Genomic DNA, 230,686 nt, shown 5'->3' on the forward strand with positions numbered 1-230,686 from the left:
GTCTGACCCGGTGGACCGGTTCGACCGGTTCGACCGGTTCGACCGGTCCACCGGGTCAGACCGTCGTGACGACCTCGTCGTAGGACAGGCGCGGCAGCCGCTCGGGGGACCAGGCGTTCTCGGCGGGCCGGCCGATGTTGACCACGGTCAGCACCTCGTGGTCGCCCTCGGGGAAGAACTCCTTGTTGATCCCGGCGGCGTCGTAGCCCGTCATCGGGCCGGCGGCCAGGCCGGCGGCGCGGACGCCGAGGATGAAGTAGCCCGCCTGGAGTGTGGCGTTGAAGGAGCCGACCCGCTCGCGCACCGGGCGCTCCGCGAAGAAGGTGTCCTTGAGGTCCGGCGCGAACGGCATCAGCCGCGGCAGCTCCTCGTGGAACTCGTGGTCCACGGCGAGGATCGCGGTCAGCGGGGCGGCGGCGGTCTTCGCCCGGTTGCCCTCCATCAGGTGCCCCACCAGGCGCTGCCGCGCCTCGGGGGAGCGGACCAGCACGACGCGCAGGGGCTGCTGGTTGAAGGCGGTGGGCGCGTACTTGACCAGGTCGTGGATGGCCCGGGTCTGCTCCTCGGTCACCGGCTCGTCGGTGAAGGCGTTGGCGGTACGGGCCTCGCGGAACAGCAGGTCCTGGGCGGCGGCATCGAGGGCGAGAGTCATGAGTGAACACCTTGTCTCGGGGGGTGTGCGGGGGGTCCCGCACCGGACAGAGTGTTTAACGTTCAACTAAAACCCTCTATGCCGTCCTGGGATGTGACTCCGGCCACAGTGTCCGCCAGGGGGTGGGCGGGCGGTGGGCGGGTCGGTGGCCGGTCGGCGCCCCGGCCCGTAAGCGGAGGGCGGAGGGCGGAGGGCGGGGAGGAACGTGCCGGAAGGGCCCGCGGGACGGCCGGGACTCCGGGGCTCGCGGGACAGCCCTCGCGGATACCGCGGGGAGGCCGGCACGCCCGAGGAGCCCCGCACGCGGCGGGCCGGGGACTGCCGGCCCCGGGAGGGCGGCCGGTGTGCGCCACCGGACCGCCCGGCTCAGTCCCCGGAGCCGCGTCCTCCGCCGCCCGGGGCCCCGGCGCCGTCCTCCGAGGACTCGGCCAGCGCCGCGTCCAGGCGCGCCCGGGCGCCGTCCAGCCAGCGGCGGCAGATCTTCGAGAGCTCCTCGCCGCGCTCCCACAGGGCGAGGGACTCCTCCAGCGTCGTGCCGCCCGCCTCCAGCCGGCGTACGACATCGATCAGTTCGTCCCGCGCCTGCTCATAGCCCAGCGCGTCATCGGGCGCGGCCGCCCCGGTCCCGGTCTCCGTCATGCGGTCAGCCTACGGTCCGCCGCCGACAGCGAGGGCCGGCGCCATGACGGGGCCCGCTCCGCGCGCCCTCACGCCGGGCCGTCCCCGCCGCCGTCCCCCGCGGCCGGCCCGGTGGCCGCTGCCGCAGTCCCGTCGGGACCGGCGCCGTTTCCGCCGGCCGCCACGACCGTCAGCTCCCCCTCGGCCACCCTGGCCCGCAGCCGCTCGCCTTCCGGAACCTCGCGCGCCGCCCGCACCACCGAGCCGTCCGGCCGCTGCAGCACCGCGTAACCCCGCTCCAGCGTGGCCGCGGGCGAGAGCGCGACAACCCGTGCCCGGGTGTGCGCCAGCTCGGAGTCGGCCCGGTCCAGCAGATGACCCAGAGTGCGGCGGCCGCGGTCGCACAGCGCCGTGATCTGCTCCTCGCGCTCCTCCACCATCCGGTGGGGCCGCTCCATGCAGGGCCGGGCGCGGGCCGCCGCCAGGCCGCGCTCCTCACGGTCGAGCAGACCGCTCACCGCGCGCAGCGCCCGCTCCCGCACCTGCTGGATGCGGTGGAGCTCCTCGCCGACGTCCGGCACCACCTGCTTCGCCGCGTCGGTCGGGGTGGACGCGCGCAGATCGGCGACCAGGTCCAGCAGCGGGGTGTCCGGCTCGTGCCCGATCGCCGAGACGACGGGGGTGCGGCACGCGGCCACCGCCCGCACCAGCTGTTCGTCCGAGAAGGGCAGCAGGTCCTCGACGCTGCCGCCGCCCCGGGCCACGACGATCACGTCCACCTCCGGATGGGCGTCCAGCTCCCGCACCGCCTCGACGACCTGCGACACGGCATGCACCCCCTGCACCGCGACATTCCGCACCTCGAAGCGGACGGCGGGCCAGCGCAGCCGGGCGTTCTCCAGGACGTCCCGCTCGGCCGCCGAGGCGCGTCCGCACACCAGCCCTATGAGCTGCGGAAGGAACGGCAGGGGGCGCTTGCGCTCCGCCGCGAACAGCCCTTCCGCGGCCAGGGACTTCTTGAGCCGCTCCAGCCGGGCCAGCAGCTCACCGACCCCGACGGGCCTGATCTCCGCCGCGCGCAGGGAGAGCTGGCCGCGCGGGGCGTACCACTCCGGCTTGGCCTGCACCACGATCCGGGCGCCCTCGGAGACCACGTCCGCGACCCGGTCGAAGACCGAGCGGAAACACGTGACGCTCAGGGAGATGTCGTACGACGGGTCGCGCAGGGTCAGGAAGACCACGCCCGCCCCGGGGCGCCGCGACAACTGCGTGATCTGCCCCTCCACCCAGACGGCGCCGAGCCGGTCGATCCAGCCGCCGATGAGCCGCGACACCTCTCCGACGGGGATCGGCGTCTCGGCCGAGGTGTTGAGTGCCATGGGAGGAGGCTAGCCGGGCCTGCCGACAACGCGGCCCGCCGGCCGGGCCGGCGGACACGGCGGGGCCCGCCGCCGCCCCGCCAGCCCGGCTCCCGCACCGGCCTTACGATGGCCCCATGACTGCTACGCCCAGCCCGTCGCCCGACGCCGCCCCGAGCGGAGACGCCCGCCACGGCGGACGCAAACGCGTCCTGCTCGCCGCACCCCGCGGATACTGCGCGGGCGTGGACCGTGCCGTGATCGCCGTCGAGAAGGCGCTGGAGCAGTACGGCGCACCGGTCTACGTGCGCAAGGAGATCGTCCACAACAAGTTCGTCGTCCGGACGCTGGAGCAGAAGGGCGCCGTCTTCGTCGAGGAGACGGAGGACGTCCCCGAGGGCTCCATCGTGATCTTCTCGGCGCACGGCGTCGCCCCCGTCGTCCACGAGGAGGCCTCGGCCCGCAAGCTGGCGACCATCGACGCCACCTGCCCGCTGGTCACCAAGGTCCACAAGGAGGCCGTCCGGTTCGCCAAGGACGACTACGACATCCTCCTCATCGGCCACGAGGGCCACGAGGAAGTCATCGGCACCAGCGGCGAGGCCCCCGACCACATCACCCTGGTGGACGGGCCGGACGATGTGAAGAACGTCGAGGTCCGCGACCCGTCGAAGGTCGTCTGGCTCTCCCAGACCACCCTGTCCGTGGACGAGACCATGGAGACGGTCGACGCCCTCAAGGAGCGCTTCCCGCAGCTCATCAGCCCGCCCAGCGACGACATCTGCTACGCCACGCAGAACCGCCAGACCGCGGTCAAGCAGGTGGCGGCCGACGCCGACCTGGTGCTGGTGGTCGGCTCCAAGAACTCCTCCAACTCGGTGCGTCTCGTCGAGGTCGCCCTGGGCGCGGGCGCGCGGGACGGACATCTGGTGGACAACGCCGGGGAGATCGACGAGGCCTGGCTGGAGGGTGTGGACACGGTCGGCATCAGCTCCGGCGCCTCGGTGCCGGACGTGCTCGTCGAGGAGGTCCTCGACTGGCTGGCCGAGCGCGGCTACGCCGATGTCGAGGTCGTCCAGCCGATGCAGGAGAGCATCACCTTCTCCCTGCCGAAGGAGCTCCGGCGGGACTTGCGCGCGGAGGCCGCGGCCCTGTCGGGCGGAGCCGCCGGCGGGGCACCGGACGCCCGGGCCTGAGGCCCCGCGCACCGGCACCGCCCCGCCCCGTCCCGGGCCGCCGCCCGGCGTGGCGGGCCGGGGCGGTTCCGCGTTCCCGTCCGTCCGCCCACCCCCTCTGCCCTCCCGTCCGCCCGCCCTTCCGTACCGAGTGGTCGGCGGAAGGGCCGTGCCAGGGCCTAAGTTGGTGACCATGGTGGCTACTTCGGGGGCGCAGGCCCCCCAGACATCCGCAGCACCGGCCGGCCGGGTCCTCGGGGTGGACATCGGCGGTTCCGGCATCAAGGGCGCCCCGGTCGACCTCGAGCGTGGTGACCTCGCGGAGGAGCGGCACAAGGTGCTGACCCCGCGGCCGGCGACACCCGAGGCCGTCGCCGAGTGCGTGGCGGAGGTCGTCGGGCACTTCGGCTGGACCGGTGCGGTCGGCGTGACCTTCCCCGGCGTCGTCACCGGCGGTGTCACGCGCACGGCCGCGAACGTCGACCCCGGCTGGATCGGCCGTGACACCCGCGGACTGCTCGCGGACCGGCTGGGCCTGCCGGTGACCGTGCTCAACGACGCGGACGCGGCCGGAGTCGCCGAGATGGCCTTCGGGGCGGGCCGCGACCGGCACGGCACAGTGATCATGCTGACCCTCGGCACCGGTATCGGCAGCGCCGTCTTCACCGGCGGCCGGCTCGTCCCCAACACCGAGCTGGGGCACCTGGAGCTGGACGGCCATGACGCGGAGACCCGCGCCGCCAGCCGCGTCAAGGAGGACGAGGACCTGAGCTGGGCGGACTGGGCCCGGCGGCTGGAGCGCTATCTCGCCCATGTCGAGATGTTGTTCTCGCCGGACTTGTTCATCATCGGTGGCGGGGTGAGCCGCAAGGCCGAGAAGTACCTGCCGCTGATCGAGGGCGTGCGGGCCGAGACGGTCCCGGCCGGGCTGCGGAACAACGCGGGCATCGTCGGGGCGGCCATGACCGCGGCCCGGAGCCGGGTGCAACAGGACTGAGCGGAGGTCCGGCCACTCGGTACGGCCGGCCACCCGGTACGGCCGGCCACCCGGCCCGGGGCGGGGCCGGGGGTCGGCCGGCTGCTGTTACGGAGCGGGCGCGGGGCCGGGGCGGGCGGCGCCGGGGGCCGCGGCCGCGGGAGCGGCGGGAGCCGGGGCGGCGGACCGGCGCGGGTCCGCCGGGCCGGGGTCGGCGGCCGCTCGCCGGACGGCCCGTGAGGCGAGCAGCACCACCTTCCGCACCGAGACGGTGAGGACGGCCAGCAGCGTTCCCGCGTACAGCCAGAGGGCGTCGAGGGCCAGGGAGGTCACCAGGTCCACCAGGCGGTCGGCCGGTGACGCGCCCTCGCTGACCGGCACCAGGCCGACGAAGAAGGCGATCGGCATGGCGACCGGCGCGGCGGTCAGCTCGGTGGGACGCACCCACAGGGCGCAAGCTGCGGCCGCCGCGAGGAACGCGGCCCCGTATCCGGACGGGGAGTGGCCGCCGGGCAGCAGCCGGTCCGCGGTGCCGACGGCGAGCATCAGCACGATCGCCAGCAGACCGCAGCCGAGACCGGTGAGCCTGGGCCCGGGCATCCGGCGCAGCCACCGGAGTCTGCGGAGGGCGGCGAGCACCGGGGAGACGGAGCGCGGCCGGCCGGTCCGGTACACGGCCGCGGACTCGCCGTCCGTCCCGGCGTGGGCGGGCCCGGCCCGCCCGGGGCCGCGGCCGCCGGGCGCGGCGGAACCGCCGGTCCCGCCCTGGGGGTTGGCGAGGGCCTCCCGGGGATCCGCGGGAGGGGTGCCGCGCGTCGGGCGGGGCAGCGGTGCGGACCGGTGCGGTGTGCGCTCGTTACTGCGCGTACGGGGTTGCTCCACGCGACCAACGTAGGTCCCGGACGGGGCGGAATGTGGCGTGGGACACGCGGCCGCCACCGTCTCGGTCGTATTTTCAGCCGATCATCCGCCCGGACGGAGCCGGATGGGCCGCCCCGTAGACTTGGAGGCCCGGTCCCGCTCCGGGACCCCAGTCCGCACCCTCGCTCCGGGAAGTCGCCACGTGTCGCTCACGATCGGAATCGTCGGCCTGCCGAATGTCGGCAAGTCGACCCTGTTCAACGCCTTGACCAAGAACGACGTCCTGGCGGCCAACTACCCGTTCGCCACCATCGAGCCGAACGTCGGCGTCGTGGGCGTCCCCGACCCGCGGCTGGACAAGCTGGCCGAGATCTTCGGCTCCCAGCGGAAGCTTCCGGCGACCGTCGACTTCGTCGACATCGCGGGCATCGTGCGCGGCGCCTCCGAGGGCGAGGGCCTGGGCAACAAGTTCCTGGCGAACATCCGCGAGTCCGACGCGATCTGCCAGGTCATCCGGGCCTTCCAGGACGAGAACGTGGTCCATGTCGACGGCAAGGTCTCCCCGAAGAGCGACATCGAGACGATCAACACCGAGCTGATCCTCGCGGACCTGCAGTCCATCGAGAAGGCCCTGCCGCGGCTGGTCAAGGAGTCCCGCCTCCAGAAGGAGAAGGCCCAGGTGGCCGCCGCGGCGGAGGCCGCGCAGAAGATCCTGGAGGAGGGGAAGACCCTCTTCGCCGCCGGGATCACCAAGGACTCCGAGCAGGGCCGGCTCCTCCACGAACTGCACCTGCTCACGGTCAAGCCGTTCCTCTACGTCTTCAACGTCGACGAGGACGAACTGGTCGACGACGCCTTCAAGGCGGAGCAGCAGGCGCTGGTCGCCCCGGCCGAGGCGATCTTCCTCAACGCGAAGATCGAGTCCGAGCTGATCGAACTGGAGGACGACGAGGCGCTGGAACTCCTCCAGTCCATGGGCCAGGACGAGCCCGGCCTCGCCACCCTCGCCCGCGTCGGCTTCGACACCCTGGGCCTGCAGACCTACCTCACGGCCGGCCCGAAGGAGGCCCGCGCCTGGACCATCAGGAAGGGGGCCACGGCCCCGGAGGCGGCCGGTGTCATCCACACCGACTTCCAGAAGGGCTTCATCAAGGCCGAGGTCATCTCCTACGAGGACCTGGTGGAGTGCGGCTCGGTCCAGGAGGCCCGCGCCAAGGGCAAGGCCCGCATGGAGGGCAAGGACTACGTGATGCAGGACGGCGACGTGGTGGAGTTCCGCTTCAACGTGTAGTTGACTCCCGTAACTGCCCCCTGGTCTGCATATGCGCAGGTCAGGGGGCGGTTCGCTGCTCGGATTCATTCGTTGCGGCGGAACGTTCAGGGTCTGTGATCGGGAGATGGGGCGCAGCGTTTTTGCAGGTCAGGGAAACTGCTGGATGGTAGTTGAAGCCGGGCGGGGTTTCCGGCTGCTGGATCCTGGCTGGATCGCGATCATGCTTCCGGAGTTTTCGCAGGTCGTCGCGGTGTGGTTGTTGTTTCGCCAGGTGTACGACGGGTAACTCATCCAGGTTACTAACGCGAATGAAACTAACCTCGGTGTTAGTATCTGTGCTCCTGTGGCGTTACGGACCGGAGGCGTTGATGGTCGATTTCGTGGGGCGTGGTCAGGAACTCGCGACGCTTGAGCGTGAGTTGGGCAAGGTCGCCGCCGCCGTGGGAAGCCAGCGGCCCGGCCGGTGCCTGATGCTGCGGGGGCGTCGGCGTGTGGGGAAGTCGCGGCTGGTGGAGACGTTCGTGGAGCGGTGCGGGGCGCCGTATCTGTACTACGCGGCTACGGGGGCCTCGCCGCGGGAAGACCTTGCGCGGCTGGCACGGGATGCGCAGGCGTCGACGCTGCCGCTGGCGTCCGTGGTGGCCTCGGCCCGCCCGGACACGTGGGATGCCGCTTTCGACGTGCTCGCCGCGGTGCTGCCGCACGACCGGCCCAGTGTGCTGGTCATGGACGAGGTGCCGTATCTGATGGACGAGGCGGCGGCATTCGAGGGGATGCTGCAGCGCGCTTGGGACCGGGTGCTGGAGGCCAAGCCGGTTTTGTTGGTCCTCATCGGCTCGGATCTCTCGATGATGGAGGCGCTCGACAGCTATGGCCGACCCTTCCATCAGCGCGGGCGCGAGATGGTGCTCGGCCCGCTGAACCCGGCCGAGGTCGGGGCCATGCTCGGGCTGGACGCCGCGGAGGCCTTCGACGCCGCACTGGTCACCGGCGGGCTGCCGCTGGTGTGCGCGGAGTGGCCGCACGGCGCCGGGGTGTGGGACTTCCTCGCCGCCGCTCTGGCCGACCCGGTCTCAGCGTTGCTCGTCTCCGCCGAGAGATCACTCGCCGCTGAGTTCCCGCCGCAGGCGCAGGCCCGCATGGTGCTTTCCGCCGTCGGCAGCGGCGAGCGGACGTTCTCCAACATCGGCCGGGCAGCGGGCGGGATCGGAGCCGCCCCGCTCAATCGCTCGCTCGCCCTGCTCACCCATAAGCGGGTGGTCGCGGGCGAACTGCCCGTCTCGCTGCGTCCGTCCAAGGACCGCCGTTACCGCGTGGCCGACTCCTACCTGCGCTTCTGGCTTCGGTATCTGGGGCCGGCGCTGGACGAGATCGAGCGTGGCCGCGGTGACCTCACCCTGGAGCGGATCCAGCGCGATTGGACCAGTTGGCGCGGGCGTGCCGTGGAGCCGCTGGTCCGTGAGGCGCTGTCGCGGGTCCTGCCCGACGACGCACTGCCGTCCGCTCCTGTGATCGGCGGCTACTGGACGCGCACCAATGACGTTGAAATCGATCTCGTGGGGGCGGACCGGGGGCCGGTGGCCAAAGAGCTGCGATTCGTCGGCTCGGTCAAATGGCTGGAGAGTTCCCCCTTCGACCGCCATGACCTCGCCGCACTGCACGTCCACCGCGCGGTGCTCACCGACCAGCCGCTCCCGGTCGTCGCCGTCTCGCGTTCCGGGACCGACTGCGCCGGGCTGGACGCCGCCTACGGACCGGCGGACCTGCTGGCAGCCTGGCGGGTGTGACGCACTGCGTTCTGCCATGGGGCGGCGGTGGCTGGATCCTCGCTGGATCGTGTTCGCGCACGTGATGTCCCAGCAGGTCACAGCCGAGCCGTGGATGTTCCGCTTCACCGTGCAGTTGTGTCCGGGACCGCCCCCTGATCTGCATATGCCCGGGTCAGGGGGCGGTTCTCTGCTCGGATCCGTTCGTTGCGGCGGAACGTTCAGGGCTGAGACCGGAAGCTGCGATGCGATGTTTTTGCAGGTCAGGGCTCTGCTGGGTGGTAGTTGAATCCGGGCGGGGTTTCCGGCTGCTGGATCCTGGCTGGCTCACGATCGCGACTCGTGGACCGTGGAGCGGGGACGTCAGCTTGGCCAGGATGCGCAGCGCCATGGCGCGGGGGGCTTTCCGAAGCTCGGCCTGTGCCTCGGGAGCTGAGTTCATCACGTGACAGCCCGCCGGCCCTGCGACGACCTTTTGGCAGCGGTTGGCAGCGGTTGAGACCGGCTCGGTGAACCGCCGGATGCGGACCTCATGCGCGGTGGTGAGAGAGGAGGGCGGCCAGGCCGCCCGGCCCTCCCACTCGATCCGGTGCTGACTGGTACCGACTCCTAGTGCTTCCGCGGTGGGGTGAGCCCGTCGAGGTCGAGGCTGATCTCGAAGGGCACAGGGCGCTTGAGAATGCCCCGGAAGATGCCGGCGGGCGCATAGGCGCCAGTCGGTTCGTCGAGTTCGTAGACGTGGACGACAGGGGTGCCGTTTTCTTCCTCGACGCACCAGTAGTGCGGGATCTTGGCCTCGGCGTACTTGTGCAGCTTCACTGTGCGGTCACGGTGCGCGGACTCCGGTGAGACGACCTCGACGACGAGCCGGACCTCTTCCGGCGCGTACCACGTGCGGTCCGGGTCGTAGGGGGCGGTCGTCACGAGCAGATCCGGCTCCGGCCGGTTGCGCTCGTCAAGGCGGATCGTCATCTCCCGCTCGATCTCGAAACCAGCGGGCGCGGCCGCCATGAGCGTGGTGGTGAGGGACGTGACGAGACGGCTGTGCCAGGACCGCTGGGGCGACATCATGAAGACGAGGGCTCCGTCGATCAGCTCGGTGTGGCGAGGCGCCTCGGGGAGGCGGTCCAGGTCCTCCGCGAACCAGCCTTCCGCGCGCGGCGGGCGCATCCAGTCGGGTAGTGCGGTCATGGCTCAACCGTATCGACTCGCCGAGGCTTGGGTCACGAGATCGTCAGGGCCTGTCGACGAGATGAGGCGTTTGCCCGGCGTGCGGGTCGGCGGACCGTGAAGCTCGCCGATCGCGGCCGGTCTCGGCAGTGCCCTTGGGGTGCGGCATTGGGCTGGGCTGCCCGAACCTGCCGCCATGGGTCTTCCGGCTGCTGGATCCTGGCTGGATTGTGATCACGATCTAGGGGTTTCCGCAGGTCGTCGCGGTGTGGTCGATGTTCCGCTTCAACGTGTAGGCCCCGCCATACCGTGGATCGGGTGATCTAGCAAACTCGCAGGTCAAACGGGGTCGGCCCAAATGGAGGCCGACCCCGTTCGCGTACCCGTGGCTGGATCCCGGCTGGATGGGCTGACGGCTCGTCACCTGTCGTCATCCGTTGTTCTCGGTACGCCGGCTGGATTACGGCTGGATCGCGCTGAGCGGCGAGTCGGTACGAGGGGGAGCGACGCGTGGGCCGACCCGGGGTCCGTGGCCGACGCCGTGCTTCACAGGATGTTCCACCGAAGACTGGTGTTCTCTTCGATCAGGCCCTCGATGCGGCGTATGACCTCGGCGCGGCTTTCCGGTGCGTGTGAGATCTTCCGGGCGTTGGTGGTGATCATGCGGAGCTCGCGCAGGTCGCGGAGCGTCGGGTATCCCTCCCACGTCGTGACGTCGTACCCGTACGCCTTGGCGAAGTCGTGGTAGTGCTCGGTCCCGTAGCCGAAGCGCCTGCAATGGATCTCGATGGTGACGAGGTCCCACTCCCGGTGTCCCCAGGCGACCGTGTCCCAGTCGCACAGGACGGCGCCGTCGCCGTGGTGCAGGGCATTGCGGTGCTGTGGGTCCCCTTGGATGGCGGTCTTGGGGTACAGGAACCGGACCCCGGACAGCTCTGCCGCCAGCTTGTCCACTCGTGTGGACAGCGCGTCGATGAGCGGAGTGGGCAGGCCGGTGATACGGGCGATTGAAGACCTGATGGCGGTGACGTTGTCCCGCTCGGGGAGCTCGACCGGCGGGGTGCCGAGGTTGTGCAGGGCGTACAGCGGAGCTGCGAGCTGTTCCGCCAGGACCGGGTGCGGCGGCTGGGGCAGGTGGGTCCAGAAGGTGACGGCGTGGCCGTCCACGACCACGGGTTGCTCGGCCGCGATCGGGTGGAGGGGGGCCGTGGGGAAGTCCTGTTCCATCAGCCATTGCACGAAGCGCACTGTCCGGAGGACTGCGGTCTGGGTGGTGCCGCGGCGGGCGATCTTCACCACAACCGGCTCTCTGTCGAGGAGAACCACCGCGTTGGTGTGTCCACGCAGCACACGGGCGTTGGTGGCGTCGAGGCCGGCGACGGCGCAGGCGCGCCGCAGGACTTCATCCATGTGCGCTGGTTGGAAGCCGCCGATGGTATTGACCGATGTCATGAGATCAGGCTGAGGGACGACAGGTTGTTCTGTCACATGTGACTGCTGGGAAGTTGGAGGAGTTCGCCCAGTTCTCTCGCCGCTGTGACCCGCCGATTGGCACCCGGAAGCTGGTCGATCACATGTCGTGCGCGTGCGCTGAGAATGGGGGTGCGGTGTTCCTCGGGTACCTGGAGATATGCCGCAGTCGCGAGTTGGCACGCTTCGGTGGCGCTGTGGTCGCGCGCCAGGCAGATCGCGGCCTCCAGGCGCAGCAGGGCCGGGTCGATGCCGGCGCGAGTGGGGTAGAGGGACAGGGCTTCTTCCGGGACCCGACGGGCTTCGGAGACGTGTCCTAACGCGGTGAACGTGCCGCTGAGGTAGAGCAGGAACCGTCGCAGCGGAAAGGCGAAGGCGTCATCGTCGCTCTGTGGGGCGAGCTGGTCGAAGATGCCACGGGCGTCCCTGACTCTGGCGGCGGCCTCGCTCCGGTTGCCCTGTAGCGCGAGCGCGCGTGCCTCTGCGGCGACCGCGAAGGCGGCGGTGGGGGAGGGCTTGCCGCGGGTCATGATGCGGGCCTCCCGTGCCAGGGTGACGGCCGATTGCACAGGTCCGTAGTAGTAGCCGAGCATCGCCGCCTGAGCGCGCACACGGGCCCGCAGTTCGGCGTTGCCGCTCTCGTCGGAGGCGTGCCGGGCAGTGGCGTACCAGATGCGTGCGTCGTCGATTTCGCCGAGCTTCATCAGGGCGTCCGCGATCAGCGTGGACACCACGGCGGTGATCTCCGTGAGCCGCACCGTCACCGAGGCCGGCTGCCGGTCTTCCAGCAGCTCCTTGACCTCCCGGAGGATGCGGAGCAGCTTGTTCATCATCGGGGCGGGCGGCGTGAAGACGTACTCGTACCGGACCAGCAGAAGCTGCTCCTCCAGCAGGTCCATCTGGCCAGGGGCGACGGTGCCCGCGGCCAAGGCACGGTCGACCGAGCGCCGAGCGGCGTCGATGTCATGGAAGAGGGGATCGCGTTTCATAGCGATCCCGGAGTCGGACGAACGCGTCCGAGTCGCGTGCCGCGCGGGGGACTCGGCTTCACCCGCCGAGTCGTCGGCATGCCCGAGCCCGAGCTCGTAGGGCGTGGCGCCGTAGTAGCGGCACAGCAGCGCGACGGCTTCCGCCCGGGGAGCGCGGGCGCCGGTTTCCCACAGCCGCAGTTGGTCCTCGTCCGCCTTCGGGCCCTCCGGGCTCATCTGGAGAGCCAGGTCTCGGAGTTCTCCGCCGACCTGGTTCAACGTGAGCCCCCGGGCGAGGCGGTTCGCACGGAGCTTGGACAGACCGCAGTGGTCACGGATGGCTTGCGCGGTCTCAACGACCGTCCACCCTTCCTCAGCCGCCCGCTCCCGTATGGCCCGTGCGCACGCGACACCATGTCGGCCCGTCATCCGACCCACTGTCCGCCTCCCTCCGCCGTGGCGTTCAGGTCAGTAAGCACCATCGTTCCCGGAGTATCCGACGCTTTCCGTCGGTTTTTCGGCCGGATGAGGGAACTCCCGTCTCCTTGGCGTTGGTTCCGACGCCCGCGTCGGTTGAGCCACGCGCTGCCCTTGCCGAAGCTACGTGCCACGTTGAGCCGCACATCCCAGTACGCGGCCACCGACGATCGGACACTTCGATGGCACCGCTGATCGATCGCACCGCAGTACTTACTGTGCCGCCACAGGCGGGCACGGTCGCCGGCCAGTGCTTTCGGGTTCCTGAAGTGTGCCGATCCCAGGCACGGGAGTACTGAAGATGACCTCCTTTCCGTGTACCCGCCGCTTCGCCATCACGATCCCGGCCGAGCTGCACCAAGTCTCAGCAGCCCGGCGCCTGATGGAGACCCACCTGAGCCGATGGGTCTGCCCGCTCCTCGACGACGCGGCCTTGGTGGCGCAGGAGCTGATCGCCAACGCGGTGCGGCACGGCTGCTCCGGCCCGGATGAGACCGTGGTGCTGAGCGTCGAGCAGACGAACAGCCGACTGCTGATCGCAGTGGACGACCCGTCGCCGAAGCTCCCGCATGTGCGCCGCGCTGCCGATGACGACAGCAGCGGGCGGGGACTGCTCATGGTCCGGGCACTTGCCAGCCGCTGGGGCTACCGGGCAGCTGAGGACGGCCGGGGCAAACGGGTGTGGTGCATCCTGGCGCCGCCCGGTAGTCCGTCGTCTCTCACCTCTTCCCAGAGGGGGACCTTCCTGCGCGGGACCTCCGGCAGGCCAGGGGCTGACTTACCGATACAGCTACCGGGCACGGTGCCCGTCCGAGGCGACTCGGCCACTTCCCCGGCTACGGCGACAACGCCATTGCCACGCTTGTCACCGCCACGGCTCGTACACGGCACTACTCGTCCAAAGCTCCTGCGAGTTTCAGCGATTCCCTTGCCCGCGGGCCTCTGGGCCTCCAGGGAGAGCATCCGGCCAACGGGCGAGCGGAGAAGACCCAACCCCGACATCGTCACCGTCCCCCGATCGGCACCACACAGCACAAGGAGTACGAGTCCATGAGCGAACTACGCGACGAAAACCGGGCGGAAGAACTGCGGAACAAGACCGTGGACCAGCTCGTCGCGGATGGCACGATCACCTCCGCGAGGGTGGAGGCCGCTCTGCGGAAGGTCCCCCGGCACATCGCCGTCCCCGAGGTCCCGGTCGAGAAGGCGTACAGCGTCTATGAGCCCGTGGTCACCAAGCAGGACGAGCACGGCGTCCACACGAGTTCGGTATCCGCTCCGCAGATCCAGGCCATGCAGCTGGAACAGGCTGACATCCAGCCCGGTGACCGCGTGCTGGAGATCGGAACGAACGGTCCGAACGCCGCCTACATCGCGGAACTGGCCGGGCCCACGGGGCAGGTCACCACCGTCGACATCGACCCCGCCCCCGCCGACCGGGCCCAGCGGTTCCTGGATGCCACCGGCTACACCGGCGTGCGGGTCCTCGTCGGTGACGCCGAGTACGGAGTCCCCGACCGCGCCCCCTTCGACGCCATCCTGGTCACGGCCGGGGCATGGGACATTCCCCCTGCCTGGATCGCCCAGCTGAACGAAGGCGGCCGGCTTGTCGTCCCGCTGCGCGTCAACAGCCTGACCCGCACGTACCGCTTCGTCCGCGAGGGCGATCACCTGGTCAGCACCAGCGCGCACGTGTGCGGGTTCGTCCCGATGCAGGGCGACGGTGCCCACCGGCAGGAGACGCTTCTGCTGCGCGGCAACGAGGAGATCGCGCTGCGCTTCGACGAGGCCCTGCCGGTTGAGCCGTCGCTGTTGAACGGTGTGCTGATCACCCCGCGCGCCGAGGTGTGGACGGGGGTAACCGTCGGGCGGACCGAGCTGATCGGCGGCCTTCAGCTGTACCTGGCGACGATGCTGCCGGGGTTCTGCACCATGGCCGTCGACCCGGACCTGGACACCGGCGTGGTGAAGCCCAATAACCCCGCGTTCTCGATGGCCGCGGTCGACGGCCCGAACTTCGCCTACCTGCTGGTGCGCCGTACTCCCGACGACAAGAACGTCGAGTACGGCATCCACGCCTTCGGACCGGACCGCGACAAGCTCGCCGAGCAGATCCGCGACTTGTTGCGCACGTGGGCCAAGCAGCACCGGGGCGGCCCCGGTCCGCGACTGACCGTCCACCCGGCCGACACCCCCGATGACCGGATTCCCGGCGACCGGATCTTCAACAAGAAGCACAGCCGGATCTCGATCTCCTGGCCTACCGCGTAAGAGACGGCCCAGGCCAGGCGTCACGCACCACCACGACCGACACCAAACGACACGACACCAAACGACAGGGAGAGCGATCCCATGACCACCACCGCACTGCTCGACCCGGCCACCGCGCTGGACGAGCCGCCGACCAACGACCTGCTCGACGACGAGTTCGCGCTGGACGTGCACATCGTCATCGCCGAGCACCCCACCGGCAAGTTCAGCTGCGCCACCAGCGACGGCTGCGGAAACACGTGCGCCAACGGCGCCAGCGCCTGCAATTCCTTCACGGACGACCCGGCCTGACGGCTGCCTGGCCGCCGGGGGCGACGGCCACCGACAAGCCGTCGCCCCCGGCGACACCGCCCGCGCTTCCCGGCGCGAAGAAGGAGGAATGCCTCATGGCCCCAGGCTCACCCATCCGATACCAGTGGCAGCCCGGCACGCTGCTGCGTGCTTCCACCGCCGCGCATCCGATACCCCTGGCCGACCTGGATCTCTACGACGCGGACAGCGCGGCCGCCGGAGCGAAGTGGCTGGCCACCGTATGGCGGGACGAGCGGGTTCCCGCCGCACTGGCCGCCGCCAGCCCCGTCCTGTGCCGCCAGGTCGACGCGATCCTGGCCGACGCGGAACCCGAGGAGCGCCGGGTACGCCGGGCCGTGCTGTCCGTGGCCTCGTATCTGCTGCGCTGGAACAACCGGCCCACGCCCTTCGGGGCATTCGCCGGAGTCGCCCCGGCCCGGACCGGTCCCGGCCTGCACCTGGAGTGGGGCCCCGGGCAGCGCACCGTGCTGCGCCCCGACGCCGACTGGATGACCGACATCATCCTCCGCCTCGAACGAAGCCTTCCTTTGGTCGAGCGGCTCACGGTCGTCGCCAACAACACCGGCCACCCACGCGGTGACCGGCACGTGGTGCCCGGCCTGCCGTCCACCGGGCGTGACGTACTCCTTGCCCCGGTGGAGATGTCGGTTCGCCGCACCCGGCCCGTGGCCGTCGTGCTCGACGCCGCCAGACCCCCGGTTCCGTATGAGGTGCTGCTGCGCCGCCTGGCCGAACAGTTCTCCGCAGCGCGCCCCGGACAACTCAACGCATTGCTCGCCGACTTACTGTCCCGGCACGTCCTGATCAGCAGTCTGTGGCCCCCGATGACCTGCGTCGACACGCTCACCCACGTATGCGCCCAACTGGAGAAGGCCGAGGCAAGCCGGATTCCCGGCATCGGAAATCTCGCCAGGCAGCTTCACGCGCTCCGTGAGGCCATGGACAACCCGGACACCGCCACACCGTGGACGCCCGGAACCACCCTCACCCGGGACATGCACCGCCTCAGCGATATCGCGCCGGTGCCGCTGCTGGTGGACACCGTCCTGGACTGCGACCTCGAGGTGCCCGAGGACGTGCTGTGCGAGGCGGCCGAAGCCGTCGGCGTCATGTACCGGCTGACACCGCACCCCTACGGCTATCCGCAGTGGCAGGACTACCACCGGCGGTTCCGCGCCCGGTACGGCGTGGGGGCGCTGGTGCCCGTACTGGACCTGGTGGCCGACAGCGGACTCGGGCTGCCCGCCGACTACACCGGCGCCGACCGCCGACGCCCACCGCGCCTGCTGACCGAGCGGGACGAGAAGCTCCTCGCACTCCTCCACCAGGCGATGCTCGATGGTCGCCGGGAGATCGTCCTCACCCGCAGAACAGTCGAGGAACTCGCAGCCGGCGACTCCGAACACATCCTGCCCATCCCCCGGGCGGAGGTCGCGGTCGAGATCCACGCCGCCTCTCCGGAGGCCGTCCAGCGGGGCGACTACCGGCTCCAGATCACCGGCACGCCCAGGCCGGGCAGCAGCATGTTCGGACGGTTCGCCCACCTGTTGCCCCCGGACGCCCAGGACCGGCTCACCGCCGGCTACGCGATCACCGCGACCGAGGCGATCCCGGCGCAGCTCTCGTTCGCCCCGCGCCGTCGCCGCAATGAGAACGTCGCCCGAACGATGCGGCTCCTGCCGCACGTCATCCCCCTCGCCGAGCACCATGAGACCGGCCCCGGCGTGCTCCCGCTGGACGACCTGGCGGTCACCGCCGACGCCCGGCAGTTCTACCTCGTGCAGATGTCGACCGGCCGCCGCGTCGAGCCCCGCGTCCCTCACGCCCTGGAAGCCGGAGTCCACACGCCACCGCTCGCCCGATTCCTGGCGGAGATCACCACAGCCCGCTGCGCCGTGTACAAGGCGTTCGCCTTCGGGGCCGCCGCACGCCTGCCGTACCTGCCTCGCGTCCGCTACAAGAGGACGATTCTGGCCCCCGCCCGGTGGCTGATCACCGCCGCGGAGCTACCTGCTCACACCGCCCCGATGGCCGACTGGGAGAAGGCCCTGGACCAGTGGCGGGACCGGCTCCGGGTGCCCGACTGCGTCGCGGTCGTGGAGTACGACCAGCAACTCCCCGTCGACCTGGGGCAGCAGATGCACCGGGCACTGCTGCGGACCCGGCTGGACAGCACCCGCCGCATCGAGCTGCGTGAGACGGTCCGCCAGGACGAGCGTGCCTGGATCGGGCGCCCGCACGAGCTGCTGATCCCCCTCGCCCTGGACGGCTCCGCCGCCCAGCGAACCGAGCCGCCCGGCCTCACCCACGACCCTGTCACCACCGAGCCCCTGCTGCCGGGCCGGTCAACCGTCCTGCACGCCCGGCTCCACGTCCACCCCCTGCGGGTCGACGAAATCCTGACCGGCCATCTGGACGGCCTGCTCGGGCGGTTCGACCCTGCGCCGGCATGGTGGTTCCGCCGCCACCGCGACACGAGCCGACCGGACTCCGCCCCGTACCTGGAGCTCTACCTGACCCTGCCCGACGCTGACTCCTACGGGCAGGCCGCCGCCCACGTCCACGACTGGGCCGTCCAGCTGCACCAGCAGCACCTGGCCGCCCACCTGGAGCTGTGCACCTACCAGCCGCAGACCGGCCGCTACGGGCACGGGCCCGCGATGGACGCCGCTCACACGGTCTTCGCCGCGGACTCCGCTGCCTGCCTGGCGCAGAACCGCGCGGCATCCGACGACAGGAGCACCGCCCAAGCCCTGGCCGCGGCAAGCATGTTCGAGCTCGCGGTGTCCTTCACCGGTGATGCCGACCGAGCCGCGGACTGGCTGACCTGCAACCTGCCCCGCGAGCACGGGCCTCTGGACCGGGCCCTGCTGAACAACGCACTCGCCCTGGCGAACCCCGCGCGTGCCGCACTGCGGTCCCGGCCCGGCGGCGCCGCCATCGCCACCACATGGCAGACCCGCGCCGCCGCCCTGGCCGCCTATCGCGAGCAACTCGCCCAGCAGCGCGACCCGCACACCGCGCTGCGATCCCTCCTGCACGAGCACCACATCCGGGCTCTGCCCGTCGACCCTGACCGCGAACGCATCACGGGCCGGCTGGTACGAGCCTGCGCTCACCGCCACATGGCCCGCAGCCAGGGAGCCCACCGTGCCCACACCAACTGAGCTGGTCACTCTCGCGGACGACCTGGCCGGCCGTCTGACCATCCCCGCCCCCGTACCCGATGACGAACCCTGGACGCCGCAATGCCTGGCCACCGGTGCCGCCGGAATCGCACTGCTCCACATCGAACGCGCCCACATTGGGCGAGCGACCTGGCACCAGGCCCACACCTGGACCAAGGCCGCTGTCACCGCCGACATCAGCGCCTCCGACGCCACAGGCCTGTACCTCGGTGCGCCCGCCGCGGCGTTCATGCTGCACACCGCACTCAGCCCCGACTCGCCCCGGTACTGGGACGCGCTGAGCGTCATTGACCGGCACGTGACGGCCGGAGCCCACCGACGCACCACCGCCGCCGAGGAACGCCGCCGCACCGGGCGGCGTCCCGCCTTCCGCGAGTACGACATCTTCTACGGCCTGACCGGCATCGGCGCCTACCTTCTACGCCGCGACCCCAGCTGCAACGCCCTGGGCCGCATCCTCAACTACCTCGTCACCCTGACCAGGCCCCTACGCGGGGATGACGGAACGACGCTGCCCGGATGGTGGGTCGATCACGACCCCAACCTGAAATACTCCACGGAATTCGCCGGTGGCCACGCCAACTTCGGCACGGCGCATGGGATCGCCGGCCCCCTGATGCTGCTCGCGCAGGCGATGCGGCAAGGGATCACGGTGGAGGGACACACCGAGGCCATCGCCACCATCCTCACGTGGCTGGACTCCTGGCAGCAGCAGGGTCCCGCCGGCCCCTGGTGGCCGGAGCACATCACCCTCCCGGAACTGCGCACGGGAAGAACTCTCCAGCCCGCCCCCGCCCGACCGAGTTGGTGCTACGGCACCCCCGGCATCGCCCGCGCCTGCCAACTGGCCGCCATCGCCACCGGCGACCCGAACACCCAGCACGCCGCCGAACACGCCCTCGTCGCCTGCCTGACCGACCACGCTCAGACCGCCCGGCTGACCGATCCCGGTCTGTGCCACGGCTGGGCGGGCGTCTACCAGACCGCGTGGCGTGCCGCCCGCGACGCGGCCAGCCCCGGTCCACGCGCTGCCTTGCCGCCCCTGGCGGATGCCCTGGCTCACCACGCCCAGTCCACCCCCGGACGCGGCGCCGGGCTGCTCCAAGGCGAGGCGGGCACCGCCCTCGCGCTGACCACCGCCGCGACCGAAGCGGCACCGACCTCGGGATGGGACGCATGTCTGCTGATCAACTGAATCGCCCCACCGCCCTCGACACCACAACCCGCGCAGTCCTGGACATCCTCTCCGGCACCGATATCCACACCGTCGCCGCCCGCACGGGGATGGAGCCGACCGACCTGACCGCCGCCGTCGCGGTCTACCGGAACGCGGGACGCGAAGCCCTGGCCGCCCAGAGCCAACCTGCATGGCGACACCTGTACCTCCAGTTCGCCGACTGGGGAGCAGCCGAGCAGACCGCCGCCCGCCACCTGCTGCCGGCCCTCGACGCCGTCCAGAACTCTGGTCAGATCAGCCACTGGTGGTTCATTCGCAAGAAGCCCTGCTGGCGGCTTCGGCTACTCACCTCCGTGGCCGACCCCGTGCCCGACCGCGTGTCCCACGTACTCGACCGCCTTGTCGTCGGCGGTGAGCTCCACCGCTGGTGGCCCGGCATCTACGAACCCGAGGCCGCGGCCTTCGGTGGTGACACCGGAATGGCAATCGCCCACGACCTGTTCCACGCCGACAGCCGCGCCGTCCTGCACCAGGCGCTGACCAGCGGTGCGCAGCTCGGGCGCCGCGAGGTGTCGATTCTGCTGTGCGCCACGCTGATGCGTGCTGCAGGCCTGGAGTGGTACGAGCAAGCAGACGTCTGGCACCGCGTCACCCAGCAGCGACCCCTACCCGGCAACGCCACCCCGGACAAGATCAGGGCCATGTCCGGTGACCTGCTGAAGCTCCTGGTCGCCGACACCAGCTCCACCAGCCCGATGCTGCACCCCGGTGAGGACCTGGCCTCCGCCAAGGACTGGATCGCGTCATTCCGTCAGGCGGGCCGCGAGCTCGGCACGGCGGCCCGGGACGGCACCCTCGACCGCGGGCTCCGGGAGGTCATCGCCTACCACATCATTTTCCACTGGAACCGGCTCGCCCTGCCTGTCGGCACCCAAAGCATCCTGGCTCATGCGGCGTACGCAGCGATCCTCACTCCGCAGACCTGCGCTGCCGAAGGGCCGGTCCGGTGACCACATCGCACCTCCCGAACCACTTGGCCGCACGGTTCCCGCTCATCCACCGCCCCCACCTCGCCTATCCGAGCCTCGCCGCCCGTATCGAAGAAGTCCGCATCTGCGCCCACAAAGCGACGCAGAACCTGCCACTCCCCGACCGTGTCAACTCCGCCTGCGCGGTATGGAACCTCTCCGCGCTGATCCTCTCCGACTGCGGCATGCCGGACCTGGCCGCCTGCCTGTGCCTCCGCCAGCACCGCCTGTTCCAGCCGGCATGGCCCGTCACCGGAGACCTCGCCATCGCCGCCCTGCAGCCGGTCGTCAACCTGATCCGGCTCACCGCCCGCGCCGGAGAGCGCCGCACCGCCTACCAGCAGCTGATGGGCCTGCACCAGGCCTTGCACCACGGCGGTACCGTCACGCTCCACGGCCGGCCCATCGACTTCACCGGCTACACCACCCCGGCAACTCTGCGGCACATCAAGGCGTGGATCAGAATCCTGCTGCTGGAGGACGGCACCAGGCTCCTCGCGTCAACCGGCCAGTGGGAAGAAGCGGCCCGCCACGCCACCGCGTACGACGATGCACCCGACCGGCTCCATGACAGCAGACAGGCGAAGATCGTTGCCAGCCTTCGCAGAGGCGACGTGAACACCGCGACCACGCTGATCGGCACCGCCATCGTGGAGGAATCCTGGGAGGCCGCCGTCGCAGAAGTCCTGCGCCTGCACGCCGCCAGAGCCGAGTGCCGCTCGGAGTCCGGGGATCTCACCGCCGTGGTGCGAGCCGTAGAGCGCGTTATGGAACCGGCACGACTCCACACCCGCATGTTCCGCGTGCGCCTCGTTCTGGCAACGATGGATCTGGCCCCTGACGGCCACCACGAGCAAGTAGACGCTCTGTACAGGCAGATCATCGACGATACAGAGCAGTCGGGGGACGCCTTCGCGGCACGGGAGATCCTCCGACATGCCACCAAGTCGCGCACTCTGCCCACGGATGACACCCACCGCCTGACGGAACTCCTTCGTGCCGCCGGCCTCGGCCACGAACCCCTCTCGCAACCAGTGCTCGCCGATCTACACGAGGCCCTGAAGACGGCGGAGGCGGCTCTCATGAAGAGCCTGGCCGACCTGGCTAATGGGAGCTGCTGACTCGGGCCCGTACGGGAGGACGGAGACCGGACTGCGCTGCGGGGGAGGGGAACGAAACGGGGGAGGCCAGACGCCACAGAAAATGCTCGAAAGAGCTGGTGAGAGAGCTGTTCCGCTCTTCCCGGAGCAGCGGTGTCGTGGTCGCGTTCTCCACCGCGACCACCGGGAGGTCTTTTCTCGTGGCACCGATCTTGTTCACCACCGTGATGCTGTTGCCCCTCTTGGCGACATTCGGTCCGTACGCCCTGTGCGAGGCGCGAACGGTCGTCGGCCCCGGCAAGGGCCGTCACCGGCGTCTCGCGCGTGGCCGTCACACGGCTCGGGGAGGCTGCCGATGAACGCCCGCCCTGCCACGTCCGAGACGCCGTACGTGTTGTGGCGGTGGACGAGCCGTTCGACCAACGCTGCTGCGACGGCCCGTGCCGCGCTCCGCTGTGCCCTTGAGCAGCTCGGCTATGAGGGCGAAGCCATCGGTGAGGCCGTGCTGGTGGCCTCCGAGCTCGTCACCAACGCCACCGAGCATGCGGTCGGGCCGTACGAGATCCGGCTCCGCAGTGCGGTGGCGGAGTGGATCTGTGAGATCGAAGACCACGACCCCCGTATCCCCGAGATCCCGCCCTTCCCTGCTGTTGCGCCGTACGTCCCGGCTGAGCCGGACCGCGGAGGCGGCCTCGATGCCTTGTGCGCGCTGCTGACCGAGCGGGGCCGGGGATTGCACATGGTTCAGCACCTCACCCAGGGCTCCTGGGGTTTCACCGCCGACCGCACGACGAAGGTCGCCTGGTTTGCCCTACCACCCTGCCCCCGTGAAAGGTCCAGTCTGCGGTAGCCCCTGCCGTCGGTCTCTGATGGCGTTCGCCCTGTCGTACCGGGGGTCGTATCGGCTGTCGTTACAGTGTGCGCGCTTGGAGACGACAGCCCTACCGAGCTCAGAAACGCAGGTCAGGGGGTGTGCGAGCCGCACGAGTGCGAGGGCGACTGTATATCAGTGCAGCATCGCATCCCGATCTACGCCAGTTTGCGCCCCGGCTGCGTCATCCCTGCACATACCTACAGCCCCTGACCCTTGTATCGCGGGTTGTGTCCCGTTTGCCGCCCCTCGAATCACGCGGTTGCCCGGAGAGCACGGTTACGTGGCGGAGCTCCGGGGGCGCCGGGCATGTGTCCGCCGCCGACTGGAACCTACGGGGGCCCTACGTGGCCGCCGGGGATGTTGCGAACGGCCAAGCTGCGCGCGTCCAGGGCGGCAGCGGGCATCGCGGGATCCAGGGCAGGCGTGGCCGTGTGGAGACCGAGCGTCATACGGGCGTACCCGCGATCTTCGCTTCGACAAGCGGCCTGGCCAGATCGAATATGACCGGAGTGGTGGGCTGATCAGAGATCACGCGATCTCTTGCAGATCGGGCGACGGATCGGGGGCGGCGGTGCTCACCCGATGGCGGACTTCCGATCGGCCGGTGCGATCGGTGCGAGCGGGACATGGCGCGGGATCGGTCGGACGGGCTGCCGCCCAAGAGACGGGACTTCTCACACGATCACGGCAGCGGGGGTACCCGCCGGAACGGGCACAGCGGCGGCAGGGCGGAGATCGGCTTTCGGAATGCTTGACCGATCGGCCCGGTGTGCCGGGTCCGTTCGCGTCCGCCGATCGGCGGGGGCAAGGGCGTCCACGACGGTTCTGCGGCAGGCAGCGATCGTCAACGTCGACGTGATCAGCAACAGATCGGGAGTCAGTCGCCGGAGCACTGCTTGGTCCTGCAGCCCTCCCGGTGTGCCTGGAGTGACGTCTGCAACAAGGCAATGCGCCCTCGCTGTCGGGCCGGCCCCCTGGTTCGGGGATGGCTCGCAGGTGGAACGTGACTGGCTCACCCATGAGATGACCTGCGCAGACCAGCGCACGGTGCCTCCGCGTCCGCCGCCAGATCAGTTCCAAGGCCCACCGCGAGGACTGCACCACCCGGTTCGTCCCGCTCAAGCACCGCGCCGAAGGCGAGTACCGCGACGTCCCCACGCCGGCGTTCCTCGCCGACGAGATCGACACCCATCTACGGGAGTGGGGGACCGTGACGGTCGGAGGCCTCGATGTCCTTTTCGCCCCGCGCGAGCGCGGCAAAGGCACCATGCCCACGGCCACCACCTATGGCTACCACTTCAGAAAGGCTCTGAAGGAGGCGGGCATCACCAAACCCGACGGCAGCCCGAAGTACAGCCCGCACGGGCTCCGGCACTTCTTCGCCTCAACTGCCCTCGCTCACGGCATCCCCCTCCACGAAGTCTCCCGCTGGCTCGGCCACCGCTCCATCAAGACCACCGTCGACGTCTACGGCCACCTCGTCCCCGCCTCCTGGGACCGCTGCCGAGCGATCATGCACAACGCCCTGCGGCCTGGTGCGCCAGCCCCACCTGCCGGAGCATTCCGGGTCCTCGGCGACCCTGTGGATCCAGCCTGAGGCGCCTGTCCTGCCCCGCCGCCCGGCCGTCCTTGGCTGCTGGATCGCGGGGGAGGCGATCCTGGCGGCCGTCGCCCCGGACACGGACACCAGGGAGGACCCGATAGAGTGCTTCACCCGGAAAGCGCCTCTGGTTTCAGCAGGAACGAGGACCCCGGCAATCCTCGCTCTTGCTGGTCAGAGGCGCTTTTCTTCGCTTGATTTGCTGTCTGCCGGGCAGCCCGCTTCGTGAAAGCGCGAGGACGAGAATGCGGAGTCCGGGGGGAGGCGATCCCCAGGTGACCAAGCGCGTCGCCCGGACTGGCAACGTGTGCGGTTGGTGCAGGTATGGCCAGGCAATCACGGTCAACGAGGGGGACTGGAGCAACCGATGGGTTTTCCGACGAGCGACATGGTCAGCGTGATGTCGTGGCACTTGAAGTTCCAGAGCCTCCACGGCCTGTTGGTGGAGCGCCACCCGGTGTGGGAGCCACGGGCGAGCATCGTGGCTGACAAGAACAACATCTTGAAGATCACTCTTGCTGATGAGCCGGACAGAGGAGTAGGTCTCGCTGTTGTACGTGTACGCCACACACAGGTGTGGGCGGTCATCGACGGTATGGACCCGTTCCACGGGAACCTCCTTGTGTGGCCGCTCCAGGGCACGTCTGACGAGACGCTGGTGGACGCTCTCCACGCCTGTGCTGTGGCTGCTGAACGGAGGGAACCGCTTCCCTCTCCATGGCGCTGGAACGAATCCGGGGCATCGGAGCTCACCGAACTGGCGGACCTCCTCGCTGCGCGTCGTGTGACCGTCGACCGCGTGCTGGCAGGCAACCGATACCGTGCCTTGAGGACCGATATCGCGAGCTTCGATGTGGAGATCACCCAGCGCGGGGAGGGCCAGTTTCTCGAGGCGCGGACGGATGACATGGACGTGCGCGTCTCCTTGAAGCCCGCCCTCGGGTGGCTTGTTGACGTCCGATACGACCAGGAGGGCGTCTGGCGGCGCGTCGATCTGGGCGCCTGGGTCGACGGGCAGATGAGCAGCCCGGAACCGGGGGTCCCGCGCGACGGCATCACCCTCTCTCAGCTCGCCGATTTCGTTGCTCACGAGCTCCACCGCATCGACGCGGCTGAGTACTGGCGGCCCGAGAGCGAGTACGGCGAACAGGGTGATGAGAACGCCGTGCCCGCTTCCTCCCAGCTCCCGCCGACCTCGTTGGTGGAGGCCGTTGTCGCGCAGTTGACGGAGCGGGGGTTCGGCGACGTCTCCGAGGGCAGGGGCGACTCAGTGCTCCGATCCGACCGTTTCTGGATCGAGTGGAGGAAGGGCAGCTCCCGCCTGTCGACGTCCATGCTGCAGAGACTGAACGGAATCGCGGCAGCCGAGGGCCGACGGTTCATCCTGCTCACCACGTCGGACATCAGCCGGCCGGCCGCCGCTTTCGCGGACCAGGCGCGGGGCTACGTCTTCCACGTCAGCCAGGACACCGGTGAACTGATGCCACTGAACAGCCGTGCCTCTGAGACCGATCTCCCCGGTTCCGCAGTTCGTTGATCTCCGACTGCCCGGCTCGTCACCGCCTGCGTACTGCCAATCCTGCTGGTCGGTTGGACCGGCAAGCAGCAGGAGCGGTCCGCTGCCGCATGGATGTCACGTACGGCTCTCCGGGGTGCCGTTCGTCGACCACTCGTTGGCGAAGTGCTCCATCTGCTTCAGGACCAGGTTGATGGCCTCGGCCTCCTGGTCCGGCGGGTAGTTGCGACGGGCCAGGAGGCGCTTGATGGCGCTGCGCAGGCGGGCGCGCACCGGCTCGCGGGCGATCCAGTCCGGCTTGAGCTTGCTGCGGACCTCCGCGACCAGCTCGCGCGCGATGCCGGCCAGCACCTCGTCGCCCATCACCGAGCGCGCCGTGCCGTGGTCGGCCACCGCGTCGTAGAAGGCCAGCTCGCGCCAGTCCAGCGGAGGGCTGAACTTCTCGCCGCGGCGGGCGTCGTCCATGACCTCCTTCGCCATCTCGACCAGCTTGGCGATCAGCTCCGCGCTCGTGTACTGCTGCCGCATGTACCGGGCCATCAGGTCCTGCAGCCGCTCGGAGAACGTCGTGCGGCGGACGATGTTGTGCCGCGTCACCTCGCGCATCTTCCGCTCGATGAGCCGCCGCAACGCCTCCGCCGCCAGGTGCGGGGTCTCGCTGTTCTGGAGCTGCGCCACGAGGGCGTCGTTCAGGTGCGTGAGGTCGGCGGTCTCCAGCCCGGCCTCGGCGAACAGGTCCGTCACACCGCCCGTCTCGACGACCGATGAGGTCAGCTGCGCGAGGTAGAGCTCGACGTCCCGGGCGACGGGCAGGCCGCGCGCCTCGCGGTCCATCGCGTCGTACTTCGCCATGTAGGCGCGCACCTCGACGAAGAACTGGATGTCCCGCCGCCACGCCGGGTGATCCGGGAAGCGCTCGCCGATGTTCTTCGCGCTGGCCGACAGCGCGTAGAAGCGCTCCAGCCGGTGTGCGTGCTCCCGGAAGCGCCGGCCGAGGGTCTGGCGGGGATCGTCGAGCTTCTCCGGGTCGTTGCCCGCCGTGCGCGGGTCCCGCAGGTAGTTGGCCGCTCGCATCGCCGCGTCGATGAACGCCGTCTTGGACGGCGTGGCCAGCCTGGTCCGCCAGTCGAAGCCGCGCAGGATGTCGGTGAGCACGTCGTACTCGTTGCGCAGCTCGTCCAGCGCCCGGTCGAGGTCCTGCCCGAGCGTGCGGTCCTGCCGGTCGGCCTCGGTGTACTCGGCGATCGCCCGCTGGAGGTTCTCGGTCAGCGGGGCGTAGCCGACGAGGAGGCCGTCCTCCTTGGCGCGGAAGCGGCGGTTGACGCGGGCCAGGGCCTGCATCAGGTTGGCGCCCTTGAGCGGCCGGTCCAGGTACATGGTGTGGACCGGAGGGGCGTCGAAGCCGGTCAGCAGCATGTTGTTGACGATGAGCAGCTCCAGCTCGTCGTCGGGGTCCTTCGCCCGGTTGATGACCGTCTTGCGCTGGCCGTCACGCAGGGCGTGGGCGAGCAGGTGCTCCGCGTCCTTGCGCGAGTTCGAGGAGAAGACGATCTTCATGGCGCCCTTGTCGACCTCGTCGCTGTGCCACTCGGGCCGCAGCTCGCGCAGCGCGTCGTAGACGCGGACGCAGATCTCGCGGGTCGCGCACACGACCATCGCCTTGCCGGAAGCGCCGCCCGCCTCGGAGACGCCGACGAACGGCTGCATCCGCTCGCGCCGCTCCTCCCAGTGGGTCACGAGGTCCTCGGCGAGATCCCGTATGCGGGCGGGCGCGCCGTACATCGCGTTCATCGTGGCCACGGCCTGCTCGACGCGGCGGCGCTCGGTGTCGTCGAGACCGTCGGTGATGCGGTCGGCCTCCTCGTCGATCGTCGTCGGATCGACGTCCTCGTCCAGGACGAGCTGGATGACGCGGCTCTCGTGGAAGACCTTGACCGTCGCGCCGTCGTCGGCGGCGCGCTTGAGGTCGTAGACATCGATGTAGCCGTTGTTGTCGCCCTTGTCGCCGAACACCTCGCGGGTGTTGCGGTCGGCCTGGGAGAGCGGGGTGCCGGTGAAGGCGAGGAGCGTGGCGTGCGGGAGCGCGTCGCGCAGGTGGCGGGCGTAGCCGTCGAGGGAGTCGTAGTGGCTGCGGTGAGCCTCGTCGACGACGACCACGATGTTGCGGCGGTCCGACAGCAGCGGGTGGTCCGCGCCCGACTCCTTCTCCTCCTTGGTGCGCCCGAACTTCTGGAGCGTGGTGAAGAGGATGCCGCCGACACGCTTGGCGGCCAGTTCCTCGCGCAGCTGGGCCCGGGTGAGGACCTGCTTCGGCGCCTCCGGGAGGATCTCGCTCTCCAGGAAGGTCGAGTACAGCTGGTCGTCGAGGTCCGTGCGGTCGGTGATGACGACGACGGTCGGGTTCAGCAGCGCCGGGTCCTTCATCACCATGGTCGTGGTGAGGACCATCTCCTCGGACTTGCCCGAGCCCTGCGTGTGCCAGACGACGCCGGCCTTCCCGTCGCTCGCCGAGGCCGTGCGGACGGCCTCGGCCGCCCGGGTCACCGCGTGGAACTGGTGTGGCTTGGCGATGCGCTTCATCCGCTTCGACGGCACGAAGTTGATGAAGGACCGGAGAAGGGTGAGGAAGCGCGGCTGGGTGAACAGGCCGTGCAGGGCGAGGTTCTGGCCCGACTCCCATATCCCCTCGGACTCGAGCGGGTCGACGCGGTTACCGAACTCGTCGGTGTTCCACGGCGCGAAGTGCTCGTACGGGGTGAAGGGCGTGCCGTACTTCGCGGTGACCCCGTCGGAGAGCAGGACCACCGCGTTGTAGCGGAAGGCGGTGGGGAACTCGTTGGCGTAGCGCGTGATCTGCGAGTGGGCCGTCTGGAGCGTGGCGTCCTCATCGCCGGCGCGCTTCAGCTCCAGCACGGCGAGCGGCAGGCCGTTGACGTAGAGGACGACGTCGAAGCGGCGGTTGCGCTCGCCATCGATGACGGTGACCTGGTTGAGGGCGCGGTAGACGTTCGCGTCCGGGTCGTCCAGGTCGACGAGGCGGATGGTCGGGTTGTGCTCGGCGCCGAAGCCGTCGGTGTACGTGACGGAGCGGATGCCGGTCGTCAGGTGGCCGTGGGCGGCGCGGTTCTCCTCGTACGTGTCCTGCGAGCCCGGCGTCGCGGCGACGGCGACGGCGTCGCGGACGGCGTCCGGGGGCAGACCGGGGTTGAGCCGCTCGACCGCCTCGCGGAGGTCGGGGTAGAGGATCAGGTCGTCCCACGACTTCCGGTGGTCGGAGCCGGGGGCGAACTCGTTCCCGGGCGCGGGCAGCCAGTCCAGCTCGGCCAGCTCGTCGAGCGCGAGCAGCTCCCAGTCTGACTCGAAGGGGCGGTGGCGCTCTCCGTTGCCGTCGGGGCGCTGCGTCATACGTGATCCTCGACAATCTTCTCGGCGTCTCTGACGCGGAGCCGGCCGGACATGAGCTGGGGGAGGAGGGTGTCGCGGAGGGCGGCGAGGGCGCGGGATTCTTCTGTGGCCTGACGGAGACAATCATCAAGCGCTTTGAGTTGCGACTCGAGCTCATCGATTCGCTGTTCACTTGGCCAGCTCAACTTTAGCTGTGAGAATTGCTTCTTGTTGATCGATCCAAATACTGTTCCATTGGTCTCGTATGGCCGCCACACGGAATTGTCGGATGACAGTGCATGTAGGAGCACATGCGGGTACTTTTCGGATCGCACCGCTGCGAGACCGCGGCCGATTCCGCAATCTTCCGTAGCCACATTGATCTCACCGACAGGGGCTCGAACGCTGACAAGTACATCATTCGCATGTGCGTATCGCGTGACTGCGGTACACCACACTCGATGTCTCGGATGGCGCATTCCAAAGTCTCTGGTGCCTTGGTAGAACGGTAGCCCATACTCGCTTTCGTTGTACGTTTCCCCAGGAGGTGATTGCCCCATCGTAATGCTGGCGACATCGGTGATCAGGTAAGGAGAGCGCTCGCTGCACCCTTGGAAAAGGGCGGCGGCTAGCTTATCTGCCGTGAATGCGATGCGCTCATTGATGGCGATCTTGTCGTCCATCGCTCCGATTGTTGCCGCCACGGCTGCCTGGTACGCCATGGGGGGCAAAGGAGGTAGGGGCAGTTCTCGGATTTCCTTGACGTTCAGGTGGGGAACCGTTGACCCGGCGGCTTTGGAAGCCATGTCTTCCTGGACAGCAGGAGAGAGCAAAAGGTAATGGAGGTACCGAGGGTCGACTCGAGTGATCTCGGGCCGCAGGAGCACCGTTCGCTGCCCGAGGCAGATTTTCTGACCGTTCGCCACTCGGCCCACCTGACCGACAGGTGCCTCGCGGGCAAGGATCAGATCGTCGTCACGCGGGACTGCCCGAGCCGTCCAGCGTAGGTATGTTTCCTTGTCGATTCTCTTTGCCGCGTCCAAAAGGATTCGCCCGTTCCGGATGTGCGGCGTTCCGACGGAATAGCCGTACTCGGCGCCCGGAATGGCTTCGGGTGCCGTTTTGTGCTCGCAGTCGACGATCGCAGTGCACACGTCATCCAGCCTCGTAGCCTCAGACATCAAGTCCCCCCAGCCGCCGCCGCACCGTCTTTTCCAGTTCCGCCGATTTCCCGAAGAGGCCAAAGAGCTCTTTTGTCAGCGCCCCGATGCGCTCGGCGACGGCATCCATGCTCTCCTCCTCGACGGCAATGCCGCCGACATACCGCCCAGGCGTCAGCACGTACCCGTGCTCGCGGATGGTCTCCAGGTCCGCCGAGAAGCAGAACCCGGGCTCATCCGCATACGTCAGACCCTCCTCACGCGCCGACGCAGTCCCCCGCCACGCGTGATAGGTCCCGGCGATCTTCGAGAGGTCGGCGTCCGTCAGGATGCGCTCGGTCCGGTCGGCCATCTCGCCCATGTTTCGGGCGTCGATGAAAAGGATCTCGCCGCGCCGGTCCTCCAGTTGCTTCGCGCCCTGCGGGGTCTTGTCCTTGGCCAGGAACCACAGGCAGGCCGGAATCTGGGTCGTGCGGAAGAGTTGGGAAGGCAGGGCCACCATGCAGGCCACCAGGTCCGCTTCCACCATCGCCTGGCGGATCTCGCCCTCGCCGCTCGACTGGGAACTCATCGAGCCGTTGGCCAGGACGATGCCGGCCGTTCCCCGCTCGCCCAGCTTGGAGATCATGTGCTGGAGCCAGGCGTAGTTGGCGTTGTTCTTCGGCGGGACTCCGAACTTCCACCGAGCGTCGCCCTCGTCCCGCGCCCAGTCCTTGATGTTGAAGGGCGGGTTGGCCATCACGAAGTCGGCCTTGAGGTCCGCGTGCTTGTCCTCGGCGAAGGTGTCGCCCCAGCGGGGAGCGAGGTTGCCGTCGATGCCGTGGATGGCGAGGTTCATCTTGGCCAGACGCCAGGTGCGCTCGTTGAGCTCCTGGCCGTACACGGCGATGTCGGCCTTGTGGCCGCGGCCCCGGTGCGCCTCGATGAACTTGCTCGCCTGGACGAACATGCCGCCCGACCCGCACGCCGGGTCGTACACCCGGCCCCCGTACGGCTCCAGGATCTCGACGATCAGCTGGACGACGGACCGTGGCGTGTAGAACTCGCCGCCCCGCTTGCCCTCCGCTCGAGCGAAGTTGCCGAGGAAGTACTCGTACACCTCGCCCAGCACATCCTGCGCGGGCTTGTCCTCGGTGCCGCCGAAGCGAGCGTCGCTGATGAGGTCCACGAGCTCGGCCAGGCGCTTCTGGTCGACGTTGTCGCGGTTGAAGATCTTCGGCAGGACGCCCTTCAGCGAGGCGTTCTCCGCCATGACCGCGTCCATTGCCTCGTCGAGGAGCTTGCCGACGCCCTGGCTCTTGGCATTGGCGGCGATCCACGACCAGCGGGCGGTCTCCGGGACCCAGAAGACGTGGGCGCCGGTGTACTCGTCGCGGTCCTCCAGGAACTCGTCGAGGCGGTCCTCCGAGATGCCGTCCTCGGCGAGCTCCTTCGCCAGCTCGCTCCGACGCTCGTCGAAGGCGTCGGAAACGTACTTCAGGAAGATCAGGCCGAGGACGAACTCCTTGTACTGCGCGGCGTCGATGGAGCCGCGCAGCTTGTCCGCGGCCTTCCACAGGATCGCCTGGATCTCCTTGGCGGTGGAGGCGCTGAACAACTCCGCCTGTTCGGTGGCTTTCTTCACGGCGGTAGCCATTTGGCAGACCGTCTCCTTCATTCGTCGGTCGCGGAAAGGTTCCGCATGGTCAGCGTGCCGTCGGCGATGCCGGCGGCGGTGATGCGGGCCAGGTCGTCCAGGGCGGCGGACTGCTCCCGCAGCAGCGCCGCCCGGGTCTCGATCTCGGCGAGCACGGCGTCGTACCGCTCCGCCTCCTGCCGCCCCAGGTCCGGGATGCCCAGGTCCTCGATGCTGCGGGAGGCCCGTACGGCGCCGCTGGTCCGTGCGTGCTCGGCGGCCGCCGCCCGCAGCAGCGCCGCCAGCACCCGGGGCAGGACCGGCGGGTCGGCATTGGGGTGGACGCGCAGGATGCGGGCCGGGGCGGTGACGACCGACAGCCCTTCGGTGTCGATGAGGACGCCGAAGCGCGGGCTGGCGGTGACGACGATGTCGCCGGGCTCGGTGAACTGGGCGTGCTCGTACGCCGTGAGGAGTAAACCGCGGTCGATGCGGCGGCTGCCCAGCCGTACGGTGCCGAGGATCTCGTCCGGGCCCAGCACCGGGTAGTGGCCCTCCGGCGTGAGGTGCTCGGGCGCTATGCGGTGGCCTGGCCGCCTGCGCACGCGGCGCTGTTCGAGGAGTCGGCGGACCGTGGTGCGCGGCACGGGCTGGTCCTCGGGGCGCAGCACCGCCTGGATGCGCAGTGCCGCACGCAGGTTGGCCCGCTGTGCACGGCCCTGTTCCTGAAGCTCGGCCAGGCGCCGCTCCAAATCGCTGATGCGGGCAGGGCGTTCGACGACCCCGCGGGTGTAACGGGCTTCGGTGGGCCGCTGATTCGGGGCGAAGGCGGTGCCCGGCCGGTCGTCGAGGTCCTTCGCGGGGACGATCACGGCATTGCGCGGTTCGTGCCGGCGGTCGCCGCGCCAGCCGGAGGAGCGCCAGATCGCCATGTCCTCCGCGAGCGCGTCGAGGACCGGCCGGGTCAGCGGCCGCGCGGAGATGTCGCCGAGGAGGACGAGGCCCTTTCGCTCCTCCTCCGCCGTACGGGCCAGGACCCATATCGCGGTGCGGTAGCCGGGACGGTAGGGAAGGACGCCGTCGGGGAGGCTGATCGACGCCTTGAGTAGCCCTGGCCGCAGGAAGGAGCGACGCAGCCGGTCGGCCTCGCCGTGCCGGGGGAGGGGCCCCGCGAGTACGTCGGCGGGGCCGAGGACGACGGCCGTGGACCCAGGGGCGAGATAGTCGGTGAGGGCCTGCACGCTCTCCAGGACGGCCTGCGCGCTGCGGGTCTCGGCGGCCTCGTAGGGGAGGACGCAGACCAGCAGGTCCGGGTATCCCCACTCGTCGACGGAGGCGGACAGGTCCTCGCCCCGCAGGACGTCGAGCTGGAACTCGTACACCCCGCGCACCAGCATCCGGCGGCGTACGAGCCGGACCCGCGCCGGGTCGGGGTCGGCGGCGAGGTAGGTGTGGCCGGAGCCCTCGGGGGCGCGGTCGTACAGGGCCGCGAGCAAGTCGCCGGAGCGGGCCCACGGGGTGGCGACGACGGATTCCCCGGCGAGGGCGTCGATGCCGGACAGGGCGGCGAGAGCCCGGATCACCGCCGGGGCGGGCTCGTCGGCGGCCAGGTCGTGGGAGCCGAGGCGGCGGCGGGCGTCCAGCACCCAGTCGAAGGCCTCGGCGGGGGTGTAGGCGGCCTCGGTCAGCTCGTCCGCGAGCGCCGCGAGCGCCGGGCCGGTGCGCGCCGGGTCGGGTATGGCGCGCAACTCGGCCAGGAGGAACTGGTCCTCGGAGTCCAGGCCGGCGGCCTTTGCCATCAGTACGGGCCAGTCCCGGCCGGAGACCGGGGCGTCGTACTGCTGGCGCAGGCAGAGCAGCGCGGTCAGAGCGGCCAGCAGGACGGAGGCGGACAGAGCGGGGGTGCGCCAGGCGGCGAGGGTGTGCAGGGCCAGTTCGGCACGGAGGTGGCGGGGGTCGGCGTTGCCGCGGCCCGTGGACGTCAGCCAGTCGACGACGGCGCGGGCGTCGAACAGGGGGCGGCCGTCCTCGTGGGCTACGGGCGCGGGAAAGTCCGCGTGCCGGCGGCTCCACGTGGTGGGGACGGGGCGCTGGACCTGGGCGAGGGCGGCGATTTCGGCGTATGTGATCCGCCAGGCCGGCGTCTCGGGCACGATGGGCGAAGTCGCTTCGCGCGCAGTGCTCACGGGCCCCGTCCCCCCTTTGAACCGGACGTCTTGTCCTGCGGATCCCGGCCGGATCGCCGACTGCATCGCAGGTTCCAAAACCTTACAGCGGAGAGGGGAACGACTGTGGCGTACGCCTGATAACCGGGGTTATCAATCCCTCCAACGCTTTTCCGGGCGCTCGGGAGCATCTTGAGGGGCCAGTTGCCACACCAGGAGCGCACCAAGCGCCGGCCCGGAGGTCCCAGATGCCCAGCACGCCCTCGACACCGCCCACCCCGCAGCAGCCCCAGCCCCAGCCCTACGGGGCCGCCGGCCAGACCGCTTCCTGGGGCGCGGTGCCGCCGCAGGGACCGCACGCGTTCGTCCCGCAGCCGCCGCCGGGTGGCCAGAAGCCGTCGAGACGCAAGGCGTGGCTCACCCACGGCGCGACGGCCTTCGTCGCGCTGATCATCGGTGCCGCGGCCGGGGGCGGCGAGGAGTCCGGCGGCACGGAGGACTCCGCGCGGCCCGCCCCGGCCGTCACCGTCACCGAGACCGCCGGCGCGGCGGCACCGGAGCCGGCCGCGACCGTCACCGAGAAGGTCAAGGAGACGGTCACCGCCAAGCCGAAGCCGGCCAAGAAGTCCGGCCCGCCGACGAGTTTCGACGGAGACGGCCAGTACCTGGTGGGTGAGGACATCCAGGCGGGCACGTACAAGACCGCCGGCCCCGACGAGGACAGCGTCATCCCCAACTGCTACTGGGCCCGGCTCAAGAACGCCTCGGGGGAGTTCGGCGCGATCATCGCCAACGACAACCTCAAGGGGCAGGGCCGCGTGACCCTCAACAAGGGCGAGTACTTCGAGACCAACGGCTGCCAGAAATGGGAGAAAGCGGGCTGACGCCCCGGCCCGTATCCGTGTCCTGCCAGCCGGCGGGCGGTCCGCGGTGCTGCCGGCCGACCGCCCGCCGTGCCTCCCGTACGGCTCTCCGCCGCTGCGAAGGGGTGGGGAGACGCGGAGCGTGCACTGCCCGCCTGCCGGCGGCGCATCCTCGCCCTTCGTACAGCCCTTGGGGCCGGCAACTCCGCCTCAGCCACACAGAGGAGCCATCACCATGTCCGAGAACGAGTCGACGCCCGGCGTCCCTGCCGCAGCGCCGGGGCCCGAACCCCTTGAGCCGCCCCCAGCGCAGGCCGATGCCGATGTCTCCGCCCCGGGGCCGGTCCCGCCCATGCCCGCGTCCGAGCCCGCAGGCGGCCGGGCAGCGGCCGGACCGGCGCCTTCCCTGTGGTCACGGTTGTCGCGGGGCACGGTCCTGGCCCTCGGCGTCGGTATCGGTGCCGCGGCCATGGGGGCCTGCTGGCTGGCCGTGGCCACTGTCGGGGGCGGCGAATCCGAGGCGCACAGCGATGGTGGCGGCAGCCCGATCAGTAAGCCTCTGGACGACGCCACGGAGGAGGAGACGCAACCGTTCACGACGGACGGCGCCCTCACGCTCATCGATGCCGGTGCCGGACTCGACGACGGTGAGCTGTGCTCCGGCACGGGCGGCTACTCCGACATCGACCTCGGCACCCAGGTCAACGTCACCGACGCCGACGGAACCCTCGTCGCCTCCGGCGCCCTCGGCCTCGGAGAGAAGACCGAAACGGGCTGCACCTTCCCCTTCACGGTCGACGACATCACCCCGGGCTCGAAGTTCTACACCGTCGAGGTGTCCCACCGCGGCGGTCTCACCCAGACCGAGGACGATCTGCGCGCCGGCGGCCTGGAGTTCACGCTCGGTGACTGACACACGGGCGGCCCGTTCGTCGAGCCGGGCACGGTTGCGGGGGATCCGCAGCCCTGAGGGATGCCGCGGCGGAGGTGGAGGGGGACCGGCCCGGACGAGGCGGCAGCCTGCGGCGTCTGCGCGTCGGTCCGTGCCCTGTCCGGCGGCGTGCCAGGCGCGGTCGTCATCAGCCCGGAGATGCCCGCGGCACCCGACTGATCCCGGAGCGGCGCGGTACTGCCTGCTGCGGCCTCGACTGGGCCGACGGCCGCACCTTGGGCTGCGACACATGCGGGCTGCCCGTGGCGAGCAGGGTCGACGGCTGCTTGCTCCAGTAGCGGGGTAGCTCGTCCACAAGCGTGCGCCGCTTCCTCGTTGACGATGCCGAACGCCGTCGACGCGGGCCTGCATGACGTCGAGCAACTCGTTCTCACTCTGTGGTGACTTGATAACCAGGGTTATCAATTTCCTTAGCTAATCAGGGACTTCTCACTCCCTAGCGTTTCTTCCTGTCGGCACGCGGCCCAGGAGGCACACCCCCATCGATCGCCTGCCGGTGTCCCACTTTTCCAAGTCAGCATCGACCCCTGGAGACACCCATGACCGTGACGGAACAGCCCGAGCAGAACGAACACCACCCCGCCGACCCGGCACCGCCGACCCCGGCCGGCCAGTCCCTGCCGGTGGCCGAGCTCGTGCAGGCCCGCCTCGCGGAGGCGAGGCTCACGGAGCCCGTGAAGGTGCTTCTGAAGGAGGCGCTGGGCGACGGCGAAACCGGGCGCACCGCCCCGATGGGCCGGACGTACCTCGAGTCCGTCGCCGTAACGCGGTTTCGCGGCATCGGCGCCCCGGCCCGGCTCAAGCTCAGCCCCCGGCCCGGCGTGAACCTGGTGGTGGGCCGCAACGGCTCCGGGAAGTCCAGCATCGCCGAGGGCATCGAGACGGCCTTCACCGGCACGAACGCGCGCTGGCACGGACAGCACCCGACGCGCAGCGCCAACTGGCGCAACCTCCACTACACCGACGGCAGGCCGGAGATCGAGGTCAAGCTCGCCATCGAGGGCGACACCGGACGCAGCACCCTCGTGCGCACCTGGGACGGCGACGACTTCGACGACTCCCGCGGTGAGTTCAGGCGGCCGGGACACGGCCGCGTTCCCCTGGACCGGGTGGACTGGAAGCAGGCCCTGACGGACTTCCGCCCCTTCCTGTCGTACGTCGATCTGGACCGCATGATCAGCGGGAAGCCGTCCCAGATGTACGACGCCATCGCCACCATCCTCGGGCTGGGCGGGCTCAGTGCCGCCGAGAGCCGGATCCGCGAGGAGATCAAGGGGCTCGACGCGGCGGCCAAGGCGGTGAAGGAGGAGCTGCCCGGGCTCAAGGACGCGCTCTACGAGCTGGAGGACGACGACCGCGCTGTCCAGGCCCTCGTGGCCGTCGACACCGCCGGAACCCCCGACTTCGCCGTCCTCGACGCACTGGTGGCCGGCCTCCCCACCGACACGGACACGACGGCACGATCGCCGAGCTGCGCGCCGAGGCTGCCGTGGAAGGGCCCGACACCGGCCGGGTCGGCGCGGCCGTGGACCGGCTGCGCGAGGCCCTCGCCCGCGTCGAGGACCTGCGCGGGACCAGCAGCGAGGACGCCCTCCAGCGCGCGAACCTGCTGGAGCGGGCGGTGGCCCACCACGACCGTCACCCCGACGCGGCAACCTGCCCGGTGTGCGGAACGGGCGGGGTGCTGGACGCGGCCTGGGCGAACGACGCCACCGCCCAGATCGCCGCGCTGCGGCAGGAAGCGGCGGCGGCCACGGCCGCACGCGGCGAACTCCGGTCGGCCGCGCACGCCGTACGGGATCTCGTGCACACGCCGGCGCGGATCCCCGTCTCCCTGACCGATCCCTGGGGCCACTGGACCGAGTGCCGCACGATCGCCGACCCGGCGGAACTGGCACGGCGCGCCTCAGAGGCCGCCGCGACCCTGGCCGGCGCCTGCGCCTCCGTGAGGAGCAGGGCCGCCGGGGAGCTGGAGAAGCGCGACGAACGCTGGCGCGCACTCGTCGTCCGCCTCGCCGCCTGGGCCGAGCGCTCCTGCGCCGTGGAGGCGGGCAAGGACCGGCTGCGTGACCTGAGGAAGGCCGGCAACTGGCTCAAGGCCCTGGCCGCCGAGCTGCGCGAACGGCGCATGGAGGGCTTCACCGGCCAGTCGCAGCGGATCTGGGAGCAGCTGCGGCAGGAGAGCAACATCGACCTGAAGGGAGTGGCGCTGAAGGGGAGCGAGAGGGCCAACGTCCGCAAGCTCGTCATGGACGTCACCGTCGACGGCCGGGAAGCCTCGGCGCTCGGTGTCATGAGCCAGGGCGAGCAGCACTCCCTCGCCCTGTCGCTGTTCCTGCCCAGGGCCGCCACCGCCGACAGCCCGTTCGGCTTCATCGTCATCGATGATCCCGTGCAGTCCATGGACCCCGCCAAGGTCCACGGCCTCGCCCAGGTCCTGCACGAACTCGGCAAGCACCGGCAGGTCGTCGTGTTCACCCACGACACCCGGCTCCAGAGGGCGTTCGCCGACCAGGAGCTGCCGGTGGCGGTGTTCGAGGTCGAGCGGGGCACCTCGTCCCGGGTGAAGGTCCAGCCGGTCAGCGACCCGATCCGGCAGGCGCTCGACGACGCCAGGGCCCTCGCCAGCACTGACAACCTTCCGGAGGCGGCGCGTACCCATGTGCTGCCCAGCCTGTGCCGTATCGCCCTGGAGAACGCCTTCCTGGAGGCCGCCTGGATCCGGCACCACCGGGCGGGCGCTCCCGAGCACACGCTGCAGGCCGCCGTCGCCGGAGCCGACAAGCTGATGAAGGTCGCTGCGCTGGCCCTGTTCGGTGACATTGGGCGGACCGGCGACGTCTACCGGGAACTGCGTAGGCGCTGCGGGCAGCACGCGGTGGACATCCTCCGGGAGTGCCAGGACGGCGCTCATGCCGAGGGCGCGCGGATCGGCGACCCGCACCGTTTCGTCGACCTCGTGGGCGCCATGGCGCAGAAGATCCGCAAGCCGGAGGAGGCCGCCCGATGAATGCCCCCGCCGCCTCCGCTGCCGCCTCGTCCGCTTCCGGCACAGCCGTCGGAGCACTCCTGCTGACGGCCGACCTGCTGCTGACCGACGGACTCTCCGCCGCCACGGCCGCCGGCCGCCACCGCGGGGCCTCGCTCGCCCTGCGGACCGCCCTGGAGATCTGCGTCGACCGAGTGCTCGACGGCGCGGTGCCGGGACTCGCCGACACCACCATGCGGGCCAAGCTGCTCTGCCTGCACCGCTACACGACGCCGGAGACCGCCCGCCGGATCAGGTCCGTCTGGTCGCACCTGTGCCTGGGCTGCCACTACCACCAGTACGAGATCGGCCCCACGCACGACCAGGTTCGCCTCTGGCGGGCGGAGGTCGGAGCGCTGGTCCGGGAACTGAGGTCCTGACTTCGGCCATGGACGGTCCGTCATCTTCCGGTTTCTGATAGTCATATCGACGGGGTACGGGCGCATGCCCGTGGCGGCGTCCCGCGGAACGCCGCGAGGGAGGGGATGTACATGGGCACCACCACGCGCGACGAGATCATCGCCCTGGAGCAGAAGGCGGTGGACCACGCGTACGACTGCTACGAGACGCGGCTGGCCGAGATGACCGACGGATCGGTCGCGACGGCTTCCGCCAGCGGGAAGGACGGCATCGCCAACCGGCGCGAGGCCGACCAGCGGGCCGCTGCCTATGGAGGGCTGGGCGGCGAGTCACTGGTCATCAGCCGGGTCGACGTGCGGGACGAGCCCAGGCCCTGGTACGTCGGCAGGCGTGGTGTGCGCGACGATGAGAACGAGCCCGTGGTCGTGCTGTGGACCACTCCGATCGCGAAGAAGTGGTTCGAGGCGCAGCAGGATGCGCCGGGCGAGGTGGTCCTGCGCCGGCGGCTGCGCTGCGCACAGCGCGTCGTCGAGGACTACTCCGACGAGATCTCCGTGCCCGGAGCCCTGTCGGGCATGCCGTCCGGAACCACCACCGAGGGCGCGCCCGGTACGGGCCGCGTCCCCGAGCCGAGGCCGGCCGCCGACGATGCCCTGCCGAACGCCCGGCCCGCGGGCCACCGGCCCGCCCGCCCCGCGCGGAAGCCGGACGGGTCTCGCCCGCCGGCCCACACCCCCGCCGACATCGCCCGTATCCAGCGCCGCAGGCCCCCGCAGCCGGACGACTTCCTCCTGCGCGAGCTGCGACGTGCGCGCAGCGGCCGGATGCGGGACATCGTCGAGACGATCCAGCGCGACCAGATGGACCTGGTCACCGGCTCGCCCTCCGACATCCTGGTGGTCCAGGGCGGCCCCGGCACCGGCAAGTCCGCGGTCGGCCTGCACCGTGTGACCTGGCTCGTCAACAACGAGCACTTCAAGGCCTCGGACATCCTCGTCATCGGCCCGCACCAGCGGTTCCTCGACTACGTCGGCCAGGTCCTGCCCACCCTCGGCACCCGCGACGTCAACGCCGTTCAGATGGCCCGCCTGTGGGACGGCGAGGTCCTCGGCACCGACGCCCCGCGCGCCCGGCTGGTCAAGTCCGACGAGCGCATGGCGACGGTGTTGCGCCGGCGGGTCGAGCGCGAGTGCCGCCCCGAGGCCCTCGACGCTCTCCTGGCCGCGCCGTCCTTCGAGGGCGACGAGCCGGCGTTCGCCGTCACCGCGGGCAGCACGACGCTGCGCGTCACGCGCTCCGAGGTCCTGGCACTCTTCGAGGCGGCGCGCGGCGGTGACGGCGCCCACCGGGAGCGCCGCGACCGCTTCCGCAGCCTGCTTGTCGACCGCCTTCTGCGGGAGCTGACCGCTGTCGCTCCGCGCCGTGGCGCCGACGGCAAGATCCGCCGCAGCCTGGAACGCAACCGCGCCGTCGGGCGCCTCCTGGACCGCGTCTGGCCCTCGCCCGGCGCCCGGGAGGCCCTCCGCAGCCTCTACGACTCACCCGGCCTGCTGCGCGAGTGCGCCGACGGTGTCCTCGACGACGAGGAGCAGGCCGCGCTGCGCCGTCCCCGCGCCGCCACCGCCGACGACGACCCCTGGACCCTGGAGGACCGCGTCCTGCTCGAGGAGCTCCGCCACCTCATCACCGGCGAGACCCCGCGCCGGTACGGGCACATCGTCGTCGACGAGGCCCAGGACCTCACCCCCATGCAGGCCCGCACCCTGCGCCGACGCGTCGCACGGGGCGGCTCCATGACCGTTCTCGGCGACCTCGCCCAGGCCACCGGCCCGCACACCCACACCGACTGGGACGCCCTCGGTGCCCTGCTGTCCGACCACGGCGACTGGCGCGTGGCGGAACTGGCCACCAGCTACCGCGTGCCCGCCGAGATCATGGAGTTCGTCGCGCCGCTGGCTCGCACGGTCGCGCCGTCACTGCCCTACCCGCGGGCCGTGCGCGAGGCCGGCGCGGAGGCCGTACGGACCATCGCGACCGAGCCGTGGCGGTTGCTGGACGACACCGTCGCGCAAGCCGTCCGCCTCCTGGGCAGCAGCGATGGGCAGGCCCTGCGCTCCGTCGCGGTCATCGTCCCCGACGACTCCGGCTGGCTGGACGAGATCGCCGGGCACCTCGACGCGGCCGAGGGCATCACGGAGGAGGAACGTGCGGCGGTGTCCGTGCTGGCCGCCGCACAGGCCAAGGGTATGGAGTACGACCACGTCCTCGTCGTCGAACCCACCACCATCGCCGACCGGGGGCCGGCCGGCCTGCGCCAGCTCTACATCGCGCTGACCCGCAGCACGCAGACCCTGACCGTCCTGCACACCTCGCCCCTCCCGGAGGCCCTCACGAACACCGGCGAAAACCCGCGGCAGCCCACAGCCGAGGCCGGGCCGCCTGAGACCGGACCGGCCACCGACGATGTTCCGGAGATCGGCACCGACATCAGGGTCCGCGTGGTCGGTCACACCACCGGCGGCAACTACAAGGTCGAGGCCCTCTCGCCCGCCACCGCCCGCCCGTTGCTGCTGGCCGTGCGCCACGGTTCCACGCCTCCCCGGGCGGGGGCGGAGCTGGACGCCTGGGTCCTGCGGCACGCCTCCAACGTCACTTTCGTCACCGTCGACGAGCGCGGGCGCAGGCCCATCTCGCCCGTCATGGCGCAGCGCTACGTGGACGCCCTCGCCGTCGTCGGGGAACTGGCCGACGGGAACGTCCCGGACGACGCCCGGGCCCGGTTTTCGGAGCTCAAGGGCATGGCCAACCGCTGCCTGCGTCTGGACCAGCACGACTGGCTGGACGTCTGGCGCGTCCTCGGTTCCCCGGACCGGGCCCGCCTCGGCCTGCTGCGCGACCTGGCCGCGAACACCAACCGCGCGCTCGCCTCGGACAACCCCGACCTGGAGCGGTTCCGGGCGGAACTGGAGCTCGGTGGCTGGTCCGAGGCCCTGACCGAGGCACGCCGCACGCTGGAGCGGCGCCTCACAGCCGGAACCGCCACCCCGGCGGCGGAGAGCCGGGACGAGACACCCACCGCCGCGCAGCCCCCCGGGTCCGTTCCGTCCGAGCCGTCCGTGCCGTCCGAGCGGCCCGGGACGTCCGTACCGCCACAGCAGACCGAGCAGCCCGAGCCCGAGGAAGCCGACACCATGCCCAGCACACCCACCGGCACCGCCGACCCGAAGGCCGCCCCGACGGCCGGACCCAGCACGGAACTGCTCCGCCTCCTGGAGAACTCGACCGCGGCCGACCGCACCTGCAAGACCCACGAGGCGGTGCGCTTCGAGCTGATGGCGGCGCTGCTACGAGCCGACCGGCAGCCCGACCACACCCCGATCATCGACGCCGCCTGCACCACCGACCACGGCCGCTTCCTGTACGAGGTCCTGGGCGCCGGCCTCTCCGCCTACGCCGACCTCCGCTCGGGTGCGGCCCGCCTCCGCGAGATCAACCACACCCTGCCGCAGGCCGCCGACCGCCTCTACCTGGTCCTGTCCGAGCCGCCCGCCGAGGACTGGGCGGGCGCCACCGTCCACGACGTCTTCGGCGTGCACGTCCTGTGGCGCACCCCGCACGGCTGGGGCGGCGAAGACGCCGAGACGGCGCTCGGCCCGAACCCCGGCCGGGCCTGATACACGGACGGGTAGCACGCGCCCTCCCGCAGGTGCCCGCAGTGGTGGGCCGTGCGTCGCTCGGAAGGCGAGGGCGCGTGATATGTATCCGCGGTAGATTTTGGATATATGAGAGGGGTGGCGTATGGGGAAGACGCTGATCGAGCTTGATGAGCAGGCCCTCGCCGCGGCGCAGCGGGCTTTCGGGACGAAGACGAAGAAGGACACGGTCAACCGCGCCCTCCGTGAGGTCGGTGACCGGGTCAAGCGTCACGAGGCGCGCTTGGCGGCCGAGGGGATGGCGACTGAGGCGCTGGATCTGGATGGCCTGTTGGACAAGTCGCGGTACCGTCCCGGCTCCGAGGCGGCCGACGGGGATCGGGCTGCGTGAACTACCTGGCCGACACGTCTGCGGTGGCGCGTTTCCTGCAGCATGGTGCGGACGCGTGGGGGTGCGGGGAGGCGCTGGACTCCGGGCTGGTCGGCATGTGCGAGATCACCGAACTGGAGGTGCTCCGGTCTGCACGGTCGTCCGGCCACCACCAGCAGATGCAGCGGCATCTGAACGGGTTCTACGCGTGGGCGCCGATCCCGGATGGCGTTTACCGGCGCGCGCGAAGTTCAGCAGATTCTTGTCGGGCACGGTGAACACCGCAGCGTCGGGCCGGTGGACCTGCTCGTTGCCGCCGTCGCCGAGTTGTCCGGTCTTGTGTTGCTGCACTGCGACCGGGACTTCGAGGCGCTCGCCCGGCACACGGGTCAGCGCACCGTGATGCTCACGGATCGCGGCCGGTCCTGACCGTGCCCTTGGGTGCCGCGGTGGGCGGTTTCCGATATCCATGGCTCTTGGGCCGCCCGGTACGGCGGCGAACCGGGGCCGCCCCCCGCCGATGTCGATGTCCTCGTTGTGGGTGATCCCGATGCCGACGCGCTCTTCGATCTCGCCGAGGAGGTGTCCCGCCGGCTTCGCCGTGAGGTCAACGTCCATCGGGTCTCCGCCGAGGCGTGGGAAGCCCGTACGGATGATCCGTTCCTCACCAGCGTTCGCGAACGTCCGCTGGTCCCCTTGCACCCGTGACCGGGAGGCGTACATCGGGTGTGGTGGCCTCGGGAGGGGTGGCCGAGCCGCTCCCGTTCACCGCCGAGAGAGTGCCGGCTGCATTCCCCGTCATGTATGCAAATGAAAAGGGAAGGGGGCTGGTTGAATGCCTTGCCCAAAGTCCCGACGGAAATGTGGAATCGGGTGGGATACCTGGATGCGTTTACCGTTCCGTCGCGCGGCCGTATCGGATCAAGGCGGAACAGAGCGCGCCGAGACTCAGTACGCACAGCACCGTCCGGACCACGTTCAGCGGCACCCAGACCGACTTGAAGTCCTCGATCACCGCGTGGAGTCCCTGAGCGGTGGCCGGGTCGCCGAGCGCCTTCAGGTCCGCGTTGAGCGGGAGGTTGACCGCGACGGTGATCACGAAGACCGTCAGGTAGCAGGCGGCCGCGACGACCAGCGGCACGGCGACCGCGCGTCGCCTGCCGCGGAAGGCGACGATCGCGCCGGCGGCCGTGAAGCCGAGCGTGGCGGTGAAGAGGAGACCGAAGAGCGCGCTGCCGTCGATCATCGCGTTGAAGCGCTGCATGGCCGTCGCGTAGGTACGGTCGTCCAGTTCGGCGAGGCCCGGCATGACGGAGATGTCGTAGGCGAAGAACAGCCCGGCCATCAGGCCGGTGCACAGGACGGAGGCCGTCAGGAGTGGTCCAAGGGCCCGGCCGCGCCCCGGGGGCCGCGGCACGGGCGGGCGGGCGCCGGGAAGTGCCCACGGTGCGGGACTGGGGGGAGGGGAGTGGCTCACGGTGCCGTCCTCTTCGATGCAGGCAACTGTCCCGGCGGTCAGCGGACCGTACGTAGTGAAACGTCCCGTCCGTACTGTGCATCCCAACGTGTCAAGGGCCGTCCGGTCCATGTCTCACACGCTCGACCGCATACGCGCTCGTCACCCGGCGGCGGTCGGGGCCGTCGCCAGGCATTCCTCCAGGAACATCAGAGCGCGCAAGTGGTAGACGGGGGCGGCCAGTCCGAGGCTGAGGTTGTGGCCCGCTCCGGGCAGCCGGTCGACGGCGGGCGGACGGGTCCGGGTGAAGCAGGCGGTGACGGCGGCCAGTTCATCGGGGTCGAGCCGCCACCAGCCCTCGTACTCCCCGAAGGTGAGCCGTACGGGACAGCGCACCTCGGCCGCGGCGTCCGGGAAGCGGGCGGGCCAGTGGGCCGTCTCGGCCTCCTCGGCTGCCGGGACGGCACGGAGCAGGGCGCGGCTGGCGCGGAAGGTGCCGCCGGGGTAGAGGCGCAGCGGACCCCAGTTGAGGGCGCCGGCGCCGCCGCCGAGGGTGTCGGGGAAGCGGGCCGCGGCCGGCGAGTAGTGCCGGCCGCAGCCGTTGAGGTCGAGTCCGAGCAGCCGCTCGGCCGGGGCCTGTCCCCACGGTTCCCCCGCCAGATGCAGGACGGTCTTGCCGCCGTCGGAGTGGCCGAGGAGGAAGAACCCGGCCCCGACCGGGTGGGCCGCGGCGTACTCGGCGAGGGCCCGGCGCAGCAGGCCTGCCTGGTCGGCCAGCGGCAGCCCGAGCGGGAACGAGGCGCTGGAGCGGCCGTAGCCGGGCCGTTCGACCGCGAGGACGGTGTGGCCGAGGGAGGTGGCGAGTGCGAGCAGGGAGGTGTGCGGGGCGACCGGTCCGGCGAAGTAGCCGGGGGACATCGCCCGGCCGTGGACGGCGACGAGCACGGACCGGGGATCACCGGTGGCGGGGACCGCCCGCCAGGCGCCGAGCGGCCCGCTCCCGAGCGCGATCCGCTCCACCGCGCCGGCCGGTGCGCCGGTGCGGGTGACGCCGCTCGCACGGGGCACGGTGCCGGTGCCGGGCACGGAGTCCGTGCCGGTGCCGGTCACGGCCCCGAGGGGCTCCGCGGGGGCGGTGTTCACGCGGGGGTTCCCCTCGGTGCGGTGACCGGGCCGCCCGGAGGCCGGGGTCCGTCCGGAGGCCGGGGTCCGCCCGGCGCCGCGGTGCCGACGCGGCGGCTGCGGCCGCTGCGGCCGGTGCGGCGGGTGTCGAACTCGCGCAGCCATCCCGTCAGGCTGGGCGCGCGCAGCAGGGCCGTTCCGATGAGCAGGCCGGCATAGCCCGACGCCAGCAGTCCGGCGGCGGCCCCCGGGCCGCTCACCGCGCTGGCGCTGACCGGGCAGCGGGTGCCCGCGGCCCGTAGGGCGGGCAGCAGGGCCCGGCTGCGGTCCAGGTCCCCGGCGTCCCGCTCCCCGGTGACGATGTCCTTGTTGTTGACGGCGATGACGCACGCGTGCGGGTCGGGCAGCCCCGCCGCCTGCTCGGCGCGCGTGATCTCCACGAACGGGGTGAGGCCGTGCGCGTGGCACTGCCGGGCGAGGGCGTGCAGCGACTCGCGCGGCAGCAGCGCCGCCGTCAGCAGGACCGCGGCGGCGCCCGCCGAGGCCGCCGCGGCGATCTGGTCGCGGCGGGTGACGAAGTCCTTGAGCAGCACCGGGACACGGACCCGGGAGGTGACGTCCGTCAGCATGGCGGGTGAGCCGCCGAACCAGCGGCCGGTCACGACGGAGACGCACGGGGCGCCGGCCCGTTCGTAGGCCGCGGCCACCTCGCCCGGGGCGCGGCCCCGCAGCAGGTCGCCGCCGTGGCCGTCGCGCGCCTTGACCTCCATGATCAGGGGGCGTTCGGCGCCGAGGAGCGCGGAGAGGAAGGGCGGGTCCTGCGTCATGTCGGGTTCCTCCGCCGGGTGGTGGGTGCGGGAGCGGCGGTGGTGCCGACCCGCCAGGCGCGGTCCAGGGCGGCGGTCCGGCGGACGTCCAGCAGTCCGTCGTCGCCGCGGGCGGCGCTGTCCACGTCCACGCCCCGGAAGCCGGGATGCGCCCGGAGGGCGGGACCGCGCGCCGCGTCCGCCTCGGTGAGGCCGCCGGCGAGCAGGAAGGGCAGGCCGAGGGCGGGCAGCAGCGGGTCCAGGGCCTCGGGCGGCAGACGCCGGCCGGTGCTGCCGACCGCGCCGTCCGGGGTGGCGGCGTCCACCAGGAACAGGTCGGTGCCGGCCCGCGCGTAGGCCCCGAGGAAGGGGCGTTCGGCACAGGTCCCGTCCATGACGTGCACGGCCTTGACGAGGACTGCGTCCGGCAGGGCGGCGCGCAGGGCGGCGACCGCCCCCGGCGGCTGGTAGGCGTGGAGCTGGATCCAGCGGACGCGGGCGGCCCTGGCCACCCGCGCGAGCAGGTCGGGGTCGTGCAGGAAGGTGACGAGGACGGGTTCGGCCCGGTGTCCGGCGCGGACCGCGTCGGCCAGGGCGGGCACGGCGGCCTCCGGCAGGTCGTGCGCGCCGCCCTCGACGCCGTACCAGAGGCCGACCAGGTCCGAGCGTGCGGCGACGGCGGCGGCCTCCTCGGGGCGGGTGGCCCCGCACACCTTCAGCAGCGGCCGGTGCGGAGCACTCATCCGCCGAGTCCCAGGGTCGAGGCGATCCGGTTGTACTGGATGTCGTTCGTGCCGGAGTAGAGGGTGCCGGCGACGGCGGCGCGCAGGTCCTTCTCCAGGCCGGTTTCGGAGAGATACCCCCCGCCGCCGAAGATCCGGACCGCCGAGAGGCTGGTGGCCAGCGCGGCCTCGCTGGCCAGGATCTTGGTGATGGCCAGGTCGGCGGTGACGTCCTCTCCCGCCATGAGCCGCCCGGCGGTGTCGTAGAGCCACTTCGCGGCGGTCTCGGTGCGGATCTTCATGTCGACGACGCGGTGCGAGACCGCCTGGTAGTCGCCGATGGGCCGGCCGAAGGCGCGGCGTTCGCGCGCGTGGGCGACGGCGCGCTCCAGCCGGTGGCGCATCTCGCCGAGGCCGACGGTGAAGCCGAAGAGGATCTCCCGTTTCATCACGTGGTCCAGGACGAGGAGGCCGCCGCCGGTCCGGCCGAGGACCCGGTCGGCCGGTACCCGGCAGCCGTCGAGGTGCAGGGTGGACAACGGCGCGGAGCGCAGCCCCATCTTGTCGGCCGGTCCGCCCACGTGGAGGCCGGGCGTGCCGCGTTCGACGAGGAAGGCGGTGGTGCCGAGCGGGCCGCCGTCGGGGTGGGTGCGGGCGTAGACGACGAAGACGTCGGCGACCGGGCCGTTGCTGACGAACGCTTTCCCGCCGGTGAGCACGTAGTCCGCGCCGGCCCGCTCGGCCCGGGTGCGCATCGCCATCGCGTCCGAGCCGCTGTCGGGTTCCGTGATGGCGTGGGCGCCGATCAGGTCCCCCGAACAGATGCCCGGCAGGAACCGTTCCCGCTGGGCGTCCGTCCCGAAGGCGTCGAGCGGCACCCCGGTGCTGGCCATCGAGGTGGTGACGGAGAAGCTGAGACCGGTCTCCCGGCAGGTCTCGCCGAGGGTCTCCAGGACGTGCAGCGTGGTCAGCAGGTCCTGGCCGGCGCCGCCCCACCGCTCGGGGAAGGGCAGCCCCAGTACTCCGCTTCCGCTCACCAGCCGCCAGCGGTCCGGGTCGAAGGCGGACCGCGCGTCCGCCTCGATGTGTCCTTCGCTCAGGGCCTTGCCCCACCGGGCCATGCCTGCGCACAGCGCCTGCTGATCTGCGTTGCGGTACGTCAACTGCGAAAGCCTTCCGTACGGGCCGTGCGGGTGGCCTCGGTCGGTTGCGGACGGACGGGAGTGGGGCGGTGGTCAGTACGCGGACGAGGTGTCCTCGTCGAGGTTGTGGACCTCGTCGCCCTGGAGCGCGGGGGTGAAGATGCAGACCAGGCGGAGGTCCTCGTGGGGCGAGGCGACCAGGTAGTGCGGGTCGTTGTTGTTCAACGAGTACAGGACGCCCGGCGTCAGCGGATGGCTGGTGCCGTCCAGCTCGACCACCTCGCCCGAGCCCTCGATGCAGTAGCAGGTCTCCAGGTGGTTGCGGTATTGCAGCCGGGATTTGGTACCGGCCCGGACGGTGGTGTCGGTGATGCTGTAGCCCAGGCCGTCGGCGTCCAGGATGAAGCGGCGGCTGAGTCCGTTGCCCCAGTCGACGGTCTTGACACTCTCGAGCTTGCGAATGATCACGGACGTCCTCCTTCGGACGAGGAGTTACCTCGGGGTGGTGGCGGGTCGGCCGAGAGCGGCGGTGAAGGCGTGGTAGGCGTCGACCGGGTCCGTCCCGGTCGTGCCGGCCCGCTCCACCACCTCCACTCCGGCGGTGCCGACGATCGCCGCGTCCGCGCCGCTCAGTGCGACGGAAGCGAGATCACCGGCGGTCGATACCCCGAAGCCGACGGCTATCGGGGACGCTGTGCGGTCGCGCAGGGAGCCGACGAACGGGGCCAGGGCGGCATGGCCGGCGGCGGGGGTGCGACCGCTGCGTCCGTAGTGGGCGACCAGGTAGAGGTATCCGGTGGCGTGCGCCGCGGCCTCGTCCACCGTGGCCGGGGGGCTCGTCGGGTAGCAGGTGGTGACCTCGGGCAGTCCGGCCGCGCGCAGCGCCTCGTGGTGGGCGGGGCGCAGCCGGGGCGGTAGTCCGTGGGCGAGCAGGGCGTCGGTGCCGCTGTCCGCCACGGCCCGCGCGGAGTCGGCGGGCGGTGTGGTGCGCAGGCTGTGGCTCCAGTCGGCGAGCACGGCGATGCGCAGCCGCTTCAAGGCGGGCCGTACGTCCGCGACGAGGCCGAGGGTCTCGGCGAGGCCCACGCCCCGGGCGAGCGCCCGGTCGGCGGAGCGCCGTACGACCGGTCCGTCGGTGGGCGAGCCGGGGAAGGGGACCGCCAGTTCGAGGCAGTCCACGCCCGACTCGTCCAGCATGACGACGAGGTCCCGGAGGACGGGCAGCGGTGGGTCGCCGGCGTGCAGGAAAACGGCCAGGCCCAGTTCGGAGCGGGCACGGGCCTCCTCGAAGAAGCCGCCGCGGGGAGTCTCAGGCAACGCGGGCCCCTCCTCGCGTGCCGGCCGCGACGATCCGTTCCAGCAGCCCGAGCGCGGCTCCGTCGTCGAGCGCGGCGCCCGCCCGGCCGACGGCCGTGGCCCAGTCGGCCCGGTGGCCGGAGGCGACGGCGAGCGCGGCCGCGTTGAGCTGGAGGGTGGCGCGCAGCGGGGCGCTCACCCGGCCGGTCAGGACGGCGCGGAAGTGGCCGGCGGCCTCGTCGCGGGAGACGGGGGAGAGGTCGTCGAGGGTGCCCCCGGCGGGGACCAGGGCGCCCGCCGGAAGCGGGTGGGTGGTGCCGTCCGGGAGGTGGACCGTGTTGTCGCAGACGCTGAGGAGTTCGTCGGCGCCCGCGGGGTTGGTGGTGAGCCAGGTCGGGGGCGCTCCGGGCCGGGTGGCCAGGGCGCGGAGCTGCGGCGGGGGCTCGGTCGCGGAGACCCCGGTGACCTGGGCGGCCACGGGGACGGCGGCCAGGAAGGGGCCAAGGTCGTTGAGGAAGCGGCCGAACACCCTCATCGGGGTGGGGACCGCGACGCGCGCGAGCCGGGCGAGCTGGGCCGGGTAGACGAACGGGCCGGTGAAGGCGATGCCGTGCGCGGCCAGGTGGTCGGCGGTGTGGTCGAGCGAGGAGGTGAGCGGGACGCCGAGGCGGTCCAGGAGGTCGATCGAGCCGGTCCGCGCGGTGTGGGCGCGCGAACCGGACTTGACGACCCGGACGCCGGTGGCGGCGGCCAGCAGGGCGGCGGCCGTGGAGAGGTTGACGGTCGGGGGGCCGCCCCCGGTCCCCACCACGTTGACGGTGCCCGGCCAGGGCGCGGACGGCGGGGTCGGGCGGCGCCGGTCCAGGGAGTCCAGGAGCGCGCGCAGGCTCGGGCCGTCGGGGAGCGCCGCGGTGAGCGAGGCGAGCAGGGCGAGGACGTCGGCGCGGTCCAGCGCTCCGTCGGCCAGCGCCTGCCACAGCGCGTCCCAGTGGCCGGGGTCGGCCGGGGCGCGCCGGTCGACGAGCGGGACGAGGGCGGGGTGCACGGCTCAGCTGCCCGTGACGGAGGTGCCCCGGGAACGGGCGACGTAGGTGTCGATGGCCCGGACGCTGCGGAAGTTGTCCGGGTCGAGGTCGGTGTCGCCCACGGCGAGCCCGAAGTGGTGCTCCACCCAGGCGATCAGCTTCAGGACACCGAGGCTGTCGATGACACCGTCCGCCAGCAGGTCCTGGTCGGACGGCAGCTGCGCCGGGGTGAGATCGGGCAGGAACTCCGTGACGATGTACTCGCTGATCCGGTCGGCGTTGCTCACGAGGTGCTCCTTAGCGGGACGGTCGTACGGACGGGACGGCTGGACGGGCGTGGCGGTCGTCGGGACGGGCCGGGCCGGGCGTTCGTCAGGAGCCGGTGGCGGCCGGTGCCGGGGGTGTCGCGGGGCGGAGCCCCGCCAGGGCCCGGCGGTCCACCTTTCCGGTGCCGGTACGGGGCAGGGCCTCGCGTACGGGGACGAGGGCGGCCGGCACCGAACCGCGCGGCAGCCGGGCGGCGCAGTGGCGTTTGAGGTCGAGGCTGGTCGCGGTGGAGCCGTCCGTCAGCCGGGCCACGGCGAGCAGGCGGCGGCCCTCGACGGGGTCGGGCAGGGTGGTCACGCCCGCCTCGGTGACCTCGGGGTGGTCCAGGAGCACCTGCTCGACCTCGGCGGTGTTGACGGCGACGCCCCGGATCTTGACCTGGTGGTCGAGGCGTCCGACGAGCCGCAGGACACCGTCGGCGCCCGCCTCGGCCAGGTCACCGGTGCGGAACCAGCGGGTGCCGCCGCCAGTGCCGTCCGCCGGGTCGGTGACGAACTTCTCCGCCGTGCGCAGCGGATCGGGGTAGCCGGTGCTCTGGAAGGGCGTGGAGACCTCCAGTTCACCGCGGCCGGCGCCGGTGACGAGGCGGCCCCGGGCGTCCCGCAGCCGGGCGCGCACGCCGGGGAGCGGGCGGCCCAGCGGCGCCGTGGCGGGCAGCGGCCGGTCCCGGTCGACCTCGTGGCGGAAGCTGTCGTTGGTCTCGGTGCAGCCGTAGACGTTGTGCAGCCGCGCGCGGGGGGCGAGGGCCGCCAGGCCGGCCAGGGTCTGCTCGGGCATCACGTCACCGGTGAAGATCGCATGGCGTACGGAGTCCAGCGGGCCGCCGCCCCCGGTCCGCGCGGCGGCGGACACCAGCGTGTAGAAGAGCGGCACCGCCTGCACCACTTCCACGCGGTGGGTGCGCAGCAGGGCGAGCAGCCGGTGGCCGGCCGCGGCGACGGCCGGGTCGACGAGGACGACCTGGCCGCCGTGGGCGAGGGTGGTCCAGATGTCGAGCAGGCACAGGTCGAAGTTGAGCGGGGCGTAGTTGAGGACGGGGGTGCCCTCCGTGATGCCGAAGGCGTCGGCGGCCCAGCGGGTGAACGCGTCCGCCCCCCGGTGGGGCAGGGGCACGGCCTTGGGCGTACCGGTGGAGCCGGAGGTGGTCAGGACGAAGCCGGTGCCCGGCGGGACGGCTCCCGGGCGCGCGTCGCTTCCCGCCCCCGGGACCAGCGGCCCGATGTCGTCCCCCGCCACCGCGTACCGGCACCCCGCCTCGGTGGTCACGGCGGCGAGGTGGCCGGGCGGCAGCGTCGGGGAGGGGAGCAGGACGGGACGGCCGGTGGCGAGGCAGGCGAGGACGGTGGCGACCGTCCGGGGTGCTTTGGCGTCGAGGACCGCGAGCGCGGCGCCGGCGGGGACGCGCCCGGCGAGGCGGGCGCGGACGGCAGCGGTCTCGTCGGCCAGTTCGCGATAGGTGGTGGCGGTGCCGCTCCACCACAGCGCGGGGGCGTCGGGGGTCTTCCCGGCCCAGCGCAGGACGGCTTCGGCCAGCTCTCCGTACGGCTCGGTCATCGGTGGCCTCCCGCCGCGGGGGCCAGCCGTGCCCAGCCGCCCTTGACGGCGGTGGAGTCCCGGGACCGGACGGTGAACAGGACGGTGTCGCCGTGGCCCGGCGGAGCGGCCGGCGGGGTGAGTTCGAGGAGCGTGCCCGGGCCGGGGAGCGCCGGGTGCGCGAAACGGGCACCGAGCGCCCGGATGCGGTCGGCGTGCCCGCCGGCGTACCGCTCGGCGATCTCCTCGACGGCCACTGCGACCAGTGCCATGCCGTGGGCGATGACATCGGGGAAGCCCGCCTCCCGGGCGGCGGCCGGGAGGAGGTGCACGGGGTTGAGGTCCCCGGCGGCCTCGCCGTAGCGGGCGATCCACTCCCGGTCGACGGCGACCGGCCGGGTCACCTTGGACCCGGGAGCTTCCTGGCGGGGTGCGGGGGCCGTGCGGAGGGCGCCCCGCGGCTCCACGGCGCTGACGCCGGCCAGCAGGACGTGGGTGGTGAGGTCGGCGAGGGCGGTCCCGGTCCCCCGGCCGGTGAGGCGGGTGCGCAGGGCGAGACGGGTGCCCTTGGCCTCGACGCGTGCCCCGAGCAGTTCGGCGCGGGCCTCCAGGGCGGCGCCGGGCCGCAGCGGTGCGTGCAGCTCGATCTCCTGGGCGAGGTGGAGCAGGGAGTACGGGCCGTGTCCGGCAGCGAGGCCGGCGACGGTGCGTTCGGCGAGCGGGTGGGTGAGGACGAACGCGGCGAGGGGGCCCGCGTCGGCGCGGTCGGGCTCGGGCCGGCCGAGCGCCTGCCGCGTCACCGTGCGGTAGCGGCGAGCCGCCGCCGCGTCGAGGGCCGGGGCGGCCGGGTCGGAGGCCGGGGCGGGAACCGGACCGGGAGGCGGGCCGGGAGGCGGGGCGGAGAGGGTCATGCGGGGATCACCACCAGGCTGCTGTTGTGGCCGCCGAAGCCGAAGGAGTTGGTCAGCGCGGGGCCGGCGGCGACGGGCCGCGGAGCGCCGTGGACCACGTCGATCTCCATGTCGGGATCCGTCCGGGTGTGGTTGGCGGTGGGCGGGACCGAGCCCGCGTTCATCGCCTGGACGGCGATGACCAGTTCGACCGCGCCGGCCGCTCCGATGAGGTGGCCGATGACGCCCTTGGAGGCGGTCACCGGAGGCCCGCACGGACCGAACACCTTGGTCAGGGCGGTGGCTTCGGCGCGGTCGTTGTGGACGGTGGCGGTGCCGTGGGCGTTGACGTGGGCGATGTCCGAGGGGGCGAGCCCGGCGTCGCCGAGGGCGCCGGACATGGCGTCGGCGGCGAAGGCACCGTCGGGGTGCGGGGCGGAGAGGTGGTAGGCGTCGGAGGTGGCCGCGTACCCGGCGACGAGACCGTGGGGGCGGGAGCCGCGGGCCCGGGCGTCCGCCGACCGCTCCAGCACCACGAAGGCGGCTCCCTCACCCATGACGAAGCCGTCGCGGCTCTCGTCGAAGGGGCGGCACGCGGTCGCCGCGTCGGTGCGGGTGGAGGCGGCGTTGAGGTTGCCGAACCCGGCGAGCGTGACCGGCGTGAGGGTCGCCTCGCAGCCACCGGCGATCACGATGTCCGCGCGGTCGTCCCGGAGCATCGCGGCCCCCAGGCCGATGGCGTCGGCGCCGCTGGCGCAGGTGGTGCTGACCGTGAGGGCCGGCCCGTGCCAGCCGAGCTGGAGGGCGAGCTGAGCGGCCGCGGCGTTGGGCATCGTCATCAGGGGCATCAGCGGGCGGACGCCCTGGGGGCCGCGGTCCGCGTAGTTCAGGGACTCCAGGTCACTGGTGGTGCGCCCGCCGACGGCGGTGCCGACCACGATCGCGCAGCGGGCGGCGGGCGCCTCGGGGAGCCCGGCGTCGGCGTGTGCGGCCAGGGCGGCGGCGAGGCCGTACCGGGCGAAGGGGTCGAGCCGCTGGGCGGCCTTGCCCGCCAGTACCGTCCGCCAGGGCTCGGCCCGGTGGTCGCCGTCGGCGAGGCCGCGGACCCGGCAGCCGATGCGGATGCGGTGGCGCCCGGTGTCGAAGTGGGTGAGGCCGGCGGCGAGAGAGCGGCCCGCCCGGACGGCGGTCCACAGCTCCGCGGTGGTGCAGCCGGCGGGGGTGACGACCCCCATGCCGCTGATGGCCACGTCGGGCCGGGCGGGACGCCCCGCCTGAGTACGCATGGTCTCATCTCTCCTTCCCGTTCCGCCGGCCGCGAGCGGCCGGAGCCGGCGAGCACGCCTGGTTTCCACCTCTGCCGGGCCCGCACGGCCCCGGGCGGCGGCCGTTCAGGCCGCTGCCACCCCGCACTCACCGGCGGCCTTCAGGAACGCCTCCGCCGCGTGGCCGATGTCCGCGTCCGTGTGCCGGGCGGTGACGGCGATGCGGAGTCGCGCCAGGTCACGGGGGACGGCGGGGGTCACCACCGGGAGGCCGACGACGCCCAGCCGGCGGGCGGCGGTCGCCAGGTCGTACGCGGCCTCGTCGGAGCCGGCGATGAGCGGGACGACGGCCGTCTCGCTGTGGCCGGTCCGCAGTCCGCCCGCCCTGACCAGGTCGCGGAAGCGCGCACCGTGGCCCTGGACTCGGGCGACGCGCTCGGGCTCGGCCCGCAGCACCCGCAGGGCCTCCAGGGCGGCGCCGGCCGACGCGGGGGCGAGGGCGGCGGAAAAGAGGAACGGGCGTGCGGCGTACCGGAGGTGGCCGATCAGCTCGTCGGTGCCGGCGACCCAGCCGCCCATGGAAGGGATGGCCTTGGAGAGGGTGCCGAGCTTGACGTCCACCCGCACCGCCCGGTCGAAGTGCTCCTCGATGCCCAGGCCGGTGCGGCCGATGACGCCGAGGGCGTGCGCCTCGTCGGCCATCAGCAGCGCCTCGTGGGCGTCGCAGACCTCCCGCAGCCGGGGCAGCGGCGCGATGTCGCCGTCCATCGAGTACACACTGTCGACGATCACCAGGCGGGCCCCGCCGGGCGCGGCGGCCTCCAGGCGCCGGGCCAGGTGCTCGGTGTCGTTGTGCCGGAAGCGGACCACGGTGGCGCCACTGAGCTTGCAGCCGTCCACGATGCTGGCGTGGGCGTACTTGTCGACGAAGACGGTGTCGCCCGGTCCGACGAGCGCGCCGATCGTCCCGACGTTGGCGGCGTAGCCGGAGCCGAAGACCAGGGCCCGGTCCCGCTCGGCGATCCCGGCGACCTCGGCCTCCAGCTCCTCGTGGAGCGGGATGGAGCCGGCCAGCGCGCGCACCCCGTGGTTGCCGGTGCCGTACCGGGCCGCGGCCTCCTGGGCCGCCGCCACCACGCGCTCGTCACCGGCGAGGCCCAGGTAGCTGTAGCCGGACATCATCAGCAGCCGCCGGCCGTCGAGGTCGACGTAGGCCGAGTCGCGTTCGGCGGTGTAGGGGACGAAGCTGTTGCGGCGCTCGGCGTCCCACTCCAGCGAGGCCACACGACGCCGGGTCGCATCGAGCTTGTGTGCGATTCTCCCCCACCCTGCGGAAGCCATCGGCCGTCCTCTCCTTCGGCGTCCATCGCGCAGCGCGCAATGGTTTCTTCGTGGCAGGAATTCAACGTCGGCCACGCAATCGGGGCGCAACAGGGAAGCAAGATCAAGTCGCCCCGTATAAATCAACAAGGAGAGTCATCGCATTGCATCAGAAGTTAACTACCGCAAACTCACTATTGGTTGACACGCTCCTGTTTTCCGAGAGAATGCTCCTTGCTCGGTCATGAAGAAGATTTGGCCGACCTCTCTCCGCATCCGCACCGCTCATTCACACGATGCCCACAGGTCCGCTGCCGGGATGGGTGGCCGGCCCCGGACCGCACGTCGCACCACCAGCACGCCGCACGTCAGCTAGTCGGCTCTCGTCGGCCGCATACACCGGCGCGGGAGCCGCCTCAACTCACGGGGGGACCGCCGTGCTCATCAGGCTTGTCGGCCTAGTGTCCGTCGAACACGATCTGGAGGCCCCCAGGGTCCTCTCCAGTCACCAGGCCCAGATCGCCCTCGCCCGCCTCTGCCTGGAGCGGCCCACCGGCACCTGCCGGGACCAACTCGCCGACACCATCTGGCCGGACGGCCCGCCGAGCACCTGGGCCTCGGCGCTGCGCAGCGTCGTCAGCCGGCTGCGGGCCACGCTGTCGGAAGGCGTACCCACCGGTGGCGAACCGCCGCTGATCGCCCGCGGGGGGCGCTATCTGCTGCGGCTTCCCGAAGACGTCCACGTGGACGTGGACCGCGCCGAGAGCACCGCCGTCAGCGCGGCGGCGGCGTACCGCGACGGTGACCACGCCACCGCGCAGCGGCTCGCCACCACGACCGCGACCCTGTTGCGGGGCCCCTTCCTCGCCTCCCACGAGGGCGAGTGGGTCGACTCGGTCCGGGCCCGGCTCAGGGAGGTGCGCGTCTCCGCGCTGGAGACCGCCAGCAGCTCCTCGTCCGCGCTGGGCGACACGCACCACGCCCTGCAGTACGCGGAGGAGGCCGTGCGCCAGGCGCCGTTCCGGGAGAGCGCCTACCGGTGCCAGATGACCGCGCACCGGCTGGCCGGCAACAGGGCCGAGGCCCTGCGGATCTACCAGCGGTTGCGCACGGTCCTCGCCGAGGAGCTGGGGGTGGACCCCAGTCCGGAGAGCGAGGCCGCCTACCTGGGGCTGCTGGACAGACGCAGACCCGTCGCCATGGCCGCGACCACGCCCGCATCTGCGCCCGCGCCCGCATCCGCGCCCGCATCTGCGCCCGCGCCCGCATCCGCGCCTGCATCTGCGCCCGCGCCCGCATCCGCGCCCGCATCCGCGCCCGCGCCCGCATCCGCGCCTGCATCTGCGCCCGCGCCCGCATCCGCGCCCGCATCCGCGCCCGCGCCCGCGTCCGGGGCCGCGACCACGTCCGCGGCCCCGTCCATGCGGCTGCGGCGCCCCGCGCCGGCCGCCGGCTCCCGGCTGCACGGCGTCTCCGACGCCCACCGCCGTACGGCCTGAGGCCCCCGGCCGAAGCTCCCGGCCCGGGCCCCGGGCCGGTCCGCACACGGCACGGGGCCGGGGCGAGCGCCTCGACGCGCTCGCCCCGGCCCCGTCACCGCGGGTCCCGCGAACCTCACATGACGGACACCCCGCTGTCGATGCTGACCACCTGACCGGTCATGCAGTCCTGGTCGAGGAAGAGCGAGACGCTCCTGGCGACCTCCTCCACCGTGACGAACCTCGGCACCGGTGCCTTGCGGGCCATGTCCTCCATGACCCGTTCGGGCAAATCCTGAGTCATCCCCGTGATCATGAAGCCCGGGGAGAGGGCGTTCACCGTGACACCGCGCCGTCCGCACTCCGCGGCCAGCGTCCGCGTCATGCCGATGACGCCGGCCTTGGAGGCGGAGTACGCCGTCTGGCCCGCCGTGGCGATCAGGCCCGAGGGCGAGACGACGTTGACGATCCGGCCCCAGCGCCGGCGCAGCATGGACGGCAGCGCGACACGGCTGGTGTGGAAGGTGCCCAGCAGATTGGTGCGGATCACCTCGTGCCAGTCGTCCGGGGACTGCATCGCCATCAGCGCGTCCTTGCGGACCGCCCCGTTGTTGACCACGATGTCGACCGGCCCGAGCGACTCCTCCACGTGCCGGTACAGCTCCCGGGTCTCCTCCCACGACCCCACGTCCGCGCCGACGACCACGGCGTCGTGCGTCAGCTTCCCGCGCACCGCCTCGGCCCGGGCGGCCGAGCTGCGGTAGTGCACGGCCACCCGGCAGCCCAGCGCGTCCAGTTCGACCGCGAGAGCCTGCCCGAGGCCGCCCGAGGCGCCGGTCACCAGCGCGACCGGCGCCTCGGGGCGCTTTCCCGCTCCCTGTCCGCTCACGTGGCACCTCCCCAGCGCATCAGCACCGAACCCCAGGTCATCCCCGCGCCGAAACCCGCCAGCAGGACCAGCTGGCCGGGCCGGACGCGCCCCGCCTCCAGCGCCTCGGTGAGCGCCAGCGGGATGGAGGCCGAGGCGGTGTTGCCGTACCGCTCCAGGTTGGTCACCAGCGACTCCGGCCGAAGACCGGTGTGCTGCAGCACGGAGTTGATGATCCGGATGTTCGCCTGGTGCGGGACGACGTGGTCCACCTCGGCGGCGGCGACCTTGGCGCTCTCCAGGGTCTTCCGCACCGTGCGGACCGTGTAGCGGACCGCGTTGAGGTAGATCTCGTTGCCCTTGATCTGCGCGTAGTGCAGGCCCCGCGCGACCGTGTCGGCCGTGGCGGGCATCCGGCTGCCGCCCGCGGGCACCTTCAGCGCGTCGGCGCAGGAGCCGTCCGCACCCAGGTTCCAGGCCAGCACCGGGTCCTCGGGACCCGGCACCAGCACCACCGCGGCCGCGCCGTCGCCCACCAGGATCGAGAGGTCACGGTCGGCCGGATTCGCGGTCAGGGTGTGCGTGTCCGAGCCGATCAGCAGGACCGGCCGCCGATCCATGCCCAGGATGCCCATGGCCGCGACCAGGCCGTACACGAAGCCGGCGCACTCGGAGTTGACGTCCATCGCCCCGCCGGCGATGCCCAGTTCGTGGTGGACGAAGGCCGAGGTGGCGGGCGAGGGCTGCTCGGGGGTGGCCGTGGCGACGATCAGCTGGGCGATGTCGGCACCGGTCAGACCGGCCTTGTCCAGTGCCGCCCGGCCCGCCTCGACGGCCAGCGAGGCAGTGGTCTGACCGGGGCCGACCGCCCGCCGCTCCCGGATGCCGCAGCGGCTGGTGATCCAGTGCTCGTCGACCCCGAAGCGATCCGCCAGCTCGGCGCTGGTGACGACCTGTTCGGGCAGGGCCTTGCCCCACCCCGCGATGTCGAACCCGCTCATACGGCGTGCCGTCACCGCTCGGCCGGCTGCGGCACGAGCCCGGTGAGCTTCGCGTGCACGTCCCGCATGGTCGTGGTGTCGTCCAGGTCCGCGAAGAGGGACTCGTCCGCAGGGATGTCGGGGTGCTCGTTCTGGAAGTTGTAGAGCCACTCCATCAGGTCCAGCGAGTCCACATCCGCGATGTGCTGGATCGGCGCGTCGGGGGTCACCTCGGTGGCCCCGGAGACGGCGGCGAGCTGCTGCGCGAGTTCCTCGACGGTCGGCAGTGCCATGGTTGTTCCTCTCTGACGCGACGGACGAATCGTCTCCGCCGAGCCAAGCCGCTCCTCGCAATCCGACCGCAACACGGCAGTCACACAGAGCTGTTGCGTACCGCTTGCGCCGATCGGCTTGGCTCTGCCCAGCACAGTTCCCACGGCCGTACGGCTGCGCGGCGCGAGGGCGCCCGGCGGCCGACATCGCGAGGAGAGGGCGAGGATGGCGACGATTGCCTCCCACACCGCGGAACCGGAGGTGGACGCCGTCCGCCACCACTACGAGGTGAGCAACGAGTTCTACCGTCTGCTCCTGGGGCCCAGCATGATGTACAGCGGGGGCTACTGGCAGCAGGGCGAGGGCCTGGTCGAGGCCCTCGACGTCGCACAGGAACGCAAGCTCGACGCGTTCGCCGGCCTGGCGCACGCCGCGGGCAAGGACCGGGTGCTCGACATCGGCTGCGGCTGGGGCACCCTCGCCCACCGCCTGACCACCGAGCACGGCGTCCGTGAGGCCGTCGGCCTCACCCTGAGCCGTACCCAGGCCGCGTACATCGGGGGCCTGAACAACCCGGCCGTCACCACCCGGGTCGAGAGCTGGTCGGAACACCACGCGCCCGGCGCGTACGACGCGGCCTTCTGCGTCAACGCCCTGGAGCACTTCGTCCCCTCCGGCCTCCCGCCGAAGGAGCGGACCAAGCGGTACCGCTTCTTCTTCCAGCGGGTGCACGAGGCGCTGGTGCCGGACGGCCGGTTCGTCCTGCACACGATGACCGCCGAGGCCCAGCCCATCGGCCGCAGAATCCTGGACGACCTGAAGTTCCTCCAGCGCTCCGAGTTCGCCGGCATGCACATCCCGCACCTGCACGAGCTGGCCGCCGCCGCCGAGGGCCTGTTCGAGGTGGTCGAGCTGGTCAACGAGCGCGAGGCCTTCGCACGGGCGTGCCGCGCCTGGCTGGCCCGGCTCGCGGAACGGCGCGCGGAGGCGGTCGCGCTGGAGAGCGAGGAGGTGGTGGCCCGCTTCGAGCGCTACCTGGACATCTTCGCGTACACGCTGGAGGACCGCTTCTTCAACAACTTCCGGCTCACGCTGGCCCGGAGGGGGTGACCGGCATGAGGGAGACACCCCTGGACCCCGCGCGCGACCTCCGGGTGGCGGTGATCGGCAGCGGATTCTCCGGACTGGGTACGGCGATCCGGCTGCTGCAGCAGGGCATCGACGACTTCCTGGTCTTCGAACGGGCCGACGAGGTGGGCGGCACCTGGCGGGACAACACCTACCCGGGCTGCGCCTGTGACGTGATGTCGCACCTGTACTCCTTCTCCTTCGCGCCCAACCCCCACTGGAAGAGCACGTTCGGCAAGCAGCGGGAGCTCTTCGACTACCTGCGCGACTGCGCCGACCAGTTCGGGGTGCGCTCCCACCTCCGCTTCCGGCACGAGCTGACCGAGGCGCGCTGGGACGAGCTGGCCAAGCGCTGGCGGATCTCCACCACGGGTGGGGACTACACCGCCCGGGTGCTCGTCACCGGCACCGGTTACCTCAGCGAGCCCGCCATCCCCGACATCCCGGGCCTGGCCGGCTTCCAGGGCGAGGTCTTCCACTCCGCCCGCTGGCGCCACGACGTGGACCTCAGCGGCCGCCGGGTCGCCGTGATCGGCACCGGTGCCTCCGCCATCCAGTTCGTACCGGCCATCCAGCCGGAGGTCGCCCGGCTCGACCTCTACCAGCGCACTCCGCCGTGGATCGGGCCGAAGAACGACAAGGCCAACAGCGCCCTGCAGACGAAGCTGCTGACCTCCGTCCCCGGCTACCAGCGCTTCCGCCGGAACTTCAATATGTGGGGCCGGGAGATCCTCGCCTTCGTCATGGCGCGTCCCGGCGTCGCCGCGAAGATGCAGAAGATGGCCTCCGACCACCTCAGGAAGAGCGTGCCGGACGAGGCGCTGCGGGCCCGGCTCACCCCCGACTACGTACTGGCCTGCAAGCGCCTGCTCTTCTCGAACACGTACTATCCGGCGATTCAGCAGCCCAACGTCGACCTGGTCACCGACGGCATCGCCCAGGTCACGGCGGACGCGGTGGTCACGTCCGACGGCCGGGAGCGGCCGGTGGACACGATCATCCTGGGTACGGGGTTCGAGGCCGTACGTCGGCCCATCGCGGAGCGGCTCTTCGGGCGGGACGGCGTCAGCCTCAAGGAGGCGTGGAGCGGGGGCATGAGCGCCCTGCGCGGCACCGGCGTCGCCGGGTTCCCCAACCTCTTCATGATGCTCGGCCCCAACACCACCCTGGGCCACTCCTCTCAGGTGATCATGATCGAGGCGCAGATCGGCTACGTCCTCGACGCGCTGAACACGATGGACAAGCGGGGGCTCGCCGCCGTCGAAGTGCTCCCCGAGGCCCAGCGGGCGTACAACGAGCGGCTCGACCGGCGGCTGGAGGGCACGGTCTGGAACGCGGGCAACTGCCGGAGCTGGTACCTCGACGAGCACGGGCGCAACCCCTCCATCTGGCCCACCTACACCTGGCGTTTCCGCCGGACCACCGGCCGGTTCGACCCGGCCGAGCACCTGCTGAGCACCAGCGAGGACCTGCGCACCCCCGCGCACGCCGCCTCGTGACCCGACCGCGGCACGACGGCCGCACCACGCACCCGCACGTACCCGCGCCCGAGAAGACACGGAGTCCCTCGATGAACCTGCACACCCCCTCCCGAAGAACGGTCCTCGGCGCGGTGGGCGCCACCGCCACCGTGGTCGGCTGGAACGTCACCGCCGGGAGCTGGGCCTGGGCCGGCGACACCACGCGCCGCCCCGGCGACCGCGTGGTGTCCGTGCCCGAGCTCGACGGCACGCTGACCACCGATACGAGTCAGTTCGACTCGTACGCCCACGACTTCGGCCGGCTGGTGACCGGCACGATCCCGTGGGCGGTGCTCACCCCCGGCTCCGTCCGGGACATCGCCAAGATGATCCGCTACGCCCGGAGCAACAACCTCAAGCTGGCCGTCAACGGCCGCAGCGGCACCGGCGGCGACCTGGAGTCCCACTCCTGCTACGGCCAGGCCGCCGTCCCCGGTGGCATCGCGGTGAACGCCCGGGGCATGGCGCGCGTCCTGTCCACCGGCGCCGGCACGGTCACCGTCGAGGCCGGAGCGACCTTCGCCGAGATCACCGACCACCTGCTCTCCCGGGGCCGGACGCTCCCCGCCCTCCCCGACTACCTGCCGCTCTCCGTGGGCGGCACGCTCAGCGTCGGCGGCATCGGTCTGACCATGGGCACCGAGGGCCTGATCGCCGACACCGTGGAGTCGCTGGTGGTGGTGACCGGCACCGGTGAGGTCGTCACCACCTCGCCGACCCGCCGGCCCGAGCTGTTCCGCACCGCGCTGGCGGGCGGCGGACAGGTCGGTGTCATCGTCCAGGTCACCCTGCGGACCGTACCCGCGGCCGAACGCGCCACCGTCTTCAGCCTGTACTACGACGACGTGGCGTCGTTCATGACGGACTCCGAGGTCCTGCTCGCCGACCACCGCTTCCAGATGCAGGGCGGTGAGATGCTCCGGCGCCCGGACGGCTCGGGCTGGCGCTACAAGATCGAGGCGGTCGCCACCTACTCCGGCGGCCGGACCCCGGACCGGGCGCGGCTGCTGCGGGGCCTGACGGACCTGCGCGACGAGGCGCACGCCGAGGACTACGCGCTGCGCGACTACCTGTTCCGGCTCGACGGCTTCGAGGCGTTCCTGAAGGAGGGCGGCTACTGGGAGCAGCCCAAGCCGTGGCTGAGCCTGTTCCTCCCGCGCTCGGCGGCCGCGAAGTTCCTGCGGCTGGCGGAGAGCGAGCTGACGCCGGACGACCTGGGCGCGGGCGTGCTGCTGAGCTACCCGTACCTGACGTCCAACGTAGGCGTCCCCCTGGCCGTCCAGCCGGGGGACCGGGTCGGCTACCTCTTCGATCTGCTGCGCTTCCCGCACCCGGGCACCGGCGCCGCCGACATCGACCGCATGGTGCAGCAGAACCGCTGGCTGTACGACCGGGCGGTGGCGCTGGGCGCGAAGCGGTACCTCGTCGGCGCGGTGCCGGACCTCACCCCGGCCGACTGGCGCCGCCACTTCGGCTCCTCGTACAAGACGCTGTGCGAGGCGAAGAAGCGCTTCGACCCGGACCGTGTCCTCACCCCGGGCCAGGGCTTCTTCGGCTGACCGGGCAGGCCCCGGATCCCCGTTGACCCCGTCGAACCATCGAGGAGGAACAGCAGGTGAAGACGTACGATCTCGTCGACGAGGCGCTGCTCGCCGCCGGTGCGGACGTGGTCTGGGAGGCACTGGTGAGTGAACTCTCGGGCGCCGCCCGGTGGTGGGTGCCGGACAACACCTTCGAGCCGGCGGACGGAGCACCGGACCGGGTGGGCGCGCTCACCAGGATCACGGTCCACACCAAGGGGGTGGACAAGGGCGGCATGAAGCTCCGGTTCACGGCGCGGACGACCGCCGTGGAACCGGGCAGGAGGCTGGGCCTGGAGTACGTCGAGGGGGCGTTCCGGGGGACGGCGGAGTTCACCCTCGACCCGCTCGACGGCGGCGGCACCCGGCTGGCGATGCGCTTCCGGGCCCGGCCGCACGGTGGGCTCGCCGTCCTGGCCGGGATCGTGGACATCGGCGTGCAGCACACCCGCGCGACCCGCGCGGCGTTCGCCCGGCTCGCCCGGCTGCTGCCCGCCGGGCCCTCGCCGGCGGCCCCCGCCGCCCCGGCTCCGGAAGTCTCCCGGTGACCGCTGCCGCCACGGCCCCCGTGGCCGGTGAGACCTGGCTGCGCACGGAGGACGGAACCCGTCTGGCGGTCTCCGTCCTGGCGCCGCTGGCCCGGGGCTCCGCCCGGCGTCCCGTGGTCGTGCTCGCCCACGGCTGGGGCGGCAGCCGCCGGATCTGGGGCCCGGTGACCGACCGGCTGCTGCGCCGCGGCTTCCCGGTGGTCTCCTACGACCTGCGCGGCCACGGCAGCTCCACGGTGGGAGCCGCGGGCGTGACCGCCGCGGCGATGGCCGCGGACCTGGCGGCGGTCGTCCGCCACGCCGGCGGCGCGCCGCTCGTCGTCGGGCACTCCGGTGGCGGGTTCGCCGCGCTGGCGATGGCCGCGGTGCCCGGGCCCGGGGTCCGTCCGGTGGGCCTGGTCCTGGTCGCTTCGGCGGCGTACGACCAGGACACCACGGAGAAGGAGGCGCGGATGATGGGGGCACCGCTCTTCTCGTGGGCGCTGCGCCGGCCCGGCCTCGGCCGCACCCTGCTCAACCAGATGACGGGCACCTCCCTGGCCCCGCGGCTCCGCGAGGTGAACCGCCAGGTCTTCGCCGGGACCGCCCCGGAGGTACGGGCGGCCTGCTTCCGCTCCTCCCGGGGCATGGACCTGCGGGCGGCACTCGCCGGGGCCCGGCTGCCGGCCGCGGTCCTGACGGGCGGGGCCGATCGGGTCGTACGGCCCGAGCTGGGCCGGGACCTGGCGGCCACGCTCCCGGACGCGGAGTTCACCCCGCTCGACGGCGCCGGCCACGTCCTGCCCCTGGAACACCCGGACGCCGTGGCGGAGTCCGTCACCCGCACCGCCGCCCGCGTCACCGCCGGCACGCCCGGGGCCGGCACCCCGTGAACCGGTCCCTCGCCGGGGCCGCCGCCCCCCGGCCCGCCACCCGTCCCGGTCCGCCCCCGTACCCGCGACGGCCGCCGCCCGGAGGACCACGGCACACCCGGACCCCGGGGAGGGGCCGCACCCGCACCCACGGCACCCGCCCGTGTCGGGGCGCGGGGTGATCGGGCGGCTCGTGCCGGCGGGGGCGGTCGGAGCGGAGACGTTCGACGACGCGCTTCCGGCTCTGCCGGATCCCCGGGAACTCGCCCTGGTACGGGGCCGGCCGGACCGGGTCGTCCGGCAGTTCACCGCTGCGCGGGCCTGCGCCCACCGCTGTCTGGACGCTCTCGGCGCACCGGCCGGGCCGCTGCTGCGCACGACGGACGGCGCCCCGGTGTGGCCGTCCGGCTTCGTCGGCAGCATCACTCACTGCGCCGGCTACCGGGCGGCGGTGGCGGCGCGGTCCGACCGGTGGGCGGCGCTCGGCGTGGACGCCGAGCCCGCGCTCCGGCTGCCGCACGGCGTCCTCGGCCTGGTTGCCTCGGAGTCCGAGCGGCGGATGGTGGCCCGGCTCACCGCCGAGCACCCCCGGCTGCCGTGGGACCGGCTGCTGTTCGGCGCCAAGGAAGCCGTCTACAAGGCCTGGTACCCGGCCACCCGCCGGTGGATCGGCACGGCCGCCGTCGAGGTCGCGTTCACGGCCCGGGGCCTGCTGACGGCCGAGATCCGTCCCGGCCGTACGGCGCGACCGGACCGTGCGGCGCGACCGGACCGTACGGCGCGACCGGATGACCGTGCGGCAGCGGCAGCGGCAGCGGCAGCGACACCGGTACCGCTCCCGGCCGGGTGGCCTGCGGGGGACGGCGAGCCGGCGGCGGCCCGCTGCACGGGGCGCTGGCATGTCACCGAGGATTTCGTGCTCACCGCCGTGGCCGTGCCGGCCGCGGCGGGATGACCGGCCGGCCCGGCGGGACCGGCCGGCCCGGCGTCCTCGGCGCCCAGCGGTCTCAACGGCCGAGGACCACGGTCCGCCCGTCCGATCCGCCGGCCGGGGATTCCTTCGGCCGCTTGCCCCGGCGGAACTCCTGCGGGCTGACGCCCCGTTCACGCTTGAAGGCGGCGCTCAGCGCGAACGGCCCCGAGTACCCCACCTTTCCGGCGATGCTGGCGACCGAGAGAGCCGGGTCCCGCAGCATTTCGGAGGCGAGCGTCAGCCGCCATCCGGTCAGGTAGGAGATCGGCGGCTCACCGACCAGTTCGGTGAAGTGCCGGGCGAGCGCCGCCCGGGAGACGCCGACGGCGGACGCGAGCGAGGCGACCGTCCAGGGTTCGCTGGGCCGCTCGTGCAGCAGCCGCAGCGCCCGTCCCACCGCCGGGTCGCTCTGCGCCCGGAACCAGAGCGGCGCACCCGTCCCCGGTTCCATCAGCCAGGTGCGGAGGACGTTGATGAGCAGCAGGTCGAGCAGCCGGTCGAGGACGACCGCCTGGCCGAGGTCCTCCTTCTCGACCTCGACGGCGAGCATTCCGATCAGCGGGGTCCGCGCCGCCGACGCGGGCTGGACGAGCATCGCGGGCAGACTGGCGAGCAGCCTGCGCCCGACCTCGTTGGGCGCCTGGTACGTCCCGCTGAGCATCACGGTCGACCCGGTGCGGTGCGGCTCGCCCCACGTGCGCACGCCCAGGGACATCGACTGGGCGACGTCCTGCCCCGTGGTGGTGCTGCAACGCTGCTCCGGGTCGATGGTGATGGTGGGAGGCGTCGCCGGGTCGTCGACGAGCGTGTACGGCTCGGGCCCCCGCAGCACGGCCACGTCCCCGGCCGAGATGCGTACCGGCTCGCTGCCCTCGCGGAGCACCCACGCCGAGCCGTGCAACATGGTGACCAGCGACAAGGCCGCGCGGTCCTCGATGCGCAGCCCCCACGGGGGATTGAACACCGATTTCAGCAGGAAGGCGCCGCGCGCCTTGGGACTCTCCAGCAGCCCGCTGAGTGTGTCCACCACCATCACCCCCGTACCGTCGTGGATTGTGCGTGTGCCCAGTGTGTCAACGCCCCGTGTCAACGCGCCACGGCACCGCGCCTGTTCGCCATCGCACCGGTCAGCAGGGCGAGCGCGCCCAGACAGGCGGCCGTTCGGACGGCGTTGGCGCGGCGCCAGGGGAGTTCGTACGCCGCCCGCGCCCCGGCGAGGGCAGTGGCCGAGTGGCCGGGGGCCGCACGCAGCCGGCGGTTGAGGGGGAGGTTGACGCAGACCGTCGTCACGACGCTGAGGCCGTACAGAACGGCGGCGGCCCGGGCCCGCCGGGCGGCGTCGCCGTGGTCCGCGCGGGCGAGTCTGCGGGCGGCGAGGCCGGTCGCCACGAACACCCCGAGGAAGAGCGTGCCGAAGGCGCCGTCGTCGTCCAGGGCGTCGTTGGCCCGGCGCATCGCGGCGACGAAGCGCTCGTCCTCGCGGCGGCCGAGGACGGGCATCACCCCGATGTCGAAGGCGAGATAGAGGCCGGCCATCAGACCGGTGCCGAGGGTCGCCGCGACCAGCACGGGATCCTTGGGAGCAGCAGACCTCATGACGTGTTCCTCCGATCGGTGCCGGCCGGCCGGCGCTGGGCACGGCTCACCGCGGTTCCAGGATTCCGGTGAGGGTGCGGCGGTAGGCACCGCGCAGCACGGTCCGCCCCATCAGGCGCACGGGCGCGGGCATCACCCCGCCCGGCTGCGGGAGCGCGTCCAGCAGCCAGGGCGGCAGGACGCGTTTGACGCGGAAGGGCGCCGCCACGAGGACACGGCGCTCCAGGGCCGCGAACACATGCGCCGGTACCCGGACGAAGACGGGGAAGGCCAGCTCCTCCTCCTCGTGCAGATGCCGGTGGAGGGCGGTGTCGAAGATGCCGGCGGGACCGCCGATCAGCTCGGGGCGCCCGCTCTCCAGCGCCTCGGTCACCCGGAGCATCGAGTCCTCCAGCTCCACGTGGTCCTGCACCATCCGGTGGGATCCGGCGGCGATCTCCGGCACGTGCTCGATCAGCCCCGGCCAGAGGATCTCGTCCTCCGTACGGTGGTGCCAGTCCAGGATGGCCCGCAGTTGCCGCCACCACTCCGCAGCCCCGGGAAGCCCGGCGGGAGTCAGCAGCGGCGCGGCGGCCACCAGCCGCCTGGAGTCGCGCCGCAGCGCGAGGTGTGTCTGCGCGAATCCCCGCAGGTGGCGGGGGAGCGTGGCCACGCCCTTGCCTCCCCACAGCAGCCCGTCCATCGCGTCCCTCTCTTCTCTGGGTCCCCGGCACTCGGCCGCCGGAGCGCTTGGCTCGGACGGTCCGTCGCCGAGCACGGCCGGTACGGTGGTCCGCCGGCTGCCGGGCTCACCGGGGCCGGCGGACCACCGCTTGCGACACCGTTCCGTCGGGCGTCTCGGTCAGGCGTCCCAGACGCCGGTGGCCGCGGCCTTCTTGGCGTAGTCCGCGAAGTCCAGGGGCTCCCGCCCGAGTGCCTCGCGGACGCCGTGCACCAGGCTGGCGTTGCGCCCGTCGACGATGAGGGTGAAGAGGTCGGCGAACTCCTCCGGCTCGCCCAGCTCGCGCAGGGCCGCGCGGTAGTCGTCGGTGCTGACCGGGATGTAGGTGATGGTCCGGCCGGTGGCCGCCGACAGTTCACGGGCGACGTCGGCGAAGCTCAGCAGGCGCGGGCCGGACAGCTCGTAGGTCTTGCCGATGTGCCGGTCGTCGGTGAGCGCGGCGACCGCCACGTCGGCGATGTCGTCGGCGTCGACGAACGGTTCGACGGCGTCCCCGGTGGGCAGGGCCAGCTCGCCGGAGCGGACCGGGTCGAGGAAGAAGCTCTCGCTGAAGTTCTGGTTGAACCAGTTGGCGCGGACGACGGTCCAGTCGCAGCCGGACGCCTTGAGGGCGTCCTCGCCGGCGACGGCACCCTCCTCGCCACGGCCGGAGAGCAGCACCAGACGGCGGACGCCCCGCTCGACGGCGACGGCGGCGAAGCGCCCGACCGCTTCCTTGGCCCCGGGGAAGGCCAGGTCCGGGTAGTAGGTCACATACGCGGCGCCGGCTCCGTCGAGCGCGGCGCCCCACGTGCTCTCGTCCTCCCAGACGAAGGGGGTCTCACTGCTGCGCGAGCCGACCCGGACCGCGCGGCCGAGTCCCCGCAGGCGCTCGACGACGCGCCGTCCGGTCTTCCCGGTGCCGCCGATGACGAGGATGGGTGCGGTGTTCTGTGTCTGAGTGCTCATGGAGTCCATTGAAGTCTTCGATCGGCAGACGGAACATAGCTCCTGGGCTTGCTTTCATACGCGATCGTCTCGTCGTGTGAGCGCGACACGTAGGTTCACCGCGCGCCGCGCGCGGCTCACCGGCCGACGGCGACGGCCATCAGGGCGAAGGCGGCGACGGCGAACAGGGTCCGCACCCGGTGCAGGGCGTTCCACCGCCCTTCGAACGCCGTGCGGGCGGCCCGCTCGTCGCCCCGGCCCCGCGAGGACTCCAGGGCGTTGTTCAGCGGGACGTTGCCGCCCGAGGTGATCAGGTGCCCCACGAGCGCGCAGACCGCGGCGATGCCCACGAGGGTTCCGGCGCTTTCCGCACGCCCGTCCGGGGCGACGAACCACGAGACGGCCGGGAAGACCAGCGACCCGAGGAAGAGCAGGATGAAGAGCGGCCCGGGTACCTTCCGGTTGATGCCCCGCATGACGAGGGTGAACGGGGCGTCGTCCACCTCTTTCAGGGCGGGCATGACGCCCGAGAGGAAGGCGAACAGGTAACCGGCGTAGAGCCCGGTACAGACGAGGGCCAGGATTTCGAGGGTCTCCGACATGGTGTCATCATCGCGGCCCCCTTCCCGTCCCCGCAGGGCTTGCCGCGGATCGGCGCCGGAGGCCGGCCGCCGGCCCGTCGCCGTCTCCGCCGCGTCCGGCCCGCCCCCCCGCGTACGACCGCCTCGCGCACCCGCACCGGCAACAGCCGCGTCGCGACTCACCCCTTGGCCGACCGCACCGCCCGCAGGATTTCCTGCATCTTCGCCCGTCGCTCCTCGTTCTTGAGGCTGCCCCCGTCCAGGGCCGGCTCCAGGGACCCGGCATCGGGCCTGGCGAACGCCCCGGGTCCGCCCGTGCCCAGGAGACCCACAGCATGGCGTTCGCACTCCGCGCGCACGGCGTCGAGCTGTTCGCGTAGGGTGCGGCGCCGTGCACCCGCGGTCGAGCGGATCTGTTTGCGAAGCTGCCAGGCCTTACCGTACAGGGCGTGCACCAGGTGGTAGCGGGCCTCTGCATTGCCCTGATCTGCCGCGTACACCTCCAGCAGGTCGTCCGCGAGCGCGTCGGCGCTGGGCCCGTCCGGTCGGTCCCGGTGCCGGGCCATGGTCGCCGCGACGACCAGCACCCGGCGGTGGTGGATTGTCTCCCCGTCCGTCCAGCGGGCGAGGTCCTCGGCGATGCGCCGCGCCTCGGGGACCGGCGTCCCGGAGCTGATCCAGTGGTTGTAGGACTCGATGAGCAGATGGCGCAACCGCTCGTCGCCGGAGCCGCTGTCCAGCAGTGCCCGTACCCGCGCGACGGCCTCCGCGTACTCCTCGCGCGCAATGAAGTCACGCACGGACGAGACGGCGACCTTCTCCCGTCCGCGCTCGCTGAACGCTTCGTCCCGAGCTTTGCCGAGCACAGCCCGTGCCTCGTCGTGCCGGCCGAGGCTGCCCAGCAGCCGGGCCAGGGCGCGGGCGGGCCCGGTGGCGCCCGGCAGCCGTTCCACCCAGCGCTCAAGTCCCGCCACCGCGGCCGTGACGAGGTCGCGCTCTCGGTCGTCGGTGGGCACGGCCGACGCTTCCAGGACACCGAACGCGGAACGCGCTGAGGGGTAGTAGAGGTCGATGGGGTCGTCGAGGCGGTCCGTGTACCGGTCGAGGATGGTGTCCGCGTTACGGCCCCAGGAGCGGGCGGTACGGCGGAACCGGTCGGGAAAGTCCTTCGTGACGGGCCCGGATCTGGTCTCCTCGGCTGCGTCGAAGATCCGCCGCAGCGCGAACGCGCTTGCCAGCTCGGAGAGCTGGTTCCGATGGGCGACGAATTCCGCTGGATCGCCCTGTACACCCAGCAGTTGGACGCTGCGCAGCACTGCCTCGTCGGCCGGGTCCAACGGCAGTTTGTCGAGCAGACGAAGATTGCCGATCACGTCGCCGGAGTACTCGGTGAGCGGCCACTCGGCTTGCGCGTCCGTGATGGCTCTGGTGATCCGCAGCTTCCACAGGATCCGACCGCGCACCCACTCCATGTGCGCCTGATCCTCGCCCTCGTCGACGGGCCTGCGGGCGCGCGGACCGGTTCCCGAGGCATCCTGGAACGCCTCGTTGACCAACTGGCGGCAAAGCTTCGCGTACGGCTCCCGGACCCTGACCGGGAGAGCCCGTACGGCCGTGTCGACGGCGGCGGTACGGCGGTCCCGGGCGGCGGCCAGCTCTGTCTCTCCGACCGAGCGGCCGACGCCGAGGAGCAGCGTGGGGCTGCGGTGGGCGAGGGTGTGGTTGAGCTCTTCGAGGCGCAGATGGGCGGTGGCGAGCGTGACCTTGCTGCGGCTGGCCAGAACGGGCGGTACCTGCCGCGGGTCGTCGTTCAGTTCACGGTCGGGAGCCGGCGTCGCGCACAGCGGTGCCGTACCGAAGGAGCCCGCAAGGACGCGGTGCACCTCGGCGCGTTCGGCGGCGCCACGGCGGATGTCGCCGTGCAGCAGGTCGCGGAGGTACAGCGCCTCCAGGTAGCGGCGCCAGGTCTGGGCGGCCGCGCTCAAATCGCCCGATCCGGTGTGCGCCACCGCCAGGTTGCGCAGCACGGCCGGGTGCAGCGGGTCGTCCGCGAGCATGATGTTCCAGCGGCGCCGGGCCGCTGTCGTTCGCCCCAGCCGCAGCTCGGACTCGGCCTGGTGACCGCCGACGTATGCCCGCAGCAGGGCGACCGCGTCCCGGTGCCTCAGCGGAGGCGGATAGGCGTCCAACGTGCTCCAGGCCTCGGCGAAGTTGGCGTCCAGCCGACGCTCGGCGGCGGCGAGGGCGTGGCCGACACGCTCGCACGGACCGGCGTCGGCGGGCGGTTCGGCCGGGGCGGGCGGCGGGGGCGCGGGGGAGCGGGACCGGCCGGCCGCCGGCGTCCGCGGCACCGGGGCGGGAGCGCCCGCCGGCCGCTGCTCCCACAGGGCGAGCACCTGTCTTTCGAGGAGAAGGGCCTGTTCGGACAGGGTCTGCCCGCATTCTCCTGCCTGCGCGGTCCTTGTGCTGTTGGCCCGCTTGAGGATGTTCCGCAGCTTCGTCGCCGGCTCCTGCAGCTTGAACTCGCACGCCCCGGCACGCTTCTGGAATTCCTCGAACGGCATGACCAGCCCTGCGGGATCGGTGCCGGTGAGCTCTCTCAGGGCGCCAAACCAGGCCATCCGTACGTCTTCCAGGGTGTCCACCAGCCGCATCAGCAGTTCTTTGTCCGCCGGGACCCGCCCGAAGCCGGCCTTGCTCGCTGCCTTCCCCTTGACCAGGGCCTGAGCCTGTGTCTTGACATTGCGGATCAACTCCTGCAGCCGTGCAGCGGCCTGCTCGCACTCGGCGAGCCGCTCGTCGGGGGTCGCCGCCTGCCCCTCCTCGTCCCGGGCCTTCTGCGGTACGTCCGGCATCGGATCCGGCGGGCCCGCGCCGAGCTCCTTCTCCGCCGCTTGCAGAGCCCTCACGTGGCGTGCGGGGTCACCGTGGGTGAACTCCCTCGCCGCCGCATGCGCGCCCAGGTCCGGGAACCGCAGCGGGCGCCAGAGCAGCCGCCGCCGATGGATCAGGGCAGTGAGCACGTCGGGCAGCAGACCCTCGGCCAGACAGGCGGCGAGCCGCTCCGGGAGTTCGGCGCGGTCGGTCTCGAAGAGCTCGCAGACCAGGTTGAGCAGCCGCGCCGCGGGGCTGTCGTCCTGCGGCAGCTGCTTCGCCAGGCGTCGTACCGTCGCGGACGGATAGCCGTTCACCATCCACTGCACGGCGAGGACGGTGAAGGCGGCCGTCCCGCCACCGCGGCGCTCCGACAGCGAGGCGATGTTCTCCAGTTCGTCGGCGAGGGCGTCCCTGGTGCGGGTGGTGGTCCGGTCGCGCAGCCGGCTGTCGGCTTTCATGTCGAAGATGCCCGACCACCGGCACTCCCCGGGCCGCAGCAGTGGCAGAACGGGTCCGGTGCCCCCGCTTTCCTCGGGGCCGTAGTCGTCGCGGCCCTCGCGGATCGTGTCAGCGATCGATTCGGCCCGGGCCCGGTGCTCCCCGGACCGGACCGGGGGGTCTTCGGCCAACTCCCGGTGCGCGAGGCTCAGATGGGCCCAGATCCGATGGCTGGCGGGAGACAGCGCGGCCGCGGCGGTCAGCCAGCGAACGGCCGCCTCCGGCCGCCCGTGACGGAGGTACAACAGACCGACGTGGTAAGGGTGTTTGGGATTGGTGCTGTCCAGTCGGTGGGCACGGACCAGCAGGGTGAGCGCGGTCGCCGGGTCGGTTCCCGGATGCACGCCGATCCGGAAGAAGCCCTCGACGGCGGCGTCCAACTGCTCTCGGCGGAGCGGCCGCCCGTCTTCCAGGGCGGACCACAGTCCGCCGACTGCCCGCCACAGCACATCGGGCCGGTTCTCCAGCGCTCTGAGTTTCCTCATGCCCGCCCGCCCCTCGCCGGCGCCGTCCCGCCGAGTTCTCCGGGCGGCACGATCAGCAGCCGCTCCCCGTCCGACACTGCCGCCCGGCTCCCGTCCGCGGAGACGGTCATCGGGTGCTCCGACACATAGGTGGTACGGCCGTCACGCACCAGTGCGTGGGAGCCGTCCGGGTTCTCCAGCACCAGCAGCCGCCCGCCGAGCCCGGCCGCCACGGGCCGGACACCGGGCACCCCGCGGAAGCCGTACCGGACCGCCAACTCGACGTCGAAGCACACGCCTTGGCCATCCGCGTCGATGACCGCGGTCAGCTCGCCGCCCGGCAGGGTCCCGGTGATCGCCCTGATCGGCTGGTCGACCTGAAGGAGCCGTTCGCCGAGCAGGTCCAGCCGATGGATGCGCTGCTCGCCGGCCACCAGGGCGAAGTCCTCCACTCGCGCCATGGCCAGCAGCACCGGCTCCAGCGGGTGCTCCGCCGCGACCCGGCCGCCCCGGTAGACGGTGAGGCCTCCATCCAGGCCGCCCACCAGCAGCCCCCCGCCGTTGTCCGCCAACACCTGTACCCCGCGCCGGTGTTCCAGCACCCGCTCCGGCCTCTCCGCGCCGAGAGACAGCCGCCACACGGTGCCGCTCCACGTGCCGATGTACAGTACGTCGTCCGCGCCGAAGGCCAGCGCACCCGGAACGCTGAAGCGGGCGCCGGGCCAGGCCGGGAGATCCACCGCACGGATCCGCCCGTCCGGGGCCGCCAGCACTGTCCGCCCGGACCAGTCCGCGACGGCCAGACAGCGCTCGCCGTACGCCCACAGCCGTGGCCGGTCCCGCAACTCCGCACTGCCGACGGCCTCGTATGCCTCCGAGTGGACGGTGAGGGTCCGCCCGTCGCGTACGAGCAGTCCCAGGCCGCCGGGGAAGAACACCGGGTGACCGCGCGAGGGCAGGGCGGGGCGGTCGTCAGTGTGCTGCCAGGCCGACTGTTTCTCGCGCGCCCGCACCTCGAAGGGCTCGCTGGTGACCGGGTCGCAGCCGGGAGCGGTCGCGACGAGCCGTACCCCGGATGCGGACCGCCCGAACGCCAGATCCGTGAAGACGGCCCGGTCCCGGGCGACTTCCACGGTCAGCGTCCCGGTCAGGTCGGCGTCTTCCGGTTCCGTGCCGATCGTGATCACGCCGCCGGCCGGCCACGGGGAGGCGCCTCCCGGCGCCGAGCCCGTGACCGTCACCGGCGGTAGTGTGTGGCCCGCCACGGTGTCGGCGGGGGGCGCGCCGAACCGCAAGACGGTCCGCGTCTCAGCGGTCCGCAGTCCAAGGGCCTTGGCCACCTCGTCGATCCAGCGCGGCCGCGACGCGGAGATCCAGTTGATCCGGTGCACGACGTACGGCACCTTCTCCCTGGCCGCCGGATCGATGAGCAGCGGGATGAGCCGGCCGCCCTCCGGTGGGTTCAGCTTGTGCGCCTCGTGCAGTTCCCACTGGCAGACGTCTTTGTCGAAGTACGTCCTCGAATAGAGCGCCACCACATGGCGGCTGCGCGGCAGGGCCTCCTCCAGGAAGCTCTGCCAGTCCGCGCCGAGGGGGGTGCCGCTGGTACGGGAGACGTCCAAGTAGATCTTGGGCGCCGCGCCGCGCGCGGTGACGTAATCGCCGAGCGCGTCCTGCAGGTCCTTGGCCTGGATGTAGTCCTCGCGGGCGTAGCTGATGAACACGTCCCACTGCTCCGTGGGGTTCGCTCTCGTCATCGCAGGATCCTGGAGATGGTGCCGATCAGCTCGTCGAGACGCGTCCGGCTGGGGGAGTCCAGTCGGCGCCTGGCGCGGCGCCGTATGCGTTGCGCTTCCTTCAGGATCGCGCCCAGCTGTGAGCGCACGGTGTACGGGCTGGTGCGACTCCCCTGCTGGGCCAAATCGTTGAAGCGTTTCACGAGCTCGGAGACCTGGAGGGTGGCCATCACCCCTTCGAGCTCGTCGAGGCGCTCGGTCACCAGGAAGGTGAGTTCGTCGAGCTGGTCGCGGGTGCCTTCCCCGGCGCTCTTGCGGGCCGTTTTGATCTCGGCCGCCAGGGTGGTGAGGGAGCCGTTGAAGCGGTCGGCCTGAGCGGTGCCGGTGATGCCGTTCCGCACCGAAGACATGATGCGGTCGTACTTCCCGTACAGGCCAACCACGACCGTGGCCTCGTCGATCTCCTTCATCCGTTCGGTGATGGCCTGCGCGAGCTCCAGTACGACCCGCGTGCCCGCTTCGGTGCGTGCCGCCCCCTTCACCGCGGGCAGCCTGCGCTCCAGCGTGACCAGGCGCTGGCGCAGGGCCGTCAGCCCGTCGACGGAGACGCCGCCGCGCACCGACTCCATGGCGGCGATGTACTCCTCCACGGCTGGGTTGATGACCGTGGCCTCCTGCCAGCTTCTGATCGCCTTCAGCAGCTCGTCGGCCTGGGGGAGGGTCCGGTCCGTGCGGGCAACCTCCGCGCAGGCCGCCGCCCGGTCCGGGTGGCGGCGCAGACGGTAGAGGCAGGCGGCGTAGAGGAAGTTGAGCCAGGCGAAGCGGGGAAGCAGGGACAGGATGTGGGCCAGCAGCCGCTCGGCCTGGTCGGTGTGGCCCGTCTGCATCAGCACGGAGGCGTGCTGCCCGTCGTTCTCGGCGATCAGCGAGTAGAGGTCCTCCGTGCGCTCGGCGGTCAGGCGCGGTGCCGGGGGCGCGGCCCGCCAGCCGGGGCGGCTGAGCAGGAGGGTGAGATAGGCGTCGAAGTCGTCGAGCACGACACTGCTGCGCCAGCGCGGGTCCACGCGCAGCAGTTCGCGCCGGGCGCGGGTGAGATCACCGGTCTTGAAGGCGGACACGGCCGGTGCGGCATGGGGGCCGAGGAGCGCGAGCCGTAGCCTGCGCGCCAGGGCTGCCACCTCCCTCCGGTCCACGTCCGCCTCGGCGGCGCCCCGTTCGGCGGTGTCCAGGGCCGGCTCCAGACTGCCCTCCCGCGCCTGGGCGAGGGCGAGGAGATAGGAAACGGTGCCTTCCTCGGGAGCCAGCTCAAGATAGGTCCGCAGGTCCGCCTGTGCGCCCCGCGGGTCGGAGCGAACCTTGTGCTTGTACGCGGCGATCTCCGGTGGGGTGAGCTGGCGGCGCAGTTCGCGGCGCAGTTCGCGGACCCTCTCGCGCAGGTCGTCCGGGATGTTCTCGTCGCGCAGCGGGCGCAGGATCCGCAGCGCCTCCGATTGCTGCGGCCCGCCCAGGCGGTAGAGGCAGTACGCGCGCAGGTATCGCCCCTCCTGGTGCTCGGGATGCGCCCGGAGGTACTCGCTCAGGAGCTCGAGTGCGAGTTCGCAGGCCCCGTCGGCCACGTTGGCCCGCGCGTCTTCCAGCAGGTCCTCGTGGCCGTCGTTGAGGACGAGCGACATCTCGTCGAGCGCGGCGACCGGAGGCGCGAGGAGCAGCGCCGTCTCCGAGGCCGCCCGGGCGGCCGTCTCGCGGGCGATCTCCTCAAGCCGGCGATCGTGTTCGGTGAAGCCCCTGGACCTCCTGGTCTCCATCAGCTCCTTGAACTCGAAGGCCGGGGCGTGCAGCGGGCGCACGCGGATCTCCTGAAAGGTGTGGTCACGGCCGGTGCTGCTCACGTGCCCCCTCTCATCGCTCCGGTAACTCGCCCGGTTCGGGCACCGTGCCGAGTGCGTGCTCGGCCAGTTCGCGGCAGAGCAGGTACTCGGCCTCCTGGTCGACCTTCACCATCAGCAGCAGCACCCGGGCCAGCGAGGCCTGTTCGAAGAGTTGATCCTCGTCAGCGGCGGGTCGGTACTCCACCGGCGGCAGCCGGTCCAGCAGCTCCCGGTGGTCGGCCGTACGGCGCCGTCCGGGCAGAAGTCCCGCCAGCTGTCCGGGCGCAGACCCGGCCCGTCGGCTAGGCATCTTCCTGTACATCTGTCTCCTCGGGCAGCAGGATTGCTCCGGTGCTGGTGATGAGCCTTTGTTCGGCGCCGTACAGCACCTCGGCGCCCCGCGTGTACACCTCCGAGGCGCGGTCGAGTTCGGCGAGTAGTTCGCGCAGGGCGAGTTTGGCCGGAGCGTCGTCGGGCAGACCGCGGACCCTCGGGTACACGATCAGCTCGATCCGGTGGCGCAGTGCCTGCGAGCGGCGGCGCTGGTCATCCGGCGTGGCCCGCTGGGTCGGCATGGCCTCGTCCTCGATGCCGTACGCGTCCTGGAAGCGGGTGAACTTCGCCTTCAGTCTGCGGTAATGGGCCCTGTCCTCCGGTGCGCGGTCGGGGTCGTCCAGGAACTCTGTGATCAGGGCAAGGTAGCGGGAGATGGCGTCCCCTTCGCCCCCGAGGGCGCGTTCCCGTTCGATCAGGTCCAGCACCTCGGGCAGCATGATGCCCTTCGCGAGTCCGGTCCCGCCGTCCAGCACGGCGAGGGCCTGTTCCCGCTCGGACTGGCTCAGCGCGAAGCAGTAGTGGACCAGCCCGCCGATGAGCGCGGCGTCGCCGAGTTCGGGATCCGCCGTACGCACCGCCTTCACCCGCTCGTCGAACTCCGCGAAGTCGGCCGTCGAGGGCGCCCCGCTCAGGGCGGGGCGCCGCAGCCATTCCCTGACCAGCGCGACCAGCCGCAGGAGGGCGATGCCGGTACGGAGCAGCTCCGTCGTGCGTTGGCGCTCCTTCACCTCGGCGTCCTCCCGGGGCTCCCGCGCAAGGGCGGCCGCCTCGCGCCGGACCTCTTGCGCGAGGCGGTCCAGCCACTCGGCCAGTTGCCGGGGATCGCCTTCCGCCCAGTCGCAGACCAGCAGCCCCAACTCGGCTTGGACGGTGGGCACTCCGCGCTCAGCGTTACGACGGCGCGCGTTGGCGAAGGCGTCCCGCGCCTCGTCGGTCCGCCCGTCGAAGACCGCCTGCACGCCTTTGACCAGCTGCAGGTCGTTCACCTCGGGCGGGATGCGCTCAGTGAGCTCGCCCAGCTCCCGGACCCGGTCGAAGTGGTGCAGCGCTCCGTCGGTCTCCCGCCGCCGCCAGTGCCCGAGAGCCAGCTGGAGATGCGATGCGGCGGCGATACGGCGGCTGTGCGGACGGGTGTTCAGCAGCTCATACTGCTCGGCGTACAGGTCGGCGACACGGTCGTGGTTCTCCAGCCTCGACTGAACCCACAGTTCCAGGTAGGCGGTATGCGCCGAGTGCCCGTCGACGTCCACCAGTTCGTCGAGGACGGTCGCGGCAGCGGCGTACCGGGCCGGCTCGTAGGTCCCGAGCATCGCCCGCACATAAGCCTGCGCGAACCGGATCTGAGACAGCCCCTTGCCGCGGGGGCCGGCGTTGACCGCCTGGCCGAGCAACCGGTCGGCCTGCTCCAGCTCGTCGCGGTCGTCGCTGTCGAGCAGGGCCAGGGACTCCTCGTACGGCCGCCTCCAGCGATTGGGCAGCACGACGAAGATGTACAGACTGTTGGCCACCATTGACAGGAAGAGCAGTAGCGTCGTCCCCAGCAGCAGGATCGTGGTCATGTGTGCGTCTCCCCGCGCCGGGCCGCCAGCAGGGTGAGGTCGAAGTCGGCAAGTCGGATGCCGTGTCGATGGATCTCGCCCCGGCCCATGTGCCCCTGTTCCCTGACCTTCTTCAGGCCCGATCTGACCTGTTCCGAGATGTGGCCGGCCGCGTCGAGATGGCCGAGGCCCAGGAAGGTCTCGGCGTAGTCGATCATGAGGTCGAACCGCCACCACATCAGGGTGCTGCCGTCATGCAGCCACTGGTGCACAAAGGCGTTGGCCGTGACCAGGTCGCCCAGACCGATGAGGCACGTTGCCACGTCGTGCGCGTATTCACGCCGTTGACCGGGTGGCAGGCGGTTGAAGGCCGCGATTGCCGTCGCCTTGAGCCGTTCGGCGAAGGAGTCGCCGGCGGCCCCGGCGTGCCGGACCCGGCCCGCCGGCGACAGGGCGCCGATGATCGACAGCTGCTCCTGGTGCGCTTCCGCGCGCTCCGGATCGACGAGCACCGCCCGTTCCAGCAGGGAGAGTGCCTCCAGCGGTTCCCGCAAGTCCTGGCGGGCGATCTCGGCGGCGAGCAGCAGCAGGTCGTAGCCCGGGCGATCGACCAGGGCGGCGTGGGCGAGCCCGAGAGCCCGGCGCGGCTCCCCCGCGTCCCGCAGCGAACGCACCGTCGTCACCGGGTCCATCGCATGCCGTGCCGTGTCGAGTATGTCGGGGAGCCGCCCCGGCTCCGCCTCGCCGGGCCCGGCGCCGCGCAGACCGGTGAGGACGCCCAGCGCCTCCCGGGCCGCTCGCACCTGCTCTACGCGCCGCATCCACACGGGTAGTCGGCCGGCGCCCCGCTGCCCGCCGAACATCCAGGCGCAGGCGGCCCGTTGCATGAGCCGCTCAGGACCGCCGTGCGGCAGCGACTCGAAGCAACGCAGTGCCGCGACAGCCAGCGCGTGCAGCCCGGGGTCCCGGCCGCCGGGCGGCAGGCCGCGGGCGGCCTCCGGCGTCAGATGCGCCAGGCGCTCCGGCACGGCGAACAGCTCGCTCAGCGACGCCGGGCCCCACGCGGGCAGGGGCAGCAGCAGCGGGCGGTGGCCGGCCAGTACGATGTCGGCGGGCAGCGGGACCAGGCCGGGGCCGATCCCGTCCCGCCAGCCCGGGAATGCCCGCAGCGCGGCGCTCACGCAGGCCAGCCGGTGGGCCGGATCCGGGTCCGCGAGGACGTCGTCGAGGCTGCGGCTCGCGTCGGTCTCGTAACTGATGATCTGGAACCAGCGGCCGTCGAACTGCCGTTGCTCACCGTGCTCTTCGCGTGTCACCGGCACCAGGCCGGGACGGCGCGGGCGGGTCTGCCAGGCCAGGAGTTCGGCCCGCTGCTCGCCGCTGACCTCCTCGGCCGGGATCAGCCGGTACCACCGGCGTCGACGCGGGGCGCGGTAGAGCGAGCCCCACCAGCCCATGCCGGCGTACTCGGCGTCGAGCTCGTTCTCGATGACTTGCGTCGGGTCATCGACGGCTGTCGTCATAGGCCTCCTCTAACCGGTCGGCCAGCTCGTCCAGAGCGTCCTCGGCCGCGCCGCCGCGCACCGCGTCCAGGAAGGCGCCGAGCGCCTCAGTGAGCGCGGCGGGCGCGGCGCCGTCCTGCGCCGCGCGCAGCGCCTTCCTGGTCATGCGGCGGTATTCGGCCGGTACGCCGGAGGGGTCGACGCCGGTGAACGGCGAGGAGGCGGGAGCCGGGACGGACGGTGGGGCCGGGCTGGGCCTCAGGACGGGTCCCGGGTGTGATTCCGGCGCCGACGCGTTCGGCGTCGCGGCGGTCACCGGCGGCGGAACCGCGAAGTCCGGCGTCCCGCCCGCCGGCGTCACGCCGGGCCTCGAAGACGCCGCGGGGGCGGACACCGCGGCGCCCACCGGCCGTACCGTTGTGTACAGTTCGAGCAACGCCGCGCGCCGTTCCGCCAGTTCGTCGATCTTGCCGATCGTCGTGCTCTGGTCGAAGGTCGCCTGGTACTCGCGCCCGGTGTTGGCGTGGGTGACCTGCACTCCGAGCAGCCCGTTCACGTCCAGCGAGAACTCGACCTCGAACTGGTGGTGGCCCTCGGCCCTGGGCTCGATATCGTCGAGGTGGATGGTGCCGATCAGGGAGTTGTCGTAGACGTACTCGCCCTCACCTTGGTAGATCGCAGCTTCGATGTGGTCGGCCATGTCCGGGTTCGTATACGTCTTCGTCTGGCGGGTCGGAATCTTGGTGCCGCGCGAGATCAGCGGGTTGAAACGGCGCTGCTGGACTCCTACGCCCAGGGTGTGTTCGGTGATCAGAGTGACGGTGTAGTCCTGCTCGTCCGCGGAGCGCTCCGCGTTCGGGCGGCTGGCGAGGTCGAACGCGTCCGTCGGCTCGAACCGGTTGGCCACGATTGCCGCACCCCGGGCGACCAGTGTGTCGGGGTTGGCGTCGGCCCGTACGAAGTTCTCGTCCTGGTCGAAGTAGTCGAGCAGGATCTGCTTGACCCGTGGGATGCGCGTCGAACCGCCCACCAGCAGCACGGCGTTGATGTCCTCGCGCCGCACGCCCTTGGCGGTGCGGGCGAACTCCAGGGCTTCGTCGACCTCGTGCAGGGAACGGTCGAGGATGGGCTGGATCAGCCGTTCGAAGCCGGCCCGGTCGAGTTCCAGGGGCGTGGCCCTGCCGCCGAGGTCGATGGTCGTGGCGGAGCGCAGGGACAGCTCACGCTTCGCGGTCTCCGCCGTCGCTTTGATCCGCAGCCGGTCGATATCCTTCGCCACCTCCTCGCCGAGCTGCTCGACGATCCACCGGGCGACTGCGTCGTCGAAGTCGCCGCCGCCCAGCCGCTGGTCGCCGGCGGTCGCGATGACCTCGATCTCGGTGTTCCGGGTCTCGATGATTGACACGTCGAAGGTACCGCCGCCAAGGTCGAAGACCAGATAAACCTGCTTTTCGGGCTCGGCCCGGTCGACGCCGTAGGCGATGGCCGCGGCGGTCGGCTCGGGGATCAGCTGGCGCGGATAGAGGCCGGCGAGCAGGGCCGCCTCCTCGGTGGCCTTCTTCTGCCGCTCCACGAAGTAGGCCGGTACGGTGACCACCGCATCGTGGATGTCGCTGCCCAGCGTCTGCTCGGCGATCTGCTTCATCCGCATGAGTACCAGCGCGCTGATTTCCTGCGGGCGCAGCCACTCGTCGCCGAGCCTGGCCCGGACCGGATCGTCCACCGAGTAGACGCCCGCGGCGCCGAAGCGCTGGAGAAGTTCCGGGACGAACACCGCGCCCATCTCGCGCTTGATCTCCACCAGCGCGTCAGCGGCGCCCGCCGGGCCGCTGATCGCGTTCTTGGCCTCGTGCCCGACGACCAGCGCCCCGGTTGCCGGGTCCATGCGGATGACCGAGGGGGTGGCGACCGCGGCGGTGCCCTCCAGTTCCGGGTCGGCGAGGATGACGGGGGCGAATTCGGCGGGGTCGTAGGCCGCGACGGCGGAGTAGGTGGTGCCGAGGTCGATGCCGACGACCCGGTGCAGCTCAGCGTCCAAGGGATCCTCCGGGTTCACTCGTCGGCGAAGCCGTCAAGCAGATGAAGGCGGGTGAAGTCGCGGGTGAAGTCGGTGCGGGTGGTGTCGATGGGGTGGTGCACAGGTTCGCCGGCCGCGGTCAGGAAGTCCTCGATCTCCCTGCGCAGCACGGTCAGCCCCGTGGCCCTTTCATCGAGGACGGGCTGCCAGGTCGGTTCGAGCCGAAGCAGCGGCAGCGGAGGAAAAAGCGCGTCGTGTGCAGCGCGGACCTCGGCGTTCTCCAGGTTCACGGTGTGCGCGGCGACGATCTCGTCCTCGCTTGCGCCACGTGCCTGCAACAGGGCGTCATACTGGCCGGCCGCAACGCGGATCTCCTGGGCCGTCGCCTCCGGGGGCACGCCGAGGCGGGTGTATTCGGTCGACCGTGGGACGACCAGCGGCAGTGTGAACAGTCCCTCGTCCGCGGCGTGGGAAACAGGCAATTGCACATCCCCCGTTACACGTACGTTCACCAACGCTGCGCATCGGAGGCGGCCCGAGGCCTGTACTTCCCCGGTGCGGCCTTGAAAGACGCGCCACGGCCCCGTATAGCCGTGATGTAACGTCGATTATAGGGGCGCTTGGGTCAACTCGTCTTTGGTTCGGACTAGTTGGGGCGCCCGATTCGACGCGGTCCGGAAGGGCTTCGCATGGCTCCCACTCCCACTTTCGGCCGGATCGCCCTCCGTGCGGATGATTCTGAGGCCCCCGCCCCGGCCCCCGCGGACGGCGGCGGGACATCGGTCTCCGAGGTCCCGCCGGACCCGTCCGGCGTCCAGGAGTACTGGACGCCGGAACGGATGGAGAACGCCGAGCCGGCGCCGATGGAGGAAGACGGCTGAGCCGCCGCTGCCGCTTCCGCTCACCGCCGCCCGGCCGCGGGTCAGAGCTTCGTCCACGCCTCCGTCAGGACGGTGCGGAGGATCTGCTCGATCTCGTCGAAGGTGCGCTGGTCGGAGATGAGCGGCGGGGCGAGCTGGACGACCGGGTCGCCGCGGTCGTCGGCGCGGCAGTACAGGCCGTTCTCGAACAGCGCGGGGGAGAGGAAGCCGTACAGGACGCGCTCGGTCTCCTCGGCGGTGAACGTCTCCTTGGTGGCCTTGTCCTTGACGAGTTCGATGCCGTAGAAGAAGCCGTTGCCGCGCACGTCGCCGACGATGGGCAGGTCGTGCAGGCGCTGCAGGGTGGTGAGGAAGGCGTTCTCCTGGTCGAGCACGTGCTGGTTGAGGCCCTCGCGCTCGAAGATGTCGAGGTTGGCCAGGGCCACGGCGGCGGAGACGGGGTGGCCGCCGAAGGTGTAGCCGTGCAGGAAGGTGCTGTCGCCCCGGTAGAAGGGCTCGGCGAGGCGGTCGGAGATGATCGCCGCGCCGATCGGGGAGTAGCCGGAGGTCATGCCCTTGGCGCAGGTGATGATGTCCGGCACGTAGTCGAACTTGTCGCAGGCGAACATCGTGCCGAGGCGGCCGAAGGCGCAGATGACCTCGTCCGAGACGAGGAGCACGTTGTGGCGGTCGCAGATCTCGCGCACGCGCTGGAAGTAGCCGGGGGGCGGCGGGAAGCAGCCGCCGGCGTTCTGCACCGGCTCCAGGAACACCGCGGCGACGGTCTCCGGCCCCTCGAAGAGGATCTCCTGCTCGATCTGGTCGGCGGCCCAGCGGCCGAAGGCCTCCGGGTCGTCGGCGTGGACCGGGGCGCGGTAGAAGTTGGTGTTGGGCACCTTGTGCGCGCCGGGCACCAGCGGCTCGAACGGGGCCTTCAGCGCGGGGAGTCCGGTGATGGACAGGGCGCCCTGCGGCGTGCCGTGGTAGGCCACGGCGCGGGATATCACCTTGTACTTGGTGTGGTTGCCGGTGAGCTTGTGGTACTGCTTCGCCAGCTTCCAGGCGGTCTCCACGGCCTCGCCGCCGCCGGTGGTGAAGAAGACCTTGTTGAGGTCTCCCGGCGCGTAGTCGGCCAGCCGCTCGGCGAGTTCGACGGCCCTGGGGTGGGCGTAGGACCAGACGGGGAAGAAGGCGAGTTCCCGGGCCTGCTTCTGCGCGGCTTCGGCGAGTTCGGCGCGGCCGTGCCCGGCCTGGACGACGAAGAGCCCGGAGAGGCCGTCGAGGTAGCGCTTGCCCTGGTCGTCGTAGACGTGGGTGCCCTCACCGCGCACGATGGTGGGGACGGGGGCGTTCTCGTACGACGACATCCGGGTGAAGTGCATCCACAGGTGGTCGTACGCGGTTCGGGACAGGTCCTTGCTCACGGTTATCGGGTTCCCCAGGTGTAGGTCTGCTTCCGCAGCTTGAGGTAGACGAAGCTCTCGGTGGAGCGCACGCCGGGCAGCGTCCGGATCCGCTTGTTGATGACTTCGTGCAGGTGGGCGTCGTCCTCGCAGACGACCTCCACGATGAGGTCGAAGGAGCCCGCCGTGATGACGGCGTAGGCGACCTCCTCCATCTCGGCGAGCGCGTCGGCCACCGGTTCGAGATCGCCCTCGACGTTTATGCCGAGCATCGCCTGCCGCAGCAGGCCGACGGTCAGCGGATCGGTGACGGCGACGATCTGCATGGCGCCCTGTTCGAGCAGCTTCTGGACCCGCTGGCGTACCGCCGCCTCGGACAGGCCGACGGCCTTGCCGATGGCGGCGTACGGGCGGCGCCCGTCCTCCTGGAGCTGTTCGACGATGGCGAGCGACACGGCGTCCAACGCCGGGCCGCCGTTCGCTTTCTTGTCATCACGGGCCATGGCCTCACTCTCCCTCGGAGGGCCTCCGTCGCGCAACCCTCTGGCGACGTAATCAGTGCCAGATTGCTTGTTTGGCAACTAATTCCGGAGGTGTTTGGTGGTTGGTCGGTCGTATTCGTGGTTCCGAGGGCTCTGTGGCGGAGGGCGCTGCCGCCTGCCGCCTGCCGCCGGCTGTCAGCTGTCAGCTGTCGAAGCCCAGCCCCATCCGGTCCAGCGCCCGCAGCCACAGGTTGCGGTGTCCTCCGCGGGCGTCGGAGCGGGCCAGCGACCACTGCGTGATGCCGATCCCCGCCCAGCGCACCGGCTCCGGCGGGAAGGGCAGCGGCTTCGTGCGGACCATCTCCAGCGCGGTGCGCTCGGTCTCCTCGCCGGCCAGCAGGTCCAGCATCACCTCCGCCCCGAAGCGGGTGGCGCCGACGCCCAGCCCCGTGTAGCCGGCCGCGTAGGCGACGCGGCCGCCGTGCGCCGTGCCGAAGAACGGCGAGAAGCGGGAGCAGGTGTCGATGACGCCGCCCCAGCGGTGGGTGAAGCGCAGGCCCTCCAGCTGGGGGAAGAAGGCGAAGAAGTGCCGGGCGAGGGTGGCGAAGGTCTCCGGGCGCTGGTCGTAGTCGGGATGGATGCGGCTGCCGTAGTGGTACAGCACGTCGTAACCGCCCCACAGGATGCGGTCGTCGGCGGTGCGGCGGAAGTAGTGGAAGTGGTTCGCGCTGTCGCTGAGCCCCTGCCGCCCCCGCCAGCCGATCGCGGCGAGCTGTGCGGCGCTGAGCGGTTCGGTCATCAGCGCGTAGTCGTAGACGGGGACGATGTACGGGCGCACCCGCCGCAGCAGGGACGGGAAGGCGTTGGTGCCGAGCGCGACCCGCCGCGCCCGCACCCGCCCGTAGGGGGTGCGCACGGCCATGCGCTCGCCCTCGGCCGCGAGCGCCTCGGCGGGGGTGTGCTCGTAGAGGCGGACGCCCGCCTCCAGGCAGGCCCGCCGCAGCCCCCAGGCCAGGCGGGCCGGGTTGAGGAGGGCCACGCCGTCGCGGTCCCACAGGCCGGCCAGGACCGCGGGGGAGTCCACCTCGGCGCGGACGGCGTCGCGGTCGAGGAAGGTGAGGCCGCCCAGGCCCAGCCGCTCGGCCTCCTCGGCCGTCTCGCGCAGTTCGGCGATCTGGTGGGGTTCGGTGGCGACGTCGATCTCGCCGGTGCGTTCGAAGTCGCAGTCGAGCGCGTACCGTTGCACGGCCTGCTCGATGGCGTCGAGGTTGGCCCGGCCCAGCTTCTCCAGTTCGGCGATCTCCCCCGGCCAGCGGGCGGCGCCGTTGGCCAGGCCGTGGGTGAGGGACGCCGCGCAGAAGCCGCCGTTGCGCCCGGAGGCGGCCCAGCCGGTCTCCCGGGCCTCGATGAGGACGACGTCCCGGTCCGGGTCCCGCTCCTTGGCGAGCAGCGCGGTCCACAGCCCGCTGTAACCGGCACCGACGACCAGCAGATCGCAGGTCTCGTCGCCGACCAGGGCCGGGGCGGCCGCGGGCCGCCGCGCGGGGTCGTCCAGCCAGAAGGGGACGGGCCGGGTGCCCGCCAGAGCGTGCAGTGCGGCGTCCGCCGCCGGGGCGGGGGTGCTGCGGGGAGTCATGCGCCGGTCCTTCCGCGGGTGGTCATGGGGCGGTCCTTTCGCGGCGGCGCGCGGTGAGCTGCCCGGCCAGCACGATGCCGACGGCGATCAGGAACATGGCCGTCCCGATCACGTTGACCTGCACGGGCACTCCGCGCTGGGCGGCGCCCCACACGAACATGGGGAAGGTGACGGTCGAGGGGCCGGCGTTGAACTGGGTGACGACGAAGTCGTCGAAGGACAGCGCGAAGCTGAGCAGGGCTCCCGCCGCGATGCCGGGAGCGGCCAGCGGCAGCGTGACCCGCAGGAACGTCTGGAGCGGCCCGGCGTACAGATCCCGGGCGGCCTCCTCCAGCCGCGGGTCCATGCTCGCCACCCGTGCCTTCACGGCGACGACGACGAAACTCAGGCAGAACATGATGTGCGCGATGAGAATGGTGATGAAGCCGAAGCCGACGCGCATGTTGAGGAACAGGGTGCCGAGCGAGGCGGCCATCACCACCTCGGGCATGGCCATGGGCAGGAAGATGAGTCCGTTCGCGGCGCCCCGGCCGCGGAAGCGGTGCCGGGCCAGGGCGAACGCGGCGAGCGTGCCGAAGGCCGTCGCGCCGAGCGTGGCCAGGACGGCGATCTGCAGGCTCAGCGTGAGCGAGTCGCACATGTCGGCGACCCCGCACGGGTTCGTCCACGCTTCCGTGGAGAAGGTGCGCCACTGGTAGTTGAAGCGCCCCGCCGGGTTGTTGAACGAGAAGAGCATCACCACGGCGTTCGGCAGCAGCAGGTAGAGCAGGGTGCCGAGCCCGGCGAGGACGACGGCGTTGCGGCGCAGCCAGCGCAGCGGCGCCCATGAGGTCACGGCGGTCATCAGACCAGCTCCTCCGTTCCGGCCTTGCGCATGTAGACGGTGACCATGATGAGAATGAGGGCCATGAGCAGGAACGACATGGCGGCGGCGGTCGGGTAGTCCAGCACCTTGAGGAACTGCTGCTGGATGGCGTTGCCCACCATCTGCTCCGAGGGGGAGCCCAGGAGCTGGGCGTTGATGTAGTCCCCGGAGGCCGGGATGAAGGTGAGCAGGGTGCCGGCGACGACCCCGGGCAGCGAGAGCGGGAAGGTCACCCGGCGGAACGTGGTGGCGGGCCCCGCGTAGAGATCGCGGGCCGCCTCGTGCAGCGACGGGCTGATCCGCTCCAGCGAGGCGTAGAGCGGCAGGATCATGAACGGCAGGAAGTTGTACGTCAGTCCGCAGACGACCGCCAGCGGGGTGGCGAGCAGCCGGTCACCGCTCGTCAGGCCCAGCCAGGCGGTGACGTCCAGGACGTGCAGCGCGTCCAGGGCGCCGACCACCGGGCCGCCGTCGGACAGGATCGTCTTCCAGGCGAGGGTGCGGATGAGGAAGCTGGTGAAGAACGGCGCGATCACCATCACCAGCAGCACGTTCCGCCAGCGCCCGGCGCGGAAGGCCAGGGTGTAGGCGAGCGGGTAGCCGATGACGAGGCAGAGCGCGGTGGCCGTGGCGGCGTAGCCGAAGGAGCGCAGGAAGTGGACGCCGTACTCCCGCAGCGCCTCCGCGTAGGTGGCGAAGTGCCAGGTGACGCGGTAACCCTCCTCCAGGGAGCCGGTCTGCACCGACGTGGACGCCTGGTAGACGAGCGGCGCGACGAAGAAGACGGCGAGCCACAGGCCGGCCGGGAGCAGCAGCCAGTACGGGGTGAGGCGGCGGCGCGGCGCGCGGGCCGGCGGGGTGGAGCCGCCGGTTCCGCCGGCCGCGCCGGTTCCGCCGGTTCCCGGCGGCGGGGCGGTGGCCAGGGCCGTCATATCGCCTCCTCCCCGGTGCCGGCGGTGATCTCCCGGCCGGGGTCTCCGCCCGGTTCGAGGCCGAAGGTGTGGGCGGGGTTCCAGTGCAGGACGACCTCCGCGCCCGCGACGAGCCGCGGATCGCGCTCCACGTTCTGCTGGTAGACGGCGAACCGGGAGCAGGCGGGCGTCTCCACCAGGTACTGCACGGAGACGCCGAGGTAACTGGCCTCCGTGACGCGGCCGGTGAGCCGGTTGCGGCCGTCGGGCACGCCGCCGGCGTCGTCCGCCGGGGCGAGGGCGATCTTCTCCGGGCGCACCCCGACCAGCACCCGGTCCCCGGCGCCGGTCCCCTCCGGCATCCGCGCGGAGGGCAGCCGCAGCGGGCTGCCGGCGGCCTTGAGTTCGGCCTCGCCGCCGCCGGTGGCCGTCACCTTCGCCTCGATGAGGTTGGAGGTGCCGAGGAAGTTGGCGACGAAGGCGGTGCGCGGGTGCTCGTACAGCTCGGCCGGGGCCCCGAGCTGCTCCACGCGCCCGGCGCGCATCACGGCCACGGTGTCGGCCATCGCCATGGCCTCCTCCTGGTCGTGCGTCACATGCACGAAGGTGATGCCGACCTCCGTCTGGATGCGCTTGAGCTCCAGCTGCATCTGCCGGCGCAGCTTGAGGTCGAGAGCGCCCAGGGGCTCGTCGAGCAGCAGCACCTGCGGCTTGTTGACGAGGGCGCGGGCGAGCGCGACGCGCTGCTGCTGCCCGCCGGAGAGCTGGTGCGGTTTGCGGCGCGCCAGGTGGCCGAGCTCGACGAGCTCCAGCATCTCGGCGACCTGGCTCTTCACCGACGTCACCCCGCGGCGGCGCAGCCCGAAGGCCACGTTGTCGTGGACGTCCAGGTGGGGGAAGAGCGCGTAGTTCTGGAAGACGGTGTTGACGGGGCGGCGGTGCGGGGGCAGCCCGGTGATGTCGGTGCCGGTGAGGAGGACCTGCCCGGCGGAGGGCTCCTCCAGGCCGGCGATCATGCGGAGGGTGGTGGTCTTGCCGCAGCCGGAGGCACCGAGGAGGGCGAAGAAGGAGCCCTCGGGGATGGTGAGGTCCAGCGGGTGGACGGCGGTGAAGCCGCCGAACGTCTTGCTGACCCCGGTGAGCTGGATCGTCATGGTGTGCGTGTCTCCGGTGGGTTCAGGCGCCGATGAGCTTGGCGAACTTGCTCTCGTAGCGCTCCTCTTCCTTGGCGCTGAGCGGCCGGAAGTTGTGGCCCCTGGCGATCATTTCCTCGTCGGGGAAGATCAGCTTGTTCTCCGCCAGCTCCTTGTCGATCTTCCGCATCTCCTGCTGGGCACCGGAGACGGGGCAGATGTAGTTGACCCAGGCGGCCAGCTCGGCCGCGGGCTTCGGCCGGTAGTAGTAGTCGATCAGCGCCTCGGCGTTGGCGCGGTGCTGTGCTCCGGCCGGGACCAGCAGGTCGTCGGTGCCGAACAGATAGCCGGTCTCGGGCAGATGGAAGCGCACATCGGGGTTGTCGAAGCCGAGCTGCACGATGTCGCCGGCCCAGCCCACGCAGGCGGCGATGTCGCCCTTGTTGAGCCCGTCCATGTAGTCGTTGCCGGTGAAGCGGCGTATCTGGCCCCGGTCGACGGCCTTCTGGACGAGGTCCAGGGCGGCGTCGAAGTCGTCGTCGGTGAAGGAGGCCGAGTCCGCGCCCATGCCGAGCATGATCAGGCCCATGGTGTCCTGCATCTCGGTGAGCAGCGAGACGCGGCCCTTGAGCTTCGGGTCGGTCAGCAGCTGCTCGACGCTGGTGACCTTCCGCCCGCCGGTGGCCTTCTGGTTGTAGGCGATGACGGCCGCGGTCCCGGCCCACGGGTAGCTGTACTGCCGGCCGGGGTCGTGCGGAGCGGCGCGGAAGCGGCCCTCCAGGTTCGTCACCGCGTTGGGCAGGTTGGACTGGTCCAGGCGCTGCGCCCAGCCGGAGCGGATCATGCGGCCGGCCATCCAGTCGGTGAGGCACACCAGGTCCCGGCCGGTCTTCTGGCCCGCGGCGAGCTGCGGCTTGATCTTGCTGTAGAACTCGTTGTTGTCGTTGATGTCCTCGATGTACTTGACCTTGATGCCGCTCTCGCGCTGGAACTCCCGCAGCGTGGGCCGCAGGTTCTCGTCGTCGTCGTCGACGTCGATGTAGAGCGGCCAGTTGGAGAAGGCCAGCACCTTCTCCTGCTGCGAGCGGTCCTCGCTGCGCTCCTCCTTGCCGGACGCGCCGCCTTTCGCGGGCGGGATGCCGCAGGCGGCCAGGGCCGCGCCGCCGGCGGCCAGTCCGCCGGCGCGGAGCAGCCGCCGCCGGCTCATGGCGGCGCGGCCGTTGGTGAGGCTGCGCTGCCATGCCTTGCGCACGGGCTCGGACATGCCGTCGTAGGGGTTCACGGGGCCTCCGGTTGTTCGTCGGAAAGGGGGGAGGGGGGTGGGAGGGGGCTTTCAGAGGGCGAGGACGGTGCGGTGCCAGTCCTTGCGGGCCGCTCCGGTGGTGTCGGACATGACGTGCTTGACCTGGGTGTACTCCTCGAAGGAGTAGGCCGACATGTCCTTGCCGTAGCCGGAGGCGCCGTAGCCGCCGTGCGGCATCTCGCTGATGATCGGAATGTGGTCGTTGACCCACACGCAGCCCGCCCGCAGCTCCCGCGTGCCGCGCCCGGTGCGGTAGACGTCCCGGCTCCAGACGGAGGCGGCCAGGCCGTAGGGGGTGTCGTTGGCCAGCGCGAGGCCCTCGTCGTCCGTGTCGAAGGGCAGCACGGTGAGGACGGGGCCGAAGACCTCGTTCTGCACGATCTCGCTGTGCTGGGCCGCGCCGGTGACGAGGGTGGGCAGGTAGTAGGCGCCGGCGGCGAGCGCGCCGCCCGGGGTCCGGCCGCCGGTGACGACGCGGGCTCCGTCGGCGCGGGCCCGGTCCACGAATCCCGCGACGCGGTCGCGGTGCGCGTGTGAGACCAGCGGGCCGAGGTCGGTGGCCGGGTCCGCCGGGTCCCCGAGGACGGCCATGCCCATCAGGTCGGCCACGCCGGCGGTGAACGCCTCGTAGAGCGGCCGCTGGACGTAGGCCCGGGTGGCGGCGGTGCAGTCCTGGCCGGAGTTGATGAGCGCCGCGGCCACCGCGCCGTGCACGGCCGCCTCCAGGTCGGCGTCGTCGAAGACCACGAACGGCGCCTTGCCGCCGAGCTCCAGGTGCAGCCGCTTGACGCCCTCTGTGGCGAGCCGCGCCACGCGCTTGCCGACGGCCGTGGAGCCCGTGAAGGAGACCATGGCCACGTCGGGGTGGCTCACGAGGCGCTCTCCGGCGCCCGGGCCGGCGCCGCTGACGACGTTGATCACCCCGTCCGGGATGCCCGCCTCGTGCGCGGCCTCCGCGAACATCACCGAGGTGAGCGGGGTGAGCTCCGAGGGCTTCAGCACCACCGTGTTGCCCGCCGCGACGGCCGGGAGGATCTTCCAGGCGGCCATCTGGAGCGGGTAGTTCCAGGGGGCGACGGACCCGACGACGCCGAGCGGCTCACGCCGGATGGACGAGGTGTGGCCGCCGCTGTACTCGGCGGCGGCCATGCCGTCGAGGCGGCGGGCGGCGCCCGCGAAGAACGCGACGTTGTCGATCGAGCCCGGCACGTCGAACTCCCGGCACAGCCGCACGGGCTTGCCGCACTGCAGTGACTCGGCCCGCACCAGCTCCTCCGCCCGGCCGTCGAGCACCGCCCGCAGCCGGTGGAGGGCCTCGGAGCGCTCGGCCGGGGTGGCGCCGGCCCACTCGGGCAGGGCCCGGCCGGCGGCGCGCACGGCCGCGTCGACGTCCTCGGGGCCGGCGAGCTCGTACTCCAGCAGCCGCTCGCCGGTGGCGGGGTCGGTGACCGCCTGCCGGTGCCCGGAGGTGCCGGAGGCGCGGCGGCCCGCGATGTACTGCGCTCCCTCCGCGAAGGGCGCGATCACGTCGGGCGACGGCTGATCGGACGGCTGCTGAGACGGCTGGTCGGCCATGGGACATCTCTCCCGCTGTTGCGCTGATGCTGCGGCTTGGGCCGGGGATGAGCGCCGATCCTGGCAGTCAGCATGGGTTTGAACAAGTGATTCCGTTCCAGAATTTTCCTGCGGCAACGAAATCGTGATTCCTGGGTAACGCGTCCCGCACCGTGCGGGCGCGCCGCGTCACACAGCGTCCGTGAGGACCTCCGCGAGGCCGTCGACGATCTCGTCCAGCACCGCGCGGTCGCAGATCAGCGGCGGCGCGATCTGCAGCACGCTGTCGCCCCGGTCGTCGGGGCGGGCGATGATCCCCGCCTCGCGCAGCCGCCGGGGCAGCACACCGCGCAGCAGCCGGTCCCGCTCCGCGGTGTCGAAACGGCTGTTCGCCTCGTCCTTCACCAGCTCCAGGGCCCAGAAGAAGCCCGCGCCGCGCACGTCCCCGACGATCGGCAGGGACCGCAGCCCGGCCAGCCGGCTCTCCAGATACGGGCTCAGCGTGCGCACGTTCTCCAGCACACCGTCCCGCTCGAAGATCTCGATGTTGCGCAGCGCGATGGCCGCCGACAGCGGATGCCCGCCGAAGGTGATGCCGTGCCGCAGGGGCCGCCCGTTGTCGACGAGCGCGGCCGCCACCCGCTCGGCGACGACGACGGCGCCCATCGGCGCGTACGCGGACGTCAGCCCCTTGGCCAGGCTGACCAGGTCCGGAGTGACGCCCTCCCGCGCGATGCCGAACCACTCGCCGAGCCGGCCGCAGCCGGTGATGACCTCGTCCGCCATCAGCAGCGCCCCGTACCGGTCGGCCAGTTCGCGCAGCCCGCGCCAGTAGCCGGGCGGCGGGGTGAAGCAGCCGCCCGCGTTCTGCACCGGCTCGGCGATGATCAGCGCCACCTCGTCGGGGCCCGCGGCGATGATCGCGTCCTCCATCTCGGCCAGCAGCCGGGTGCGGAAGGCCTCCGGGTCGCCGCCGTCGGGTGCCCGGAACGCGTTGGTGGCGGACACGTGCGTGACGTCCACGGGCGCCCGCCCGAACGGCTCCTTGAACTTCGGCAGCCCCGTGAACGACAGCGCGCCCAGCGTGACCCCGTGGTAGGCGGTCTCCCGGGCGATGGCCTTCGTGCGCTGCGGCTGCCCGTTCGCCAGGTGGTACTCGCGCGTGATCTTCCACGCCGCCTCCACGGCCTCCGAGCCACCGGAGGTGAAGAACGCCCGGGTCATGCCCTCGGGCGCGAGCGCGGTGAGGCGCTCCGCCAGCTCGATCGCGGGTGGGTGCGCGGTGCCCCAGTTGGTGTTGAACGCCAGCCGGGTGAGCTGCGCGGTCGCGGCCTCGGCCATCTCCGCGCCGTAGGAGTAGCCGAGCTGGGAGCAGAACAGGCTGGACAGGGCGTCGATGTGGCGCTTGCCGCGGGTGTCGTAGACGTACGGCCCCTCGCCCCGTTCCAGGACGAGCAGATCGTCGATGTGCTGCGCCGAGAAGTGCAGCATCAGATGGTGCGCCGCGGCGTCCTGCAGCGCGTCGTGCCTGCTGTTCACGTCGTCTCCTGGTTCTCGGTGCGGCTCAGCGGTTCTGCGGGAAACCGAGGTCGATGCCGCGGTCGCGGGGATCGGGCCAGCGGGTGGTCACGGCCTTGGTCCGGGTGAAGAAGTGCACGCCGTCGGGGCCGTAGGCGTGCGTGTCGCCGAACAGCGAGTCCTTCCAGCCGCCGAAGGAGTACGAGGACACCGGCACCGGGATGGGCACGTTGATCCCGACCATCCCGGCCTCCACCTCCTCCTCGAAGCGGCGGGCCGCGCCGCCGTCGTTCGTGAAGATCGCGGTGCCGTTGCCGTAGGGGCTGGCGTTGACCAGGTCCAGCGCCTCGTCGAAGGAGGCCGCGCGCAGCACGGAGAGGACCGGGCCGAAGATCTCGTCGGTGTAGACGGACATGTCCGGGGTGACCCGGTCGAAGAGGGTCGGGCCGAGCCAGAAGCCGCCCGCCTCCCCGTCGACGGGATGCTTCCGGCCGTCGGCCACGAGCTCCGCGCCGGCCGCCACGCCCGCGTCCACGTAGCCGGCCACCCGGTCCCGGTGCGCGGCGGTGACCAGCGGACCCATGTCGCAGCCGCGCCGGCCGTCGCCGACCCGCAGCCCGGCGACGCGCTCGGCGATCTTGGCGACCAGCGCGTCACCGACCGGCTCCACGGCCACCAGCGCGCTGATGGCCATGCACCGCTCGCCCGCCGAGCCGAAACCGGCGTTCACGGCGGCGTCCGCGGCGAGGTCCAGATCGGCGTCGGGCAGGACCACCATGTGGTTCTTCGCCCCGCCCAGCGCCTGCACGCGCTTGCCGTGGGCGCTCGCCGTCTCGTACACGTACCGGGCGACCGGGGTGGAGCCGACGAAGGACACGGCCGCCACGTCCGGGTGGGTCAGCAGTCCGTCCACGGCGGTCTTGTCGCCGTGCAGCACGGTGAAGACGCCGTCCGGCAGCCCCGCCTCGCTCCACAGCCGGGCCAGGAGCAGCGAGGCGGACGGGTCCTTCTCGCTCGGCTTCAGGATGACGCTGTTGCCGCAGGCGATCGCCACCGGGACGAACCACAGCGGGACCATCGCCGGGAAGTTGAACGGCGAGATCACCGCCGTCACCCCGAGGGGCTGCCGCAGCGCGTGCACGTCCACCCCGGTCGAGACGCCGGGGGTGTGCCCGCCCTTGAGCAGATGCGGGATGCCGCAGGCGAACTCCACGACCTCCAGACCCCGCTGCACCTCTCCCGCCGCGTCGTCGAGCACCTTGCCGTGCTCGGCGGTGATGGCCGCGGCCACTTCGCCGGCCCGCTCGGCCAGCAGCCGGCGGAACTCGAAGAGCACCGTGACCCGCTTGGACAGCGAGGTCCGGCGCCAGCCGGTGAAGGCGTCGCGGGCGGAGGCGACCGCCTCGTCCACGGTGTCGGCGGAGGCGAGGTCCACCCGCGCGGTGACGGCTCCGGTCGCGGGATCGAAGACCTCCCCGGTGCGCTCCGGGGTGCCGGTCCACGGCCTGCCGCCGATCCAGTGGGTGATGCGCTGCTGTGTGTCGGTCATGCGGCACATTGCACCGGCTCCTACGCGCCCGGGCGTAGCTGCACACCGTCGGATGTGGCACGATCTGCCGACACTCTGTAAAGGCGGCCGGCCGGCCGCGCCGGACGGCGAAGGGATGAGGCGGTGTTCCCGAGCGTTGCCGATGTCCTGGCCATGCCCGAACTGCGCCAGGGCGACCCGGAGGTGGTGGCCGCCGCGGAGGCGGTCACCCGCCCGGTGCGGTGGGTGCACTGCGTGGAGCTCCCGGAGGTCGCGCCGCTGCTGCGCGGCAGCGAACTCGTCCTGGCCACCGGCATCGCCCTGCCCGCCGACGCCGCCGGTCTCGACCGCTACGTACGGGAACTCAGCCGGGCCGGGGCGGCCGGTCTGGTCGTGGAGCTGGGCCGGCGCTGGACGGCCGAGCTGCCCGGCTCGCTCGTCTCCGCCTGCGAACGGGAGAAGCTGCCGCTGGTGGCCCTCCGCCGGGAGGTGCGCTTCGTCAGCGTCACCCAGGCCGTCGGCGAGCAGGTCGTGGACGCCCAAGTGGTGGAGCTGCGCGCCGCCGGGCAGATCCACGACGCGTTCACCGCGCTCAGCATGGCGGAGGCCGGGCCGGCCGACATCCTCGCCGAGACGGCCCGCCTCGCCGGGTGCCCGGTGGTGCTGGAGTCCTTCCGGCACCGGATCCTCGGCTACCACACCGGCGGCCGGCCCGACTCCGACCTGCTCCACGACTGGGAGGACCGCTCGCGGGCCATCCGGCTCGGCGAGCGCACCGGCTACGACCACCGCGCCGGCTGGCTGGTGACCGTGGTCGGCTCGCGCGGCGACGACTGGGGCCGGCTCGTGCTCGTCACCCCGCAGCCGCCGCCGCACCGCCACCTCGTCCTCGTCGAACGCGCTGCCGCGGCCCTCGCGCTGCACCGGCTGCACACACGCCACCGGGACGGCGTCGAGCGCCAGGCGCACCACGCCCTGCTCACCGCGCTCCGCGACCGGGTGGTGGACGAGGAACTGATCAGCCGCTGCGCCGAGGCGGGCGTGCCGCTGACCGGCGGTGCGCTGCTGGGCCTCGCCGCCCGGCCCGTCGTCCAGCGCCGCCGCCGGACGTTCGTCGCCGCCGACGCCCTGACCACGCTGGCCGGTTCCCTCGCCGTGGCGCTCCGCGAACGGGGAGTGCCGGCCCTGGTCGCCGTCGAGCCCGACGACGTCGTCGCGCTCCTCGCCCTGCCCGCGACAGCGGACCCCGACGCCCTCCTCACCGCGGTCGCCGCCGCGACCGGGGCCCCGGGGGAAACCGTCCTGGCCGCGGGGGAGACGGTCCGGCGCCCCGGGGACGCCGGGCGCTCCCTGGCCGAGGCCCAGCACGTGGCGGCCTCGCTGCGCGCCGCCGACCCAGCCCGCCCCTACCACCGCCTGGCGGACGTGCGGCTGCGCGGACTGCTCCACCTGCTGTCCGACGACGACCGGGTCGCCCGGTTCGTGCAGCGGGAACTCGGGGCGCTGACCGACCACGACGCCCGGCACGGCACCGGGCTGTACGAGGTGCTGCGGGTGCTGCTGACGACGGGCGACAAGACGGCGGCCGCGGCCGCGCTGCACATCTCGCGGCCGGTGCTCTACGACCGGATCGCGCGCATCGAGCGGATCCTCGGGCTGGACCTGTCCGACGCCGAGACGCGCACCTCGCTGCATGTGGCCGTGCTGGCCCGCGGGACGCCGCAGGGGCGGTGACCCGGCGCGGCACCGGGCCGCCGGCCGCCGCCCGGCGGGAGCACCGCGGACCCGCGCCCGGTCGGTACGATGGACCGTTGATCTCGGCCGGACGGCGCGGCCGCGGAGGGAGGGGCCATGGCGGAGCGGGACGGCGGCGGGCCGCGGCCGCGGCGGCGGGCGCAGGGCGAACTGGAAGCCCAGGTGCTGTCCGTGCTGCGCGAGGCACCCGGACCCGCGACCGCCGGGTGGGTGCTGGACCGGCTCGACGGAGGCCTGGCGTACACCACCGTGATCACCATCCTCACCCGGCTGCACGCCAAGCAGGCCGTCACCCGGGAACGGTCCGGCCGCTCCTTCACCTGGCGGGCGGCCTCCGACGAAGCAGGGCTCGCGGCGCTGCGCATGCGCCGGGTGCTGGACGGCGAGCGGGACCGGGAAGCGGTGCTGGCCAGCTTCGTCACCGCGCTGCCGCCCGACGACGAGCGGCTGCTGCGGGAGCTCCTGGACCGGGAAGCCGACGCCCCGGACGGCCGGTGATGGGCGTCTTCGTCTTCCTGCCGCTCGTGCTGCCCCTGACGGCCTGGCCCATCGCCCGGCTGGCCGAACAGCATCTCCATCCCCGCGCGGCCACCCTGCTGCTGACCGGTGCCGCCGCCGTCCTGGCGGTGTGCAGCACGCTCTGCCTGGCCCTGCTCATGGTCGTCGGCACAGCGCAACTCCCGGGCAATCCGCTGCCGGACGGCTGGTCCGATCCGGAGGTGCGGGAGGCGGTGCCCTATGACGAGGTCCTGGGAGTCGCGGCCATTCCCGTGCTCAACACCGTGGCCGGCGGCTGCGCGCTGACGCTCTGGCGCCACCGGCGGATGCGCCGCCGCCTGTGGCGGGCCCTCGACGGGCTGCCCGGCTCGCAGGTGGCCGTCCTGCCCGACGCGACCCCGTACGCCCACGCGCTGCCCGGCGCGCGGGGCCGCATCGTGGTGTCCGCGGGCATGCTGGCCGCCCTCGAACCCCGGGAGCGCCGGGCCCTGTTCGCCCACGAACGGGTGCATCTGACGGCGCGGCACCACCGCCTGCTGCTGGCCGTCCAGTTGGCGGCCCGGGCCAACCCCTTTCTGCGGCCCCTGCGGACCGCGGTGTTCTTCGGCGCCGAGCGCTGGGCGGACGAGGAGGCGGCGCGCACCGTCGGGGACCGGCGCCTGGTGGCCCGCGCCATCGCCAGGGCCGCGCTGGTCGCGAATCCGGCGCCCGCACCGGCGTTCGCCGGATTCGCCTCTCCCGGTCCCGTGCCCCGCAGGGTCCGGGCGCTGCTGGATCCCGCCCCGCCGGCCCGGGTCTGGCCACCGGCGCGCACGACCGCCGGACTGGCCGCCTGGACCGCGGCCATGGGCACCGCGGCCTCCGCCTTCTCCTCGGCGAACGCGGCCGTGGCCCTCTTTCTCATCCTCCACGCGGCCACCCCGCTCTGAGCCGGGGCCGACCGGGGCGGGGCGGGTCCGGCGGGCCCGGGCCGCCGCGGGTGTGCCGCGGTACACCGGGGCAGGGACCGGATGCCCTGCCCCGGGGCGGGGGGTCAGCCCTCCTCGCCCTCCTCGCCTTCCTCGTCCTCGCCCTCGAAGGCGTCGCCGATCTCGTCGACGACCTCGGCGGCCACCAGGCCGCCGGCGACGCCGACCGCCAGGCCGGCCGCGCCGGCCGCGATGGCCGTGCCCATGCCCGGGCCGGAACCGTGACCGCCGTGGTGGTGGGCGCCGTGGTGGTCGTCCTTGGCCGCGGCCCCGCCTCCGTAGGGGGCGCCGGGCCCGTACTGAGCCGGGGCCGGAGACCCGTACGCTGCCCGGTGCTCGACGAGCTGCCGGACCCAGGAGTCGATCTCGGCGGCCCAGTCGCGTGAAGGGGCGTCCTCATGGCCGACGGTGTGCCGGCTCAGGGCGTCGTGGCCGCCGGAGAACAGCCCGCCGCGCTTGTCGGCCTCCAGCACGACCTCCACCCCGGCGGGACCGGCGAGGAAGGTCACCTCGATCTCGTTCACCGCGTGCGCGTACCGGGGGGCCGGGGAGAGCTCGATCTCCTGGTAGAACGGCAGTCGCTGCCCGGTGCCCCGGATATGGCCCAGCTCCAGATCGGCGGAGGTGAACCCGAAGCCGAGCTGCCCGAGCGCCTCCAGGACCGCCTCCTGGACCGGCAGCGGGCGGACGGACAGCGGATCCAGGTCGCCCTTGTCCTTCGCCCCCGCCACCGCCAGTTCGGTCCGCACCCCCAGGACCACGCCCAGCGGCTGCCCGTGGAGCTCCGTGACGGGGGTCTCCCACGGCAGCGTCACGGCGAACGGGACCGACCGCTCCTCGCCCTCGGCGAGCCGGAAGCCACCGCCCACGGTGAAGCGCTCGAAGGCGACCGCGCCCTCCCGCTCACCCTCCTCGTGCTCGGCCTCGACGCGGGCCACCAGCTCCAGCGTGATCTGCTCGATCTCGAAGTCCGCGCTCCCGCCCCGCAGATGGACGTGCCCGCGCAGGACTCCGCCGGGCGGTACGGCGCCGCCCTCCAGAACCGTGTCCACGGTCGGTCCGCCGACCCCGAGAGACCCCAGCAGCCGTTTGAACACCATCGCGGCCTTCACTCCTTCTTGTTCGTTCCTCGCCGGCGCCGCCGTGCCGCCGTCCGGCCTCCCCGGTGACGGCCCGGCGCGCGGCTCACGGTCACTTGTCCGATACGTCCAGTGCCACCAGGGCCTGGGCCCAGCGGGCGTACTTCAGCGAACCCAGGTCGGCGACCGTCTTCACGCCGAACGCCTCCTGCAGCAGCTCGCCATCGCGGTCCGAGACGCCTTTGAGGGCCGATACGGGTGCGGCCAGAACCTCGGGGAGGCTCTTGTCCGCCCACGCCTTGTCCAGCACCTTGTCCAGGTCGATCGAAGCCACCGTGTCCTCCTGACGTTCATCCGCCGGTCCGGGCACAGACGCTTGCCGCACCGCCGCCCGGGGCATGCTCCGGCCGGCGGCTGACGGGCCGTCTGTTCATCTTCTACATGCGTGTAGAAGAATAAGCCGTCCGGTGTCGCGCCGGCCGCGGAGCGGGGGTCTCGGCGGGGGAACGTCCGAAAGAAGCGGTCCCCCCCGGCCCGGTCCGGTGCGGAAGGGCCGGGGCTCCGGCGGGTACGGGGGCCGGCAGGCTCCCGGCCGGGGGCGACTTTCGGACAGACGGGGACAACCATCGGTGCGCAGAAGGGAATACACGGATGTTCGGGATCAGCGAAATCGCCCTCATCCTCATCGTCGTCGTCGTGCTGCTCGGAGCCAGGAAGCTGCCCGAGCTGGCGCGTTCGCTGGGGAAGTCGGCGCGGATCCTCAAGAGCGAGGCCAGGGCGATGAAGGCGGGCGGAGACGGGGCCGGTTCCGGCGGCGGCGCCCCGGAGGCGGCGGCTCCCCGCACCATCCGGGCCGCCTCCGGTGACGTGATCTCCCGTGCGGACGCCGGTCCGGGAAGCGGGGCCGCGCGCCCGTGAACGGGGCGGCGGTGGCCCGCGGATCGAACTGGCGGCCCCGGCGGTTCCGTTCACGTCCTCAAGGAGGCCGGCCCCGGCGGGGCCGCGAAGAGCACCGCCCGCCATGCGGTGGACGCCTCCGGCGAGACGTCGGGCGGTGTCCGGAAGCTTCGCATCCGTGACCCGGCCTCCGCGCATCCCGGCTCCTCGACTCCTGGGCCCTGCGCTTCCGAACCGCCGGGGCCCGCCCGGCGAAGCGGACCGCGGCCGGCGGGCCGCGCCGTCTCCTCCGCCCCGTCCCGCCTGCCGCGGGGTGGGGCGTGACGTGCCCGCCCCGCGCACCCGGCACAGCCGGCGCTCTCGCCGGACGCAGCACACACGGCGCACACGGCGCACGTGCTCCGCTTCCCCGGCCGCCTCCGTTCATGCCTGCTCCCACCCAGCATCAGCCCTTCGGGCGAATCTCTGGCCTTCGCTTGCGGTCGCAACTCTCGGTTGCCAAGCTGTCGCAGAATGTCAACCCGTTGGGAGGGGCACGTGTCCTTCGGTGAGCAGCCCGCGTATCTCAGGGTCGCCGGCGACCTGCGGCAGAAGATCGTCGACGGCTCCCTGGCGCCGCACACCAGACTCCCCTCCCAGGCCCGTATCCGCGCCGAATACGGCGTCTCCGACACCGTGGCCCTGGAGGCCCGCAAGGTGCTGATGGCCGAAGGGCTGGTGGAGGGCCGGTCCGGCTCGGGCACCTACGTACGGGAGCGCCTGGAGCCGCGCCGTATCGCGCGGACCGGCTACCGGCTGGCCGACGACAGCACCCCCTTCCGGCAGGAGCAGGCCGACGAGCGGGTGCGCGGCACCTGGGAGTCGCGCAGCGAGCAGGAGGCCGCGTCCCCCGAGGTCGCCCGGCGGCTCGGCGCGGAGCCGGGTGACCGGGTCATGTGCACCCGCTATCTCCACCGTGCCGAGGGGGAGCCGATGATGATCGTCACCTCCTGGGAGCCGCTGGCGCTGACCGGCCGCACCCCCGTGATGCTGCCCGAGGAGGGCCCGCTGGCCGGGCGCGGGGTGGTGGACCGGATGGCGGCGATCGACGTGGTCGTGGACAACGTCCAGGAGGAGGTCGGGGCCCGGCCCGGGCTCGCGGAGGAGACGACGCTGCTGGGCGGGCTGCCCGGGCGGGTGGTCATCGTCGTCTCCCGGACATTCTTCGCCTCGGGCCGGGCGGTGGAGACGGCCGACGTGGTGATCCCGGCGGACTGCTACCGCCTCTCGTACCACCTTCCCGTGCGGTAGCCGCCGGAGCCGCCCCCGGCCGCCGCCCGCGCCTCCGCACCTCCCCGCCTCGGCATCTCCTCGGTGGCCCGGGTGTCCGCCGGGCACTCCGGGGCCCTCGTCCCCGGTCCGCCGTGCCGTGCGCCGGGCGCGTTTTCCCGCTCGAACGAGTGGCCGGATGCGTGCCTCTTCGTGCAAACTCGTATCCGCTCCGTGAGGGCCCGGCGTAGGCTCGGGCATATGCAGACTGCTGCTTCCTCAGAGAATGGATCCCTGTGCGCGGGCTCGCGCGCCGTGGCGCGGGAGGGGCGGCGATGAGCGACAGTGGTCCCGCCCTCCCCTGGCTCGTCATACGCGAGGACGAGAACGGCAACCGCTACCGCGTCGGCAGCTACGCGACCCGTGCGGAGGCGGAGAAGGCCAAGGACCGGCTCCACCGGTCCGGGGGTGAACAGCTGTACGTGGTCGAGCGGGTGGCCCGCGGCTCGTAGAGTCCCTCCCATGACGGAGGACCTCGGATGACGCGGGACGGCGGAAACCCGCACCCGCAGACCCCGCACCCGCAGACCCCGCACCCGCCGGGGGCCCGGGTCGTCGTCGGCGGCGCCGTCCTGCGCGGCGGGCGGCTGCTCGCGGCCCGCCGCAGCGCGCCGCCCGCTCTGGCCGGCCGGTGGGAACTGCCCGGCGGCAAGGTGGAGCCGGGCGAGACGGCACCGGAGGCCCTGGTCCGGGAGCTCCGCGAGGAGCTGGGGGTGGAGATCGCCCCGCTGGCCCGGATCCCGGGTTCCTGGCCCCTCAAGCCGCCCTATGTCCTTGAGGTGTGGACGGCACGGCTGGTCTCGGGGGAGCCCCGTCCGCTGCAGGATCACGACGAGCTGCGCTGGCTGACGCCCGCCCGGGCGGACGAGGTGGACTGGCTGGACCAGGACCGCCCCGCCGTGGCGGAGGCCGTGCGGCGGCTGGCGGCGGAAGCGGGCGGGGCGTGCGCCGGGGCGGAGTGACGCGGGGGCCGGGGCGTGGGGCGGGCACGCTGCGCCGTTCGTGCCACAGCAGCCCCCATAAGGCACGGTAATGAGATATTCACACCGCGATATCGGGTAGGCGATGCTTCGGATGCTTCGGCCGGATAAGTCCGGTCGGAGTCTGCCAGCAACCCTGCTCGGGCGGTGACGCCCGGCCTCCCGTACCGGTTGGGAAGTGGTCGGCGTGAGCGACACCCCAGGGTCCCCCGAACCGGTGGTCCCGCTCTCCTTCCGCCCTGCCGGACCGGTGGCTCCCGGCACGCCGCCTCTGGAGGGGTACGTGGCCGAATGGAGCTTCCCCGCCGGACCGGAGGCGCTGCGCGACGCCCGGGCGCTGACCCGGGCCACGCTGGGGCAGTGGCGGCTGAACGCTGTGAGCGATATCACCGTACTGCTGGTCAGTGAGTTGGTGACCAACTCCCTGCGGTATGCGAGCGGCCCGATCGGAGTCCGTATGGAGCGCACCCCGAACCGTACTCTGGTGGTCGAAGTGTCCGATCCCCTGCCCGACCCGCCCCTGACGCGCATCGCCGCCCCGGAGGACGAGGGGGGCCGCGGACTGCAGCTGGTGGCCGGTGTCTCCCACCGCTGGGGTGCCCGGCAGGGCGGATCGGGGAAGACGGTGTGGTTCGAGCTGGTCCTCTCCGGTTAGGAGAGAGAAAGGATCTGATCACGTCCGATTCGGCAGTTGAAACCGTGCTGTGATCGTGAAGGCCGTGTTCCGGATGGTGTTGGTGCTGGATACTCGGCCCATGCCGGTCCGGGCAAGGTGAGCTGGAGGGGACGGGCGCGTGAGCGATATACCAGCGGGGCCGGGGTCGGCCGGCGAGGGAACCGGTGTGCCCACGTGGCAGGGGCACCCGCCCGGCTCGATCTACGACTACATCGGCGTGGCCTCCTTCTCGCTGGGACCGGACGGCCGGATCACGCAATGGAGCGACCGGGCCGCGGAACAGCTCGGCATCCCCGCTCGCGACGCCCTCGGCAAGGACCCGGTCGACGCCTTCCTCCGACCCGATCTGCGGGACCGGGGACACCGCCGGATGGCCGACATCATGGACGGCCGCGAGTGGGTCGGCCTGGTGCCCTACCGGTCCGCCGGCACGTCCGGAGCGCATGGCCTCGCCGAGGTCTATGTGATGCCGGCCGACAACGAGAAGGGCGAACGCGGCGCCGTCTGCATCGTCGTGGACGTCCGCGCCCTCCGCGGGATCGAGACCGACCTGGCCGTTTCGGAGGCGGTTTTCGGCCAATCTCCGATGGGCTTCATGCTGTTCGGCACGGACCTCCGGCTCATGCGGGTGAACGAGCGCTTCGCCACCGTCTTCGGCGGCACCCCCGAGTCGCACCGCGGCTGCGTCCCGGCCGACTACCTGCCCCCCGGCGAGGCCGACCGGCTGGAGAACGCCGTCCGCAAGGTGCTGGAGACCGGCAGCCCCGTCACCGACCTCCAACTCCTCGGCTCCATACGGGGCGACGAGGAGCAGCACCGCTGGACCGTCAACCTCTACCGGCTGCACAACGCGGCCGGCCGCCCCATCGGTGTGGCCGGTCTCGGCACCGACGTCACCCGGCGCCGGAACGCCGAACGCGAAGCCGCCAGTGCCCGGCGCAACCTGGCCCTGCTGAACGCCGCCGGTGCCCGGATCGGCAACTCCCTCGACCTGGAGACCACGTCGCGGGAACTGCTCGCGGTGGCCGTGCCGCAGTTCTGCGACATCGCCTCCGTCGACCTCTTCCAGGGACTCCTCAGCCGGGACGAGGCCCCGTTCTCCGCGCGGGTGGATCGTGAGCCGGCGCCCGGGCTGGCCGACGGCAGCGCCGAGATGCGCCGGGTCGCCTTCGCCAGCGCCGTCTCCGGCGCCCCACTGCCGCTGCCCGAGCCGGGCGGTGAGGAGGGGTCCCGGAGCGCGAGCGCCCCGGTGAAGGTGGGCGCCGTGCACCGGTACCCCTTCGACTCCTCGCTCGCCGACGCCCTGCGCACCGGCCGCACGCACGTCATCCCCGGATGGGGCAGCGACGACCGGCCCGACCTGGCCGCGATCGTGCAGTCCACCCTGGCCGTGCCGATGATCGCGCACGACACGGTGGTGGGGCTCGTCCGCTTCTCCCGGGTGAAGGGCAGTGAGCCCTTCGGCGAGCGCGATCTGGGCCTGGCCGCCGAACTCGCCTCCCGCGCCGCCGTCTTCATCGACAACGCCCGCCTCTACCGCCGGGAGCACGAGCGGGCGCTGATCCTCCAGCGCAGCCTGCTGCCGCCGGGCGACCCGGAGGCAGCCGGCCTCGACATCGCCTGCCGCTATCTGCCCGGTACCACCGCCACCGAGGTCGGTGGCGACTGGTTCGACGTCATCGAACTGCCCGGCCACCGCACGGCGCTGGTCGTCGGCGACGTCATGGGCCGCGGCCTGCGCGCCGCCGTCGCCATGGGCGAACTGCGCACCGCGGTCCGCACCCTGGCCATGCTCGACCTGGAACCGGCCGAGGTCCTCTCCCATCTGGACGAGATCGCCCGCGGCCTGGCCGCGCCCGCCGGCGCGCACGGCGCCCACGCCGCCCAGAGCGGATCACGCTCGGCCGCCCGGAGCGGCCGCGAGACCGACGACCTCTCCGAGATCTACCTCGCCACCTGCGTCTACGCGGTCTACGACCCGGTCACCCGGCGCTGCATCTTCGCCAACGCCGGTCATCTGCCGCCCGTCCTGGTGGAGCCCGGCGAATCCGCGCTCATGATGGAGGTCCCCACCGGGATGCCGCTCGGCGTCGGGGGAGAGCCCTTCGAGGAGGTCGAGGTGGAACTCCCCGACGGTGCGCTGCTGGCCCTCTACACCGACGGTCTCGTCGAATCGCGCGAGCACCCGCTGGAGGAGGGACTGCAGGCGTTCCGCGCCGCCCTGAACAACCAGGGCCGGCCCCTGGAGGACGTGGCCGACCATGTGCTGAACACCCTGCACACCCAGCACGGCGAGGACGACACCGCCCTGCTGATGGCGCGGGTGCAGGGCCTGCCGGCGGAGTCCGTCGGCGACTGGACGCTGCTGCGCGAACCGCAGTCCGTCTCCCGGGCCCGGGAACTGGCCCGGGACCAGGTGGTGGCCTGGGGCCTGGAGGACCTCGTCGACACCACCGAGCTGCTGGTCAGTGAACTGGTCACCAATGCCCTGCGGTACGGCGAGGGAGAGATCCGGCTCCGGCTGCTGCTGGACCGCACCCTGGTCTGCGAGGTGTGGGACGGCGGCCTGGTCCAGCCCCGGCGCCGCCGCGCCCGTGACACCGACGAGGGCGGCCGCGGCCTGCAGCTCGTCGGGCTGCTCAGCAGCGGCTGGGGCAGCCGGCGCACCCCGCGCGGCAAGACCGTCTGGTTCGAACTGGCCCTGCCGGACGGGGAGTCCACGGGCGCGGACCCGGTCGAGGCGCTGCTCAGCCTCTACTGACTCCCCGGACCGTCCGGCCCCGCCGCGGGGATCAGGCCCCGCGGCGGCGGATCTTCGAGCCCAGCCAGACCAGCGGATCGTAACGGCGGTCGGCCACCCGCTCCTTCATCGGGATCAGCGCGTTGTCGGTGATCCCGATGCCCTCCGGGCAGACCTCCGTGCAGCACTTGGTGATGTTGCAGTAGCCGAGGCCGTGCTCCTCCTGTGCCGTGGTCTTCCGGTCGAGGCCGGTCTCCGCGGCGGCGTCCAGCGGGTGCATGTCCAGCTCGGCGACGCGCATCAGGAAACGCGGCCCGGAGAAGGCCGCCTTGTTCTCCTCGTGGTCCCGCACCACATGGCAGACGTCCTGGCAGAGGAAGCACTCGATGCACTTCCGGAACTCCTGCGAGCGGTTGACGTCCTCCTGCCGCATCCGGTACTCGCCGGGCGCCAGCCCGGGCGGCGGCACGAACGCGGGCACCTCGCGGGCCTTGGCGTAGTTGAACGACACGTCGGTCACCAGGTCGCGCAGCACGGGGAAGGCGCGCAGCGGGGTGACCGTGACGGGCGCGGTCAGGTCCAGGACCGACATGCGGGTCATGCAGAGCAGCCGCGGACGGCCGTTGATCTCGGCACTGCACGAACCGCACTTGCCCGCCTTGCAGTTCCAGCGGACCGCGAGGTCCGGCGCCCGGGTCGCCTGGAGGCGGTGGATGGCGTCGAGGACGACCTCGCCCTCGCCCACCTCGACGTCGAAGTCCGCCAGGCCGCCGCCCTCGGCGTCACCTCGCCAGACCCTGAAGTGAACGGTGTGGGTCACTGGAAAAGCTCCTCGTCGGCCAGGTACTTGCCCAGTTCGTCCTTCTCGAAGAGGGCCAGCAGGTCACTGCGGATGGGCGGGGTGGTGACACGGGTGAGCTCGATCCGGCCGCGGGAGACGGAGGCGTCCGCCGCCGGGCCGTCCGCCGCCGGGCCGTCCTCCTCCGGGGCCGGCGAGCACAGCAGGCTGATCCGCCGCCAGGCGCGGTCCATGTCCGGATGGTCCTCGCGGGTGTGGCCGCCGCGGCTCTCCTCGCGCTCCAGCGCGGCGCGGGCCACGCACTCGCTGACCAGCAGCATGTTCCGCAGGTCCAGGGCGAGATGCCAGCCGGGATTGAACTGCCGGTGGCCCTCCACCACCACGCGCCCGGCGCGGGCCCGCAGCCGGCCGAGACGCTCCAGGGCCTCGGCCATCTCGCCGCCGCGCCGGATGATGCCGACGAGGTCGTTCATCGTCTGCTGAAGCTCCTGATGGAGCGTGTACGGGTTCTCGGCGCCGGCACCGCCGCCCGCACCGTCCGCGGCGTCCGCACCGTCCTCCGCCGCCCCGAACGGGCGGAGCGCCTCGGCGACGGCCGCCTCGACGGCGGCCTCGCGCACCGCGGGGGGCTCACCGGCCGCCGCCAGGGCGTACTCCGCGGCGTGCAGCCCGGCGCGGCGGCCGAACACCAGCAGATCGGACAGGGAATTGCCGCCCAGCCGGTTGGAGCCGTGCATACCGCCCGCGACCTCGCCCGCCGCGTACAGCCCGGTCACCCCCCGGGCCTGCGCGGTGTCCGGCTCCACCCGGACACCGCCCATCACGTAGTGGCAGGTGGGGCCCACCTCCATCGGCTCGGCCGTGATGTCGACGTCCGCCAGTTCCTTGAACTGGTGGTACATCGACGGCAGCCGGCGGCGGATCGTCTCGGCCGGGATGCGGGTGGCGACGTCGAGGAAGACCCCGCCGTGCGGGGAGCCGCGCCCGGCCTTGACCTCGGCGTTGATGGCGCGGGCCACCTCGTCGCGGGGGAGCAGCTCGGGCGGGCGGCGGTTGTGGTCCGGGTCCTCGTACCAGCGGTCGGCCTCCGTCTCCGTCCGCGCGTACTTCTCCTTGAAGACGTCGGGGACGTAGTCGAACATGAACCGCTTGCCGTCGCTGTTGCGCAGCACGCCGCCGTCGCCGCGGACGGACTCGGTGACGAGGATCCCCTTCACGGACGGCGGCCAGACCATGCCCGTGGGATGGAACTGGACGAACTCCATATTGGTCAGCCGGGCGCCCGCGAGCAGGGCCAGCGCATGCCCGTCACCCGTGTACTCCCAGGAGTTGGAGGTCACCTTGAAGGACTTGCCGATGCCGCCGGTCGCCAGCACCACGGCGGGCGCCCGGAGGACGAAGAACCGGCCGGACTCGCGCTCGTAGCCGAACACCCCGCGGACTTGGCCGCCGTCCCCCTCGCCGTCCGTGATAACGCGGGTGACGGTGCACTCCTGGAAGACCTTCAGCCGGGCCTCGTAATCCCCGTGCTCCCGGAAGTCCTCCTGCTGCAGCGAGACGATCTTCTGCTGGAGGGTGCGGATCAGCTCCAGGCCCGTGCGGTCGCCGACGTGGGCGAGCCGCGGGTACTCGTGGCCGCCGAAGTTGCGCTGCGAGATGCGGCCGTCGGCGGTGCGGTCGAAGAGCGCGCCCCAGGTCTCCAGCTCCCACACCCGGTCCGGGGCCTCCCGGGCGTGCAGCTCGGCCATCCGCCAGTCGTTGAGGAACTTGCCGCCGCGCATCGTGTCGCGGAAGTGGACCTGCCAGTTGTCGCCCTCGTTGACATTGCCCATGCTGGCCGCGATACCGCCCTCGGCCATCACCGTGTGGGCCTTGCCGAACAGGGACTTGCAGATGACCGCGGTGCGCGCGCCCCGCTCGCGGGCCTCGATGGCGGCGCGCAGCCCGGCGCCGCCGGCGCCGACCACGACCACGTCCCAGGCCTGCTGTTCCGGTTGGGTCATCGTTGTCCTATCGCTCGGGGTGCTGTCGTCCTTCTCGTCACTCCGGGAACACCCCGGGGGCCCGGGGACTCCCGCCCTCCGCTCAGAACAGCCTCGGATCGTCGAAGACCCCGGTGGCCAGCAGATAGACGTAGAGATCGGCGAGGGCGACGCTGATCAGCGAGGCCCAGGCCAGCTGTGCGTGGCGGGCGTTCAGCCGGCTCACCCAGCCCCAGAGGCGGTAGCGCACCGGATGGCGGGAGAAGTGCTTGAGCCGGCCGCCGATGATGTGCCGGCAGGAGTGGCAGGAGACGGTGTAGAGCCAGATCAGCGCGATGTTGACCAGCATGATCACGGTGCCGAGACCCATGTGGCCCCAGGCGTAGTCCTCGTCCCGGAAGGCGAGCACCGTGTCGTAGGTCAGGATCAGGGCCACCGGCAGCGCCGCGTAGAAGAAGTAGCGGTGGATGTTCTGCAGGATCAGCGGGAACCGGGTCTCGCCGCGGTATGTGCCGTGCGGTTCGGCGACCGCGCAGGCCGGGGGAGCGGCCCAGAAGCCCCGGTAATAGGCCTTGCGGTAGTAGTAGCAGGTCAGCCGGAAGCCGAGCGGGAACACCAGGATGATCAGCGCCGGGGAGAGGCCCCACCACTCCCCGAACAGCGGCCAGTTGGGGCCCGCCTTCATGGGCTCGCAGTTCTCCGCCAGACAGGGCGAGTAGAACGGCGAGACGTACGGGGCGGCGTAGTAGTCGGCGTTCGCGAAGGCGCGCCAGGTCGAGTAGACGACGAAGGCGAGCAGCCCGGCCGCGGTCGTGGCGGGCGCCAGCCACCAGCGGTCGGTCCGCAGATGGCGGGCGCCGATGGCGGCGCGCGCCGGGGAATCCACGCCCCGGCGCACGCCGCCGGGGGCTGTGCCGTGGCCGGGGCCGGTGCTGCCGCCGGTCTCTCCGGCGGTCGAGGAGTCGGTGCCAGTGGCCAAGAGGGGCTCCGGTGTCGGACGGATGGGGCGGCGGGGCCTGCGTGCGTCGCGCGGCCCGCGGGGGGCTCGGGCCCCCGGCGAGGGAGGAATCCGGGGGCGAGGGGGCCGGGGGCGGAAGGCGGCCCGGGCGCCGGAGGCCCGGTGACCGTGGTGGCCGCGGCGCTGACCGCGGCCGGACGCCCGCGGCGCTGACCGGGACCGGACGCCCGCGGCCTGGACGGCTGCCGGGCCGGCCTGCCGTCAGGGCCCCTGCCCGTGACGGGCCCCGAGCCCCTCGTCCTCGGCGTCCGCCCACAGGGCCGTGTTGTACGGAGTGTCCGGGATGACGATCACGTCCTGCCCGGGCTCCCGTGGAAGTGCGGCCGGGGCCGCCTCCCTGAGCAGCGCGAGGCTCTCGCGCAGATGCTCGGTGTCCGAGCGCACCCGGCGGATGTCGGGACCTCCGCCGACCTGGCGCTCCAGACGGCCGACCGTCCGGCCCAGCTCGTCGAGACAGCGCTGCGCGGCTCGCAGATCGTCGTGCAGGGACATAACTCGCCCTCACCTCCGCGGTGTTGCGGTGTGCGACACCCGGAGAGTGTCGCGCGTCACACGCGCGCTTGTGAAGACGGCAGCGGCGAATCGCGCTCCGCGTCACCCGCCACCGGCGGCATCCCCGAACCCCCGTCCGCCCGCCCCGCGTACGTACGGCACCGATTCCCCTCCCCTCATCGGAGGCGGTCCCACGGGCCCCGGTCGCGCGGCCGGCTCATACGCCGCCGAGACGGAGAGGACCGGCGTGTGCCGCACCGGCGCCCGGAGACCGGGCACCAAGCCGGCGGAGTCATCTCGCCGCGGGGCGGCGGGTGGCCGTGGGCGGGCGGCACCGGCGCGCAGCGCGGGGGGCAGCGGTGCCGCAGCCGGGCACGGCGGCGGCGCGCGGGGAGGCGCAGAAGCGTCTCGCCGCGGGGCAGCGGGTGGCCGTGGGTGGGCTGCGCCCGCGCGCAGCGCGGGAAACGGCGCCGCAGCCGGGCACGGGCGGTCGGGACACGAGGCCGGCGGAGTCATCTCGCCGCGGGGCAACGGGTGGCCGTGGGTGGGCTGCGCCCGCGCGTAGCGCGGGGAAACGGCGCCGCACCGGAACGCGTGCAGAACCCCGCCGGAGGCGAAAGGTCACAGAACCCCGCCGGAGGCGAACGCGTGCAGAACCCCGCCGGAGGCGAACGCGTGCAGAACCCCGCCGGAGGCGACCCGGCCGGAGGCGATGCGTCACCCGCAGGGGTGGCATCCCCGGCCGCCGGCCGTATCCGTCGTGCCCCGGCCCCGGGCCTCCCCTTCAGTGGTGAGGAGAGACGCGCGCGAGCCCGGAGGTACAGCATGTCCAGCACCGGTGCAGACGATCCCCGCCCCGCCCCGGCCCACGCGGGCCCCGCCCCGGCCCACGCGGGCCCCGGCACCGGACCGGCCGCGGGCATCGGCACCGGCACCGGCACCGGCACCGGGCCTGCCTCCGGCACCGGGCCTGCCTCCGGCGCCCGTCCCGGCCCGGCCCACGCGGACACCGCGGGCATCCGCACCGGGCCTGCCTCCGGCGCCCGTCCCGGCCCGGCCCACGCGGACACCGCGGGCATCCGCACCGGGCCTGCCACCGGCGCCCGTCCCGGCCCGGCCCACGCGGACACCGCGGGCATCCGCACCGGCCCTGCCGCCGGCGCCCGTCCCGGCACGCCCCGTCCGGGCCACGGCACGTCCCGCCGGGGCCACGGCCCGTCCCGTCCGGGCCGGGGAACCGCCGGATCCGGCTCGGGCGCCCCGCGCGGCCGCGCCCACCGCAGCACCGCGCTGCTGCTGGCCGGAGCCCTGCTGGCCGGCCTGGCCGGTCTCACCGCCTGCGGGGGCGATGACGACGAGGCGTCCGCGCCCACGGCCGGGCCCGACATCGCCGCCACCCCCCGCGACCGGATCCGGGACGGGGGCACCGTCCGGTGGGCCGTCGACTCGGCGCCCGCCACGCTCAACGTCTTCCAGGCCGACTCCGACAGCACCACCGACCGCATCGCCGGGGCCGTGCTGCCGGCGCTCTTCACGCTCGACAGCGCGGGCCGTCCGCAGCGCAACCCGGACTATCTCCGCTCGGCGGAGGTCGTCCGGCACGAGCCGGCGCAGGTGGTCGTCTACCGGCTGAATCCCAAGGCGGTCTGGAGCGACGGCCGCCCCCTGGGCGTGGCGGACTTCCGGGCCCAGTGGCAGGCGCTGAACGGCCGCAACCGTGCCTACTGGACGGCGCGGAACGCCGGCTACGACCGCGTGGCCCGGGAGCTGTCGATCCGGGCCGGGACGCCCATGAGATCCGGGTGACCTTCGGCACGCCGTACGCCGACTGGCGTTCCCTCTTCACCCCGCTCTACCCCAAGTCGGCGACGGGTGGGGCCGACGCCTTCAACGACGTCACCCGCCGGACCCTCAAGGCCACCGCGGGCCCCTTCACCCTGCGCGCCCGCGACGCCCGCAAGCGCTCCGTCACCCTCGTCCGCGACCCCCGGTGGTGGGGCGACCGTGCCAAGCTCGACCGGCTGGTCCTGACGGCCGTGCCCCGCGAGCGGCGGGTGACCGCGCTGGCCGGGGGGAAGCTCGACATCGCCGGGATCGGCCGGCCGGAAGTGGAGGACATCCACACCGCCGCCCGGCGGCGCGGCGCGGCATCGGCCGCGCTCCGGCGGATCGACGTCCGCCGCTCCCTGGCCCCCGCCTATACGCAGCTCGCGCTGAACGGCGCCGGGGGGCCGCTGGCGGACGAGCGGGTACGCCGCGCCGTGGCCCGCGCCATCGACCGCTCGGCGCTCGCCGAGTCGGTGCTGAAACCGTTGGAGCTCCCGGCCGCCCCGCCCGGCAGTCATCTGCGCCTGGCCGGCCAGCCCGGGTACCAGGACAACAGCGCGGCCCTCGGCGGGAAGGATCCCGCGGCGGCCCAGGCCATGCTCGCGGACGCGGGCTGGCGGACGATCACGGCGGAGCCCGGGACCGGGGACGCCGACAGCGAGGACGCCGGAAACCGGGAGGACGGCGCCGACGGGGAGACCGGCGAGAAGGCGGCGGAGCAGGGCGGGAAGGCGCGGAAGCGGGCTCTGCCGGGCAACGCCCATGTGCTGCACAAGGACGGCGTACCGCTCACGCTGGAGTTCGTCCTTCCCAAGGGGCGGGGTGCCGAGCAGCTCCGGGCCGTCGCGGAGCGGATCGCGCAGATGCTGACCGCGGTCGGCATCCGGGCGGAGATCGAGGAGGTGGCGGGGGAGAAGTTCTTCCGGGAGCACGTGGCGTCCGGGGACTTCGACCTCGCCCTCTACTCCTGGCCGGCCACGGCCTTTCCGGCGACCGACGCCCGGCCGGTCTTCGCCAAGCCGCGGCCCGCGCCGGACGGCTCGCTCACCGTCCAGCAGAACTACACGGGTGTCGGAACCGACCGCATCGACCAGCTTTTCGAGCAGGCGGCCGAGGAACTGGACGAGTCGGTGGCCCGGGAGCTGATGAACCGGGCCGACGCCCGGATCTGGGCGGCCGCCGGGGCGATCCCGCTCTACCAGCGGCCGGAGCTGGTGGCCGTACGGCCCGGGGTGGTCAACGCCGGGGCCTTCGGGTTCGCGACGCCGCGGTACCAGGACGTGGGCTTCCGCCGCTGAGCCGCCCCCCGCGATCCGCCCGGGGCCCCCGCGATCCGCCCGGGCGGCCGATGAGCCCCGGGCGCGCCGGGGCCCGTACGATGGAGTGAGGCCGAGGCATGTTCCAGCCCGGCGGGCGCGCGTGCCGGACCGTACGCGCCGCCATCCACGATTCCGGGAGTGCCCCGCAGTATGCCCACGCGCCACGACATCCGTAACGTAGCCATCGTCGCCCACGTCGACCACGGCAAGACGACCCTCGTCGACGCCATGCTCAAGCAGGCCGGCGCCTTCGCCGCGCACGCCGCCGAGAACCTCGACGAGCGCATGATGGACTCGAACGACCTCGAGCGCGAGAAGGGCATCACCATTCTCGCCAAGAACACCGCGGTCAAGTACCACCCGTCGGCCGGCGGCGGCCCCGTCACCATCAACATCATCGACACCCCCGGTCACGCCGACTTCGGCGGCGAGGTCGAGCGCGGTCTGTCGATGGTCGACGCCGTGGTCCTGCTGGTGGACGCCTCCGAGGGCCCGCTGCCGCAGACCCGCTTCGTGCTCCGCAAGGCGCTGCAGGCCAAGCTGCCGGTGATCCTCTGCATCAACAAGACGGACCGCCCGGACGCCCGCATCGCCGAGGTCGTCGACGAGACGTACGACCTCTTCCTCGACCTGGACGCGACCGAGGAGCAGATCGAGTTCCCCATCGTCTACGCCTGCGCCCGCGACGGCATCGCTTCGCTGACCAAGCCGGAGGACGGCACCGTCCCGGCCGACAGCAAGAACCTGGAGCCGTTCTTCACCACGCTCCTGGAGACCGTCCCGGCCCCGGAGTACGACGCGAGCGCCCCGCTCCAGGCCCATGTCACCAACCTGGACGCGGACAACTTCCTCGGCCGCATCGCGCTGCTCCGCGTCGAGCAGGGCGAGCTGAAGAAGGGCCAGACCGTCGCGTGGATCAAGCGCGACGGCTCCGTCTCCAACGTCCGGATCACCGAGCTGATGATGACCGAGGCGCTGACCCGCAAGCCGGCCGAGAAGGCGGGGCCGGGTGACATCTGCGCGGTCGCCGGCATCCCGGACATCATGATCGGCGAGACGCTGGCCGACCCGGAGAACCCGGTGGCCCTGCCGCTCATCACGGTCGACGAGCCGGCCATCTCGATGACGATCGGCACCAACACCTCCCCGCTGGTCGGCAAGGGCGGCAAGGGCCACAAGGTCACCGCCCGCCTCGTCAAGGACCGGCTGGAGCGCGAGCTGATCGGTAACGTCAGCCTCCGGGTGCTGCCCACCGAGCGTCCCGACGCCTGGGAGGTGCAGGGCCGCGGGGAGCTGGCGCTGGCCATCCTCGTCGAGACGATGCGCCGGGAGGGCTTCGAACTGACCGTCGGCAAGCCCGAGGTGGTCACCAAGGAGATCGACGGCAAGGTCCACGAGCCGATCGAGCGGATGACCATCGACTCCCCCGAGGAGCACCTGGGCGCCATCACCCAGCTCATGGCCGCGCGCAAGGGCCGGATGGAGACGATGACCAACCACGGCTCCGGCTGGATCCGGATGGAGTGGATCGTGCCCAGCCGCGGCCTGATCGGTTTCCGGACGGAGTTCCTGACCCAGACCCGCGGCACGGGCATCGCGCACTCGATCTTCGAGGGCCACGAGCCGTGGTTCGGCGAGCTGCGCACCCGGAACAACGGCTCCCTGGTGGCCGACCGCTCCGGTGTGGTCACCGCCTTCGCGATGACGAACCTCCAGGAGCGCGGTGTGCTGTTCGTGTCGCCGGGCACCGAGGTCTACGAGGGCATGATCGTCGGTGAGAACTCCCGCTCGGACGACATGGACGTCAACATCACCAAGGAGAAGAAGCTCACCAACATGCGGTCGTCCACGGCCGATGTGACGGAGTCCCTGGTCCCGCCGCGGCTGCTCTCCCTGGAGCAGTCCCTGGAGTTCTGCCGGGACGACGAGTGCATCGAGGTGACCCCGGAGACGGTGCGTATCCGCAAGGTCGTCCTCGACCAGAAGGAGCGGGCCCGCGCGGCCTCCCGCGCCAAGCGCTGAGCCGGCGGCTGCGGGGCCCCGGCGCCGCGCGGCCCTTCCGGCCGGTCCGGGGGCGTCCTTCGGGGCGCCCCCGGGGGCGTTCGCGGGCGGTGTCCGCGGCGGCGTCCACCGCGGCCGCCGGCCGGATGGCTGGTTCTCGCCGGTTTCCGGTGGGCTACGCGTGGGTAATCGACGCCCGGCAGCCCTGTTGGAGAGGGCGCCGGAGAGGGTGCCGAGCGGGTCGTGCGCCGGGCCTTGTTGATCTCCGTTGTCAATCTGTTTTCCCTCGGATCACGTTCGACTATCGGTCCCCGTCATCCGGTACATGAGTCAACAGTCCGTTTCATGCCTGTCTGTATGGGCTTAGTTTGCCCGGATTTCGGCCATCCGGCCTGGTTGATGTGACCAAACCGAGATCCCTGACGTGTGGTTTCAAGGGTCCCGGGTGACCGATAGTGGGGTCCATCGAGCTCGGGTCAATGGGTCACGCGCTGTGGGGAGCGCGCCGACTCACGAGCACAGGTGCCGGCTGCGGCTGTCAGGGGTGTCAGCCCGCGACCGGCCCCTTCCATGTACTGACGATGGACTCTTGAGGAGGCACACCCATGCGCGGTGCCAGAAGTGCCAAATGGGTCGCGGGCGCCATTATCGTGGCGCTGTCCGCGACGGCTTGCGGCAGCGGTGACAGCGGTGACGACGACAAGAACAGCGCCGGCGGTTCCTTCAGCATGGACATCGCGGAGCCGAAGCGGCTGATCCCGCAGGCCGCGACGGAGTCGGCGGGCTCCCAGGTCCTCTCGGCGCTGTTCACGCCGCTCGTGGAGTTCGACGCCGAGAACCAGCCGGTCCTCGCGGCGGCCGAGAGCATCGAGTCCGAGGACAACAAGGTCTGGACGATCAAGCTCAAGGACGCGACCTGGCACGACGGCAAGCCCGTCACCGCCCAGAACTACGTGGACGCCTGGAACTGGGGCGCCTACGGGCCGAACGCCGCCGACGGCAACTACTTCTTCGGGACCATCGCGGGTTACGAGGACATGAACCCGACGGACCCGGACGGCGAGGAGGGCCCGAAGGAGGCTCCCAAGCCGAAGACCGACAAGCTGTCCGGCCTCAAGGCCGTTGACGACAAGACCATCGAGGTCACCCTCAACGCGCCGTTCTCCGGCTTCAAGTCGGTCGTCGGCTACACGGTCTTCTACCCGATGCCCGAGTCGGCGTTCGAGGACATCAAGGCCTACGAGCAGGCCCCCATCGGCCAGGGCCCGTTCCAGATGGACGGCGAGTGGGAGCACGACAAGCTCGTCAAGGTCAAGGCGTTCGAGGACTACAAGCTGGGTGACAAGCCCAAGGTCGAGGGCGTCGACTTCCGCGTCTACCAGAAGCAGGAGACCGCGTACAACGACCTCCTGGCGGGCAACCTCGACGTCATCAACCAGATCCCGACCGAGGTCATGGGGTCCGCGCCCAAGGAGCTGGGGGACCGCTTCCTGACCTCGGAGGCCTCCACCTTCCAGTTCGTCGCCTTCCCGACGTACGACAAGAAGTACGACGACCCGAAGATCCGCAAGGCCATCTCGATGGCCATCGACCGCGACGAGATCATCGACGTCGTCTTCCAGGGCTCGCAGTCCTCGGCCGACGCCTTCGTCTCCCCCGTCGTGGCCGGTTACCGCGAGGACGCCTGCGGCGAGGCCTGCAAGTTCGACCCGGCCGCCGCCAAGAAGCTCCTCAAGGAGGCCGGCGGCATCAAGGGCAACAAGATCAACATCGGGCACAACGCCGATGGCGGCCACGAGCAGTGGATCAACGCCACCTGCGACCAGCTCAAGAAGAACCTCGACCTGGACTGTGTCAGCCAGGCCGTGCCGAAGTTCGCCGAACTGCTGACCCAGGTCGAGAAGAAGCAGTTCTCCGGCATGTTCCGGCTCGGCTGGATCATGGACTACCCGTCCATGGAGAACTACCTCGGCCCGCTGTACACCACCGACGGTTCCTCGAACTACTACGGGTACAGCAACAAGGAGTTCGACAAGCTGGTCCAGGAGGGCCGCGAGGCGAAGACCGAGGAAGAGGCCATCAAGAAGTGGCAGGCCGCTGAGGACATCCTCGTCGAAGACATGCCGGTGATCCCGCTGCGCTTCGGCAAGAACGTCTTCGGTCACTCGGAGAAGGTCAAGAACGTCGAGATGAACCTGTTCAACCAGGTTGATCTCGTCAAGGTCGAGAAGTCCTGACCCCGGCCTTACACGGGTCATAGAAAAGTCAGGGGCCTGACGGCGGGGGCAGCTTCGACTGCCCCCGCCGTTCCCACGAGGAGGAACAATGGGCCGGTACGTCGTGAGACGGCTGCTCCAGATGATCCCAGTGATCATAGGAACCACCTTTCTGGTATTTGCTCTGGTCACTGCCATGGGCGGCGATCCCGTACAGAACCTGTACGGTGAGCGTCCCGTTCCGGAGAGCATCAGAACGGCACTGGTGGCGCAATACCACCTGAACGACCCGCTCCCGGTGCGGTACGGGTATTACGCCATGGATCTGCTGAAGGGCGATTTCGGCGTCAGCCTCAGCGGCAGGTCCATCAACGCCCTGATCGCCGAAGCCTGGCCGGAGACGCTCAAGGTCGCCTCCATCGCCTTCATCTTCGAGATCATCGTCGGCATCACCGCCGGTGTGCTCGCGGGTATGCGCCGGGGCAAGTTCCTGGACAACCTCGTGCTGCTCTCGACCCTGACCGTGATCGCCATTCCGATCTTCGTTCTCGGCAACGCGGCCCAGGTGTTCCTCGGCGTCAACCTCGGAATCTTCCCGGTGGCCGGCGTCAGTGAAGGGTTCCGGAGCTATCTCCTGCCCGGTCTGGTGCTCGGCTCGGTATCGCTGGCGTACATCGCCCGGCTGGCCCGGGCCTCGGTGGCGGAGAACCTGCGGATGGACTATGTCCGCACGGCCAAGGCGAAGGGGCTCCCTCCGTCGCGCATCACCGGAATTCACGTGCTGCGCAATTCGCTGATTCCGGTGATCACCTTCCTCGGCGCGGACCTCGGTACCCTGATGGGCGGCGCCATTGTCACCGAGGGAATCTTCAATATTCCCGGAGTCGGCCTGCAGATCGTGAAGGCGATTCAGATCGAGGACGGGCCGGTGCTGGTGGGCTTCGTCACGCTGCTCGTCATCATCTACGTGATGATGAGCCTCATCGTGGACTTGCTGTACGCCGTGCTCGACCCGAGGATTCGTTATGAGTGACACGATCAAGACCGCACCCGCCAAGGAAGTGGCGGCAACTCCTCCCAGCGACGGCGGGAACGGTGCGGCCAAGCCGCGAAGCCTCATGCAGGACGCGATACGCGACCTGATACGCCGGCCGCTGTTCCTGATCCCGTCCGCCATCATCCTGGTGCTCGTCACCATGGCGATGTTCCCCGGGCTGTTCGCCTCGGCGAACCCGCATCTCTGCGATCTGTCCAGGTCGCTGGACCGTCCCAGCGCCGACGCCTGGTTCGGCTACGACGCCCGCGGCTGCGACCTGTACGCACGGACGATCCACGGCACCCGGACCTCGATCACGGTCGGCGTGCTCGCCACCGCCGGCGCGGCGCTCATCGCGGCCGTCCTCGGCACCATCGCGGGCTACTACGGCAAGTGGACCGACGCGCTCATCTCCCGTGGCATCGACATCGTCCTGGGTGTGCCGTTCCTCGTGGGCGCCATCGTCATCCTCAACAGCTTCCGTGACGACCAGGGCTTCCGCATCGGCGGCATCTGGGGCGTGCTGACGGCGCTGACCGCGCTCGGCTGGATGAGCATGGCGCGTGTGATGCGTTCCGCGGCCATCCAGGCCAAGCAGCAGGACTATGTGGCGGCGGCCCGCTCCCTGGGCGCTTCGGCCCCGCGCATCATCTTCCGGCATGTGCTGCCCAACTCGCTGACGCCGCTCATCGTCATCGCCACGATCGCGCTCGGTGTGACGGTCTCCGCGGAGGCCACCCTGAGCTACCTCGGCGTCGGTATCCAGGAGCCCACCATCTCCTGGGGCGTGATGATCAATCAGTCGCTTCCGCGGCTGCGTGACGCGCTGCATCCGCTGCTGTTCCCGGCGGCCTTCGTCAGCATCACCGTGTTGGCGTTCATCGCACTGGGCGACGCCGTGCGTGACGCCCTCGACCCCAAGCTGCGCTGAGGGAGGCCCATATGACCACCATCGACAAGACGACCAGTGTTCCCGAGCCGCGGTCCGGGGAGTCCTCGGGCGCTCCGCTCCTCGAAGTGCGTGATCTGCACGTGGAGTTCCACACCGCGGAGGGCGTGGCCAAGGCCGTCAACGGCGTCAACTACAGCGTCGACGCCGGCGAGACGCTCGCCGTGCTCGGCGAGTCCGGCTCGGGCAAGTCCGTCACGGCCCAGGCCATCATGGGCATTCTCGACATGCCGCCCGGGCGGATTCCGCAGGGCGAGATCCTCTTCCACGGCCAGGACATGCTGGCCATGACGGAGGCCGAGCGCCGGAAGATCCGGGGCCGCCGCATCGCGATGATCTTCCAGGACGCGCTGTCCTCGCTCAACCCGGTGCTGACGGTGGGCTACCAGCTCGGCGAGATGTTCCGCGTCCACCTGGGCATGTCCAAGAAGGACGCCACGGCCAAGGCCGTGGAGCTGATGGACCGGGTCCGCATCCCGGCGGCCAAGGCGCGGGTGAACGATTATCCGCACCAGTTCTCGGGCGGTATGCGGCAGCGCATCATGATCGCGATGGCGCTGGCCCTGGAGCCGGACCTGATCATCGCGGACGAGCCGACGACGGCGCTGGACGTCACCGTCCAGGCCCAGGTGATGGATCTGCTCGCCGAGCTCCAGCGGGAGTACCGGATGGGCCTGATCCTGATCACCCACGACCTGGGTGTGGTCGCGGACGTGGCCGACAAGATCGCCGTGATGTACGCGGGCCGGATCGTGGAGCACGCCCCGGTGCACGAGCTGTACAAGCGGCCCGCCCACCCGTACACCCGCGGCCTGCTCGACTCCATCCCGCGCCTGGACCAGAAGGGCCACGAGCTGTACGCGATCAAGGGCCTGCCGCCCAACCTGACGCGGATCCCGCCGGGCTGTGCCTTCAACCCGCGGTGCGCCAGGGCGCGGGACCTGTGCCGCACGGACGTCCCGCCGCTGTTCCAGGTGACGGAGCGGGACGGCACCGAGCTCGACGGCCGCGTCACCGCGTGCCACTTCTGGGAGGAGACGATCCATGGCTGAGGTCGGCAAGCAGGAGTCCGGGCCCGTCTCCGAGCGGGCCGCGGCGACGGAGAAGCCCGCCGCGGGCGGGGAGGCGGCCGGACGCGAACCGATCCTCCAGGTGCGCGGCCTGACCAAGCACTTCCCGCTGACCCAGGGCATCGTCTTCAAGCGGCAGATCGGCGCGGTCCGGGCCGTCGACGGCATCTCCTTCGACCTGTACCGCGGTGAGACGCTGGGCATCGTGGGCGAGTCCGGCTGCGGCAAGTCCACGGTCGCCAAGCTCATCATGAACCTGGAGCGGCCCACCGCGGGGCAGATCTACTACAAGGGCGAGGACATCACCCGGCTCTCCGGGAACGCGCTGAAGGCGGTGCGGCGGAACATCCAGATGGTGTTCCAGGACCCGTACACCTCGCTCAACCCGCGGATGACGGTGGGCGACATCATCGGCGAGCCCTTCGAGATCCACCCCGAGGTGGCTCCCAAGGGGGACCGCCGGCGCAAGGTGCAGGACCTGCTGGACGTGGTCGGGCTCAACCCCGAGTACATCAACCGCTATCCGCACCAGTTCTCCGGCGGGCAGCGGCAGCGCATCGGCATCGCCCGCGGCCTCGCCCTCAACCCGGAGATCATCATCTGCGACGAGCCGGTCTCGGCCCTGGACGTCTCCGTCCAGGCGCAGGTGATCAACCTGATGGAGAAGCTGCAGGACGAGTTCGACCTCTCCTACGTCTTCATCGCGCACGACCTCTCCATCGTCCGCCACATCTCGGACCGGGTCGGGGTCATGTACCTCGGCAGGATGGCCGAGATCGGCACCGACGAGGAGATCTACGACCACCCGACGCACCCGTACACCCAGGCGCTGCTCTCCGCCGTCCCCCTGCCGGACCCGGAGCTGCGCGAGGGCCGCGAGCGGATCCTGCTCACCGGCGACGTGCCGTCCCCGGCGAACCCGCCGTCCGGCTGCCGCTTCCGCACCCGCTGCTGGAAGGCGCAGGACAAGTGCGCCGTGGAGGAGCCGCTGCTGGCGGTCCCGGAGCGCTTCCAGGACAGCGACACCCCGGCGAACCACGAGTCGGCGTGCCACTTCGCGGAGGAGAAGGACGTCGTCCACGCGTAACGCGCACCGCTCCCGGCCCGCGCCCGGCGCGAGGCGGGACGGACCCGGCCCCGGCCCCCGGTTCACGACCGGGGGCCGGGGCCGTTCGGGTTGTGGAGTCCGATCCCGAGCGCTGCCTTCACCCTTTCGGGTAGTTCGTCCAGGATCAGGGGAATACCGCCACCGCGGCGGTATGATGTCGAGTATGAGCCTCGAACGTGTCACCATCACCATCCCCAGCGAGACGCTCAGCGCTGTTAAGGGGGCCGCAGAGCGTGAGGGTCTGAGCCTGTCGGCCTGGCTCTCACGGGCGGCGGAGCATGCGGCAAAGATCGAGGCCGGTTTGGCGGCTGCCGAGGAAGTGCTCGCTGAAGTGGGTCCGCCGACACCCGAGGAGCAGCAATGGGTGGACGACTTCATGGAGAAGGTCACTGGGACTGTTCCCGGAACGGAAACCGAGCCCGCAGCCGATGCGGCCTGAGGGCGCGAGGGGGAGAACACGTGGGTACCTTGCGGTCAGTCGTGTACGACGCCGGCATGCTGATCGCTGCCGAGAGGTCGGACACCCGGGCATGGCGAGCGCATCGCTCCTATCTGACAGCGGGAGGCATCCCGCAGATTCCGGCGACGGTGGTCGCCCAGGTGTGGCGGGGCGGCGTTCGGCAGGCACGCCTGGCGCAGTTGCTGAGGGGATGTGACATAGCCGCCATGGACGAAGCCGCTGCCCGGGAGACTGGCGAACTGCTGGGTACCGCAGGCACGGCTGATCCGGTGGACGGTTCGGTCGCCGTGCTGGGCGTTCGGCTCGGCGCTGTGGTGGTGACCTCCGACCCCGACGACATCCAGCACCTTCTGGACCAGATGGGGAGTCGCGGAAAGCACGTGACGGTGCAGGTCACCTGACGGCTCGCAGCGGGACGCGCGCTGCCGCGGACGGGTGACTTCCCAGCCGCCGCCCGCGCGGATGGCGCAGGCCGGGATGCGGGGTCGGGCGGGCCGGGTTCGGATGGGACCGGGCGTCCGTTCCCGACCGAGGAGGCACCTCATGCGCCGATCCCCGCACGCCAGATGGGTCACCTGCGCCGCCTGCGCGATCGCCGTCGCCCTGGCCGCGACGGCCTGCGGCGGGGACGACGACGGCGGCAGCGGAGGAGGGGACGGGACCGGCGTCCTCAGCTCCTCCTGGGGCGACCCGCAGAACCCGCTGGAGCCGGCGAACACCAACGAGGTCCAGGGCGGCAAGGTCCTCGACATGATCTTCCGGGGGCTCAAGCGGTACGACCCGGAGACCGGCGAGGCCAAGGACATGCTCGCCGAGTCCATCACCACCGACGACTCGCAGACCTTCACCGTCAAGGTCAAGGACGGCTGGACGTTCAGCAACGGCGAGAAGGTCACGGCGAAGTCGTTCGTGGACGCCTGGAACTACGGCGCCAACGTCGACAACGCGCAGAAGAACGCCTACTTCTTCGAGTACATCGAGGGCTACGACGCGGTCCACCCGGAGGAGGGCGACCCGACGGCCGAGACCCTCTCCGGACTGAAGGTCGAGGACGACCGCACCTTCACCGTCAAGCTCAGCCAGAAGTTCTCCACCTGGCCGGACACCCTCGGCTACAACGCCTTCGCCCCGCTGCCGCGGGCCTTCTTCGACGACCACGACGCCTGGGTGAAGAAGCCGGTCGGCAACGGCCCCTACCAGGTCGAGTCCTACACCAAGGGCTCCGTGATGAAGCTGCGGAAGTGGGACGACTACCCCGGCGACGACAAGGCGCAGAACGGCGGCGTCGATCTCAAGGTCTACACCGACAACAACGCCGCCTACACCGACCTCCTCGCCGGCAACCTCGACCTCGCCGACGACATCCCCGCCGCCCAGCTCAAGAACGTCGAGGACGACCTCGGCGACCGCTACATCAACCAGCCGGCCGGCATCATCCAGACCCTCGCCTTCCCCTTCTACGACGACGCGTGGGGTGAGGGGAAGGCGCAGTTGCGCAAGGGCATCTCCCGGGCCATCAACCGCGAGCAGATCACCGAGCAGATCTTCAGCAACACCCGCACCCCCGCCAGCGACTGGACCTCGCCCGTCCTCGGTGAGGAGGGCGGCTACGAGAAGGGCCTGTGCGGCCAGGCCTGCGAGTACGACCCGGACGAGGCCAAGAAGATGATCGAGGACGCGGGCGGCCTCCCCGGCGGGAAGATCACCCTCACGTCCAATGTCGACACCGGCTCGCACCGCCAGTGGCTCGACGCCGTCTGCAACAGCATCAACAACGCCCTCGGCCGGGACCGCGCCTGCACCGTCAACCCGGTCGGCACCTTCGCGGACTACCGCAACCAGATCGGCGATCAGCGCATGAAGGGCCCCTTCCGGGCCGGCTGGCAGATGGACTACCCGCTGATCCAGAACTTCCTCCAGCCGCTCTACTACACCAACGCCTCGTCCAACGACGGCAAGTGGAGCAACGAGAAGTTCGACCGGCTCGTCGACGAGGCCAACGCCCAGAGCGACACCCAGAAGGCCATCAGGACCTTCCAGGACGCCGAGAGGGTGCTCGTCGAAGAGATGCCCGCCATCCCGCTCTGGTACCAGAACGGCAGCGCCGGCTACTCCGACCGGCTGTCGGACGTGAAGCTCAACCCCTTCAGCGTCCCCGTCTACGACCAGATCAAGGTCGCCTGACGAGCCCCACGAGCCCCACGAGCCCCACGAGCCCCACGAGCCCGAAGCGCCCGACGGCCCGTACCGCCAGGAACCGGAGCACCACGCGGTACGGGCGCGGGCGGCGGCGGACCACGACCCCCGGAGCACCCCCATGGGACGCTATGTGATCCGGCGGCTGCTCCAGATGATCCCCGTGTTCATCGGCAGCACCTTCCTGATCTTCGTCATGGTGTACGCGCTCGGCGACCCCGTCGCGGCGCTCTTCGGCGACCGGGCGCCCGACCCGGCCACCGCCGCCCGCATCCGCAAGGAGCTCTACCTCGACCAGCCGCTGTGGAAGCAGTACCTGCACTACATGGGCCAGATCTTCCGCGGCGACTTCGGGACGGCCTTCAACGGGCAGCCGGTGCTGGATCTGATGGCCACCGCCTTCCCGGTGACCCTGCGGCTGACCCTGGTCGCGGTGGTCATCGAGGTCATCATCGGCATCCTCCTCGGGGTCGTCAGCGGGCTGCGGCGCGGCCGGGCCGTGGACACCGGCCTGCTCTTCCTCACCCTGATCGTGATCTCCGTCCCCACCTTCGTCACCGGCTATCTGCTCCAGTTCCTCTTCGGGGTGAAGTGGGGGCTGGTCCGGCCGTCCGTCTCCACCGACGCGACCTTCGAGGAGCTGCTGCTGCCGGGCGTGGTGCTCGCCCTGGTCTCACTGGCCTACGTCACCCGGCTCACCCGCACCTCCATCGCGGAGAACGTCCGCGGCGACTACGTCCGCACCGCGATCGCCAAGGGCCTGCCGCGTCGCCGCGTCATCGTCCGGCATCTGCTGCGCAACTCGCTGATCCCGGTGGTCACCTTTATCGGCACCGACGTCGGCGCCCTCATGGGCGGGGCCATCGTCACCGAGCGGATCTTCAACATCCACGGCGTCGGCTTCCAGCTCTACCAGGGCATCCTGCGCAACAACTCGCCCACGGTCGTCGGCTTCGTGACGATCCTGGTCATCGTCTTCCTGCTGGCGAACCTCCTCGTCGACCTGCTGTACGCCGTACTCGACCCGAGGATCCGCTATGCCTGACGGCAACGACCCCGACCGGGCCATCGCCCCCACCGGAGCCGGGGGTTCCGCCGACCTGGCCATGGGCGAGGCCGAGTCGCTGGAGCGCCCGCCCCGGCGCGGGCCCGACGGCGGGGACACCGGCAAGCCGCGCAGCCTCTGGTCCGACGCCTGGCGGGAGCTGCGCCGCAACCCCGTGTTCATCATCTCCGCGCTGCTCATCCTCTTTCTCGTGGTGATCTCGATCTGGCCGCAGCTGATCGTCTCCACCAATCCGCTCTCCTGCGATCTGGGCAGGTCCCAGCAGGGCCGCGCGCCCGGCCACCCCTTCGGCTTCGACACCCAGGGCTGCGACGTCTACGCCCGCACCGTGCACGGGGCCCGCGCGTCCGTCACCGTCGGCGTCTGCGCCACCCTGGGCGTGGCGCTGCTCGGGGGGCTCATCGGCGGGCTGGCCGGCTTCTTCGGCGGCTGGGCGGACGCGCTGCTCTCCCGGGCCGCCGACATCTTCTTCGGCATCCCGGTGATCCTCGGCGGACTGGTCTTCCTCTCCGTGGTGACCAGTACCACGGTGTGGCCGGTGGTCGGCTTCATCGTGCTGCTGGGCTGGCCGCAGATCGCCCGTATTGCCCGCGGCGCGGTGATCACCGCCAAGGAGAACGACTACGTGCAGGCCGCCCGGGCGCTGGGCGCGAGCAACCGCCGGATGCTGCTGCGGCATGTGGCGCCCAACGCCGTGGCCCCGGTGATCGTGGTGGCCACCATCGCGCTGGGCACCTATATCGCGCTGGAGGCCACCCTGTCGTTCCTCGGGGTCGGACTGCGCCCGCCGACCGTCTCCTGGGGCATCGACATCTCCAACGCCGCCTCCCGGATCCGCAACGCCCCGCACATGCTGCTCTGGCCGGCCGGCGCCCTGAGCATCACGGTGCTGGCGTTCATCATGCTCGGCGACGCGGTGCGCGACGCCCTCGATCCCAAGCTGCGCTGAGGAGCCGCCACCATGCCCGCGACCGCGACGCCGACCGCAGACGGAGAGCAGCCCGCACGGGGACGCGGCGGCGCACCGGACGGCGCGGGCCCGCTGCTGGACGTCCGCGGGCTGCGGGTGGAGTTCCGCACCCGGGACGGCGTCGTCCAGGCCGTCAACGGCGTGACCTACGACGTGGACGCGGGGGAGACGCTGGCCGTGCTGGGCGAGTCCGGTTCCGGCAAGTCGGTGACCGCGCAGGCGGTCATGGGCATCCTGGACTCCCCGCCGGGGCGGATCACCGGCGGGGAGATCCTCTTCCGGGGCCGGGACCTGCTGCGGGCGGGCCGCGAGGAGCGCCGCGCGATCCGGGGCGCGCGGATGGCGATGATCTTCCAGGACGCGCTGTCCTCGCTCAACCCGGTGCTGACGGTGGGGTACCAGCTCGGCGAGATGTTCCAGGTGCACCGGGGCGACTCGCGGAAGGCGGCCCGGGCGAAGGCCGTGGAGCTGATGGACCGGGTCCGCATCCCGGCGGCGAAGCAGCGGGTGAACGACTATCCGCACCAGTTCTCGGGCGGTATGCGGCAGCGCATCATGATCGCGATGGCGCTGGCCCTGGAGCCGGACCTGATCATCGCGGACGAGCCGACGACGGCGCTGGACGTCACCGTCCAGGCCCAGGTGATGGATCTGCTCGCCGAGCTCCAGCGGGAGTACCGGATGGGCCTGATCCTGATCACCCACGACCTGGGTGTGGTCGCGGACGTGGCCGACAAGATCGCCGTGATGTACGCGGGCCGGATCGTGGAGACCGCCCCGGTGCACGAGCTGTACCAGCGGCCCGCCCACCCGTACACCCAGGGGCTGCTGGACTCCATCCCCCGGCTCGACCGCAAGGGGCAGCGGCTCTACGCCGTCAGGGGCCTGCCGCCCAACCTCACCCGGATTCCGCCGGGTTGCGAGTTCCATCCGCGCTGTCCCCGGGCACAGGCGGTCTGCGTCACCGACCGGCCGCCCCTCTACCCCGTCGCCGAGAACGACGGCACTCCGCTGCCCGGCCGTGCCAGCGCCTGCCACTTCTGGAAGGACGAACTCAACGATGCACCAGCACATTGAGGTGGAGCCGCCGCGCGAGCCGGAGCGGGAGCAGTCGCCCCGGGCCCCGCGGCCCGAGCCGATCCTCGAAGTGCGCGACCTGCAGAAGCTGTACCCGCTGACCCGCGGCATCGTGTTCCGCCGGCAGATCGGTGCGGTCCGGGCCGTGGACACCGTCTCCTTCGACCTCGCGCGCGGCGAGACCCTGGGCATCGTCGGCGAGTCCGGCTGCGGCAAGTCGACGGTGGCCAAGCTGCTGGTCCATCTGGAGCGGCCGACGTCCGGCACGATCCGGTACAAGGGCGAGGACGTCACCAAGCTGTCGGGGCGGGCGCTGAAGGCCGTGCGCCGCAACATCCAGATGGTGTTCCAGGACCCGTACACCTCGCTCAACCCGCGGATGACGGTGGGCGACATCATCGGCGAGCCCTTCGAGATCCACCCCGAGGCGGCCCCGAAGCGGGACCGGCGGCGCCGGGTGCAGGACCTGCTGGACGTGGTCGGGCTCAACCCCGAGTACATCAACCGCTATCCGCACCAGTTCTCCGGCGGGCAGCGGCAGCGCATCGGCATCGCCCGCGGCCTCGCCCTCAACCCGGAGATCATCGTCGCCGACGAGCCGGTCTCGGCCCTGGACGTCTCCGTCCAGGCGCAGGTGATCAACCTGATGGAGAAGCTGCAGGACGAGTTCGACCTCTCCTACATCTTCATCGCGCACGACCTGTCCGTGGTGCGGCACATCTCCGACCGGGTCGGGGTGATGTACCTCGGCCGGTTCGCCGAGACCGGCACCGACGAGGAGATCTACGAGCACCCCACCCACCCGTACACCCAGGCGCTGCTCTCCGCCGTCCCCGTCCCGGACCCGGCGGCCCGCGAGCGCCGCGAACGCATCCTGCTCTACGGGGACGTGCCCTCCCCGGCCGACCCGCCGTCCGGCTGCCGCTTCCGCACCCGCTGCTGGAAGGCGCGGGAGAAATGCGCCCGGGAGGTGCCGGCGCTGGCCGTGCCGGAGGAGTTCCGCGGCGGGGCCGGGCCGGCCGCCCACCCCTCGGCCTGCCACTTCGCGGAGACCCTGCCGCTGGCCCGGCCGGCACCGCAGCACGTGCGGCAGGGCGGGCCCAGCGGCCCGTACGGCTCGGGGGAGACCCCGGAACCGGGCGGCCGGCGCGACGGGTGACGCGGCGGGGCCGCTGCGGTGGGCCCCGGCCGGCCCGGCTGCCCCGGACCGGCGCGGCCCCCGCCCGCCGCTGTGGTCCGTCAGCCCGGGTTCCCGGCGCCGGTGCCCCGTTCCTCGATCGCCGCCAGCGCCGGGTCCAGGACGACATCCTCGGCACGGGCCGAGGTGGACGGCTCCTCCGGGAAGTGGCAGGCCGTCAGATGGCCCGCGCGGTTGCCGTCGATCCGGACCAGCGGGGGCACCTCCGCCGCGCACTTCTCCCGCGCCTTCCAGCAGCGGGTGCGGAACCGGCACCCCGACGGCGGATCGACGGGGGAGGGCACGTCACCCGCCAGCCGGATCCGCTCCCGGCGCTCCGCCCCGCCGCTCCCGAGCCCGTCCCTCTCCTCCCCGGTGCCGTACGTCCCGATCTCCGGCACCGCCGACAGCAGCGCGTGCGTATACGGATGCCGGGGCGCGCGGTAGATCGCGTCGCGGTCGCCGGTCTCCACGATCCTCCCCAGGTACATCACGGCCACCCGCTGCGAGAAGTGCCGCACCACGGCCAGGTCGTGGGCGATGAAGAGGAAGGCGATGCCCAGCTCCCGCCGGAGGTCCTGGAGCAGATTGACGACCTGCGCCTGGATGGAGACGTCCAGGGCCGAGACCGGCTCGTCGGCGACGATCAGCTTCGGCTCCAGGCCGAGGGCGCGGGCCACCCCGATGCGCTGCCGCTGCCCGCCGGAGAACTCGTGCGGGAACCGGTTGTAGTGCTCGGGGTTGAGTCCGACGGTCTCCAGCAGCTCGCGCACCCTCCGCTCGCGGCCGCCGGGCGGATCGATGCCGTTGATCTCCATCGGGCCGCCGATGATGGTGCCGACCGTCTGCCGGGGGTTGAGCGAGGAGTACGGGTCCTGGAAGATCATCTGGATCTCGGAGCGGACCGGGGCCAGCTCCCTGCGATGCGCGTGGGTGATGTCCCGGCCCCGGTAGCGGATCCGGCCGGCCGTCGGCTTCAGCAGCCGGGTGAGCAGCCGCCCGGTGGTGGACTTGCCGCAGCCGGACTCCCCGACGAGGCCGAAGCTCTCGCCGGCCCGGACGGTCAGGTCGATCCCGTCGACCGCCCGCACGGCGCCGACCTGCCGCCGGAACGGGAAGCCGCCCAGCACGGGGAAGTGCTTGACCAGGCCCTCGGCGGTGAGCAGCGGCTCACCGGCCGCCGGTTCGCCCGCGGCGGACGCGGAGCCGGCGCCGGAGGGCGCGGGCGGTGTGCGGTCGTCCTTCACCGGCCGGCCTCCCCCCGGTCCTGCCGGAGCACCCCGGGCCTCCCGGCCGCCGGGTCCGGGCCCGGCGGTGCGTCCTGCGCGCCCCGCGCGGCGTCCGCCTCCCGCGTACCGCCCCGCGCGGCGTCCGCCTCCCGCGGCGGCCGGTCCCCGCCGGCCCAGAGGTCCCGCCGCTGCTCCGGGGGCAAGTGGCAGGCGGCGCCCCGCCCTTCGGGCAGCTCCGGCCGCTCGCGGACACAGCGCTCCGGCCCGCCCCGCACCGCCGGCGGGAAGGCGCAGCGCGGATGGAACGGGCAGCCGGAGGGCGGCGCCAGCAGGCTCGGCGGGGTGCCCGGGATCGGGTGGAGCGCCGCGTCCGGGTCGGAGCCGAGCGTGGGCATCGAGCGGAGCAGGCCCCAGGTGTACGGGTGCTGCGGCGCGCCCAGCACCTCCGGGACCGAACCCCGCTCCACGGCGCGCCCCGCGTACATCACCAGGATGTCGTCGGCGGTGTTGGCGACGACGCCCAGGTCGTGGGTGATGAGGATGATCGCCGAGCCGAACTCCTGCTGGAGGTCCCCGAGGAGGTCCAGGATCTGGGCCTGCACGGTGACGTCCAGGGCGGTGGTCGGTTCGTCCGCGATCAGCAGGTCCGGGTCGCAGACCAGCGCCATGGCGATCATGGCGCGCTGCCGCATCCCCCCGGAGAACTGGTGCGGGTAGTCGTCGGCCCGCAGCCGGGGCCGCGGAATGCCGACCTTCTCCAGCATCTCCACCGCCCGCTCCCGGGCCTCCCGTTGGGAGGCGCCGGTGTGCTTGCGGTACGGCTCGGCGATCTGCCGGCCGATGGTGTAGTACGGCGAGAGCGCGGTGAGCGGATCCTGGAAGATCATCGCCATCTTGTTGCCGCGGAGCCTCTCCAGCGTCCGCTCGGGCGCCCCGGTCAGCTCCCGCCCGTCGAGCAGGATCTCCCCGGCGATGGTGGTGGTGCGGGGATCGTGCAGCCCCAGGACGGCCAGATTGGTGACGGACTTCCCGGAGCCGGACTCGCCGACGATGCCGAGGGTCCTGCCCCGTTCCAGGGTGAAGGAGAGCCCGTCCACGGCACGGACGGTGCCGTCCTCGGTGGCGAAGCGCACATGGAGGTCGGTCACGGAGAGGAAGGGGCCGGAGCCGGTGCCCGGACCGGCGGGCGCGGGCCCGGCCGCTTCCTTGCTGACGGTGGTCACAGGGGTCTCCTAGGACAGGCGCACGCGCGGGTCGACGAGCGCGTAGGCGGCGTCCACGACGATGTTGAACAGGATGATCGCCGTCGCGGCGAACAGCATCACGCCCATGAGCATGGGGAGATTGGTGTTGACGACGGACTCCACGGCGAGCCGGCCGAGGCCGGGCAGGGTGAAGGTGAACTCGGTGATCATCGCGCCGCCGAAGAGGGAGCCCATGTCGACGCCGAGGATGGTGATGATCGGGATCAGCGAGCCGCGCCAGGCGTAGCGGAAGAACACCGTGCGCCGGGCCATGCCCTTGGCGCGGGCGGTTCTGACGTGGTCCTCCTGCAACTGCTCGATCATCGTGGAGCGGGCCATGCGGGTGTAGTTGGCGGTGAAGATGATCGCCAGCACGCACCAGGGGAGGATCAGCCCGGCGAACCAGCCGGCCGGGTCGTCGGTGAGGTTCACGTACTCGGGCTGGGAGAGCCAGCCGAGCTGGTAGACGAAGAGCGCGATCGCCAGCGGGCCGACGAAGTAGATCTGCAGCGAACTCAGCACCAGCGAACCGGAGCTGACGACCTTGTCGACGAGGGTGCCGCGCCGGGCGGCGGCCAGCATCCCGGTGCCCAGGCCGACGGTGAGGAATACCGCGGCGGCGCCGAGGGCCAGCGAGACGGTGGTCGGGAAGCGGTCGAGGATGGTCTCCCAGACGGGCGTGTTGTCGACGAAGGAGTAGCCGAGGCACGGCGCGGGGCAGGGGCCCACCGCGTAGTCGCGGCCGGCGAAGATCCCCGCCATGTACTCCCAGTACTGCACGGGCACCGGCTTGTCGATGCCCATGTTGCGGCGGATGACCTCCAGCGCCTCCGGGGTGCAGTTCTTGCCGCAGGCGAGCAGGGCCGGGTCGCGCGGGATGCTGTAGAAGAGGAAGAAGGTCAGGGCGCTGATGATCAGCAGGATGACGGCGGCGCCGAGCGACCGGCGGACCAGGAATCTCAGCATGCGTGGACAGCTTTCGCGGATGGCCGGGAGAGACGGGGACGCGCGGGAGGGCGCGGGGCGCGGACGGCCGGGACGGGGACGGCGCTCCGGGAGCGCGGGGGCGCGGCCCGGCCGCCGGCCGGTGGTCTCCGCGCCTCCTGCGCCCCGGGTGCCGTCACTGCTTCGTCACTGCTTCAGATAGAGCTTGTTCGGGTCGAGGCCGCTGAGGTCGTTGTTGTAGACCGCGCCGCCGATCTTCGAACCGCTGATCTGCATCTGCTTGTAGTAGTACGCCGGGACCACCGGAGTGACCTCCTCGACGATGTACGTGCCGAGTTCGAACCACTCCTCGGCGGCCTTCTCCGGGTCGGCGATGGCCGAGATGCGGTCGATCTCGGAGTTGATCTTCTCGTCGTTGACGTGCGAGTAGTTGTTCGCGCCGTCGGCGATCTTCCGGCCGTCGAACAGCGGCGGGATCACCGTCGACGAACTGACCCAGTCGTGGCCCCAGTTGCTGCGGTAGAGGTCGTAGCCGTTGTCGACCTTGCCGATCCGGTCGTAGTACGTGTCGGTCGGCAGTTCCTTGCGCTGCACGTCGAAGCCGGCCTTGCGCAGGGCGTCCGCGACGGCGACGGCCTCCTGCTGGCTCTCGTTGTCGTTGCGGAAGGCGAAGACCAGCTTCCTGTTCTCCTGGCCGGCCTCCTTCAGCAGTTCCCGCGCCTTCGCCGGGTCGCCGTTCGGCTTCGCCAGCTTGCCGAAGGGGTCGTAGCCCTTCTGGTAGCCGGGCAGCAGGGGGCTGATGACACCGCCCGCGAGCTCACCGCCCGCCGAGCCGCCGTACGGGGCCAGGATCGCCCGGAGCGGCAGGGCGTGGGCGATGGCCTGCCGGACCCGGTGGTCCTTGACCCGGTCCATGTTGATGGCGTAGGTGGCGACATAGCTCTGGTAGCCGGAGATGGTGCGCTTCTTGGCCTCCTCGTCGCGCAGCACCTGCGGGATGGTGCTCGCGTCCACCGAGTTGCTGAAGCTGGTGGCCCGCTGGTTCTCCCCGGTGTCGGAGAGGATGCGCTTGCTGGAGTCCTCGTACTGGTGGTTGAAGGTGATCTCGAACTTCTCCGGGTACTGGTGGCGCGCGGCGTCCGTGTCCGGGTCCCACTCGGCGTTGCGCACCAGCGTCATGGACTTGCCGGGCTTGAACGACTGGATCCGGTACGGGCCGGAGGCCAGCGGGTCCTTGTCGTACTTCTCCCTGGTGTCCTCCTTCGCGGACACCACCCCGTAGCCCGCCATGCCCAGCGCGTAGGGCAGGTCGTTCTGCGGCTTCGCGAAGTGGAAGACCACCGTCTTGTCGTCCGGGGTCTCCAGGACCGAGTCCGGCAGGTGCTTCCCGCCGTACGGGCCGCCCGGCAGCAGGTCGCGGTACTGCGGGTCGTCCGCCATCCAGGACTGCACGAAGGCCGGGCCCTCCGTGATGAAGTCGGCGAACAGCCGCTCGAAGGTGTGGCGGACGTCCCGGGAGGTGATCGGCGAGCCGTCCTCGAAGCGGATGCCGTCCTTGAGGGTGTACGTCCAGGTCCTCCCGTCGTCCGAGCGGGTGCCGCTGTCGGTCGCGAGATCACCGACGACCGCGTACTCGCCCTTGTTGTCCATCTTGACGGTGGTCAGCCGGCGGTGGATGAGCGCCGCGAGCTTCCCCTCGTCCGAGACGTAGATCTGCGCCGGGTCCAGATGCGCGAAGCTGTCCCGCGCCAGTACCCGTATCGTGCCGCCCGGCTCGGCGCCCGCGATCGGTTCGGCCGGACCGGTCGACGCCTTGGCGTCGGCGAACGGCACGGGCGCCTGCGCCGTGGCGCCCTTGTCCTTGCCGCCTCCCTTGTCCCCGCCGCCTCCGCCGCCCTCGCTGCAGCCGGAGAGCAGCAGCGCCCCCGCCGCCAGCGCCACCACGGCGGCGCGCCCTCCGCGTGCCCGAATCCTGCTCATGGCCTGTCGCACCTGCCCGTCCTTGAGTGGTGGCCTGTGGTTCGCCGCCCGGTGTACGCAGCCGGGCCCGCTTCGTCAGTGCCGGGTCTTGGGGTCGAACGCGTCCCGGACCGAATCCCCGAGCAGGTTGAAGGCGACGATGAAGAGCACCATCGCGCCGCCCGGGAAGAACATGTAGGTGAAGTCGTTCTCGAAGACCTGGGCGCCGGTGGCGAACATCCGGCCCCAGTCCGGGGTGGGTTCGATGAATCCGACCCCGAGAAAGGAGAGCCCGGCGGCCGCGGTCACGAAATTCGGCAGCATCAGCGTGCTCTGCACCAGAATCGGGGTGACCACATTGGGGAGCAGTTCCCGGCGGATGATCCGCCACGGGGAGGCGCCGCTCACCCGGGCCGCCTCCACGAACTCCCGCTCCCGCAGCGACAGCACCGTGCCGCGCAGGATGCGCGCCAGGCTCATCCAGCCCAGGAACCAGAGCACCAGCACCATCGCCACCGCCCGGACCCAGGTCGGTGTCTCATCGGTGTCGGCCACGAACAGCGCGACCACGATGGGCATGAAGGCCACGAAGAACAACTGGTTGGGAAAGGCCATCAGCAGATCGATGGTGCGGCCGATGAGGAAGTCCGTGCGGCCGCCCAGATAACCCGCCGCCACGCCCAGTACGATCGCGGTCAGCGTGGCCAGCACCGTCACCGCGACCGCGACCAGCAGCGAGGTGCGGATGCCGTAGAGCAGCTGGGTGAAGACGTCCCGGCCCAGGATCGGTTCGATACCGAACCAGAATTCCCCGGAGATGCCGCCGTTCGGCGCGATCGGATAGCCGAACTCGTTGAGCAGCCCGTCCCGCAGCTGCCCGTAGCGGGTGTACGGGTCCTTGCCGTAGAAGTGGGAGATCACCGGCGCGAGCAGGCCCGCGGCGAAGAAGAACAGCACCACACCGGCGGACGCCATCCCGGCGCGGTCGCGGCGGAAGCGCCGCCACATCAACTGGCCGGGGGAGCGCCCGGCCGGCACCCCCCGGGCCGGGGCACCGTACTCCGGCGGCCCGTCCCCGGCCGCCGCGCCCGGGCCGCCGGCGGATCCGGAGGGTAAGGGATCACCCGTACCGGCCGCCGCGGCCTTCGATAAGCTCGTCATCGCCTGGGCCCCCGCTGGTCACGTCTGCCGTCGAACTGGTCTGTACCGATTCCCTGACGTGATCGCGACTTTGCAGCGCAGCCCCCGCCCAGTCAAGAGGGCGCCCGGCCTCAAAAGGCGCCGCCCCCGCATCGTGGGAAAAGGTTTTACATACTGAGGTCGGCGTGTGCTTGACGGGGCCCCGCACCGCCGGACATTCCCGCCGGAAACGCCGTCAAGCGCGTTAACACCGGGGCAACTTGCCGGAAGCAGCCCCGATATGCACGGGCGGCAGGCTGAACGGTGTACGGCCGTGCGGGTGCCGTAGAACCGGCCGGGGCGGTCCGCGGACCGCCCCGGCTGGCGGCGGTCAGACCAGGCCCAGCGAGCGGCGGAGGAAGTCCGCCTGGAGCAGCAGCAGATTCTCCGCGACCTGCTCCTGCGGGGTCATGTGCGTCACCCCGGAGAGCGGCAGCACCTCGTGCCGGCGGCCGGCCGCCAGCAGCGCCGAGGACAGCCGCAGACTGTGCGCGGCCACCACGTTGTCGTCCGCGAGCCCGTGGATCACCATCAGCGGCCGGTGCTGCCCGGCCGCCCCGGACAGCTCCCCGTCCCCGGTGATCAGCGAGTTGGCGTCGTACACCTCCGGCCGCTCGCCGGGGTGGCCGAGATAGCGCTCGGTGTAGTGGGTGTCGTAGAGCCGCCAGTCGGTGACGGGCGCCCCGGCGACGCCCGCGTGGAAGACGTCCGGGCGGCGCAGCACCGCGAGCGCCGCCAGATAGCCGCCGTACGACCAGCCGCGGACGGCCACCCGTCCCAGATCGAGCGGGAAGCTCCTGGCCAGCCCGTGCAGCGCCGCCACCTGGTCGTCGAGGGTGACCCCGGCGACGTCGTGCGCGATCGCCTTCTCCCAGGCCGGTGAGCGGCCCGGCGTCCCGCGGCCGTCGGCGACGACCACCGCGAAGCCCTGGTCGGCGAACCACTGCGAGGTCAGATGGGCGTTGTGGGCGGCGACGACGCGCTGGCCGTGCGGACCGCCGTACGGGTCCATCAGCACCGGCAGCGGGCCGTCCCCGTCCCGGTAGCCGGTGGGCAGCAGCACGGCGCACGGGATCCGGCGGTCCCCGGATTCGGTGAGCCGCACATGCGCCGTCAGCACCGGCTGCTCCGCCAGCGACATGACCGTCCCGGCCGGCGCGCCGTCCCGGTACAGCCGCACCGCCGCACCGCTGTGGTCGAGGCCCGCCGACGCCAGCACGGTCACCGCTCCCGAGCGGACGGCCGAGTGCACCCCGGGGCCCTCCGAGATCCGCTCCACGCCGAGCTCGCTGACCCGGTGCACATGGATCTCGCCGGTCTCCGGCGCGGCCGCCTCCGGCCCCGCGGAGGCCGTCACCAGCACATCGTCCGCGGAGACGTCGAGCACCGCCCGGATGTGCAGCTGCGGCCCGGTCAGCGGGCGGTCGCCCACCATCAGCACCCGCGCGCCGCCCTCGTCGGCGATCCGCACCAGCCGGCCGTCCGGCGTCCACGCCGGCACCCCCCGGAAGAGGTCGAGCCAGACCGGGTCCTCGTCGGCGTGCAGCAGCCGGGTGGCGCCCGTCTCCGGGTCGGCCGCGAGATACAGCTGGGAGCGCTGGTCGCGGGCCTGCACCAGCAGCAGCGGCGGCCCGGCCGCCGACCAGTGCACCCGCGCCAGGTACGGATAGCGCTCCCGGTCCCACTCCACCGGCACGCGCGAGCCGTCGAGACCGGTGAAGGCGAGCGTCACCTCCGCGTTCTCCGTCCCCGCGGCGGGATACGCCACCTCGGCCGGCTCCCGGCCGGGATGCGCCGGATCGGCGATCCACCAGCGGCGCACCGGCGTCCCGTCCACCCGCGCCACCAGCAGCCGGTCGCTCTCCGGCGACCACCAGAAGCCCCGGGAGCGGTCCATCTCCTCCGCGGCGGCGAACTCCGCCAGACCGTAGGTGATCCGGTCGTGCTCCGGCCCGGCCAGCACCCGGGCGCCGGAGCCGTCGGCGGCGACGACGCGCAGGGCGCCGTTCGCGACCCACGCGATGTGCCGTCCGTCCGGCGACGGGCGGGGATCGACCACCGGGCCCGCCACCGGGAGCTCGCGCGCGGTCCCGGCCCGCAGCTCGGCCGCGAACAGCCGCCCGGAGAGCGCGAAGGCGGCCAGCTCGACGGCACCGTCGACCGCGTAGCCGACGACCCCGGCCGAACCCTCCCGGCTCCGCTCCCGGCGTGCCCGCTCCTCCGGGGGCAGCCGCTCCTCGCCGCCGCCGAGCAGCGCCGCCGGATCGGCCGCGATCCGTTCCGTTCCCTCGCCGAGATCGTGCACCCACAGCAGATGGGTCCGGTCGGTGCCGGAGCGGGACCGCAGGAAGACGAGGCGGGTGCCGTCGGGCGACACGGTGAAGGAGCGCGGCGCGCCCAGGCTGAAGCGCTGGGTTCTGGCATGCTGCCGCGGAAACGAGAGCTGTCCGTCCATGCGGAGACCCTACGTGCCGGGCCCCGCCCGGCCGAGTCCCCGCACCGCTCCCGCGCCGCCCTCGCGGCTGCTCCCGTGCCGCCTCCCGCACGGCCCCGACCGGCGGCCGCCGCGCTCCGGGCGTACGCCCGGTGGACCCGAAGGGCGCCTGGTCCGTGCGCCCCTTCTCTGCTGCGATGCACCCGCTCGTGCGCAGGAACGGATCGTTATGATCTGTTGCGCATCATGGGTAACCACACTGTGGCGCCCGTGCGTTACCCCTCGTCGCCCCGACCGCACATACCTTGGAGGTGAACCGCCGTGGCACTCTCGATTTCGGTGGTGGTGCTGCTGGCGATCATCGTCTTCCTGCTGGTCCGGAAATCCGGACTGAAGGCCGGACACGCGGTGGTCTGCATGCTGTTGGGCTTCTACCTGGCCAGTTCCTCGGTGGCCCCGACCATCAGTGAGCTGACCAACAACGTCGCCGGGATGATCGGGGGGCTGAAGTTCTGACGGCCCGGCGTCGTTTTCGCTCGTACGCTGTAGCGCATGACTGACCTGCCCTCTCCAGGCCGTGGGCGGGCGCTGCCCGCCCGCCGTCTGCTGCTGGTGCACGCGCACCCGGACGACGAGACCATCAACAACGGCGCCACCATGGCCAAGTACGCCTCCGAAGGGGTGCATGTCACCCTCGTGACCTGCACCCTGGGCGAGGAGGGCGAAGTCATCCCCCCGGGGCTCGCGGATCTGACGGCCGAGCGCGACGACGCCCTCGGTCCGCACCGGGCGGGGGAACTCGCGGCCGCGATGGCCGAACTGGGCGTCACCGACCACCGGTTCCTCGGCGGGCGCGGCCGCTACCGCGACTCCGGCATGATGGGCCTGGAGCAGAACCGCCGCCCACGGGCCTTCTGGCGGGCCGACACCGATGAGGCGGCCGCGCACCTCGTCGAGGTGGTGCGGGAGATCCGGCCGCAGGTCCTGGTCACCTACGATCCCGGCGGCGGCTACGGCCACCCCGACCACATCCAGGCGCACCGCGTCGCCATGCGGGCCGCCGCTCTCGCCTCCGAGCGGGCCTACCGCCGCGACCTCGGCGAGCCGCACACCATCCGGAAGGTCTACTGGAACTGCCTGCCGCGGCCGGTGGTGGAGGAGCGGCTGGCGGAGCTGCGGACGGCCCCCACCCGGCCGTTCCCCGGCGTCGCGGAAGTGCGGGACCTGCCCGGGGTCGTGGAGGAGGAGCAGGTCACGACGGTCGTCGACGGCGGCAAGTGGGCCGGGCGGAAGGCGGCGGCCCTGCGGGCGCACGCCACCCAGATCGCCGTCCCGGACGGCGAGGACTGCTTCGCCCTCTCGAACGGCCTCGCGCAGCCGCTGCTGGCCACCGAGTACTACCGCCTGGTCCAGGGGCCGGCGGAGAACGGGCTGCCGGCGGGCGACCGACCGGAAACCGACCTCTTCTCGGGCCTTCGGGATGCCGGGGAGGGCCGGTGAGCGCCGGGCGTCTCGCCGCGTACGGCGTTCTCGCGCTGCTCGGCGGCCTGACCGGCGCGGCGGGCGCGGTCGTCCAGGGCGCCTGGTTCCCGGCCGGATTGCTGCTGGCCCTGCTGGCCGTCGGCGCCCTCTGCTACGGCGGTTTGCTGGCCACCGGGACCCGCATCGGCCCGGGCGCGGCGGCCGCCGGCTGGCTGCTCGCCGTGATGGCGCTGACCACGTCCCGTCCGGAGGGCGACTTCCTGTTCGGATCGGGGGTGGGCTCGTATCTCTTCCTGCTGGGCGGGATGTTGACCGCTGTGATCTGCACCACTCTGCCCGTGCTTCCCCCACCGGCCCCGCCGGCCAAGCCACTTGGCGGCTGACGCGCCGGCGGGCGGAGCGCGCGGGATCCCCTGCCGGGGCGCCGATACGACGGTCGCGGTATGAGCGCGGGCATCGGCCAGTATGGTGGTAGCGCCGCCGAGCTCCCCTGCCCTACGGCAGGGAGAACCCCCGCCCGCGGCCTCCGGCACGGGGGGAGCCCAGTGCGAGTGCTACGGGCGGCGGAGCCAACCGGGAGAACCAGCTTTGAGCCGTGAATCTGACACCACGTCCTCCGGGCCCCAGGGTCACGGCGGGGCCGCGTCGTACCCCTCGGGCACCCCGCCCTACGGGACGCGCCGGTACCCGTCGCTCCACCCCCCGCAGGACACGCCGGACGCGCCCGAGGCGGCCGACGCGGGAAAGCCCTCCGAGCCGGACGAGCAGCCGAGGACCGAGACCACGCTGACCACCCGGATCAGAATCAACATCCCCGGGTCCCGGCCGATCCCCCCGGTCGTCATGCGCAAGCCCGTCGAGGACCGGTCGTCCGCGATCAAGCCCGGTGTGCCCGGCCAGGCGAAGCCCGCCGGTGAGCGGCAGCCCTCCGCCTCCGCGGCGGACGCCGGCCGGGAAGAGCCGAAGAGGAATCCGCCGGCGTCCGGCGGACCGGGCGGCGGGGAACGGGCGAGTGACTGGTTCGCGCCCCGCAAGACCCCGACCCCCACCTCGGGCACCCCGATTCCGGGCGGTCCGGCCGCGGGCGGTCCCCCGGCTGCGGGCGGTCCGGCTCCGGGCGGTCCCGGTCCGGGCGGTGCGCGGCCCGGGGGCGGTGCCGCGGCTCCCACCGGCCGGCCCCCCGCCGGAGGACCGCCCCCCGGCCCGGAGGCCGACCCCACCGCCACCCCGGCGTACGGCACCCGTGTCGGCCCCGTTCCCGGCCCCAGCGGGCCGACCGGCGGCCCGGCGGAGGGCGACATGCCCCTGCTCCCTCCGGCCTTCCAGCAGCAGCCGGGCGGTCCGGGAGCTCCGGGCGCTCCGGGCGGCCGGAGCGGCCCGGGAGCACCGGCGGGCGGGGACGGAGCCCGGCCTTCCGGCCCGCCGTCCCCGGCGTACGGCGGTGGCTTCCCGCCCCCCGCGGCCCCCGGACCGATGCAGGACCCGGCCGCCCCGACGCCGTTCGGCGGGGACCACGGCTTCGGAGCGGACCCCGCCTTCGGCGGACCCGGGGAGAGGGCTTCCAGCGACACCCTGGTCAGCGGCATCCAGGCGGTTCCGCCGACCGACGAATCCCCCTTCCCGACCCTGCCCGCCGACACCGCCGGGGCCCCCCGCCCGCCGGCGCCGCCCGGCGCGGCCTCCCCGGAGCCGGCCGCGCGCAGGAAGGGCCGGTCCAAGCTGGTCCTGGCCGCTGCCGGACTCGTCGCCGCGCTCGGCGTCGCCTACGCGGCCGGGCTGCTGCTCGACCACGCCGAGGTGCCGAAGGGCACCACCGTCGCCGGGGTCGAGATCGGCGGTCTCTCCCGCCAGGAGGCCGTCAACCGGCTCGACCAGGGCCTCGGCCGGCGCGTCGACGCCCCGCTGACCGTCCGGGTGGCGGGGGAGCAGCATGAGCTCAAGCCCTCCGTGGTGGGCCTGGACGTCGATGTCGAGGCCAGCGTCCGGCAGGCCGCCGGGCGGGACTACAACCCGCTTTCCGTGATCGGTTCGCTGTTCGGCGGCTCCCGCGAGGCCGAGCCGGAAATCGTCACGGACCGGGAGAAACTGCGCGCCGCGCTGGAGTCGCTGGCCGGTGAGCGCGGCGCGGAGCAGGACGGCATGATCCGTTTCGAGGCCGGCAAGGCCGTGCCCGTCCCGGGCAAGCCGCACCGTGCCGTCGACGTCAACAAGTCCGTCACCGCGCTCGCCGAGGCCTACCGGGCCCGCACCGAGACCGGCGCGACCGCGCCCGTCGCGCTGCCCAGCGCGGTACGGCAGCCGGCGGTGAGCCAGGCGGAGATCGACAAGGCGATGAAGGAGTTCGCCGAGCCCGCGATGTCCGGGCTGGTCACCGTGCGGACGGACGCGGTGCGCACCATCTCCTTCAGCCCGGAGAACTCGCTGCCGAAGTTCCTCTCCATGAAGGCCGTCAACGGCAAGCTGGTGGACACCTACGACCTGAAGGTGCTCAAGTCGCTGTACGGCGGGGTCTTCGAGGGTGTCCTCATCGAGCGCGGCAACGGCTCCAAGACCCCGGTCGGCCCGCAGGACGTGGCCGGGGCGCTCCGTCAGGCGCTCCGCTCCACCGATCCGGCCGGGCGCACGGTCACCATCGACACCACCCCCGAGTAAGGGGGACGGCGTTTCCCCCTCCGGCCCGGTGCGCGGCGTACGCACCGGGCCGGAGGCGTCCTCGCGGCCCGGTGGGACGGGTCCGGCGCGTCAGTTGAGCATCGCGCGGGCCGCCCGGGCCTGCTGCCGCACCTCCCGCGCCTCCCCGGGATCCACCGCCTCGGCCACCTCCGCGTAGGTCTCCAACTCCGCCGCGCCGCTCAGGAAGTCACCGCGCGCGACCAGCAGGTGCCCGTGCTCCCGGCGCAGCCGCGCGGGATGGTGGGGCAGCAGCAGGGAGAGCTCCACGGCCCACAGCCGGACGTCGCCGCGCTCGGGCCGGGCGGCGGCCCAGGCCCGGATGTTGCCGAGGACGCGCCGGACGATGTCCAGCGGCGCGGCGGGGCTGAGCAGCGACGGCGTGAGGCTGAGCGGCTCCCCGGCGGCCTCCGACAGCAGCAGCTCGGTGTCGGCCGTGCTCAGCAGCCGGCCGCCGTCGAAGGGATCGGCCAGCACCAGGCCGTCCGGGCCGGTCCCGCCCGGCTCGCCGAAGCCCACGACGAAGTGACCGGGCAGGGCCACCCCGTACACCGGTGCGCCGGCCCGCCGGGCCACCTCGATCCAGACGACGGACAGCAGGATCGGCAGTCCGCGCCGCCGCAGCAGGACCTCCGGGAGGAGCGAGGACTCCAGAGCCCCGAAGTCCTCCCGGGAGCCCCCGAATCCGTACCGCCCGCCGAGGAGCCCGCCGACCGCGCGGGCCCAGCCGGCGGCACCGCCGCCGGGCGCGTACGGCAACTCCCCGGCGAGCCGGTCCAGCTCGATCTGGACCGCGTCGATGCCTCTTTCGCCCAGCGACGGATCGGCCTCGGCGGCGATCAGCAGGCAGAGGAGGGCCAGATCGGGCCGTTCGGCGCGGGCCTCGGCGGCGAACCGGCGCCGGATCTCCCTCCGCTCGCCGACGTCGTCGTCCGCGCCGCGGGGGTCGTGTGCGTCCGGTCTGTCATCCGGCCTGTCCGGCATGGGGAACCCTGTCCGTTCAGGGGCCGCCGTCGTCCGGCGCCCGCCAGTGGTGGTAGGTGTGGTGGACGGTGAAGCCGAGCCGGTCGTAGAACGCGCGAGCGGGCCCGTTGTCCGTCTCGACCTGGAGGTACGCGGCCGAGGCGCCCTCCTCCAGGGCGCACGCGGCCAGAGCGGCCATCACGGCGGAGGCCAGGCCCAGCCGCCGCTGCTCCGGGGCCGTCTCGACCGCCGAGAAGCCCGCCCAGCGGCCGTCCACCACGCACCGTCCGATCGCCGCCGGTGCACCGCCCGCCGGCTCCCCGCCGGCCGCCCCGTCCGGCCCTCCGTCCGCCGGGACCGCCGCGAACCGGACGGACGGCCCGCCGCACAGCACGCGCCGCACCTCCGGGGCGTCACCGGCGAAGCGCTGGTAGCGCCGCAGCCAGGCGGCGTCGGGGGAGCGGGTCAGCCGCACGGGCTCCACGGCCCCCGCGGCTCCGGGAAGGCCGCCCGCGGGGACCGGCCCAGCCTCGGCGACCGGGGCGAGCGCCGCGGTCCGCACCTCCGCGGAGACCTCCCGGACCCAGCCGCGGCCGGCCAGGGCGGCGGCCAGTTCCTCCTGGGTGTCCGCGGCGCCGGTGGACACCTGGACGTACGCGGGCAGACCCCGCTCGCCGTACCACCGGACCACCCGGCGCAGCGCCTCGTCCAGCGGGACCCCCGGATCGCCCAGCGGCAGCACGGAGTTGGCGCGCCGGGTGAAACCGCCCGAGGCCCGCAGGGTCCAGCCGCCCAGCGGCTCGCTCTCGGCGGGCGGCCAGCCGCGGGCCGCGACCCGGTCCAGCTCGGTCGCGGACGCGGCGGGACCCCGCCGCCGGGCGGGCGCCGCCGGCACCACCTTCCCGGCGGCCAGCGCGGATTCCGGGATGCGGACGATCTCACCGTCACGGCGTGTGAGACACAGCACACCCCCGTCCCAGGATGTGAGCACACCGACCGCGTCGGTGAACCGCCCGCCCGGCGCCCCCGGCTCGCTCCACCGCCGCACCGATACCCTTTTGCCCACGTCAGCGGCGGTGATCCGGACCGTGAGGCGTCCGCCGGTGGTGAAATCCACTGCTGTGCCCGCCCCTCCTGTTCGACTGGTGCCCCGGAACGGAGATACTAGTTGCGGGCATCGACGACGCCGCGCTCCCGCGCGCCATGCGGCGGAGACGACAACCGCTCCGCCCGCCCTACCGAGGAGGAACGACAGCGTGACCTACGTCATCGCGCAGCCTTGTGTCGACGTCAAGGACAAGGCGTGCATCGAGGAGTGCCCCGTCGACTGCATTTACGAGGGCTCCCGGTCCTTGTACATCCACCCCGACGAGTGCGTCGACTGCGGCGCCTGCGAGCCGGTCTGCCCGGTCGAGGCGATCTTCTACGAGGACGACACCCCGGAGGAGTGGAAGGACTACTACAAGGCGAACGTCGAGTTCTTCGACGAGCTCGGCTCGCCCGGCGGTGCCTCCAAGCTCGGCCTGATCGAGCGTGACCACCCGCTCATCGCCGCGCTCCCGCCGCAGAACCAGTAGCCGGCGGAGCCGGACAGCGCCCGTCCCGGTCCCGTACGGCACCCCGCCGTACGGGACCGCGGTCTTCGGGCAGGCGGCCGCCGCCCCGTTCCGGAGGCGCGCCCGGGCCGCCGCCCGGCCGCCCCGAACGCCCGAGAGAAGTGAGCACCGTGCCCGGAGTCTCCGACCGGCTTCCCGTCTTTCCCTGGGACCGCCTCGAACCGTACCGAGCCACCGCCGCCGCACACCCCGGCGGTCTGGTGGACCTGTCGGTCGGCACCCCCGTGGACCCCGTCCCCGAGGTGATCCGCGCAGCGCTCACCGCCGCGGCGGACAGCCCCGGCTATCCGACCGTGTGGGGCACCGCCGAGCTCCGCGACGCCCTGGCGGGCTGGGTCGAACGGCGGCTCGGCGCGCGGGGCGTGGAGCACACGAACGTCCTGCCGGTCGTCGGCTCGAAGGAACTGGTGGCCTGGCTGCCCACCCAGCTCGGCCTCGGCCCGGGTGACGGGGTCGCCTTCCCGCGGCTGGCCTATCCCACGTACGAGGCCGGGGCGCGGCTCGCGCGCGCCGAGCCCGTCGTCTACGACGAGCCGGCGGAGGTCGCGCCGGAGGGTCTGCGGATCCTGTGGCTCAACTCCCCGTCGAATCCGACCGGCCGGGTCCTCTCCCGGGACGAGCTGCGCACCGCCGTGGCCTGGGCGCGGGAGCACGGCGTGCTGGTCGTCAGCGATGAGTGCTACCTGGAGCTGGGCTGGGAGGCCGACCCGGTCTCCGTGCTGCACCCGGACGTGTGCGGCGGCAGCTTCGACGGCGTCGTCGCGGTGCACTCCCTCTCCAAGCGCTCCAACCTCGCCGGATACCGGGCGGCGTTCATCGCCGGGGACGCCGCGGTGCTCGGGGAGCTGCTGAAGATCCGCAAGCACGGCGGGATGATGGTGCCCGCCCCGGTCCAGGCGGCGACGGTCGCGGCCCTCGGCGACGACGCGCACGTGGCGGAGCAGCGCGCCCGGTACCGGGCGCGGCGCACGGCTCTGCGCGGTGCGCTGGAGGTGGCCGGTTTCCGGATCGAGCACAGCGAGGCCAGCCTCTACCTGTGGTCCACCCGGGACGAGCCCTGCTGGGACACCGTGGCCGACCTCGCCAAGCGGGGCATCCTGGTGGCCCCGGGCGACTTCTACGGCCCGGCTGGCGAACGCTTCGTCCGGGTGGCGCTGACGGCGAGCGACGAGCGCGTCGCGGCCGCGGTGGAACGTCTGCGCGGCTGACCGGCCGGTACGCCCGGGACCGGAACGCCGGAACGCCCGGCCGGGGCATCCCCGGCCGGGCGTTCCCGGCCGTACCGCTCACGGTGCGTGGACCGCGGCCGGCCGCTCCGCCGCGGAGCGGCCGGCCCCGGTCAGCCGCCCAGCTGCAGCGGGCCGTTCGCCGTCAGGGCACCGGCGGCCTCGTTGACCTCGGAGACGTTGTAGGCCACGTTCGGGGCGGCGGGCGCCCCGATCTCCTCGGTCACCGGGAGGTTCCCGGGCACTCCCGACAGGCCCTGCGAGTCGGCGAGCCCCTCCGCGAACTCCTGCACCCGCAGACCTCCGGGGCGGGCCCCGGCCGTGTCCTCGGCGAGGGTGCCGGCGGCCCCCGGGGCGCCGGCGACGGTCTTCTCCGCGGCCGGGGCACCGGTGCGGGTGGCGGAGCCGAGCAGTTCGCCGGCGGCCGGGAGCGCGCTCTCCACGGTGCCCGCACCGTTCTCGGCGGCCCCGGCCCCGGCCTGCCGCGCGGTGCTGTCGAGGGCTTCCCCGAGGGTGGCGGTGTCGAGGTTGCTCACCCCGCCGAGGCCGGTGGACTCCGGCTGGCCGGTGGCCTGGGCCGGGCCGGCCGCGCCGACGAGGGGAGCCGCGCCCGCTGCGACCAGCAGCGCGGCCCGTGCGATCCGACGCGTGAGGGGGAGGGACATGGTGCTCCTTTGGCGGGGAAAGCTGATGATTCCAGGGGAGTTGCGTCCGCCGGGCGGACGCAGTGACTACCGCGCGAGGAGCGGGAAGGTTGCGGCGTGCCGGAGTAAAAGATTGGCAATGCGCAGCGGCCCCGGGACCGTCGCGGAACAGCCGCGGAACGGTCGCGGGGCTCCCGCCCCCGGCGCGCGGAACCGTCGACTCCCTGGTCGGGCGGGGGAAGGGACCGTGCCGGGGGCGACTCCGGGCCCGGCCGGCCACCGTCGGCGCACCCCCGGACGCGCGGCGGCCGGCTCCCTCGGGGAGGTGAACCGCCGTACTACTGAACGGTGGTGATGACGACGGCCGCCGCGGCCCGCTCCCGGTCCGCCGCCGAGAAGCCGGGCGCCGGCGGGCGCCAGTCGTTGCCGGAGTTCGAGGCGCTCCACACCCGGCCCGCGTAGGAGACCTGGGCGATCCGCAGCTCCCGGGAGTGGGCCACCGCCCAGTGGGCCAGTTCCCAGCCGCGCCGCTCCGGGCCGCCGGCGGCCGCGTCCGCCGGCACCGGAACGCTCACCACCGGACCCGGCGAACCGCTCTTCCCGGCCCCGCCGACCCGGTCGGCGGCCCCCGCCAGTACGTCCTTGCCGAAGTCGCGCCGCAGCTTCTCCCGCACCCGGACCGGGTCGCCCGGCTGCTCCTGCGCGCCCGGAGCGCAGCTCAGCGACGCCTCCGCGCGGCCGGTGAGCGCCGAGGTGAGCAGCGCGGCGTCCGGCTCGTGCTTGGCGTACGCCTGCGGGAACCCGCTGCGCTGCACCTGCTGGGCGGCCACGGTCAGCGGCAGCCGGGAGTAGCCGGGGACCTTCACCAGATGGTCGTAGAACGCGCCGGCCGAGTAGACCGGGTCCATGATCTGCTCGGGGGTGCCCCAGCCCTGGGTGGGCCGCTGCTGGAAGAGGCCGAGGGAATCCCGGTCGCCGTAGCGGATGTTGCGCAGTGCGGACTCCTGCATCGCGGTCGCCAGCGCGATGGTGACCGCCCGCTCGGGCAGCCGCCGGGCCGATCCCACGGCCGCGATGGTGGCGGCGTTCACCGCCTGCTGGGGCTCGAGTTCGTAACGGTCGCCGTCCTGCCCCGCGGCTCTGACGACGCAGCGCGGGGAACCCGGTCCGGAGGTCTGGAGGCGCACCGCCAGATATCCGGCCAGGGCCAGCAGCACGGTGCACGCCACGAGCGCGCGCAGAAGGCGCCGGCGGCGGACGGAAGCGGTTCGGCTCGACACGCCGCACACGGTACCGGGCAGCCGGAGGGGCCGGGGCGTGTGCCCGGAAGGACGGCGTCCGGGCGGCCGGAGGAGCGGCCCCGGCCGACGCGTTAGGGTCGCCGTCATGGACCCACACGTGCTCGATCTGTCGCTGGACGCCGCCGCCCTCACCGCCGCCCTCGTGGACATCCCGTCCGTCAGCGGCGGGGAGAAACCGCTGGCCGACGCGGTCGAGACGGCGCTGCGCGCCCTGCCGCACCTCACCGTGGACCGCCACGGCAACAACGTCGTCGCCCGCACGCGGCTGGGGCGCCCCGAGCGGGTGGTGCTCGCCGGCCACCTCGACACCGTGCCCATCGCGGGCAACGTGCCCTCCCGGCTGGACGGGGACGGCTACCTCTGGGGCTGCGGGACCTGCGACATGAAGTCCGGCCTCGCCGTGCAACTGCGCGTCGCCGCCACGGTGCCGGCGCCCAACCGCGATCTGACCTTCGTCTTCTACGACAACGAGGAGGTCGCCGCCGAGCTGAACGGCCTGGGCCATGTCGCCGCGGCCCATCCGGACTGGCTGGAGGGGGACTTCGCGGTCCTGCTGGAACCCACGGACGGGCAGGTCGAGGGCGGCTGCCAGGGCACGCTCCGGGTCCATCTGCGCACCACCGGGGAGCGGGCGCACTCGGCCCGTGCCTGGATGGGCTCCAACGCGATCCACGCGGCCTCGCCGGTCCTGGCCCGGCTGGCCTCGTACGAGCCGCGCCGGGTGGTCATCGACGGGCTGGAGTACCGCGAGGGGCTGAACGCCGTGGGCATCGAGGGCGGGGTGGCCACGAACGTCATCCCGGACGCCTGCACGGTCACCGTCAACTTCCGCTACGCGCCGGACCGCACCGAGCAGGAGGCGGAGCAGCACGTCCGGGAGGTGTTCGCGGACTGCGGTGTGGCCGAGTTCGTGATCGACGACCACACCGGCGGCGCCCTGCCCGGCCTCTCCCACCCCGCCGCGGCGGCCTTCATGGCGGCGGTCGGCGGCCGGGCGCTGCCCAAGTTCGGCTGGACCGACGTCTCCCGCTTCACGGCGCTGGGCGTTCCCGCCGTCAACTACGGTCCGGGCGAGCCGCTGCTGGCGCACAAGCGGGATGAACGCGTGCTCGCCTCGCAGGTCAACCACTGCGAGGAACGGCTGTGCGCCTGGCTGACAGCCTGATGTGCCTTGCCCGCAACCTTCGGGGGCATACGCTGATCGGCGAAGATCCTCCCGTCGCCGGACGACGCGGGAGGCGGTGTTTCGGAAGGAGCGGCCCGTGACCAGTGCCGAGGGAGAGGCCCGGGAAGGAGTCGGCCGGGAGCAGCACCTGGGGCCGGTGACGCGGCGGCGCGGCCAGGTTCAGCGGACCACCACCGACCAGCGGCTGCTGGACACGCAGCCGGGGCCCGTCGAATGGGTGCACCAGGACCCGTGGCGGGTAATGCGCATCCAGTCGGAGTTCGTCGAGGGTTTCGGCACGCTCGCCGAACTCGGCCCGGCCATCAGCGTCTTCGGCTCGGCCCGCACGCCGGTCGGCTCGGCGGAGTACGAGAACGGGGTGAGGATCGGCCGGGCCCTGGCCGAGGCCGGCTTCGCGGTGATCACCGGCGGCGGCCCCGGCACGATGGAGGCGGCCAACAAGGGCGCGTACGAGGCGAGCGGCATCTCGGTCGGCCTCGGCATCGAGCTCCCCTTCGAGCAGGGGATGAACAACTACGTCGACATCGGCGTGAACTTCCGCTACTTCTTCGTCCGCAAGACGATGTTCGTGAAGTACGCGCGCGGGTTCGTGGTGCTCCCGGGCGGACTGGGCACGCTCGACGAGCTGTTCGAGGCGCTCACGCTCGTGCAGACCCGCAAGGTCACCCGCTTCCCCATCGTCCTCTTCGGCACGTCGTACTGGAAGGGCCTGGTGGACTGGGTGGAGAACACCCTGATCGGCACCGGCAAGGCGGCGCCGCACGATCTGGACCTCTTCCATCTGACGGACGACGTGGACGAGGCCGTGAGCCTGGTCAGCAAGGAGACCGGGCAGGCCTGAGGGCCGGCCCCTCCGGCCCCCGGCCCCCTGCCCCTTCCCACTGGTCCCGCCGGACCCGCGACACCCCGGCACCCCGGCACCCCACCGCGTCCCCCCCGTGGCCGGGCGGCCGGCCCGGGGCCGGGCACCCCGCTCAGGCCAGTCCGCGGCGGGCCACGGCCGGCGGGCGGTGGCCCGCGATGGAGGCGACCATGTCGAGCACCTGCCGGGTCTCCGCCACCTCGTGCACCCGGTAGACCCGGGCCCCCAGCCAGGCCGAGACCGCCGTCGTCGCGAGCGTGCCCGTCAGCCGCTGCTTGACCGGCCGGTCGAGGGTCTCCCCGACGAAGTCCTTGTTCGACAGGGAGACCAGCACCGGCCAGCCCGTGGCCGTCATCTCGCCGAGCCGGCGGGTGGCCTCCAGCGAGTGCCGGGTGTTCTTCCCGAAGTCGTGGCCCGGGTCGATGAGGATGCCGTCGCGGCGGACGCCCTGCTCCACCGCCCGTTCGGCGAGGCCCAGGGTGACCCGGAGGATGTCGGCCATCACGTCCTCGTACGCCACCCGGTGCGGGCGGGTGCGCGGCTCCGCGCCCCCCGCGTGGGTGCAGACCAGGCCCGCCCCGTAGCGGGCCGCGACCGCGGCGAGCTGCGGATCGACACCGCCCCACGCGTCGTTGAGCAGATCGGCGCCCGCCTCGCAGACCGCCTCCGCGACCTCGTGCCGCCAGGTGTCGACGCTGATCACCACCTCCGGATGGCGCCGCCGGACCTCCGCAACGAAACCGACCGTGCGCCGCGCCTCCTCCTCGGCCGTGACCTCCTCGCCGGGGCCGGCCTTGACACCGCCTATGTCGACGATCGCGGCCCCCTCGGCGATCGCCTGTTCGACGCGGGCGAGGGCGGGTTCGTCCCGGAAGGTGGAACCCTGGTCGTAGAAGGAGTCCGGGGTGCGGTTGACGATGGCCATGACCACCGGCTCCCGCTCGCCGAACTCGCGCTTCCCCAGCCGCAGCACCACGTAACCTCCTCCGGCCGCCCGGTGGGCGGCGGGACCGCCCGCCGGGCGCGGGCCGGTGTCCGACCGGTCCGTCCGGCTCTCCGTACGGACCGGTGACCGACCCTAGCCCCTGCCGGCCGTCCGCCGGAGCGTGCCCGGCGCCCGGCCGGTTGCCGCGCGCGCGGCGGAGCGTGGCACCATCGTCCCCTCAGACCCTGCCGACGCATCCGGGGAGACGGTCGTGTTCTGGTTCTTGCTCATCGCGCTGGTCGTGGTGGTCGCGGCGGTCGCCCTCGCCGTGGTCGGCGACGACGGCGCGGCGCTGCCGGACGCCGAGCCGGACCGGCTCGCCGATCCGCTGCCCCTCTCGCGCCCCGTCGGCCGCGCCGACGTCGAGGCGGTGCGCTTCCCGGTGGCCGTGCGCGGCTACCGGATGACCGACGTCGACGACGTGCTCGGCCGGCTCGGGGCGGAACTGGCCGAGCGGGACGCCCGGATCGCCGAACTGGAGACCGCGCTGGCGGGGGCCCGGGCGGCGGCGTTCGGCGCCCCGGACCTCTTCCGCGAGGGCACGGAGGGGGAGCAGGCGAACGGCGGCACGCCGCTCCGCGGTCCGGACGACGCCGCGCCGTCCGGGCCCTCCGGAGATCCGGCCGCGCCCCCGGCCCCGTCCTCCGCGGCGCCCGGGGACACCGCCCCGGCCGGCCGTGACCGGGCCCCGGACGGCGACGGCGCCGGAGACCCGGACGGCGCGGCCGCCGCCGGCGGCACCACGGACTCCGGCACCCGCCCGGCGCCCGGCGGCGGGCGGCCCGCGTGACCGGCCCGGCCGCCGAGCCCGTGCCGGCGGGTGCGCCGCTTCCCGGTCCGGACGGCCTGCTCCGCTGCCCCTGGGGCCTCTCCGCCGAGGAGTACGTGGCCTACCACGACACGGAGTGGGGCCGCCCGGTCCGCGGCGACGACGCCCTCTTCGAGCGGCTCTGCCTGGAGGCGTTCCAGTCCGGGCTGTCCTGGCTCACGATCCTCCGCCGCCGGGAGGGCTTCCGCGCCGCGTTCCGGGGCTTCTCGATCCCCGCCGTCGCCGCCTTCACCGCGGAGGACGTGGAACGGCTGCTCGGCGACACCCGGATCATCCGCAACCGCGCCAAGGTCGAGGCGACGGTGGCCAACGCCCGGGTCGCCGAGCGCTGGCCGAAGGGCGGGCTCACCGAGCTGATCTGGTCGTACGCGCCGGCCCCGGGCCCGCCCCCGCGCACCCTCGCGGACGTACCGGCCGTCACCGAGGCGTCCGCGGCGCTGGCGAAGGAGCTCAAGAAGCGCGGCTTCCGCTTCGTCGGGCCCACCACGGCCTACGCGCTGATGCAGGCCTGCGGTCTGGTGAACGACCATCTCGCCGGGTGCTGCGCCCGGGCGGGCGCCGGGGCCTGACGAGAACCGGCCCCTCCGCCCGGACGCACCGCGTGACGGCTCACCGTCCCGTGAAGCGCGGCTTCTCCTTCCGCACGAAGGCGTCCACCGCGATCGCATGGTCCTGGGAGGCGCCGGCCCGGGTCTGGAGTTCGTCCTCCTTGGCCAGCGTCTCGGTGAGGGAGTGCGTGGCCCCGTAGGCGAGCGACTCCTTGAGTGCCGCATAGGCGAGGGTCGGCCCCCCGGCCAGCTTCCGGGCGACGGCCTCCGCCTCCGCGGTGAGCTCGTCCGCCGGGACCACCCGGTTCACCATGCCCAGGTCCAGTGCCTCGTGGGCGTCCACGGTGCGCGGAAAGAGCAGCAGGTCGGCGGCCCGGCCGTGGCCGATCAGCCGGGGCAGGGTCCAGGAGACCCCCGAGTCGGCGGTGAGGGCCACGCCGGCGAACGACGTGGTGAAGGCGGCGGTGGCGGCGGCGATCCGGTAGTCGGCGGCGAAGGCGAAGCCCGCTCCGGCCCCGGCGGCCACACCGTTCACCGCGGCGACCACGGGCTTGGGCATTCCGGCGATGGCCTCGGTGATCGGGTTGTAGTGCCTGCGCACGGTCTCCATCGCGTTCCCCTCGCCGGCCTCCCGCGCGACGGCCAGGGCGCCGATGTGCTCCTTGAGGTCCTGGCCGACGCAGAACGCCCGGCCCCGGCCGGTGAGCAGCACGGCCCGTACCGCCGGGTCCGCCGCGGCCTGCCGGAGGGCGTCCCGCAGGGCCTCCTTGAGCTCGGTGTTCAGGGAGTTCATGGCATCGGGACGATTCAGGGTGATCGTCGCGAGTCCGTCGGTCACCTCGTGGAGCACGGTGTCGGCCATCGCCGGCTACCTCCGTCAGGGCTGGTGGGACAGGTGGTGGGAACGCCTGGTGGGCGGTCGGATGACAGCATGACGGAGACGGGCGGCGGCGGACATGCGGGCTGCGCCACAGCAGTGGATCAGCGGGGCGGGGAGTGGGGGCGGAGTATGGCAGCCGCATGGGCCAATTGTCAGCATTTGCGGACGCCCGTTGTGCAAGCGATGCAGACCGATGTTGTTCATCGGGTACCGCGATGCGGGATAATGGCCTGGAAGCAATCTGTTCGATGCCGGTGACGCTGCCTTTCAGGGGCCGTCGGCTGACTGTGAGCTGGTTTCAGGAAGGGGAACGAGCATGGCGGCCATGAAGCCGCGGACGGGTGACGGCCCGCTCGAGGTGACCAAGGAGGGGCGGGGCATCGTCATGCGCGTTCCGCTCGAAGGCGGCGGTCGGCTCGTCGTCGAACTCACACCCGACGAGGCCGATGCGCTGGGCGATGCCCTGAAGAAGGTCGTCGGCTGAGACCGGTCACCACATTCCTCCCGCCGCCCCGGCGGGAGCCGTGTACGTCCCGTACCGGCTCCCCGTCCGGGGCGGCGGGGTGTCCGGGGCCGGGCGGACGGAAGGGGGAGGAGCGGGGCGGACGGTCCGGGGGCACCGCCCGCGGGCTACCGGCCGCGCTTGACCGCGCAGAGCAGGCCGTCGCCGACCGGGAGCAGCGAGGAGAGCAGCGTCGTGCTCTCCCGGACGGTGCGCAGCAGTTCGCGCAGCCGCTGCACCTCCAGCGGCTGGGCCGAGGCGTCCATGGTGCGCCCGTGGGCGAACACGCCCTCGAAGACCACCAGGCCGCCGGGGCGCAGCAGGCGCAACGATTCATCGAGGTAGTCCAGGCACTCCGCGCGGTCGCCGTCGCAGAAGACGAGGTCGTAGCCGCCGTCGGCGAGCCGGGGCAGGACGTCGAGGGCCCGGCCGGGGATGAAGCGGGCCCGGTTGGCGGCGAAACCGGCCGCGCGGAAGGCCTGGCGCGCGAACTGCTGACACTCCGGGTCGGTGTCCACGGTCGTGAGCACGCCGTCCGGCCGCATACCGTGCAGCAGGTGGATGCCGGAGACGCCGGTACCGGTGCCGATCTCCGCCACGGCCTTCGCGTCCACCGTGGCGGCGAGCAGTCGCAGGGCGGCACCGGTGCCGGCCGACACCGAGCGGAGCCCCGCCTCGCGGGCCCGGTCCCGGGCCCAGAGCAGGGTCTCGTCCTCGGCGACGAACGCATCGGCGAACGCCCAGCTCGTCTGCCGGTTGCCGGTAATGGCCCTCTCCTGTCCCCGTGGTCGACGCAACGGTGACTGTATCCGCTGCCCCTGGGAACCCGCTGATGGGACCGGACGTTAGCCGAGCGGGGAGAAGGAAGGGGTCGGGAGAGCGGTGACCGAAAAGCGGGTCAAGGATGCTTATCCGGAGCTAACGGGCGAGCTGGCTATGGTAGGTGCTCCACTGGACACCACCAGAGCCACCAGGGGAGGTGCGGCTGCAGCCGGTGACCGGGGGGTGCTCCGCCGCCTCCGCAGGTACTCCGGTGAGCCGAAATCCGTGACCGACACCGCTGACCGACCGCGTCCCGCCGACTCCACCGCCACCGCGACCTTCTCCACGACGGCGTCGTTCGGTGAGGGGGAGTCCCCCGCGTGGACCCCTCCCACCTGGGAGGAGATCGTCAGCACTCACAGCGCGCGGGTCTACCGTCTCGCCTACCGCCTGACCGGAAACCAGCACGACGCCGAGGACCTCACCCAGGAGGTCTTCGTCCGCGTCTTCCGCTCGCTGTCCACCTACACCCCCGGCACCTTCGAGGGCTGGCTGCACCGGATCACCACCAATCTCTTCCTGGACATGGTCCGCCGCCGCCAGCGCATCCGCTTCGACGCCCTCGCGGACGACGCCGCCGAGCGGCTGCCCAGCCGTGAGCCCTCCCCCCAGCAGCACTTCCACGACGCCCACTTCGACGCGGACGTGCAGCAGGCACTGGACACCCTCGCCCCCGAGTTCCGCGCGGCGGTCGTGCTGTGCGACATCGAGGGGCTGTCGTACGAGGAGATCGCCGCCACCCTCGGCGTGAAGCTCGGCACCGTGCGCAGCCGCATCCACCGCGGCCGCTCCCATCTGCGCAAGGCGCTCCAGCACCGGTCGCCCGCGGCCCGTGCCGAGCAGCAGCGCGCCTTCGCCACCGCGCTCCCGGGACAGGGAGGACTCGGAGGAGAGGTCGGGACGGCGTGACCGGATCGGGCGGCGAGAGCCCCGCCGAGCAGCATCTGGGCGACCGTCTCGCCGCGCTGGTGGACGGGGAGCTCGGCCACGACATGCGCGAGCGGGTGCTCGCCCATCTCGCCACCTGCTGCAGGTGCCGGGCCGAGGCCGACGCCCAGCGGCGGCTGAAGAACGTCTTCGCCGAGGCGGCGCCCCCGCCGCCGTCGGCGGGGCTGCTCGCGCGCCTGCAGAGCCTCCCCGCGGGAGACGGATCGCCCGAGGGCCCGGACGGCCCGTTCGGCGGTCCGCTGTCCGCCCTCGGCGGGAGCGGCTCCCGTCCTGCCCGCTCCGCCCCGCCCGACTGGTTCAGCGGCGGAGATGAGGCCGAGGCCACCGCGGCCGGGGCCGGCGACCCCCGGAGAAGCGGTTTCCGGGTCCACGAGTTCGGCCGCCGTCCCGCGCCCTCCGTCTCCGTGGCCGCGCCCGGCCTGCGCCAGGGGCATCCCCAGCGCAGCCGCCGTTTCGCCTTCGCCGCCGCGGGAGCGGTGTCGCTGGCCGCGTTCGCGCTCGGCGGCACCCTGCCGCTGGAAGCGGCGGTGGACGGCCAGCGGGGCCACGCCGACACGGCGGGCCCGGCCGGCCGGGCCGGCAGCGGGGGGACCGGTGCCGAGGTGGTGGCCGTCTCCGTCGCCGGGCGTGACGGCTCCGTCCGCTCCGGTGGCGCCACCAGCGTGGACCTCCCGGAGTCCGGCGCTCCGGCCGGCTCGCCGACACCCACCGCGACCGCCCACCCCGAACCGCTGCCGGGCCGGGCCGCTCCGCTGCTGCCGGCCGACGCCGCGCTCTCACCGCTCATACGCCACCTCATGAACGCCCGGCTGAGCGAGGGACTCCCCGGCTCCGGGCTCGGGGGCTCAGCGCTCTCCCCGTCCCCCACGACGCTCACCGCGCCCTCCGCGCCGGCGCGGACCCCCGGCTCCGGGAACCGGCTGTCGCCGCTCGCGGGCACCACCACGGCCACCGCGTTCCTTCCTCCCGCCGCCCGCTGAGCGGGCCGCTGCCGGACCGGCCGGAACCGGCCCCTGCGGGCCGGCGCGCGAACCTGGTTGAATCGCACGGTGGACCGCGGGCAGGCCCGTGCCGCGGGCGGACTGTGGGGAGAACATGAACCAGGGCAAGGCCACCGGCCCCAAGCCGCACTGGTGGAGCCGCCCGCGGGGCGGCACCGCCCCCGACCCGGCACCGGCCCCCGCAGCCCCGGCTGCCGGCCGCCCGGCTCCGGACAACCCGGCCGGCCCCCCGGCCTCCCCCGGTGGGGCGTCCCCCGGGCCGGCCGGAACCGCCGCCGCACCGCCGGACGCGGCGGGCCCGCAACGCCCGGGCTCCGGCGCCTCCGCGGCGGGCGCGGGCGACCGTCCCGCCGCGGGCTTCCCCCCGTCCGTTCCCGGCGGCAGCAGCCCGGACCCCGCTCCACCGGCGCCGTCCGCTCCACCGGCGCCGTCCGCTCCACCGGCGCCGTCCGCTCGTCCGGTGACGCCGATGCCGGGGGCCGGGCGCGAGGAGCCCGTCTCCCCGTCCGGTGCCCCGGCGCCCGGGGAGGGACGGTCCGGGCCGCCGCCGGTGCCGGTCCCGCCCGGCCCCGGTGCGGAACACACCGCGGGCGTGCCGCGGCACCCGGCCGATCCGTACGGCACTCCGCCCTACGGCACCCCCGGCCCCTGGGCTCCCGCGCCGCCGGTCCAGCGCCCGGCGGTGCCCCCGGCCGAGGGCACGGCCCGGCCTCCGGGGACCCGCGTCCCGGTGCCGCCGCCCGCACCGGCCGCCGCCGCACCCCCGCAAGGACCACAGGTGCCCCAGCCCACCGGGCCGGGCCGCGGCGGGGAGCCCGCCGCACCGGCCGGCCCGGCCGCCGGTGCGGCCCCGGGCGAGTCCCCGCCGGCCGCCGGCGGGCCCGTGTCCGCTTCCGCCCCGGCCTCCGCCCCGGCCACGGCCGCGGAACCGGGTGCCGGCGCCGTGCCGGACGCGCCCGGGCCGGCCGGTTGTGCCCCGGCGGTCCCGGCGGCGGCCGGGGGTTCCGGGCCCGCCGCCGGGACCGGGCCCGCGGCCCCCTCTCCCGCCGCCCCCGTATCGCCCGGTAACGCAGTGCCGGGCACCGGAGCCGTGCCCGATCCCGCCGGTCCGGCTCCCGGGGCGCCGTCCGCCGCGGGGGGAACGTCCGTCCCCGGAGCCGGCGGGCACTGGGAGCGGTACGACCCCTGGGCCGCTCCCGCCGCTCCGGTCACCGGGGCCTTCCCGGCCCCGGACCTGCCGCCCCCGGCCGCGCGCCGCCGGGGTCCCTCCCGGGGGGCCCTGCTGACCGGTGCGCTGCTGCTGACCCTGGTGGCGGGCGGCATCGGCGGCGGCGTCGGCGCGTACGTCGAGCGCAACGGCGGTGTGGTCGACGTCGCGCTGCCACAGGCGCCAGCGGAGGACCGCCCCCGCGACCCCGGCAGCGTTGCGGGCGTCGCCGAGGCCGCGCTGCCCGGCGTGGTCACCTTCCATGTCAAGGGCGGCGGCAAGGAGGGGACGGGCACCGGCTTCGTCCTCGACCGGCGCGGCCACATCCTGACCAACAATCACGTCGTGGAGGCCGCCGCGTCGGGAGGCGACATCTCGGTGACGTTCAGTGGCGGCGCGACGGCCGAGGCCGAGATCGTCGGCCGCGACAGCGGCTACGACCTCGCGGTCGTCAGGGTCTCCGGCGTGCGGGGGCTGCATCCGCTGCGACTCGGCAACTCCGACTCGGTGCGCGTCGGCGACCCGGTCGTCGCCATCGGGGCCCCGTACGACCTGGCGGGCACCGTCACCTCCGGCATCATCAGCGCCAAGGAACGCCCGATCACCGCGGGAGGCGGCAAGGACGGGGGCAGCGATGTCAGCTACGTGGACGCGATCCAGACCGACGCGCCCATCAACCCCGGTAACTCGGGTGGTCCGCTGATGGACATGCGGGGCCGGGTCATCGGCATCAACAGCGCGATCCGTGCCGCCGACGAGGAGACGGGGCTCGGCGCCAGCCAGGGCGGCAGCATCGGCCTCGGCTTCGCCATCCCGGTCAACCAGGGCAAGCGGGTCGCCGAGGAACTGATCAACACCGGCCGGGCCACCCACCCCGTGATAGGGGTCACTCTCGACATGCGCTTCACGGGCGACGGGGCCCGGGTCGGGGTGGACGACGGCGACCGCCCGGCGGTCACGCCGGACGGACCGGGTGACAAGGCGGGCATCCGGTCCGGCGACGTCATCACCGCGGTGAACGGCGCCCGGGTGCACAACGGCGAGGAACTGATTGTGAAGATCCGCGCGCACCGGCCCGGCGACCGGCTGGAGCTGACCCTGGAACGGGACGGCCGGGAGCGTACGCTGCGGCTGACCCTGGGATCGGCGAGCGACGACGAGTGACGGGCGGCCGCACGGCGGTGCGGAGGGACGGACCGGTCCCGGCGGCCTCCGCCGGCCGGTCCGTACCGCGCGGCCGGGCGGTGCCGGAAGCCGCCCCCGCCCGTACTCCCGTGCTTCACCCCGCCGTTCCCCCGGCGGTACCGTCCACCCCGCCCCGCCGGGTACCGTGGACGGGGCCCAGACCCGTCCCCCCATCGGCCCACGGCGGCGGAGACCCCGGCAGGCGGGCCGCGGACGTCCCAAGGAGCTGACGGTGTTCAACGACATAAGCGCACTGGAGCTCATGGCTCTCGTGGTTCTCGCGGTGCTCGTCTTCGGCCCGGAGAAGCTGCCCAAGGTGATCCAGGACACCTCGCGCGTCATCCGGAAGATCCGGGACTTCTCGGAGAACGCCAAGGCGGACATCCGCTCCGAACTGGGCCCGGAGTTCAAGGACTTCGAATTCGAGGATCTGAACCCGAAGAACTTCGTCCGCAAACAGCTCCTGGAGAACGACGAGCTCGGGATCAAGGAGATCCGCAGCAGCCTCGACCTCCGCAAGGAGATGAACGAGGTGGCGGACGCCGTCAACGGCCGGGACGGCGACGCGTCCGGCGGCGGCTCCCCGAGTGGTTCCCCGCTGTCCCTGGAGAAGTCCCCGGGCGGTACGGGGAGCGCGGGCGGCGGCTCCGACCTGCTGCGCAAGCGGGACCGGCTGGAGCCGGGCGAGCGCCCGCCCTTCGATGTGGATGCCACCTGAACCAGCCATATGTCCGAACGAAACGACCAGTGTGGTTATCCTCCCTGTGTCCGGGGTCAGCCCGCCCGCTCGGCGGTTCGCCCTTCGGCAACGGGGCAATGAGGAGGACCACGCAGATGGAGACGACGAGCCGGGCAGGGGCGCAAGGAGCGCTGGACGGGCCCAGGGTGGGCGACGGGACGGCCGGGGGCGGGGCCCGCAGGGTCCTGGATCCCCGCTCGGCGGACGGATATCTGCGGGCCGACTTCCCCTGGTACGGCCTCGACGAGGCGTTCACCGGCCCCCGCTGGCTGACGGGCGTGGGAGTCGCCGCCGACGGCACCGTCGAGCACGGCTCCACCGGGCACGGTGAGGCCCCCTCGTACCGGGCGGAGCCCGAGGAGCGGGACCAGCGCTTCGTGATTGTCGTCACGGTGGCCGACCGCCCCGTGCGCAGCAGCGCCGACGGCACCGGCACCCTGGAGGCCACCTCCGTCTCCTCGGCCGCCTGGCTCGCGGGCTCCGGGCTGCTCTCCCGCACCTGGCCGAACCAGATGGAGCGTTCGCTCCGCGAGGACTGGCTGGAGCAGCAGACGGTGATCGCCTGGGAGCTGGCCGACGACCTGGACGGCCCGGCGTGGTCGGTGCTGTCGCTGCCGGTCGACGGGGTGCCGACGCCCTTCCGGCACCGCGAGTCCGAGTACGGCTGGGTGCTGGCGGGGGAGGCGCCGGGCGGTGTGCTCCTCGGCGCGTACGGGCGCGGTATGAGCCCGTACGGGCTGGGCTTCTCGGTGATCAAGGACATCGCCGGATACGCCGACTGAGCGGAGAACGGCCGCGGGCCCCGTTCCACCGCCCCTTCCGGGGGGGGGTGTCCGGGGGCCCGCGGCGCGGAGGCACCCGGTGGGGCACCGCCGGGCTCCGGGTGTCCCGGGCCCTGCCGCTCACGACGTTCAGAACTTGTTGCGGGGGGTGATCCCCAGGGCCATCCCCGACAGCCCGCGCTTGCGGCCGCCGAGCTTGCCCGCGATCGCGCGCAGGGCGCTGCCCGCCGGGGACTCGGGATCGGTGAGCACGATCGGCCGGCCCTCGTCGCCGCCCTCGCGCAGCCGGACGTCGATCGGGATGGCGCCGAGCACCGGGACGTTCGCCCCGGTGGTCCGGGTCAGCCCCTCGGCGACGCGCTCGCCGCCGCCGCTGCCGAAGACGTCCACCATCTCGTCGCAGTGCGGGCAGGGCATGCCCGACATGTTCTCGACCACACCGACGATCTTCTGATGGGTCTGCACGGCGATGGAACCGGCCCGCTCGGCGACCTCGGCCGCGGCCTGCTGAGGCGTGGTGACCACCAGGATCTCGGCACCGGGGACCAGCTGGGCCACGGAGATGGCGATGTCGCCCGTGCCCGGCGGCAGGTCGAGCAGCAGCACGTCGAGGTCGCCCCAGAAGACGTCCGCGAGGAACTGCTGGAGCGCCCGGTGCAGCATCGGGCCGCGCCACACCACGGGGGCGTTGCCGGGGGTGAACATGCCAATGGAGATGACCTTCACACCGTGCGCCGAGGGCGGCATGATCATGTCCTCGACCTGGGTCGGCCGGGCCTCCGTGCCGAGCATGCGGGGCACCGAGTGGCCGTAGATGTCGGCGTCGACGACGCCGACCTTCAGACCGTCGGCGGCCATCGCCGCGGCGAGGTTGACCGTCACCGAGGACTTGCCGACGCCGCCCTTGCCGGAGGCCACCGCGTAGACGCGGGTGAGCGAGCCGGGCTTGGCGAAGGGCACCTCGCGCTCGGCCTTGCCGTCCCGCAGCGCGGCGGCCAGCTCCCGGCGCTGCTCGTCGCTCATCACGTCCAGCTCGACGCTCACGGAGGTGACGCCGTCGACGGCGGAGACCGCCTCGGTGACCTCGCGCGTGATCGTGTCGCGCAGCGGGCAGCCGGACACCGTCAGATACACGCCGACCGCGACGGAGCCGCCGGCGGCGATGTCCACCGATTTGACCATCCCGAGTTCGGTGATGGGGCGGTGGATCTCCGGGTCGTTGACCGTCGCGAGGGCGGCGCGCACCGCCTCCTCGGAGGGCGTGGAGACGGGGGGAGTGTCGGTAGCCATACCGTCGATGGTACGGCGCTCGCGCGGCTGTGCGGACGGCCGGTCCGGGAGGTGCGTCACAGTCCCCGGAGCCCGGCCGGGCCGGGTCGGGCCGGGCCGGGGGCGCCGGGCCGCGGGTGCCGAGCCGGGCCGCGCGGGCGCCGCGGGCGCGCCCGGTCGCGGTCAGCGCTCCGGGGAGCGTTCGCCGACCGCCGCGCGGCCCTCCAGCTCCTTGAGCAGGTCCTGGAACTCGGAGCGGATCCAGTCGCGGGTGGCGACCTCGCCGAGGCCCATCCGCAGGGCGGCGATCTCCCGGGTCAGGTACTCGGTGTCCGCGATGCTGCGCTCGTTCTGCTTGCGGTCCTGTTCGAGATTGACCCGGTCCCGGTCGTCCTGCCGGTTCTGCGCCAGCAGGATCAGCGGCGCGGCGTAGGACGCCTGCAGGGAGAGCATCAGGGTCAGGAAGATGAACGGGTACTCGTCGAAGCGCAGGGCCGGCGGGCCGAAGGTGTTCCACAGCAGCCACACCACGATGACGACCGTCATCCACACGATGAACCGCCCGGTGCCGAGGAACCGGGCGATCTTCTCGGAGACCCGGCCGAAGGCTTCCGGGTCGTACTCGGGCATCAGGCTGCGGCGGGGGGCCCGCGGCTGGTCGAGACGGGTGCGTTCGGTCGTGCTCATCGACTGCCTCCCGGCAGGTTCTCGACACCGACCGGCCCGTGGTACTCCGTCTCCCGCCAGTCCTCGGGCAGCAGGTGGTCCAGGACGTCGTCGACGGTCACGGCGCCCAGCAGGGAGCCGCTCTCGTCGACGACCGCGGCCGCGACCAGGTTGTAGGTGGCGAGATAGCTGGTGACCTCGGGCAGCGGTGTCTCGGGGCGCAGTGGCTGCAGGTCCTTGTCGACGATGGAGCCGACGAGGGTGAACGGCGGGTCGCGCAGCAGCCGCTGGAAGTGCACGGTGCCGAGGAACTTGCCGGTGGGGGTCTCGTCCGGCGGCCGGGTGACGTACACCTGGGCGGCCAGCGCGGGGGAGAGGTCGCTGTTGCGGACCCGGGCGAGCGCGTGGGCGACCGTCGCGTCCGGGCGCAGCACGATCGGGTCGGTGGTCATCAGACCGCCGGCCGTGCGCTCCTCGTACGACATCAGCCGCAGGACGCCGGCGGCCTCCTGCGGCTGCATCAGCGCGAGCAGCCGGTCCTTGTCCCGCTCGGGCAGTTCGGAGAGCAGGTCGGCCGCGTCGTCCGGGTCCATCGCCTCCAGCACGTCCGCGGCACGCTCCTCCTTGAGCTTGCCCATGATCTCCACCCGGTCGTCCTCCGGGAGTTCCTCCAGGATGTCGGCGAGCCGGTCGTCGTCGAGGGCCGAGGCGACCTCCACGCGGCGCTTGGCGGAGAGGTGGTGGAGCACGTTGGCCAGGTCGGCCGGGCGCAGCTGTTCGAAGGTGGCGAGCAGGTTGGCGGCGCCCTGGCCGTGTTCCTCCAGGGAGAAGCCGGTGACGGCCGACCAGTCGACGGTCAGCGTCTCGCCGCGGCGCCGCAGGGCGCCGCCCTTGCCGCGCCGGACGAAGACCTTGTCGATCTCCCAGTCGCGGCGGGCCGGGAGCTGGATGATGCCCACGTCGAGCACCGTCACCTCCTCACCGCCCTCCACCAGGCGTACGCGCCGGTCGAGCAGTTCGCCGAGCACCAGGGTCTCGGTGGCCCGCTGCTCGAAGCGGCGCATGTTCACCACACCGGTGGTGATCACCTGCCCCGACTCCACGCCGGTCACCCGGGTCATGGGGACGAAGATGCGCCGCCGGCTGACCACTTCCACGACCAGGCCGACCAGCCTCGGCGGCCGGTTGCCCACGCGCAGCATCGCCACGAGGTCCCGGACCCGCCCCACCTGGTCGCCGTTGGGATCGAACACCGGGACTCCCGCGAGGTGGGAGACGAACACCCGGGGGGTGCCTGACGCCATGTCGCGGGTCTCCTTTGCCGGGAAAAACGGGCCGATGACAGGGTTCAGGCTAACGTGCCCCGGTCCCGCCCGCCGGGGTGGCGCGGGCCCCCCGCGGGCCCGCCGGGGGCCTGGACAGCACCGGTACGCTGCCGTCGAGTTCCCCCCGCACTCAGGAGGCACAACCGACGTGACCGCACATCTCCGGACCCCCGCCGCCGCTTCCCGCACACGCTACGCGGCGTCCGCGGCGGCGGTGCTGCTGGGGCTCACCGCCGCCCTCGCGGGATGCTCGGCGGAGCAGAAGGATCCGGACGCGGGAACGAACGGGATCGGCAAGCTGTCCGCCAAGAAGATCGAGAAGCGGGCCGTGAAGGCCGCGGACGCGGCCGACGCCGTCCGGTTGTCCGGCAACGTCGTCAGCAAGGGCCGGACCTACGAACTCGACATGCGGCTCAAGGAGGACGGCGGCAGCGGCCGGGTCACCACCGGCTCCAGCACCTTCGAGCTGCTGCGGGTCGAGAAGGACCTCTATCTCAAGGCCGACGCGGCGTTCTGGAAGGACCAGCAGGGAGAGCCGAGCAAGGCGGACGCCGAGGCGGCCGGCAAACTCGATGACAAGTACGTCAAGGTGCCCACGACCGATCCCGCGTACAAGCAGTTCAGCGGGTTCACCGATATGGGCGTGCTGCTCGACGGCCTGCTCGTGCTCCACGGCGACCGGTCCAAGGGCGAGCGCACGGAGGTCGGCGGCGTCCGCGCGATACGGGTGGCCGCCGGTGGCGGCGCCGGCGGCACCATCGACGTCTCCCTGGAGGGCACTCCGTATCCGCTGCGCTTCCAGCGGGCCGGGGACGCGGGGGTCCTCCGGCTCAGCGACTGGAACAAGGACTTCGGCCTCAAGGTCCCGGAGAAGGGCGACATCGTCGACTACGGGCCGGAGATCACCTCGGAGTGACGGACACCCCGGCCGCCGCGGTCCGGCGCCGCGTCAGCGGCGCCCGCGTCCCCGCAGCAGCAGCTTCGGCAGGGCACCCGGTGCCGCCCGCCGGGTGGTGGCGGGGGTGACGGGCGGGGGTGCGGCCAGTGAGCCGTCCGGCAGGGGTGCCGGACCGCCGGCCGGGGTCAGCCGCAGCACCCGGCACTCGCGCGCCCACCGCTCGGTGACGGATCCGGAGTCGGGCGCGTTGAGCCGCTTGCCGCTGAGTTCGGCCACGGTGGCGGCCCACTCCGGCGAGCCCGGCGGGAGTTCGGTGACGGCGGCCTGGAAGGAGACCAGCCGCCCGCCCTTGTCCTTGCTCCGCACGGTCACCGTCACGGTGGTGCGGGCGCCGGAGCCGTCCGCCCGGTCCAGCCCGGTGAGCGGCTGTTCGCCGGGTCCGCCGCCGACCACGCAGACGGCGCCCTCGTGCCAGACGTGCCACAGGGGGCGGTCCGGGTCCGCGGAGCCCCGCACCCAGACCAGCCCGGACTTCTTCGCGGCCTCCTCGATGAGCGCGCGGTCCAGCGGCGTCGCCGGCGACTTCGTCCGCCCCTGTGTGCTTGTCGTGCCCGCCTTCGTCATGCCCGCCAGCCTACGCAGCGGCGGCGGGCCCTCACAGCCAGCCGTTGCGCTTGAAGAGCCGGTACATGGTGAGGCAGATACCGGCGATCGCCGCCATCACCACCGGATAGCCGTACCTCCATTCGGTCTCCGGCATATAGGAGAAGTTCATGCCGTACACCCCGCAGATCATGGTGGGGACGGCGATGATGGCCGCCCAGGCCGTGATCTTGCGCATGTCCTCGTTCTGCGCGACGGTGGCCTGCGCCAGATTGGCCTGGAGGATCGAGTTGAGCAGGTCGTCGAAGGACACCACCTGCTCGTTGACCCGCGCCAGGTGGTCGGCGACGTCCCGGAAGTAGGTCTGGATCTCCGGGTCGACCATCCGCATCGGGCGTTCGCTCAGCAGTTGCATCGGCCGCAGCAGCGGCGACACCGCCCGCTTGAACTCCAGGACCTCGCGCTTGAGCTGGTAGATGCGCCCGGCGTCGCCGCCGCGGGTCGCGCCGCCGCCCGGCGCCGAGCTGAAGACATCGATCTCGACCTCGTCGATGTCGTCCTGCACGGCGTCGGCGACGGCGATGTAGCCGTCGACGGTCTGGTCGGCGATGGCGTGCAGCACCACGGACGGCCCCTTGACGAGCTGCTCCGGGTCGTCCTCCAGCCGGTGGCGGAGGGACCGCAGGGAGCCGTGGCCGCCGTGCCGCACGGTGATGACGAAGTCCCGGCCGGTGAAGCACATGACCTCGCCGGTCTCCACGACCTCGCTGGTCGCGGTGAGTTCGGCGTGCTTCACGTAGTGGATGGTCTTGAAGACGGTGAAGAGGGTGTCGTCGTAGCGCTCCAGCTTCGGCCGCTGGTGGGCGTGGACGGCGTCCTCGACGGCCAGCGGGTGCAGATCGAACTCCCGGGCGATGCCGGCGAATTCGGCCTCCGTCGGTTCGTGGAGGCCGATCCAGACGAAGCCGCCCTCGGAGCGCACCCGCTCCACGGCGGCGGCGGGGGAGAGGCGGTCGCGGCTGCGGCGCCCGTCCTGGTAGACGGCGCAGTCCACCACGGCGCTCGGGGCCTCGGGGCAGCCGGCCGCCGCGGCCGTGCCCGGGTAGGGGTGTCCCTTGCGGAGCGAGGGACGGAACGACGGGCGCACCGCCGCTCGCAGATCACGGATCATGGACATGGCAAGCTCCTTCGCGGGCCGGCCACCGGGCGAACGGGCAGCACTGCCGGGAATGGGGGCGTACGGCGGTGTACGGCCGAACGTCCGCAAAGCCGGCGGTGCGGCGGGTCGCGCGGCGAGCGGCGGGTCGCTGCGGACACGGAACGGTGTGGAGACGGAATGCCCTTCCGCCGTGCGCTGCGGAACTCCGCGGTGACGGTCTCCGGGTGCCCTCGGGCGACGGAGAAAAATCCTGGGGCCGGACGGTTACCACGCGATGCTGCGGGGTATGCCGGGGCTCAGATCGCGAGGAACAGCCGCGGTACGGAAGAGCTGCCGGTACTGCACGGTCGACTGGGATCCATGTGCAGCCCCACCTCCTCCGGTCGGTCCCCCGTGGGGGAAGCGCCGATCGCGGCGCGTGCCGCGAGACTGACGTCCGGCCGAGCTGGACGGTGCTCTCGCACGCACGTCCTGGCCGGCGGCCCAGACTAGCAGTCATATGTGATGCCGGGACGCTTCCGTGCGGGCGCCCGGGCCCTCTCCCTCACGTCTATGCTCGCCCCATGTCTCTCGTCCCGCAGCTGGTGGAAGCCCGGCTGAGCTCGGCACTCGGTGAACCCGACGCCCGCGCGGCCGTCACCTTCCTCGGCGCGGACCGCATCGAGGTGCTCCGTTTCCGCGACGGGGACCTTGTGAGATACGCCACCCTCGGGATGTCCGCCCATCCCATGACCGACCCGGCGGCCGTGGTCGCCGACCCGGTGCGCGGCCCGCGCGCCGAACTCGTCCTCTCCGTGCGCCCGGGCCGCGCGGATACCGACCAGGTGTTGAGACCGCTGGCCGTGCTCGCCGCCTCCCCGCAGGTGGAGGGCGTGGTCATCGCCCCCGGAGCCTCGCTCGACCTCGGCGAGCCGCTCTGGCCCGGGGCACCCTTCGGCGCCGTCCTGGTGGCCGAGCCGGGCGGCCTGGTGGAGGACCTGGAGCTCGACGAGCCCATGGATCCCGTCCGCTTCCTCCCCCTGCTGCCGATGACGGCCAACGAAGCGGCGTGGAAGCGGGTCCACGGCGCGGCGGCCCTGGAGGAGCGCTGGCTGGCCCACGGCACGGACCTGCGCGACCCGCTGCGCGCGGGGGTTCCGCTGGCGGACTCGTTGCCGTGAGCCGCCGCCCCGCCGCGGAGTCCGCGGACGGCGCCTTCCGGCCACGGCCGCCGGCCTCCGTTCCGCGTACGCCCGCGGGATGTCATATGCGTCCGGCGTTTGTCGGACTTTGGCGCCCCCGGACGAGTGATCGTCCTTGACGCGGCGGGTGCCGGGGAGGACCGTTGACCCTTATGAGGGGTGAACCGAGTTGCCCGAAGTGCGGTGGGAGGGTCCGGCCGCCCGGGCTCTTCGCGGACACCTGGCAGTGCGATGTGCACGGCACGGTCCATCCCCTGCAGCCGGTCGTCCCGCCCAGCGTCGAAGCCCTGACGGTCGTGGTGAAGCGGGCCCGGGTGCCGGTGTGGATGCCCTGGCCGCTGCCGGTGGGCTGGCTGTTCACCGGGATCGCCTGCGCGGGTGACGACCGCAGCGGCGGCCGCGCCACCGCCGTCGCCTGCTCCGGGCCCGGCCCCCTGGGCGGCATGGGGGAACTGCTCCTCGTCGCCGAGGAGCTGGGTGTCGGACTGGGCGCCCGGTACGCCGGTATCGCCGGCCCGGATCCCGGCGCCCACCTGCGCGTGGACGACCCGCCGGACGTCAAGCTGCACGCGGCCGGCCGGCCGACACCCCTCTGGCCCGTCCGGGACGTCCCCCCGGATCGCGCGGTCTTCGCCGGGGAAGCGCTCGGCATGTGGCTCTGGGCGATCGTCTGGCCCGAGCAGACCGGGCTGCTGATGTACGACGAACTCGTCCTCACCGATCTGCGGGACGCCGGCGCCGAAGTCGATCTGCTGCCCTGCGGCGCGCTCTCCCCGCGTCTGCTCCCCTGACCACGCGCAGCGCCCGGTCCCGCCGGGGCGTGCGCCCGGTGGTCCCGCCCGGTCAGGGCCGGACGGCCCCGGGCCGGCGCGCGGAGCGCCGGTAGACTGGGGCCTCGTCCCCGACTCTTCCGTACCGTTCCTGGAGCCGTGCCGTGCGCATCGACCTGCACACCCACTCCACGGCTTCGGACGGTACCGACACCCCCGCCGAACTGGTGCGGAAGGCCGCCGCGGCCGGACTGGACGTGGTGGCGCTGACCGACCACGACACGGTCCGCGGCCATGCCGCCGCCACGGCGGCGCTCCCGGAGGGGCTCACCCTGGTCACCGGTGCCGAGCTGTCCTGCCGTACGGCCGGCGGAACGGGGCTCCACCTGCTGGCCTACCTCTTCGACCCGGCCGAGCCGGAGCTGGAGCGGGAACGGGAGCTGGTCCGGGACGACCGGGTGCCGCGCGCCAAGGCCATGGTCGCCAAGCTGCGGGAACTGGACGTTCCGGTCACCTGGGAGCAGGTGGCGCGGATCGCCGGCGACGGTTCCGTCGGCCGGCCGCACATCGCCGCCGCCCTGGTCGAGCTGGGAGTCGTCGGCAGCGTCTCGGAGGCCTTCACGCCCGACTGGCTCGCGGACGGCGGACGGGCCTACGCCGAGAAGCACGAGCTCGACCCCCTCGCGGCCGTCCGGCTGGTCAGGGCCGCCGGAGGCGTCACGGTCCTCGCCCATCCGCTGGCGGCGCGGCGCGGGCCCTGTGTCCGTGAGGACGAGATCGCGGCACTGGCGGAGGCCGGCCTCGACGGGATCGAGGCGGACCACATGGACCACGACGCCACCGCCCGCGCCCGGGTGCGCGACCTGGCCGGGGACCTCGGGCTGCTCACCACCGGATCGAGCGACTACCACGGCAGCCGCAAGAGCTGCCGGCTCGGGGAGTACACGACCGACCCGGAGGTCTACGGCGAGATCGTGCGCCGGGCCACCGGCGCGTTCCCGGTGCCCGGCACCGGCGGCTGATCCGCCCGGCCGCGCCCGCCGTCACCGGGCGCTCTCCGCATCCCCCCGCCCCGTTCCGGGCTCCGACGCGGGCCGCACACCGCCCGCGTCCTCCACCCCGTCAGCCCCTCTTCCCGCAAGGCGCTCCCGTGTTCGACGTCGCTCTCTTCGGTTCCGTTTTCGTCACCCTTTTCGTGATCATGGACCCGCCCGGTATCACCCCGATCTTCCTCGCCCTGACCTCCGGCCGGGCCACCAAGGTGCAGCGCCGGATGGCCCTGCAGGCGGTGCTGGTGGCCTTCGGCGTCATCGCCGTCTTCGGGGTTTTCGGCCAGCAGATCCTCGACTACCTGCATGTCTCCGTCCCGGCCCTGATGGTCGCGGGCGGTCTCCTGCTGCTGCTCATCGCGCTCGACCTGCTGACCGGCAAGACGGACGAGCCCACGCAGACCAAGGACGTCAACGTCGCGCTCGTCCCGCTGGGCATGCCCTTGCTGGCCGGGCCCGGCGCGATCGTCACCGTCATCCTCGCGGTGCGGAAGGCGGACGGCCTCGGCGGTCAGCTCGCGGTGTGGGCGGCCATCCTGGCGATGCACGTGGTGCTGTGGCTGGTGATGCGCTACTCGCTGCTGGTCATCAGGCTGATCAAGGACGGGGGCGTGGTGCTGGTGACCAGGCTGTCCGGGATGCTGCTGTCGGCCATCGCGGTGCAGCAGATCGCCAATGGCATCATCCAGTTCGTCCGGGGGGCGTAGCGCCCCCGTGCCGGGTGCCTCCGGGGCAGGACCGCGCCCCCGTACGCCAGGTGCGTACGGGGGCGCGGTCCGTGCTCCGTGCTCCGGCGCGTGTTACGAGGCCGGGGTCTCGGCCGGGCGGATGTAGAGGCGGCGGCCGGTCGCCGCGGCCTGCTGCACGATCCGGTTGACGGAGGCGGCGTCCACGACGCTGCAGTCGACGGCCGAGCCGTCGATGTCGTCGAGATGCATGATCTGGAAGCGCACGCGCTTCTCCCTTCGTCCGATCCTCCTGCGGAGAACTTCTGGTGCGGGATCCGGCTGCGGTCCCGCGGGTCACGGCGGTCGTCCGGCCGTGGCGGAAGAGGTGGTCGGCGGGGACGGTCCGTCCCCGTCTCTCTCGGCTTCCAACGGCGTGCGTGATACAAACATTCCCTACGCTAACGAAATTTTTTGCTTGCCTAATAAATAGCGAGTCCCGGCCGGTCCGGGCGCGGACCCGGCACGGGGCAGCCGCGGAGGCCGCAAGCCGGTTGTGCCCTCCGGCGGACCGCCGGGACAATGGAGACGTATGAACGACCACGTCGCGGAGACCTCCCCGATCCCGCCCCCGCGCCCGTCCGCGGGCGCGGGCGCGGGCCCCGGAGGGGACCCGTACGCGAGCTCCGGGCTCGGCGAGGTGGCGGCCGGTATCCGGCGCACCAACGAACTCCTGCAGCGGGTACTCGCCGAGGTCGCGACCACACCCTCCACCCACGCGGTCTTCGCCGACGCCGGATACGTCTACGCGGCGGCCGGCCGGCTCGTCACGGGCGTGGAGGACCGGCGGGCCTTCGACCTCGACGCCGAGGGTCTGATCGAGGCCTTCATCGACAAGGCCCGCACGATCTTCCCGGAGAGCCGGCTGCTCCGCGTCTACTGGTACGACGGCGCCCGCCGCCGCATCCACACCCCCGAGCAGCAGCGGATCGCCGAACTCCCCGACGTCAAGGTCCGGCTCGGCAACCTCAACGCCAACAACCAGCAGAAGGGCGTCGACTCCCTGATCCGCGGCGACCTGGAGTCCCTGGCCCGGCACCGCGCCATCAGCGACGCCGTGCTGATCGGCGGCGACGAGGACCTGGTGTCCGCCGTGGAGGCGGCCCAGGGCTACGGCGCCCGCGTCCACCTCTGGGGCATCGAGGCGACGGCCGGCCGCAACCAGGCCGATCCGCTGCTCTGGGAGGCGGACAGCCAGCGCGTCTTCGACCTGGAGTTCTTCAAGCCCTACATCACCGGCCGCGTCACCGCGGAAACCGGCGGCGACCACGTGCTCTGCGAAGGACTGCCGCCCGGCCGGGAGGACGTACGGTTCGTGGGCGCCCGGATCGCCGCGCGCTGGCTCGCCGAGCGCGGCCGGGAGGCCCTTGCCGAGATGCTGCCCGGCTATCCGTATCTCCCGCCCCAGGCCGACCAGGAGCTGCTCAATGAGGCAGAGGAACTGCTCCAGCACTCCCTGCGCGGCCACGCCGGTCTGCGCCGGATCCTGCGCGACGGCTTCTGGGACCACCTGCGGCCGCAGTACTGAGCCGGGCCACCCCTCGGCTCACCCCCGGCTCACTCCCCGGCCGCCGTCCAGAACCCGGCCAGCGCCCGTGCCGTCTCCAGCGGACGCTCCGCGTTCGGCGAGTGCTCCGCGCCCTCGATGACCGTGTGCCGCGCGGCCAGCCGGACCGCCATCTCCGCCATCTGCGACACCGGCCAGGCGTAGTCGACCGTGCCCGTCAGCACGTGCTTCGGCAGCGGTACGGCGGACAGCTCCGCGACCCGGTCCGGCTCGGCGATCAACTGCCGTCCCGTGGCCATCAGCTGCTCCGGCACGGTGGCCGTCCAGCGGCGGTGCAGAAACGCCGCCGTGGCATCGGAAACCTCCGGGGCGTCCGCGATGTCGGCCACCTCCGGGGTGCCCGCGGCGCCGTCCCCGACCCCGGCGGCCGCCCGGGCGTCGGACTCCCGCATGGCCTGCCAGACCGACTCCATGTCCATCACCCGCAGGGCGTCGACGAGCATCTTGGTGCGGGCCTGCTGCGCCGGCGCGATCGCCGCCGGGCCCGAGCTCATCAGCGTCAGCGAGGTGAACGGCGCCGGATCCCGCAGGACGGCGGCCCGGCTGATCAGCCCGCCGAGCGAGTGCCCCAGCAGATGCAGGGGACCGGCCGGACCGGCACCGGCCGCCTCCGCCGTCACCGCGGCGGCCTGGGCCAGCACATCGCGGGCCAGCTCGGCCTGCGCGTAGGCGGACTCCTCGCGCGGACCTCCGCTCTCGTGCTGTCCCCGGCCGTCCACCGCGACCACCCGGAAACCGGCCAGCGCCAGCGGCTCCAGCAGCGCGATGAAGTCCTCCTTGCTCCCCGTGTAGCCCGGGATCAGGAGCGCCGTGCCGCGGGCCGTACCGCCCGCGGGCGGTACGGCCTCGTGCACGGCGAAGTCACCGCGCGCGGTGGGAAGCCGACGGGCCCGGGCGCACCCGGGCAGGGTGAGGATGGGTGGCCTGCTCATGGGCCGAGGCTATCGGTCCGCACCGGTGGCGCGGCGGCCGCACCGGCCCGCGGCGGCCGCACCGGCCCGCGGCAGCCGCACCGGCCTGCGGCAGCCGTGCGGCCCGGCTCCGCGCCGAGCGGAAGGACCGGGCCGCGGGGCGGCGGTGCCGCGGGGCCGCGCGGTGGCGACCCCGGCGGCTCGGCTCTCAGCTGTCGGAGGGGGCCTCGCCGGCGGAGGACGAACCGGCACGGGTGCGACGGCGGCGGCGGACCGGCTTGGCCTCGCCTCCCCCGGAACCCTCACCGTGTCCCTGCGCCGTCTCCGGCTGCGTCTCCGGAGCCGCGGCCGCGGGCTTGGCGGCGCCGCCCGAACGGGTGCGACGGCGACGGCGCGGGGTCCGCGGGGCGGAGCCGCCGGCCGGCGTGCCGGTGGTGCCGGTGGTGTCGGGGGCGGAACCGGGGGTTCCGTCCGGCGCCCCACCTTCGGCGGTGGCGGCGGCCCGCTCCGCGGCGCCGCTTCCACCGGCCAGCGGCTCCCCACCGCGCGTGCGGCGGCGGGAGCGCGGAGTGCGGGTGCGCCGCGGACGCTCCTCCTCCCTGGCCGCCGGAGCCCCGCCGCGTCCGCCGGAGCCGCGGCGGCCCCGCCCACCGGTCTCACCGAGGTCCTCGATCTCCTCGGCGCCCAGACCGGCGCGGGTCCGCTCGGCACGCGGCAGGACGCCGGTGGTGCCCTCGGGGATGTTCAGCTGCTCGTACAGGTGCTCGGAGGTGGAGTAGGTCTCCTCCGGGTCGTCGAACGGCAGGTCCAGCGCCTTGTTGATCAGCTTCCAGCGCGGGATGTCGTCCCAGTCGACGAGAGTGACGGCGATGCCCGACTTGCCCGCGCGGCCGGTGCGGCCGATGCGGTGCAGATAGGTCTTCTCGTCCTCCGGCGACTGGTAGTTGATGACGTGGGTGACGTTGTCGACGTCGATACCGCGCGCGGCGACATCGGTGCAGACCAGCACATCGACCTTGCCGTTGCGGAAGGCGCGCAGGGCCTGCTCGCGCGCTCCCTGGCCGAGGTCTCCGTGGACGGCACCGGAGGCGAAGCCGCGGCGGGCGAGCTGGTCGGCGATGTCGGCGGCCGTCCGCTTGGTGCGGCAGAAGATCATCGCGAGCCCGCGGCCCTCGGCCTGGAGGATGCGGGAGACCATCTCCGGCTTGTCCATCGAGTGCGCGCGGTAGACGAACTGCTCGGTGTTGGCCACCGTCTGGCCCGCGTCGTCCGGAGTGGTCGCGCTGATGTGCGTGGGCTGCGACATGTAGCGCCGGGCCAGGGAGATGACCTGGCCGGGCATGGTGGCCGAGAAGAGCATGGTCTGCCGCTTGGCCGGCAGCAGCTGGATGATCCGCTCGACGTCCGGCAGGAAGCCCAGGTCGAGCATCTCGTCGGCCTCGTCGAGGACGAGCGCGCGGACGGCGGAGAGGTCCAGCTTCCGCTGGCCCGCCAGGTCGAGCAGCCGGCCCGGGGTGCCGACGACGACGTCGACGCCCTTCTGGAGGGCCTCGACCTGCGGCTCGTACGCCCGGCCGCCGTAGATGGCGACGACGCGCACATTGCGCACCTTGCCCGCGGTGAGCAGGTCGTTGGTGACCTGCTGGCACAGCTCGCGGGTGGGGACGACCACGAGCGCCTGCGGGGCGTCGGTCAGCTGCCCGGGCTCCGCACGGCCGGCCTCGACATCGGCGGGTACGGTCACGCGCTCCAGGATCGGCAGTCCGAAGCCGAGCGTCTTGCCGGTGCCGGTCTTGGCCTGGCCGATGACGTCGGATCCGGAGAGCGCGACGGGGAGGGTCATCTCCTGGATCGGGAAGGGGGACGTGATGCCGACGGCCTCCAGGGCCTCGGCGGTCTCGGGAAGGATCCCGATGTCTCGGAACGTAGTCAGGGTCTTGCCTCTTCTGTGAGACGCGACACGAGGCGGCGGAGGGGGTCAGTACCGCGCCGGTTCATCGGCCGGTCACCAGGACCTGCCGGACAGTGCGGGACCACTGCGTCCGCATCACGCGCTCGCGTCACGAGCGGTTCCCTCATGTGCGGTCCGTACGGTGGTACGCGCCGCGGGGAGGGCGGTCGGGGTTGGAAGCCGATCGGCCAACCGACCGGGCATCCGCTGGGGTGCTGAGGGATGTGCCTCAGATGACTCCACATGCGACGGACTCCTGGGGGAGGACTCCACTGACTCCACATGCGACGGACCCGCCGGTATTCGGCGGGCGCAATACCACTGTACCCCGGAATCGCGCATTTGTATTGGGTCCTTCTCGCTCCCGGGCCCCGCGGGAAGGGTCGGCCGGCCCCTTACGGGGCGTGCCGGGCGGACTATTGTGCGCTGCATGGAGACGCCCGACGAGACCCCCGACGCGACCACCGAACCCGCCGAGCAGCACACCGGGATCGCCGCCCAGAACTGGGCCGCGGCTTCCGCCGACCCGCAGTACCGGGCGGCCGTGGTGGATCTGCTGGGCGCCCTGGCGTACGGCGAGCTCGCCGCCTTCGAGCGGCTGGCCGAGGACGCCAAGATGGCGCCGACCCTGGAGGACAAGGCGGAACTGGCGAAGATGGCCTCCGCCGAGTTCCACCACTTCGAGCGGCTGCGGGACCGGCTGAGCGCGATCGACGCGGAGCCGAAGACGGCCATGGAGCCCTTCGCCGCGGCACTGGACGGCTTCCACCGCCAGACCGCCCCGACGGACTGGCTGGAGGGTCTGGTCAAGGCGTACGTCGGCGACTCCATCGCGAGCGACTTCTACCGGGAGGTGGCCGTCCGGCTCGACTCCGACACCCGGGACCTGATGCTGCAGGTCCTCGACGACACCGGGCACGCGAGCTTCGCGGTGGAGCGGGTGCGGGCCGCCATCGAGGCGGAGCCGCGGGTCGGCGGGCGGCTGGCCCTCTGGGCGCGGCGGCTGATGGGCGAGGCGCTCAGCCAGGCGCAGCGGGTGGTCGCGGAGCGGGACGCGCTCTCCACGATGCTGGTCGGCGGTCTCGCGGACGGCTTCGATCTGGCGGAGGTGGGGCGGATGTTCTCCCGGATCACGGAGGCGCACACCAAGCGGATGGCGGCGCTGGGGCTCGCGGCCTGAGCACGCGGCGGGACGTGCGGCGGCGGCCCGCGGCGGGGCGGGCCGTCAGGCCGCGGCGGACCGGCGCATCCGGCCCGGTCTGCGGACCAGCAGGGACAGCAGCGCGGCGGCGACGACGAGAGCCCCCGTCAGACTCACGAGGGCGTGGCCGGGCCCGGCCACCGTGCGGGTGATCAGGAAACCGAACAGGGCGGCGACGGGGCCGGTGGCGTACACCAGCGGCGAGGCCGGAAGCCGGCCGGGCAGCCACCGCACTCCGGCGGAGGCGACGGCGAGGCCGATCAGAACCGATCCCAGGGCTTCCCAGAGCATCGATGCGTCCCTCCCCTTCTCCGTGGCCGGCGGACGGCTCGGCACCGGCCCCTGCTGCGTCGTACCCCGCGCCTCCGGACGGTAACCCTCCGGGGCCGGCGGGGCGTTGGCCCGGTGGCCGCCGTGCCCGGGCGGCGGCAGCGGGCGCGGGACGGCACGGCCGGGCGGCGCCGGGGAGTGCGCCCTGAGGCCCGTGCGGCGGACGTGCGGCGGACGTGCGGCGGCCCGGTGGTCACCGGACCACCGGGCCGCCGCACGAGCGCTGTGCTGCCTGTCCGCCCCCGTCTACAGGGCGCCGAAGCCGACCTTGCGGACCGTCTGCTCGCCGATCTCCACATAGGCGAGCTTCTCGGACGGCACCAGGACCTTGCGGCCGTGCTCGTCGACCAGGGTCAGCAGCTGTGCCTTGCCGGCGAGCGCGTCGGCCACCGCACGCTCGACCTCGTCGGCAGTCTGCGCGCTCTCGAGAATGATCTCGCGAGGCGTGTGCTGCACGCCGATCTTGACCTCCACGGCTATGTCCCTCCGACGTTTTCCGGTTTCCCCGGCGAACGGTCCCGGGGAAGGGTGCGCGGCCTGCCGCGCCGTACGCAGGCAACATTAGCCCGGTCCGGGGCCCGTACCCGTGTGCGGCCGCACGCCGGCAGCGAACACGGGGAGCGGCGGGTGGCGGCCGGTGTCAGTCCTGCTGGTTCGAGCCGTGCAGCGGGAAGCCGGCGATACCGCGCCAGGACAGCGAGGAGATCAGCTTGGCCGCCGCGTCGCGCGGCACCTGCTGGCCCGAGCTGAGCCAGTAGCGGGCGGTGATCTGGGCCATGCCGCACATGCCGACGGCGAGCAGCATCGCTTCCTCGGGTGGCAGGTCGGTGTCCTCGGCGATCACTTCGCTGACGGCCTTGGCGCTCTCCAGGCTGACCCGCTCGACGCGCTCGGCGACCGCCGGCTCGTTGGTGAGGTCCGACTCGAAGACGAGCCGGAACGCGCCGCCCTTGTTCTCGACGTACGCGAAGTAGGCCTCGATGGTGGCCGCGACGCGCAGCTTGTTGTCGGACGTGGAGGCGAGGGCCTCGCGGACGGCGGCCAGGAGGGCGTCGCAGTGCTGGTCCAGCAGGGCGAGGTAGAGGTCGAGCTTGCCGGGGAAGTGCTGGTACAGCACCGGCTTGCTGACCCCCGCGCGCTCGGCGATGTCGTCCATCGCCGCGGCGTGGTAGCCCTGGGCCACGAAGACCTCCTGGGCCGCGCCCAGGAGCTGGTTGCGACGGGCTCGGCGCGGCAGGCGCGTGCCCCGTGGGCGCGCCTCGGTCTGCTCGATGGCTGTCACGCCGCCTCCCAAGAATCGTTCCGTGCACGGTGAACACCGCGCCGCCATCGTACTTTCGGGTAACCCGGCTGTGCGCGGTGCCGACCGACAATTTCACCGACCGGACAGGGCATCGCGGAAATACGGGGCGAATCGACCTGATGGCCGGCCGGTCTCCGGCTCCGTGCCCGGCTCCGGCGGCTCAGCGGTAGTCCTCCTCGTCGAGTTCCACCACCCGGGCCTGCTCCACGGCGTCGGCCGGGTTGGCGGTGTCGGGCACGTGGCCGGGCAGCGGTTCGTCCTCCCGCTCCAGGAGTTCGGCGCGCTGTTCGGCGGCGTCCGCCTCGGGGGTCTCGATGTCGGGCTCCTCCTCGCCGGTGCCGGTCTCGTCCTCGAAGGTGTCCGGTTCTGTGGGGTCTGCTGCCATGCGTGCTTCCCTTTCCAGGCCGAGCGCTCTTACACCGAACCCGAGAGGTCCCCTGCCGAGCCTATGAGCAGCGGCCGGCCCGCGCCATGCGGACCTGTGACGGCGGACACACGGAAGTGGGTGTGATCGTCTCGTAACATTGCCGCATGTCGTCGACCGAGCTGTCACGGGTCCGCGCCGCGGCCGAGGTGACCGAAGCGCAGGGGGCCGCGGTCGTCCCGGGTGAGGAACTGCGCACCGTCGCCCTGTCCGGCCTGACCCTGAGTGTCCGTTCCCGGCCGCCCGCGCGCGAGGGGCTGCCGCCCGCGCTGTACGTGCACGGGCTCGGCGGCTCCTCCACCAACTGGTCCGCGCTGATGGGCGAGTTGGCCGACCGGCTGGACGCGGAGGCGGTGGACCTGCCCGGCTTCGGCTTCTCGCCACCGCCCGATGACGGCAACTACTCCGTCTCCGGGCACGCCCGTGCCGTCATACGCCTGCTGGACACCGCCGGCCGTGGCCCCGTCCATCTGTTCGGGAATTCGCTCGGAGGGGCCGTCGTCACCCGCGTCGCGGCGGTCCGCCCCGACCTGGTGCGCACCCTCACGCTGGTCTCTCCCGCACTGCCCGAGTGGCGCCCCCAGCTTTCCGCCGTGCCCACCGGACTGCTCGCGGTCCCCGGCGCCGCCGCCCTGTTCAGCCGCATGACCAGGGGCTGGACGGCCGAGCGGCGCACCCGCGAAGTCCTCACGCTCTGTTACGGAGATCCCGCGCGCGTGGATGCCGCGGGTTTCCGCGCCGCCGTCGCGGAGTACGAGCGCCGCCTCGGACTGCCGTATTTCTGGGATGTGATGACACGCTCGGCACGGGGCGTGGTGGACGCGTACACCCTCGGCGGGCAACACTCTCTGTGGCGGCAGGCCGAGCGGGTGCTCGCACCGACCCTGCTCGTGTACGGCGGTCGCGACCGGCTCGTATCCTTCCGGATGGCCCGCCGGGCGTCCTCGGCCTTCCGCGACTCCCGGCTTCTCGCTCTGCCGGAGGCCGGACACGTAGCGATGATGGAATACCCGGAGGCGGTGGCGCGGGCCTTCCGCGAACTGCTGCACGAGACGACCGCAGATGCGGGCAGGAGCTGAAGCGACGCGTGGGACGTCATAGCCGTCGGAGCCGCACCGAACCGGCCGGGAACCCCGGAGCCCCCGGGCCCGAGGCGCCGGCCGCCACCGCAACGGCCGCCGGCTCCGCCGCGGCGCGGCGCGGGCCGGCCGTGGCGTCGGCTCCCGGAGGGCCGTACGAGCGTTCCCGCGCGCCCCGGGGCGCGCGCCCGCAGGACGCCCCGTACGGGACGGCACCGCGGGGCACCCCGCCCGGGGGCACTCCGCTGTACGGGACCCCGCCGCAGGGCAGGCCCGCCCAGGGCACGCCCGCCCAGGGCACGCCCCCCCACGGGACCCCGGCGTTCGGCAGGCCCGCCCAGGGCACACCCGCTCACGCGACCCCGCCGCACGGCACGCCCGCGTCCGGGACCCCGCCGCACGGCTCACCCCGCGTGCGCGGCGGGCACCCCCAGCAGTTCGAAGCCGGCGGCGGCTGGGGCGCCGCGCCGGCACGGCCGGCGCCGTATGCCACGGGCGTGGCCCCGTCCCTGAGGCCGGCGGCCGGCACCGTACCGGGACCGCGGCAGGAATTCGTCGAGGCGTTCGACGACGGGGTGTTCCCGGCCCACACTCCCGCGCCGCCCGGCAACCGGCCGCGGCCCGGTGGTCCGGGCGACGGCCGCGCCCGCCCCTCCGCACCATCGGCGGCGGGCGGTGAACCGCCGGAGGACGACGGCGGGTCCGGCCCGGGCGGAACGGGCGGCGGTGACGACCCCGACCACCGGGCCCGCCACTCCGGGACCGGTGACAGCGTGGAGAAGGGCGGCAGGGGCCGGGCGTTCACCGGGGTCGCGGCGGCCGCCGTGACGACCGTGCTGGCGATCGTCGTGGCGGGACAGGTCGCCGGCGGCGGACCGAACACCGACGCCGCCCCGGTGCTCGGCGGCGGGCAGCGCGACGACGGCGCGGGGCTCTCGCGCTCCGACGACCGCAAGGCCGTGGACCGGCCCGGCGGTGTGGTCCGGAAGCCGCAACGGCTGTCGTACGCCGACCGGATGGCCCGGAAGGACAGCCTCGACCCGCAGCTCGCCGGGCCCGGCGCCTTCCGCACCGTCGGCCGCCCGGAGGAGGGCACCGGCAGGGGCCAGGTGCTGCGCTACCGCGTCGATGTCGAGAAGGACCTCCCGCTGGACGGCGAGCTCTTCGCGGAGGCCGTACACCGCACCCTCAACGACGAGCGGAGCTGGTCCCGGGGCGGCGCCCGCACCTTCGACCGGGTCACCGGCGACGACGCCGACTTCGTGATCACGCTGGCGAGTCCCGGCACGACCGGGGTGTGGTGCGCCAAGTCGGGACTCGACACCACCGTGGAGAACGTCTCCTGCGACTCGGCGTCCACCCCGCGGGTGCTGATCAACGCCTACCGGTGGGCGCAGGGTTCGAAGACCTTCGGCGACGACATCGCCGGCTACCGCGAGATGCTGATCAACCACGAGGTGGGCCACCGGCTCGGCCTGAACCACCAGTCGTGCCCCTCGCAGGGCGCCTTGGCACCGGTGATGATGCAGCAGACCAAGTCGCTCTCCTCGGCCGGCGTCACCTGCCGGCCGAACGCCTGGCCGTTCCCGTAGCCCTGCGGCTTCCGCGGTCCCCGTAGACCCCCGCGCTGCGCCGTCCACCGGTGGCGCGCCGCCGCCCGCCGGTTCCCGGGGGCGGTTGGTTCCCGGCGGGCCGGTGCGTGCGCCGGTGCCGCGGCTCGCGTGCTCCCGCCGGTCGGCACGGCCGGCGGCGGGCTCCCGGCCCCGCGGCCGACGACCGCGCAACGCTTCAGAGCCGGAAAAGTCACGAGCATTCACCCCTTTTGGTGGTGCTGCGGACAACCGTCCGTCGAGCCGCTCCGCGTCCTCGTACCGTCGTCCCGCTGTCCGCCGGACGGCCTGTGCGGAGATCGGTGGTGCACTCGTGCGCGTTGCTGGGTTCACGGAACGTGTTGTTCCGTATGTGGCCCGTGAGACAGGGCTGCCCTCGGCGGCCCGGGCCCACCGGGGCCGCGGTCCCGCGGCCGGGGGACCGGCCGACGGCTTCCGCCCCGGGGATTCTCCGGCGGAGGCGGAACGTTCCGCTCCTGCCGTGGGCCGGCCTCCTCCGCCGGACGCGCGCCGCACTCGCCGGAGGCGGTGATCTCCGGAAGACCTTCACGGCCGGAGCGCGACAGCCCGGCCCTTCCGCTCCCCTCCCTCCCGCCGCGCCCCCCGCCGCGGTGCCCGGTGGCCCCCACCCCGGCCGCCCCGCCGGTTCCCGAACGGAACCGGGACCCGTCCTTCCCATCGCAAGGAGAACGAGACATGACGTCACGCGACTTCCGTACCGGCGCCCCGGGCCCGTCCCGCCGCACCGGCGACCTCGCCGGCCGGGAGCGGGAGGGCACGCGATGAGGGTGCTGCTGATCGGTGCCAACGGATTCATCGGACGGCATGTCGCCGAACGGCTGCTCGCGGACCCCGCCGCGCAGCTCACCGCGCTCGGCCGCGGGGACGACGCCGACGTCCGCTTCGACCTGGCCGGCGGCAGCCCCGGCGCGCTGGCCCGCTTCCTGGACGCGGTGCACCCCGGCGTGGTCGTCAACTGCGCGGGGACCACCCGCGGCGGCGCCCGCGAACTCACCCGGCACAACACCGTCGCGGTGGCGACGATCTGCGAGGCCCTGCGCCGCAGCCGTTGCGGGGCGCGGCTGGTGCAGCTCGGCTGCGCCTCGGAGTACGGGCCCTCGCAGCCCGGCTCCTCCACGGCCGAGGACGCGGTGCCGCGCCCCGGGGGGCCGTACGGGGTGAGCAAACTGGCGGCGACCGAGCTGGTCCTCGGCTCGGATCTGGACGCGGTGGTGCTCCGGGTGTTCTCCCCGGCCGGGCCCGGTACGCCCGCGGGCTCGCCGCTCGGCCGGCTGGCGGAGGCCATGCGGCGCGCCATCCAGTCGGGGGACACCGAGCTCAGGGTGGGCGGCCTGGGCGTGCAGCGCGACTTCGTGGACGTCCGGGACGTGGCACGCGCCGTGCACGCGGCTTCGCTGTCGGCCGCCCAGGGGGTCGTCAACATCGGTACCGGCCGGGCCGTGCGGCTGCGGGACGTGGCCGGAGTGCTCGCCCGGGTGGCCGGGTTCGGCGGTGCTGTCCGCGAGCTGGACATCGCGTCTCAGCGCGGACCGGCCGCGGGCGGGACGGGGGAGCAGCAGCCGTCCCCGCCGCCCCCGCATCCGTACCCCGACGGCTGCGGCGGCTGGCAGCAGGCGGACGTGCGGACCGCCCGGGACCGCCTCGGCTGGCGGCCCCGGATCGGCCTGGAGGAGTCACTGGCGGACATCTGGATGGAGGCGGCATGTCGTCTCTGATCCGGCTCGGCCCCCGGCCGGCGGCGCCGGCGGCCCCGGCCGCCCGGCCGGGCGTCGGGGTGCCCGGCTGCGCGCATCCGCTGCTCGCGCCCGCGGAGTGGGCGGCTCTCACCCGTCCCGGCACCCCGCTGGACTGGGCGGTCCTCGATGTGGCGCGCGGGCCGGGCGCGGTGCCCGACCCGCGCTGTCTGGAGGCGGCGGGACGGCTGCGGAACGGCGGGGTGCGGGTCCTCGGCCTGCTGGACCTCGGCCACGGCACCCGGCCGTTCGGCGAACTCGCCGGAGACGCCCGGCGCTTCGTCGAGTGGTACCGGACGGACGGGTTCTATCTGCGCCGCTGTCCGAGCCGGCGCGGCGCCCTCGGCGCGGTCCGCCGCCTCACGGACGCCCTGCTGATGCTGCGGCAGGGCGGGCATCTGGTGCTGGAGCACGGGCTGCACCCGGACCCCGGCTACGCGGAGATCCCCGGCCAGTTGGTGACCTTCGCCGGGCCGTGGGCGGAGTACCGCTGGTCACAGGTGCCGGAGTGGACCGCGGACCACCCGCCGGAGCGGTTCTGCCATCTGGTCCACTGCCTGCCGCGGGGCCATCTGGAGCAGGCGCTGCGGACCGCCCGCTGGCTGGGAGCCGGGACCGTCTACTTCACGGACCGGACCGATCGCGGTGACGGCGGGACCCCCTGGGAGACGCTGCCCGGTTACTGGGACGATTTCGTCTCGCGGATCGGAACACCTGTCTCGGAATGAGAAGGGGCGTGGCAGTGTTACGGCAAGAACAACTGTCCTCTTACCGACCAACGGAGTCCCCGTGTCGCTGCCACCCCTGGTCGAGCCGGCCGCCGAGCTCACCGTCGACGAGGTCCGCAGGTACTCCCGCCACCTGATCATCCCGGATGTGGGGATGGACGGGCAGAAGCGGCTCAAGAACGCCAAGGTGCTCGCCGTCGGGGCCGGAGGGCTCGGCTCGCCGACCCTGATGTACCTCGCCGCCGCCGGCGTGGGCACGCTCGGCATCGTCGAGTTCGACGAGGTGGACGAGTCCAACCTGCAGCGCCAGGTCATCCACAGCCAGGCCGACATCGGCCGGCCCAAGGCGGAGTCCGCCCGGGACACCATCCTGGGCATCAACCCGCACGTCGACGTGCGGATCCACGCGGAGCGGCTGGACAGCTCCAATGTGATGGAGATCTTCGCCGACTACGACCTGATCGTGGACGGCACGGACAACTTCGCCACCCGCTATCTGGTGAACGACGCCTGTGTGCTGCTGAACAAGCCCTACGTGTGGGGTTCGATCTACCGCTTCGACGGACAGGCCTCCGTCTTCTGGAGTGAGCACGGGCCGTGCTACCGCTGCCTCTACCCGGAGCCCCCGCCGCCGGGCATGGTCCCGTCCTGCGCCGAGGGCGGCGTGCTCGGGGTGCTCTGCGCGTCGATCGGCTCCATCCAGACCACCGAGGCGATCAAGCTGCTGGCCGGGATCGGGGAGCCGCTGCTCGGCCGGCTGATGATCTACGACGCCCTGGAGATGACGTACCGGCAGGTCAAGGTCCGCAAGGACCCGGACTGCGCGGTCTGCGGGGAGAACCCGACCGTCACCGAGCTCATCGACTACGAGGCCTTCTGCGGTGTCGTCTCCGAGGAGGCGCAGGAGGCCGCGGCGGGCTCCACGATCACTCCGGCGCAGCTCAAGGAGTGGATCGACACGGGCGAGAAGATCGACATCATCGATGTCCGGGAGCCGAACGAGTACGAGATCGTCTCCATTCCCGGCGCCCGGCTGATCCCCAAGAACGAGTTCCTGATGGGGAGCGCCCTCCAGGACCTGCCCCAGGACCGGAAGATTGTCTTGCATTGCAAGACGGGTGTCCGCTCCGCGGAAGTCCTGGCGGTGCTGAAGAACGCCGGCTTCGCGGACGCCGTCCATGTCGGCGGTGGCGTGATCGGCTGGGTCAACCAGATCGAGCCGGACAAGCCGGTCTACTGAGACCGGCGGCGACGGCGGCCCCGCCGGTACCGGGCCGCGGAGGGCCCCCGCGCACCGCCCGGTGCGCGGGGGCCCTCCGGTGGGTCCGGGCGCGTGGGCTCACGTGCAGGTCCTGCCGTCCCGCGGGACCTCGCCGTCGAGGAAGTAGGCGTCGACGAGCCCTTTCATGCAGGCGTTCCCGGAGCTGTACGCGCCGTGGCCCTCGCCCTTGTACGTCAGGTGGATGCCGACGCCCTCGCCGAGCGCGTCGGCCATGATCTTCGCGCCCTCGTAGGGCGTCGCCGGATCGCCGGTGGTGCCGATCACCAGGATCGGGCCGGCGCCCTCCGCGCTCACCTCCGGCCGGCCCGCGTCCGCCCGCACCGGCCACCCCGCGCACCAGCCGGCCAGGTCCCAGGCCAGGAACTCCCCGAAGACCGGGGAGAGTTCGCGGAATTCCGGCAGCAGCGCGCGGGCCTCGCCGAGACTCGTCCGGTCGGCCGAGTCGGCGCAGGATATGGCCCGCTGGGAGTGGCTCTGGCTGCTGTACCGGCCGTTTTCGTCCCGGTCGTTGTAGGCGTCGGCCAGAGCCAGCAGCCGGCTCCCGGTACCGGACCCGAAGGCCTCCCGCAGGGCGGCCGTCAGCCGCGGCCAGAGCTGCTCGCTGTAGAGGGCGCGGACGATGCCGGTCCGGGCCAGGGATTCGGTGAGCTTCCGCCCTCCGGCGGCCGGGAGCGGCTCGCGGTCCAGCCGCCGCAGCAGTCCGGCGATCTTCTCGGCGCCGGCCGCCGGGTCGGTGCCGGCCGGGCAGGACGCGCCCCGTGCGGCACAGTCCGCGAGGTAGTTCTCCAGGGCCCGCTGGAAGCCGGTGGTCTGGTTGCGCGCGTGCCGCACGTCGTCCGCGGAGGGATCGCTCACCGCGTCGAGCACGAGCCGCCCGACCCGCCGCGGGAAGAGATGGGCGTAGACCGCGCCGAGCCGGGTGCCGTAGGAGAAGCCGAGGTAGTGGAGCCGGTCGTCACCGAGGACGGCGCGGAGGAGGTCCATGTCGCGGGCGGCGTTCTCGGTTCCGACATGGGGCAGCACCCTGCCGGAGCGGCGCTCGCAGCCGGCGGCGAAGTCCTGGGCGTCGGCCAGGAACGCCTTCTCCTCGGCCGCGTCGTCCGGCGTGTGGTCGAGCCGGGACGCCGCGGCCTCCATGGCCTCGCTGTCCCGGCACACCACTCCGGAACTCCCGGCGACGCCGCGCGGGTCGAACCCCACCAGGTCGTACCGGGCGCCGAGGTCGTCGAAGACGGTGCCCCAGCCGGGGAGGCTCGCCACCCCGGAGCTGCCGGGGCCGCCGAAGTTGAGCAGGAGCGAGCCGATCCGCCGGTCCGGGTCGGTGGCCCGGGCGCGGATCAGGGCGATGCCGAGGGTGTCACCGTCCGGATCGGCGTAGTCCAGCGGGGCCTTCACCGTGGCGCACTGCCAGCGGTCCCCGGGGGGCCGCGCCGAGGGGCCGAGGGCCGCGGTCGGCGCGTCGCAGTCCGTCCAGCGCGGCTGCTGGCCGGTCAGGGCGGCGGGCGGCGGCGGGAGTTCACCGTTCTTCGAGCCGGGGGAGGCGGACGCGGCGGCTTTGCCCGGCGGGCCGTCCTTCTTCTCCTCGTCCCCGCACCCGGCCGTACCGCCGGCCAGGAGCAGGGCGACGGCGGCGAGGGCCCCGGCTCGGACGGTTCTGGACATGGGGGCTCCACTTCGTCTGGCAACCGTCGGCTCGGGGGCGCTCGACGTGAGAGGAACGACGACGCAACATCGTAGGCCCTGGGTCTGTCAGAGGGTGACGAACGTGATGTCTGTGGCCTTGACCCCGACCCATACCCGGGAACCCTCGCCGAGCTTCAGATCGGCCGCCGCCTGCGCGGTGATCTCGGCGACGACGTCCGGCTCCGCGTCGATCAGCACCCGCAGCCGGGCGCCCTGCGCCGCGATCTCCCGCACCGTGCCCCGCCAGACGTTGCGCGGACTGCCGGACGGCCGGCGCGTGTGGAGGGACACGGCCTCCGGGCCGGCCACGGCCAGTGCCCGGCTGCCCGCGGGCGGCAGCGGATCGGCGGCCACCAGGCGCCCTCCGCCGTCGAGGTCCAGGATGCCGGCCGCCCCGGTCCCGTCCACCGCCGCGGTGGTGCCGGGCCACGCGTTGCGGCCGAGCAGCCGGGCCACCCACGGCGACCGCGGATGGCGGGAGACCTCCGGCGGGGCCGCGTCCTGCACCACGCGACCGTCTTCCAGGACGAGCACCCGCCCCGCGAGCGAGACCGCCTCGACCGGATCGTGCGTGACGAGCAGGCAGACTCCGGGGAAACCGGCCAGATGGGTGCGGAGCGTGTGCCGCACCGCGGCCCGCGTCGTCTGGTCGAGCGCGGCCAGCGGCTCGTCCAGCAGCAGCAGCCGGGGGCGCGCGGCCAGGGCGCGGGCGAGTGCGACGCGCTGTGCCTGGCCGCCGGAGAGCTCCCCGGGCCGCCGGTGCGCGAGCTCCCCCACCCCGAGCCGGTCCAGCCACTGCCGGGCCTCCCGGCGGGCGCCGGCGCGGCCGGCGCCCTGGGCGCGCGCCCCGTAGGCGGTGTTGGCCAGCGCGGAGAGATGAGGGAACAGGGCACCGTCCTGCGGTACCCAGGCGATACCGCGGCGGTGCGGGGGGAGTCCGGAGACGTCGCGGTCGCCCAGGAGCAGGCGTCCGGCGCGGGCGCGGGGAGTGAGTCCCAGGAGCGCGCGCAGCAAGGTCGTCTTGCCCGCCCCGTTGGGGCCGACGACGGCGACGGTGGTTCCGGCGGGCACGGCGACGGACACGCGGCTGGCGCCACTGACATCCGCGGTGAGGGGGAGGGCCGCGTCCGCCGCCGGCGCCGGCGGCCGGAGAGCGGGCGGGGGCGGCGCCGGGGAAGGGGCTTCCCGGGTGCCGCCGTCCGTGCCCGCCTCCGTACTCCTGCGCGAGCCGCCGGACGCCGCGCCGGGCGGGCCGGTCGGCCAGCGGCCGCGCAGGGCGATGAGCACGGCCGTGGCGATGGCGAGCAGCAGCAGCGAGACCGCCGTCGCGCCCTCGGGATCCTCCTGCAGCAGGAGGTAGACCTGGAGGGGCAGCGTCTGGGTCGTCCCGGGGAGATTCCCCGCGAAGGTGATCGTCGCCCCGAACTCGCCGAGCGCCCGCGCCCAGGACAGCGCCGCCCCCGCCAGCAGGCCGGGCGCGACCATCGGCAGCGTGACGGTGCGGAACACCCGCAGCGGCGAGGCGCCCAGGGACGCCGCCGTCTCCTCGTAGCGCGGATGGAGGCCGGACAGGGCACCCTCCAGGCTGATCACGAGAAACGGCAGGGAGACGAAGGCTGCCGCGAGGACCGCCCCGGCCGTCGAGAAGGGGAGGGTGAGCCCCGCCCACGCCTCCAGCGGGCCGCCGAGCAGCCCCTGGCGTCCGTAGCCCTGGAGCAGGGCGACACCGGCGACCGTGGGCGGCAGGACCATCGGCAGCATCACCAGCACACGCACCAGGCTCCGGCCGGGGAAGCGGACGCGCGCCAGCAGCCAGGCCAGGGGCACCCCGAGGACCAGGGACAGCAGCAGCGCCCAGCCGGAGACGGCGAGGGACAGGGACAGCGCCTCCAGGACGGCGGGCCGGGTCAGCCGCCGCGGCAGCCCGGCCCAGGGCGCCCCGGTGAGCACACCGGCCAGCGGGACGAGGAGGAAGGCGACGGCGAGGGCGCCCGGCAGCGCGAGGGCGGCCGGCGGGCGCTCCCCGGCGCCCCGTCGGCGGGTCCGCCGTCGCCCGGGCCGGTCGCCCCGGGCGGCGGAGCCGCCGGTCTCGCCGCCCGGCTCCCCGGGACGCTCCTCGCCCGGGCCCTCCGCGGGCCTTCCCGCGGCGCTGCCGGTGCGGTTCACGGCCGGGTGAACCCGGCGTCGCGCAACAGGCGCTGCGCCGGCTGCGAGCGGAGCCAGCGGACGAACTCCGCGGCCGCGGCGGGATGGCGGGAGCCGCTGAGGGCGGCGGCCGGATAGGACACCGCGGCGTTGCGGCCGGCGGGCAGCTCCACGGCCGCGACCGCGTCCCCGGCGCTCAGGACATCGGTGCGGTAGACGAGACCGGCGTCGGCCTCCCCGAGCCGCACCTTGCTCAGCACCGCGCGGGTGCTGGGCTCCTGGGAGACGGGGGCGACGGTGACGCCCGCCCGGCCGAGGACCCGCTCGCTGTAGCGGCCGACCGGGACCTCGGGAGCGGCCAGGACGACCTTGAGGCCGTCGCGTCCCAGGTCCCGCAGCCCCCGGATGCCCTCGGGGTTTCCCGGGGCCACGGCGATGACCAGTTCGTTGCCGGCGATGACGGCCGGAGGTTCCGTGTCGTCCGCCAGGGAGTCCATGGTGACCGTGTCGGCGGTGACGACCACATCGGCGGGGAGTCCCTGCCGCACCTGGGAGGCCAGTTCCTGCGAGCCGGCGAAGGAGAGGCGGATCTCCGTCCGCGGGTGCGTCTTCTCGTAGCCGGTGGCGAGCCGGCGGGACACGTCGGTGAGCGAGGAGGCCGCCAGGACCGTCAGTTCGGCCGTGCCGTCCCGGGTCTCCGTGCCCTCGGAACCGGGAGCGCAGCCGGCGGCCGCGGCGAGCACCAGCGCGGTTCCGAGGGCGGTCAGCGCCGCCGGCGCCGTGGCCGCCGCGCGGAACGCGGAACCCCTGCGGTCCATGGCCGCTCCATCCCTCAGGTCAGATCGATGTGGACGTTGGTGGACTTCACCCGGGCCACCGCCTCCATGCCGACGGCCAGCCCCAGTTCCTCCACCGCCTCCCGGGTGAGCAGCGACACCAGGCGGTGCGGACCGGCCTGCACCTCCACCTGCGCGGCGACATCGCCGGTCCTGACCGAGGTGATGATGCCGGGGAAGGCGTTCCGGGCGGTGGTGTACGGCTCCTCCTCGGCGTCGCCCTGCTGGGCCTCGGCGGCCAGGGCGACGGAGAAGGCGGCGAGGTCCGGGCCCTCGATCAGCCGCTTGCCGGCGCCGTCCCGGCGGGTGGGGAGCCGGCCGGAGTCCGCCCAGCGGCGGAGCGTGTCGGGGCTGACCCCGAGCAGCCGGGCCGCCCGCCCGATGGTGTAGGACCGCATATGCGGCACTGTACTGACGGATTCCTGGCACATGCAAGGCGATGAGCGAGTGTGGACCGGCATCTGCGGCCCCAGGTGAGGGGGATCGCGGGCGCGGGGCGGCGGGGCGGACGGTGCCTGTCGCGGTGCCGGATGTCCAGGATGTCCTGGACGTGCTAGATGGCGGCCTTGCGGGTGAGCTGTGTGAAGGCGAGCCACCCCGGCAGCACGGGCAGCCAGAACGTCATCAGCCGGAAGAGCAGCACCGCGGGGGTGGCGATCTCATTCGGCAGGCCGGCCGCGATCAGACCCAGCGTGAGCGCCGCCTCCACGGCGCCGACGCCCCCGGGGGTGGGGGCCGCCGAGCCGAGCGCGTTGCCGGCGAGGAAGACGACGGCGATGCTCGCGTAGCTCAGCTCGCCACCGAACGCCCGGATCGAGGCGTCCAGGCACATGACGAACGCGAGCTGCATCAGCAGGGTGCCGCCGATCCCCGTGAGCAGCTTCTGCGGACGCTGCATGATGTCGAGCATCCGCGGCACCACACCGGCGAACAGGGACCGCACCCGGGTGGAGACGAACTTCCGCAGCGCGGGGACCGCCGTGACGATCAGGGTCAGCACCGCCGCGGTCAGCAGCCCGGCGATCACCGTGCGGGAGGGCGACAACGACGGGGTGCGCTCCGTCCCGGTGAGATAGCCGAAGGTGGCCAGCAGCAGGATGTGCAGACCGAGACCGACGAGCTGCGAGGCGCCGACACTCGCCACCGCGAGCCCCGGGCGCACCCCCGCCCGCTGCAGGAAACGCGTGTTGAGCGCCACCCCGCCGACGGCGGCCGGGGCCACCAGCTTTACGAAGGACCCGGCGACCTGGGCCATCACCGTCCGGACAAAAGGCACCTTCTCCGAGACGAAGCCGAGCAGGTTCAGGGTGGCGCCGAGGTAGCTGAGCGCCGCGAAGAGCATCGCCGCCGCCACCCAGCCCCACCGGGCGTCCGCGATGACGTCCTGGAAGCTCACGTGGGTGAACTGGGAGAGCAGGAAATAGGCGGCGAAGGCGCCCGCGATGAACGTGACGAGGGTGCGCGGGCGGATCCGTTCCAGCCGGGCGGGCTCCACCGTGGCCTGCGGCCGGATCAGCAGGATCTGGCGGCGGATCTGCGCCAGCAGGTCCTCCTCGCGGGACTCCTCGATCGCCTCGTCCACGGCGCGCTTCTCGGCTCGTACGGCCCTGCGGTCCGGCAGCAGCGAGGAGGAGCCGTCGTCGTCGGCGGCGGCGTGCCGGGCGCGGGACGCCGCCACCGCCGCTTCCCGCTCCCGCTGCGCGCGGTCCTTGGCGCGTCTGCGGAGTTCGGCACGGGTGGCGCGGCTGAGGGCGATCGGCTGGAGCAGGGGCAGGCAGTCGGCCACGGCGTCCGGGCCGAGGACGGCGACGGCGGCGCGCACCGACCGTTCGGCGCCCACCCGCAGCCCCAGCGTCGTCAGCAGCTGGGCCACGTCCATGCGGAGCACCAGGTCGCCGGCGGCGATCTCGCCGCCGCGCAGGTCCGTGAGGATCACCGCACCCGAGTCGTCCACCAGGATCGCGTCGCCGACGAGTCTGCGGTGCGCGATCCGCCGCGACTGGAGCGCGCGCACCTGGTGCCAGGCGCCGCGGAGGAGTTCATCGGTGATCTCCTCCTCGGGCAGGGCGTCCAGACTGCGGCCGCCGGTGTGCTCGTAGACGAGCATCACGGCGTCCGGGCCGAGCTCCGAGGTGGCGATGAGCCGGGGCGCGTTGGCCCCCGCGGCGATGGCGGCGTAGGCGAGCAGCGCCTCCTGCTCCAGCGCCTGGCGCAGGGACTGCAGACTGCGGCGCTGAGTGATGCCGCGCAGGGCCATCCGCCGCCAGACCCGGTAGAAGAAGCCCTGCGCCTGCTGTTCGCGGTCGACGACGGTGACGTCGAGGGGCGGCCCGTCCTCCAGGGTGACGAGGTAGCTGCGGCCGCGGTCCTGCCGCTCCGCCTCCAGGTCCTCCTCCGTGTGCAGGGCGCGGACCGGTTTGAAGCCGACCCGGCGCAGGCCGGCCAGCAGCGTCTGCCCGGTCGGCCGGACGTTCGGGGAGCCGACGGCGTAGAGCGTGCCGTAGGCGACGGTCCATCCCAGCAGCACGGTGACGACGATCGAGAACGGTGTCGAGAAGCCGCCGACGAGAACCGCCAGCGAGTCGAGCAGCAGGACGAACCAGAGGACCACCCGCCAGCGCGGCCGCCGGGCCATCCCGACCGCTGTCATGTAGGCGATGACGGGCGCCAGATAGCCGTGCACCGGGTCGGTCACATCGCCGTTCGGGGCCTGCTGGGTGAGCGCGTCGCGGAGGGAGGCGGGCGCCGACTCGGCCACCCACAGGTCGGTGAGGAGGGCGAGGCCGTGGGCCAGGACGGCCGCCAGCACACCGTCGGCGATGCGCAGCCCGTCGCGCTTGGCCAGCCGTTCGATGGCGAAGGCCACCGGCACGATCAGCACGGCGACGCTGGAGGCCAGGCCGGCGAAGTTGATCAGGAGGGTGGGCGCCTGACCGGTGCCCTTGCCGATGTCCTTCTCCAGCCCCTCCGTCGTCCCGTGCGCGAAGGCGGCGATGGCGAGGACCACGGCGATGCCGAGCACGCCGACCAGCAGCCGGACGAGGTCGGGCGGGCGGTGCACCCGCGCGGGAAGCAGGGGCTCGTTCCCCGGGACGGGACCGCTGTGCTCCTCGGCGCGCTGCCCGGCGCGGGTGGCGCCGGAGCTCGCGCGGGCGCGCCCGGACCCGGCGCGGTCTGCGCCGGTGCGGCCGGAAGAGCCGTCACCGGAGGGCGCGCCCCCGGGGGGAGTGCCCTCGGCGGCGTCGCCGGAAGGGGCGTGACCGGTGGGGAGCACCGGGCGCGACGGCGCGGCGGAGCTGCCGGCCCCCTCGGGGCCGCGGCCGTTCCGCTGCTCTGCCGTCTCTTCTTGGTCTCGTATCACCAGTCACCGCCCGGAAGATGGTGTCACGGTTGCGCCCGGACGAGGGGCAGGAGGGCGCATTTCGGAGGCGTGGGAAATCCCACGCGCGCCCAGGAGGGCGGTGCGGGGGCCACGGCCGGTGGCCGCGTCGGGACGGTGTCGGCGCCGTGGTGCAGGATGGGCCGGATGAGTGGAGAGAGCACCCCGGGCGGGCCGGGGGACCTGCCCGCGTACGCGGAACGGGTGCTGGCGACGGCCGAACTGATCCCGCCCGGCCGGGTGATGACGTACGGCGACGTGGCCGAGTGGCTCGGCGAGTCCGGGCCCCGGCAGGTGGGCCGCGTCATGGCGCTCTACGGCGGTGCCGTCCCCTGGTGGCGCGTGGTGCGCGCCGACGGAGTGCTGCTGCCGGGACACGAGACGCGGGCCCTCGCCCACTACCGTGCCGAAGGCACCCCCCTGCGGCAGTCCGGCGGCTCCGGCCGGCCACCGAGAATCGATCTGGCGGCCGCCCGCTGGGACGGCGGAAGCACGCCGGCCGGGGAGAGCGGCGCCGCACCCCGCGGTCCGGAGCGCGGCAGGGGGAGCGATACGGCGGACGGCGCGGCGAACGGTGCCGGGGCGGAGACTCACATCGGACAGCATCCGTCATCCGGTCCCTGAGAAGCCCGCGGGTGCTCCCGCAGAACAGCACGGACCGGTGTGCCGCCCGGCGCCCCGTGTTTCCATGGGCGGGGCGCCCGTGCCGCCGCGGACGGTCGCCCCCCGCGCACCACCGTCACACCCGGCCGTCACCGGGCACCCCCCGGCACACGGCGACCAGCACACCCACCAGGACCGGCGACCCACGTGAGCACCTCCTTCCCGCCCCTCTCCCCGCACCCGCGGGTACGGCAGCCGTCGACGGGCCCGTACCGGCTCGTGCGGACCCCGCCCGGGCCGGTGGACCCTCCTGTGCTGGACGCACACCAGCGCGCCGTGGTTGAGCACGGCGGGGGGCCGCTGCTGGTGCTCGCCGGCCCCGGCACGGGCAAGACCACCACCCTCGTCGAGACGGTCGCCGCGCGGGTGCGCCGCGGCACCGACCCGGAGCGCATCCTCGTCCTCACCTTCAGCCGCAAGGCCGCCGTCGAACTGCGCGACCGGATGGCCGCCCGGCTCGGCGGCCACGGCCCGCAGGCCACCACCTTCCACTCGTACTGCTACGCGCTGGTGCGGGCGCACCAGGACGCCGACCTCTTCGCCGATCCGCTGCGGCTGCTGTCCGGCCCCGAGCAGGACGTCGTCGTCCGTGAACTCCTCACCGGGCAGGCCGAACTGGAGCGGCGGGGACGCGGTCCGGTGCGCTGGCCGGGCGACCTCCGTGCCTGCCTGACCACCCGCGGCTTCGCCGACGAGGTCCGCGCCGTGCTGGCCCGCAGCCGGGAACTCGGCCTGGACCCCGGCGCGCTGGGGGCCTTCGCGGCCCGGACCGGGCGGCCCGACTGGAGCGCCGCGGCCTCCTTCCTCGCGGAGTACCTGGACGTGCTCGACGCCCAGGGCGTGCTCGACTACGCGGAACTGGTGCACCGGGCCGTGCTGCTCGCCCGGCGCCCGGAGGTCGCCGCGGGCATCGCCGGGCGCTACGACGCGGTACTGGTCGACGAGTACCAGGACACCGACGCGGCGCAGGTGCGGCTGCTGCACGCGCTGGCGGGCCGGGGCCGCACCCTCATCGCCTTCGGCGACCCCGACCAGTCCGTCTACGCCTTCCGGGGCGCCGACGTGAACGGCATCCTCGGCTTCCCGCAGGCCTTCCCGCGGGCCGACGGCCGGCCGGCGCCGGTGCGCGTGCTGCGCACGTCCCGGCGGTCCGGTGCCGCGCTGCTTGCCGCGAGCCGCCTCGTCACCCGGCGGATGCCGCTGCCCCGGCTGCCCGCCGAGGTGGTCCGGGCCCACCGGGCGCTCGAACCGGTGCGGGAGGGCGGCCGGGCCGAGGTCTTCACGTATCCGACGGCCGGGGCCGAGCTGGACAACATCGCCGACATCCTCCGCCGGGCGCATCTGGAGGACGGCGTGCGGTGGAACGACATGGCCGTCCTGGTGCGCGCCGGGGGGCGCTCCATTCCCGGCGTGCGCCGGGCGCTCACCTCCGCGGGAGTCCCCGTCGAGGTCGACGGCGACGACCTGCCGCTGCGCCACGAGCCGGCGGTGGCGCCTCTGCTGACGGCCCTGCGCGCGGCGGCCACGGCCGCGCTCCCCGGCCGGGGGGGCAGCGCCGACGGGCGAAAGGCCGACGGGCGAAAGGCCGGCGGGAGGGACGGCGGCGCCGAAGCCGGCGCCCCGGCGGACGCGGGAGCGGCCGCGGCAGCGGCGGAGCCGGGTTCCGAGCCGGGCGCGGAACCGGAGCCGGGGGAGGCCGGGCTCGACACCGAGACCGCCCTCACCCTGCTCACCTCCCCGCTGGGCGGTATGGACGGCACGGACCTCCGGCGCCTCGGCCGGGCCCTGCGCGAGGAGGAACGGGCGGCGGGGAACCCGCTGCCGCGCCCCTCCGACGTCCTGCTCGCGGAGGCCCTCGCCGAACCGGAGCGGCTCGTCGCGCACGACCCGGCGTACGCGCAGCGCGCGCAGCGGCTCGGCACGCTGCTGCGCAAGGTCCGCGAGCTGCTGGCCGGCGGCGGCACCGCCGAAGAGGCGCTCTGGGAACTGTGGGACGGCACCCCCTCCTGGCGGCGGCGGCTGGAACAGGCCGCCCTGCGCGGTGGCGCGGCCGGGCGGAACGCGGACCGCGATCTGGACGCCGTCTGCGCCCTGTTCGAGACCGCGGCGCGCGCGGAGGAGCGCATCGGCGGCCGGGGCGCCCTCAACTTCCTGGAGGAACTGGACGCCCAGGACATCGCCGCCGACACCCTCTCGGGCCGCGCCGTCCGGCCCGACGCCGTCCGGCTGATGACGGCGCACCGCGCCAAGGGCCTGGAGTGGCACCTCGTGGTCGTCGCCGGGGTGCAGGAAGGGCTCTGGCCCGATCTGCGCCGCCGCGGCTCCCTGCTGGAGGCCGACCGGATCGGCCGGGACGGCATCGCCGAACCGCTCACCCCGGGCGCCCTGCTCGCGGAGGAACGGCGGCTGTTCTACGTGGCCGCCACCCGCGCCCGCGAACGGCTCGTCGTCACCGCCGTCAAGGCACCCGCGGACGACGGCGACCAGCCCTCCCGCTTCCTCACCGAACTCGGGACGGACCCGGTCGACGTCACCCAGCGCCCGCGGCGCCCGTTGTCCGTGGCGGCGCTCGTCGCCGAACTGCGGGCCACCACCGTGGATCCCGCCGCCTCACCGGCCCTGCGCGAGGCGGCTGCCGAGCGGCTGGCGCGACTGGCCGCGCTGCGGGACGAGGACGGGCGCCCGCTGGTGCCCGCCGCCGACCCCGCCCGCTGGTGGGGCCTGTACGAGCCGACGCACAACCGGGTCCCGCTGCGCGACCGGGACCGGCCCGTCGCCCTCTCCGGCAGTGCCCTGGATCAGCTCGTGAACACCTGTTCCCTCCAGTGGTTCCTGGGACGGGAGGTCAGGGCGGACAAGCCGTCGACCGCCGCGCAGGGCTTCGGCAACGTCGTCCATGTGCTCGCCGACGAAGTGGCCTCCGGCCGCACCCCCGCCGACCTCGCCGTCCTCATGGAGCGGCTGGACTCCGTCTGGGACTCCCTCGCCTTCGACGCCCCCTGGAAATCCCGCCAGGAGAAGGAGAACGCCCGCGCCGCGCTGGAGCGCTTCCTCAGCTGGCACGTCCTGGACCGCGGCGCCCGCACCCCCGTCGCGGGCGAACACGGCTTCGACGTGACGCTGGAGGCGGGCGAGCACGCCGTCCGCATCCGGGGCAGCATGGACCGGGTCGAGGCGGACGCCGAGGGACGCGCCTACGTCGTCGACTTCAAGACCGGCAGGTCCAAGCCCGCCGGCCCGGAGGTCGCCCGCCATCCCCAGCTGGCCGTCTACCAGCTCGCGGTGCGCGAGGGAGCGCTGGACGAGGTCTTCGGGGGCCGCACCCCGGAGACGGGCGGCGCGGAGCTCGTCCATCTGCGGCTGGGGGCGCCGGAGAGGGACGGCGGTGACGCCCTGCCCGCCGTCCAGGCACAGGAGCCGCCGGTGACGGATTCCGGCGAGCCGGCGGACTGGGTGAGCGGGCTGCTCGCCGACGCGGCCGGCCGCGTCCTGGACGAGCGCTTCACCCCCGGCACCGGCCGGCACTGCGGGCACTGTGCCTTCCAGAGCTCCTGCTCCGCCCGCCCCGAAGGGCGGCACGTCGTCGACTGACGTCCCTCCGCCGAACGTCACCCGGCGGAGGGACGCGCGGCCCCGGCAGCGGGGGAGACAGCGTGCCGGTCGTCGCAGTCGTCCTCCCCGTCCGGTGGACCCTCCCCGGCCCACGGCGGCGGCCGAGCTGCCGGAGCCGGCACGGCGGGCGCCGGACCCGGCCTCCGTACTCCGGGGAGACCGCCGCGGGCCCGGCTGTCGGCGGGCACCGCTAGCCTCACTCGGGTGGCAGCGCGCATCACCGACCCCGAGCAGCTCAAGGAGCTCCTCGGCATCCCCTTCACCCCGGAGCAGACGGCCTGCATCACCGCGCCGCCCGCCCCGCAGGTGATCGTGGCCGGAGCCGGCTCGGGGAAGACCACGGTGATGGCCGCCCGCGTGGTCTGGCTCGTCGGCACCGGACAGGTCGCGCCGGAACGGGTGCTGGGCCTGACCTTCACCAACAAGGCCGCCGGCGAACTCTCCGAACGGGTCCGCAAGGCCCTGTCCGCCGCCGGGGTCACCGACCCGGACCCCGGCCCCGGGGCCGCACCGGACGAACCCCCCGGCGAGCCGCGGATCTCCACCTATCACGCCTTCGCCGGGCAGCTCCTCAAGGAGCACGGCCTGCGCATCGGGCTCGAACCGACCGCCCGGCTGCTCGCCGACGCCACCCGCTTCCAGCTCGCCGCCCGTGTGCTCCGCACCGCCCCCGGCCCCTACCCGGCGCTCACCAAGTCCCTCCCCGCCCTCGTCGAGGACCTGCTCGCGCTGGACGCGGAACTCGCCGAGCACCTCGTGCCGCCGGAGCGGCTGCGCGCGCACGACACGGCACTGCTGCGCGAGCTGGACGGGGCCCGGCTGAGCAACGCCGAGCTGCGGAAGGTCCCGGAGACCGCCCGCGCCCGGCTCGAACTCCTGGAACTCGTGAGCGCCTACCGCGAGGAGAAGCGCCACCGCGACCTCCTGGACTTCGGCGACCAGATCGCGTTCTCCGCGACCCTCGCCCGCACCCGGCCCGAGGTCGGCCGGATCCTGCGCGAGCAGTTCGAGGTCGTCCTCCTGGACGAATACCAGGACACCTCCGTGGCCCAGCGGATCCTCCTCTCCGCACTGTTCGGCGGCGGCACCGGCCACGCCGTCACCGCCGTCGGCGACCCCTGCCAGGCCATCTACGGCTGGCGCGGCGCGTCCGTCGCCAACCTCGACGACTTCCCCCGGCACTTCCCCGAGGCCGCCGGCCGGCCGGCCCGCAGGCAGGCCCTCAGCGAGAACCGCCGCAGCGGCGGCCGCCTCCTCGACCTCGCCAACCGGCTCGCCGCTCCGCTGCGCGCGATGCACGAGGGCGTCGAGGCGCTGCGTCCCGCTCCCGGGGCCGAACGGGACGGCGGCGTGCGCTGCGCGCTGCTCCCCACCCACGCCGGGGAACTGGCCTGGCTCGCCGACTCCATCGCCCACCTGGTGCGCACCGGCACCCCGCCCGGCGAGATCGCCGTCCTCTGCCGTACCGCGGGCGACTTCGCCCGCATCCAGGGCGCGCTCGTCGAACGGGACGTCCCGGTGGAGGTCGTCGGCCTGTCCGGGCTGCTCCACCTGCCCGAGGTCGCCGATCTGGTCGCGGTCTGCGACGTGCTGCAGGACCCGACGGCCAACGCGGCACTGGTCCGGCTGCTCACCGGGCCGCGCTGGCGCATCGGCCCGCGCGACCTGGCACTGCTCGGCCGCCGGGCCCGTCTTCTCGTCCGCTCCCGGCCGGACGGCGACGCCGGTGACGACCCCGACCGGCGGCTGGCGGAGGCCGTCGAGGGCACCGACCCGGCCGAGGCCGTCTCGCTCGCCGACGCCCTCGACACCTTCCTCGTCCCCGACAGCCCGGGGCGGTCCGGCCCGCCCGGCCGCCCCGACGACGGACTGCCGTTCTCCGCCGCGGCCCGGGTACGGTTCGCCCGGCTCGCGGCCGAACTGCGCGAGCTGCGGCGTTCGCTCGCCGATCCGCTGATGGACGTCCTCCACCGGGTGCTCGCCACCACCGGCCTGGAGGTGGAACTCTCCGCCTCGCCGCACGCCCTGGCCGCCCGCCGCCGCGAGACGCTCGGCAACTTCCTGGATGTCGCCGCCTCCTTCGCGGCGCTCGACGGAGAGGCCGGGCTGCTGGCCTTCCTCGGCTTCCTGCGCACCGCCGCGCAGCACGAGAAGGGGCTCGACAACGCCCTGCCCGGCGGGGACAACACGGTCAAGGTCCTCACCGCGCACAAGTCCAAGGGGCTGGAGTGGGACGTCGTCGCCGTCCCGGGCCTGGTCGCCAAGCAGTTCCCGAGCGAACAGGCGCGCGACTCCTGGACCTCCCGGGCGAAGGTCGTACCGCACGCCCTGCGCGGTGACGCGGACACCCTGCCGGACGTCGCCGCGTGGACCGGCAAAGGGCTGGGTGCCTTCCGCGCCGCGATGAAGGAGCACCAGGCCACCGAGGAACTGCGGCTGGGCTATGTGACCTTCACCCGTCCGCGCTCGCTGCTGCTCGCCTCGGGCCACTGGTGGGGCCCGGCCCAGAAGCGGCCCCGCGGCCCGTCCGCGTTCCTCCACGCACTGCGCGAGCACTGCGAGGCGGGGCACGGGGAGATCGACGCCTGGGCCGAGCCGCCCGCCGAGGGCGAGGAGAACCCGGCCCTGCGGGAAGCGGCCGAGGAGCAGCCCTGGCCGCTGCCGCTCGACCCTGCAGCCCTGGCCCTGCGCCGTCGGGCGGCGGAACGGGTCAGGGCCCATCTGGACCGCCCGGACCCGGTGGCCCCGGCGCAGCGGGCCCTCCCCGCGGCGCCGGACGCGGGTTTCCCCGATCCCGGTCCGTCCGGAGGCGGGTCGGGCCGGGACGCGGCGCCGGGGAACGGGACGGAACCCGCCGGGGAGGCGTCCGCGGCCCGGTCGTGGGAGGCGGAGCCGTGGGGGGCGGAGGCGCCCGGCCCTGGGGTGCCCGGCCCCGAGCTGCCCGGCCCGGATCTGTTCGCGTGGCCGGAGATGCGGGAGACGGAGCCACCCCACGACCCGGACCGGCCGCCCCCGCCGGAGGACGAGGCGGAGCACGGGGACGGCCCGTTCCACCCGGGGACCGGTGCGCCCGCACGGCCCGCGGCCACGGGCCGGCCGGAGCACGGAGCCGGGCCGGCGCCGCCGGAGCGGGACGGCGAGTCCGCTCCGCCCGGTGACGGCGGCGGCAAGCCCCGCGAAGCCGTACCCGGCGCCGCACCCCGGGCCGGGGAAGCCGGGGAGCACCCGCCGGAGCCCGACGCGGAGCGTGCCGCCGGCCGTGCCCGCCCCGGCCGTCCCGGCCCCGTCCCGGCCCAGACCCGCGGCCCGGCCGGCCCGGCCGCCCGGCCCGCCCCTGTGACCGGCGCGGACGCGTACCGGGAAGCGGCCGCGGACCCGGGATCCGACGCCGGCCGGCTCGCGCCCGAGGAGGCCCGCACCGTCGCGTCCTGGGACCGGGACCTCGAAGCGCTCACGGGTGAGCTGCGGCGCGCCCGCGAGGCCGTGCGCGAGGTACCGGTACCCCGCACGCTGAGCACCTCGCAGGTGCTGCGCCTCGCGGCGGACCCCGAGGGCTTCGCGCGGGAGCTGGCCCGGCCGGTGCCCCGCCCTCCGCAGCCCGCCGCCCGCCGGGGCACCCGTTTCCACGCCTGGGTCGAGTCGCGGTTCGAGGAACTGCCACTGCCCCTGCTCGGACCGGATGAGCTCCCCGGCGGCATCGACGACGAGGGCCCGTCCGGACCGGAGATCGCCGACGAGCGTGATCTGGCCGCGCTCAAGGAGGCGTTCGACCGGACTCCGTACGCGCGCCGCACGCCGTACCGCGTCGAGGCGCCGGTCCAGGTCGTGCTCGCGGGCCGGGTCATCCGGGGCCGCGTCGACGCCGTGTACCGGGACCGCGGCCCCGAGGGAGACATGTTCGAGATCGTGGACTGGAAGACCGGCCGCTCCCACTCCGCCGACCCGCTGCAGCTCGCCGTCTACCGGCTCGCCTGGGCCGAGCAGACGGGGGTGCCGCTGTCGTCCGTCACGGCGGCGTTCCTGTATGTCCGCAGCGGCGAGGTGGTCCGTCCCCGGGATCTGCCGGACCGGGCCGCACTGGAGCGCATCCTCCTGGGCGGGGGCCACGGCGACGGCGTGCACGGCGACGGCCGTGGCGGGGACGACGGCCGCCCCGGACCCTGACGGGGGACGGCGGCCGTCCCGTCCGGTTCACCGTCTCCGGCTCCCCGTCCCCGCGGGCGGCTCCGTGCGCCGGCCGCCCCGCCCGGCGGCCTCGGCTCCCCGTCCGGATAGGCTCGTGGGCATGAGCGTCGCCCCGGACAGTGCCGTCCGTGCTCGCGGTGCGTGCACCGCTGAGCACCGCACCGCCGTGTCCGGCGGCCGTGCCGGAACGCCACACGCCCGCCCTCGCCCGGTGGGGGACGCCCGTCCGCCCGCCCCGGGCCCGCGCCGCGCGCCGTCCTCCGCGCCGTTCCCTCCGGAAGCCCCGCACCGGACCCGCACGGCCGGCCCCCGGCCCCTCGCCGCGGAGCGCGGGATGACGCCCGCCGGTGAAGGTGAGCGAGAACACCGGATCCCCGAAGAGCGGTCCGGCCGAGAAGGGACCCGGGGGCCGTTCGTGCCCCCCGCGTCCGGCTCCCGCGCGCCGCACGCCCGTCCGCACCCGTCCGCATCGCCATTCCGGGGGAGTAGGAAGCAGCCGTGACCATCTCGACCGACCGCCCCGACGCGCCGGAGATCCCCCTCACCGTCCCCGGCGGCATCGACCGGGCCGCGCACCACCGCTTCGACGAGGCGTGGCTCGCCGCGGCGTGGAGCCACCCGACGACGCGGGTCTTCGTGGTCTCCGGCGGCCAGGCACTGATCGACGAGACCCCCGACGGGCGCACCGAGCTGGTGATGACTCCGGCGTTCGAAGCCCCGGTCACCGAGACCCACCGCTACTTCCTCGGCACGGACGAGGAAGGCGTGCGCTACTTCGCGCTGCAGAAGGACTCCCTGCCGGGCCGCATCGACCAGTCCGCGCGGCCGGCGGGCCTGCGGGAGGCCGGAGTCCTGCTCGGCCCCCGCGACGCGGCACTGATGGCACACGCCGTCGCACTGGAGAACTGGCAGCGGCTGCACCGCTTCTGCTCCCGGTGCGGGGAGCGCACCGTCATCGCAGCGGCGGGCCATGTGCGCCGCTGCCCCGCCTGCGGCGCGGAGCACTATCCGCGCACCGACCCGGCCGTGATCATGCTGGTGACCGACGACCGGGACCGCGCGCTGCTCGGCCGCCAGGTGCACTGGCCGGCCGGGCGGTTCTCCACGCTCGCCGGTTTCGTCGAGCCGGGGGAGTCGATCGAACAGGCCGTGGTCCGCGAGGTCGCCGAGGAGGCCGGGGTCGCCGTCGGCGAGGTCCGCTATGTGGCGAGCCAGCCCTGGCCCTTCCCGTCGAGCCTGATGCTCGGGTTCCTGGCCCGGGCCACCTCGCCGCGCATCACGGTGGACGGCGACGAGCTGCACGAGGCGCGCTGGTTCTCCAGGGAGGAGCTGGGGGCGGCCTTCGAGTCCGGTGAGGTGCTGCCGCCGACGGGCATCTCCATCGCCGCCCGGCTGATCGAACTCTGGTACGGCAAGCCGCTGCCCGCGGGCCTCCCGCGCTGAGGGGGGCGCCGCGGGCGGCGGACGCCATGCGGTGACGGCCGGGCGGACCCGCCGGGCCGGTCAGACGCCGAGCCTGGCCTTCACCTGGGCCAGCGAGGGGTTGGGCAGCGCGGAGCCGTCCGGGAACAGCACGGTCGGCACCAGCTGGTTGCCGTTGTTCACCTTCTCCACGAACTTCGCCGACTCCGGGTCCTTCTCGATGTTGACCTCGGTGTACGCGATGCCCGCACGCTCCATCTGGCTCTTCAGCCGGCGGCAGTAGCCGCACCAGGTGGTGCTGTACATCGTCACAGTGCCCGTCGTGGCGGTCATGGATTACGGCTCCTTCGCTCTCGCCTGGATACGGAGAGGCAACGTGCCGGCGCGGGCGGCCATTCCCGGAAGGAGCCCCGTCCGCGCGTGATCCGTCCCTCATCGCGCGCCGTCCGGCCGTGGGACCGGTACGACCGGAGGGCCGCGGCTGTGGACAACCTCCCGGCCGTTCCCGGGAACCTGGCAGCATGGCGGGGTGACACCAGCGACACCAGCCACTCCCTCCCCGCTCTTCCCCGGCACCCCGGCGCCGTCGGAGTACCCGGCCGTGCCGGACGGTGCCGACGCCGTGCTCGCCGGGCTGGATCCGGAGCAGCGCGAGGTCGCCACGGCCCTCCACGGGCCGGTGTGCGTGCTGGCCGGTGCCGGCACGGGCAAGACCCGCGCCATCACCCACCGCATCGCCTACGGGGTGCGGGCGGGTGTCCTCCAGCCGGGTTCCGTCCTCGCGGTGACGTTCACCAACCGGGCGGCCGGCGAGATGCGCGGCCGGCTCCGGCAGCTCGGTGCCACCGGGGTCCAGGCCCGCACCTTCCACTCCGCCGCGCTCCGCCAGCTCCAGTACTTCTGGCCCAGGGCGGTCGGCGGCCCGCTGCCGCGGCTCGTCGAGCGCAAGGCCCAGGTGGTCGCCGAGGCGGCCGCCCGCTGCCGCGTCCGCCTGGACCGGGGTGAACTCCGGGACGCCACGGGCGAGATCGAGTGGGCCAAGGTCACCCAGACGGTCCCCGAGGACTACCCGGCGGCCGTTGCCCGCGCCCGCCGCCAGCCGCCCCGGGACCCGGCGGAGACCGCCCGCCTCTACGAGACCTACGAACTCCTCAAGCGCGACCGCGGCGTGATCGACTTCGAGGACGTCCTGCTGCTCACGGTCGGGGTGCTGCAGGACCGGCAGGACATCGCCGATGAGGTCCGCCGCCAGTACCAGCACTTCGTGGTCGACGAATACCAGGACGTCAGCCCGCTCCAGCAGCGGCTGCTGGACCTGTGGCTGGGCGAGCGGGACAGCCTCTGCGTCGTGGGCGACGCGAGCCAGACGATCTACTCCTTCACCGGCGCCACCCCGGACCACCTGCTGGACTTCCGCGCCCGGCACCCCCGCGCCACGGTCGTCAGACTGGTCCGGGACTACCGCTCCACCCCGCAGATCGTCCATCTCGCCAACGGCCTGCTGGGGCAGGCGAGCGGGCGGGCGGCGGAGCACCGGCTGGAGCTCGTCTCGCAGCGGGGTACCGGCCCCGAACCGGCGTTCGCGGAATACCCGGACGAGCCGACCGAGGCCGAGGGCACCGCGCGGCGGGTCCGGAAGCTGCTCGACTCCGGGGTCCCCGCCCGCGAGATCGCCGTGCTCTACCGCATCAACGCCCAGTCGGAGGGCTATGAGCAGGCCCTCGCCGACCAGGGCATCCCCTATCAGCTCCGCGGCGCGGAACGGTTCTTCGAGCGGCCGGAGGTGCGGGAGGCCGGACTCCTGCTCCGCGGTGCCGCCCGCGCCGGGAACTCCTCCGACCCCTCCCCCACGGAGTCGGACATACCCGCGCAGGTGCGGGCCGTGCTCTCCACCCGGGGGTGGGGGCCGGAACCGCCGGCCGGCTCGGGGGCGGCCCGCGACCGCTGGGAGTCCCTGGCGGCGCTCGTCCGGCTCGCCGAGGACTACGCCCGGGCGCGGCCGGAGGCGTCGCTCGCCGATTTCGTCACCGAGCTCGGCGAGCGGGCCAACGCCCAGCACGCACCCACGCTCGAAGGCGTCACCCTGGCTTCGCTGCACGCGGCCAAGGGCCTGGAGTGGGACGCGGTCTTCCTGGTCGGCCTGACCGAGGGCATGATGCCGATCACCTATGCCGTGACCGACGCGCAGACCGAGGAGGAACGCCGGCTGCTCTACGTCGGCGTCACCCGGGCCCGGGTCCACCTCACCCTCTCCTGGGCCCTCGCGCGCGCCCCCGGGGGCCGCACCGGCCGGCAGCCGAGCCGCTTCCTGGACGGGCTGCGGCCCGGTTCCCGGGCCCAGGGCGGTGCGGCCGTCCGCGGCCCGGCCGCCGGGAGCGGGGTGGAGCGGGGCGAGGTGCCGCGGCGCCGCAGGCGCGGCCCGGTACGGTGCCGGATCTGCGGCCGCACCCTCACGGACGCGGGCGAGATGAAGCTGATGCGCTGCGAGGACTGCCCCTCCGAGCTGGACGAGGGCCTCCACCGGCGGCTGCTGGAGTGGCGGGCGGACCGGGCCCGCGAGCTGGGGCAGCCGGCGTTCTGCGTCTTCACCGACAAGACGCTGCTGGCCATCGCCGAGGCCATGCCCGGGGACGGGGCCGAGCTGGCCGTGATCCCCGGTGTGGGGCGGCGGAAACTCGACCGGTACGGGGCGGAGGTCCTGGCCCTCTGCGCGGGGGAAGAACCGCCCGCCGGGGCGCCGGACGGACGGTCCGGCGGCTGATGCGAAGTCGTCGAGAAAATAGTTTGCGCCCGCCGCCGGATTCCCCATAGGTTCTCTTTCGCGGGCATGACAGGGCCTTTTTCGGGCCCACTGTTCCGTGCTGTACTTGTACGACGGACTGGCGCCGACCAGTCCCCCGAGACGCCGAGAGGAGGCGAGCCCCAATGATCAGCATCACCAAACTGGCCGGTCGTGACGTGCCCGTCTCCTGCCTGTCCGGTGTCTCCGTGCTCTGTGGGTCCGGCATGCCCGTCGCCCTCGCAGCACGCCCGGCCGAGCGCGGCCTTCTGGCGAGCGCTCAGCGACCGACCAAGGCACCGGCGGCAGTAGCGGCGGCAGAGGCATCGGCCTATGCCCTCGCGGCCAAGGGTGCCGACCTCCGGCAGATGTGGATCGACGGCGGTTTTGCCAACGGTTCGGCGTCTGCGGCCGAGCACCACACGATTCGGGGCCTCCGCGGCCACGAACCCTGGAGAGATCCAGCCTGATCGCCACGATCAGGTCGGCACCTTCCAGGGCCGCGGAACCCGAACCGGGATCCGCGGCCCTTTTCGTTGCCCCGACCGGCATCGATGTCCACCCCGCCGGCCCACCAGGCCGGCCGAACACAAGGAAGAAACCGACTGTGCCCAGCCCAGCGCCCGCCCCGTCGCCCACGCAGCAGCCCGCTACCTCTCCACCTGGTCCTCCGGAGGTCCTCTTGTCCCAGCCCACCCGGCTCTCGGTGCTCGACGACGAGATCGAGCGTCTCGGCGAGCTCGTTCCCTGCCGCAGCTACGACCCCGAGGTGTTCTTCGCCGAGTCGCCCGCCGACGTCGAGTACGCCAAATCGCTCTGCCAGAGCTGCCCGCTGCGCGAGGCCTGCCTCGAAGGGGCCAAGGACCGGCGCGAGCCGTGGGGCGTCTGGGGCGGTGAGCTCTTCGTCCAGGGTGTGGTCGTGCCGAGGAAGCGGCCGCGTGGCCGCCCGCGCAAGAACCCGGTCGTCGCATGAACGCCCCGGGAACCATCGACCGTCCCCTCACGCACGATCCGAAGAAGCAGGTCCCGACGATGAAGCCGTCCGCCCACGAGCCGTCAGCCGCCCGTACCACCGCCAGAACCGCGTCCGACGCGACCAACTCGCGTCAGAACAGGAACCGTGAGATGCAACTCATCCCAGAAGCCCTGGCTCGTGCTCATATGCACGACCGCATCCAGGAGGCCGAGTCCGAACGCAGGGCCCTGCGTCTGGCCCGCGCCCGCCGGATGCAGCGCCGGGCCGAGCGCGCCTCGCTCCGCGCCCGGCGCGCGCTGGCCATGGCCGTCATGCAGTAGCCGCCGCCTGGCCGCCCACAGGAGCCACCGCGCACCAGCGCACCGGCAGCCGAGGGGCCGTTCCCGTCCGGGAGCGGCCCCTCGGCCGTCTCCCGGGCTGAGCGGCCTCAGCCCGCCGGGCGGTCCACCGGCCCCGGCTCCCCGGCCCCGTCCGGAAGGAAACCGGGGAGCCAGTCCCGCAGTTCCTCCCGCAGCCGGACGGTGGCCCCGAGCTGGCACAGCACGCCGATCGTGCTGAGGGTGACGCGGTGGATCAGCAGATAGGAGGGCGGCAGATTGAGTTGCCGGCCCAACTGGTGTGCGGGCGACCGCGGGTCGGCGATGCGCGCCGCCTGGGTCCGCAGCCAGCCGCGGGTGAAGGTGAACTCCTCGGCCCGGGCCGGCTCGATGATCGGCACCAGATAGTCCAGGACGGCGTCCGGGTCCAGCTCGACGGACTCCCGGACGAAGCCCGCCTCGCAGAGCATCGTGTACACCCCCTCCGCATCGCCGTCCAGAGCCCCGCGCAGGGCGGTGCCGATGAGTGGCGGCAGCCCGTCCGGCAGTCGGTCGACCGTGCCGAAGTCGAGCACGCCCAGCCGCCATGTCTCCGGCCCGTCGTCCTCCGCCTCTCCCGGCAGCAGCCGGAAGTTCCCCGGGTGCGGGTCGGCGTGCAGCAGACCTGTGCGGGCGGTGCCGGAGAAAAGGAATCGGGCCAGCAGCTGTCCGGCGCGGTCCCGCTGCTCGGGCGTGCCGTCGGCTATCACCTCCGACAGCGGTACCCCGTCCATCCACTCGGTGACGAGCACCTCGGCTCCCTGGTGGACGACGCCCGGGATCACCACGTCCGGGTCGTCGGCGAACTCCGCGGCGTGATCGCGCTGCGCCTGGGCCTCCAGGGCGTAGTCCAGCTCCTCCGACACCCGGTCGCGCAGCTCGGCGATGAGCGGCTTGATGTCCATTCCCGGTATCAGGGGCCCCAGCAGCCGTGCGAACCGGCCGAGCTGGGTGAGATCGGACAGCAGTGCCTCACCGGCGCCCGGGTACTGGATCTTGACGGCCACCTCTCGGCCGTCGTGCCAGACGGCGCGGTGTACCTGGCCGATCGATGCCGCGGCTGCCGGCTTGTCCTCGAACTCCTCGAAGTGATCGCGCCAGTCGGACCCGAGCCGCTTCTCCAGAGCGGAGTGGACGCTCTGTGCCGGCATTGGGGGCGCGGCTTCCTGGAGCCTGGTGAGGGCGGCGCGGTAGGGGCCGGCGACCTCCTCCGGAAGCGCCGACTCGAAGACCGAGAGGGCCTGCCCGACTTTCATGGCCCCGCCCTTGAGCTGCCCCAGGGTCGAGAAGAGCTGCTCGGCGGTCCGCTGCTGCAGCTCGCTGGCGATCATCTCGGCCGGACGGCCGCCGATGCGCTTGCCGAGTCCGAGGGCGGTGCGTCCGGCGAAGCCCAGTGGCAGCGCCGCCAGTTTGGCGGTACGGGTGACCGCCTTGCGGGGAAGATCAGACATGCGCTCCTCCAACTTCACTGCGCTTCACCGGAGGGCAGCCGCCCTCCGCGACGGTGCCCGGGCCGGCCGGACCGGGTGGTTCCGGCGGCTCGGCACCATCTGGTGAGTATGGACGCTCGACCGCTTCGTACGCACCGCACCCGCAGGCCCGGTGCGGTGTGATGGAACACGGCTCCCAGGCCAGACCGGGCAGCGCGAGCTCCAGGCGGGCCCCGGCGCAGACCGGCGGCAGGCCGTCGAGGTAGGCCAGCGCGTGCGCCGCCGCCAGCCCCGCGACGACGGTGGCGAGCGCCGTGTCACAGGCCGGTTCGGCCGGGCCCCGGGCCGATCGCCACTGGGCGAGCAGCCGGGGCCAGGCGGGATCCCGCTCGGACCGGTGCAACTGGAGACAGCCCGCGCAGGCCGATTCACCGGGCAGCACCAGAGGGCCGACCACGCCCGTGCCCTCCAGCACCCCGGCGTAGAGATGAGGGATCCCCGAGGCGAGAAGCGTCTCGGCCGGCACGGGATCCGGAGCGTAGGCGCCCAGGCCATCGCGTGGGGCCAGCACCGTCAGGGCGAGTCCGGTCCCGGGTGCGAGCGGAGGGGCCCCGGGACCGCCCCCTGCGCGCCGGGCCCTTCTCCTCGCGGTGGCGGCAGCACGGACGGCCTTGCGCGCGGCGGTGTCACGGCGCTCGCCGGCCGACTCCGGCGGCAGCCCGCCGGGGCCCGTCTCCCAGGGCGCGGCCCGGCCGCCGTCCACCACATCGACCTGGCCCACCCCCGCGGCGGAGAGCACCGTGGCGACGGCCGCGCCGACCCGCCCGGCGCCGCGCACCTGGACGCGTACCGATCCGCGCGCCGTCAACCGGCGCTTGCCGGCGCCCGGTTCGGGATGCACCACCGACAGCGAACCCAGATCCGCCCGCAGCCGGTCCGGAACCGCGGCCGGCTGCCGGCACTCCGGTTCAGGGGCGCCCTGCGCCGCCCGGCCGTGCCGCGGCGCCGTCGGATCGTCCAGCAGACCGGCGGCCGCCAGACGCCTCAGCAGTTCATCGGGGCGGTCCCCGGTGAGGCCCAGGGCCGCCGCCTCCGCCCGCAGCAGCGGAAGTCCCCGGGTGCCGTCCAGCAGGGAGAGGAAGCTGCCGGTCGCCGTGTCGACCGGGCCCAGCAGCACGGCGTGCGCGGGTGTCACCCCGAACTGCACGGTCTGCCGGTCCCGCCAGCCGCGCCGCAGCGCGGGCTTGATGATCGGATGCATGGCCGCCCCCTCGGTCCTCGCCGGATCTGCTCGACGGTGCCAGCATGACCGGGCGGGCGGACTCCCGCCGAGAGTTGTCCACAGACCCTGTGGATAGTCAGCTCATCGGTCTCCACTTGTGGGGGAGTCGCGTACGAAGCGAAGACAGGCGGGACTTCCGGGGCCCGCAGCGGGTAACGTCGGGAGGGTGCCCTCCGATCCACCGAACCGCGCCGGAGAGAACCCCCTCAGCACACCGGGCCGGCTCCGCCAGCCGCCCCGCCGTTCCCGGACCAGCGCGGTCGAGGTGCGCAGGAGCGCCCGCCGGCGCCGCACGGTCTCGGCCTACCGCGAGGGCGACCGCACGGTCGTCCTCATCCCGGCCCGGATGTCGCAGGCCGAGGAGGAGCGCTGGGTGACGGTGATGCTCGACCGGCTCGCCGCCCAGGAGAGCCGCCGCATGCTGGGCGACAGCGAGCTCGCCGAGCGGGCCGAGCGCCTGTCCGCGCAGTATCTCGGCGCCCGGGCGCGGCCCCGGAGCGTTCGCTGGGTCACCAACCAGAACACCCGCTGGGGCTCCTGCACCCCCGCCGAGGGCAGCATCCGCCTGTCGCACCGGCTGCAGGGCATGCCGGGCTATGTCACGGACTACGTGCTCCTCCACGAGCTCGCGCATCTGCTGGTCCCGGGCCACGGCGCCGACTTCTGGCAGCTGCTGGAGGCGTACCCGCGGACGGAGCGCGCCCGTGGCTACCTGGAGGGCGTGGTCGCGGCCGGACGGCTGCCGCATCTCGCGGACGAGGCCGGTGCCTGACCGTCGGTCCCGGTACGGGACCGGGACAAAAAGCTTTTCCGTTCCGGGATCGCCGGGGACGGTGACCAGCGGATAGCCTGGCGCGCACGTACGTATGCTCGGAACGGGGGGACGGTCGTTACGCATGGCCAGGGAATTCCAGCGCGGCCACAAGGCCAGGATCAGTGACCTGACGGCGGGGACGGATCTGTACGTGGGCGTGCAGATATCCGGTCCCGGGCTGTCCTTCGACATCAGCTGCTTCGGTCTCGACGCGGACGAACGGCTGTCCGACGACCGGTACTTCGTCTTCTTCAACCAGCCGAGGTCGCCGGAGGAGTCGATTCAGCTCCTCGGCGCGCAGGCGGGGGACACCGAGTCCTTCCGCGTCACCCTCGACCGCGTCCCGCAGGGCATCCACCGGCTGTCGTTCACCGCGACGATCGACGGCGCCGGCCAGATGTCCCAGGTCGGGCCCGGCTGCATCCGGATCGTCGCGGGCGGCGAGGAAGTGGCGCGCTACGCCTTCGACGGCTCGGAGTTCAGCACCGAACGCGCCGTGATGCTGGGCGACTTCTACCGGAAGGACGTCTGGCGCTTCGCCGCCGTGGGGCAGGGGTTCGACGGCGGACTCGAGGCGCTGCTGAAGAACTTCGGCGGGGAGGTCCTGGAGGAGGAGACCCCGCAGTCGCAGCAGCCCCCGCAGCAAGGCGGGGCGGTGCCCGGTTTCGCACCGCCCGCGGCCGCCCCGGCGGCACCGCCCGCCTTCGGCGTCCCCGGAGGGCCGTCCCCGGCGCCGCAGCCCCCGGCGCCGCAGCCCCAGGCGCCGCAGGCGCCCGCCCCCCAGGCGCCGCCCGCGCCCCAGCCGTCCACGCCCGCCCCGCAGTTCACGCCTCCGCAGGGCACCCCGCCGGCGCCGCCCGCGCCCCGGCATCCCGCCGCCCCGCAGCCCCACGCCGCGGCACCGACCATGGCCGCGCCCATGGCGCCTCCCGCCGGCCCGCAGCCACCCGGTCCTCCCCCGCCCCCGGCCGCGCCGGCCGCGCCCGCCGCGCCCTATGGTCCGCCGCCCGGTGGGCAGGGGGCGTTCCCCGGGGCACAACCGCCCGGGATCCAACCGCCCGGAACGCCCGCCCCGTACGGCCCGCCGCAGGGCACGGGCGCCGTCCCGGCCGGTCTGGGCAGCGCCCTGGAGAAATACCGCGAGGCACCCACCGGGCAGCGGTGGACTCTGCAGAGCCGGCAGCTCGTCCGGGTCGACCTCGGCGCGGACGACCGGCCCGTCCTGGCTCGTCAGGGCAGCATGGTGCTCTACCAGGGCAAGGTCGACTTCGGCTACAAGGGAGCGGGTTTCGCCGGCCGGGTCGTCGGCAACGCCACCGGCCAGGAGATGCAGCTGATGCGCTGCACCGGCCGCGGCCAGGTGTTCCTCGCCGAGGACGCCGCGGAGATCCACCCGATCGAGCTGCAGGGCGACGCGATCTGCGTCTCGTCCGAGAACGTCCTCGCCTTCGACGAGTCCCTCCAGTACGAGGTGCGGCGGATCGAGGGCCACGGCATCCCCGGCGGGGCACTCTTCACCATGCTGTTCCAGGGCACCGGCACCGTGGTGGTGAAGACGCGGGGCACCCCGGTGGTCCTTCCCGTCACCCCGACGACCTTCGCCGACAGCAACGCCGTCGTCGCGTGGTCCGCCGCCTCCCAGGTGATCATCTCCAGCCAGGTGCGGCTGCGCCGCAACGCCTACCCGGGCCACAGCGGGGAGACCGTGAATCTCCAGTTCCGCGGCGCGCCCGGCAATTTCATCGTCGTCCAGCCGTACGAGGTCTGAGGGAGCCCGTGATGGACCAGCACATGATCTCGGGTTATGCCCCGGCCCCGGTCGCCGCCCGGATGGAGAACCACGGCCCGAGCATGCTCCGGGTCGCGCTGCAGAGCGGGCAGGACCTCTTCGCCCGCACCGGCTCGATGGTCGCCTACGAGGGGTTCGTCCAGTACGAGCCCAACCCGCCCGCCGTGCGCCAGATGGCCTCGCAGTGGCTCACCGGTGAGGGAGCGCCGCTGATGAAGTGCAGCGGCGACGGTCTGCTCTACCTCGCCGACTACGGCGCGGACGTGGTGTGCGTCCACCTCGCCGACGAAGCGCTGTCGGTCAACGGCACCAACCTCCTCGCCTTCGACGCCCATCTCCAGTGGGGCGTCCAGCGGGTCAAGGGGATGGCCAAGTTCGCCGGCCAGGGCCTCTTCAACGTGGCCGTCTCCGGTACCGGCTGGGTGGCGCTGACCTCGCGGGGCACTCCGATCGTCGTCGACTGCGGCCGGGGCGAGGACGAGACCTACGTGGACCCGGACGCCCTCGTGGCCTGGTCCAGCGGTCTGAAGATGAAGGGCAAGCGCAGCTTCAAGGCGTCCTCGATGATCGGCCGCGGCAGCGGTGAGGCCTACCAACTCGGCTTCTCCGGCCAGGGCTTCGTGGTCGTCCAGCCGAGCGAGGACAGCACCGACCGGCTCCGGGCCCGGGGCTGAGGGGGGGACGGGAACAGATGCAGAGTCCGCTGTTCGGCCACACCGAGAACCAGAGCCAGGAGCGCTACGCGCTGCAGAACCCGCAGATGCTGCGGGTCGCGCTCGGGGGGCACGACGACATCCTCGCCCGCAAGGGCAGCATGGTCGCTTACCAGGGCCTGGTCGAGTTCGACGGCGAGTACCAGCCGCAGAACCGGCAGCGCGCCCGCGCCCACACCGGCGAGGGCCTGGACCTGATGCGCTGCTCCGGCCAGGGCACGGTCTACCTGGCCAACCTCGCGCAGTACGTGCACATCCTGGACGTGGACCAGGAAGGGCTCACCGTCGACAGCGCGTACGTCCTCGCGCTGGACTCCTCGCTGCACTGGGAGACCATCGCCGTCGACAGCCAGTTCGGCATCTCCGGCTCCGGGGCCTACAACCTGCAGATCTCCGGCCAAGGCAAGGTCGCGCTGATGACCTCCGGCAAGCCCCTGATGCTCCAGGTGACGCCCGACAGGTACGTCAACGCGGACGCGGACGCGGTGGTCGCCTGGTCGACCTCGCTGCGGGTGCAGATGCAGGCGCAGACCCATTCCTCCGGGGTTCTCCGGCGGCGGGGGAACACCGGCGAGGGCTGGGAGCTCAGTTTCCTCGGCCAGGGGTACGCCCTCGTCCAGCCCAGTGAGCTGTTGCCCCCGCAGAACGCCGTCATCGGCCAGGGGATCCGGGCCCAGTACGGCATGGGACCGCAGGGAGCGCACGGCCAGAACCAGGGGAACATCTGGACGAACCGCTGACGCACCGCTGACGCACCGCTGACGCAGCGGTGCGTCAGGACGCCGGTCCGCCGGTCCGCGCCCCCCCGGCCCGGACCGGCGTCCGCTCAGCCGGCGTCCGCCCGGTCGCGGGCGGTTCGCACGTGCGGCGCCTCAGAGCAGCGCACGGGCGCTCTCAGCCAGCCGGACGACGGAGGTGTCGGCCACGCGCCGCACCTCGTCCCAGCCGTACCAGCGCAGTTCCAGGGACTCCTCGCTCACGGCCTCCACCGATCCGGCCGGGGCGAGGGCCGCGTACTGCACGTCCAGATGCCAGGCGCAGGGCGTGAGGTGCCGGTCGAGCCGGACCGGCCCGCCGGGGAGCAGTTCCAGCCCGGGGATACCGGACTCCTCGGTGGCCTCCCGCAGTGCGGCGCCCGCCAGTGTGGTGTCCCCGGGTTCGCAGTGGCCGCCCGTCTGCAGCCACATCCCCAGCTTCCGGTGCAGGGTCAGCAGCACCCGCCCGGTGTCCGGGTCCACCACCAGCGCGCTCGCCGTGATGTGCCCCTCCCGGCAGCCCTTCCCCATGCCGTCCGGGTGCGCGGCCAGATGCGCGAGGTAGTCCCGCCGCAACTCCTCCTGACCGGAACCGGCCGGCGGGCGCTCGCCCGGAGCCGACGGGGCGGGGCGGGCCGCCGGGACCCGCGGGGTCCAGCTCTCCAGTACGTGCTTCGCGTCCGCGTGCAGGCTCACTTGGCGCCGTCGTCCCCCCGCCCGGAGCCGCCGGGCTCTCCGCCCTCCGCGTCCCGGTCCTCGCGCCCGGTGTCCTTGCCGGAACCGCCGGCCGCCTCCCCGAGCATCTTGTCGAGCTCGGAGAAGTCCACCTGCTCGCGGTGGACGAAGCCGTCCGGGTCGTCCAGGTCCTCCGCCGTGGGCAGCATGTCCGGGTGCTCCCAGAGGGCGTCCCGGCCGTCGGCTCCCCGGGCGTCGGTGAGCGACGCCCACAGCCGGGAGGCGTCCCGCAGCCGGCGCGGCCGCAGCTCCAGCCCGATGAGGGTGGCGAAGGTCTGCTCGGCGGGCCCGCCGGTCGCGCGGCGCCGGCGCAGCATCTCGCGGAGCGCGCCCGACGAGGGCAGATGCGGCGACGCCGCCGCGTGCACCACCGCGTCCACCCAGCCCTCGACGAGAGCGAGGGCCGTCTCCAGCCGGGCCAGCGCCGCCTTCTGCTCGGGTGTGTCCTCGGGCTGGAACATGCCCTGCTGCAGGGCTTCCTGCAGCTGCTCGGGGCGCGAGGGGTCGAGCTGGCCGACGACGTCCTCCAGCTTGGCGGTGTCCACCTTGATGCCGCGCGCATAGCCCTCGACGGCGCCGAACAGATGCGAGCGCAGCCACGGCACATGGTCGAAGAGCCGCTGGTGGGCCGCTTCCCGCAGGGCGAGGTAGAGCCGCACCTCGTCCAGCGGAACGCCGAGGTCCTCGCCGAAGGCGGCGATGTTCACCGGCAGCAGCGCTGCCTTGTGCGGCGGTCCCAGCGGCAGTCCGATGTCGGTGGAGCCGACGACCTCGCCCGCCAGCGTGCCCACGGCCTGGCCGATCTGGGTGCCGAACATGGCGCCGCCCATCGACCGCATCATCCCGAGCAGGGGGCCCGCCATGGCCTGCATCTCCTCGGGCAGGACGTCGCCCATGGCGCCCGCTACGCGCTCGGCGACCGGGTCCACCAGCGCCTTCCACGCCGGCAGCGTCGCCTCGACCCATTCGGCCCGGCTCCAGGCCACCGCCGAGCTGGAACCGGAGGGCAGCGAGGTGATCCCGTCGAGCCAGAGGTCCGCGAGCCGTACGGCCTCCTCCACGGAGGAGCGCTCGGCGGGCGTGACGCTCGGGTCCCCGGCTCCCCCGGCGGCACTCCGGGCCACCGTCTGCCGCGCGATGTCCTTGGCCATGTCCCAGTTCACGGGGCCGCCCTCGTAGGAGAGCATCTGGCCGAGCTGCTGGAAGGCCGCGCCGAGGTCGTTGGGGTTCAGGGAACCGAACATCGCGGCGAGCGGGTTGTCACCGCCCGGCCCCCCGGGCCCCGTGCCGAACCCGAAGGGATTCGCCGGGCCCCGGCCACCGCCCTCGCCGCCCTGCTTCCTGCCGTCGTCGCCGTCCTCCGGCTCCTCCGGCGGAAGGCCGAATCCGAATGGGTTGTCACTCACGGGCTTCCTCGGCTCGTAGGGCCGCCGGCTCCGGCCGGCGGCGACTGTCCGGCGTCACCACCCAGCGTAGACACGTCGGCCCCGTTCTTGGCTCGGGTGCTCCGCCGCCCCACCGCCTGCGGCAGGATGGACGCCACCTGGTCCGTACGCTCAGGCGCACGTACGCATGTACGCAGACAACCGCTGGAGACGCCCGGTGAGTTCCCCAGATCATCAAGTTCGCGCAACGCGAAACCCCCCGCCGGCGACCGCGCGGCGGCCCGTCGTCGCGGTCACCGGCGCCGCGACGGGAGCCGGTGAGCTGCTGACCCGGCGGCTCGCGGCCTCGGAACAGATCAAGCAGGTCATCGCGATCGACGAGCGGCGCGGGGAGGTGCCGGAGGCCGAGTGGCACCTCCTCGACGTGCGCGATCCGCTCATCGCCGGGAAGCTCCGCGGCGTCGACGTGGTGGTGCACCTCGCGCTCGATCTCGACCTGGAGTCCGACCCGGCCGCGCGTACCGCGTACAACGTCCGCGGTACCCAGACCGTCCTCACCGCCGCCGCGGCCGCCGGTGTGCGCCGTGTCGTGCTGTGCACCTCGGCGATGGTCTACGGCGCCCTGCCCGACAACGACGTTCCGCTCGCGGAGGACGCCGAACTGCGCGCCACCGCCGACGCCACGGGCGTCGGCGACCTGCTGGAGATCGAACGGCTCGGCCGCCGGGCGCCCCGCGCCCACCCGGGCCTCAATGTGACGGTGGCCCGGCCCACCGTGCTGGTCGGCGGCACCGACACGGCCCTCACCCGCTACTTCGAGTCACCGCGGCTGCTGGTCGTCGCCGGTTCCCGCCCGACCTGGCAGTTCTGCCACATGGAGGACCTGGTGAGCGCCCTGGAGTACGCGGCGCTGGAGCAGGTCGAGGGCGAGTTCGTGGTCGGCTGCGACGGCTGGCTGGAGCAGGAGGAGATCGAGGAGCTCTCCGGAATCCGGCGGATGGAGCTTCCGTCCGCCGTCGCCCTCGGCGCCGCCTCCCGCCTGCACCGGCTCGGCCTCACCCCGTCCCCGGCCGGTGATCTGGCCTACACGATGCACCCCTGGGTCGTCAGCGGCAGCAGGCTGCACGAGGCGGGATGGCGGCCCCGGTACACGAACGAGGAGGTCCTCGCCGAACTGCTGGACGAGGTGGCGGGCCGGCACACCGTCGCGGGCCGCCGGCTGGGCCGCAAGGACGCCACCACGCTGGGTGCCGCGGGCGCCACCGTCGCCCTGGTCGGCACGGCCGCCCTCGTGCGCCGGGCGCGCAAGGCCCGCCGCCGCCTCTGAGCGCCCGGCGCCTCGCGCGGGCGCCGGTTCCCCGATCCCCGCCCGGTGCGGCACGATGGGCGCCATGGCACGGACGTACGAGCATCCCGGCGAGCAGGCCCACCCCGACCCGATCCGCCTGCTGGCGGTCCGCGACAGCCCCCTCTCGCTCGACGAGGTGTTCGGGGCCGTGCCGGACGACGCCGCGGGCGGCACCGCGCTCTTCGTCGGCACGGTGCGGAACCATGACGAGGGCTCCGGTGTGGCGGCCCTGGGCTACACCGCCCACCCCACGGCCGAGACCGAGCTGCGGCGGGTGGCGGAGAAGGTGGCCGCGGAGTTCCCGGTACGGGCGCTGGCCGCCGTTCACCGGGTGGGCGACCTGTCGGTGGGGGACGTGGCCGTGGTGGTCGCGGTCTCCTGTCCGCATCGTGCGGAGGCCTTCGACGCCTGCCGGCGCCTCATCGACGACCTCAAGCACGAGGTCCCCATCTGGAAGCACCAGCAGTTCACCGACGGCACCGAACAATGGGTCGGGGCGTAGAGGGGCGGGGCGCGGCGCGCGGACACGGCGGAACGCCCCCGGCCGAGGGGGACAGACCCCGGTACGGGCGGAAAAGCGGTGTACCGCCCCGCGTGCCGGGTATCAACCGGAAAGCCACCGTGCTCCCGCCCGGCTTGCGTAACCGCCCCCCTGCCGCGAGCGTTGACAGTGCGGATGGCTAATCTGCTCATCTGTTGTTGATGCGCGCTGATGAACGCGCTGGTGCGGGGAGTCGGGAGGCCGGCATGGCGGCTGTCGCCTGGTTGCTGATTCCGGTGGTCGCGGCGGTGGCCGCGGGGGTGTGGGCCCGCTGGGCGGCCCGCAAGCGCAAGACCGGGGATGTCGCCGAACTCGCCGGTTACGCGAAGTTCCGCGAGGCGATGGAGCGCTCCGGTTCCGTGCCCGGGCCGGCCGCCTCGGACCGGGGGCCGGCCTCCGGCTCCGACGCGGCCTGACCCGCGGCCCCGCTCCTCCCCGCGGCCCGCGCGGCGTACCCCGGCGCGGTCCTCGGCCGTGCCCCCGGGCCGTTCCGGGCCGTTCCGGGCCGTCCGTGAGCCCTCCCGGGCAGTCCCCGGACGGCCCGCCCCGCGAGTGGACCCCTGACCCGGTCCCGTACTGTCGTTCCATGCCACGCCGCACTGCGACGATGCTCGCCTCCACCCTGCTGCTGATCGCGCTGCTGTGCGCCGGGGTGCTGATTCCGGTGCCGTACTCGGAGATGTCCCCCGGCCCGACCGTGAACACGCTCGAGAAGCACGGCGGCGAGGAGGTGCTCCAGGTGACCGGCCGGAAGACCTATCCGGCCACCGGCCACCTCAACATGACGACGGTCAGAGTCACCGGCGCCGACTACCGGATGAACCTCGCCGAGGCGGTCTACGGCTGGCTTTCCCGGGACGCCGTCGTGCCGCACAGCACCCTCTACCCGGACGGGCAGACGGCGGAGCAGGCGGACGAGGAGAACGCCGAGGAGTTCAGCCAGTCGCAGGAGAGCGCCAAGGTGGCGGCCCTCAAGGAACTGGGCATACCCGTGACCTCGTGGGTGGTCGTGGCCTCCGTGGTCGAGGGCGGGGCCTCGGAGGGCAGGCTGCACGCCGGTGACGTGATCAGGGCCGTGGACGGGAAGGCGGTGCGCAAGCCGGCGGACGTGGCGGACTTCGTCACCGAACACGAGCCCGGTGAGCGGGTGGAGTTCACCGTCGTGCCCGCCAAGAAGGCCGCGGCGGCGGAGAAGGCGGGCAAGGCGGAGCCGAAGGAGACCGAGACGGTCACCGTCACCGCCGGCAAGGCGCCCGAGGACGGCCGCGCCCTCGTCGGCATTCAGGCGGGAACGGACCACACCTTCCCGTTCGACATCGACATCAAGCTCGCCGACGTCGGGGGGCCCAGTGCCGGACTGATGTTCTCGCTCGGTCTCGTCGACAAGCTGACCCCCGGCTCGCTGACCGGCGGGAAGTTCGTCGCCGGCACCGGGACGATCGACGAGGCGGGCAAGGTCGGCCCCATCGGCGGCATCCAGATGAAGACGATCGGCGCCCGGGAGCAGGGCGCGGAGTTCTTCCTGACCCCGGCGGACAACTGCCGGGCCGCCCTCGTCGGCAAGCCGGCCGGGCTGACCCTCGTCAAGGTCCGCACCCTCCGCGACGCCGTGGACTCCCTGGAGAAGATCGCCGAGGGCCGGACGGCCGCCCTGCCCCGCTGCCCGGCGGGCTGAGCCCGGGCGGCACGGGCCGCCCCCGCCCCCGTGGGCACCCGCGGCCGTCCGGACCGGCGGGGGCCGCGTTACTCGGCGAACGTCGCGGACAGCGCCTCGGCCAGCCCCGGCACCAGGCCGGCTCCGGTCAGCACCTCCGTCGGCGAGTCCTTCTCGCGGAGCCGCAGAGCCGACTCGCGGCTTCCGTCCCGCAGCACCGCCACCGTCATCCGGACCTCCTGCCGGTCCGGGTGGTCGGCGACCCATCGCGTCAGCTGCTCGCCGTCCAGCCCCTCCGGCACGGACGCCTCGGCGGACGGCGGCAGCATGAGCCGCTCCACGGTCATGGCGCAGCCGCTCACGGCCTCGGGCCAGGCGATGGTCCCCAGGAACTCGTCCAGCGGCGTCCCGGCGGGCAGCTCGTCCTGTTCGACGGGGGTCAGCGCGCCGGAGCCGTCACCGCTCTCCAGACCGAGCTGCGCGGCCAGCTCGGGTTCCTCGGACAGCAGCCGCTCGGTGTCGACGAGGGCGAAGAGGCGGGCGGGCTGGTCCCAGCCGAGGCCGGCGGCGTACTCGTCGATCTCGAGCACGGCTCGGGTGAGCGGTCCGGCGGCGACGGGCGCCGGGCCCGCGGCGGGCTGGGGGCTGTCGGGGCCGTTCGGTACGGAGGAGGCAGACATGGTCCGTATCTTGCCTTCTTCGTGGCCGGAATCGGGAACTGGGTAAAGCTTGAGTAAGTTGCATGAGTGGGCCCTAGGATCTCTGGGCTCGTCCATACGACCCATATGACTGCGATTTCTTCGAGGGGCGCACCTTGGCTTTCCAGATGCCGGACCGCGGCGGAGGCCCGACCGGGCCACGGATGAGAGCCGGCGGACCGTCCCGGCGTTCCAGGACCCTGCTGCTGACCCTGGCCGCGCTCGCCTTGCTGGCCATGGTGTTCGTCATGTTCGCCGGGTTCTGGACGGACTGGCTCTGGTACCGCTCGGTCGACTACTCCTCGGTCTTCAGGACGACCCTGTGGACCAAGATCGGGCTGTTCGCCGTCTTCGGGCTGCTGATGGCGGCCGCCGTGGGCGTCAACGTCTGGCTGGCGCACCGCATGCGGCCGCCGCTGAGCGCGATGTCCCTGGAGCAGCAGAGCCTGGACCGCTACCGGATGGGCATCGCGCCCTACAAGAAGTGGGTGCTCCTCGGCGTGACGGCCCTGGTGGGCCTGATCGCCGGCGCCTCCGCCGCCGGCCAGTGGCGCACCTGGCTGATGTGGATCAACGGCGTCCCGTTCGGCACCGAGGACCCGCAGTTCGGCAAGGACGTCTCGTTCTACGCCTTCGACCTGCCCTGGTACCGCTTCCTGCTGGCCTTCGGCTTCGCGACGGTCGTGCTGTCGCTGATCGCCGCCGCGCTGACGCACTACCTCTACGGCGGCCTGCGGCTCACCAGCCCGGGGGCCCGCGCCACCGGTGCCGTCACCGGGCACCTGTCGGTGCTCGTCGGTCTCTTCGTCGCCCTGAAGGCGGTCGCCTACTGGCTGGACCGGTACAGCCTGGCGGTGAAGTCCAGTGACTTCAAGGCCACCGGCAACTGGACGGGACTGCGCTACGTCGACGCCAACGCCTACCTGCCGGCCAAGACGATCCTGTTCTTCATCGCCGCCATCTGCGCGGTGCTGTTCTTCGCCACCCTCTGGCGGCGCACGTGGCAGCTGCCGGTCCTCGGCTTCGGCCTGATGGTGCTGTCGGCGATCCTCATCGGCGGCCTCTACCCGGCCATCGTGCAGAAGTTCCAGGTCGAGCCGAACGAGCAGGCCAAGGAAGCCCCGTACATCAAGAAGAACATCGACGCCACGCGCGACGCGTACGGCATCGACGACGCCAAGGTGAGCGACTACGAGGGCAAGGTCTCCGTGGACGAGGCCGAGAGCGCCAAGCTGCGCGAGGAGGCCGAGAGCACGGCCAGCCTGCGCCTCCTCGACCCGAACGTGGTCTCGCCCACCTTCCAGCAGCTCCAGCAGGTCCGCGGCTACTACGGCTTCCCGGACACCCTGGACGTCGACCGCTACAAGGACGGCGACGGCAAGGAGCAGGACACCGTCATCGGGCTGCGCGAGCTGAACATCGGCGGCATCCCCGAGCGCAACTGGATCAACGACCACTTCAAGTACACCCACGGCTACGGAGCGGTGGCCGCCAAGGGCACCTCGACCACCCGCGGTGGCGCGCCGGACTTCATCGAGTCCGACCTGCCCTCCAAGGGCGAGTTCGGCAAGTACCAGCAGCGGGTCTACTACGGCGAGAAGATGGAGCAGTACTCCATCGTCGGCGGCCCGCAGAAGGAGCTGGACTACTCCGACGACAGCGGTGAGAAGCTGTACAGCTACACCGGCGACAGCGGGGTCGACCTCTCCGGCCCGGTGAACCGCGCCGCCTACGCGGCCGCGTTCAGCGAACCGCAGATCCTGTACTCCGGAGCCATCGGCGAGGGCTCGCGGATCCTCTACAACCGGACGCCCAAGGACCGGGTGGAGGCGGTGGCGCCCTGGCTGACCATCGACGGCGACGCCTATCCGGCTGTCGTGGGCGACCGGATCCAGTGGATCGTCGACGCGTACACCACGTCGAACGGCTACCCGTACGCCTCGCGCACCACGCTGGGCGACACCACGGCCGACTCGCTGACCACCGGCCAGCGCGAGGTCGTCGCCCAGGAGAACCGGGTCAACTACATCCGCAACTCGGTCAAGGCCACGGTGGACGCCTACGACGGCTCGGTGAAGCTGTACCAGTGGGACACCAAGGACCCGGTGCTCAAGACCTGGATGAAGGCCTTCCCGGGCACGGTCGAGAAGCGGAGCGCCATCGGCACCGAGCTGATGGAGCATCTGCGCTACCCGCAGGACCTGTTCAAGGTCCAGCGCGAGCTGCTGACCCGCTACCACGTCACCAACTCCGCGCAGTTCTACAGCGGCAGCGAGGTGTGGCAGGTCCCGGACGACCCGACGAACAAGTCGGGCAACTCCGTGCCGCCGTACTACCTCAGCATGCGGATGCCGGACCAGAAGGAGCAGACGTTCTCGCTGACGACGACCTTCACCCCGAACCGGCGCGACAACCTCGGCGCGTTCATGGCCGTGGACGCGGATGCCACCAGTGACGGGTACGGGAGGATCAGAATCCTGAAACTGCCGTCCAACACCACCGTGTCCGGACCGCAGCAGGTGCAGAGCAAGTTCAACTCCGAGACGGCCATCGCCAACGAGATCAACATCCTCCAGCGGGGGGACTCGGAGATCGAGTACGGCAACCTCCTGACGGTCCCCCTGGACGGCGGCCTGCTCTATGTGGAGCCGGTCTACGTCCGCGGTGCCGGGACCAACTACCCGCTGCTGCGGAAGGTTCTGGTCTCCTACGGTGACGAGACCGCCTTCGAGGACACGCTCGGCGAGGCGCTGGACGTCGTCTTCGGGGAGAAGGAGGCGGACACCGGCGGGACCGAACCGCCGCCGGGCGAGGGCGGGGAAGGCGACGGGGGCGAGCGCGACCGCCCGAGTGACGACCCGACCGTGCGCCAGGCCCTGGAGGACGCCCAGGAAGCCATCGAGGCCGGTGAGAAGGCCCTCGCGGACCAGGACTGGACCGCCTACGGCAAGGCGCAGGAGGACCTCAGGGACGCCCTGAAGCAGGCCGCGGACGCCGAGAAGGCGGCCCGGGAGCCGGAACAGGGCGGCTGAGCAGGCAACACCCCGCGCCGTGGTACGGTTGTCACACAACGGCGCGGGGTGGAGCAGCTCGGTAGCTCGCTGGGCTCATAACCCAGAGGTCGCAGGTTCAAATCCTGTCCCCGCTACTCACAGAAGGACCCGGAGTCAACAGACTCCGGGTCCTTCACTTGTACGGGGGGACTGTACGCGCTGGAGTTTGAGTTCCCGTCATGTCGGGAAGTCGACAAAACGCCGAAGTGACTTCACTGGCTGCGGTATACCAGGTGTACGCAGGTTGCAGGTGGTGCGACGATGGCCCTTATGGGGGACAAGGCAAATCTGTTGGAATCAGGTCGATTTGCGGCTCCACCGGATACCGGGAGGTATGCGGTCGCGCCGTCCGGCGCTCCGGCCTGCCCGGACACCGCTCCCGGCCCGGAGGCGGCCGGCACCACCGCCGACCTGGACAACACCACCGCGGCCGAGGCCGAGAAGGAGGCCCGGCACCGCCGTGCCGCCGAAGCCGGTGACCCGGAGTCCTCCAGCGTCCTCGGAGCGCTGCTGCTCCGCCGCGGAGACCTCGACGGCGCGGAACCGCACCTCCGCGCCGCCACCGCCGCCGGTGACCGCGCCGCCGCCAACAACCTCGGCGTGCTGCTGCACCAGCGGGGCTACGTCGACGAGGCCGCCGGCTGGTGGCGGATCGCCGCCGTCGCCGGCTCCGCCGCCGCCGCACACGCCCTCGGCCGCTACTGCCGCGAGCGCGGCGACGAGACCGGCGCCGAGTACTGGCTGCGCCAGTCCGCCGAGTCGGGGCACGCTCTGGGCGCGTACGCCCTCGGGGACCTGCTGGAGCACCGCAGCGACGTCGGCGCGGAGCGCTGGTTCCGCGTCGCCGCCGAGCAGGGGCACCGGGAGGCCGCCTACCGGCTCGCACGGATCCTCGATCTGAGGGACCCCGCCCGGGGCGACCGCGCGGACGGAACCGCCCGCGAGCTCGGTCCCGCCCCGGCCCCGCCGCGCCCGGTGCCGGTGGACGACACCGCGCGGGGCGCCTCCGCCGAGGCCGAGCAGTGGTACCGGCAGGCCGCCGCGCGCGGCCACCGGCGCGCCGCGCTCTACCTCGGCACCCTCCTGGAGGAGCGCGGGGAGGCCAAGGAGGCCGGCCGCTGGTATCTGAGCGCGGCCAAGGACGGGGAGGCCCGTGCGGCCTGCGCGCTGGGCTTCCTGCTGCGCGACGCGGGCGATCCGGAGAGTGCCGCGGTGTGGTGGCGCCGTGCCGCTCAGGACGGGGACGGCAACGCCGCCAACGCCCTGGGGGCCCTGCACGCCGACCGTGGCGAGCCGCAGACCGCCGAGCGCTGGTACCGCGCCGCCCTGGACGCCGGTGACGTCAACGGTGCCTTCAACCTCGGGCTGCTCTGCGCCGAGCAGGGCCGCACCGACCAGGCCGAGCAGTGGTACCGCCGCGCTGCCTACGCGGGTCACCGCGAGGCGGCCAACGCCCTGGCCGTTCTGCTGCTCCAGCAGGGGGACGCCGCCGGCGCCGGCCCGTGGTTCTCCAAGGCCGCCGAGGCCGGCAGTGTCGACGCCGCCTTCAATCTCGGCATCCTGCACACCGGACGGGGTGAGGAGGCCGAGGCCCGTCGCTGGTACGAGCGCGCCGCGGCGGCCGGGCACACCGAGGCGGCGCTCCAGGTGGCCATCGCCCTGCTCCGGGACGGCGACGAGCGGGAGGCCGAGCGCCATCTGCGCTGCGCCGCGGGCGGCGGCAGCGCGGAGGCCGCCTTCCGGCTCGGCGCGCTGCTCGACCGGATGGCGCGCGGCCGCTCCGGTGAGGAGGAGGGCGGTGGTGCCACGCCCGGTCCCGGGGACGGCCTCGCCGCGGAGGGGGAGGAGTGGTACGAGCGCGCGGCCGAGCAGGGGCACCGCAGGGCGCAGGTGCGGTGCGGGATGCTGGCCGCCGCCCGCGGCGATGTGGTGAAGGCGGCCCGCTGGTACCGGCGGGCGGCCGACGCGGGGAGCCGTAACGGCGCCTTCAACCTCGGCCTGCTCTACGCCCGCGAGGGCAGCGAGCCGGAGGCCGCGCTCTGGTGGACCCGGGCGGCCGAGGCGGGACACGGCCGGGCGGCCCTGCGGCTGGCTCTGCTGGCGGCACGGCGCGGCGATCTGGTCGATGCCCAGCAGTGGTGCTCGGAGGCGGTGAAGCTGGGCCCCCCGGAGGTGGCGGAACGTGCGGCGAGACTCCGGGACGCCCTCCGGCAGGAGCTGTCGGCGTAGCGTCCCGGAGTCGTCGCCGGGGCCCGGCCGCCCGGCCTTTCCCCGCGGTTCCGGGACCGGTGTCCCGGATTTGCGCCGGTTGTCACCGGCGGGTTAGAGTTGAGACAACGACGCGGGGTGGAGCAGCTCGGTAGCTCGCTGGGCTCATAACCCAGAGGTCGCAGGTTCAAATCCTGTCCCCGCTACTCGGTACGAAGGCCCGGATCCACAGGATCCGGGCCTTCGTCGTATGCGAGCCGCCGACCAGTGGTGCCGGGCGGGTTCGGCGTCGGGCGGCTGCCGGGTGCGGGCGGCGCCGGCCATCCCGGCGGACCCGGTCGGCGCGGCTGCGAGGCGGCCCCGTACCGCTCAGGCGGAGGAGGCGCAGGCCGGGCAGAGGCCGTGGTACGTCACATCGACTCCCGAGATGGTGAAGCCGAAGCGCTCGCTCTCGGGAAGGTCGGCGAGCGGGGTGCCCGTCGGGTGGACGTCCCGCACCGTGCCGCACCGGCCGCACACCAGGTGCTGGTGCGGGCGGTGGGCGTTGGGGTCGTACCGCATGGCCCGGCGGTCCGTGGAGACCTCGATCACTTCGCCGAGGGAGACCAGCTCACCGAGGGTGTTGTACACCGTCGCGCGCGAGATCTCGGGCAGTCGGGCGGCGGCCCGCGCGTGCACCTCGTCGGCGGTCAGGTGGACATGGTCGCCGTCGAGCACCTCGGCGATGACCCGCCGCTGGGCGGTCATCCGCCACCCGCGGCCTCGGAGGCGGTCCAGTAGGTCACTCATGTCCATCACCTAACGAAATCTGGGGGTCCAGCTTAACAAGCGGGTACCCCGGGTTCCGAACGCGTATGGTCTTCGGGTTCTTCTTGACTTGGACACTGTCCAATGTAGGATCGGTTTCGCTGTAAACCAAGCAGAACGGCAGATACTGCAGAAAACGCGGGAGGCGCAAGTGACGGTGCAGGGCGAGGCGACAGGACCGCTGACGACAGAGTCCGGGGCTCCGGTCGCGGACAACCAGAACAGCGAGACGGCCGGCGTCGGCGGTCCCGTGCTCGTGCAGGACCAGCTGCTGCTGGAGAAGCTCGCGCACTTCAACCGCGAGCGGATCCCGGAGCGCGTGGTGCACGCCCGGGGCGCGGGCGCCTACGGCACCTTCAGGGTGACCGCGGACGTGACCAAGTACACCAGGGCGACGTTCCTCTCCCAGGTGGGCAAGGAGACCGAGGTCTTCCTCCGCTTCTCCACGGTCGCCGGCAACCTCGGTGCCGCCGACGCGGTGCGGGACCCCCGCGGCTTCGCGCTGAAGTTCTACACCGAGGACGGCAACTACGACCTGGTGGGCAACAACACCCCGGTCTTCTTCATCCGGGACGCCATCAAGTTCCCCGACTTCATCCACACCCAGAAGCGCGACCCCTACACCGGTTCGCAGGAGGCGGACAACGTCTTCGACTTCTGGGGCCTCTCCCCGGAGTCGACGCACCAGGTCACCTGGCTCTTCGGCGACCGCGGCATCCCCGCCTCGTACCGCCACATGGACGGCTTCGGCTCGCACACCTTCCAGTGGAACAACGAGGCCGGCGAGGTCTTCTGGGTCAAGTACCACTTCAAGACCGACCAGGGCATCAAGTGCCTGACCCAGGAAGAGGCCAACAAGCTCGCGGGTGAGGACCCGGACAGCCACCAGCGCGATCTGCGCGAGTCCATCGAGCGCGGCGACTACCCGAGCTGGACCGTCGGCGTCCAGATCATGCCGGCGGCCGAGGCGGCGACCTACCGCTTCAACCCGTTCGACCTGACCAAGGTGTGGCCGCACGCGGACTACCCGGTCATCGAGATCGGCAAGCTGGAGCTCAACCGCAACCCGCAGAACATCTTCGCCGAGGTCGAGCAGTCGGTCTTCTCCCCGGCGCACTTCGTGCCCGGCATCGGCCCGTCCCCGGACAAGATGCTGCAGGGCCGGCTCTTCGGCTACGGGGACGCCCACCGCTACCGCGTCGGCGTCAACGCCGACCAGCTGCCGGTGAACCGCCCGCACGCCACCGAGGCCCGCACGCACGGCCGGGACGGCTTCCTCTACGACGGCCGGCACAACGGCGCCAAGAACTACGAGCCGAACAGCTTCGGCGGCCCGGCGCAGACCAACCGCCCGCTGTGGCAGCCGGTCCCCGTCAGCGGCGAGACGGGCGAGGCGGACACCCCCCGGCACGCGGAGGACAACGACTTCGTGCAGGCGGGCAACCTCTACCGGCTCATGAGCGAGGACGAGAAGGAGCGCCTGGTCGGCAACCTCGCCGGCGCCATGAGCGGCGTCACGCGGGACGACATCCTGGAGCGGGCGATCAACAACTTCCGCCAGGCGGACGAGGACTTCGGCAAGCGTCTGGAGGCCGCGGTCCAGGCCCTGCGCGGCTGACCCGGCGCCTGCCGCAAGGACGGAGAGAGCCGGCCCCCGCGAGGGGACCGGCTCTTTCCGCCGTTCCGGGCGCGGATTCCTCCGCCCCCCGGACCCCGGCCGTCTTCGCCGGCGGTCCGGGCGGCTCCGGCCCGGGACGGCGGTGGTCAACCCGCCAGAGCGGCCGGTTCCCGGCGGGCCGGCGCCCAGCACCGGATGATGTCCCGGACCGAGACCACTCCCACCGTCTCCTGGTCGTCGAGCACGATCAGATGCCGGAAACCGCCGTGCGTCATCGCCGCCGCGGCCTCCTCCAGGGTCCAGCCGGGGGCGGCGAAGACGACATCGGTCGTGGTGTGGGCCTGCGCCGTTTCGTCGTCCGGGTTCTGGCCGGCGCCGATGGAGTCGATGATGTCGCGTTCGGTCAGGATGCCGATGCCGCTGGTGTCGGGGTCGTGGACGATGGCGGCGCCGACACGGCGGTCCGACATCAGACGGGCTGCCTGACGCAGCGTATGGGCGGGGCCGATGGTGAGGACCACGGTGCTCATGGCGTCACGGACGAGCATGGAGCGGAGCCACCTCCTTCGCGGCTCCCCGGCCGGGCCCTCACGGGGAACCGCCGGTCGGGGAAGCGCACAAATGCACAAGCGGGGGAATTCTCATGTTCACATGCGCTCCGCGGGCCGGGCAAGAGGGCGTACGGCGGCGTTCGGAAGCCGCCCGGCGCACCGGTGGCGGGCGGTGGACGGGCGGTGGACGGGTGGGGCCGGCCTGCCCTAACGCGGATTCAGATAGCCCAGCAGTTCGCTGTGGAGGAGCCCGTTGGACGCCGCGGCGTTGCCGCCGCCGGGACCCCGCACCCCGTCCAGGCCGGTGAACTCCCCGCCGGCCTCCCGCACGATGACCGCGTTGGCCGCCATGTCCCAGAGCGACAGCTCCGGTTCGGCGCACATGTCCACCGAGCCCTCGGCGACCATCATGTACGGCCAGAAGTCGCCGTAGCCGCGCGTCCGCCAGCAGTCGCGGGTCAGGTCCAGGAAGCCGTTCAGCCGGCCCTGCTCCTCCCAGCCGGTCAGCGAGGAGTAGGCGAAGGAGGCGTCCGAGATCTTCGAGACCTGCGAGACGCGCATCCTGGTCGCGGAGGACAGGCTCCGACCGGTGTACGCGCCCGAGCCCTGCGCCGCCCACCAGCGGCGGCCCAGCGCGGGAGCCGAGACCAGCCCCACGACCGGCTGGTGGCCGGACTCGCCGGGCGCCATGAGGGCGATCAGCGTGGCCCAGACCGGCACCCCGCGGACGTAGTTCTTGGTGCCGTCGATCGGGTCGATCACCCAGCGCCGGGGCCCGGACCCCTCGCTGCCGTACTCCTCGCCGAGTACCGCGTCCCGGGGCCGGGCACGCCGCAGTGAGGTGCGGATCAGTTCCTCGGCGGCCTTGTCCGCCTCGCTCACGGGCGTCATGTCCGGCTTGGTGTCGACCTTGAGGTCGAGGGCCTTGAACCGGCCCATGGTCTGGGCGTCGGCGGCGTCCGCCAGGACATGGGCGAGTCGGAGATCGTCGTGATAGTCGGGCATGTGTGAACAGTATCGACGCAGCTTGCGGCGGGCCACACGGCCGAGTCCGTACGGGAAGGAGACGGTCCGGGCCGGGGGCACTCTTGACAGTCTCTGTCGGCGCGTCAATTCTGACCCCGCAGCAGCCGTGTGAGACAGGACGGGGACGCGCCCGGGAGGCGACGATGCCCACAGCACGCGAATCCTTGCTGGACGCCGCGCTGGCGGCGCTCTCCGGGCGGCCCTGGCCCGGTGTGCGGATGGTCGACGTGGCGGTGGCCGCCCGGGTGTCCCGGCAGACCCTCTACAACGAGTTCGGCAGCAAGGACGGCCTGGCCCGGGCCTTGGTGCGGCGGGAGGTCGACCGCTACCTCGTGGGCGTCCGGCACGCCCTGGCCGGTCCGCCGCCCGGCGAACCCGGTGAGCGGCTCGCCGCGCTGGCGGACTGGACCGCGCGGACGGCCCGTCACAATCCGCTCGTTCGGGCGGCCCTCACCGGCTGTTGGGGCGAGCGGCTGCCGCGCCCGCCCCGTGCGGCCGCGGGGCTGCCGTCCGGCGGTTACGTCCCGGCGCAGCGCCGCGCGGACGGCCCGCTGCCGTCGCCGTCCGAACTGGTGGCACAGGTACGCGATCTGGCGGCGGCCGCCCTGGCGCCGGGCCGTCCGCCGGAGGAGGTCCAGCGGACGGCCGGGCTCTGCGAGATCGCCGTGCGGCTGGCCCTGTCGTGTGTGGTGGCCCCGGTCGGCGAGCAGGAGACCGGCCGGCTGATCCGCCGGGCCCTGCGGGCGGGCGGCGGTCTCTGAGAGGCCTGCGGTCGCGTGCGGGGACGGGGAGGGTTTCCGGCGCGGCCCGTGCCGGGCGCGCGGGCGGGGGCCCGGCTCAGTCCTCCTCGCGCCGTTCCCGTGTGGAGAGCAGCCGCCGCAGCGAGTACAGCCGCTGCGGATCGGCGTGGCCCTCGGCGACCCACTGGTCCAGCGCGCAGTCCGGTTCGTCGTGGCTGCAGGCCCGGGGGCAGCCCTCGGTGCCCGGCACGAGGTCCGGGAAGGCCAGGACGACCCGCGAGGGATCGACGTGGTGCAGTCCGAAGGAGCGCACGCCCGGAGTGTCGATCACCCAGCCGCCGCGCCGGTC

196 protein-coding genes, 2 tRNA genes and 3 pseudogenes (1 of these 201 cut by a window edge) are annotated in these 230,686 nt (G+C 72.8%); 103 read left to right on the forward strand and 98 right to left on the reverse strand.

The features are described 5' to 3' along the window. Positions 1-55: 55 nt before the first annotated feature. The 3 genes from KBZ10_RS04080 to xseA all read right to left on the reverse strand — a co-directional run bounded on the left by KBZ10_RS04080 (position 56) and on the right by xseA (position 2,649). Positions 56-652: a malonic semialdehyde reductase gene (locus tag KBZ10_RS04080; protein ID WP_210986101.1), complete on the reverse strand. Its 597-nt coding sequence runs from the start codon at positions 650-652 to the stop codon at positions 56-58. Between the two features lie 366 nt (positions 653-1,018). Continuing rightward, positions 1,019-1,291, reverse strand: coding sequence for an exodeoxyribonuclease VII small subunit (locus tag KBZ10_RS04085; RefSeq protein WP_210986102.1), 273 nt, complete (start codon positions 1,289-1,291; stop codon positions 1,019-1,021). Between the two features lie 68 nt (positions 1,292-1,359). Beyond that, positions 1,360-2,649 carry an exodeoxyribonuclease VII large subunit gene (gene xseA, locus KBZ10_RS04090; RefSeq protein WP_210986103.1) on the reverse strand — a complete coding sequence of 430 codons (1,290 nt, stop codon included), beginning with the start codon at positions 2,647-2,649 and terminating at the stop codon, positions 1,360-1,362. A 116-nt stretch (positions 2,650-2,765) separates the two neighbouring features. Between xseA and KBZ10_RS04095 the strand changes: the two genes are divergently transcribed. Both KBZ10_RS04095 and ppgK read left to right on the forward strand, forming a co-directional pair. Further along, positions 2,766-3,824 (forward strand): 4-hydroxy-3-methylbut-2-enyl diphosphate reductase, encoded by a 1,059-nt coding sequence (locus KBZ10_RS04095; protein WP_210986104.1) that lies wholly within the window; start codon positions 2,766-2,768, stop codon positions 3,822-3,824. A 172-nt stretch (positions 3,825-3,996) separates the two neighbouring features. Further along, the gene (gene ppgK / locus KBZ10_RS04100) at positions 3,997-4,800 is read left to right on the forward strand and encodes a polyphosphate--glucose phosphotransferase (RefSeq protein ID WP_210986105.1); all 804 of its coding nucleotides are present in this window, start codon (positions 3,997-3,999) and stop codon (positions 4,798-4,800) included. Between the two features lie 87 nt (positions 4,801-4,887). On the opposite strand, the gene KBZ10_RS04105 is transcribed toward ppgK, so the two are convergent. Continuing rightward, complete coding sequence (locus tag KBZ10_RS04105; RefSeq protein WP_210986106.1) at positions 4,888-5,661, reverse strand: DUF6542 domain-containing protein; 774 nt, start codon at positions 5,659-5,661, stop codon at positions 4,888-4,890. A 181-nt stretch (positions 5,662-5,842) separates the two neighbouring features. On the opposite strand from KBZ10_RS04105, the gene ychF reads away from it, so the two are divergent. Together ychF and KBZ10_RS04115 are read left to right on the forward strand one after the other, a co-directional pair. Then, the gene (gene ychF / locus KBZ10_RS04110; protein ID WP_210986107.1) at positions 5,843-6,931 is read left to right on the forward strand and encodes a redox-regulated ATPase YchF; all 1,089 of its coding nucleotides are present in this window, start codon (positions 5,843-5,845) and stop codon (positions 6,929-6,931) included. A gap of 350 nt (positions 6,932-7,281) precedes the next feature. Beyond that, positions 7,282-8,700, forward strand: a complete 1,419-nt coding sequence (locus KBZ10_RS04115; RefSeq protein WP_210986108.1) for an ATP-binding protein — start codon at positions 7,282-7,284, stop codon at positions 8,698-8,700. Positions 8,701-8,998: 298 nt separating this feature from the next. On the opposite strand, the pseudogene KBZ10_RS30445 reads toward KBZ10_RS04115, so the two are convergent. From KBZ10_RS30445 to KBZ10_RS04130, 4 genes and pseudogenes are all read right to left on the reverse strand, one after another. Continuing rightward, positions 8,999-9,121: pseudogene (locus KBZ10_RS30445) on the reverse strand (type II toxin-antitoxin system RelE/ParE family toxin); the annotation flags it as partial. Positions 9,122-9,288: 167 nt separating this feature from the next. Continuing rightward, a complete protein-coding gene (locus KBZ10_RS04120; protein WP_210986109.1) occupies positions 9,289-9,870 on the reverse strand; it encodes a Uma2 family endonuclease in 582 nt (193 codons plus the stop codon). A gap of 525 nt (positions 9,871-10,395) precedes the next feature. Then, entirely contained in the window at positions 10,396-11,301 is a 906-nt protein-coding gene (locus KBZ10_RS04125) for a phosphotransferase (RefSeq protein WP_210986110.1), read from the reverse strand. Positions 11,302-11,333: 32 nt separating this feature from the next. After that, positions 11,334-12,566, reverse strand: a complete 1,233-nt coding sequence (locus KBZ10_RS04130; protein ID WP_247701803.1) for an XRE family transcriptional regulator — start codon at positions 12,564-12,566, stop codon at positions 11,334-11,336. 499 nt (positions 12,567-13,065) lie between these two features. Between KBZ10_RS04130 and KBZ10_RS30450 the strand changes: the two genes are divergently transcribed. The 10 genes from KBZ10_RS30450 to KBZ10_RS29125 all read left to right on the forward strand — a co-directional run bounded on the left by KBZ10_RS30450 (position 13,066) and on the right by KBZ10_RS29125 (position 25,851). Beyond that, the gene (locus tag KBZ10_RS30450) at positions 13,066-13,818 is read left to right on the forward strand and encodes an ATP-binding protein (RefSeq protein WP_210986112.1); all 753 of its coding nucleotides are present in this window, start codon (positions 13,066-13,068) and stop codon (positions 13,816-13,818) included. After that, complete coding sequence (gene fxlM, locus KBZ10_RS04140; RefSeq protein ID WP_210986113.1) at positions 13,815-15,035, forward strand: methyltransferase, FxLD system; 1,221 nt, start codon at positions 13,815-13,817, stop codon at positions 15,033-15,035. Before KBZ10_RS30450 ends, fxlM begins: the two co-directional genes overlap by 4 nt. A gap of 81 nt (positions 15,036-15,116) precedes the next feature. Beyond that, positions 15,117-15,326, forward strand: a complete 210-nt coding sequence (locus tag KBZ10_RS04145; RefSeq protein WP_210986114.1) for an FxLD family lanthipeptide — start codon at positions 15,117-15,119, stop codon at positions 15,324-15,326. Positions 15,327-15,421: 95 nt separating this feature from the next. Then, on the forward strand, positions 15,422-18,514 hold the full coding sequence (locus KBZ10_RS04150) for a lantibiotic dehydratase (protein WP_210986115.1): 3,093 nt from the start codon (positions 15,422-15,424) through the stop codon (positions 18,512-18,514). Continuing rightward, positions 18,498-19,730 (forward strand): lanthionine synthetase C family protein, encoded by a 1,233-nt coding sequence (locus tag KBZ10_RS04155; RefSeq protein WP_210986116.1) that lies wholly within the window; start codon positions 18,498-18,500, stop codon positions 19,728-19,730. The genes KBZ10_RS04150 and KBZ10_RS04155 overlap by 17 nt, the downstream gene beginning before the upstream one ends. Then, on the forward strand, positions 19,712-20,722 hold the full coding sequence (locus KBZ10_RS04160) for a thiopeptide-type bacteriocin biosynthesis protein (RefSeq protein ID WP_210986117.1): 1,011 nt from the start codon (positions 19,712-19,714) through the stop codon (positions 20,720-20,722). Before KBZ10_RS04155 ends, KBZ10_RS04160 begins: the two co-directional genes overlap by 19 nt. Then, on the forward strand, positions 20,719-21,861 hold the full coding sequence (locus KBZ10_RS04165; RefSeq protein ID WP_210986118.1) for a hypothetical protein: 1,143 nt from the start codon (positions 20,719-20,721) through the stop codon (positions 21,859-21,861). The genes KBZ10_RS04160 and KBZ10_RS04165 overlap by 4 nt, the downstream gene beginning before the upstream one ends. A gap of 334 nt (positions 21,862-22,195) precedes the next feature. Then, positions 22,196-22,690 carry an ATP-binding protein gene (locus KBZ10_RS04170; RefSeq protein ID WP_210986119.1) on the forward strand — a complete coding sequence of 165 codons (495 nt, stop codon included), beginning with the start codon at positions 22,196-22,198 and terminating at the stop codon, positions 22,688-22,690. Positions 22,691-23,894: 1,204 nt separating this feature from the next. Beyond that, positions 23,895-24,311 carry a tyrosine-type recombinase/integrase gene (locus KBZ10_RS04175; protein WP_307847220.1) on the forward strand — a complete coding sequence of 139 codons (417 nt, stop codon included), beginning with the start codon at positions 23,895-23,897 and terminating at the stop codon, positions 24,309-24,311. A 370-nt stretch (positions 24,312-24,681) separates the two neighbouring features. Further along, positions 24,682-25,851, forward strand: a complete 1,170-nt coding sequence (locus KBZ10_RS29125; RefSeq protein ID WP_247701804.1) for a hypothetical protein — start codon at positions 24,682-24,684, stop codon at positions 25,849-25,851. A 96-nt stretch (positions 25,852-25,947) separates the two neighbouring features. Here the strand turns inward: KBZ10_RS29125 and KBZ10_RS04185 are convergent, their stop codons facing one another. Genes KBZ10_RS04185 through KBZ10_RS04200 form a run of 4 tightly spaced genes read right to left on the reverse strand, consistent with a single transcriptional unit; the run spans position 25,948 to position 34,175 of the window. Continuing rightward, entirely contained in the window at positions 25,948-29,235 is a 3,288-nt protein-coding gene (locus tag KBZ10_RS04185; RefSeq protein ID WP_210986120.1) for a type I restriction endonuclease subunit R, read from the reverse strand. After that, positions 29,232-30,368, reverse strand: a complete 1,137-nt coding sequence (locus tag KBZ10_RS04190; RefSeq protein ID WP_210986121.1) for a restriction endonuclease subunit S — start codon at positions 30,366-30,368, stop codon at positions 29,232-29,234. The genes KBZ10_RS04185 and KBZ10_RS04190 overlap by 4 nt, the downstream gene beginning before the upstream one ends. A 19-nt stretch (positions 30,369-30,387) precedes the next feature. After that, the gene (locus KBZ10_RS04195) at positions 30,388-32,010 is read right to left on the reverse strand and encodes a class I SAM-dependent DNA methyltransferase (protein ID WP_210986122.1); all 1,623 of its coding nucleotides are present in this window, start codon (positions 32,008-32,010) and stop codon (positions 30,388-30,390) included. A 17-nt stretch (positions 32,011-32,027) separates the two neighbouring features. Next, positions 32,028-34,175, reverse strand: coding sequence for a hypothetical protein (locus KBZ10_RS04200; RefSeq protein WP_210986123.1), 2,148 nt, complete (start codon positions 34,173-34,175; stop codon positions 32,028-32,030). A gap of 227 nt (positions 34,176-34,402) precedes the next feature. Here KBZ10_RS04200 and KBZ10_RS04205 point away from each other — a divergent pair, with 227 nt between their 5' ends. After that, a complete protein-coding gene (locus KBZ10_RS04205; protein WP_247701807.1) occupies positions 34,403-35,038 on the forward strand; it encodes a hypothetical protein in 636 nt (211 codons plus the stop codon). A 214-nt stretch (positions 35,039-35,252) separates the two neighbouring features. Further along, positions 35,253-35,930: a hypothetical protein gene (locus tag KBZ10_RS04210; RefSeq protein WP_210986124.1), complete on the forward strand. Its 678-nt coding sequence runs from the start codon at positions 35,253-35,255 to the stop codon at positions 35,928-35,930. Between the two features lie 166 nt (positions 35,931-36,096). Here KBZ10_RS04210 and KBZ10_RS04215 read toward each other — a convergent pair whose 3' ends face one another. Further along, positions 36,097-36,264 carry a hypothetical protein gene (locus tag KBZ10_RS04215; RefSeq protein WP_210986125.1) on the reverse strand — a complete coding sequence of 56 codons (168 nt, stop codon included), beginning with the start codon at positions 36,262-36,264 and terminating at the stop codon, positions 36,097-36,099. A 244-nt stretch (positions 36,265-36,508) separates the two neighbouring features. Here KBZ10_RS04215 and KBZ10_RS29130 point away from each other — a divergent pair, with 244 nt between their 5' ends. From KBZ10_RS29130 to KBZ10_RS30460, 6 genes and pseudogenes are all read left to right on the forward strand, one after another. Then, entirely contained in the window at positions 36,509-37,807 is a 1,299-nt protein-coding gene (locus KBZ10_RS29130; protein ID WP_247701808.1) for an AAA family ATPase, read from the forward strand. A 1,168-nt stretch (positions 37,808-38,975) separates the two neighbouring features. Further along, positions 38,976-39,377, forward strand: coding sequence for a hypothetical protein (locus KBZ10_RS04225; protein WP_210986126.1), 402 nt, complete (start codon positions 38,976-38,978; stop codon positions 39,375-39,377). Between the two features lie 111 nt (positions 39,378-39,488). Beyond that, a complete protein-coding gene (locus KBZ10_RS04230; RefSeq protein ID WP_210986127.1) occupies positions 39,489-43,031 on the forward strand; it encodes an AAA family ATPase in 3,543 nt (1,180 codons plus the stop codon). A 124-nt stretch (positions 43,032-43,155) separates the two neighbouring features. Then, on the forward strand, positions 43,156-43,401 hold the full coding sequence (locus tag KBZ10_RS04235) for a type II toxin-antitoxin system VapB family antitoxin (RefSeq protein ID WP_210986128.1): 246 nt from the start codon (positions 43,156-43,158) through the stop codon (positions 43,399-43,401). Next, a pseudogene (locus KBZ10_RS30455) lies at positions 43,398-43,809 on the forward strand (PIN domain nuclease). Before KBZ10_RS04235 ends, KBZ10_RS30455 begins: the two are co-directional and overlap by 4 nt. Before the next feature lie 108 nt (positions 43,810-43,917). Further along, entirely contained in the window at positions 43,918-44,088 is a 171-nt protein-coding gene (locus KBZ10_RS30460; protein ID WP_247701809.1) for a hypothetical protein, read from the forward strand. Positions 44,089-44,272: 184 nt separating this feature from the next. Here KBZ10_RS30460 and KBZ10_RS04245 read toward each other — a convergent pair whose 3' ends face one another. The 13 genes from KBZ10_RS04245 to KBZ10_RS04305 all read right to left on the reverse strand — a co-directional run bounded on the left by KBZ10_RS04245 (position 44,273) and on the right by KBZ10_RS04305 (position 56,305). Then, complete coding sequence (locus KBZ10_RS04245) at positions 44,273-44,725, reverse strand: DUF1772 domain-containing protein (protein WP_247701810.1); 453 nt, start codon at positions 44,723-44,725, stop codon at positions 44,273-44,275. 273 nt (positions 44,726-44,998) lie between these two features. After that, positions 44,999-45,979 (reverse strand): alpha/beta hydrolase, encoded by a 981-nt coding sequence (locus KBZ10_RS04250; protein WP_247701811.1) that lies wholly within the window; start codon positions 45,977-45,979, stop codon positions 44,999-45,001. Then, entirely contained in the window at positions 45,976-46,785 is an 810-nt protein-coding gene (locus KBZ10_RS04255) for an indole-3-glycerol-phosphate synthase (RefSeq protein WP_210986131.1), read from the reverse strand. Before KBZ10_RS04255 ends, KBZ10_RS04250 begins: the two co-directional genes overlap by 4 nt. Continuing rightward, a complete protein-coding gene (locus KBZ10_RS04260) occupies positions 46,782-47,507 on the reverse strand; it encodes an N-(5'-phosphoribosyl)anthranilate isomerase (protein WP_210986132.1) in 726 nt (241 codons plus the stop codon). The genes KBZ10_RS04255 and KBZ10_RS04260 overlap by 4 nt, the downstream gene beginning before the upstream one ends. Further along, on the reverse strand, positions 47,504-48,649 hold the full coding sequence (locus tag KBZ10_RS04265) for an acyl-CoA dehydrogenase family protein (protein ID WP_210986133.1): 1,146 nt from the start codon (positions 48,647-48,649) through the stop codon (positions 47,504-47,506). The genes KBZ10_RS04260 and KBZ10_RS04265 overlap by 4 nt, the downstream gene beginning before the upstream one ends. A gap of 72 nt (positions 48,650-48,721) precedes the next feature. Beyond that, entirely contained in the window at positions 48,722-49,096 is a 375-nt protein-coding gene (locus KBZ10_RS04270) for an ectoine synthase (RefSeq protein ID WP_210986134.1), read from the reverse strand. 24 nt (positions 49,097-49,120) lie between these two features. Further along, positions 49,121-49,945, reverse strand: a complete 825-nt coding sequence (trpA, locus tag KBZ10_RS04275) for a tryptophan synthase subunit alpha (protein WP_210986135.1) — start codon at positions 49,943-49,945, stop codon at positions 49,121-49,123. Continuing rightward, the gene (locus tag KBZ10_RS04280; RefSeq protein ID WP_210986136.1) at positions 49,938-50,969 is read right to left on the reverse strand and encodes a hypothetical protein; all 1,032 of its coding nucleotides are present in this window, start codon (positions 50,967-50,969) and stop codon (positions 49,938-49,940) included. The genes trpA and KBZ10_RS04280 overlap by 8 nt, the downstream gene beginning before the upstream one ends. Positions 50,970-50,972: 3 nt before the next feature. Continuing rightward, complete coding sequence (locus KBZ10_RS04285) at positions 50,973-51,236, reverse strand: acyl carrier protein (RefSeq protein WP_210986137.1); 264 nt, start codon at positions 51,234-51,236, stop codon at positions 50,973-50,975. Between the two features lie 85 nt (positions 51,237-51,321). Continuing rightward, positions 51,322-52,830, reverse strand: a complete 1,509-nt coding sequence (locus KBZ10_RS04290; protein ID WP_210986138.1) for an AMP-binding protein — start codon at positions 52,828-52,830, stop codon at positions 51,322-51,324. Further along, entirely contained in the window at positions 52,827-53,720 is an 894-nt protein-coding gene (locus KBZ10_RS04295) for a MaoC/PaaZ C-terminal domain-containing protein (RefSeq protein WP_210986139.1), read from the reverse strand. Before KBZ10_RS04295 ends, KBZ10_RS04290 begins: the two co-directional genes overlap by 4 nt. Next, a complete protein-coding gene (locus KBZ10_RS04300) occupies positions 53,717-54,985 on the reverse strand; it encodes a beta-ketoacyl synthase (RefSeq protein WP_210986140.1) in 1,269 nt (422 codons plus the stop codon). The genes KBZ10_RS04295 and KBZ10_RS04300 overlap by 4 nt, the downstream gene beginning before the upstream one ends. 105 nt (positions 54,986-55,090) lie before the next feature. After that, entirely contained in the window at positions 55,091-56,305 is a 1,215-nt protein-coding gene (locus tag KBZ10_RS04305; protein WP_210986141.1) for an aminotransferase class I/II-fold pyridoxal phosphate-dependent enzyme, read from the reverse strand. Between the two features lie 416 nt (positions 56,306-56,721). Here KBZ10_RS04305 and KBZ10_RS29145 point away from each other — a divergent pair, with 416 nt between their 5' ends. Beyond that, complete coding sequence (locus KBZ10_RS29145) at positions 56,722-57,783, forward strand: bacterial transcriptional activator domain-containing protein (RefSeq protein WP_307847183.1); 1,062 nt, start codon at positions 56,722-56,724, stop codon at positions 57,781-57,783. A 115-nt stretch (positions 57,784-57,898) separates the two neighbouring features. Here the strand turns inward: KBZ10_RS29145 and KBZ10_RS04315 are convergent, their stop codons facing one another. From KBZ10_RS04315 to KBZ10_RS04325, 3 genes are read right to left on the reverse strand one after another with little or no spacing between them, the layout of a single operon-like run. Then, a complete protein-coding gene (locus KBZ10_RS04315) occupies positions 57,899-58,651 on the reverse strand; it encodes an SDR family NAD(P)-dependent oxidoreductase (RefSeq protein ID WP_210986142.1) in 753 nt (250 codons plus the stop codon). Continuing rightward, positions 58,648-59,631: a 3-oxoacyl-ACP synthase III family protein gene (locus tag KBZ10_RS04320; RefSeq protein WP_210986143.1), complete on the reverse strand. Its 984-nt coding sequence runs from the start codon at positions 59,629-59,631 to the stop codon at positions 58,648-58,650. Before KBZ10_RS04320 ends, KBZ10_RS04315 begins: the two co-directional genes overlap by 4 nt. 11 nt (positions 59,632-59,642) lie before the next feature. Next, entirely contained in the window at positions 59,643-59,903 is a 261-nt protein-coding gene (locus KBZ10_RS04325; protein WP_210986144.1) for a hypothetical protein, read from the reverse strand. Positions 59,904-60,108: 205 nt separating this feature from the next. Here KBZ10_RS04325 and KBZ10_RS04330 point away from each other — a divergent pair, with 205 nt between their 5' ends. The 6 genes from KBZ10_RS04330 to KBZ10_RS04355 all read left to right on the forward strand — a co-directional run bounded on the left by KBZ10_RS04330 (position 60,109) and on the right by KBZ10_RS04355 (position 66,465). Further along, positions 60,109-60,993 (forward strand): class I SAM-dependent methyltransferase, encoded by an 885-nt coding sequence (locus tag KBZ10_RS04330; protein WP_210986145.1) that lies wholly within the window; start codon positions 60,109-60,111, stop codon positions 60,991-60,993. A 5-nt stretch (positions 60,994-60,998) separates the two neighbouring features. Next, complete coding sequence (locus tag KBZ10_RS04335; protein ID WP_210986146.1) at positions 60,999-62,510, forward strand: NAD(P)/FAD-dependent oxidoreductase; 1,512 nt, start codon at positions 60,999-61,001, stop codon at positions 62,508-62,510. A 71-nt stretch (positions 62,511-62,581) separates the two neighbouring features. Continuing rightward, entirely contained in the window at positions 62,582-64,090 is a 1,509-nt protein-coding gene (locus tag KBZ10_RS04340) for an FAD-binding protein (RefSeq protein WP_210986147.1), read from the forward strand. Positions 64,091-64,146: 56 nt separating this feature from the next. Continuing rightward, positions 64,147-64,659: an SRPBCC family protein gene (locus KBZ10_RS04345; RefSeq protein ID WP_210986148.1), complete on the forward strand. Its 513-nt coding sequence runs from the start codon at positions 64,147-64,149 to the stop codon at positions 64,657-64,659. Further along, positions 64,656-65,531: an alpha/beta fold hydrolase gene (locus KBZ10_RS04350; protein WP_210986149.1), complete on the forward strand. Its 876-nt coding sequence runs from the start codon at positions 64,656-64,658 to the stop codon at positions 65,529-65,531. Before KBZ10_RS04345 ends, KBZ10_RS04350 begins: the two co-directional genes overlap by 4 nt. 157 nt (positions 65,532-65,688) lie before the next feature. Continuing rightward, a complete protein-coding gene (locus KBZ10_RS04355) occupies positions 65,689-66,465 on the forward strand; it encodes a 4'-phosphopantetheinyl transferase superfamily protein (protein WP_210986150.1) in 777 nt (258 codons plus the stop codon). 52 nt (positions 66,466-66,517) lie between these two features. Here KBZ10_RS04355 and KBZ10_RS04360 read toward each other — a convergent pair whose 3' ends face one another. From KBZ10_RS04360 to KBZ10_RS04420, 13 genes are all read right to left on the reverse strand, one after another. After that, positions 66,518-67,510, reverse strand: coding sequence for an AraC family transcriptional regulator (locus tag KBZ10_RS04360; RefSeq protein WP_210986151.1), 993 nt, complete (start codon positions 67,508-67,510; stop codon positions 66,518-66,520). Positions 67,511-67,569: 59 nt separating this feature from the next. Beyond that, the gene (locus KBZ10_RS04365; RefSeq protein ID WP_210986152.1) at positions 67,570-68,079 is read right to left on the reverse strand and encodes an anthrone oxygenase family protein; all 510 of its coding nucleotides are present in this window, start codon (positions 68,077-68,079) and stop codon (positions 67,570-67,572) included. 46 nt (positions 68,080-68,125) lie between these two features. Continuing rightward, complete coding sequence (locus KBZ10_RS04370; RefSeq protein WP_210986153.1) at positions 68,126-68,761, reverse strand: hemerythrin domain-containing protein; 636 nt, start codon at positions 68,759-68,761, stop codon at positions 68,126-68,128. Positions 68,762-68,920: 159 nt separating this feature from the next. After that, positions 68,921-69,748 (reverse strand): NmrA family NAD(P)-binding protein, encoded by an 828-nt coding sequence (locus KBZ10_RS04375; RefSeq protein ID WP_210986154.1) that lies wholly within the window; start codon positions 69,746-69,748, stop codon positions 68,921-68,923. Between the two features lie 116 nt (positions 69,749-69,864). Further along, a complete protein-coding gene (locus tag KBZ10_RS04380) occupies positions 69,865-70,329 on the reverse strand; it encodes a DUF1772 domain-containing protein (RefSeq protein WP_210986155.1) in 465 nt (154 codons plus the stop codon). A gap of 158 nt (positions 70,330-70,487) precedes the next feature. Next, complete coding sequence (locus KBZ10_RS04385) at positions 70,488-74,168, reverse strand: hypothetical protein (protein ID WP_210986156.1); 3,681 nt, start codon at positions 74,166-74,168, stop codon at positions 70,488-70,490. Further along, positions 74,165-75,904: a toll/interleukin-1 receptor domain-containing protein gene (locus KBZ10_RS04390; RefSeq protein ID WP_210986157.1), complete on the reverse strand. Its 1,740-nt coding sequence runs from the start codon at positions 75,902-75,904 to the stop codon at positions 74,165-74,167. Before KBZ10_RS04390 ends, KBZ10_RS04385 begins: the two co-directional genes overlap by 4 nt. Further along, the gene (locus KBZ10_RS04395; protein ID WP_210986158.1) at positions 75,901-77,772 is read right to left on the reverse strand and encodes a tetratricopeptide repeat protein; all 1,872 of its coding nucleotides are present in this window, start codon (positions 77,770-77,772) and stop codon (positions 75,901-75,903) included. The genes KBZ10_RS04390 and KBZ10_RS04395 overlap by 4 nt, the downstream gene beginning before the upstream one ends. A gap of 10 nt (positions 77,773-77,782) precedes the next feature. Beyond that, positions 77,783-78,061 carry a hypothetical protein gene (locus KBZ10_RS04400; RefSeq protein ID WP_210986159.1) on the reverse strand — a complete coding sequence of 93 codons (279 nt, stop codon included), beginning with the start codon at positions 78,059-78,061 and terminating at the stop codon, positions 77,783-77,785. Continuing rightward, entirely contained in the window at positions 78,054-79,646 is a 1,593-nt protein-coding gene (locus KBZ10_RS04405; RefSeq protein WP_210986160.1) for a hypothetical protein, read from the reverse strand. The genes KBZ10_RS04400 and KBZ10_RS04405 overlap by 8 nt, the downstream gene beginning before the upstream one ends. Then, positions 79,643-81,148 (reverse strand): hypothetical protein, encoded by a 1,506-nt coding sequence (locus KBZ10_RS04410; RefSeq protein WP_210986161.1) that lies wholly within the window; start codon positions 81,146-81,148, stop codon positions 79,643-79,645. Before KBZ10_RS04410 ends, KBZ10_RS04405 begins: the two co-directional genes overlap by 4 nt. Continuing rightward, entirely contained in the window at positions 81,129-83,165 is a 2,037-nt protein-coding gene (locus KBZ10_RS04415) for an Hsp70 family protein (RefSeq protein WP_210986162.1), read from the reverse strand. Before KBZ10_RS04415 ends, KBZ10_RS04410 begins: the two co-directional genes overlap by 20 nt. Before the next feature lie 14 nt (positions 83,166-83,179). Continuing rightward, positions 83,180-83,626: a hypothetical protein gene (locus KBZ10_RS04420; protein ID WP_210986163.1), complete on the reverse strand. Its 447-nt coding sequence runs from the start codon at positions 83,624-83,626 to the stop codon at positions 83,180-83,182. A gap of 207 nt (positions 83,627-83,833) precedes the next feature. On the opposite strand from KBZ10_RS04420, the gene KBZ10_RS04425 reads away from it, so the two are divergent. Then, positions 83,834-84,025, forward strand: coding sequence for a hypothetical protein (locus KBZ10_RS04425; protein ID WP_210986164.1), 192 nt, complete (start codon positions 83,834-83,836; stop codon positions 84,023-84,025). Positions 84,026-84,066: 41 nt separating this feature from the next. Here KBZ10_RS04425 and KBZ10_RS04430 read toward each other — a convergent pair whose 3' ends face one another. From KBZ10_RS04430 to KBZ10_RS04475, 10 genes are all read right to left on the reverse strand, one after another. Beyond that, positions 84,067-85,446 (reverse strand): aspartate aminotransferase family protein, encoded by a 1,380-nt coding sequence (locus KBZ10_RS04430; protein WP_210986421.1) that lies wholly within the window; start codon positions 85,444-85,446, stop codon positions 84,067-84,069. Then, positions 85,431-85,910 (reverse strand): Lrp/AsnC family transcriptional regulator, encoded by a 480-nt coding sequence (locus KBZ10_RS04435; protein WP_210986165.1) that lies wholly within the window; start codon positions 85,908-85,910, stop codon positions 85,431-85,433. Before KBZ10_RS04435 ends, KBZ10_RS04430 begins: the two co-directional genes overlap by 16 nt. Positions 85,911-86,091: 181 nt before the next feature. Beyond that, positions 86,092-87,525 carry an FAD-dependent oxidoreductase gene (locus KBZ10_RS04440; RefSeq protein ID WP_210986166.1) on the reverse strand — a complete coding sequence of 478 codons (1,434 nt, stop codon included), beginning with the start codon at positions 87,523-87,525 and terminating at the stop codon, positions 86,092-86,094. 22 nt (positions 87,526-87,547) lie between these two features. After that, complete coding sequence (locus KBZ10_RS04445) at positions 87,548-88,369, reverse strand: ABC transporter permease (protein WP_210986167.1); 822 nt, start codon at positions 88,367-88,369, stop codon at positions 87,548-87,550. Beyond that, positions 88,369-89,322 (reverse strand): ABC transporter permease, encoded by a 954-nt coding sequence (locus KBZ10_RS04450; protein WP_210986168.1) that lies wholly within the window; start codon positions 89,320-89,322, stop codon positions 88,369-88,371. Before KBZ10_RS04450 ends, KBZ10_RS04445 begins: the two co-directional genes overlap by 1 nt. Continuing rightward, a complete protein-coding gene (locus KBZ10_RS04455; RefSeq protein ID WP_210986169.1) occupies positions 89,319-90,455 on the reverse strand; it encodes an ABC transporter ATP-binding protein in 1,137 nt (378 codons plus the stop codon). The genes KBZ10_RS04450 and KBZ10_RS04455 overlap by 4 nt, the downstream gene beginning before the upstream one ends. Before the next feature lie 22 nt (positions 90,456-90,477). Continuing rightward, entirely contained in the window at positions 90,478-91,698 is a 1,221-nt protein-coding gene (locus KBZ10_RS04460; protein WP_210986422.1) for a spermidine/putrescine ABC transporter substrate-binding protein, read from the reverse strand. A gap of 69 nt (positions 91,699-91,767) precedes the next feature. Then, complete coding sequence (locus KBZ10_RS04465) at positions 91,768-93,312, reverse strand: gamma-aminobutyraldehyde dehydrogenase (RefSeq protein WP_210986170.1); 1,545 nt, start codon at positions 93,310-93,312, stop codon at positions 91,768-91,770. A gap of 168 nt (positions 93,313-93,480) precedes the next feature. Then, positions 93,481-94,830 carry an aspartate aminotransferase family protein gene (locus KBZ10_RS04470; protein WP_307847185.1) on the reverse strand — a complete coding sequence of 450 codons (1,350 nt, stop codon included), beginning with the start codon at positions 94,828-94,830 and terminating at the stop codon, positions 93,481-93,483. A 25-nt stretch (positions 94,831-94,855) separates the two neighbouring features. Next, complete coding sequence (locus tag KBZ10_RS04475; protein ID WP_210986171.1) at positions 94,856-96,358, reverse strand: CoA-acylating methylmalonate-semialdehyde dehydrogenase; 1,503 nt, start codon at positions 96,356-96,358, stop codon at positions 94,856-94,858. Positions 96,359-96,481: 123 nt separating this feature from the next. Between KBZ10_RS04475 and KBZ10_RS04480 the strand changes: the two genes are divergently transcribed. The 3 genes from KBZ10_RS04480 to KBZ10_RS04490 all read left to right on the forward strand — a co-directional run bounded on the left by KBZ10_RS04480 (position 96,482) and on the right by KBZ10_RS04490 (position 99,519). Further along, positions 96,482-98,071 carry a PucR family transcriptional regulator gene (locus tag KBZ10_RS04480; protein ID WP_210986172.1) on the forward strand — a complete coding sequence of 530 codons (1,590 nt, stop codon included), beginning with the start codon at positions 96,482-96,484 and terminating at the stop codon, positions 98,069-98,071. Positions 98,072-98,188: 117 nt separating this feature from the next. Beyond that, a complete protein-coding gene (locus KBZ10_RS04485; protein ID WP_210986173.1) occupies positions 98,189-98,590 on the forward strand; it encodes a BlaI/MecI/CopY family transcriptional regulator in 402 nt (133 codons plus the stop codon). After that, entirely contained in the window at positions 98,590-99,519 is a 930-nt protein-coding gene (locus KBZ10_RS04490; RefSeq protein ID WP_210986174.1) for a M56 family metallopeptidase, read from the forward strand. The genes KBZ10_RS04485 and KBZ10_RS04490 overlap by 1 nt, the downstream gene beginning before the upstream one ends. A gap of 104 nt (positions 99,520-99,623) precedes the next feature. Here KBZ10_RS04490 and KBZ10_RS04495 read toward each other — a convergent pair whose 3' ends face one another. Beyond that, positions 99,624-100,658, reverse strand: a complete 1,035-nt coding sequence (locus KBZ10_RS04495; protein ID WP_210986175.1) for a sporulation protein — start codon at positions 100,656-100,658, stop codon at positions 99,624-99,626. Between the two features lie 91 nt (positions 100,659-100,749). Next, complete coding sequence (locus tag KBZ10_RS04500) at positions 100,750-100,971, reverse strand: hypothetical protein (protein WP_210986176.1); 222 nt, start codon at positions 100,969-100,971, stop codon at positions 100,750-100,752. Positions 100,972-101,288: 317 nt separating this feature from the next. On the opposite strand from KBZ10_RS04500, the gene KBZ10_RS04505 reads away from it, so the two are divergent. The 6 genes from KBZ10_RS04505 (at position 101,289) to KBZ10_RS04530 (ending at position 107,259) form a co-directional block, all read left to right on the forward strand. After that, positions 101,289-101,555: a twin-arginine translocase TatA/TatE family subunit gene (locus KBZ10_RS04505; protein WP_210986177.1), complete on the forward strand. Its 267-nt coding sequence runs from the start codon at positions 101,289-101,291 to the stop codon at positions 101,553-101,555. A 516-nt stretch (positions 101,556-102,071) separates the two neighbouring features. Further along, a complete protein-coding gene (locus KBZ10_RS04510) occupies positions 102,072-102,824 on the forward strand; it encodes a GntR family transcriptional regulator (protein ID WP_210986424.1) in 753 nt (250 codons plus the stop codon). 293 nt (positions 102,825-103,117) lie between these two features. Further along, positions 103,118-103,294, forward strand: coding sequence for an SPOR domain-containing protein (locus KBZ10_RS04515; RefSeq protein WP_210986178.1), 177 nt, complete (start codon positions 103,118-103,120; stop codon positions 103,292-103,294). Between the two features lie 27 nt (positions 103,295-103,321). Further along, positions 103,322-103,804, forward strand: a complete 483-nt coding sequence (locus tag KBZ10_RS04520; RefSeq protein ID WP_210986179.1) for a (deoxy)nucleoside triphosphate pyrophosphohydrolase — start codon at positions 103,322-103,324, stop codon at positions 103,802-103,804. A gap of 196 nt (positions 103,805-104,000) precedes the next feature. Then, entirely contained in the window at positions 104,001-104,477 is a 477-nt protein-coding gene (locus tag KBZ10_RS04525; protein ID WP_210986180.1) for an ATP-binding protein, read from the forward strand. A 139-nt stretch (positions 104,478-104,616) separates the two neighbouring features. Next, entirely contained in the window at positions 104,617-107,259 is a 2,643-nt protein-coding gene (locus KBZ10_RS04530) for a SpoIIE family protein phosphatase (protein ID WP_374223301.1), read from the forward strand. Between the two features lie 31 nt (positions 107,260-107,290). On the opposite strand, the gene KBZ10_RS04535 is transcribed toward KBZ10_RS04530, so the two are convergent. The 4 genes from KBZ10_RS04535 to KBZ10_RS04550 form a co-directional block, all read right to left on the reverse strand. Next, positions 107,291-108,058 (reverse strand): succinate dehydrogenase/fumarate reductase iron-sulfur subunit, encoded by a 768-nt coding sequence (locus tag KBZ10_RS04535; RefSeq protein WP_210986181.1) that lies wholly within the window; start codon positions 108,056-108,058, stop codon positions 107,291-107,293. Then, positions 108,055-110,040 (reverse strand): fumarate reductase/succinate dehydrogenase flavoprotein subunit, encoded by a 1,986-nt coding sequence (locus KBZ10_RS04540; protein ID WP_210986182.1) that lies wholly within the window; start codon positions 110,038-110,040, stop codon positions 108,055-108,057. The genes KBZ10_RS04535 and KBZ10_RS04540 overlap by 4 nt, the downstream gene beginning before the upstream one ends. A gap of 82 nt (positions 110,041-110,122) precedes the next feature. Continuing rightward, positions 110,123-110,998 carry a hypothetical protein gene (locus tag KBZ10_RS04545; RefSeq protein WP_247701814.1) on the reverse strand — a complete coding sequence of 292 codons (876 nt, stop codon included), beginning with the start codon at positions 110,996-110,998 and terminating at the stop codon, positions 110,123-110,125. A gap of 240 nt (positions 110,999-111,238) precedes the next feature. Then, the gene (locus KBZ10_RS04550) at positions 111,239-111,529 is read right to left on the reverse strand and encodes a hypothetical protein (protein ID WP_210986183.1); all 291 of its coding nucleotides are present in this window, start codon (positions 111,527-111,529) and stop codon (positions 111,239-111,241) included. Between the two features lie 1,290 nt (positions 111,530-112,819). Between KBZ10_RS04550 and KBZ10_RS04555 the strand changes: the two are divergent. The 14 genes and pseudogenes from KBZ10_RS04555 (at position 112,820) to KBZ10_RS04620 (ending at position 129,983) form a co-directional block, all read left to right on the forward strand. Beyond that, a pseudogene (locus KBZ10_RS04555) lies at positions 112,820-114,654 on the forward strand (ABC transporter family substrate-binding protein). Between the two features lie 171 nt (positions 114,655-114,825). Then, complete coding sequence (gene typA / locus KBZ10_RS04560) at positions 114,826-116,697, forward strand: translational GTPase TypA (RefSeq protein ID WP_210986184.1); 1,872 nt, start codon at positions 114,826-114,828, stop codon at positions 116,695-116,697. 584 nt (positions 116,698-117,281) lie between these two features. Further along, the gene (locus KBZ10_RS04565) at positions 117,282-118,913 is read left to right on the forward strand and encodes an ABC transporter substrate-binding protein (RefSeq protein WP_210986185.1); all 1,632 of its coding nucleotides are present in this window, start codon (positions 117,282-117,284) and stop codon (positions 118,911-118,913) included. An 88-nt stretch (positions 118,914-119,001) separates the two neighbouring features. Beyond that, positions 119,002-119,925 (forward strand): ABC transporter permease, encoded by a 924-nt coding sequence (locus tag KBZ10_RS04570; RefSeq protein WP_210986186.1) that lies wholly within the window; start codon positions 119,002-119,004, stop codon positions 119,923-119,925. Continuing rightward, entirely contained in the window at positions 119,918-120,859 is a 942-nt protein-coding gene (locus tag KBZ10_RS04575) for an ABC transporter permease (protein WP_210986187.1), read from the forward strand. The genes KBZ10_RS04570 and KBZ10_RS04575 overlap by 8 nt, the downstream gene beginning before the upstream one ends. An 11-nt stretch (positions 120,860-120,870) precedes the next feature. Then, positions 120,871-121,929: an ABC transporter ATP-binding protein gene (locus KBZ10_RS04580; protein WP_210986188.1), complete on the forward strand. Its 1,059-nt coding sequence runs from the start codon at positions 120,871-120,873 to the stop codon at positions 121,927-121,929. Next, on the forward strand, positions 121,922-123,034 hold the full coding sequence (locus KBZ10_RS04585; protein WP_210986189.1) for an ABC transporter ATP-binding protein: 1,113 nt from the start codon (positions 121,922-121,924) through the stop codon (positions 123,032-123,034). The genes KBZ10_RS04580 and KBZ10_RS04585 overlap by 8 nt, the downstream gene beginning before the upstream one ends. Positions 123,035-123,218: 184 nt before the next feature. Then, a complete protein-coding gene (locus tag KBZ10_RS04590; RefSeq protein WP_210986190.1) occupies positions 123,219-123,494 on the forward strand; it encodes a hypothetical protein in 276 nt (91 codons plus the stop codon). 56 nt (positions 123,495-123,550) lie between these two features. After that, positions 123,551-123,916: a type II toxin-antitoxin system VapC family toxin gene (locus tag KBZ10_RS04595; RefSeq protein WP_210986191.1), complete on the forward strand. Its 366-nt coding sequence runs from the start codon at positions 123,551-123,553 to the stop codon at positions 123,914-123,916. A gap of 142 nt (positions 123,917-124,058) precedes the next feature. Continuing rightward, entirely contained in the window at positions 124,059-125,699 is a 1,641-nt protein-coding gene (locus KBZ10_RS04600) for an ABC transporter substrate-binding protein (RefSeq protein ID WP_210986192.1), read from the forward strand. Positions 125,700-125,832: 133 nt separating this feature from the next. Next, positions 125,833-126,756, forward strand: coding sequence for an ABC transporter permease (locus KBZ10_RS04605; RefSeq protein WP_210986193.1), 924 nt, complete (start codon positions 125,833-125,835; stop codon positions 126,754-126,756). Next, positions 126,749-127,726: an ABC transporter permease gene (locus KBZ10_RS04610; RefSeq protein ID WP_210986194.1), complete on the forward strand. Its 978-nt coding sequence runs from the start codon at positions 126,749-126,751 to the stop codon at positions 127,724-127,726. Before KBZ10_RS04605 ends, KBZ10_RS04610 begins: the two co-directional genes overlap by 8 nt. A 12-nt stretch (positions 127,727-127,738) precedes the next feature. Next, positions 127,739-128,824, forward strand: a complete 1,086-nt coding sequence (locus KBZ10_RS04615; RefSeq protein WP_210986195.1) for an ABC transporter ATP-binding protein — start codon at positions 127,739-127,741, stop codon at positions 128,822-128,824. Then, positions 128,808-129,983, forward strand: a complete 1,176-nt coding sequence (locus KBZ10_RS04620; RefSeq protein WP_210986196.1) for an ABC transporter ATP-binding protein — start codon at positions 128,808-128,810, stop codon at positions 129,981-129,983. Before KBZ10_RS04615 ends, KBZ10_RS04620 begins: the two co-directional genes overlap by 17 nt. Before the next feature lie 80 nt (positions 129,984-130,063). On the opposite strand, the gene KBZ10_RS04625 is transcribed toward KBZ10_RS04620, so the two are convergent. The 6 genes from KBZ10_RS04625 to KBZ10_RS04650 form a co-directional block, all read right to left on the reverse strand. After that, complete coding sequence (locus tag KBZ10_RS04625) at positions 130,064-131,248, reverse strand: ABC transporter ATP-binding protein (protein WP_210986197.1); 1,185 nt, start codon at positions 131,246-131,248, stop codon at positions 130,064-130,066. Continuing rightward, entirely contained in the window at positions 131,245-132,453 is a 1,209-nt protein-coding gene (locus tag KBZ10_RS04630) for an ABC transporter ATP-binding protein (RefSeq protein ID WP_210986198.1), read from the reverse strand. Before KBZ10_RS04630 ends, KBZ10_RS04625 begins: the two co-directional genes overlap by 4 nt. Before the next feature lie 9 nt (positions 132,454-132,462). Then, the gene (locus KBZ10_RS04635) at positions 132,463-133,440 is read right to left on the reverse strand and encodes an ABC transporter permease (protein ID WP_210986199.1); all 978 of its coding nucleotides are present in this window, start codon (positions 133,438-133,440) and stop codon (positions 132,463-132,465) included. A 165-nt stretch (positions 133,441-133,605) separates the two neighbouring features. After that, complete coding sequence (locus KBZ10_RS04640; RefSeq protein ID WP_210986200.1) at positions 133,606-135,399, reverse strand: ABC transporter substrate-binding protein; 1,794 nt, start codon at positions 135,397-135,399, stop codon at positions 133,606-133,608. Between the two features lie 75 nt (positions 135,400-135,474). Continuing rightward, on the reverse strand, positions 135,475-136,539 hold the full coding sequence (locus tag KBZ10_RS04645; RefSeq protein WP_210986201.1) for an ABC transporter permease: 1,065 nt from the start codon (positions 136,537-136,539) through the stop codon (positions 135,475-135,477). 349 nt (positions 136,540-136,888) lie between these two features. Beyond that, entirely contained in the window at positions 136,889-139,012 is a 2,124-nt protein-coding gene (locus KBZ10_RS04650) for a prolyl oligopeptidase family serine peptidase (protein WP_210986202.1), read from the reverse strand. Between the two features lie 300 nt (positions 139,013-139,312). Here KBZ10_RS04650 and KBZ10_RS04655 point away from each other — a divergent pair, with 300 nt between their 5' ends. The 4 genes from KBZ10_RS04655 (at position 139,313) to KBZ10_RS04670 (ending at position 143,125) form a co-directional block, all read left to right on the forward strand. Continuing rightward, a complete protein-coding gene (locus KBZ10_RS04655; protein WP_019710204.1) occupies positions 139,313-139,507 on the forward strand; it encodes a hypothetical protein in 195 nt (64 codons plus the stop codon). Between the two features lie 36 nt (positions 139,508-139,543). Then, on the forward strand, positions 139,544-140,491 hold the full coding sequence (mshB, locus tag KBZ10_RS04660) for an N-acetyl-1-D-myo-inositol-2-amino-2-deoxy-alpha-D-glucopyranoside deacetylase (protein ID WP_210986203.1): 948 nt from the start codon (positions 139,544-139,546) through the stop codon (positions 140,489-140,491). Then, a complete protein-coding gene (locus KBZ10_RS04665) occupies positions 140,488-140,856 on the forward strand; it encodes a DUF6113 family protein (RefSeq protein ID WP_210986204.1) in 369 nt (122 codons plus the stop codon). Before mshB ends, KBZ10_RS04665 begins: the two co-directional genes overlap by 4 nt. A 205-nt stretch (positions 140,857-141,061) precedes the next feature. Then, the gene (locus KBZ10_RS04670) at positions 141,062-143,125 is read left to right on the forward strand and encodes a hypothetical protein (RefSeq protein ID WP_210986205.1); all 2,064 of its coding nucleotides are present in this window, start codon (positions 141,062-141,064) and stop codon (positions 143,123-143,125) included. 90 nt (positions 143,126-143,215) lie between these two features. Here KBZ10_RS04670 and KBZ10_RS04675 read toward each other — a convergent pair whose 3' ends face one another. Together KBZ10_RS04675 and KBZ10_RS04680 are read right to left on the reverse strand one after the other, a co-directional pair. Beyond that, positions 143,216-144,127 (reverse strand): transglutaminase-like domain-containing protein, encoded by a 912-nt coding sequence (locus KBZ10_RS04675; protein ID WP_210986206.1) that lies wholly within the window; start codon positions 144,125-144,127, stop codon positions 143,216-143,218. Between the two features lie 16 nt (positions 144,128-144,143). Then, a complete protein-coding gene (locus tag KBZ10_RS04680) occupies positions 144,144-145,223 on the reverse strand; it encodes a GNAT family N-acetyltransferase (RefSeq protein ID WP_210986207.1) in 1,080 nt (359 codons plus the stop codon). A gap of 139 nt (positions 145,224-145,362) precedes the next feature. Between KBZ10_RS04680 and fdxA the strand changes: the two genes are divergently transcribed. Next, a complete protein-coding gene (gene fdxA, locus KBZ10_RS04685; RefSeq protein ID WP_019710198.1) occupies positions 145,363-145,683 on the forward strand; it encodes a ferredoxin in 321 nt (106 codons plus the stop codon). A gap of 149 nt (positions 145,684-145,832) precedes the next feature. Further along, complete coding sequence (gene dapC, locus KBZ10_RS04690; RefSeq protein ID WP_210986208.1) at positions 145,833-146,930, forward strand: succinyldiaminopimelate transaminase; 1,098 nt, start codon at positions 145,833-145,835, stop codon at positions 146,928-146,930. A 131-nt stretch (positions 146,931-147,061) separates the two neighbouring features. Here dapC and KBZ10_RS04695 read toward each other — a convergent pair whose 3' ends face one another. Together KBZ10_RS04695 and KBZ10_RS04700 are read right to left on the reverse strand one after the other, a co-directional pair. Next, entirely contained in the window at positions 147,062-147,613 is a 552-nt protein-coding gene (locus tag KBZ10_RS04695) for an ATP-binding protein (RefSeq protein ID WP_210986209.1), read from the reverse strand. Between the two features lie 317 nt (positions 147,614-147,930). Beyond that, positions 147,931-148,872 (reverse strand): hypothetical protein, encoded by a 942-nt coding sequence (locus KBZ10_RS04700; protein WP_307847190.1) that lies wholly within the window; start codon positions 148,870-148,872, stop codon positions 147,931-147,933. 106 nt (positions 148,873-148,978) lie between these two features. On the opposite strand from KBZ10_RS04700, the gene dapE reads away from it, so the two are divergent. After that, on the forward strand, positions 148,979-150,058 hold the full coding sequence (dapE, locus tag KBZ10_RS04705; protein WP_210986210.1) for a succinyl-diaminopimelate desuccinylase: 1,080 nt from the start codon (positions 148,979-148,981) through the stop codon (positions 150,056-150,058). Between the two features lie 97 nt (positions 150,059-150,155). Continuing rightward, positions 150,156-150,920: a TIGR00730 family Rossman fold protein gene (locus KBZ10_RS04710; protein WP_307847191.1), complete on the forward strand. Its 765-nt coding sequence runs from the start codon at positions 150,156-150,158 to the stop codon at positions 150,918-150,920. A gap of 133 nt (positions 150,921-151,053) precedes the next feature. Here the strand turns inward: KBZ10_RS04710 and folP are convergent, their stop codons facing one another. Next, positions 151,054-151,914, reverse strand: a complete 861-nt coding sequence (folP, locus tag KBZ10_RS04715) for a dihydropteroate synthase (protein ID WP_210986427.1) — start codon at positions 151,912-151,914, stop codon at positions 151,054-151,056. 223 nt (positions 151,915-152,137) lie between these two features. On the opposite strand from folP, the gene KBZ10_RS04720 reads away from it, so the two are divergent. Further along, entirely contained in the window at positions 152,138-152,716 is a 579-nt protein-coding gene (locus KBZ10_RS04720) for a DivIVA domain-containing protein (RefSeq protein WP_307847193.1), read from the forward strand. Then, positions 152,713-153,324, forward strand: a complete 612-nt coding sequence (locus tag KBZ10_RS04725; protein WP_374223302.1) for a DNA-3-methyladenine glycosylase I — start codon at positions 152,713-152,715, stop codon at positions 153,322-153,324. The genes KBZ10_RS04720 and KBZ10_RS04725 overlap by 4 nt, the downstream gene beginning before the upstream one ends. Before the next feature lie 40 nt (positions 153,325-153,364). On the opposite strand, the gene KBZ10_RS04730 is transcribed toward KBZ10_RS04725, so the two are convergent. Then, on the reverse strand, positions 153,365-154,165 hold the full coding sequence (locus KBZ10_RS04730; protein WP_210986212.1) for an enoyl-CoA hydratase-related protein: 801 nt from the start codon (positions 154,163-154,165) through the stop codon (positions 153,365-153,367). 334 nt (positions 154,166-154,499) lie between these two features. Here KBZ10_RS04730 and KBZ10_RS04735 point away from each other — a divergent pair, with 334 nt between their 5' ends. After that, positions 154,500-154,667, forward strand: coding sequence for a DUF3117 domain-containing protein (locus KBZ10_RS04735; protein ID WP_003966491.1), 168 nt, complete (start codon positions 154,500-154,502; stop codon positions 154,665-154,667). Between the two features lie 146 nt (positions 154,668-154,813). On the opposite strand, the gene KBZ10_RS04740 is transcribed toward KBZ10_RS04735, so the two are convergent. Continuing rightward, a complete protein-coding gene (locus KBZ10_RS04740; RefSeq protein WP_210986213.1) occupies positions 154,814-155,482 on the reverse strand; it encodes an O-methyltransferase in 669 nt (222 codons plus the stop codon). Between the two features lie 139 nt (positions 155,483-155,621). Here KBZ10_RS04740 and sigE point away from each other — a divergent pair, with 139 nt between their 5' ends. From sigE to KBZ10_RS04765, 5 genes are all read left to right on the forward strand, one after another. Further along, complete coding sequence (gene sigE, locus KBZ10_RS04745) at positions 155,622-156,416, forward strand: RNA polymerase sigma factor SigE (protein WP_078650305.1); 795 nt, start codon at positions 155,622-155,624, stop codon at positions 156,414-156,416. Next, the gene (locus tag KBZ10_RS04750; protein WP_210986214.1) at positions 156,413-157,435 is read left to right on the forward strand and encodes a zf-HC2 domain-containing protein; all 1,023 of its coding nucleotides are present in this window, start codon (positions 156,413-156,415) and stop codon (positions 157,433-157,435) included. Before sigE ends, KBZ10_RS04750 begins: the two co-directional genes overlap by 4 nt. A gap of 1,093 nt (positions 157,436-158,528) precedes the next feature. Further along, complete coding sequence (locus tag KBZ10_RS30465) at positions 158,529-159,827, forward strand: S1C family serine protease (RefSeq protein WP_374223303.1); 1,299 nt, start codon at positions 158,529-158,531, stop codon at positions 159,825-159,827. Positions 159,828-160,080: 253 nt separating this feature from the next. Beyond that, positions 160,081-160,566 (forward strand): sec-independent translocase, encoded by a 486-nt coding sequence (locus KBZ10_RS04760; RefSeq protein ID WP_210986216.1) that lies wholly within the window; start codon positions 160,081-160,083, stop codon positions 160,564-160,566. 116 nt (positions 160,567-160,682) lie between these two features. Further along, positions 160,683-161,369 carry a hypothetical protein gene (locus KBZ10_RS04765; RefSeq protein ID WP_247701815.1) on the forward strand — a complete coding sequence of 229 codons (687 nt, stop codon included), beginning with the start codon at positions 160,683-160,685 and terminating at the stop codon, positions 161,367-161,369. Positions 161,370-161,498: 129 nt separating this feature from the next. Here KBZ10_RS04765 and KBZ10_RS04770 read toward each other — a convergent pair whose 3' ends face one another. The 3 genes from KBZ10_RS04770 to KBZ10_RS04780 form a co-directional block, all read right to left on the reverse strand. Continuing rightward, positions 161,499-162,659 (reverse strand): Mrp/NBP35 family ATP-binding protein, encoded by a 1,161-nt coding sequence (locus KBZ10_RS04770; protein WP_210986217.1) that lies wholly within the window; start codon positions 162,657-162,659, stop codon positions 161,499-161,501. A 162-nt stretch (positions 162,660-162,821) separates the two neighbouring features. Continuing rightward, a complete protein-coding gene (locus tag KBZ10_RS04775; protein WP_210986218.1) occupies positions 162,822-163,325 on the reverse strand; it encodes a DUF1003 domain-containing protein in 504 nt (167 codons plus the stop codon). After that, a complete protein-coding gene (locus KBZ10_RS04780; protein ID WP_210986219.1) occupies positions 163,322-164,608 on the reverse strand; it encodes a magnesium transporter MgtE N-terminal domain-containing protein in 1,287 nt (428 codons plus the stop codon). Before KBZ10_RS04780 ends, KBZ10_RS04775 begins: the two co-directional genes overlap by 4 nt. 169 nt (positions 164,609-164,777) lie before the next feature. Between KBZ10_RS04780 and KBZ10_RS04785 the strand changes: the two genes are divergently transcribed. Then, on the forward strand, positions 164,778-165,545 hold the full coding sequence (locus tag KBZ10_RS04785; RefSeq protein WP_374223304.1) for a hypothetical protein: 768 nt from the start codon (positions 164,778-164,780) through the stop codon (positions 165,543-165,545). Positions 165,546-165,578: 33 nt separating this feature from the next. On the opposite strand, the gene KBZ10_RS04790 is transcribed toward KBZ10_RS04785, so the two are convergent. Further along, complete coding sequence (locus KBZ10_RS04790; RefSeq protein ID WP_210986220.1) at positions 165,579-166,151, reverse strand: hypothetical protein; 573 nt, start codon at positions 166,149-166,151, stop codon at positions 165,579-165,581. A 31-nt stretch (positions 166,152-166,182) separates the two neighbouring features. Further along, positions 166,183-167,307: a magnesium and cobalt transport protein CorA gene (locus KBZ10_RS04795; RefSeq protein WP_210986221.1), complete on the reverse strand. Its 1,125-nt coding sequence runs from the start codon at positions 167,305-167,307 to the stop codon at positions 166,183-166,185. A gap of 545 nt (positions 167,308-167,852) precedes the next feature. On the opposite strand from KBZ10_RS04795, the gene KBZ10_RS04800 reads away from it, so the two are divergent. From KBZ10_RS04800 to KBZ10_RS04815, 4 genes are all read left to right on the forward strand, one after another. Beyond that, positions 167,853-168,449 carry a suppressor of fused domain protein gene (locus KBZ10_RS04800; protein ID WP_210986222.1) on the forward strand — a complete coding sequence of 199 codons (597 nt, stop codon included), beginning with the start codon at positions 167,853-167,855 and terminating at the stop codon, positions 168,447-168,449. 173 nt (positions 168,450-168,622) lie between these two features. Beyond that, entirely contained in the window at positions 168,623-169,261 is a 639-nt protein-coding gene (locus KBZ10_RS04805) for a DUF6758 family protein (protein WP_210986223.1), read from the forward strand. A gap of 143 nt (positions 169,262-169,404) precedes the next feature. Beyond that, a complete protein-coding gene (locus tag KBZ10_RS04810; protein ID WP_210986224.1) occupies positions 169,405-170,262 on the forward strand; it encodes a PHP domain-containing protein in 858 nt (285 codons plus the stop codon). A gap of 128 nt (positions 170,263-170,390) precedes the next feature. Beyond that, complete coding sequence (locus tag KBZ10_RS04815; protein ID WP_210986225.1) at positions 170,391-170,996, forward strand: MarC family protein; 606 nt, start codon at positions 170,391-170,393, stop codon at positions 170,994-170,996. Between the two features lie 93 nt (positions 170,997-171,089). On the opposite strand, the gene KBZ10_RS04820 is transcribed toward KBZ10_RS04815, so the two are convergent. Then, positions 171,090-171,242: a hypothetical protein gene (locus KBZ10_RS04820; protein WP_019710175.1), complete on the reverse strand. Its 153-nt coding sequence runs from the start codon at positions 171,240-171,242 to the stop codon at positions 171,090-171,092. A 304-nt stretch (positions 171,243-171,546) separates the two neighbouring features. On the opposite strand from KBZ10_RS04820, the gene KBZ10_RS04825 reads away from it, so the two are divergent. Continuing rightward, positions 171,547-172,542: an NYN domain-containing protein gene (locus tag KBZ10_RS04825; RefSeq protein WP_210986226.1), complete on the forward strand. Its 996-nt coding sequence runs from the start codon at positions 171,547-171,549 to the stop codon at positions 172,540-172,542. A gap of 29 nt (positions 172,543-172,571) precedes the next feature. Here the strand turns inward: KBZ10_RS04825 and KBZ10_RS04830 are convergent, their stop codons facing one another. Further along, positions 172,572-173,513, reverse strand: a complete 942-nt coding sequence (locus KBZ10_RS04830; protein ID WP_210986227.1) for an alpha/beta fold hydrolase — start codon at positions 173,511-173,513, stop codon at positions 172,572-172,574. 187 nt (positions 173,514-173,700) lie between these two features. Next, positions 173,701-175,335 (reverse strand): DEAD/DEAH box helicase, encoded by a 1,635-nt coding sequence (locus tag KBZ10_RS04835; RefSeq protein ID WP_247701816.1) that lies wholly within the window; start codon positions 175,333-175,335, stop codon positions 173,701-173,703. 529 nt (positions 175,336-175,864) lie between these two features. On the opposite strand from KBZ10_RS04835, the gene KBZ10_RS04840 reads away from it, so the two are divergent. Further along, a complete protein-coding gene (locus tag KBZ10_RS04840; RefSeq protein ID WP_374223305.1) occupies positions 175,865-176,623 on the forward strand; it encodes a ferritin-like fold-containing protein in 759 nt (252 codons plus the stop codon). A gap of 45 nt (positions 176,624-176,668) precedes the next feature. On the opposite strand, the gene KBZ10_RS04845 is transcribed toward KBZ10_RS04840, so the two are convergent. The 4 genes from KBZ10_RS04845 to KBZ10_RS04860 form a co-directional block, all read right to left on the reverse strand. Then, a complete protein-coding gene (locus tag KBZ10_RS04845; protein ID WP_210986229.1) occupies positions 176,669-176,935 on the reverse strand; it encodes a hypothetical protein in 267 nt (88 codons plus the stop codon). Positions 176,936-177,220: 285 nt separating this feature from the next. Beyond that, the gene (locus KBZ10_RS04850; RefSeq protein ID WP_210986230.1) at positions 177,221-177,448 is read right to left on the reverse strand and encodes a DUF3107 domain-containing protein; all 228 of its coding nucleotides are present in this window, start codon (positions 177,446-177,448) and stop codon (positions 177,221-177,223) included. Positions 177,449-177,614: 166 nt separating this feature from the next. Then, a complete protein-coding gene (locus KBZ10_RS04855; RefSeq protein WP_210986231.1) occupies positions 177,615-178,256 on the reverse strand; it encodes a TetR/AcrR family transcriptional regulator in 642 nt (213 codons plus the stop codon). A 181-nt stretch (positions 178,257-178,437) separates the two neighbouring features. After that, positions 178,438-178,662 carry a hypothetical protein gene (locus KBZ10_RS04860; protein ID WP_210986232.1) on the reverse strand — a complete coding sequence of 75 codons (225 nt, stop codon included), beginning with the start codon at positions 178,660-178,662 and terminating at the stop codon, positions 178,438-178,440. Positions 178,663-178,808: 146 nt separating this feature from the next. Here KBZ10_RS04860 and KBZ10_RS04865 point away from each other — a divergent pair, with 146 nt between their 5' ends. From KBZ10_RS04865 to moeZ, 5 genes are all read left to right on the forward strand, one after another. Then, the gene (locus tag KBZ10_RS04865) at positions 178,809-179,780 is read left to right on the forward strand and encodes an alpha/beta fold hydrolase (RefSeq protein ID WP_210986233.1); all 972 of its coding nucleotides are present in this window, start codon (positions 178,809-178,811) and stop codon (positions 179,778-179,780) included. Between the two features lie 497 nt (positions 179,781-180,277). After that, positions 180,278-181,372 carry a DUF3152 domain-containing protein gene (locus tag KBZ10_RS30235; protein ID WP_307847195.1) on the forward strand — a complete coding sequence of 365 codons (1,095 nt, stop codon included), beginning with the start codon at positions 180,278-180,280 and terminating at the stop codon, positions 181,370-181,372. 800 nt (positions 181,373-182,172) lie between these two features. Continuing rightward, positions 182,173-183,126, forward strand: a complete 954-nt coding sequence (locus tag KBZ10_RS04875; protein WP_210986234.1) for an NAD(P)-dependent oxidoreductase — start codon at positions 182,173-182,175, stop codon at positions 183,124-183,126. After that, positions 183,114-183,872, forward strand: a complete 759-nt coding sequence (locus KBZ10_RS04880) for a spherulation-specific family 4 protein (protein ID WP_210986235.1) — start codon at positions 183,114-183,116, stop codon at positions 183,870-183,872. The genes KBZ10_RS04875 and KBZ10_RS04880 overlap by 13 nt, the downstream gene beginning before the upstream one ends. A 61-nt stretch (positions 183,873-183,933) precedes the next feature. Beyond that, on the forward strand, positions 183,934-185,112 hold the full coding sequence (gene moeZ, locus KBZ10_RS04885) for an adenylyltransferase/sulfurtransferase MoeZ (RefSeq protein ID WP_210986236.1): 1,179 nt from the start codon (positions 183,934-183,936) through the stop codon (positions 185,110-185,112). A 99-nt stretch (positions 185,113-185,211) separates the two neighbouring features. Here moeZ and KBZ10_RS04890 read toward each other — a convergent pair whose 3' ends face one another. The 5 genes from KBZ10_RS04890 to KBZ10_RS04910 all read right to left on the reverse strand — a co-directional run bounded on the left by KBZ10_RS04890 (position 185,212) and on the right by KBZ10_RS04910 (position 193,179). Then, positions 185,212-186,816, reverse strand: a complete 1,605-nt coding sequence (locus tag KBZ10_RS04890; RefSeq protein ID WP_210986237.1) for an alpha/beta hydrolase — start codon at positions 186,814-186,816, stop codon at positions 185,212-185,214. Positions 186,817-186,903: 87 nt separating this feature from the next. Beyond that, on the reverse strand, positions 186,904-188,835 hold the full coding sequence (locus KBZ10_RS04895; RefSeq protein ID WP_247701861.1) for an ABC transporter permease: 1,932 nt from the start codon (positions 188,833-188,835) through the stop codon (positions 186,904-186,906). Between the two features lie 164 nt (positions 188,836-188,999). Next, the gene (gene modA, locus KBZ10_RS04900) at positions 189,000-189,800 is read right to left on the reverse strand and encodes a molybdate ABC transporter substrate-binding protein (protein ID WP_210986239.1); all 801 of its coding nucleotides are present in this window, start codon (positions 189,798-189,800) and stop codon (positions 189,000-189,002) included. A gap of 14 nt (positions 189,801-189,814) precedes the next feature. Beyond that, positions 189,815-190,216 carry a molybdopterin-binding protein gene (locus tag KBZ10_RS04905; RefSeq protein ID WP_210986240.1) on the reverse strand — a complete coding sequence of 134 codons (402 nt, stop codon included), beginning with the start codon at positions 190,214-190,216 and terminating at the stop codon, positions 189,815-189,817. Between the two features lie 155 nt (positions 190,217-190,371). After that, on the reverse strand, positions 190,372-193,179 hold the full coding sequence (locus KBZ10_RS04910; protein WP_210986241.1) for a lysylphosphatidylglycerol synthase transmembrane domain-containing protein: 2,808 nt from the start codon (positions 193,177-193,179) through the stop codon (positions 190,372-190,374). A 156-nt stretch (positions 193,180-193,335) separates the two neighbouring features. On the opposite strand from KBZ10_RS04910, the gene KBZ10_RS04915 reads away from it, so the two are divergent. From KBZ10_RS04915 to nudC, 4 genes are all read left to right on the forward strand, one after another. Further along, positions 193,336-193,821, forward strand: coding sequence for an MGMT family protein (locus KBZ10_RS04915; RefSeq protein ID WP_282107777.1), 486 nt, complete (start codon positions 193,336-193,338; stop codon positions 193,819-193,821). Between the two features lie 186 nt (positions 193,822-194,007). Further along, positions 194,008-197,451, forward strand: coding sequence for an ATP-dependent DNA helicase (locus KBZ10_RS04920; protein ID WP_210986243.1), 3,444 nt, complete (start codon positions 194,008-194,010; stop codon positions 197,449-197,451). Positions 197,452-197,676: 225 nt separating this feature from the next. Beyond that, positions 197,677-201,636: a UvrD-helicase domain-containing protein gene (locus KBZ10_RS04925; protein WP_210986244.1), complete on the forward strand. Its 3,960-nt coding sequence runs from the start codon at positions 197,677-197,679 to the stop codon at positions 201,634-201,636. Between the two features lie 519 nt (positions 201,637-202,155). Further along, a complete protein-coding gene (gene nudC / locus KBZ10_RS04930) occupies positions 202,156-203,100 on the forward strand; it encodes an NAD(+) diphosphatase (protein ID WP_210986245.1) in 945 nt (314 codons plus the stop codon). A gap of 60 nt (positions 203,101-203,160) precedes the next feature. On the opposite strand, the gene KBZ10_RS04935 is transcribed toward nudC, so the two are convergent. Then, the gene (locus KBZ10_RS04935) at positions 203,161-203,412 is read right to left on the reverse strand and encodes a mycoredoxin (protein WP_210986246.1); all 252 of its coding nucleotides are present in this window, start codon (positions 203,410-203,412) and stop codon (positions 203,161-203,163) included. 196 nt (positions 203,413-203,608) lie between these two features. Between KBZ10_RS04935 and KBZ10_RS04940 the strand changes: the two genes are divergently transcribed. From KBZ10_RS04940 to KBZ10_RS04955, 4 genes are all read left to right on the forward strand, one after another. Beyond that, positions 203,609-205,840, forward strand: coding sequence for an ATP-dependent DNA helicase UvrD2 (locus KBZ10_RS04940; protein ID WP_374223306.1), 2,232 nt, complete (start codon positions 203,609-203,611; stop codon positions 205,838-205,840). 164 nt (positions 205,841-206,004) lie between these two features. After that, the gene (locus tag KBZ10_RS04945) at positions 206,005-206,328 is read left to right on the forward strand and encodes a hypothetical protein (RefSeq protein WP_210986247.1); all 324 of its coding nucleotides are present in this window, start codon (positions 206,005-206,007) and stop codon (positions 206,326-206,328) included. A 137-nt stretch (positions 206,329-206,465) separates the two neighbouring features. After that, positions 206,466-206,831: a WhiB family transcriptional regulator gene (locus KBZ10_RS04950; RefSeq protein WP_374223307.1), complete on the forward strand. Its 366-nt coding sequence runs from the start codon at positions 206,466-206,468 to the stop codon at positions 206,829-206,831. Continuing rightward, on the forward strand, positions 206,828-207,154 hold the full coding sequence (locus KBZ10_RS04955; protein ID WP_210986248.1) for a hypothetical protein: 327 nt from the start codon (positions 206,828-206,830) through the stop codon (positions 207,152-207,154). The genes KBZ10_RS04950 and KBZ10_RS04955 overlap by 4 nt, the downstream gene beginning before the upstream one ends. A 107-nt stretch (positions 207,155-207,261) precedes the next feature. Here the strand turns inward: KBZ10_RS04955 and KBZ10_RS04960 are convergent, their stop codons facing one another. Then, a complete protein-coding gene (locus KBZ10_RS04960; RefSeq protein ID WP_210986249.1) occupies positions 207,262-208,641 on the reverse strand; it encodes an AarF/ABC1/UbiB kinase family protein in 1,380 nt (459 codons plus the stop codon). Then, on the reverse strand, positions 208,634-209,881 hold the full coding sequence (locus KBZ10_RS04965) for a ThiF family adenylyltransferase (RefSeq protein ID WP_247701819.1): 1,248 nt from the start codon (positions 209,879-209,881) through the stop codon (positions 208,634-208,636). Before KBZ10_RS04965 ends, KBZ10_RS04960 begins: the two co-directional genes overlap by 8 nt. Before the next feature lie 187 nt (positions 209,882-210,068). Between KBZ10_RS04965 and KBZ10_RS04970 the strand changes: the two genes are divergently transcribed. From KBZ10_RS04970 to KBZ10_RS04985, 4 genes are all read left to right on the forward strand, one after another. Beyond that, entirely contained in the window at positions 210,069-210,674 is a 606-nt protein-coding gene (locus tag KBZ10_RS04970; RefSeq protein ID WP_210986250.1) for a M48 family metallopeptidase, read from the forward strand. A 124-nt stretch (positions 210,675-210,798) separates the two neighbouring features. After that, positions 210,799-212,484 carry a TerD family protein gene (locus KBZ10_RS04975; protein WP_210986251.1) on the forward strand — a complete coding sequence of 562 codons (1,686 nt, stop codon included), beginning with the start codon at positions 210,799-210,801 and terminating at the stop codon, positions 212,482-212,484. Between the two features lie 11 nt (positions 212,485-212,495). After that, a complete protein-coding gene (locus KBZ10_RS04980; protein WP_210986252.1) occupies positions 212,496-213,179 on the forward strand; it encodes an AIM24 family protein in 684 nt (227 codons plus the stop codon). A 17-nt stretch (positions 213,180-213,196) separates the two neighbouring features. Continuing rightward, the gene (locus KBZ10_RS04985; protein WP_210986253.1) at positions 213,197-213,958 is read left to right on the forward strand and encodes an AIM24 family protein; all 762 of its coding nucleotides are present in this window, start codon (positions 213,197-213,199) and stop codon (positions 213,956-213,958) included. 132 nt (positions 213,959-214,090) lie between these two features. Here KBZ10_RS04985 and KBZ10_RS04990 read toward each other — a convergent pair whose 3' ends face one another. Then, the gene (locus tag KBZ10_RS04990) at positions 214,091-214,669 is read right to left on the reverse strand and encodes an NUDIX hydrolase (protein WP_210986254.1); all 579 of its coding nucleotides are present in this window, start codon (positions 214,667-214,669) and stop codon (positions 214,091-214,093) included. After that, positions 214,666-216,114 (reverse strand): zinc-dependent metalloprotease, encoded by a 1,449-nt coding sequence (locus tag KBZ10_RS04995; protein ID WP_210986255.1) that lies wholly within the window; start codon positions 216,112-216,114, stop codon positions 214,666-214,668. The genes KBZ10_RS04990 and KBZ10_RS04995 overlap by 4 nt, the downstream gene beginning before the upstream one ends. 196 nt (positions 216,115-216,310) lie before the next feature. Here KBZ10_RS04995 and KBZ10_RS05000 point away from each other — a divergent pair, with 196 nt between their 5' ends. The 4 genes from KBZ10_RS05000 (at position 216,311) to KBZ10_RS05015 (ending at position 219,657) form a co-directional block, all read left to right on the forward strand. Next, the gene (locus KBZ10_RS05000) at positions 216,311-217,420 is read left to right on the forward strand and encodes an SDR family oxidoreductase (RefSeq protein ID WP_210986256.1); all 1,110 of its coding nucleotides are present in this window, start codon (positions 216,311-216,313) and stop codon (positions 217,418-217,420) included. 55 nt (positions 217,421-217,475) lie between these two features. After that, positions 217,476-217,943 carry a molybdenum cofactor biosynthesis protein MoaE gene (locus tag KBZ10_RS05005; RefSeq protein ID WP_210986257.1) on the forward strand — a complete coding sequence of 156 codons (468 nt, stop codon included), beginning with the start codon at positions 217,476-217,478 and terminating at the stop codon, positions 217,941-217,943. A 245-nt stretch (positions 217,944-218,188) separates the two neighbouring features. Next, positions 218,189-218,398, forward strand: coding sequence for a hypothetical protein (locus KBZ10_RS05010; RefSeq protein ID WP_210986258.1), 210 nt, complete (start codon positions 218,189-218,191; stop codon positions 218,396-218,398). 170 nt (positions 218,399-218,568) lie between these two features. Continuing rightward, positions 218,569-219,657: a PDZ domain-containing protein gene (locus KBZ10_RS05015; protein ID WP_210986259.1), complete on the forward strand. Its 1,089-nt coding sequence runs from the start codon at positions 218,569-218,571 to the stop codon at positions 219,655-219,657. A gap of 68 nt (positions 219,658-219,725) precedes the next feature. Here the strand turns inward: KBZ10_RS05015 and KBZ10_RS05020 are convergent, their stop codons facing one another. Then, positions 219,726-220,316, reverse strand: coding sequence for a PPA1309 family protein (locus KBZ10_RS05020; RefSeq protein WP_247701821.1), 591 nt, complete (start codon positions 220,314-220,316; stop codon positions 219,726-219,728). A gap of 182 nt (positions 220,317-220,498) precedes the next feature. On the opposite strand from KBZ10_RS05020, the gene KBZ10_RS05025 reads away from it, so the two are divergent. From KBZ10_RS05025 to KBZ10_RS05040, 4 genes are all read left to right on the forward strand, one after another. After that, positions 220,499-223,366, forward strand: coding sequence for a UPF0182 family protein (locus KBZ10_RS05025; RefSeq protein WP_247701822.1), 2,868 nt, complete (start codon positions 220,499-220,501; stop codon positions 223,364-223,366). Positions 223,367-223,408: 42 nt separating this feature from the next. After that, positions 223,409-223,482: transfer RNA gene (locus KBZ10_RS05030), tRNA-Met, on the forward strand. 166 nt (positions 223,483-223,648) lie between these two features. Continuing rightward, entirely contained in the window at positions 223,649-225,616 is a 1,968-nt protein-coding gene (locus KBZ10_RS05035) for a tetratricopeptide repeat protein (RefSeq protein WP_210986261.1), read from the forward strand. 111 nt (positions 225,617-225,727) lie between these two features. Beyond that, positions 225,728-225,801 (forward strand) — tRNA-Met (locus tag KBZ10_RS05040). 163 nt (positions 225,802-225,964) lie between these two features. Here KBZ10_RS05040 and KBZ10_RS05045 read toward each other — a convergent pair. Further along, positions 225,965-226,384, reverse strand: a complete 420-nt coding sequence (locus KBZ10_RS05045) for a Fur family transcriptional regulator (protein ID WP_210986262.1) — start codon at positions 226,382-226,384, stop codon at positions 225,965-225,967. Between the two features lie 169 nt (positions 226,385-226,553). On the opposite strand from KBZ10_RS05045, the gene KBZ10_RS05050 reads away from it, so the two are divergent. After that, complete coding sequence (locus KBZ10_RS05050; RefSeq protein WP_210986263.1) at positions 226,554-228,020, forward strand: catalase; 1,467 nt, start codon at positions 226,554-226,556, stop codon at positions 228,018-228,020. 146 nt (positions 228,021-228,166) lie between these two features. Here the strand turns inward: KBZ10_RS05050 and KBZ10_RS05055 are convergent, their stop codons facing one another. Further along, positions 228,167-228,568: a cyclic nucleotide-binding/CBS domain-containing protein gene (locus KBZ10_RS05055; RefSeq protein ID WP_210986264.1), complete on the reverse strand. Its 402-nt coding sequence runs from the start codon at positions 228,566-228,568 to the stop codon at positions 228,167-228,169. 210 nt (positions 228,569-228,778) lie between these two features. Then, entirely contained in the window at positions 228,779-229,576 is a 798-nt protein-coding gene (hisN, locus tag KBZ10_RS05060; RefSeq protein WP_043459415.1) for a histidinol-phosphatase, read from the reverse strand. 164 nt (positions 229,577-229,740) lie between these two features. Between hisN and KBZ10_RS05065 the strand changes: the two genes are divergently transcribed. Then, positions 229,741-230,358, forward strand: coding sequence for a TetR/AcrR family transcriptional regulator (locus KBZ10_RS05065; RefSeq protein ID WP_210986265.1), 618 nt, complete (start codon positions 229,741-229,743; stop codon positions 230,356-230,358). Positions 230,359-230,434: 76 nt separating this feature from the next. Here the strand turns inward: KBZ10_RS05065 and rsgA are convergent, their stop codons facing one another. Continuing rightward, positions 230,435-230,686, reverse strand: the 3' end of a protein-coding gene (rsgA, locus tag KBZ10_RS05070; protein WP_210986266.1) for a ribosome small subunit-dependent GTPase A. It continues 777 nt past the right edge of the window; the window shows 252 of its 1,029 coding nt (coding positions 778-1,029); the start codon falls outside the window, past its right edge — the gene reads right to left on this strand; it ends in the stop codon at positions 230,435-230,437.

The sequence above is a fragment of the Streptomyces sp. F63 genome (genome assembly GCF_018070345.1).
In the GTDB taxonomy this organism is placed as follows: Bacteria; Actinomycetota; Actinomycetes; order Streptomycetales; family Streptomycetaceae; genus Streptomyces.

What these genes read in the sequence shown, in the direction of transcription:
- KBZ10_RS04080 (WP_210986101.1), bottom strand. Translation starts at nt 652, where the DNA reads ATGACTCTCGCCCTCGATGCCGCCGCCCAGGACCTGCTGTTCCGCGAG.
- KBZ10_RS04085 (WP_210986102.1), bottom strand. Translation starts at nt 1,291, where the DNA reads ATGACGGAGACCGGGACCGGGGCGGCCGCGCCCGATGACGCGCTGGGC.
- xseA (WP_210986103.1), bottom strand. Translation starts at nt 2,649, where the DNA reads ATGGCACTCAACACCTCGGCCGAGACGCCGATCCCCGTCGGAGAGGTG.
- KBZ10_RS04095 (WP_210986104.1), top strand. Translation starts at nt 2,766, where the DNA reads ATGACTGCTACGCCCAGCCCGTCGCCCGACGCCGCCCCGAGCGGAGAC.
- ppgK (WP_210986105.1), top strand. Translation starts at nt 3,997, where the DNA reads ATGGTGGCTACTTCGGGGGCGCAGGCCCCCCAGACATCCGCAGCACCG.
- KBZ10_RS04115 (WP_210986108.1), top strand. Translation starts at nt 7,282, where the DNA reads ATGGTCGATTTCGTGGGGCGTGGTCAGGAACTCGCGACGCTTGAGCGT.
- KBZ10_RS04120 (WP_210986109.1), bottom strand. Translation starts at nt 9,870, where the DNA reads ATGACCGCACTACCCGACTGGATGCGCCCGCCGCGCGCGGAAGGCTGG.
- KBZ10_RS04125 (WP_210986110.1), bottom strand. Translation starts at nt 11,301, where the DNA reads ATGACATCGGTCAATACCATCGGCGGCTTCCAACCAGCGCACATGGAT.
- KBZ10_RS30450 (WP_210986112.1), top strand. Translation starts at nt 13,066, where the DNA reads ATGACCTCCTTTCCGTGTACCCGCCGCTTCGCCATCACGATCCCGGCC.
- fxlM (WP_210986113.1), top strand. Translation starts at nt 13,815, where the DNA reads ATGAGCGAACTACGCGACGAAAACCGGGCGGAAGAACTGCGGAACAAG.
- KBZ10_RS04145 (WP_210986114.1), top strand. Translation starts at nt 15,117, where the DNA reads ATGACCACCACCGCACTGCTCGACCCGGCCACCGCGCTGGACGAGCCG.
- KBZ10_RS04150 (WP_210986115.1), top strand. Translation starts at nt 15,422, where the DNA reads ATGGCCCCAGGCTCACCCATCCGATACCAGTGGCAGCCCGGCACGCTG.
- KBZ10_RS04160 (WP_210986117.1), top strand. Translation starts at nt 19,712, where the DNA reads ATGTCTGCTGATCAACTGAATCGCCCCACCGCCCTCGACACCACAACC.
- KBZ10_RS04170 (WP_210986119.1), top strand. Translation starts at nt 22,196, where the DNA reads ATGAACGCCCGCCCTGCCACGTCCGAGACGCCGTACGTGTTGTGGCGG.
- KBZ10_RS29125 (WP_247701804.1), top strand. Translation starts at nt 24,682, where the DNA reads ATGGGTTTTCCGACGAGCGACATGGTCAGCGTGATGTCGTGGCACTTG.
- KBZ10_RS04185 (WP_210986120.1), bottom strand. Translation starts at nt 29,235, where the DNA reads ATGACGCAGCGCCCCGACGGCAACGGAGAGCGCCACCGCCCCTTCGAG.
- KBZ10_RS04195 (WP_210986122.1), bottom strand. Translation starts at nt 32,010, where the DNA reads ATGGCTACCGCCGTGAAGAAAGCCACCGAACAGGCGGAGTTGTTCAGC.
- KBZ10_RS04205 (WP_247701807.1), top strand. Translation starts at nt 34,403, where the DNA reads ATGCCCAGCACGCCCTCGACACCGCCCACCCCGCAGCAGCCCCAGCCC.
- KBZ10_RS04210 (WP_210986124.1), top strand. Translation starts at nt 35,253, where the DNA reads ATGTCCGAGAACGAGTCGACGCCCGGCGTCCCTGCCGCAGCGCCGGGG.
- KBZ10_RS29130 (WP_247701808.1), top strand. Translation starts at nt 36,509, where the DNA reads ATGACCGTGACGGAACAGCCCGAGCAGAACGAACACCACCCCGCCGAC.
- KBZ10_RS04225 (WP_210986126.1), top strand. Translation starts at nt 38,976, where the DNA reads ATGAATGCCCCCGCCGCCTCCGCTGCCGCCTCGTCCGCTTCCGGCACA.
- KBZ10_RS04230 (WP_210986127.1), top strand. Translation starts at nt 39,489, where the DNA reads ATGGGCACCACCACGCGCGACGAGATCATCGCCCTGGAGCAGAAGGCG.
- KBZ10_RS04235 (WP_210986128.1), top strand. Translation starts at nt 43,156, where the DNA reads ATGGGGAAGACGCTGATCGAGCTTGATGAGCAGGCCCTCGCCGCGGCG.
- KBZ10_RS04245 (WP_247701810.1), bottom strand. Translation starts at nt 44,725, where the DNA reads ATGGCCGGGCTGTTCTTCGCCTACGACATCTCCGTCATGCCGGGCCTC.
- KBZ10_RS04255 (WP_210986131.1), bottom strand. Translation starts at nt 46,785, where the DNA reads ATGACGCAGGACCCGCCCTTCCTCTCCGCGCTCCTCGGCGCCGAACGC.
- KBZ10_RS04260 (WP_210986132.1), bottom strand. Translation starts at nt 47,507, where the DNA reads ATGAGTGCTCCGCACCGGCCGCTGCTGAAGGTGTGCGGGGCCACCCGC.
- KBZ10_RS04290 (WP_210986138.1), bottom strand. Translation starts at nt 52,830, where the DNA reads ATGACCGAGCCGTACGGAGAGCTGGCCGAAGCCGTCCTGCGCTGGGCC.
- KBZ10_RS04295 (WP_210986139.1), bottom strand. Translation starts at nt 53,720, where the DNA reads ATGACCCTCTCCGCCCCGCCTCCCGGCCCGCCTCCCGGTCCGGTTCCC.
- KBZ10_RS04300 (WP_210986140.1), bottom strand. Translation starts at nt 54,985, where the DNA reads ATGCGTACTCAGGCGGGGCGTCCCGCCCGGCCCGACGTGGCCATCAGC.
- KBZ10_RS04305 (WP_210986141.1), bottom strand. Translation starts at nt 56,305, where the DNA reads ATGGCTTCCGCAGGGTGGGGGAGAATCGCACACAAGCTCGATGCGACC.
- KBZ10_RS04320 (WP_210986143.1), bottom strand. Translation starts at nt 59,631, where the DNA reads ATGAGCGGGTTCGACATCGCGGGGTGGGGCAAGGCCCTGCCCGAACAG.
- KBZ10_RS04325 (WP_210986144.1), bottom strand. Translation starts at nt 59,903, where the DNA reads ATGGCACTGCCGACCGTCGAGGAACTCGCGCAGCAGCTCGCCGCCGTC.
- KBZ10_RS04330 (WP_210986145.1), top strand. Translation starts at nt 60,109, where the DNA reads ATGGCGACGATTGCCTCCCACACCGCGGAACCGGAGGTGGACGCCGTC.
- KBZ10_RS04335 (WP_210986146.1), top strand. Translation starts at nt 60,999, where the DNA reads ATGAGGGAGACACCCCTGGACCCCGCGCGCGACCTCCGGGTGGCGGTG.
- KBZ10_RS04340 (WP_210986147.1), top strand. Translation starts at nt 62,582, where the DNA reads ATGAACCTGCACACCCCCTCCCGAAGAACGGTCCTCGGCGCGGTGGGC.
- KBZ10_RS04365 (WP_210986152.1), bottom strand. Translation starts at nt 68,079, where the DNA reads ATGAGGTCTGCTGCTCCCAAGGATCCCGTGCTGGTCGCGGCGACCCTC.
- KBZ10_RS04370 (WP_210986153.1), bottom strand. Translation starts at nt 68,761, where the DNA reads ATGGACGGGCTGCTGTGGGGAGGCAAGGGCGTGGCCACGCTCCCCCGC.
- KBZ10_RS04375 (WP_210986154.1), bottom strand. Translation starts at nt 69,748, where the DNA reads ATGAGCACTCAGACACAGAACACCGCACCCATCCTCGTCATCGGCGGC.
- KBZ10_RS04380 (WP_210986155.1), bottom strand. Translation starts at nt 70,329, where the DNA reads ATGTCGGAGACCCTCGAAATCCTGGCCCTCGTCTGTACCGGGCTCTAC.
- KBZ10_RS04385 (WP_210986156.1), bottom strand. Translation starts at nt 74,168, where the DNA reads ATGAGGAAACTCAGAGCGCTGGAGAACCGGCCCGATGTGCTGTGGCGG.
- KBZ10_RS04390 (WP_210986157.1), bottom strand. Translation starts at nt 75,904, where the DNA reads ATGACGAGAGCGAACCCCACGGAGCAGTGGGACGTGTTCATCAGCTAC.
- KBZ10_RS04400 (WP_210986159.1), bottom strand. Translation starts at nt 78,061, where the DNA reads ATGCCTAGCCGACGGGCCGGGTCTGCGCCCGGACAGCTGGCGGGACTT.
- KBZ10_RS04405 (WP_210986160.1), bottom strand. Translation starts at nt 79,646, where the DNA reads ATGACCACGATCCTGCTGCTGGGGACGACGCTACTGCTCTTCCTGTCA.
- KBZ10_RS04410 (WP_210986161.1), bottom strand. Translation starts at nt 81,148, where the DNA reads ATGACGACAGCCGTCGATGACCCGACGCAAGTCATCGAGAACGAGCTC.
- KBZ10_RS04425 (WP_210986164.1), top strand. Translation starts at nt 83,834, where the DNA reads ATGGCTCCCACTCCCACTTTCGGCCGGATCGCCCTCCGTGCGGATGAT.
- KBZ10_RS04435 (WP_210986165.1), bottom strand. Translation starts at nt 85,910, where the DNA reads ATGGCCCGTGATGACAAGAAAGCGAACGGCGGCCCGGCGTTGGACGCC.
- KBZ10_RS04440 (WP_210986166.1), bottom strand. Translation starts at nt 87,525, where the DNA reads ATGACTCCCCGCAGCACCCCCGCCCCGGCGGCGGACGCCGCACTGCAC.
- KBZ10_RS04445 (WP_210986167.1), bottom strand. Translation starts at nt 88,369, where the DNA reads ATGACCGCCGTGACCTCATGGGCGCCGCTGCGCTGGCTGCGCCGCAAC.
- KBZ10_RS04450 (WP_210986168.1), bottom strand. Translation starts at nt 89,322, where the DNA reads ATGACGGCCCTGGCCACCGCCCCGCCGCCGGGAACCGGCGGAACCGGC.
- KBZ10_RS04455 (WP_210986169.1), bottom strand. Translation starts at nt 90,455, where the DNA reads ATGACGATCCAGCTCACCGGGGTCAGCAAGACGTTCGGCGGCTTCACC.
- KBZ10_RS04460 (WP_210986422.1), bottom strand. Translation starts at nt 91,698, where the DNA reads ATGTCCGAGCCCGTGCGCAAGGCATGGCAGCGCAGCCTCACCAACGGC.
- KBZ10_RS04465 (WP_210986170.1), bottom strand. Translation starts at nt 93,312, where the DNA reads ATGGCCGACCAGCCGTCTCAGCAGCCGTCCGATCAGCCGTCGCCCGAC.
- KBZ10_RS04475 (WP_210986171.1), bottom strand. Translation starts at nt 96,358, where the DNA reads ATGACCGACACACAGCAGCGCATCACCCACTGGATCGGCGGCAGGCCG.
- KBZ10_RS04485 (WP_210986173.1), top strand. Translation starts at nt 98,189, where the DNA reads ATGGCGGAGCGGGACGGCGGCGGGCCGCGGCCGCGGCGGCGGGCGCAG.
- KBZ10_RS04490 (WP_210986174.1), top strand. Translation starts at nt 98,590, where the DNA reads ATGGGCGTCTTCGTCTTCCTGCCGCTCGTGCTGCCCCTGACGGCCTGG.
- KBZ10_RS04495 (WP_210986175.1), bottom strand. Translation starts at nt 100,658, where the DNA reads ATGGTGTTCAAACGGCTGCTGGGGTCTCTCGGGGTCGGCGGACCGACC.
- KBZ10_RS04505 (WP_210986177.1), top strand. Translation starts at nt 101,289, where the DNA reads ATGTTCGGGATCAGCGAAATCGCCCTCATCCTCATCGTCGTCGTCGTG.
- KBZ10_RS04515 (WP_210986178.1), top strand. Translation starts at nt 103,118, where the DNA reads ATGAGCGACAGTGGTCCCGCCCTCCCCTGGCTCGTCATACGCGAGGAC.
- KBZ10_RS04520 (WP_210986179.1), top strand. Translation starts at nt 103,322, where the DNA reads ATGACGCGGGACGGCGGAAACCCGCACCCGCAGACCCCGCACCCGCAG.
- KBZ10_RS04540 (WP_210986182.1), bottom strand. Translation starts at nt 110,040, where the DNA reads ATGACCCAACCGGAACAGCAGGCCTGGGACGTGGTCGTGGTCGGCGCC.
- KBZ10_RS04550 (WP_210986183.1), bottom strand. Translation starts at nt 111,529, where the DNA reads ATGTCCCTGCACGACGATCTGCGAGCCGCGCAGCGCTGTCTCGACGAG.
- typA (WP_210986184.1), top strand. Translation starts at nt 114,826, where the DNA reads ATGCCCACGCGCCACGACATCCGTAACGTAGCCATCGTCGCCCACGTC.
- KBZ10_RS04565 (WP_210986185.1), top strand. Translation starts at nt 117,282, where the DNA reads ATGCGCGGTGCCAGAAGTGCCAAATGGGTCGCGGGCGCCATTATCGTG.
- KBZ10_RS04570 (WP_210986186.1), top strand. Translation starts at nt 119,002, where the DNA reads ATGGGCCGGTACGTCGTGAGACGGCTGCTCCAGATGATCCCAGTGATC.
- KBZ10_RS04575 (WP_210986187.1), top strand. Translation starts at nt 119,918, where the DNA reads ATGAGTGACACGATCAAGACCGCACCCGCCAAGGAAGTGGCGGCAACT.
- KBZ10_RS04580 (WP_210986188.1), top strand. Translation starts at nt 120,871, where the DNA reads ATGACCACCATCGACAAGACGACCAGTGTTCCCGAGCCGCGGTCCGGG.
- KBZ10_RS04585 (WP_210986189.1), top strand. Translation starts at nt 121,922, where the DNA reads ATGGCTGAGGTCGGCAAGCAGGAGTCCGGGCCCGTCTCCGAGCGGGCC.
- KBZ10_RS04590 (WP_210986190.1), top strand. Translation starts at nt 123,219, where the DNA reads ATGAGCCTCGAACGTGTCACCATCACCATCCCCAGCGAGACGCTCAGC.
- KBZ10_RS04595 (WP_210986191.1), top strand. Translation starts at nt 123,551, where the DNA reads ATGCTGATCGCTGCCGAGAGGTCGGACACCCGGGCATGGCGAGCGCAT.
- KBZ10_RS04600 (WP_210986192.1), top strand. Translation starts at nt 124,059, where the DNA reads ATGCGCCGATCCCCGCACGCCAGATGGGTCACCTGCGCCGCCTGCGCG.
- KBZ10_RS04605 (WP_210986193.1), top strand. Translation starts at nt 125,833, where the DNA reads ATGGGACGCTATGTGATCCGGCGGCTGCTCCAGATGATCCCCGTGTTC.
- KBZ10_RS04610 (WP_210986194.1), top strand. Translation starts at nt 126,749, where the DNA reads ATGCCTGACGGCAACGACCCCGACCGGGCCATCGCCCCCACCGGAGCC.
- KBZ10_RS04615 (WP_210986195.1), top strand. Translation starts at nt 127,739, where the DNA reads ATGCCCGCGACCGCGACGCCGACCGCAGACGGAGAGCAGCCCGCACGG.
- KBZ10_RS04620 (WP_210986196.1), top strand. Translation starts at nt 128,808, where the DNA reads ATGCACCAGCACATTGAGGTGGAGCCGCCGCGCGAGCCGGAGCGGGAG.
- KBZ10_RS04635 (WP_210986199.1), bottom strand. Translation starts at nt 133,440, where the DNA reads ATGCTGAGATTCCTGGTCCGCCGGTCGCTCGGCGCCGCCGTCATCCTG.
- KBZ10_RS04640 (WP_210986200.1), bottom strand. Translation starts at nt 135,399, where the DNA reads ATGAGCAGGATTCGGGCACGCGGAGGGCGCGCCGCCGTGGTGGCGCTG.
- KBZ10_RS04645 (WP_210986201.1), bottom strand. Translation starts at nt 136,539, where the DNA reads ATGACGAGCTTATCGAAGGCCGCGGCGGCCGGTACGGGTGATCCCTTA.
- KBZ10_RS04650 (WP_210986202.1), bottom strand. Translation starts at nt 139,012, where the DNA reads ATGGACGGACAGCTCTCGTTTCCGCGGCAGCATGCCAGAACCCAGCGC.
- mshB (WP_210986203.1), top strand. Translation starts at nt 139,544, where the DNA reads ATGACTGACCTGCCCTCTCCAGGCCGTGGGCGGGCGCTGCCCGCCCGC.
- KBZ10_RS04675 (WP_210986206.1), bottom strand. Translation starts at nt 144,127, where the DNA reads ATGCCGGACAGGCCGGATGACAGACCGGACGCACACGACCCCCGCGGC.
- KBZ10_RS04695 (WP_210986209.1), bottom strand. Translation starts at nt 147,613, where the DNA reads ATGTCCCTCCCCCTCACGCGTCGGATCGCACGGGCCGCGCTGCTGGTC.
- dapE (WP_210986210.1), top strand. Translation starts at nt 148,979, where the DNA reads ATGGACCCACACGTGCTCGATCTGTCGCTGGACGCCGCCGCCCTCACC.
- KBZ10_RS04730 (WP_210986212.1), bottom strand. Translation starts at nt 154,165, where the DNA reads ATGGCCGACACCGTGCTCCACGAGGTGACCGACGGACTCGCGACGATC.
- KBZ10_RS04735 (WP_003966491.1), top strand. Translation starts at nt 154,500, where the DNA reads ATGGCGGCCATGAAGCCGCGGACGGGTGACGGCCCGCTCGAGGTGACC.
- sigE (WP_078650305.1), top strand. Translation starts at nt 155,622, where the DNA reads ATGGTAGGTGCTCCACTGGACACCACCAGAGCCACCAGGGGAGGTGCG.
- KBZ10_RS04765 (WP_247701815.1), top strand. Translation starts at nt 160,683, where the DNA reads ATGGAGACGACGAGCCGGGCAGGGGCGCAAGGAGCGCTGGACGGGCCC.
- KBZ10_RS04770 (WP_210986217.1), bottom strand. Translation starts at nt 162,659, where the DNA reads ATGGCTACCGACACTCCCCCCGTCTCCACGCCCTCCGAGGAGGCGGTG.
- KBZ10_RS04775 (WP_210986218.1), bottom strand. Translation starts at nt 163,325, where the DNA reads ATGAGCACGACCGAACGCACCCGTCTCGACCAGCCGCGGGCCCCCCGC.
- KBZ10_RS04780 (WP_210986219.1), bottom strand. Translation starts at nt 164,608, where the DNA reads ATGGCGTCAGGCACCCCCCGGGTGTTCGTCTCCCACCTCGCGGGAGTC.
- KBZ10_RS04790 (WP_210986220.1), bottom strand. Translation starts at nt 166,151, where the DNA reads ATGACGAAGGCGGGCACGACAAGCACACAGGGGCGGACGAAGTCGCCG.
- KBZ10_RS04795 (WP_210986221.1), bottom strand. Translation starts at nt 167,307, where the DNA reads ATGTCCATGATCCGTGATCTGCGAGCGGCGGTGCGCCCGTCGTTCCGT.
- KBZ10_RS04800 (WP_210986222.1), top strand. Translation starts at nt 167,853, where the DNA reads ATGTCTCTCGTCCCGCAGCTGGTGGAAGCCCGGCTGAGCTCGGCACTC.
- KBZ10_RS04805 (WP_210986223.1), top strand. Translation starts at nt 168,623, where the DNA reads ATGAGGGGTGAACCGAGTTGCCCGAAGTGCGGTGGGAGGGTCCGGCCG.
- KBZ10_RS04825 (WP_210986226.1), top strand. Translation starts at nt 171,547, where the DNA reads ATGAACGACCACGTCGCGGAGACCTCCCCGATCCCGCCCCCGCGCCCG.
- KBZ10_RS04830 (WP_210986227.1), bottom strand. Translation starts at nt 173,513, where the DNA reads ATGAGCAGGCCACCCATCCTCACCCTGCCCGGGTGCGCCCGGGCCCGT.
- KBZ10_RS04835 (WP_247701816.1), bottom strand. Translation starts at nt 175,335, where the DNA reads ATGACCCTCCCCGTCGCGCTCTCCGGATCCGACGTCATCGGCCAGGCC.
- KBZ10_RS04845 (WP_210986229.1), bottom strand. Translation starts at nt 176,935, where the DNA reads ATGCTCTGGGAAGCCCTGGGATCGGTTCTGATCGGCCTCGCCGTCGCC.
- KBZ10_RS04860 (WP_210986232.1), bottom strand. Translation starts at nt 178,662, where the DNA reads ATGGCAGCAGACCCCACAGAACCGGACACCTTCGAGGACGAGACCGGC.
- KBZ10_RS04865 (WP_210986233.1), top strand. Translation starts at nt 178,809, where the DNA reads ATGTCGTCGACCGAGCTGTCACGGGTCCGCGCCGCGGCCGAGGTGACC.
- KBZ10_RS04875 (WP_210986234.1), top strand. Translation starts at nt 182,173, where the DNA reads ATGAGGGTGCTGCTGATCGGTGCCAACGGATTCATCGGACGGCATGTC.
- KBZ10_RS04880 (WP_210986235.1), top strand. Translation starts at nt 183,114, where the DNA reads ATGTCGTCTCTGATCCGGCTCGGCCCCCGGCCGGCGGCGCCGGCGGCC.
- KBZ10_RS04890 (WP_210986237.1), bottom strand. Translation starts at nt 186,816, where the DNA reads ATGTCCAGAACCGTCCGAGCCGGGGCCCTCGCCGCCGTCGCCCTGCTC.
- modA (WP_210986239.1), bottom strand. Translation starts at nt 189,800, where the DNA reads ATGGACCGCAGGGGTTCCGCGTTCCGCGCGGCGGCCACGGCGCCGGCG.
- KBZ10_RS04905 (WP_210986240.1), bottom strand. Translation starts at nt 190,216, where the DNA reads ATGCGGTCCTACACCATCGGGCGGGCGGCCCGGCTGCTCGGGGTCAGC.
- KBZ10_RS04915 (WP_282107777.1), top strand. Translation starts at nt 193,336, where the DNA reads ATGGGCCGGATGAGTGGAGAGAGCACCCCGGGCGGGCCGGGGGACCTG.
- KBZ10_RS04935 (WP_210986246.1), bottom strand. Translation starts at nt 203,412, where the DNA reads ATGACCGCCACGACGGGCACTGTGACGATGTACAGCACCACCTGGTGC.
- KBZ10_RS04945 (WP_210986247.1), top strand. Translation starts at nt 206,005, where the DNA reads ATGATCAGCATCACCAAACTGGCCGGTCGTGACGTGCCCGTCTCCTGC.
- KBZ10_RS04955 (WP_210986248.1), top strand. Translation starts at nt 206,828, where the DNA reads ATGAACGCCCCGGGAACCATCGACCGTCCCCTCACGCACGATCCGAAG.
- KBZ10_RS04960 (WP_210986249.1), bottom strand. Translation starts at nt 208,641, where the DNA reads ATGTCTGATCTTCCCCGCAAGGCGGTCACCCGTACCGCCAAACTGGCG.
- KBZ10_RS04965 (WP_247701819.1), bottom strand. Translation starts at nt 209,881, where the DNA reads ATGCATCCGATCATCAAGCCCGCGCTGCGGCGCGGCTGGCGGGACCGG.
- KBZ10_RS04975 (WP_210986251.1), top strand. Translation starts at nt 210,799, where the DNA reads ATGGCCAGGGAATTCCAGCGCGGCCACAAGGCCAGGATCAGTGACCTG.
- KBZ10_RS04980 (WP_210986252.1), top strand. Translation starts at nt 212,496, where the DNA reads ATGGACCAGCACATGATCTCGGGTTATGCCCCGGCCCCGGTCGCCGCC.
- KBZ10_RS04985 (WP_210986253.1), top strand. Translation starts at nt 213,197, where the DNA reads ATGCAGAGTCCGCTGTTCGGCCACACCGAGAACCAGAGCCAGGAGCGC.
- KBZ10_RS05005 (WP_210986257.1), top strand. Translation starts at nt 217,476, where the DNA reads ATGGGCGCCATGGCACGGACGTACGAGCATCCCGGCGAGCAGGCCCAC.
- KBZ10_RS05010 (WP_210986258.1), top strand. Translation starts at nt 218,189, where the DNA reads ATGGCGGCTGTCGCCTGGTTGCTGATTCCGGTGGTCGCGGCGGTGGCC.
- KBZ10_RS05015 (WP_210986259.1), top strand. Translation starts at nt 218,569, where the DNA reads ATGCCACGCCGCACTGCGACGATGCTCGCCTCCACCCTGCTGCTGATC.
- KBZ10_RS05020 (WP_247701821.1), bottom strand. Translation starts at nt 220,316, where the DNA reads ATGTCTGCCTCCTCCGTACCGAACGGCCCCGACAGCCCCCAGCCCGCC.
- KBZ10_RS05025 (WP_247701822.1), top strand. Translation starts at nt 220,499, where the DNA reads ATGAGAGCCGGCGGACCGTCCCGGCGTTCCAGGACCCTGCTGCTGACC.
- KBZ10_RS05035 (WP_210986261.1), top strand. Translation starts at nt 223,649, where the DNA reads ATGGCCCTTATGGGGGACAAGGCAAATCTGTTGGAATCAGGTCGATTT.
- KBZ10_RS05045 (WP_210986262.1), bottom strand. Translation starts at nt 226,384, where the DNA reads ATGAGTGACCTACTGGACCGCCTCCGAGGCCGCGGGTGGCGGATGACC.
- KBZ10_RS05055 (WP_210986264.1), bottom strand. Translation starts at nt 228,568, where the DNA reads ATGCTCGTCCGTGACGCCATGAGCACCGTGGTCCTCACCATCGGCCCC.
- hisN (WP_043459415.1), bottom strand. Translation starts at nt 229,576, where the DNA reads ATGCCCGACTATCACGACGATCTCCGACTCGCCCATGTCCTGGCGGAC.
- KBZ10_RS05065 (WP_210986265.1), top strand. Translation starts at nt 229,741, where the DNA reads ATGCCCACAGCACGCGAATCCTTGCTGGACGCCGCGCTGGCGGCGCTC.